The organism is Streptomyces sp. NPDC048291, assembly GCF_043201715.1.
In the GTDB taxonomy this organism is placed as follows: Bacteria; Actinomycetota; Actinomycetes; order Streptomycetales; family Streptomycetaceae; genus Streptomyces.
Map to the genome: position 1 here is coordinate 169,100 of NZ_JBICZC010000015.1, position 165,715 is coordinate 334,814.

The following is a 165,715-nucleotide window of genomic DNA, read 5'->3' on the forward strand; positions in this document are numbered from 1 at the left end:
CGACCCCGAGGATCCGGCCGCGGTGCACGAACACCGCGCAGTTGTAGATCCGGTTGCGGTGCCGCAGCGGGGCGCCGACGACGAGGACCGGCAGCAGCCCGGCCGAACCGGCCCGCACCGCCTCGACGGCCTCCTCGACCTGGTCGAGCACCGCGTCCTGGAGCAGCAGGTCCTCGATCGAGTAGCCGGTCAGGCCGAGCTCCGGGAAGACCGCCACCGCGACGCCCTCCTCGGCGCAGCGGCGGGCCTGCCGCAGCACCGCCTCGGCGTTGGCGCGCGGGTCGGCGATGACGGTGTGGCCCGTGCACGACGCGACGCGCGCGAAGCCGTGCTCATAGATCGACCAGAAGTTCAACGGGGCTTCCTCGGGAGAGACGGACACGGTGCGGATGCCGGACAGAAGGCATCGCCGTGGCACCCTCTCGGTCGACGGCCTGGCGAACCTCCTGCCCCGAGCAGCATAGATCGCCGAGCGATCCGGGCTGGTCAGGGATTCCGCGCGGCCCGCGCACAGGTCCGCCGCGCACGGCGGGTCACCGGCGCCGTCCTGCCCCGGCCGTGCCGAAGCGCGGCCGGGGCAGGACGGCGGAACCGGACCGCTACGCGGCGGTGCCGCCCGAGTAGTCGCTGTTGAACGTGGTCTCGACGGTCGTGGCCACCGACTGCGCCACCCCGGTGCCCGTGAGGATGATGCCCAGCTCACGGTTGTTGGAGAGGGAGTTGCTGCTGATGTTCATGGAGCCGGCCTCCACCTCCTGGGTGGACAGGCCGTAGTCGGCGACCATGGCCTTGGCGTGGATGTAGAAGCCGTCGGGGTCGGAGTAGCCGACGACCGTGCCGCCCGCGGCCTTGATCGCGGAGACCTCGCTGGAGTAGTCGCCCGGCGTCTCCAGGACGACCCGCACCTTCACGCCCGCCTTGGCCCTGGCGACGATGGCGTTGACCACCGTGCTGTCGCTGAACTCCAGTTCCTCGACGTCGAGCGTCTTGGTGGCGGCGTTGACCACGGTGAGCAGGCGGCTGCGCGAGTCGGTGGGGGACCAGAGCAGGTGGTCGCCGTCCGTGGGGGTGATCGAGGTGCCGGCGTAGTCGGCGTTGAAGACCTTCTCGATCGCCGCGACGTCCCTGGTGTCGTCGGTGAAGACGCCGTAGTCCCGGCCGGTCGCGTAGTACTGGGAGGTCAGGTTGCCGGTCAGGACGAGCGACTTGGTGGCGTCGACCGTGATGGTCTTCTGGTGCGTGTAGACGAAGCTGGTCGACGACCACGCCACGCCCACGCCCGCGTTCGTGAGGGAGGTGTAGGCGGAGTTGTTGGCGCTCTTGTGCGCCTGGTCCAGGACGACCCGCACGGTGACGCCCTTGTTCTCCAGGGCGATCAGGTCGTTGACGGCCGTGGTGTCCTCCAGCTCGTACATCGTCATGTCGAGCGAGCTGGTGGCCGAGTTGATGAAGTCGTAGATCGTGGGCTCGCTGCTGCTGAGCGAGAAGGCGAACGCGGTGTAGCTCGCGGCGTTCGCGGGGACCGCGGTGGCGACCACGGCCGCACCGGCCGCCAGGGCGACGCCCGCGCGGCCGAGAAGCTTCGACAGCATGTACGTGACTCCTAGTCGAATAGACGCTCACGTGGGGGGTGGGTGAGCGTGGGCATGACACCACGCGCGTAGACTGCCGAGGAAGGGAAGCCGGGTGAACTCACCGTTACCTGTGCGGCGTGCGGCCGGACATAGCGGACTCGGTGCAGGTGGGGGCCGGTTCATGGGCGTCCCGCAAGAACGCAAAATCTTCGTAGCCGGGCGCACGGGCGCGATGAACCCGTGGCTGCGGTGGGATACCGGCCGGTGTTGGCGGGGGCCGATCGGTGGCTGGTGTCGGCGGCGGACGGTGGCCGGCGTCAGCGGGAGCGGCCGGAAGGTGGGTGGCGTCGGCAGTGGCCGGATGGTGGCTGATGTCTGCGCGCGCCGGGCGGTGACCGACGTCAACGGCGGCCGGACGGTGGCCGATATCGGTCTCCGTCCCGCTTCGCGCCTCCCCGTGGGCCCGGCGTGCGGGGGTCAGGTGGTCCTGAGCCGGGCTCCCAGGCCGCCGTCGAGGAGGTCGAAGGCCTGGTGGGCCGCTCGGGCCGCCTCCGGGTAGCGGGCGTCGGCGGACTCGCCGGCCGCCAGCGCTTCGTGGTTCATCACGGCCAACTGCCGCTGCACCGCGATCACCTGGGCCGCCGCAAGGCGCGCCACCAGCGGATCGGCGCCGGTCTCCCGCAGCGCCTCGGTGAGCGCCTCGGTCCCGCGTGCGGTGTACCGCGTCAGCCGCGCCGCCAGGCTCTCCGTGTCGAAGATCATCCTGAGGAAGGCGACGATCTCGGGAGTGTCGTTGAGCCCCGTGTTCGGGTCGCGCCGCGCCAGTGCGTCCAGCAGCGCCTCCCGCAGCGCGTCGAGCGGCTGCCGTCCCGCCGCGCGGGTGCGCACGATCCGGGCCGCCTCGCTCTCGTGGTCGGCGAACCGGTGCAGGACCAGATCCTCCTTGGTCGGGAAGTACGCGAAGAGCGTCCGCCGGGAGATCTCCGCCGCCTCCGCGATCTCGGTGATCGAGACCTGGTCGAAGCCCCTGTCCAGGAAGAGGCGGATCGCTGTCGCCGAGACCGTCTCCCGGGTGCGTTCCTTCTTGGTCTCCCGCAGGCCCACGCGCTGATTCATGCACTCAGTCTACCTGGTGGTAGACTGAGTGCATTCTTGCACTGAGTGCACTCACTGGAGGCGTCATGCGAACCGAGATCATCGTGGTGGGGGCCGGTCCGACGGGACTGATGCTGGCCCATGAGCTGACCCTGGCCGGCGTACCGGTCGTGGTCCTGGAGAAGCAGCGCACGCGCAACCCCCAGTCCCGGGCGGGTGGCCTGCAGCCGCGCACCGCGGAAGTGCTCGACCTGCGCGGACTGCTGGACCCCCTGCTCGCCGACGCGCCCTCGCGCACCATGTACGGGGGGCACTTCGCGATGCTGCCCGTCGAACTGGACTGCCGTCCCTGGCGCACCCGCCACCCCCGCCCGGTCACGCTCCCGCAGGAGCGGCTCGAGGCGTTCCTCGAACAGCGGCTGCTCGCGCAGGGCGTGCCCGTGCTGCGCGGGCGCGAGGTGTCGGCCGTGGAGCAGGACGCGGACGGCGTCACGGTCGGGGAGATACGCGGCAGCCACCTGGTCGCCTGCGACGGCGCGCACAGCGCGGTCCGCGCCGCGCTGTCGGTCCCGTTCCCGGGCCGGGCCGGCCGGATGTCCGCCGTGGCCGCCGACCTCACCCTCGCCGCCAGGTCCGACACGGTCCCCACCGAGTACGGGCACTTCAGCCAGTACCCGCGGACCGCGGGCGGCTACTTCAGCATCCTGCACCCCCTCGACGGCGACCGGTACCGGCTGATCTTCGGCCGGCTCTCCGGCGACGGCCCCGACCGCGCGGCCCCCGTGACCGCGGACGAGGTCCGCGAGGCACTGCACGCCGTGTACGGGCGGGAGACCGAACTGGGCGAGCTGCGTGCGGCGTCCCGGTTCAGCGACGCCGTCCGGCAGGTCGAGCGGTACCGCGAGGGGAGGGTGTTCTTCGCCGGGGACGCGGCGCACATCCACGCGCCGATCGGCGGCCAGGGCGTGAACCTGGGCGTGCAGGACGCGGTCAACCTGGGCTGGAAACTGGCCGCCGAGGTGCTCGGCCGGGCCCCCGCCGGCCTGCTGGACACCTACCACGACGAGCGGCACCCGGTCGCGGCACGGGTGCTGGAGCACACCCGCGCCCAGGCCGTGCTCATGAACCCGGGCCAGGACGGGGAACTCGCGGCGGTCCGGTCCCTCGCGACGGAACTGCTGCGCCTGCCCGACACCAACCGCTACCTGTCGGGCGTGATGTCCGGCCTCGACACCGAGTACCCCGGGGTCGGCCCCCGGATGATCGACCTGGAACTGGTCACCGGGTCCGGCCCGGCCCGGGTGAGCGATCTGATGCACTCGGGCCGGGGCCTGCTGCTCTCGCTCGACGGCAGGCAGCGCTCCGTGGGCGGCCGGGAGGACCGCGTCGAGCACGTCACGGCGAAGACCGACGAGGACGTGTCCGGCGCCGGGGCGTTCCTGGTCAGGCCCGACGGCTACGTGGCCTGGTCCACGGCCGACGGCAGCCCCCTGGAGACGGCCCTCGCCCGGTGGTTCGGCTGAACTCTCACCCGGCGGTTCGGTTGAACGCTCATCCGGTGGTTCGGTCGAGCCCGCGCCCGCCTGGTCAGCCGTCCGCCAGTCCGAGCTGGCGCAGCATGCCGAGTTCGTCGCTGCTGCCCCAGCGCTCGACTAGTCTGCCGTCCTCGTCGAAGCGGCTGATCTGCATGCCCCGGTAGCTCACCCTCAGGCCGGTCGGGGGCTGCCCCATCAGCGGTCCCAGATGCGTCCCGCTGATGTGGTAGGCGAACGCCAACTCGTCGTCCGTCGCCAGCAGATGCTCCACTTCGACGTGCAGGTCGGGGAAGGCCGCCCGGAGATCGTTGAACATGGCCTTGTACCCGGCGGGTCCAGGGACCTGTCCCGGGGCAGGGTCGTGATCGACGGAATCGGGCGCCACGATGGCGTCCAGCGCGTCGAGGTCCCCGGCGACGACGGCCTCTCCGAAAGCGGTCTGTGCGGCGATGTTCGTCTGCTGCGCCATGAGCACTCCCGGGCGTGCGCGGGGCGCCGGCCCGTGTGTCGGCTGGGAGATCCGCGCCTACGCCGTACACCGACCGTACAACGGCCCCCGGCCCCCGGCAGGCCAGGGTGTGCGCTCATCGGTCAGTAATGGAGAAGCACTACTGTTCCACCCCGACTAGCGTGGCGGCCATCGACGCAGGCACCGCGCAGCGGACGGAGACGGGTGTGAGCATGGCCAGAACCACCGGGACGCAGAGGACCACGCCCCATGTGGCCGACACGCACGGCCTGATCCGTGTGCACGGTGCGCGGGAGAACAACCTCAAGGACGTCAGCATCGAGATCCCGAAGCGCCGGCTGACGGTCTTCACCGGGGTTTCCGGCTCCGGCAAGAGCTCGCTGGTCTTCGACACCATCGCCGCCGAGTCGCAGCGGCTGATCAACGAGACCTACCCCGCCTTCGTGCAGGGCTTCATGCCCAACCTGGCCCGCCCCGAGGTCGACGTCCTCGAAGGACTGACCACCGCGATCATCGTGGACCAGCAGCGGATGGGCGGCGACCCGCGCTCCACCGTCGGCACCGCCACCGACGCCAACGCGCTGCTGCGGATCCTCTTCAGCAGGCTCGGCAAGCCGCACATCGGCTCGCCCAAGGCGTTCTCCTTCAACATCGCCTCGATCAGCGGCGCCGGCGCCGTCACCGTCGAACGCGCGGGTCAGAAGGTGAAGGAGCGCCGCAGCTTCAGCATCACCGGCGGCATGTGCCCGCGCTGCGAGGGCCGGGGCGCCGTCACCGACCTCGACCTCGCCCAGCTCTACGACGAGACCCTCTCCCTCAACGAGGGCGCGATCACCGTCCCCGGCTACAAGGGCGGCGGCTGGAACTCCCGCCTCTACGCCGAGTCCGGCTTCTTCGATGCGGACAAGCCGGTCAGCAAGTTCACCAAGAAGGAGCTGCAGGACTTCCTGTACCGGGAGCCGACCCGGATGAAGATCGCGGGCATCAACATGACCTACGAGGGTCTGATCCCGCGCATCCAGAAGTCGATGCTCTCCAAGGACAAGGAGTCGATGCAGCCGCACATCCGCGAGTTCGTGGAGCGTGCGGTCACCTTCGCGACCTGCCCCGACTGTGACGGCACCCGCCTCAGCGAGGGCGCCCGCTCCTCGAAGATCGACGGGATCAGCATCGCCGACGCCTGCGCGATGCAGATCAGCGACCTGGCGGCCTGGGTGCGCGGCCTCGACGAACCGTCGGTGGCACCGCTCCTCGCCACTCTCCGGCACACCCTGGAGTCGTTCGTGGAGATCGGCCTCGGCTATCTCTCGCTCGACCGGCCGGCCGGCACCCTGTCCGGCGGCGAGGCCCAGCGCACGAAGATGATCCGGCACCTCGGCTCCTCGCTCACCGACGTCACGTACGTCTTCGACGAGCCCACCACCGGCCTGCACCCGCACGACATCCAGCGCATGAACGGCCTGCTGCTGCGGCTGCGCGACAAGGGCAACACCGTGCTCGTCGTGGAGCACAAGCCGGAGGTCATCGCCATCGCCGACCACGTCGTCGACCTCGGCCCCGGCGCCGGTGCGGGCGGCGGCACGATCTGCTTCGAGGGCACCGTCGAGGCCCTGCGGACCGGCGGCACGATCACCGGCCGCCACTTCGACGACCGGGCCGCCCTCAAGGACACGGTCCGCAAGTCCACCGGCACGCTGGAGATCCGCGGCGCGCAGACCCACAACCTCCAGGGCGTCGACGTCGACATCCCGCTCGGCGTCCTCGCCGTCGTCACCGGGGTCGCGGGCTCCGGCAAGAGCTCTTTGGTGCACGGCTCGATCCCGACCGGTGCCGGGGTGATCTCCGTCGACCAGGGCGCCATCCGCGGCTCCCGGCGCAGCAACCCGGCGACGTACACCGGACTGCTCGAACCGATCCGCAAGGCCTTCGCCAAGGAGAACGGCGTCAAACCGGCCCTGTTCAGTTCCAACTCCGAGGGCGCCTGCCCCACCTGCAACGGCGCCGGTGTGATCTACACCGACCTGGCGATGATGGCGGGCGTCGCCACCACCTGCGAGGACTGCGACGGCAAGCGGTTCGAGGCGTCCGTCCTCGACTACCACCTCGGCGGCCGGGACATCAGCGAGGTGCTGGCGATGCCGGTGACCGAGGCCGTGGAGTTCTTCGCCGCGGGCGAGGCGCACACCCCGGCCGCCCACCGCATCCTCCAGCGGCTCACGGACGTCGGCCTCGGCTACCTCACCATCGGCCAGCCGCTCACCACCCTGTCCGGCGGCGAGCGCCAGCGCCTCAAGCTGGCCACGCACATGGCCGACAAGGGCGGCGTCTACGTCCTCGACGAGCCGACCGCGGGCCTGCACCTCGCCGACGTCGAGCAGCTGCTCGGTCTCCTCGACCGGCTGGTCGACTCCGGCAAGTCGGTCATCGTCGTCGAGCACCACCAGGCGGTTATGGCCCACGCCGACTGGATCATCGACCTCGGCCCGGGCGCCGGCCACGACGGCGGCCGGATCGTCTTCGAGGGCACGCCCGCCGACCTGGTGGCGTCCCGCTCCACCCTCACCGCGCAGCACCTCGCGGAGTACGTCGGCGCCTGAACGGGTGACCGCTCCGGGGAGACGGGATCTCCCCGGAGCGGTCACCACCTGAGGTTTGAACATTCAAACGTCAGTGGTTAGGCTGCGTCCCATGACCACGACGCCACGCTGGCTGAACCCCGAGGAACGACGGGCGTGGCTCGCCTACGTCCAGTTCTCCACGCATCTCTCGGACCACCTGAACCGCCAGCTGCGGCGCGACGCGGGGATGACCCACGCCGACTACACGCTGCTCGCCAATCTGTCCTCGGTCAAGGATCACAGCCTGACCATGTCCGAGCTGGCCGAACGCCTGAAGATCACCCGCAGCCGCCTCACCCACGCCGTGACCCGCCTCCAGGAGGCCGGCTACGTCGACCGCCGCGAGGACCCGGTCAACCGCCGCAACCAGCACGCCATCCTCACCCCGGCCGGCATGGGCCTCCTGGAGCGCGCGGCGCCCGGCCACGTCGAGGCGGTCCGCCGAGCCGTCTTCGACGCCCTCACCCCCGAGCAGGTCACCCAGTTCGCCGAGATCGGCGAGGCCGTCAACGCCGCCCTGCAACGGATGGACGCCGACACCGGCGAACAGGAGGCACTGCCCTGGCGGCGCCGCTGATTCGGCGCCCCTGAAGGGGCGCGGGGAACTGCGCGACCAGCCACGACGGCGCCGCAGACCACCGACGGCGGAGAGGCCAGCACGGCGCCCGCCGCGGACGACGAATCCGCAGCGGGCCCGGGGGCGATGGCCGAAGGCCGGTCAGGCCTCGTCGTGGTCTTCCGGCGCCAGCAGGATCGCCGTCTTGGTGCGGTGCGCGACGGCGTCGCTGACCCGCGGGTCGAACAGCGCCTCGACGGAGCTCCGGTGGTGCGGGCTCAGCACGATGAGATCGGCCGCGAACTCCTCCGCGGTGTCGGCGATGGTGGTCGCGACCTGGGTGGTCAGCCCCCTGACGAGGGTCCCCTCGGCCTTGACGCCCGCTTCGCGCAGGGCCGTCAGAGCCTCGTCGAGGACCGCCTGCGCCTCGGCGTCCTCCTCCAGGGGCACGATCGCGGCGACGGAGGCGGCGGAGGCGATGACGTGTACGACGCGGACCTCGGCGTTCGTCAGCTTGGCCAGCTCGCCGGTCAGCCGCACGGCGGAGCGGCGGGCGGGGCTGGGATCGACGGCGACCAGGATGCGCTGGAACACGGACACGGTGTTTCCCCTTCCGGGGGCATGGAAGGTTTACTCGGTGGTCAGGGACGCCGGATCACGGCGTGACGGGTCGGCGCGTCCGGCGCCGAACGAGCTCTTCCAGCCCCACCCTGTGATCATCTCACCGGCCACCGGCGCCTCGGACGGCGGCCCGTGTAACAGCCACTGAACTGCCGAGAGCCGCACGGTATCGGCCGGTACCGGCGGAACGGCCGAACCCGCGACGACCCCGCACGTCCCTCACCGCATGACATCGACGAGGTGCGGCACGACGCGGGTCAGCCGGGTCACGCCCCACAGGATCAGACCGGCCCCGGCCACCTCGGGCAGCAGCCACCACCCGGTGCGGACCGACTCGTCGAACAGGGCGACGCCCAGCAGCAGACTCACCGCCGCGTCGCCGATCGTCAGCGCCGGCTGGGAGGCGACGAGCGGACCGGCCTGCAGCGCGTTCTCCAGGAGCAGCAGCGCCGCGATCCCGGTGAGCGCGAAGCCGTAGGTCTGCCAGGCGGTGAGGAACGCGGGCAGGCCGTCGTCCGCGAGCCGGCCGGTGGCCGACTTCATGAGCGCCGCGGTCAGCGCGTTGCCGATCGCGGCTCCGCCGGCCAGGCCCGCGGCGCGGAACAGCGGCGACGACGAGGACCGTACGAGCAGCACGGTGACGGCGATGGCGCCCAGGGTGAGGGCCAGGACCGGGATCCAGCGCTGCATCGACGCCTGCTGGCGGCCGCCGGACGGGGCCGCCGAGGCGAGCAGCAGGGCCAGGCCTGCCACCACCACGGCGATCGTCCGCCAGCCCTCCGGACTGGGCCTGCGATGCATCAGCGGCACGGCGATCAGCAGCGCGAACGGCAGCTCCAGCATGAACAGCGGCTGGACCAGCGCCATGGGCCCGTTGACCAGTGCGAGCGCCTGGAAGACCGCGGCCCCCGCCACGCCGGCGATACCGATGGCCCAGGCCGGCCGCCGCATGAGCACCAGCAGCAGGCGCAGTCCGCTGCGGCCGGGCGCGGTGGACGCGGCCTTGCGCTGGAAGGCCGTGCCCGCCGCGTTGCTGACGGCACCCAGGACGGCGAAGAGCACGGCGAGCACCATCATGGTTCCAGCATGCCCGCTGCGCCCGGCGAGCTCAGCCCGGAGCGCCCGGCCCCGCCGGCGCGGAGCGGGCGCTACGGCCGGAGCACGATCTTGCCCCGGGCGTGCCCCCGTTCCAGGTCGCGGAACGCCTCCCGGACCTGTTCCAGCGGGTAGACGCGGGCGATCGGCACGTCCAGCTCGCCCCGGGCGGCGAGCCGCGCGAGCTCACCGACCACGACCGCGGACGCGGCCGACCCCTCCCCGTAGGTCCGGGCACCGACCCGGGCCGCGGCCGGCCAGTCGCGGATGTTGTTGATCCGTCCGGGCCGTACGCCCAGGTCCACGGCCATGTCCACATAGCCGTCGCCGAAGGTGTCGATGAAGGCGTCGACGTCCCTGCCCCCGGCGGCCTTCCGGATCCGGTTCGCCGCTCCTTCCCCGTAGGCGACGGGGACGACGCCGTGGGCCGTCAGCCAGGCGTGGTTGGCCTCGCTCGCCAGCCCGACGACGGTGGCACCGCGCCGCCGCGCCAGCTGTACGGCGAGCGCCCCCACGCCACCGGCAGCCCCGGACACCACGACGGTCTCCTCCGGCCCGGGGTCCACCGCGAACACGGTCGCGTACGCGGTGGTGCCGGCCACGTACAGCGATCCGGCCACCTCCCAGGGCAGCCCCTCCGGGCGGGACACCAGGTTGACGTCCTCGGCCACGACGTACTCGGCATGGCTCGCCCGGTTGTGGGTGAAGCCGAGCACCTCGTCGCCGACCGCGAAGCCGCGCACCTCGGGACCGGCCGCCACCACGACGCCGGCCAGGTCGCTGCCCTGCCCGGACGGGAACGTCGCGGGCCAGCGCCCGTGCCGGGCACCCTCGCGGATCATCACCTCACCCGGCTGGATCCCGGCCGCGCGGACCTCGACCAGCACCTGCCCGGGACCCGGCACCGGCCGCTCCACCTCCTCGACCCGCAGCACATCGATCCCGCCGTACGCGTGGAACCGCACCGCCTTCATCGCGTGATCACCGTTCTTCCTCGCTGAGAGAAGCCCTGGCCGACGAGCCGACGGCCGGCCACACACCGGCCGCGGCTCCGCCTTCAACCAACCGGCGGCGCGGCTCTCTTCCCAGGACCGGCATCGAGGCTCGTCAAGACCCGGGCGCGTCAGGAGAGTTGGCCGGCGAGGGGGTCGCCGGCCAGGAACGCGGCCAGTTCGGTCCGGTCCGGCGCCGTGGCCGGGCCGCGACGGGTCACCGCGAAGGCCGCCGCCGCGTTGGCGCCGCGCGCGGCCGTCAGCGGGTCGAACCCCTGGCCCAGCAGGGCGAGGAACGCGCCGACATGCGCGTCGCCCGCGCCGTTGCTGTCCACGGCGGTGACCGGGAAACCCGGTACGTGCACGGGCGGCCGGCCGGGGGCGGCCAGCCAGCAGCCGTCCTTGTCGGCCCGCACCAGCACCCCGGCCCCGGGGGCCAGCCGCCGCGCGAGCTCCGCCGCCGCGGCACGCGGATCCTCGTGCCCGGTCATGATCCGCGCCTCGCGGGCGTTGGCGCTGAGCCAGTCGGTGCGGGCCAGCACGGGGGCGAGGACGCTCTCCGGGATGTCGGCGACCAGCGGGCCCGGATCTAGGCAGAGGGCGCTGCCGGCGGGCAGCGCGGCGGTGAGGCCGGACAGCAGCGGGCCGTTGCCCGGCAGGGCGAGCCCGTAGCCGGAGAGCTGGACGAGGTCACCGGGGCGCAGCCGGGCCCGGACCGCGGCCACGTCGGCCGGTGCCAGCGTGGCCTCGGCTCCGAAGCTGGTCACGAAGGTGCGTTCGCCGCCGGAGTCGACCAGGGCCACCGTGAAGCCGGTGTCGAGGTCCGCACGGGCGGGCAGCAGCGTCCCGATGTCCTCGGCGGCCAGCGCCGCCCGGACCAGATCGCCGTGCGGCCCCGTCCCGTGCAGCCCGGCGTAGACCGCCTCCGTGCCCAGCCGGCGGGCCGCCACCAGCGTGTTGAAACCACCGCCCGCGGTCGTTTCGGTGCGGGTGCCGACGACGTCGCCGCCGCGTTCGGGCAGCGCGGGGATCTCGATCACCACGTCGGCGATCACGTTCCCGGCGAGCACCAGCCGCCGGTTCACCGGCCGGCGCCCTGGAGACGGGCGGCGGCGGGTTCGCCGCTGTCACCCCGGGCGGGCGTGCCACGCCGGCCGCACACCGCGTACACCCCCGCGCCGACGGCCATGGAGACCGCCCAGCCGAGGCCGTTGACGCCCGGCCAGGTGTCGCTGAGCGGCCCCGCGAACCAGACGTCGTCCGCGCTGGTCGACGCCTTGGTGAAGAGCAGGCCGGCGACGATGGCGAGCGCCCAGCCGAGCACCGCGGGCAGCCGGAAGCCGCCCGAGTACCAGTAGGCGCTGGAGCGGGTGGTGTCCAGCAGGGCCTTTGGGTCGTAGGTGCGACCGCGCAGCGAGTCCACCGCGATCACGCCGATCCAGGCCGAGATGGGCACGGCGAGCAGCGTCAGGAAGGTCGAGAACGGCCCGTAGAAATCGTCGGCGACCAGCATGAAGTAGATGCCGCCCGCGAACATCAGCACCACGTCGAGAGCGACGGCGTACGCGCGCGGCACCCGCAGGCCGAGGGTGATCATCGTGAGTCCCGCGGAGTACGTGGAGAGGTGGTTCGACATCAGCAGCCCGCCGAAGGCCGCGACGAGGTACGGGATCGCCATCCAGGACGGCAGCATCGCGTTGATCGCGGCGACCGGGTCGGAGGCGGTGGCCAGCGTCCGGTCGCCCGCGGAGAGCAGCGAGCCGAGGGAGATCAGCAGCACCAGCGGGATGCCCGCACCGAACGCCGAGGCCACCACGAGCCGTCGGCCCGGGATCGCGCGCGGCAGGTAACGGGCGTAGTCCGCACCGGCGTTGGCCCAGCCGATGCCGGTGCCGGAGGCGATGAAGCCCACCCCGGCGACCACCGCGCTGGTCGGCCCCGCCGGGGCGTCGAGCACCCTGGACCAGTCGACGGTCGAGATGAGGAAGCCCATCACCACGAGGTTCAGGACCCCGAAGACGACCGTGGCCCACTTGTTGATCCACATGATGGTGGCGTGGCCAAGGCCGCTGATGAGCAGGGTGCAGGCGATGAACACCAGCAGGCAGACCAGGGTGAGCACGGTGTTCTGCCGGACCCCGAACGCGGTGTCGAGGAGCGCCAGCAGCGCGTAGGCCGCGGTGGTCGTGGAGATGGTCTCCCAGCCGACCCGGCTCAGCCAGGTGATCAGGGTCGGACCCGCGTTGCCCCGCTGCCCGAAGACCGCACGGGACAGGGTGAGCGCCGGCGCGCCGCCCTTCTTGCCCGCGAGACTCAGGGCGCCGACGAGGGCGAAGGAGCCGAAGGAGCCGAGGACGGCCACCAGGACCGCCTGCCAGATGTCCAGGCCGCGGAACGCCACCAGGGTGGCACCGAGCGGCAGCCCGAGGATGCTGATGTTGGCGGCGAACCAGGTCCAGAACATCTGGCCGGCATGGCCGCGCCGTTCGCTGTCTGGGACCGGTTCGATCCCACGGGTCTCGACGGCACCGACGCGATCGTTCGTCTTCGGGACGGCCATGACGGAACCTCCTTGCAGGGTGCGGAAGGGCGGGTGAGGGGGCGGGCGTCGGTGGGCCGACGCGGGAGGCGGGTCGGTTCGGCGGCAGCCGACGGGGGGCGGGGACGGTTCAGCGGTAGGTGAGCAGAGCGGCCGTAAGAGGCTCCAGCTCGAGGGAGTTGACGGAGCGCAGGGTGCGCACGGCCTCGGCGGGCAGCGCGGAGAGCCCGGCGACCGAACCGGCGACGGCGCCGGCGATCGCCCCGATGGTGTCGCTGTCCCCGCCGAGGTTGGCGGCGAGCAGCGCGGTCCGCCACGGGTCGCCGTCCGCGAGGGCGAGCACCGCGAACGCGGCCGGCACCGACTCCTGGCTGGCCACGCTGGTGCCGACGAGCGCGACGACCCGGTCCAGTGCCTCGGCCTCGGTGCGGTCGCGCACCAGCTCCCGCGCCCACTCGATGCGGGCGGCGATGTCCGCCCCGGCGATCCAGTGCCCGCGTCGCGCACCGGCACGGGCGGCGGCCACGGCGGCGGTGACGGCCTCGTCGAGCGAGCCGCCGCCGACCCCCGTGCTGACGGCCGCGGCCACGGCTGCGGCGCCGGCGATGCCGAGGGTCGTGTCGTGGGTGACCTGGCAGGACTCCACGACCCGGTCGACGAACGCGTCGAGCGGGTCGGCGGCGAAGGCGATCCCCACCGGGGTGACGCGCATCGCGGCGCCGTTCGTCGTGCCGGTGCGCCCCGCCTCGCGCGGCGGGACACCGCGGGCCACCGCGTCCAGCGCGGCCTTGGTGGACGGGCCGAGGAGGTCGAAGGACCCCTTGGCCCGCATCTCCTTCTCCCAGTCGAGCAGTTCCCGGGCCAGCCGCAGCGGGTCGATCCGGCCGTGCCCCTCGACGAGGAGGCGGCCGACGATGACGGCCTGGTCGGTGTCGTCGGTGACGGACCCGGCGGGCATGCCCGCGCTGACCGGGTTGTCGGGACCGGCCGCCTCGAAGCCGGTGACGGCGCCGTACACGCGCACGACGTCCTGCCTGGACATCACCTGCGTGGGCATCCCGAGGGCGTCACCGAGCGCGAGTCCGTAGAACGCGCCGAGCGCGCGGTCGAGTCGGTCGGTCACGAGCGGCCTCCGTTGCCCGAGCGGACGTGCAGTTCGAAGCGGGCGGGATCGAGCAGACTGCCGACCTGCTCGACCACCGAGCCGTCGGCGGCCCGGTACACCTGGTCGAGCCGGAGGAACGACTCGCCGGGGGAGCGGTGCAGCACGGCGGCCTCGGCGTCCGTGAGCCCGCGCACCGAGACGACACCCTCACCGGAGTCGCTGACCCGGCCCGCCGCGATCAGCGCCCGGCTGAGCGAACCCCCTTCGAGACCGCGCTCCGGCAGCCCGGCCAGCTCCCCGGTGACCGGCACCCTGCTGCGCTCCAGCGACACGCCCTGCCCGTCGGGCAGCCGCCGGACCCGGTCCAGGGCGATGAACGCGTCGGACACGAGCCCGAGCCGCGCCGCCAGCTCCGGATCGGCGGCCTCCTCGAAGCGGAGGACCTCCGTCGTCAGCTCGGTGCCCTGCGCGGCCAGCGCCCGGGTCCAGCCCAGGTGGTTGTCGAGCGGCGCCCCGTCGAAGGTGACGAACGAGCCGATGCCCGCGTGGGTGGCGATGAGGCCCTCTTCGCCGAGGACCTGCAGGGCCTGCCGAAGGGTGGTGCGGCTGACGCCGAACCGCTCCCTGAGCGCGTGCTCCCCGGGGAGCCTGCTGCCGTCGGCATGGACCCCCGCGCGGATCTCGTCGGCGAGTACACGGGCGATGCGATGATGCTTGTGAACCTGTCCAGGCATGTCTAGACGGTAGGTGAACAAGTCGCGGCGGTCCAGAGGTCCCGGCCCGCTTCCTAAACTTGACTCTGTCAAAACTAGTTGGCTATGTTCGATGTGTGCCGAGGTGGCGAGGGCCCGTCGGCGCACCGCCGTCACGCACCCCACCGCACCAGCCGAGTGGGCCGACCCATCCGGGAAGCGACATGCACTGTTACGACTGCGCCCAGTCGGGGCGTCACGAGAACAACGGGATCGGCGCCTGCACGCGCTGCGGCCTCTTCACCTGCGCCGACCACGCGCGGATCCTGCAGACCACGGTCCAGCGTCCCGTCGGGGTGATCCCCGTGACGAGCACCCTCCCGGCCCGGCGCCTGGTCTGCGGCACCTGCCGTACGGCGGAGGCCGCGTAGGCGCGTGGAACGGACCGGGTCAACTCTGGTTGTATCGTGCCCCCACCGGGCGGAACGGCCGGCAGGCCGTAGGAGAACCACATGACCATGGAGGAGTTCGCGGGCGATCTGCTCAGGCGCAAGGGCCTGCGCAGTACGGCCCAGCGCCGGGCCGTGCTGACCGCTCTGCGGGGCCATCCCCACTCCACGGCGGCCGACCTCGAGACGCGCATCGGCACGGACCGGGCCGAGACCGGCGGACTCTCCCGGCAGGGCCTCTACAACGTGCTGGAAGACCTGACCAAGGCCCAACTCGTCCGCTGCATCGAACCCGCCGGCTCACCCACCCGGTACGAGCTGCGCGTCGGCGACAACCACCACCATCTCGTCTGCCGCCGGTGCGGACGGATCGAGGACGTCGACTGCAGCGTCGGCGCGGCACCGTGCCTCACCCCCGACGACGACAGGGGATTCGCCGTCGACGAGGCCGAGATCACCTGGTGGGGACTGTGCGCGGAGTGCCGCCGGGCCACCACGCCGCGGTGAACCCCGTCGGCGCCACTGACACGTGACACAGGTCACCCCACCTTGTGAGCCGATTCAGGAATGCGCGCTCACCGCATCCCGCTGCAACGTTCTTGGGGTGGACTGGGCAAGGGCGCTCGGTACGGCCGGCCACGGAGGCCGAAGAAACCATTCGGTTCCGTACGGCCACCCCTCCCGAACCCGCCGTCCCCGAAAGGTTCCCCCGCTCACCATGCCTCTGGCTCTGCTTGCCCTTGCCGTCGTCACCTTCGGCATCGGCACCACCGAGTTCGCCACCATGGGCCTCCTGCCCCAGATAGCGGACGGCGTCGGGGTGTCGGTGCCGCACGCCGGCAACCTCGTCTCGGCCTACGCCCTCGGTGTCGTCGTCGGCGCCCCCCTCCTGACCGGCATCGGCGCCCGCGTCCCCCACAAGCGGCTGCTGCTCCTGCTGACCGGGCTCTTCGTCGTCGGCAACACGGCGTCCGCGCTCGCCCCCGACTTCGGCCTGCTGTTCGCCGCCCGCTTCCTCGCCGGACTGCCGCACGGCGCCCTCTTCGGCGTCGGCGCCGTCGTCGCCTCCCGGCTGGTCGCCGCCGACCGCGCGGCCCGCGCCGTCTCCCGGGTCTTCCTCGGCCTCACCATCGCCAACATCATCGGCGTCCCCGCCGGCACCGCCCTCGGCCAGCACCTGGGCTGGCGGTACGCCTACTGCGCGGTCGCCGTCATCGGGCTCGTGGCACTCCTCGCCCTCGCCCTCCTCGTGCCCCACCAGCCGCGCGGCCCGCAGGCCGGCATCCGGCAGGAGCTGCGCGCGATGGGCAACCGGCAGGTCTTCATCGGCCTGGCCACCGCCGTCGTCGGGTTCGGCGGCTTCTTCGCCGTCTACAGCTACCTCGTCCCCATGCTGACCCACCTGACGGGCCTCTCCGACGCCTCGACCACCTGGGTCCTCGCCCTCTACGGCGTCGGCATGACCGCCGGCACCCTGGTCGCGGGACCCCTCACCGACCGCGCCCTGCGCCCCACGCTGTACGCCGGGATCACCCTGCTGGGGGCCGCGCTGGTCACGTTCTACTTCACCGTCCACAGCACGGTGCCGGCCCTCGTCACGGTCACCTTCATCGGCGCGATGGGCGCGCTCGTCACCACGCCGGTACAGATGCTGCTGATGATCAACGCGAAGGACGCCCCGACGATGGCGGCGGCCTCCAACCACTCCGCCTTCAACATGGCCAACGCGGCCGGCGCCTGGCTGGGCGGCCTGGTCATCTCCGCGGGCTGGGGCTGGGCCGCACCCAACCTGGTCGGCGCGACCCTCGCGGCGGCCGGCCTCGGACTGGCCGTCACCGGCGGCCTCCTGGACCGCGGCAACCGCCCCTCGACGGTGGTCGCCGGCCAGGAAGCCACGGAACCGGACCGGCCCACCGCGCCCGCCCAGGGCGTGACCGAGCCGAACCGGGGCTGAGCTTCTCGTTCTGGGCGGCCCGGCGGCGTGGCGGCCCGCACTCACGTGCGTCGCCCACGCCGCCACGGCGCTGCCCCTGCCCGGCAATCGGGCTTGCTGTCCCGCCGCACCCCGTGATCGGATGGCGGCAGCATCGCGTGCCGGTGACGGTCTGCGTCAGGCATGGAGGTGCGGAACCGAAGGGACCGCCATCCGTGGCATCCCGTGACGGCGACCGAGTGGTCGCCCTGAGCCGGCAACTCGCACAAGCGCATGAAGAACTGCGTCGCCGGCTCCGAGAGATCAGGACAGGCCTGGGACACCGCCGGTCGGACGACGACGTACTGCTCACCCATTGCCTGGCCTTCTGCACCGCGTTGACCTCACACCATCAGGGCGAGGACGACGGACTCTTCTCCCAGCTGCTCCGGGAACGCCCGGACCTCGCCCCGACGATCGCGCGTCTCGTCGAGGACCACGGACTGATCACCTCGATCCTGTCCCGGGTGAGCGAACTCGCCGACAGGTCTGCCGGACCGCACGGTTCAGCCCTGGAGGCGATCGGGCGCGAACTCGACGGATTGGCGGCGATCATGGAATCCCACTTCAGGTACGAGGAGCGCACGATCAGCGAGGCGCTCGACGGCCGGACACCTGACAGTGACTGGCCCGACCTGGTGTTCGGGTTCGGGAGGACATGACCCGGCGCCGGACCGGAGAACGGCCCCGAGTCCGGTCAGCCGGCCGCCGCCTCCGAGACCAGCGCGTCGATCGCTCCGCGCAGCGCGGCCAGTTCGGCCGGGGTGGGATCGGCCGGGTCGGGCTGCACCAGCGCGGCGGGGTTCACCACGGGGGTGGTGCCCTCGGGACCGGCGGCACCCGCGGCGCGGGCGAGCAGCGCGCTCGTGTCGGGCAGCGGGACGCCGAGGTCCTCGCCGAGCCTCCGCAGTGCGGCCGGGAGCGGAGGCGTCGGGAAGGGGAAGTCCGCGGGCAGCAGCCCGGCCTGCAGGGTGTGGTCGACGCCGCGGAAGTCCAGGACCCAGTCCTCCCAGCCCGGCAACGGCCACTCGTGAATGCCGGCCACGGTCTGCACCGCCCACAGCGAGACGGTGCGGGCCCGCGGGTCGAAATGGACGCCGCCGTGCGGCATGTCGGTGAGCGCGGGAGTGGCCGGCGACGCGGCGATCAGGTCGATCAGGCGGGCGCCGCCGGCGAGGTGCTCGACGGGATCCCAGTCGCTGCCCCACGCGCGGACGCTTCCGTCGGGCAGTCGCAGGGAGGCGACGGTGCGCGGCTCGGGGTACTCGCTGGCCGCGAACCCGCGAGGCTCGAAGGTCTCGAACCAGCCCGGCGTACGGGTCAGGTCCCTGCCGAGGCCCAGGTGGTGGGTCAGGTCACCCATGCCGTCGTGCGCGAAGCGGACGTCCCAGCCGGGCCATGTCCGCGCCAGTACGGAGCGGGTGGCGAGGTGGTCGGCCCAGTCGTCCGTGGAGGAGAACCAGAGCAGGGTCCGGCGGTCGTGGTCGACGAGCGCCGCGCCCTCGCACCACACGTCGTCGAGCCATTCGTCGATCTCCCGGTTGGCACGGAAGCAGCGTGTCGCCGCGACCGGGCCGGGCAGCAGATCATGGGCCACCCGGTGGGCGGCCCAGTGTGAGTAGTACCGCTGCCAGGCGCCGTTCTCGACCACCACGTACTGCGCTCGTGCTCCCATGATCAGTGAGGCTAGCTCCGCCGGACGACCGGTGCCGAACGAATTTCGGGCGACCAACTCGGCCCTGTCGCCTGGGCGATGCGGGGCGTGGTGCCCTGCTCTCGCGTCCCGTCCCAGGGCACCGCGCCGCCCCGCACCGGACGCCACGCCATCGCACGCCTTCCTGCGACAGCGCGGTCGCTCGGCCCCGGATCAGGCCGGTCGCCCGCGGAGCTCGACGAGCGTCGACGCGGTCAGCGGCAGTGGCTCGTCGGACGGGTCGACCAGGACGACCGTGCAGCTCGCGGCGTGGGCGAGCGCGGTGGTGAGGCTGCCGTCGGCGAACTGGGCGAGCGGCCCGCGCGGTGAGCGGCCGACGGCGACGGCACGGGCGTGGACCTCGGCGGCATGCCGGGCGAGGACCCGGCCGGCGGCGGCGTGGTCGCCCACGCTGTCCAGGATCTGGCCGGTGGCGGCGAACCCCTGCGCGGCGAGCCGGTCGAGATGGGCGACGACCGCGGCCCGGGCCTCGTCGAGGGTCTCGGTGTCCGCCGCCAGCTCCTCCACGACGGCGGTCCGCTGGACGTGCACCACCTCCAGCGGGCTGCCCGTGTCGCGCGCGAGCCGGGCGGCGGCGTCCACGATGGCCGCGGCCCGCTGATGGGCACCGACGGCCACGACGACCGGACCCGGGCCGGCCGCGGCCTGCCGCCCGACGGGCGTGAGCGCGGGCACGGCAGGCTCGCCGTCGGCCAGGCGGGCCTCCGCGTCCCGCAGCAGCCGGTGCCCGCCGGCCAGCACCGGGATCGCGAGCAGGAAGGTGCCGGCGCCCAGGTAGAACGGCACGCTCAGGTCGGTCGCGTCGGCCAGCTTCCCGGCGACGTACGGGGCCAGGCCGCCGCCGATGAACCGCAGGAAGCCGTAGGCGGAGGAGGCCACCGGACGCTCGACCGGCGAGACGACCATCACCGCCTGCGTGGTCAGCGTGTTGTTGACGCCGATGAAGATGCCGCTGACGATGACGGCGACGATCACGACCGTCGGCGTCTCGACCCCCGCGGCGATGACCGCCATCACCGCGCCGAGGCCGACGAGGTTGGCGTACAGCACGGGCGCGGTGCCGAAGCGGGCCTGCAGCCGCGGCGCGAAGAAGACGCTGAACGCGGCCACCAGCAGCCCCCAGCCGGTGAAGACCAGCCCCAGCTGACGGGCGTTGAGCTCCATCGGGTAGGGCGCGTAGCCGAGCATCGTGAAGAAGCCCCAGTTGTACAGCAGGGCCATGATGCCCATGGTCAGCAGCCCGCGGTGGCGCAGGGCCGTGATCGGCGCCAGCGGCGAGGTACGGCGCTCCGGCCTGGGCAGCGCCGGCACGAAGGCCAGCGTCGCGACGAGCGCGATCGCCATCAGGACGGCGACGCCGAAGAACGGACCGCGCCAGCTGATGCCGCCCAACTCGCCGCCCAGCAGCGGGCCGACGGCTATGCCAAGGCCGAGGGCGGTCTCGTAGAGGATGATCGCCCCGGCGAAGCCGCCGCTCGCCGAGGCGACGATGACGGCCAGCGAGGTGGCGATGAACAGGGCGTTGCCCAGCCCCCACCCGGCCCGGAAGCCGACGATGCCGTTGATCGAGCCGGAGGTGCCGGCGAGCGCGGCGAACACGACGATGATCGCGAGGCCGGTGACGAGGGTGCGCTTGGCGCCGATCCGGCTGGACACCCAGCCGACGATCAGCATGGCGACCGCGGTCACGATCAGGTAGCTGCTGAACAGAAGCGAGACCTGGCTGGGCGAGGCGTGCAGGCTCGTCGCCAGCGCGGGCAGGATCGGGTCCACCAGGCCGATGCCCATGAACGAGATCACGCAGGCGAACGCCACGGCCCACACGGCCTTCGGCTGCCTGAAGGGGCTCGCGGCCCCCTGGTGCGGTGCACTCATCAACGGTCCTCTCTCCGGATGCGGACGGACGGGACGGATGGCTGGAGGGAACGGATGGCTGGACGGAACGGGTCCGGAAGGGAGTTGCTCCCCGAGGCGCGCGGATCCGCAGGCGCCTCAGTCCCGTGCCCTGCGCTCCTCGATCACGCGGGCCAGGGCGGGCAGGGCGAGCCGTACGGCCCGTTGTTCGGGCCCGGTCAGTTCCTCGACCAGTTCCCGAAGGGCCTGGGTGCGTTCGGCACGGCGCTGCCGGGAGACGTCGAGACCGGTCGCGGTGATCTCCACGAGGACCCCCCGGCCGTCGGTGCTGTCGGCGTTGCGTGCCACCAGGCCCGCGCGCTCCAGCCGGCCGACGAGCTGGGTCATCCCGGGCTGCGAGACGCCTTCGGCACGGGCCAGTTCGGTCAGCCGCAGCGGGCCCTCCCGGCCCAGTCGGGCCAGGGCCGAGGAGGCGGCGGTGCTCAGGCCGCCGGCGGTGGCGCTGTGCCGTACATGCCGTACCAACTGCTCGACGGCGGCCATCAGTTGCTCCGGTGACCCGGCGGGACCCTCCTCGCCGAGGCCGGCCTCGCCGCCCGGTCGGCCGTCGGCGGCCCGTTCTTCGACCCGGTCATCCATAACCGCATTATGCATCTAGATGTACTGTGAAACAAAGAGTGGGGGAGGAACTTCTCCCGCCAGGCCGGTCCCCGTGGCCGTCACAGGTCCACGCGCAGCCCCAACCCCCGCTCCCGCGCCACGTCGTAGGCCACCCGCACCGCCGCGACGTCCAGGGCCGCGTGCCCGGTGGACTTGAAGACCGTGAGGGCCCCGGTGTCACCGCCCCGCCCCGGATGGTCGCCGGCGAGGACGGAGCCGAGGAGGGTGACGGGCCGTCCCGGGGGCAGCTCCTGGAGTTCGTGGGCGCCCGCCGGCGGCGGCGACGCGGCCGCGCCGGGCCACTCGGCGAACAGGGCCGCGTCCCGGACCGTGCCGGGATCCAGTTCGGGTCCGTGCGAGCCGCCGACCGAGGAGACATGCACGCCGGGGGAGAGCCACTCCCGGCGGACGACGGCAGCCGTGGCGCCGGTGCAGCAGAACACCACGTCGGCCGCGCGCACCGCGTCCTCGAGGCCCGGGGCGACCCGCGCCCCCGGGGACAGCGCGGCCGTCTCGCCCGCCCGCACCGGGTCACGTCCTGCCACGACCACCTCCGCCTCCGGCCGGACGGCGGCGAGCAACGCCAGCTGGGCCCGCGCCTGCGCCCCCGTCCCCACCACCGCCACCCGTCCGAGACCGGGCCGGGCGGCCAGGGCCAGCGCGCTCCGCGTGGCGGACGCCGCCGTCCTGACCTCGGTCAGCGCCTCGGCGTCCACCAGTGCGAGAGGCCGCCCGTCGCGCTCGTCGAACAGGACCACGAGCCCCCGGTGGAAACTCCGTCCGGGGTGCTCCGGATCGGCGGTCACCGTCACCAGCTTCGCGGCCAGGCCCAGTCCGGCGACATACCCCGGCATCGCGCCGAGCAGGCCCGACGGCGTCAGGGCGGCGATCCGCGGCGGAACGGAGACCTCCTCGCGGGCGACGGCGACCAGCGCCCGGCCCACCGCGTCGAGCACGGCGGACGGCTCCAGCGCCGCGGCCGTCTGCCGGCGGTCCAGTACCAGCACGCCGCTCACCGGCCCGCCTCCGCTCCGTCGGCGGTCAGCGCCGCCACCAGTTCATCGGCAGCCGCGGCCAACTCCCGCTCCACGAAGGCCAGTTTCGGTCCGTCGAACTCGGCCGCCGGCCCCACCACCGTCAACGCGCACATCGGCGCGCCGGGAGCGGGCACCACCGCCCGGCTGACGGAGGCCACCAGTTCGTCGTTACGACCGTGCTCCACGGCGACACCGGTCCGCGCCACCTCGGCCAACTCCCGCCCGATGTCCGCGTCGTCTCCGGGCAGCCTCTCCAGCCACCGCCGCCGCGCCTCCGGTTCGAGCGCGGCGACCAGGGCCAGCGGCCCGGCGAACCGTCGTACGGGCAGCAGTTCGCCCCGCAAATGGCTGATCATGGCGAGCCGTTCGGGTCTGACCACGTCGATCACCCGGCCGCCGCCCTCCTCCAGCACCTGGAGGTTGACCATCGTCGAGGTCGTGGCCGACAGCCGCTCCAGCACCGGACGGGCCAGCGCGGTCAGCGAGTTGCCCGCGGCCGACGCGGACATCCGCAGCACGGCGGCGCCCGGCAGATACCGGTCACCTGCCCGCAGCACCCAGCCCCGCCGGACCAGGTCAAGGAGGATCCGGTACGCGGTGGCGCGGTGCAGCCCGACCTCGGCGGCGAGGTCCGTCAGCCGCACGGGGTGCGGCGCGCGCGAGACGGCCTCGACCAGGTCGAGGGCCTTGTCGACGGCCGACCGGGGCGGCCCCGGGGCGGCGGATACGTCGGGCGCGGCGGGTGCGTCGGGCATGACGGCGGCTCTTCCCTCTCGTCCCCGGTGCCGCGACGACCGCGGACCGGCGCTTCCTGTCCGGTACGGGCCCTTGCGGCGGTCCACCGGCTGCAGAGTACAGTTACCTGGATTTTCATCACACGATACAGCTGTTACATACCGCGTAACAAAGCAATCCAGTCTCAGTGGACCGAAGGGTGACCATGACCGACCTGCCCCCGGGCGCCCCGACCCCCTGGGCCGCGCCGCCCGCCGGAACCGTCACGGTCTACCGCGGCGCCACCCTCTTCGACGGCACCGGCGGCCCGCTGCGGCCGAACACCACGATCGTCACCGACGGCGCCCGCCTGCACACCGTCGCCGGCGACGCCGACCCGCTGCCCCCGCACGCCGCCGACGCCCCCCAGGTCGACCTCGACGGACGGTTCGTCGTCCCGGGCCTCGTCGACACCCACCAGCACCTGGCCACCCCGCCCGACCGGCCCGTCGCCGAAGCGGTGCTCCGCCGCCTGGTGTACAGCGGGGTCACCGCCGTCCGTGACATGGCGGACGACCTGCGCCACGTCGGAGACCTGGCCCGGGCCACCCTGGTCGGCGAGATCCCCGGCCCCGACATCCGCTACGCCGCCCTCATGGCCGGGCCCTCCTTCTTCGACGACCCCCGCACCCACGAGGTCTCCCGCGGAACCGTTCCCGGCGCCGTCCCCTGGATGCAGGCCGTCACCCCCGGCACCGACCTGCCGATCGCCGTCGCCCTCGCCCGCGGCACCCACGCCGCCGCCATCAAGGTCTACGCCGACCTGGACGCCGCGACCGTCGCCGCCGTCACCGCCGAGGCACACCGCCAGGGCATCGCCGTCTGGGCACACGCCACCGTCTTCCCGGCCGCGCCCGGCGAGGTCGTCGCCGCGGGGGTCGACAGCGTCTCCCACGTCACGCTGCTCGCCTTCGAGGACCCCACCGAGCCGCTGAGCAGCTACAAGACCAAACCGCCGGTCGACCACGACCGATTCGCCGCGGGCGACGCCCCGAAGCTCGCCGCCCTCTTCGCCGAGATGTGCCGCCGCGGCACGGTCCTGGACGCCACCGCGTCCATGTGGACCAGCGACGAACTCCGGGGCGATACCGCCGAGTCCGTCGAACGGGCCGCCCGCAACGCCGAGTTGGCCGCCGCCGTCACCGCGCAGGCGTACCGCGCCGGAGTCGAGGTCTGTACCGGCACCGACCACGAGACCGACCCCGGCGACCCCTTCCCCGCCCTCTACGGCGAACTCGGCTTCCTCGTCGACCGCTGCGGCGTCCCCGCCGCCGACGTCCTGCGCTCGGCCACCCTCGTCGGCGCCCGCGCCGCCGGCACCGAGGCGGACATGGGCACCGTCGAACCCGGCAAGCTCGCCAACTTCGCCGTCCTGGACGAGAACCCCCTCGACGACATCGGCAACCTGCGCACCATCACGTACACCGTCAGACGCGGACACCGCTTCGACCGCGCCGAGTTCGAGAAGGACGCCCAGTGACCGGCACCGACATCGACACCGCCTTCGGCCGTCCCGTGATCGTCAACGCCCTGGGCCAGCTCGACAACCCCAACACCCCGGCCGCCCGGGCCGCCGCCACCCAGCTCAACCCCGCCAGCGACCAACTCGCGGTCGACGCCCGGGCGATCGCCGACGCCCACGCCTCCGGCCTGACCGCCGTGAACATCACCCTCGGCTACACCATGGGCGACCTGCCGCCGTACGAGCACACCCTCGCCGAGATCGCCGTCTGGGACCGGATCATCGAGGCGCACCCCGCCGACCTGCTCAAGGTCCGCACCACCGCCGACATCCGCCGCGCACACCGGGAGGGACGGATCGGTGTCGTCTACGGCTTCCAGAACGCCGTCGCCGTGGGCGAGGACCCCGCCCTCCTCGACAGCCGGGTCGCGACCTTCGCCGACGCCGGCGTACGCGTCGTACAACTCACCTACAACCAGGCCAACCACCTCGGCGACGGCTCCATGGCTCCCGCCAACCGCGGCCTGACCCCCTTCGGCCGGCAGGCCGTCGAGGTCCTCAACGAGCACCGCCTGATGGTCGACCTCTCCCACAGCGGCGAGCGCACCTGCCTGGACGCGGCCCGCCACTCCCGGCAGCCCGTCTCCGTCAACCACACCGGCTGCCGTGCCCTGGCCGACCTGCCGCGCAACAAGACCGACGAGGAACTCCGCCTGGTCGCGGACCGGGACGGGTTCGTCGGCATCTACTTCATGCCCTTCCTCAACCTCACCGGGCAGGCCACCGCCGCCGACGTCGTGGACCACATCGTGCACGCGGTCGACGTCTGCGGAGAGGACCACGTCGGCATCGGCACCGACGGCACCGTCACCGCCGTCGACGACCTCGACGCCTACCGGGCCACCCTCGCCGAACACGTCGCCGCCCGCTCGGCGGCCGGGGTCGGCGCGGCCGGTGAACGGGCCGACACCTACCCCTTCGTCGTCGACCTGCGCGGCGTCGACCAGTTCCGCGACCTGATCCTCCTCCTGGAGAAGCGCGGCTACCGCTCCGAGCGCATCGAGAAGATCCTCGGCCGCAACTTCCTCGACTACGCCGACCGGGTCTGGACGGTCTGACGGGCGGCGGGAGCGTCAGCTGCTCGCCGACGGGCGGCCGGCCTCGACGGGGGCACCGTCCTGCGCCGCCCCCGGCGCGGACGTGAACCGCCGGGCCGCGCCGGGCTCGCGCAGGGTGCCGAACAGCAGCCGGCTGAGCACCGGCATCAGGACCAGCGGTGCCAGCGCCGTCTGCAGGGAGGTGGCGTCGGCGAGGGTGCCGAGGAGCGGGCCGGCCAGACCGCCGACGCTCACCGTCAGGCCGAGGGTGACCCCGCTCGCCGTGCCGATGCGCGAGGGCAGATAGTCCTGGCCGAGGGTCACCTGGAGCGAGAACGGCACGTACAGGCCGACCGAGGTCAGCGCCACGAACAGGTAGAGCGCCGGACCCGGCACCCACACCACACCCGCGACGGCCACCACCGACAGGACGTACGACCAGCGGCAGACGGTCACCCGGTCCCAGCGGCCCGCCAGGGAGCCGCCCAGCACGGAACCGACCGCGCCGCCGAGGTAGAGCACCGTCAGCGCCACGGAACCGGCCGCGGCCCCGCCACCCGTGCGCTGCCGGGCGTACAGCGAGACGAAGGTGCTCAGGCCGACGAAGGCGATCGACCGGAACACCACGGCCAGCGACAGGCGCACGAAGGACGACACGTCGTCGCTCCCGCCCGGCCCCGACAGCGCGGCGCCGGAAGCCCCGCCCTCGCGCAGTCTGCGCAGCACCGGCAGGCACAGCGCGGCACCGGCCAGCGCCGGTATCACCAGCAACGGCGTCCAGCGCAGCCCGCCGCCCGCCACCACCGCACCCACCATCGGCGGAGCCAGCGCGAACCCGATGTTGCCGCCGGTGGCGAACACCCCCATCGCGCTGTGGCTGCCCCGGCCGGCCAGCCGCGCGACCCGGGCCGACTCGGGGTGGTAGGCGGCCACGCCGATCCCGGACAGCGCCATGAACCCGAGGGTCAGCGCATAGGAGTCGCCCAGCCCGCTGAGCGCCACCCCCGCACCGCCGAGCAGCGTGCTGGCCGGCAGCAGCCAGGGCAGCGGCCGGCGGTCGGTGAGCGCCCCGAACAGCGGCTGCGCCACCGAAGACAGCACGGACGCGGCCAGTACGACCCCGGAGGCGACCGCGTACGAATAGCCGCGCTCGGCCACGAAGAACGGCAGCAGCGCCGCGACGGCGCCCTGGTAGATGTCGACACAGCCATGGCCGACGGAGAGCAGAGTGATCGATGAGTTCCTTCGCACCCCGCCATGCTCCGGGCCCGGCCACCTGTCGTACTTCCGGTAATCTGCCAAGTGATGACGGAAATCCGCCACGAGACCGTTGCCCCGACCGAGACCCGCCGGCTCGCCGCCGGTCACGAGATCGACGCCCACCGGCACGACGACCACCAGATCGTCTACGCGGGGCGCGGCGTGCTGGCCGTGACGACCGACGCGGGCTCCTGGGTCGCCCCGGGCAACCGTGCCATCTGGGTGCCGGCCGGCACCGTCCACGCGCACCGGGCCTACGGCGAACTCGAACTCCACTTCGTCGGACTGCCCGCCACCGAGAACCCCCTCGCGCTCGGTACCCCCACCGTCCTCGCGGTCGGCCCGCTGCTGCGCGAGCTGATCATCGCCTACACGAGCGACGAGGACGACGACAGCCCGGAACGGTCCCGCCTGCACGCCGTCCTCCTCGACCGGCTACGGGCCTCACCGCAGCAGCCGCTGCACCTGCCCGCCCCCACCGCGCCCCTGCTCCGCGAGGTGTGCGCGATCCTGGAGGCCGACCCGGCCGACGGCCGCACCCTCGGGGAACTCGGCCGCACGGTCGGCGCAGGCGACCGCACCCTGTCCCGGCTCTTCCGCGCCGACCTCGGCATGACCTTCCCGCAGTGGCGCACCCAGCTCCGCCTTCAGCACGCCCTGGTCCTGCTCGCCGACCGGATGCCGGTGACGGCCGTGGCCCACGCGTGCGGCTGGTCGTCGGCCAGCGCCTTCATCGACGCCTTCCGCCGCGCCTTCGGCCACACCCCGGGCTCCCACCGCGACGGCGCCTGAACCAGGCGTGCCCCCGGCCTCGGCCGGCCGGGGCGGCGGTACGCCCGCCGCCCCGCCCGGCCCGCGCTCACTGGCCGGGCGCGAGGATGTACGTGTTCAGGGTGCCCACCGAGGTCAGCGGGGTGGGCGAGCCGGTGTCGTAGCGGTCCACGGCCACGTAGTTGGGCTTCTTCCGGGCGGCGGGAGTGCAGAAGTTCTGCGCCCGGTTGAGGAGCTTGCCGTTGTCGGTGGCGGCGGTACCGGCGATGGGGTAGTCCCGGAACTGGTTCATCACGAACAGCGGGTGGAAGGCGGACGAGTCCGTGGTCAGCGGCCTGTCGGTGCCCCACCGGCTGTAGCAGGACCAGTCGGAGGAGCCGAGGCCCGCGCCCATGGACCAGTAGTTCTCCACGGTCCACTCCCGCTGGTACATCACACCGAACGTGTCGCGGGTGGCATACCCGTTGGCGGTGTCGCTCGCCCGGGTCCGGTCGCTGAAGACCAGCAGCTGCTTGCCGCGGGCCGCGAGGTCGGCCATCGTGGGCCAGCCCTTGGCGGCGACGCCGTCCTGGTCGGGCCGGTAGAGCACGTCGTACAGGCCGTTGACCGAGGCGAGGGACGACTTCAGCACGTCGGAGGAGGCGTAGTCCTCCAGGAACACCGTGGCGAACTGGCCGGGGTTGGCCTTGAGGAAGTCCACGATGCGCTGGAGGTCGGTGGCGAGCGGGACCGGGTTGCTCACGCCGTCGCAGCTGTTGTGGCACAGCACGGCCTGCCCGGAGACGGTGTAGTCGTCGAGCATGAAGCCCCGTACGCCGTCGGAGAGTTGACGGCTGATCCCGTAGTTCTGGTTGGGGAACAGGCTGACCGGGAAGGACGCGAAGTTGCCGTCCGAGCCGTTGGCGAAGGCGTTGTGGGCGGTCAGGAACGTCACCTGGTCGAGGGTGCGGGTGTCCGCGGAGGGCATCGCCGTGGTGGCGTAGGAGACCGGGGTGAGGTACCAGCGGGCGAGGTCGCCCGAGGAGCCGACCTGCACGGCGGCGGAGTCCGATGACGATCCGGTGAGGTACTGGGAGGTGCCCGGGACGGTGACGGAGTAGGTGCCGCCGGTGCCGGCGGTGATCGTCCAGGTGGTGCCGTCGGCCCCGCAGGCGGCGGTGACCGCGGCCGTGCCGTTGCGTCCCAGGCAGGTGCCGGACTCGTCGGCGTTCTGGAGCTGGTAGCCACCGCTGACCGCGACGGCGGTCCACTGCTGGTGGTCTTCGTTGCCCTTGGGATTGTGCGCGGCGACGGTGCCGCCGCTGTCGGCGGCGTTGAGGCCGGTGACGTAGTTCTGGAGGTAGACCGAGGAGGCGGGGACCGCGGCCGACGCGGTGCCCGGCAGGAACACGGGCGCCGACAGGGCGAGGACGGCGGAACAGCAGAGGACGCGCAGGGGACGCAGACGCACGGGATATCCCTTCGCCGTGACAGGAGTTGCCGATGGTGACAGAGCCATGAATTACCCGCTGGTAGGTGTGGAGCGCCAGTGCTGTCACCTGAATTCCGCGTCAACCAACGAAACTTGACGCTCCGTCACCATCGCGCCGGTCTCGGCCCGCGCCCGGTCGGTGCGGCGCGGACTGGACTCGGCGCTCCCCGGCACCGATCGTTGGCGGTATGAACGATCACCGCACGGCCCCCGCCACCTCCGCCGCCCCCTCCGAGGCCGAGGAGATCCGCCTCTTCCGGGAGCGACACGGCCTGGCCGGGCTGATCGACGTCCACACCCACTTCATGCCCGAGCGGGTCCTGCACAAGGTCTGGAACTACTTCGACACCAACGGACCGCTGATCGGCGACCTCGAGTGGCCCATCACCTACCGGCAGGAGGAGGCCGAACGCACCGCTCTCCTCCGGGAGTTCGGCGTCCGGTCCTTCACCTCGATGCTCTACCCGCACAAGCCCGGCATGGCGGCCTGGCTGAACGCGTGGGCCGCCGACTTCGCCCGCCGCACCCCCGACTGCCTGCACACGGCGACGCTGTTCCCCGAGCCCGGCGTCGAGGCGTACGTGCGGGCGGCCGTCGAGGCGGGCGCCCGGGTGTTCAAGGCGCACGTGCAGGTGGGCGCGTACGACCCGGCCGACGAGCTCCTCGACGGGGCCTGGGGACTGCTGGCCGACGCCGGGATTCCCGTCGTGATCCACTGCGGCTCCGGTCCCGCCCCCGGCAAGCACACGGGCCCCGGGCCGGTCGCGCGGGTACTGGCCCGGCACCCGAGGCTGCGGCTGATCGTCGCGCACATGGGGATGCCGGAGTACGAGGAGTTCGCCGGCCTCGCCGAGCGGTACGGGGAGGTGCGGCTGGACACCACGATGGCGTTCACGGACTTCACCGAGCGGTTCATGCCGTTCCCGCCCGAGGCCCTGCCCCGGATCGCCGCCCTGGGCGACCGTGTCCTGCTCGGCACCGACTTCCCCTACATCCCCTACCCCTACATGCACCAGCTCCACGCCCTGGAGCGGCTGGAGCTCGGCGAGGAGTGGCTGCGGGCGGTGTGCCACGACAATGCGGCAGGCCTGTTCGACCTGTGACCGTACCCGTCCACCGTGTCCCGGAGTGCCGGGCCGGCAGGGTCAGTCCTGCGCCGCCATGGGCGCGGCGACGACCACGACGCCCGCCTCCTGCCTCTCGAACAGGCTCACCAGCTCGGGCAGCGCGACCGGCCCGTCGCCGTGTTCGACGCTGTGGTCGATCAGCAGCACGGGTTGCTGGAAACCGTCCCGTTCGGCCGGCGCGAAGTCGGTGACGGTTTCCCGGCGCACGAGGACGACACGGCCGTCGTCCAGGGGATCGCGGGGGAGGCGGTCGAGGTGCGCACGCAGCGCGGCCGGATGTGAGGCCAGGTCCTGGGCGAGGACGTCCCGGCGCGCCAGCAGGGACACGGAGAGCCGGTTCCCGGTCCGTTCGTACCGGGCCGAAAGATCCTCCGGCAGCAGGTAGAACACCCCGGCCTCGCCCTCGTGCCCCCGGGTCAGCAGCATGCAGGCCATCCGCTCGGCCGGATCGCCGGACGTCTGGTCGAGGTCGAGGATCACTTCCCGGGTGTCCGGGTCGAGGGAGGGGATCTCACTGATCCACATGCGGGCGGAGCCGTCCATGCCCGGCATTCAAGCACACCGCCGCACCCGGGCCGGCCGGCCCGCTCAGTCCCCGACGAACCGCACCGTCTCGGTGATGTCGGCCCGCCCGGTACGCACCTGCGGCGCGCCCTCCTCCTCGAAGCCCACCGCGACACCGCACAGCAGCACGAGCCGGTCACCGGCGCCCACCAGCCGGTCGACGGTCCGGCGGTACACGGTCCACATCACCTGCGGGCAGCTGTGCAGGCCTTCGGCCCTCAGCAGCAGCATGACCGTCTGGAGGTACATCCCGGCGTCCGCCCACTGCCCGGGTCCCATCGCCCGGTCCAGGTAGCAGAACAGGACGAGGGGCGCGCCGAACGCCTGCGTGTTCAACGCGGCGATCCTCACGGGCCGTTGCGGGTCCTGGCGCTCGATGCCCAGCGCCGCGTACCGCTGCGCGGCCGCGGCGGCGAAGCGTTCCGCATACGGCGCGGCCGGCTCGGCCGGGTACATCGGGTACTCCCGCTCGTCGCCCGGGTCGCCGGCCAGCGCCCGGGCCGTGGCCCGCCGCTTCAGCTCGGCCAGCGGCTCGCCGGACACCGCGTACACCTGCCAGGGCTGGAGGTTCCCGCTCGACGGCGCCCGCGAGGCCGCGGCCAGCACCCGTGCCAGCACTTCCCTGGGCACCGGCCGCCCGCTGAACGCCCGTACGGCCCGGCGGCTTTCCACCGCCTCGTACACATCCACGCCGACACGGCCTTTCGGGAACGTCGCAACGGGCTGGAATCGACCGGAGGCGACTGCAGGGAACTGGAAACCACTGGCAACTAGGGGAGTTCGACGCTGACGACGTTGCGCAGCATCCCGCGCAGGTGATCCGGCATGTCGATGGTGTCCGGGCTGAGCAGCCACTGGACCTGAAGGCCGTCCATGTAGGCGACCAGGTCCGCCGCCAGGTGCGAGGCGTCCGCATGGGGATGCAGCAGCCCGCGCCGTGCCAGGTCGTCGACGGCCGACTGCATCTCGCGGCGGGTGCGTTCGTAGCGCGCGACGAAGTACGGGCGCGCCGGGTGGTCCGCCGCGGTGGCCTCGCTGGACAGCACCGCGAACAGGCTCACGATGAGCGGGTTGGCCTGGTTGTGCGCGACGAGCCTGATCATCGCGGCGAAGTAGGCGAGGCCGTCCTGGCTGAGCGCGCCCGACTCCAGGAAGTGCTCGCCGTCCTGGCGGTCGCGTGTCTCCAGGACCGCCTCCAGGAGCGACTCCTTGGTCGGGAAGTGGTGCAGCAGGCCCGCGCGTGAGACACCGCAGGCGGCGGCGAGCTGCACCATGCTCGCGTTGCGGTACCCGACCTGCCCGAACGCGGTGAACGCGGCCTCGATGATCTGGGCGCGCCGCCGTTCCCCCTTGGGGTAGTTCCGCGGGGCCGCCCCCGGCCGCGCCGTTTCCCTCGCCATGAACGAGATGCTAACGACCCCTAGAAACCATCACCCCTGTCGGTATTCTGTTTACAGGCCGTCCGCCACGAGAGGAGTTCCCCTTGTCGACACCACAGTTGTCGGTTCAGCTCTACTCCGTACGCCAGGCTCTGGACGCCGACGAAGACGCCGCCCTCGGCCGTCTGGCCGCCCTGGGGCTGACCAACGTCGAGGCCTTCGGCTTCACGCACCGCGCGGCCGAACTCGCCGACGCGCTCGCCCGGCACGGCCTGTCCGCACGCACCGGACACGCCGGCTTCCTGTCACCCGACGGCGCGCCGGGCACCGACCTCGACGACACGTTCCGCGCCGCCCGGCGGCTGGGCGTGGACATCCTCTTCGACCCGTTCGTGCCCGCCTCCCGGTGGGCCGACGAGAAGGAGATCGCCCGCACCGCCGCCCTCCTGAACGAGGCCGCAGAGCGCGCCGCCGGGCACGGACTCAGGGTCGGCTACCACAACCACTCCCAGGAGTTCGTGCACACCGTCGCCGGCGTCAACGCCTTCGACCGCTTCGCGGACCTCCTGGACCCGGAAGTCGCCCTGGAGATCGACCTGTTCTGGGCCGCGGCCGGCGGCAACGACGTCGTCGCCCTGCTCGACCGGCTGGGCCCCCGGGTGCGCGCCCTGCACGTGAAGGACGGACCCGTCATCGACGACCCGTTCACCTCGGGCGCCCCCTTCGACCCCGCCGACACCGGCCAGGTCGCGGCCGGCCGGGGACAGATCCCGCTGGCCGCCTCGCTGGCCGCGGCCACCCACGCCGAGTACGCCGTCATCGAGTTCGACCACTACGACGGAGACGTCTTCGAGGGCATCGCGACCGGCATCTCCTACCTGAAGGCGAAGGGCATCGGCTGATGACGGCACGCGACCCGGTCGGCGTCGGCATCATCGGCGCCGGCAACATCAGCGACCAGTACCTGACCAGCCTCACCCGCTACCCCGACCTGCACGTGGCCGTCGTGGGCGACCTCGACACCGCGCGCGCCGAGGCCCAGGCCCGCGCGTACGGCGTCAAGGGGTGGGGAACCGCCGCCGACGTCCTCGCCCACCCGGACACCGAGATCATCGTCAACCTGACCGTGCCCGCCGCGCACGCCGAGGTCAGTTCGGCGATCCTCGCGGCGGGCCGGCACGTCTGGTCCGAGAAGCCCGTCGCCCTGGACCGCGCCGACGCGCGCGCCCTGCTCGACCAGGCCGCCGCGGCGGGCCTGCGGGTCGGAGTCGCCCCCGACACCATCCTCGGCCCCGGCCTCCAGACCGCCCTGCGCGTGATCGCCCGCGGCGCCATCGGCACCCCGCTGTCCGCGCAGACCGTCATGCAGTACGCGGGACCCGACCTGTGGCACCCGAACCCGGAGTTCCTGTTCGCGAGGGGCGCCGGGCCCCTCTTCGACATGGGGCCCTACTACCTCACCGCCCTGGTCTGCCTGTTCGGGTCGGTCTCCCGGGTCGCCGCCCTCGGCTCGACCGCCCGCACGGTCCGGACCGTACGCGGCGGGGACCGCGCGGGCACCGAGTTCTCCGTCGCCGTACCCACCCACGTCTCCGCGCTCACGCAGTTCGAGAGCGGCGGGGTCGGCCAGAGCGTCTTCAGCTTCGACTCCCCGCTCACCCGCACCGGGTACGTCGAGATCACCGGCACCGAGGGCACCCTGGTCCTGCCCGACCCCAACACCTTCGCCGGCGAGGTCAGGATCACGCGGGTGACGCAGCGGGGCCGGGAGCCGGAGTGGGAGGCCGTCCCGCCCGTCGGCGTCGAGGGCGGCCGGGGCCTGGGCGTCCTGGACATGGCACGGGCCGTCCGCGACGGAGCCCCGCACATCGCCAGCGGCGACCTCGGCTACCACGTCCTGGACACCATGATCTCCATCGACGAGGCCGTCACCTCGGGCGAGACCGTCCGCGTCGGCAGCACGGCGCCCGCGGTACCGCTCGTCCCCGAGGACCGGGACCCCTGCGAAGCCACCCTGTGACCGGCCCCGGCGTACCCGGTCCCCGACAGCGGTACGGATGCCTTCAGGGTCGCGGACCCCACTCAACTGCTCGGTCCGCACAGGCAATTGACGTGACGGTCGGGAGGCTGCTTCACTTCGGGCAGTGGCTGAGCCACTGGACCAGTAAGTCGCTGAACCAGTGGGCCGCCAGACCGGTGAGCCGCTGAACCACTGACCGAAGCCTGGGAGATCCTCCGTGGCCGTCGAGAGCATTCCGCGCCGAACCGTGGTCGACCTGCTTGAAGCACGGCTGCGCGAGGACATCCTCAGCGGCACGCACGGCCCCGGAACCCTGCTGCCCCCCGAGCGGGAGCTGGCCGCAGGGTACGGGGTCACCCGTACGACCCTGAAGCACGCGCTGACGCGGCTGGAGCAGGCGGGCCTGCTCAGCACCCGGCACGGCATCGGCACACGCGTCCTGGACTACCTGCGGATCGGCGGCGCCGACCTGCTTCCGATGCTGGCGGCACAGGACCCCGCGTGGCTGCGCGAGGTCTTCGAGGTACGCCGGCACATCGGCACCCTGATCGCCGGCCGCGCGGCCGACCGGCGCACGGACTGCCAGGCCCGTCGGCTGGAACACCTGCTGCGTCAGGTCGCGGAAGGACCGGACGCCGACGCCGTCCAGCTCGCCGACGTGGAAGTACACCGAGAACTGGCGCGGGCCACGGGCAACCGGGTCTATCTGCTCCTCACGAACACGCTGTTCAACGCGTATCTCCCGGTACGGGCCGCGCTGCGGACGCCGTTCGAGGACGCGGCACGGGCGGCGGACCGCCTCGCGCCGGTGGTACGGGCCGTGGCCGGCCGGGACGCCGCGGAGGCGCGGCGCGCGGCGGAGGCATATCTGGCCGACACCGAGAAGATCATGCTCGCTTCGCTGAGCGGTCCTCGCGGACGGCGGCCCGCCGACAGCCCGCGGTAGGGCCGCGCTCCGGCGAGCCGACCCGGCCCCGGTGCGGCCCCGATCATTCGCATGTGAATGCCCGTTCGCCTCTCGCACACATGTCTGTCATGTACCGGACAACTGCGGGATCCGGGCTCGACCCCTATGACGGCCGCCCGTTCACCGTGGGCGCGGCGGCGACCGACAACACGAGGAGCATGGTGAGCAGATCAAGCAGGAGACGCGGCGTCCTCATCGGCATGATGCTGTCCGCGGTCATCGGCGGCTCCGTCCAGCCGGCGATCGCGGCGCCGGTGCGGGACGCCGGGGGCCAGGCCACGACGTTCCGGAAATCTCCGGTGTGGTCCACCGAACAGGAGATCGCGCGGGCACTGTCCACCTCGCTGAGCGACCCGCAATGGCGCGAACAGGTCCGGACGGCCGCCCTCGGCACCGGGGACGTGGACCTTCAGGCGCTGACGGGCGGGATGACCGCCGCCCCGGACGGCAGGAACCTGCACGCCTCCGTCTCGGCCGCGAACCGACGCATCGCGGGCCTGAAGGGCCTGCCGGCGTCCACCGGTTCGCTGCTGCGCGTCCGGCTGGGCGCGCCCTCCATGCGCTCGCACCTGAACGCCAAGGTCACCCCGTGGATCGCCGTCGCCGCGCCCGACGACGACGCCAGGAACATCACGGCGTACGACAGCCGCGGCCACGCCCACACCGTCGGCACCGCCCGCGTCCCCGACCGCCCGCTGTACATCCTGGACATCGACGTCACCAAGGCCCACCGGGCCGGCCTGAAGGTGCTGCAGAAGGCCTTCGCCGACAAGGGCCTGACCTCCCTCCCGTCGAAGCCGGCGGACAACGCCCACGCCGCGAGCGCGGCGGGCTGGTGGGCGACCAAGGTCACGGCCGTCGAGGTGAACGACGACCAGGAACCCTGGTTCAAGGGCGCCGCCGAGATGTTCTCGCTGGTGACCGGCTTCGGCCAGGACGGCACGGCACGCGTCGACTCGGTGGACATGCCCTACCTGGACTACGACGGCACCGTCTACTACCCGAACCAGATCCTGGTCAACTGGTCCAACTACAAGTACAACCTGGCCGACGTCGTCATGATGGAGGACGACGACGGCACCAACTACCGTGCACTGGCGCAGGCGATCACCACGGCACTGCTCACCGTCACCGACCAGGGCACCTACATCCCGCTGGTGAACGCGGTCCTCAGCGCGATCCCCGACAGCTGGTTCACCGACGACCCCGACTACGTGGAGTCCTGGTACACCCTCGCCCAGAACTCCACGGGCCGCCTCAACGGCGCCTCGGGCAACGGCTGGATGACCGTCGAGCCCTACTTCGTCGAGGAGTTCTAGACCCCCCGTACCCGAGCGCGGACCGGCTGCCGCACGCCGACGAAGGCACCGTTCCGCCCCGGGGGCACGGCGCTCAGGAAACGTGCGCGACCGTCATGGTGTCCCAGAGCGAGCACTGGTGTTCCGCGGAGACCTGGTCGTCGTCGATCAGGACGCTCCTGCCTCCCGCCCGCAGGGACAGCGTCAGACCCTTGCCGTTGTAGGCGGGCCAGGCGGACTGCCGGGCGACGTGCGGCCGGCCGGTCTTCGTGAAGGCGCCCCAGTACTGCGTCATCTCGCGGGCCAGCCGGCGCTCGTCGGCGTTGAACAGCGGAGCGATCGGCGTGCCGTTGTCGAAGCTGGGCCAGATGTAGGCGAGTTCCGCGGCGTGGCCGGCGCCCCAGACGTAACCGGTTATCTGCGTCAGGCCGGGCCCGGTCCGGTGGCCGAACTCGTACGAATACGTGGGGGTGTAGCGTTCGAAGGTCCGCACGAGCGAGCGTTGCCCGCACCCGCCGATCCCGCCGATCAGCCCCGAGTCGGTCATGATCGCGCCGACCAGGTACGCCGCCGTGTACGCGTCGGACGCCTCGGGCCAGGGATAGCGGGCGAGGACCTCGTCGGCGCGGTCCCCGGCGACGCCCTGGACGAAGGCGAGGTAGGCCTCCTTGCCCGCCCCTATGTAGCCCTGGGCGAAGGTACGGCCCTCGTCCCGGTTGGCGCCGACGACCAGGGGCACCCTGGCGAACCGCCCGCTGTCCACGGCCTCGCGTACGTTGACCGGGAACGTCGGCGTCCCGTCCGCGAAGGCGGCCGAGAAGGTCCGGCTCGCGTCGAGGAGCGAACCCGCCGAAGCCGACCGCAGACAGCCGAGGACGGCCGCCTGGTCGGTGCCGTCGCAGCCCGCCTGGTGGGCGAACGCCGTTCCCGCGGCCTCGGCCTCAGCCTGCGGCTCGCTGGGGCAGGAACCGCTCTGGATCACGGCGCGGGCGAACAGACCGCGCGAGCCGGGCGACACGAGATGCCCGCAGACGGACCAACCGCCCGCGGACTCCCCGTCGATGGTGACCGCGGCCGGGTTCCCGCCGAAGGCCGCGATGTTGTGCTGTACCCAGCGCAGCGCGGCCTGCTGGTCCATGAAGCCGTAGTTGCCGGACTCACCACCCTCCTCGGTGAGGGCGGGCAGTCCGAGGAAGCCGAAGACGCCTAGCCGGTAGTTGAGCGAGACGCCGACGACCCCCGTCTCCCGTACGAGCTTCGACTCGTCGTTCTGCGCGCCGCTGCCGTTGGTCAGGCCACCGCCGTGGATGAACACGTGCACCGGAAGACGGGCCCCGGCCCGCACTCCCGCCGGCCGCCACACGTTGATGTCGAGACAGTCCTCGGTCTCGCTGCGCGGGCCGTTGCCGCTGGGCAGCACGGGGCAGGGGTTGCCGAAGGCGGTGGCCTCCCGAACCCCGGTCCAGCGCGCCGCCGGCCGCGGCGGCTTCCAGCGCAGGGAACCGGCGGGGGACGCCGCGTAGGGGATGCCGACGAACCGCTCGACACCTCGGGAGACGGCGCCGCGCACGGCGCCCTTGTCGGTGGACACCACGGTCGGCGCACTCGCGGACGCCGCCGCGGACGCTGTGACGGACGCCGCCGCGGACGCCGTCACGGGCAGCAGCCCGACGGCGGCCATGGACAGGATCAGCGCGCCGCCCAGGGCAGCACGGATTCTGCTCGCAGTCATGGGGACCTCTCTGGCGGGACGCCGGCCGCGGCGGTGCGGCCGGCACGCGGGTTGGTGCGGGGGAGGAACCGGGCGGTCAGCGGGTGACGCCGACGCTGCCGTGCAGGGGGAGCGTCCGCGACGACGAGCCGACCCACACGTCCCGTTTCCCGGTGCCGAGCGCCCAGGCGTGGGACGACGTGTCCCAGTACTCCAGTTGCCGGGCGGCGACCCGGATGCGCACGGTCTTCGACCGACCCGCGCGCAGCCACACCTTCTGGTAGCCGCCGAGTGAGCGCACCGCCTGCGGTGCGGTGGTCCCCGGGCTCGCGCCGACGTAGACCTGGGCGACCTCGGCACCGGCCCGGGTGCCGGTGTTCTTCAGGGTGAACGAGACGGTCAGCGCGCCGTGACTCTGCCGTACCGCGAGGTCGCGGTAGGCGAAGGAGGTGTACGACAGCCCGTAGCCGAAGGGGAAGAGCGGGACGGCCTGCGCCTTGTCGTACCAGCGGTAGCCCACGTAGATGCCCTCGGAGTAGTTCTCCTGGTCGTCCACTCCCGGGTACCTGAGCGGGTCGCCGGCCACCGGTGTCGCGGACTCGCTCGCGGGGAACGTCTGGGTGAGCTTGCCCGAGGGGTTCACGTCGCCGAAGAGCAGCCCGGCGGTGGCCTCGGCCCCGTTCTCCCCGGGGTAGTACATGTCGAGCACCGCCTTGACCTTGGACAGCCACGGCATGGTGATCGACGACCCGGTGTTGAGTACGACGACCGTGTTCGGGTTGGCGTCGGCGACGGCGGAGATGAGCCCGTCCTGGTCGGCCGGCAGGGAGAGGTCCTTCCGGTCGTAGCCCTCGGTGCCGTCGTCGTAGGCGAAGACGACGGGGGTCTTCACCTGGCGGGCCAGGGCCACCGCCTGATCCCTTGCGGCCTGCGCGGCCTGCGGGGTGACCCAGCTCAGCCGGACCTTCGTCGGCCCGCCCTGGATCGCGAGGGCACCGGCCTCGAGGCTGTGCGTGCCCGCCGTGAGGTGCACCGTGGCACTGCTGGAGCCAAGGAAACCTGTGATGACGCTGTTCCCGTCGATCTTCAGCACGCCGTACGCGGCGGGAAGGTCGAAGACGAAGGAGTAGTCGCCGTCGGCCGGCACGGTGAGGGTGCCGCTGTAGTAGAAAGAGGCGTCCGGTGTGACCGGGATCGAGCCGTCCGCGTCGACCGGCAGGGCGGGGCTGAGGGCCGAGGCGGGGATGGGGACGCCGGTGTTGTCGCCGCCGGCCGCGTAGCGCACCGTGGCGTGCCGGCCGGCCCGCGCGGTGATGGTGTCCAGCGGCGAGGCCGCGGAGTCCGGTACGACGTTGGAGCTGCCGCCGCCGGTGACCTTCGGTGTCCTCGCGGTCGGGCCGATGAGTCCGATGCTGGTGTCCTTGCCGGTCAGCGGAAGCGCTCCGCCGGCGTTCTTCAGCAGGACCGCGCCGGATTCGGCCACCTTCTGCGCGACTTTCGCGCCGCCTTTCGGATCGCGTGCGGGCCGCCTGGTCGCCGCACCGTCGAGGAGACCGAATTTCACCATCTGCTGGAGAATGCGCGCGACCGAATCATTCAGGGCCGAGACCGGAATGGTGCCGTCGGTAATCGCGGTCTTCAGTTCCTCGCCCAGGAAGACACCGCTCGGCATCTCCTGGTCGAGGCCGTTCACGATGTCGGTCGTCGCGTGGGCCGCGCCCCAGTCCGACATGACCCAGCCCGTGAAGCCCCACTGCTCCTTGAGGATCGAGTCCAGCAGTTCGTCGCTGCCGCAACCGTGGCTGCCGTTCACCGAGTTGTACGAGCACATCACCGCCCCGGCGCCGGCCTCGACGGCGGCTTCGAAGGCGGGCAGCTCGACCTGACGCAGGGTCTGCTCGTCGACGTTGACGTTCACCCCCATGCGGTTGTCCTCCTGGTTGTTCTCCGCGTAGTGCTTGACGGTGGCGATCAGGCCCTGGCTCTGGACGCCCTCGACCTCACCGGCCACCATGCGGGAGCTGAGCAGCGGGTCCTCGCTGAAGGTCTCGAAGTTCCGCCCCGCGTAGGGGACTCGGATGGTGTTCGTCATGGGCGCGAGCAGGACGTCCTGGCCGAGCGCACGGCCGTCGCGTCCGACGGTCCGGCCGAACTCCCGGGCCAGTTGGTCGTCGAAGGACGAGGCCAGGGCGACCGGAGCCGGCATCGCGGTGGCGTGCTCGTTGACCCGGACGCCCGCCGGGCCGTCGGTGAGCCGCAGTTCGGGGATGCCGAGGCGGGGCACCCCCGGGATGTATCCGGCCTGCCCGAGCGCCTGCGGATCGGTACCGCCGTGCACGAAGGACAACTTCTCGTCCAGCGTCATCCGGGCGACGAGGGCGGCGACGCGGGCGGACACCCTGACGGTCACACCCGAGCTGTCCGCGCCCGAGGCGGTGGGAGCCACGAGCGCGCTCCCGGCCAGGAGCGCCGCGCCCACTCCCGCGATCAGTGCCGTACGGCGTAAACGGCCGCCGCGGCGTCGTACCGATCTCCGATCGAGCTCCATGCGGACTCCTCACCACTGAAGTGCTCGACGATTTATGTCTCCGCTGGACAGAATTCGAGTCAAAGCAGATGGCTCTATAAAAGATCGAACGTTCAAGGAGGTTAAATTCGCACATTCGATGCGTCAACCCTCTGGAATTCCGTTCCTGACCGACATAAATTGACGCCCCCATGAGGGAGGTGACACGTGTCGGCACGTGACGAGGTCCTGGCCCATGTCCGACGGCACGGGAGCGCGTCGCGCCCCGAACTGCAGACGGCGCTCGGGATCAGCCGTCCGGTCGTCGCGGCCGTCGTCCGCGACCTCCTCGCGGAGGAGCTGCTGACCGAGCACCGGGGGGAGAACACGGGCGGCCGCGGCCGCCCGGGCCGCCGCCTTCGGCCGCGCTATCCGGCAGGCGCGGTCGTCGGAGCGGACGTCAGCCACCGGCATCTCACCGTCGCCGCGGCCACCCTCGACCTGATCATCCGGGCCGAGCGGCGGGTGGCGATCGACGTGGACACCCGGCCGACCGCGGCCCTGGACATCACGGCCGACATGATCCGGCGCACGGTCGAGGAGGTCCGGCCCATGGTCGACGGGCCCGTGAACGCGTGTGTCGTCGGCATACCGGGGCCGCTGGACATGAGCAAACGGGCGATCGCCTCGCCCACCATCCTGTCCAGCTGGTCCGGCCTCGATCTGGCGGCCGAACTCGGCTCCCGGACGGGACTGACGGTCTCCCTCGACAACGACGCGAATCTCGGCGCCCTCGCCGAACACCGCCACGGTGCGGCCGACAACCGCGGCAACCTCATCTACGTCAAGGCGTCCGACGGCATCGGAGCGGGCCTCATCGTCCACGGGATCCCGGTCAGCGGCAGCTTCGGGGCCGCGGGCGAGATCGGGCACACCCAGGTGATCCCGGACGGCGACTGGTGCCGGTGCGGCAACCGCGGCTGCCTGGAGACCATCGTCTCGGTCCGGCAGGTGCTCCAGCAGGTCCGGCACTTCTACCCGGGCGACACCGAGCTGCGGTCCCGGCTGCCGGAGATCGCGCACCACCCGGTGGCCCGGAAGATCTTCGCCGAGTCCGGCCGCACCCTCGGCCGCGTCCTGGCCAACCTGTGCGCACTGCTCGACCCCGCTGCCGTCATCATCGGCGGCGAGATGAGCCAGGCGGGCGAGGCGTTCGTCGACGGCGTCCGCGACTCGATCGAACGGCTCGCCCAGCCGGGCTTCGACAGCCGCGTCCTGGTCGCCGCGTCCGCCCTCGGCACCCGCGCCGAACTGATCGGAAGCCTCACGCTCGCCCGGGACATCGCCCTGCGGGGCGGCATCCGGCAGACCGGGAGCTGACCGGCGACGGACGGGCCGTCGTACGGGCCCCGAGCGGGTCCTGCGACCATGGGACACCCGCCGCCCGCGGTCCTCGCCCGCGAGGTCAGGGGCTCTGCCCGCAGGCCGGATGGAGGCCCGCCGTACCATCGAAGGGCGATCGGCGGCTTTCGTGGCGCGGTCCCGCACCCGCGCAGTGCCCGTGCCATGCGAACAGCAACGCGGTCACCGACGGGGTCGGCCCGGGCCGGGAGCTGATACCAGGGACGGGCAAGGATGAGCGAGCAGAGCAACCCCACCGCCACGACGGGTATGACGGACACGACGGTCAAGGCGTTCGCACCGGACGGTCCCACACTGCGCCGCCGCCACCGGCGGGCGGTCGGGCAGTTCGCCCTGTGCGTGTGCGTGCTTGTCCCCTGGACCGTCTACCTGGCCGTTTCGCTGCCCGATCGCTTTGAGGCGCGCTACTGGCCGATGGTGTGGGTGGGCTTCGACGTCCTGCTGCTGGTGTCGCTGGTCGGTGCCGGGCTGGCGGTCTGGCTGAGACGGCAGGCGCTGATCCCGTTGTCCTTCGTGGCGGCCACGCTGCTGGTCTGCGACGCCTGGTTCGACGTTTCCCTGAGCTGGGGGCGGGACGACGTGTGGGGGAGCATAGCCTCGGCCGTACTGGTGGAACTGCCGCTCGCCGTCCTGCTCGTCATGCGGGCGCGCCGGGTGCTCAAGGTCTCGGCCCGGCTGGCCTGGGAGGGACTGGGCCTGGCAGGCGAACCTCCACCGCTGTACAAGATGCCGCTGTTCGTCACCCTGGCATCGTCGAACAGCGTCCATTTGGACTTCAAGCCGGCCAAGGACGCCTGACGGTCTCAGGACCGCCCTGGTGGTCGCGCCTCGGCAGGAGTCGGCAGCCGGGGAGGCGTCCGCCCGGCGCGCGCGGGTCGATCGCGGCGGCCTCTATGTGTCCCGGCCTCAATCAACTAACATAGTGAAATTAGGTAGATGAATGCGCTGATCGTTCTCAGGGGTGGCCGTGGACTTCGGACTGACCGACGAGCAGGATCTGTTGCGTGCGACGGCACGGAAGTTCGTCGCCGACGTGTGCCCCGCCGAGAAGGCCAAGGAGTGGGACGAGCAAGGCGTCGTACCGCCCGAGCTGTTCCGGGGCATGGCCGACCTGGGCTGGTTCTCGCTGCCCTTCGCCGAGGAGGAGGGCGGTGACGGCGGCGGGCCGCTGGAGCTCATCCTCATAGCCGAGGAACTCGGGCGGGCCAGTTTCGACGTGGCCATGTGCTACATCGGGGTGCTCATCCCCGGCATCACCGTGTTCCGGTGGGGGGACGAGGAACAGCGCCGCTTCATCCGCGAGCAGGTGATGACCGGCCGCCACCGGCTGGCCGTCGGCCTCAGCGAGCCGGACAGCGGGTCCGACGCGGCGGCGCTGCGCACCAGTGCCGAGGACCACGGCGACCACTTCCTGGTGCGCGGCCAGAAGGCCTGGTGCACCGGGGCCGGGCTGCCCCACACCACCATCGCGGCCTATGTCCGCACCGGGCCCCGCGAACCCAAGCACGGCGGGATCAGCCTGCTCCTCGTCGACCCGACCACGGAGGGCGTCGAGGTGCGCCGGACGCCGACCCTGGCCCGGCACATCCTGGGCACCAACGAGGTGTTCCTCAACGACGTCCGGGTGCCGAAGGGGAACCTCGTCGGCCCTCGTGACGAGGGCTGGAAGGTGATGCTCTCCAACATCGAACTGGAGAAGGTGATCATCAGCGGCGGGTATCTCGGCGCCGCCCAGGCCACCCTGGACGAGATGCTGGAGTACGCCCGCACCCGGCACGCCTTCGGACGCCCGATCGGCAACTTCCAGGTCCTCGCCCACGCCATGGCCGACCTGCAGACCGAGATCGACTCGGCCAGGCTGCTGGCCTACCGCGCGGCCTGGCTGCTCGCCCAGGGCAGGCCCTGCACCCGGGAGGGCTCGATGGCCAAGCTGAAGGGGTCGGAGACCTATGTGGCCGCCGCCCGGCTCGGCATGCAGGTGTGCGCGGGGCACGGCTTCTCCACGGAGAGCGTGATGAGCTTCCGCTACCGGGAGTCGATCGTCGCCACCATCTCCGGCGGCACCAGCCAGATCCAGCGCAACGGCATCGCCCGCAGCATGGGCCTGCGCGGCTACTGAGCCTCATCCTGCTCCGCGAGCCAGCGCTCGTGCCGTGCGAAATGGCCCTGGTCCCGGGTCACCCAGATCCCCGAGGCCCGGGCCAGCACCGCGCGCGTCGGAAGCAGGAGCATCTCGCCCTCGATGTACCAGCGGGACCCCTCCCGCCGCTCTACCCAGGCCCGCACGCGCAGCGGGTGGCCCACCGGCACCGGCTTGACGAAGCTCACGGTCAGCTCGGCCGTGACACTCAACACCCGGTGCAGCAGCGGAAGATGGCCGAGGCAGTCATCCAGCACGGCCGCCGTCCAGCCGCCGTGCGCGACATTGGGGCCACCCTCCTGGTCCGGCGGGCAGCTGAGGTCGAACCAGGCCACCCCGTCCTCGTCGAGCCGCTCCCGCTCGACCCCCAGGCGGCAGGAGCCGGCGCCCCGGCAGGCACCGCACAGGGCGACACCGCCCGGCGTGCGCGGCGGCTCCTGGAACCCCGAGGCCGCCGCCTCCGTGGCACCGGATCCTGTCGACATCGCGCAACTCCCCACATCAGAACGCCGGAACATTTCAGCACGTAGGAACGTCAGACATCGGCCAGCAACGGCCGTAGTGATCCCGCGATCAGCCGGACCTGGCGGGCCACCATCTCCTCCGGCATCCCGGCCAGGGACGCCCACAGGAAAACTCCCTCGGCCGGCAGGCCTTTCACATACGACCTGATGGCCTCGGCGACGGTCTCCGGCGTGCCGTAGAGGAACTGGCCGACGCCGGTCGCGGCGAGCCCCGTCTCCCGCCACCTTTCGGGGTCGATGGGGCGGGGCGCGGGCAGGTCGGTGCCCTCCACCATGTAGCGGCGGTAGCTGTCCCACTGGTACGAGAGGTGTCTGCGCACCGCGGGCCAGTCGGCCTCCGGGTCCTCGGTGACGAACGTGGTGAACGAGCCCTGCATCCGGGCCGCCTCCCCGTCGTACCCGCTCTCGGCCAGCCCCTCGCGGTAGGGCGCGAGGAGCGCCGGGTCGAGCGAGAGCAGCCCCGTGCCGAGACGCCCGGCCCGCCGGGCACCCTGTGGGCCCTGATAGCCGAGCCAGATCGGCAGCGGGTCCTGGAGCGGGGCGGGGGTGACCCGGCCCGAGGCCCACAACTCCCTGATGTCCCGCACTCGTTGATCTGTCGTGGTGTAGCGCTTGCCGAGGTCCGCGCCGTACAGCCGGTACTCCGGGACCCGGTAGCCGGTGCCGAGCCCGAGGTCCAGGCGGCCGTCGCTGAGGATGTCCACGAGGGCGGCCTGTTCGGCGATCTCGGGGGCCGCGTGCAGCGGCGCGGCCATGACGGCGGTGCCCAGGCGCAGCCGACGGGTGCGGGCTGCGGCAGCCGCGGCCATGGTGAGGGGCTGGGGGAGGTAGCCGTCCTCGAAGCCGTGGTGCTCGGAGAACCACACCGAGTCCAGGCCCAGCCGGTCCGCCTCCTCGCACATCTCCAGCGCGAAGCCGTACAGCCGGGACCAGTTCTGTTGCCAGGGCGGGGGGTTGCGCAGGTCGAAGTAGATGCCCACCTTCACCGGGAACCTCCAGGGGTGTCGTGTGCCAGGCGGACCGTCGCGTGGGTCACCGCGATCCCGGCGCCGGGCGGCAGCAGTCGTACCGGACGCAGGTCGAGGGCCGCTATCTCGGGCAGGTCCTCGACCATCGCCGACAGCCGCAGCACCGTCTCCTCCAGGGCGGCCAGATCCACGCCGGGTGTGCCCGCCCTGCCCTCCAGCAGCGGAGCCGCCCGCAGCGAGCGGACCATCTCCCGGGCGTCGCGGTCGCTGAGCGGGGTGACCCGGTGGGCGACGTCCGCCATCAGGTCGGCGTAGCCGCCGGTGAGGCCGAAGGAGATGACCGGGCCGAAGACCGGGTCGGAGCCGACGGACAGGAACGCGTCGGGACCCGGACCCGGGCCCGGGCCGGGGTCGTGGACGGGGATGCCGTAGGCGGCGAGCAGTTCGGCCGCTGTGTCGGTGCCTTCGCTGATTCCGGTGAGCAGTTCGGCGGCCGTGCCGTTGCCCTCGCTCGTTCCGGGGAGCAGGGAGCGTGCCCGGTCGACGTCGATCCCCGGCAGGTCGGGGACGACGCCCGCGGCGGTGGAGCGCCAGGCCTGGTAGGCCGCCGCATGCCCGAGCGAGGCGGCGGCCGCCTCCGGGAAGGTGTACGACGGTACGGCCAGCCCGTCCCGGCGCAGCGGGCCGGTGATGCCCGCGCTGCCCAGGAAGCTGGTCACCACCGGCTTCTCGGGTACCGCCGCGGCGGCGTCGAGGATGGCCGACGCCACCTCGTCGGGCTTGTCCGCGAGCGGCGGCATGAACAGGACGATCGCGGCGTCGATGCCGTCGTCGGCGAGGGCGGCGTCCAGGGCCTTCCGGTAGTGGGCGGCGGTCGCCGTCGGGGTGAGGTCGACGGGGTTGCCGATCTCGGCGCCGGGCGCGAGAACGCGGCCCAGCCGCTGCCGGGTCCGCTCGCCGAGCGGGGGCACGCGCAGGCCGTTCGCCGTGCAGGCGCCGACCGTCAGCGCCGCGGGGCCGCCCGCGTTGGTGATCACCGCGACGCGGTCGCCGGGCGGTGGAGGCTGGTGGGAGAGGAGCAGGGCCACGTCGAACAGTTCCTGCAGGCCGCGGGTGCGGATCACGCCGGACTGGGTGAACAGGGAACTCACCGCCGAGTCCGCCGGGCCGCCCGGGTGGACGGCGATGATCGGCTTGCGGGGCGCGATGCGGCGGGCGATGCGGGCGAAGCGGCGCGGATTCCCGAACGTCTCGACGTGCAGCAGGATCACGGAGGTGGCCGGGTCCTCCTCCCACCACCGGAGCAGGTCGTTGGTGGACACGTCCACGGCGTGGCCGACCGACACGAAGCCGGAGAAGCCGAGCCCGAGCCTGCGTGCATGGTCGAGGACGGCGAGCCCGAGCGGCCCCGACTGGCTGGACATGGCCACCCGGCCGGGCGCCGGCAGGGCGGGGGAGAAGGTCGCGGCGAGCCGTGCGGCCGGCGTCGTGTTGACCACGCCCATGCAGTTCGGGCCCACCAGCCGCATCCCGGACGCCCGCGCGAACCGCGCCAGTTCACGCTCCGCGGCCCGCCCTGCGGGACCGGTCTCGCCGAAACCGCTGGAGACGACGACCACCGCCTTGACCCCGGCCTCGGCGCAGTCCCGTACGACCTCGGGCACGGCCTCGGCCCGGACGGCGACCAGGGCCAGGTCCGGTGCCTCGGGCAGGTCGCGGACGTCCGCGTACGCCGGTGCCCCGGCGACCTGTCCGGCGTGCGGGTTGACCGGGAACACGCCGCCGGTGAAGCCGCCCCGCCGCAGGTTGGCCACGATCTCGTGGCCGATCGTCAGCGGCTCGCGGTTGGCGCCGATCACCGCGACCGACCGCGGTTCGAGCAGGGGCCGCAGGGAGCGCCGTACCGCGGTCTGCTCGCGGCGCTCGGCGCGGGCCAGGGCCTGGGCCTGCGGGTCGACGGCGATCTCGAAGTGGATGATCTGACCGGGCGGCCCGGCCTCGACCCGGAACCCGGAGCCGAGGAACACGTTGATCATCCGGGTGTTGTCCGCGAGGACATCGGCCTCCAGGACCCGGATGCCGCGGGCGCGGGCCGCCGCCGCGATGTGCTCCAGGAGCAGCCGGCCGAAGCCCTCGCTCTGGTGGTCGTCCCGGATGGTGAAGGTGACCTCGGCGTGCTCCGGTTCCCGAGGGTCGCGGACGTAGCGCACCAGCCCCGCGATGTCCTCCCCGGCCAGGGCGACCAGCGCCAGCTCGTCGAGGTAGTCCACGTGCGCGCCGCGCCGGATGACGTCGTCGCGCACCCGGACCACGGGCCCGAGGGAGCGGTAGGCGAGGGTCTGCCGGGACAGCCCGGCGACGAAGGCGACCAGCCGGTCGGCGTCCTCGGGCCGTACCGGCCGGACGAACGTCGACCGGCCCGTCCTCACCAGTCCCGGCCGCTCCAGGTCCTCGGGGTAAGGGGGAGCGGACTCCGGGGTGGTGCCGCTCAGACGGCCGCCTCCTGGGGAGTCTGCTCCGGCAGGCGGAACAGCTCGTTGAAGGTGCCGCGGGTGACCCGGTCGCGGATGTCGTCCGGCACCCCGGCGAACAGCTCGTGCAGCGTGGACTGGGTGTGGCCGTAGGTGCCCTCCAGGTGGGGGTAGTCGTCGCCCCACATCACGTTCCGGTAGCCGGTGGACTCGACGATCTCCACCGAGCTCTTGTCGTGCTGGAAGGAGGCGTACACCTGCTGCCTGATGATCTCGCTGGGCAGCCGGCTGAGCTTCGGACGGACGAACATGCCGTGCTGGCGGTAGGCCTCGTCCATGCGGTCGCCGATGGCCGGCACCCAGCCCGCGCCGCCTTCCGCGATGAGCATCCGCAGGTTCGGGTGCCGGTCCAGGGCGCCGCCCGCGACCATGTGGGAGATCACCCGCATGCCCGGATAGGTGGTCTCCATGTAGTTGACCACCGCGCCGCCCGGACCGCGGAAGACGACGGTCTCGGCGCCGGTGCCGATGTGGAAGCCGAGCACCAGACCGGCCCGCTCCACCGCCGTCCACAGCGGCTCCCAGCGGTCGAGCGCGTACTCCTCGCCGGGCCGGGTCGAGCAGGGCAGGAACACCGCCTGGAAGCCGAGTTCGGCCACCCGCTCGACCTCCTTGACCGCGTCCTCGATGTCGGCGGTCGAGACGCAGGCGGGGGTGATGACGCGCTTGTTCCTGCACAGGACCTCGTCGTAGGCCCAGTCGTTCCAGGCGCGCACGGTCTCCCGGGCGAGCTCGCGGTCGGTGATGGAGACCAGCCAGAACCCCATGGAGGGGAAGGCCAGCTGGCCCCACACGCCCTCCTGGTCGAGGTCCTTCAGCCGGACCTTGAGGTCCCAGGCGCCCGGCGGCCGCATGGCGTCCATGAAGTCGCCGAGCTGGCGGTCGACGCGCTGGTCGTCGATGTAGAGCACCTCGTACTTCTCGCCGCGCTCACTGCGCGGTGCCCGGGCGGCCAGCCGGGGCGGCAGCGCCTCGGTCCACAGGTCGGCGGGTTCCATCACATGGGAGTCCCCTGAGTTGACCCAGAGCTTGGTCATGGCGCTCCTTCGACTGAATGGATGCAATCAGTTAGCTATTTTAGGTGGGTGAGTGTGTGGAGGGAAGACGTGAACGGGGTCGAGATCCAGCTCGATCGCTTAATCAGTCGAATTGGTTGACTGATTGCGCTGATAGCTGGAAGATCTGGGCAGCTGAGCCGCGAGGAGGCGCCATGGCCGGTGATCGGGACACCGCTGACAGGTACTTCGAGCCGCTGGTGGAGACCATGCCGCGCGACCGCCTGGAGGCGCGGCAGGAGGAACAGGTCCTGGAGCTCGTCGAGTACGCCTACGGCCGATCCGCCTTCTACCGCGAACTGTGGGACGGACACGGGGTGCACCCCCGCGACATCCGCTGCCTGGAGGACTTCCGGGACCGGGTGCCGTTCATCACCAAGGACATGGTCCGCGCCCACCGGGCCCGCACCGGCGACCCCTTCGGTGGGTTGCTCTGCGTCCCCGTCGAGGAACTGACCTCCGTCTCCTCCAGCTCGGGCACCACCGGCGACCCGGAGTTCTTCGCCGAGATCTGGCAGGGCGCCCCGCCCCTGGTCACCGCACAGGTGCGGGACCTGTGGGAGCTCGGACTCCGGCCCGGGGACCGGGTGCTCAGCCCGCCCGGCACCTTCCGCAACCTGATGGACGCCGGCTACCAGGCACTGGGCGCCGTGGTCATCGAGGTCGACACCTGGATGGGGAAGATGCAGGAAGTCGTCGACGCCCTGCGCACCTACCGGCCCGCCTACCTCCAGATGATGTATCCGCAGATGGTGGAGTTGGAACGGCTGGCCGAGAGCACGGACCTGCGGGAGGCGTTCTCGTCCCTCAAGGGCGCCTCCTGCGCCGGCCAGCCGCTCAGCCGCAGGATGCGCGCCCGGATCCGCGACGACTGGGGCATCGACGTCTACGAGTACACCAGCGCCGCCGACACCGGCACGGCCTGGGAGTGCCGTGAGCACGACGGCTTCCATCTGTGGGAGGACACCGTCTTCCCCGAGTGCGTCGAGGTCACGGAGGACGGCTGGCACGACGCCGCCGAGGGCGACCTCGGCGAACTCGTCGCCACCGACCTCGACAACCGCGCCGCGCCCCTGATCCGCTACCGCAGCGAGGACCTGGTCCGCCTCGCCCGCGACACCTGCGGCTGCGGGCGCACGCACGCCCGGATGTGGGTGGCCGGCCGGCGCGGCGACGAGACCGTGGTGCGCGGCCGGGCGGTCGTGCTGCGGGACATCTGGCAGGCGGTGGAGGACCAGCCGGAGACGGTCGCCGGAGTGTTCCAGATCGTCCGGCAGGGCCGCGAGGTCGACGAGCTGCGGCTCCGGGTCGGCTACGACCCCCACCTCACCGGCGATCCCGACGCGCTGGCCGGGCGGCTGATCGAGGCCGTCCGGGAGCGGACCGGGGTCAAACCGGTGCTCGACCTGCGCACCGAAGAGGAGTTGCTCCAGACCATGACCAGCGTCGCCAAGTTCCCCCGGGTGGTGAAGAACTGATGGCCCGCGCCGACACCCTCGCCCACGCCCAAGAGCTGGAGCGGCCCGAACTCGCCTACCTCGTCCGCTTCCCCACCCCCGCCGGCGTCCGGGAGACCGGACTCACCTGGGCGGAACTCGCCCGGGACACGGCCTGGGCCACCGAGCGGCTGCGCGGGCACGGACTGGCGCCCGGGCAACGGGCCCTGCTGACCGCTTCGGGCTTCGAGGGCTTCTGGGGGCAGGCGGTGATCGGCGCCCTGTGCACCCTGCGGGTGACCTACGGCATCGCCGAGGCGATGGGCTGGGACCACCGCCGCACCACGGTCTTCCACCGTGAACTCCGCCCCGACGCGGTGATCGGCCTGTCCGCGGAGACGCTGGAAGGACTGTCCGGCACCGCCGACCTCGGCGAGATGTTCCGCCCGACGCGGATCGTGCTGGCCCGCCCAGCCGCCGTACCGGTACTGCGCCGCGCGGGGGTGCCCGCGTGCGTGCTGGCCGCCGTCGGACCGGCCCTCGCCCTGGAGTGCCCCGAGCGCGGCGGCGCGCACGTCAACGCCGCCGAGTGGCGTGTCGGCGAGCGGGACGGGGAACTGCACGTGGCCGCGGGGGAGTTGCGTACCTCGCCGCTGGCCGAGACCCCGCTCGGCATCCGGGGCCGGGTGGCAGGCGGCCGTTGCGCATGCGGCAGCGAGGACCCGAGGGTGCTGCTCGCCGAGGCCGATTCGTCTTCGTCACCGAGGAGTTGAGGATGTCCGAAGCAGTGGTCGACGGCCGGGTGGTGGTCGTCACCGGCGCAGGGAACGGCATCGGCCGGGCGCACGCCCTGGCCTTCGCCGCGCAGGGAGCCAAGGTCGTGGTCAACGACCTCGGCGGCGGACCGGACGGGGCGGGCTCCTCGGCGGGTCCCGCGCAGGCCGTGGTGGACGAGATCCTCGCCGCCGGCGGCGAGGCGGTCGCCAGTACGGACGACATCGCGTCCTGGGCGGGAGCCGGCCGCCTCGTCCGGCAGGCCGTCGACACCTACGGCGGCCTGGACGTGCTGGTCAACAACGCGGGGATCCTCCGCGACCGGATGATCGTGTCGATGACCGAACGGGACTGGGACAGCGTGATCGCCGTCCACCTCAAGGGCAGCTTCGCCACCCTGCACCACGCCGCCGCCCACTGGCGCGAGCGTGCCAAGGCCGGCCGGAGCAACGACGCCCGCGTGATCAACACGACGTCCCCCTCCGGCGTCTTCGGCAACCCCGGCCAGTCCAACTACGGCTCGGCCAAGGCGGGCATCGCCGGCCTGACCGTCATCGCGGCGGCCGAACTCGCCCGCTACGGCGTGACGGTGAACGCCATCGCGCCGACCGCGCTCACCCGGCTGACCGAGGACATCGAGATGATGCGGGAGGCCGCGACGAGCCAGGACCTCACCCCGGAGGCCATCTCCCCGCTGGTGGTGTGGCTCGGCTCCGCCGCCTCCCGTGAGGTGACCGGCCGCGTCTTCGGCGTCGTCGGCAACCGCGTCACGGTCCTGGAGGGCTGGGTCGGCGGGCCCACGGCGAGCGCCGAATCCCGCTGGACCCAGGACGAGTTGACCTCCGTCGTCCCCAACCTGGTGGCCAAGGCGGCCCCCAACGCGGACGCGCTCGGCAACCGGAAGGGCGCCTGACATGCCCGACATGACGGCCCGGCAGGTCCCGGTCGCCGAAAGCCTGTTCACGGCGGGCAACACGCCACGCCTGATCGGATCCGAGTGCTCCTCCTGCGGGCTGGTGAGCTTCCCCGCCACCCCGGACTGCGTGCGCTGCGCCGGCACCGACACGAGGGAACGGCTCCTCGCCGACCGCGGCACCCTGTGGACGTACACCACCCAGAACTTCCGGCCGCCGTCCCCGCCGTACGACGGACCCGAGGACTTCGAGCCGTACACCGTCGGATACGTCGAACTGCCCGGCGAACTGCTCGTCGAGGCCCGGCTCACCGAACCCGACCCGGCGCGGCTCAGGATCGGCCGGGCCATGCGGCTGACCCTCGTGCCGTACACCGTGCGCGAGGACGGCACCGAGGTCGTCACGTTCGCGTTCGCCCCGGACGAGGAGGAGTCGTCATGACCGAGGCCGTCGTCATCGGGGTGGGGCTCCACCCGTTCGGCAGGTTCCCCGGGAAGCCCGCCATGGACATGGGCGCGGACGCGGTCCGGCTCGCGCTCGCCGACGCGGGCGTGACCTGGCCGCAGATCCAGGGCGGCTACATCGGCAGCTACGAAGTGGCCAACCCCGATGCCATCGTGGCCCGCCTCGGCCTGACCGGGGTACCCCTGCGCGGGGTGTTCAACGGCTGCGCCACGGCCGGTACGGCGGTGGCACTGGCCGCGCGGGCCATCGAGACCGGCGAACACGACCTGACCATCGCCATCGGCATGGACAAGCACCCGCGCGGGGCATTCGCCGCCGACCCGTCCGTGGCCGGCATCCCCGCCTGGTACGGGCAGACAGGGCTCTTCCTCACCACCCACTTCTTCGGTATGAAGATCAACCGCTACATGCACGACCACGGCATCGGCGAGCGCACGCTCGCCCGGGTGGCCGCGAAGAACTTCCGCAACGCCGCCGGCAACGACAAGGCCTGGCGCCGCACCCCCCTCTCCGAGGAGGAGATCCTCGCCTCGCCGGTGCTCAACCACCCGCTCCGGCAGTACATGTACTGCGGCCCGGACGAGGGTGCGGCGGCCGTCGTGCTGTGCCGCGCCGACCAGGCCCACAAGTACACCTCGGCGCCGGTACGGATCCGCGCCACCGCCCTGCGCAGCCGCCGGCTCGGCGCCTTCGAGGTGCAGAGCCCGTCCTTCCCGGTCGGGGACATCGTCCAGAGCCCGACGGTGGACGCCTCCCGGGAGGCGTACGAACGCGCGGGCATCGGCCCGGAGGACGTCGACGTCGCCCAGCTCCAGGACACCGACGCCGGGTCGGAGATCATCCACATGGCCGAGAACGGGCTCTGCAAGGACGGCGAGCAGGAACGCCTGATCGCCGAGGGCGCCACCGAGATCGGCGGGCGGCTGCCGGTCAACACCGACGGCGGCCTGCTCGGCAACGGCGAACCCATCGGCGCGTCCGGACTGCGCCAGATCCACGAGATCGTCCGCCAACTGCGCGGCACCGCCGGATCCCGGCAGATCCCCGGCACCCCCCGAGTCGGCTACACCCACCTGTACGGCGCGCCGGGCGTGTCGGCGGTGACGATCCTGTCCACCTGACCGGAGCCCCCCATGGACCAAGAAATGCAGGACTTCGCCGCCGAGGTGCGTGGCTTCCTGGACGCGCACGCGACGAAGGCCCCCGACCGCACCGCCTTCACCTGGGGCGAGGGCGACGACTCGATGGCCTACTTCAGCAGCCTGCCGCCCGAGGAGGAGCGGGAGGAGGTGGACCGGGCCAGGGCCTGGCAGCGCGTCCGCCACGAGCACGGCCTCGGCTGGATCACCGGCCCGCCCGAGTACGGCGGCCGGGGCCTGACCCCCGTCCACGACCTGCTCTACGACACCATCGAGGCCGAGTACACCGTCCCCGACACCGGCGTGCTCAGTGTCATCGGCCTCGGCATGATCGGCCCGACGATCCTGGCCCACGCCCGGCCCCCCATCAAGGAACACTGGCTGCCCGCGATGTACCGGGGCGACGCCATCGCCTGCCAGCTGTTCAGCGAGCCCGGCGCGGGCTCCGACCTGGCGAGCATTGCCACCAGGGCGGTCCGCGAGGGCGACGAGTGGGTGCTCAACGGGCAGAAGGTGTGGACGTCCGTCGCCCAGCACAGCAGCATCGGTCTTGCCCTCACCCGGACCAACCCGGACGCCCCGAAACACAAGGGCATCACCGCTTTCCTGGTCCCGATGGACGCCCCGGGCGTCGAGGTCCGCCCCCTGCGCCAGATGACCGGCGGCGCCGACTTCAACGAGGTCTTCCTCACCGGCGTCCGCGTCCCCGACGACCACCGCCTCGGCGAGGTCGACGGCGGTTGGACCGTCGCCCTGACCACCCTCATGAACGAGCGCGCCACCGTCGGCAGTGAGGGCGCGGGCCCGGTCGCCGCCGCACTCTCCCCGGAGCGGCTCTCGGCGCTCATGCGGGCCACCTGGACCTGGGACGACCGCGCCCTGCGCGGCCGGCTCGCCGAACTCCTCGTGGACGCCATGGCCACCCAGCACCTCAACAACCGGGCCCTGCGCAGGCTCCGCGCCGGGGTGACACCCGGCCCCGAGATGTCCGTGTCCAAGCTGATGTACGGTCAGAACCTCACCCGGGCCGCCCACTTCGTCGCCGACGTGCTCGGACCGCGCGCGATCGCGGACACCGGCCAGTGGGGCACGTACTCCTGGACCGAACTGCTCCTCGCCACCCCGGCCCTCCGCATCCTCGGCGGCACCGAGGAGATCATGAAGAACATCCTCGCCGAACGCGTCCTCGGCCTGCCCAAGGAGGCGCGCGCATGACCGCCGACGACCGGGAACTCAGCGAACTGCGGTCCGCCGTACGGGAGTTCCTCGACGCCAAATCACCAGAGGACGCCGTACGCAAGCTCATGGAGAGCGAGCCGCGCTTCGACCCCGACGTGTGGGCCCAGGCCACCGACCAGCTGCGGCTGCCCGCGCTCGCCGTCCCCGAGGAGTACGGCGGCGACGGCTTCGGACCGGTCGAACTCGGCGTCGTCCTGGAGGAGATGGGCCGCGCCCTGTTCTGCGCGCCGTTCTTCGCCACCGTCGTGCTGGCCGCCCAGGCCCTGCTGGCCTCGGGCGACCAGGAGGCCTGCGCCCGCCACCTGCCCGGTATCGCCGGCGGGACCACGACGGCCACCCTCGCCGTCGCCGAGGACCACGGCTCCTGGGACCCCGTCCTCATCTCCACCCGCGCCGTACCGGACGGGGACGGCGGATGGCGGCTGACCGGCCGCAAGTGCTTCGTCGTCGACGGTACGACGGCGGACCTGCTCCTGGTCGTGGCCCGCACGGTCGCCGGACCCTCCCTCTTCGCCGTGGACCGCGCGGCCGTCGGCGTGATGGCCGCGCCGATGGAGACCCTGGACGCCACCCGGGCGATGGCCCGGCTGACCCTGGACGCCGTGCCCGCGACACTCGTCGGCGTGCAGGGAGCCGGCGGGCGCCTCATGGCCGATGTGCTCGACATTGCCACGGTCGCGCTCGCCGCCGAGCAGGCCGGTGGAGCGCGCCGGTGCCTGGAGACGAGCACGGAGTACGCCCGTACCCGGCAGCAGTTCGGCCGGCCGATCGGCTCCTTCCAGGCGGTCAAGCACAAGTGCGCCGACATGCTCGTCCAGGTGGAACTCGCGGAGGCGGCCGCACGGGAGGCCGCGCTGCTGGCCGCCGAGGGCGCCGCGGACTTCCCGGTGGCCGCGGCCGTCGCCCATGCCTGCTGCTCACGGGCGTACCTGAGCGTGGCCATGGAGAACATCCAGGTGCACGGCGGCATCGGCTTCACCTGGGAGCACCCCGCCCACCTGTACTTCCGGCGGGCCAAGTCCTCGCAACTGCTCTTCGGGGGACCGGCGGTGTACCACGAGCGGCTCCTTGACCGGCTGGGGATCTGAACCGGCAGGCCGTCAGCCCCAGTGCCAGGCCTGGTTGCCGTTGCCGGCGCAGCTCCAGGCCTGGACGCGCTGGCCGTCCTGGCCCGAGGTGTCGGCCTCCGCGTCCAGACAGAAGCCGTCCGGCACACTCACCAGGGCCTGGGCGCCGGGGACCCCGGAGCTGCCCAGGCTCCACCGCTGAACGGCGAGCCCGTCGCAGGCGGTGGCGTGGATGCCGTGGCCGTTCTGGCCGACACCGGCGGCATCCGCCTCCAGGCAGCGGTGTGTGCTCCGGTTGACGGCGACGTACTGCGCGTCCCGGCCCGGCAGCGGGTACAGCGCCCACTTCTGGTGGGGCGCGCCGGTGCACTCCCAGATCTGTACGGTCTGCTGCTTCAGGGTCGCCGTACCGGTGTCGGCGTCCAGGCAGCGCGCGGTCGCGACGCCGTTGACGGTCTCGGTCACCGTCAGCGTGCCGCTGCGCACGGCGCCGCGCGGCCTGCTGTACAGCATCTCCTCGGTCTCCGAGCCGACCCTGCCGTCGGCCGTGAGGCCGGCCGACGTCTGGAAGACCTTCAGGGCGGCGAGGGTACGGGCCTCGAAGTCGCCGTCGACCGGCACCAGGTAGCCGTATCCGCCGAGGAGGTACTGGAGGGCGGCGACGCAGTCCCCGTGCGCTCCTGGGGCTAGAGGTGTCCGGCAGGCGGCGGAGCGGATGTCGAGAGTCCTGGGGTCGTGCGTCCCGGCCGCGGCGGAGTCCGGGGCGGCGGTGGTTGCGGATACGGCGGCGGAGCGGGACGCCGTGGCCCGGGGCGTGGCGGAGACCGTACTCGGTTCGAGGCCGGAGTCGGCGCGCGGACTGGCCGACAACGTCGTCACGGACGGCGATGGCGGCGCGGCGGACGCCGGGGAGTCGCTGCCCCGGTCGAGCAGCGCCATGGTGAGGCCTCCGGTGACCAGCGCGGCCACGGCGGCGGCCAGCACGATGTCACGGCTCCGGCGGCTGCGGGGGAGTCCGGTGCCGGACGGGGCGGTGACGGGTTCCCCCGCAGCCGCCACGGCCGGGGAACCGGACGCGTCGGGCCCGGACGGCCGGGCGAAGGCGGCGGGCCGCCTGGTGGGTGCGCCCGGCAGGCCGGACGGAGCGGGCACGGCAGCTCCCCGCCCGCCGTCGTCCGGGGGCGCCGCCAACTGGTGCCCGATCGCCGTCCGGAACACCGCGTCCGGTGCCGGACGGGACTCGGGGTCCTTGTACAGGCACTGCCGCAGGTACGCGGCGAGTTCCGGATCGAGGTCCGCCACCTTGGCGAGCAGCTCCTCGCGCGGCGGGTCGAAGGCCACCCGGTGCAGCACGTCGACGCCGGTGCCCTCGCCGAACGGCGCCTCACCGGTGAGCGCGTACGTCAGCGTGGACGCCAGCGCGAAGACGTCGGACGCGGCGGTCACCTCGCGGCCCCGCACCTGCTCCGGGGACATGAAGGCGACCGTGCCCACGTGCTGTCCGGTCGTGGTGATGGAGGTGGCGTCGGCGGCGAGGGCGATGCCGAAGTCGATGACCCGGGCGCCGTCCGCGGCGAGGATCACGTTGGACGGCTTGAGGTCGCGGTGCACGATCCCCGCCCGCCAGATGGCTTCGACCGCCCGGCCCAGGTCCGCCATGAGCCGCCAGCCCGCGGCCGCGTCGAGCGGCCCGCGCCCGTCGACGGCCTCCTCCAGGGTGGGCCCCGGTATGTACTCGGTGGCCACCCACAGCAGGTTCTCCTCGTGCCCGCTCCCCATCAGCCGTACGGTGTGCGCTCCCCGGACCCGGCCCAGCGCGCCGACCTCCCGCTCGAAGCGCCTGCGGAACTTCGGGTCCTCCGCGTACTCGGGGCGGATCACCTTGACGGCGGCCGGGCCCGGCCCGCCCTGCGTGTCGCGGCCCAGGTAGACCCGGCCCATCCCGCCGCTGCCGAGGACCGACACGAGGGCGTAGGGCCCCACCCGGACGGGATCGCCCGTGCGGAGCGGGACCGGGGGCGGTGCTTCCAGGCCGAGGGCGGCGTAGGCGCGCGCGTGCGACCGGTCGAGATGTGGAGCAGACATGGGAAGGTTCAGTTCCGGATTTCCGCGTGACGGATGAGGCGTGCGCGACGAATGTCGGTGCCCCGGAGGTTATCGCAAACTCCTTGAAAAACAGGCGAGTTGGTGTTCGATTCAACCTCGTGTCGCGTCGACCTCGTGTCGCGTCAGCCGCGCGTCGCGTCGCCCAGCAGTGCCCGCGCGATGATCACCTGCTGGATCTGGCTGGTGCCCTCGTAGATCCGGAAGAGCCGGGCGTCCCGGTAGAAGCGCTCGACGGCGACCCCGCGCATGTAGCCCGCGCCGCCGTGGATCTGCACCGCGCGGTCGGCGACCCGCCACACCATCTCGCTGGCGAAGTACTTCGTGCAGGACGGGCCGATCTTGGTGTCCGTGCCGGCGTCGAAGCCGCGGGCGGCCTCCAGCACGGTGGCGCGACCGGCGAAGTAGTCGGTCATCGAGTCGGCGATCAGCCCCTGGACGAGCTGGAAGGAGCCGATCGGCTTCCCGGACTGTCTGCGGGTACGGGCGTACTCCACCGACTCGTCGACCAGCCGCCCGGCCATGCCGACACACAGGGCCGAGATGTGCACGCGTCCGTGCGCGATGCAGCCCATCGCCGTGCTGAAGCCCCGGTTCAGTCCGGCCTCGCCGCCGACGAGGGCCTCGGCCGGCACCCGGACGTCGTCGAAGTACACGTCGGCCGTCCAGGCGCCGAACTGGCCCATCTTGTGGTCCCGGGGCGCCACCGTCAGGCCCGGGGTGCCGGCCGGGACCAGGAAGGTGGAGATGCCCCGGGTGCGCGGAGCGTGCGGGTCGGTGCGGGCGAAGACCATGAAGACGTCGGCGAGCGGGGCGTTGGTGATGTACCGCTTGGCGCCGTTGATCACCCACGTGTCACCGTCCAGGTGCGCCCGGGTGGTCAGTGTCGACGGGTCCGATCCGGCGTCCGGCTCGGTGAGGGCGAAGGAGGCCAGCACCTCGCCGGAGGCGATCTTCGGCAGCCACTCGGCCTTCTGCTCCTCGGTGCCGCCGACCATCAGGACGTGTCCGGCGATGCCGTTGTTGGTGCCGAACATCGAGCGCAGCGACGGGGTGGTGTAGCCCAACTCGAACATCAGCTGGGCCTCCTCGTACATCGACAGCCCGAGACCGCCGTACTCCTCCGGCAGGGCGAAGCCGAAGAGCCCCATCTTCTTCGCCGACTCCCTTGTCTCCGCCGGCATCTCGTCCTTCTCGTCGATCTCCGCCTCCAGCGGCACGACGCGATCCCGGACGAACCGCCGGACCTCCGACAGCACCGCGGTGAAGTCCTCCGCGTCCATGTCGCCTCCCTCGCTCACTACTTGTCTGTGTCGTCCGGCATTTCGTGCGGCCTCGCGTCCGGCATTTCGTGCGGCTTCTCGTCGGGCCGGTAGCAGGACGCGAGCAGTGCCGCCGCGCTCACCAGGCCCAGCCCCGCGGCGAGCAACGCGGACCCGGAGCCGCGGCGTTGACGTCCCCTCAGGCCGTCCACCGAGTACCGGCCGTTGCCGAGAGCGGCCAGTGCCACGGCCGCGCCGCCCACCACGCCGACGTACTCCCAGCCACCCTTGAAGACGAAGAAGCCCTTGCCGCGGTGGTCGGTGCGGGCCGCCACGGTCATCAGGCCGACGGCCGCCGCGGCGGGCAGCGGGTTGGCCACGCCCAGCGTGATACCCACCCCCGCGGCCAGCTCCGTGCCCGCCGCCATCCGGGCGTGCACGGCGGCGGGCCGCAGCCCGAGGGCCTCGAACCAGCCCGTCGTCCCCTTCAGCCCGCCCGGCCCGGCGACCTTGTTCCAGCCGTGGGCGACGAGCATCGGGCCGAGGGTCGCGCGCAGGGCCAGGGCGGCGGCGTCCTGGGCCTTCACTGGCCGACTCCGGTGGCCCGGCCGGCGGGCACGGCGCCGTACAACTTCGGTACGGCGTCGATGAGTTCCTCAGGAGTGAGGGCCTCGCCTGAGCGGCTCGGGTACACGCCGGAGACCGTCCAGCCCTCCAGCCGGTTGAGCCGGTTGCCCTCGATGCGCAGCACCTGCCCGGTCAGCCAGGACGCGGCGTCGGAGGCCAGGTAGACGACGACACCGGAGGCGTTGGCCGGGTCGCGCGGGTCGAAGCCCTCGGTGGCCTGGAGGTTGGTGCCGACCTCCAGGCCTTCCGTCATCCGGGTGGCCGCGATGGGCGAGATGGCGTTCGCGGTGACGCCGTACCGGCGCATCTCCAGCGCGGTGAGGATGGTGAGCCCGGCGATGCCCGCCTTCGCGGCGCCGTAGTTGGACTGGCCCTGGTTGCCGAACAGGCCCGTGCCGGACGTGGTGTTGATGACGCGGCCGGTGACCGGTTCGCCCCGCTTGGCGGCCTCCCGCCAGTGCGCGCAGGCGTGCCGGGTGAGCGCGAACGTGCCCTTCAGGTGCACCGCGACGACCGCGTCGAACTCGGCCTCGCTCATCGAGAACAGCATGCGGTCGCGCACGATCCCGGCGTTGTTCACGACGACGTCCAGCCGCCCGAACTCGGCGACGGTGTCCGCCACCATGGCCTCGGTCGCCCCCCAGTCGGCGACCGAGGCATGGTTGGCGACGGCCCGGCCGCCGAGCTTGGTGATCTCGGCGACGACCTCGTCGGCGGGGGAGCCGCCGGTCCGCTCGCCGTGGATGCCGGAGCCGAGGTCGTTGACCACCACGGTGGCCCCGGCCTCGGCGAGCGCCAGACAGTGCGCCCGGCCAAGACCCCGGCCCCCGCCGGTCACGATGGCGACCTTGTCGTCCAGGATGCCCACGCCCTACCTCCCTGTTCGGCCCAGCTCGTCGAGTACTTCGTCGGTGTGCTCGCCCAGCGCCGGTGCGCCGGCGCGCGGCTTGTCGTCCACGCCCCAGAAGGCGACCGGCGTGGCCACGGTCCGCAGCGGCGGCGCGTCCCCCATGCCGGGCTGCTCCACGAACGCCCCCACGGCTTCGGCCTGCGGATCGGCCGCCACCTCGGCGAGGGTCTGCACGGGGGCCCACCACACCTCCCCGGCGTCGAACCGCTCCGCCCACTCCGCCAGCGACCGCTTCGCGAACTCCTCGTCGAAGACGGCGATCAGCTCACGTACATGGCCGCGCCGGGCCCTGCCGGTGGCGAACCGCTCGTCCTGGGCCAGGTCCTCCCGGCCGAGCGCCTTGACCACCCCGGGCCAGTGGCGGTTGCCTTCCAGGCCCACCAGCCAGAACCAGCGGTCGTCGGCGGTCCGGTAGCAGTTGTAGAGCGGGGACTCGTGCTCGGTGCGGGGCCGGGTCCGGCCGCGCTTGCCGAAGAAGTTCTGGAGCGCCAGGTCGTTGCCGTTGGCGTACGCCCCGGAGCGCAGCAGCGACACGTCCACCACGCCGCCCTCGCCGGTGCGCGCCCGGCGCAGCAACGCGGCCAGGACACCGGCCACCAGGTTGGCGGCGGCGGTCCGGTCGCCGAGACCGGGGCGGATGCCCGGCGGAGGCTCGCCGGCCGGGTTGAGCATGGCGGCGATGCCGGGTCTGGCCCAGAAGGCGGAGACGTCGTACCCGGCCCGGTCGCGCTCGGCGCCGGTCCAGCCGTACCCCGTCAGCGTGCCGACGACGAGCCGGGGGTGGCGCGCGCGGATCTCGTCGGGGCCGAGGCCGAGCCGCTCCAGGGCGCCCGGGCGAAGATTGGTGACGAACACGTCGGCGCGGGCGAGCAGTTGCTCAAGGGCGGCCTTGCCGTCCTCGGACCTGAGGTCGAGCACCACGCTGCGCTTGCCCCGGTTGTCCGTCTCGAACGGGGGCGCGCTGTCGATGTCCTGGCCTACATGGCGCAGCGTGTACCGGTTGGGGTCACCGGTCGGTGCCTCCACCTTGATCACGTCCGCGCCCCAGTCCGCCAGCATGGTGGCGGCGGCCGGAGCGGCCACCCACATGCCGAGCTCGACGACGGAAAAGCCCTCCAGTGGCCGCACGGCCCACCTCCCTGGTCGGTCAGACACCGCGGAACTCCCCGGGACGCCGGTCGCGGAAGGCCCGTAGCCCCTCGGCGCGGTCCTCGGTGGCGAACAGCACCGAGACGGTCTCCTGCTCGAAGGCGACGGCGGCCGTCAGGTCCATGCCGAGGCCGTGGTCGATCAGGCGCTTCCCCGCGGCGAGCGCGAGGGGTGCTCCGGCGGCGAGCCGGGCCGCCAGCGCCTCGGCGGCCTTGAGCGCCCCGCCCGGCTCGGCCAGCTCGTTGAGCAGGCCGAGTGCGTGGGCCCGTTCGGCGTCGATGGGTTCGCCGGTGAGGATCATCTGTTTGGCGATCGCCGACGGCAGCAGTCGCGGCAGCCGCTGGGTGCCGCCCGCGCCCGGCAGCACGCCGAGCTTCATCTCCGGCAGCCCGAGACGCGCCCCGCGCTCCGCCACCCGCAGGTCGCAGGCGAGCGCGAGTTCCAGACCGCCGCCGAACGCGAAGCCGTGGATCGCCGCCACCGACGGCTTGGGGAACTCCTCCAGCAGCGCGTACGTCTCCGTCAGCCGCCCCACGAAGGCCCGGAACTGCCAGGGGGTGGTGAACGACTCGATCTCGCCCAGGTCGGCACCGGCCGAGAAGGCTCGGCCCGCGCCGGTCAGCACCAGGGCGCGTACGCCGTCGTCCTCGCGCACCCGGGCCAGTGCGTCCCGCAGCAGCCCGACGGTCTCGGTGCAGACGGCGTTGAGCCGCTCCGGCCGGTCCAGGGTGAACACGGCCACCCGGTCGCGTACTTCGACGCGCAGCACGTCGCTCACCTCACACCATCGTCAGGCCGCCGCTGACCGAGAGCGTCTGCCCGGTCATGTAGGCGGCGTCGTCGGACGCGAGGAAGGCCACCACACCGGCGATCTCGTCAGGGCGGGCGACCCGGCGCAGCGGGATCGCCCGCACGGTGGCGTCGTACATCCTCTGGCTGTACTCGGCGACCTGGCCGAGCAGCGCGGTGTCGGTGGGGCCGGGGCAGACGCAGTTGACGGTGATGCCGTGCCGGGCGACCTCGCGGGCGAGGGCCTTGCCGAAGGCGATCACGCCGCCCTTCGTGGCGGAGTACACCACCTCGCCGGAGGAGCCGACCCGGCCGGCGTCCGAGGCGATGTGGACGATCCGGCCGCCGCCGCGCTCGATCATCGGGTCGAGGACGGCTCGGGTCACCGTGATCGTGCCGCGCAGGTTGACGGCGATGATCCGGTCCCAGGTCTCCTCGTCGCCGTCGACGAAGCGCCCGACGACGTCGACGGCCGCGTTGTTGACCAGCACGTCCACCGGCCCGAGCGCGGTGGTCACCCGCTCGACGGCCGTCCGCACGGCCGCGCCGTCGGAGATGTCCGCGCCGACTCCCGTGGTGCGGACGCCGTGCCGTTCGGCGAGGGTGGCGGCGACCTCGGCGGCGGCCTCCGCGTCCACGTCGCAGACGGCGACTGCGGCTCCGTGCGCGGCCAGCGCGTCGGCGACCGCCTCGCCGATGCCGCGGCCCGCCCCGGTCACGAGCGCCACCTTCTCCCGTACGCTCACGCGCCCTCCCTGGCCTGGATCCGAATCAGCGCTATCGTATAACTACTTCAGCTGAATAAGCGAGATGCCTGAATGGGGAGCCGAGGATGCGCCGAGAGATCTTCACCGAGGAGCACGACCAGTTCCGGGACGCGGCCCGCTCCTACTACCTGCGGGAATGCGTCCCGTACAGCGAGCAGTGGGAGCGGGACGGGCAGGTGAGCCGGGCCGCCTGGACCGCCGCGGGCAAGGCCGGACTGATCGGCTGGGAGTTCCCGGAGGAGTACGGCGGCCAGGGGATCCGGGACTTCCGCTACAACGCCATCATGGCCGAGGAGATGGCGGCCACCGGCTCGGTCGGCATCGGCCTGGGGCTGCAGAACGACGTCATCCCGCCCTACCTGATGCGGCTGACCACCCCCGAGCAGAAGGCCCGTTGGCTCCCCGGCGTGACCAGCGGCGAGACGATCTGCGCGCTCGCGCTCTCGGAACCGGCCGCCGGATCCGACCTGAAGGGCATCCGCACCACCGCCCGCCGGGACGGCGACGAGTGGGTGATCGACGGCTCCAAGACCTTCATCACCAACGGCATCCTGGCCGACCTGGTCGTCGTCGCCTGCAAGACCGATCCGGCCGCCGGCCACAAGGGCATCAGTCTGATCGTCGTCGAGCGCGGCGCGGAGGGCTTCGAGCGGGGCCGCAAGCTGGACAAGGTCGGCATGAAGGCCCAGGACACCGCCGAGCTCTTCTTCCACGAGGTCCGGGTCCCGGCCGGGAATCTCATCGGGGAGGAGGGGCGCGGTTTCTACCACATGATGGGCAACCTTCCCACCGAGCGGCTCGCCATCGCCGTCTCCGCGCTGGCCTCGGCCGAGCGTGCCTTCGAGGTCACGCTGGAGTACGCCAAGGACCGCACCGCCTTCGGCCGGCCGATCGGGCAGTTCCAGGCCAACCGGTTCGCGCTCGCGGACATCAGGGCCCGGCTCTCCGCCGCCCGGGTCTACGTCGACGGCTGCACGATGGCGCTGGTGCGCGGCGAGCTGACCGCCGACGAGGCCGCCGCGGCCAAGTACTGGACCACGGAGACCTGCTGGGAGGTCATCGACCGCTGCATGCAGCTGTTCGGCGGCTACGGCTACGTCAACGAGTACGAGATCGCCCGCATCTGGCGGGACAGCCGGGTCCAGCGGGTGTTCGGCGGCACCTCGGAGATCATGCAGGAGATCGTGGGCCGCTCGCTTGGCCTGTGATGGGAGTCCTCGTTATTGACTGTCTTCGCTGAATAGGTTAGCTATTTAGTCGCGTGGAGGTCGATTGTCGAGGCGCGCGAGGAGGCACCCGTGGTCACGGTCGACGTACAACTGCACCAGGACAGGGCCGAGCGGGACCTGCCGCAGCCGCGGCTGGTCATCGGCGGCAAGGACGTGACCGACGCCGGCGGAGGTGTCCACGAGCACCGCAACCCGGCGACCGGCCTGGTCCAGGCGCACATCCCGCTCGCGGGCGCGGCCGAGGTGGACCGGGCGGTCGCCGCCGCCCGCCAGGCCTTCGAGGTGTGGGGCACCATGCGCCCCGCGGAACGCCGCCTCCTCCTCACCCGCTTCGCCGGTCTGATCCGCGACCGGATCCCCGACTTCGCCGCGATCTGCCCGCTGGAGAACGGCGTCTGCGTCGGCGGCTGGGCGGAGAACGTCGGACCGCACGTCGCCGAGTGGACCGAGTACTACGCCGGCTGGGCCGACAAGATCGAGGGCATCGTCGGCGCGGCCTACAGCCCGCACGAGAACGTCGAGTACACCCTCGCCGAGCCCTACGGCGTCATCGGCCACATCATCACCTGGAACTCGCCCGCGCTGTCGCTGGCGATGAAGGTGCCCCCGTCGCTAGCCGCCGGGAACACCGTGGTGATCAAACCCGCCGAGTCCACACCCTTCTCCGCGCTGCTCTTCGCCGACCTGGCCCGCGAGGCGGGCATCCCCGACGGGGTGATCAACGTCGTCACCGGGCTCGGCGACGCGGGCGCGGCCCTGGTCCGGCACCCCGGCGTCGACAAGATCTCCTTCACCGGCGGCCCCGCCACCGCCCGCCGCATCATGGCGGACGCGGCCCTGAGCCTCAAACCGGTGGTGTTCGAGCTGGGCGGCAAGTCCGCCAACCTGCTCTTCGCCGACACCGACCTGGACACCGTCGTGCCCTACTGCGCGGCCTTCGCCATGAGCAACACCGGCCAGGGCTGCGCACTGCCCACCCGGCTGCTGGTCGAGCGGCCCGTCTACGACGAGGTCGTCGCCCGCGTCACCGGGGTGGTCGCCCACCTGCCCGTCGGCGACCCGCTCGACCCGACGACGTACATCGGCCCGCTCATCGACGCGAACGCCCGCGACCGCGTACAGCAGGTGATCGACAGGGCGGCCGAAGCAGGTGCGGGGAGGCTCGTGTACGGCGGCGAACCCATCGACTCCGACGGCTACTTCGTCACCCCGACCGTCTTCGCCGACGTCGACAACCGCAGCGACCTCGCCCAGCGGGAGGTCTTCGGCCCGGTCCTGGCCATCACCCCCTTCGACACCGAGGACGAGGCCGTCGCCCTCGCCAACGACACCGAGTACGGCCTGTCCGCCTACCTCCAGTCCCGCGACATCGCGCGGGTCAACCGGCTGGTGCCGCGCCTGAAGGCCGGCACGGTCTACGTCAACCCCGGCCCCAACCCGATCACTTCACCCGCCACACCGTTCGGCGGGGTCGGGATCAGCGGGTTCGGACGCGAGGGCGGCAAGGCCGGACTCGACGAGTTCATCCACGTCAAGGGCGTCGGGACAGCCCGCGTCTGACGAGACCTCACAGGAGCGATTTCAGATGGATTCCGCCCGCCGCCTGACGTTCGGCGACCTCATCCGCGAGCACCGACGGTCCTACCCGGACCAGGTCGCCCTGGTCGACGGCGAAGTCCGGCTCACCTGGCCGCAACTGGATGAGCGCACCAACCGCCTCGCCCACGCCCTGACGGAGGCCGGCGTCGGACCCGGCGACCGGATCCTGTGGCTGGGGCAGAACTCCTTCCGCATCTGGGAGCTGCTCGGCGCCGCCGCCAAGACCGGCGCCATGGTCTGCCCCGGCTACTGGCGCTGGGCCGCCCCGGAAATGGCCTTCGCCATCGAGGACTTCGACCCCCGGGTCATCGTCTGGCAGGACGCGGAGATCGGCGACACGGTCGCCAAGGCACGGGCCGAACTCGGCGACGGTCAGCGGGCGTTGTGGCTGCGGCACGACGCCGAAGGACCCGGCGCCTACGAGTCGTTCCTCGCCTCCGGCGCGCCCGAGGACCCGGCCGCCGACATCGACCCCGACTCCGCGCTCCTGGTCATCTACACCGCGGCGATCAGCGGACGCCAGTCCGGCTCCATGCTCTCGCACCGCAACCTGCTGGCCATGGGCGTGAGCGCCGCCTGGATGGGCGACATCGGCCGGGAGGCCGCCTTCCTCGGCGCAGGACCGATGTTCCACATCGGCAACTACCAGTTCTGGGGCATCCCGGCCTTCGTGCACGGCGGCAAGAACGTCATCGTGCGCCGCGTCGTCGCCGAGGAACTGCTCCCGCTGCTGGCGGCGGAGCGGTGCACCCACGCCTACCTGATGCCCCCGACCATCGCCCGGCTGGTCGAGCTGAACCGCGAGGCCGGCCACGACCTGTCCCAGCTGCGGGCGAGCGTCGCCGCCCCGCTGTGGCAGGGCACCGTGCCCACCGACACCAGCCGCTTCACCCGCAACGGCGGCGGCGAGGGCCGCGGCTACGGGCAGACCGAGGTGACCGGCTTCGCCGTGACCGGCGCGTACGGCGACAGCGGCCTCGGCAACGCGGGCCGCCCCGGCCCCTTCACGGCCGTCCGCATCCTCGACTCGGCCGGCCAGGAGTGCGAGGTCGGCGAGATCTGCGTCCGCGGCGACCTCGTCCACCTCGGCTACTGGAACCGCCCCGAGACCAACGAACAGCGGTTCCGCTTCGGTTGGTGGCACACCACCGACCTGGGCCGCCGCGAGGCCGACGGCACGATCAGCTTCCTCGGCACCACGACCCGGATGCTCAAGTCCGCCGCCGAGAACATCTTCCCGGCCGAGGTGGAGAACTGCGTCGAGGCGCACCCGGCGGTCAGGGAGGCGGCCGTCATCGGCGTCCCCAACGAACGCTGGGCCCAAGACGTCAAGGCCGTCGTCGTCCTCCACCCGGAGGCGGACCCGGTCACCGCCGAGGACCTGATCGAGCACTGCCGGGCACGGATCGCCTCGTACAAGAAGCCCAAGACGGTGGAGTTCGTCGACGCGCTGCCGCGCACCAAGGACTACGCCAAGGACTACGACGCCCTCGACCGGCGCTTCGGCGGAGGCGGCTACCCCGGCGGCGAGCAGCTCGGCGCGGGACGGTGACCGCGACCGACCGGTGGCCCGTCGTCGTCGGCGTCCACGCCACCGAACAGGCGCTGTCCCTGCCGCACCGCGACGCCATGGACCTCGCCCTCGAAGCCGTCACCGGAGCCATCGCGGACGCCGGGCTCACCCCGGCCGACGTCGACGGCGCCCAGGTCGACTGGCCCGGCCCCGGCGGCGTACCCGGCGAGGGCAGCTCCTGGGCCCGCCTCCTCGGCCGCGACCTGCGCTGGACCAGCGACTCCATGCTCGACAACGCCGGCTCGCGCGGCCTCCTGAAAGCCGCGGCGGCCGTCCGCGCCGGATACGCCGACACCGTCGTGGTCGGCGGCTGCAAACTCGTCTCGCGCGGCACCGGCCCCGTCGGCGCCGGGGTACCGCTGGAGTTCGCGGACGTCTGGGGCAGCTATGTCGTCGCCCAGTTCGCGCTGGTGGCCGCCCGGCACATGCACGAGTACGGCACCACCTCCCGCCAGCTCGCCGAGGTCGCCGCGACCATCCGCAACAACGGCACCACCAACCCGGAGGCGATGATGTACGGGCGCGGCCCCTACACCGCCGACGACGTGCTCGCCTCCCGCATGGTCGCCACGCCCTTCCACCTCCTGGACTGCTGCATCGTGGGCGAGGGCGGCGCCGCCCTCGTGGTCACCACCGCCGAACGCGCCCGGGACCTCCCGCAGCCACCCGTCGCCGTCCTCGGCGGCGGAATGGAGTACCACCAGGCCGCCTACGCCAACCCCGCGCTGCACCGCGAGGCCGGACAGCTCGGCCGGGACGCCGCCGCCCGCGCCTACGGGATGGCCGGCACAGGGCCGCACGACGTCGACGTCTTCTCCCTCTACGACCCCAACTCCTTCGAAATCATCCGCCAGTTGGAGATCCTCGGCCTCTGCGCCGAGGGCGAGGGCGGCCCGCTGGCCGCCTCCGGTGCGATCGCCCTCGGCGGCAAGCACCCGGTCAACCCGGACGGCGGGTGCCTCGCCTACGCGTGGAACGGAACCCAGCAGATGACCCTCAAAGTCGTCGAGGCCGTCCGGCAGTTGCGCGGCACTGCCGTGCACCAGATCGACGGCGCAGAGGTCGCCGTCGTCGGCAACGCCGGTTCGGGGGCCCAGCACTACGAGATGAGCGTCCTGGGGAGGCTGCGATGACCGGCCGCCCGGTGCCCGTGCCCACCGCCCTGTCCGAGCCCTTCTGGGCCGCCGCCCGGCGCGGCGAACTGGTGATCCCGCACTGCCCGTCCTGCGGCCTGCGCTTCTTCACCCCCGAACCGGCCTGCCCCGGCTGCCTGTCCCGGGACTGGCGGTACGCGCCGAGCGCCGGCCGGGGCACGGTCTACTCCGTGACCGTGGTGCACCGCGCACCCGGCCCCGGCTTCGACACCCCCTTCGCGCTCGCCGTGATCGACCTGGACGAGGGCGGCACCCTGCTGTCCCACGTCGACGCCGACGCCCCGGACACCGTCGCCATCGGCATGCGCGTACGCGTGGACCTCCGGCCGCTCACGGACGACATCACCCTGCCGTACTTCGTGCCGGAGCACACTCACTGAGGTGGAGGTGGGCAGAGTGGCGCACACACCGGTACGGGTGCCCAAGATGGCCGAACTGGTGGCCGCCCGGCTGCGCCGGATGATCGTCCGCGGTGAGCTGACCGAAGGCGAGTCGCTGCCGTCCGAGACCGCCCTCATGGAGCAGTTCGCCGTCTCCCGGCCGACGCTGCGCGAGGCCTTCCGGGTGCTGGAGTCGGAGTCCCTGATCAACGTACGCCGGGGCGCCCGGGGCGGGGCACGGGTCCAGATCCCGGAGGGCACGGTGGCGGCCCGGTACGCCGGGGTGGTCCTCGAATACCGGGGCACGACCCTCAAGGACGTCTACGACGCCCGTACGGTGATCGAGGCACCGTGTGCCGGCCTGCTCGCCGAGCGGCGCACGGACGAGGACCTGGCACGGCTGCGGGCGGCCGTCGCCGAGGCCGAGGGGCTCATGGACGATCCCTCGGCCTTCATCCGCGCCCACACGGAGTTCCACGCCCTGGTCGTCGAACTCGCCGGCAACCAGACGCTCGGCGTCCTCAACGGCATGGTCCGGCACATCATCGACCAGGCCAACTGGTCCCACGTCGACCTCGACGCCGGCAGTCCGGAGAACATCCGCGCCAACCGCCGCGGCTTCCGTGCCCATGTCGCACTCGTCGACCTGGTGGCCGCCCACCGGTCCGAGGCCGCGGAGGAACTGTGGCGGGTCCACCTCCAGGAGGCCGAGGACTACCTGCTGCAGAGCAGGTCCATGACGACGGTCCTGGACCTGCTCGGCTGACCCGTTCCGGCGGATGACGCGCGCCGCCGTCAACGCGCGCCCCCGTCAAGGGATGCGCAGCTCCCGCACGATCGGCTCCCACACCTCGGCGTCGATCTCGTAAGCGGTGTAGAAGGACACCCGGTCGACCAGGGCCCCGTACCGCCTGCGGATCTCACCCGCCACCCGGTCCGGCTCCGTCACCACCGCGAAGGTGTTCAGGACCTCGTCGTCGACGAGGGCGGTCATCGCCTCCCACTTGTCCTCGCGCCGGGACGTCGACAACGCGTGCAGCTCGTCGCCGAGTCCGCCCCAGCCGTGCAGTTCGAGGACCCCGCGGTAGGCGGGGGTGCTGCCGTAGAAGGCGATCTGCTGCCGGGTGCCCGCCACCGCGCGGGCCATCTCCTCCTCCGACCGGCCGGTGGCGGTCAGCAGCAGGTGGGAGACGGTGAAGTCGGCGCGGGTACGGCCCGACTTCGCGAGCCCCGCCGCCACGGTCGGGAGCGTGACCTCGCGCAGATAGCGCTCGGTGGTGAACCCGTGCGCGAGCAGCCCGTCCGCCACCTCGCCCGCCACCCGGGTCATCGCCTCGCCGACGGCTGCCACGAACACCTTCGGCGCACCACCGACGGCGGGCGGGGGAGAGAAGAACGGGGACATCAGCGTGTGCGTGTAGAAGTCACCCCGGAAGTCGAGCCGTTCGCCCTCGTTCCAGGCCGCCCAGACGGCGCGCAACGCGCTCACGTACTCCCGCATCCGGGCCGCGGGCCGGCTCCACGGCATGCCGAAGCGCCGCTCGATGTGCGGTTTGATCTGGCTGCCCAGACCGAGGACGAAACGGCCGCCGGAGTAGCTCTGCACGTCGTGCGCTGTGTAGGCGAGTTGCATGGGGGAGCGGGCGAAGGCCACCGCGATGGCCGTGCCGACCTCCAGACGGTCGGTGTGCTCGGCGGCCAGCAGCAGCGGCAGGAACGGGTCGTGCTTGGACTCGGACGCCCACAGCCCGTCGTAGCCGCTCTTCTCGTGATGCCGGGCCTCCTCGACCACCTCTGCGGTGCTCCACACGTTGAGCTTGCCGTCGACCTTCATACCGCTCCTTCGACCGCGTCCATGCCGATGCGCTGTGCCAGCAGTTCGCGGTGGTACGCGGGGTCGCCGAACAGCAGCTGTGATGTCTTCGCCCGCTTGAGATACAGGTGGGCGGGGTGTTCCCAGGTGAAGCCGATGCCGCCGTGCACCTGGATGTTCTGGCCCGTCGCCTGCAGACAGGCGTCCGAGCAGAAGGCCTTCGCGAGGCTCGCCACGGCCGGGAGCCGCGGGTCGTCCTGCTCGGCCGCGAGCAGCGCGAAGTGCGCGGCGGCACGCGCCGACTCCACCTCCATGAGCACGTCGGCCAGCAGGTGCTTCACGGCCTGGAACGAGCCGATCGGCCGCCCGAACTGGTGCCGCACCTTGGCGTACTCCACCGCCATGTCGAGCGCGCGGGAGGCCACCCCGACCTGCTCGGCGGCCAGTGCCACCGCGGCCCGGTCGAGCACCTCCGCCACCAGGTCCCAGCCGTCGCCGTGGGTGCGCAGCCGCTCGGCCGGTACCTCGTGGTAGTCCAGGCGTGCCTGACGGCGGGTCGGGTCCGTCGTGGGCAGGGCTTCCCGGGTGAGCCCGGGCGTGTCGCCGTCTACCACGAACACCCCGATGTCGTCGTCGGCGGTTCGAGCGACGGTGAGCACGATGTCGGCCGCGGCGCCGTCGAGCACGAACGTCTTGTGCCCGGTCAGCCGCCAACTCCCGTCGCTCTTACGGGCGGTGAGCGCGTTTCCGGCCGCGTCCCAGCGGGCGGAGTCCTCGGTGAGGGCCAGCGTCGCGACCAGTTCGCCCGAGGCCAGGCCCGGCAGCAGCCGCTTGCGGGCGTCCTCGTCGGCCGAGCGCAGCAGCGTGGTGGTGGCCAGCACCGTTGAGGACAGGTACGGCGCGCACAGCAGGGCGCGGCCCATCTCCTCCAGCACGGCGCCCACTTCGACGGGACCGCAGCCGGCGCCGCCGTACTCCTCGGGAACGGCCAGCCCCTGCAGCCCGAGTTCGCCGCCCATCCGGCGCCACAGGTCCCGGTCGAAGCCTTCGGGCGTCTCCATCAGGCGTCGTACCTCGGACTCTGGCGAGGTGTCCGCGAGGAACGCCCGTACGGTGCGGCGCAGTTCCTCCTGCTCCGCGCTGAACGCGAAGTCCATGGCCGTGCCCTCCTCTCCGGTTCAGCGACGGCCGCGCGCGGCGGTGATCCGCTCGACGGCGGCGATGTGGTCCGGCGCGTGCATGGAGTCCCGCTCCGCGAGCAGGGCAGGCTCCATCACGGTGCCCAGCGCCTGCTCCAGATGCCGGTTCACCGCCCGCTTGGTCTCCCGCAGCGCCTGCGCGGGCAGCGCGGCCAGCCGCCCGGCCAGGTCCATGGCCTCGTCCCGGAGCTTGTCCTTCGGCACGGCACGGTTGGCGATGCCGAGGCGGACCGCGTCCTCGGCGCTCACCCGCTCGCCGAGGAACAGCAACTCCTTCGCCCGGACCGCGCCGACCAGCGATGGCAGCACGAACGCACCGCCGTCGCCCGCCACCAGCCCCACCTGGACGTGCGGGTCGGCGAGATAGGCGTCGTCGGCGACCAGCACCAGGTCGCTCAGCAGGGCCAGGCTGCAACCGAGGCCCACAGCCGGTCCGTTGACCGCCGCGATCACCGGCAGTGGGCAGCGGATCATGCCGGTGATGATCCGGCGGGCCTCCTCGACCTGCCGCTCGCGGAAGGCGGTGTCGCGCTGGACCCGGGTCATGATCCCGAAGTCGCCCCCGGCGCTGAACGCCCGCCCGCGCCCGGTGAGCACGACGGCCCGCGCCTCCGGGTCGGCCGCCAGGTCGTCCCACAGACCGGCGAGCCCGGTGTGCAGCTCCTCGCTCATGGCGTTCAGCTGCTCGGGCCGGTTCAGCTCCACCAGCCGGACCGGCCCGACGGCCGTCACCAGCAGATCGGTCAGCTCCGTCATCTCCACCGCCGCAGATCACTAACGAGTAAGTAGAGCTGAATGCTATAACTAATTAAGCTTAATGAGAACCGGTCGACGGTGACGGAGGACGCGCATGGCGCAGCAGCGGTACGAGACCGTACGGGCCGAGGTGGCGGACCGGATCCTCACCGTCACCCTCGACCGGCCCGAGAAGCTCAATGCCTTCAATCCGCGGATGATGCAGGACCTGCTCGACGTCCTCGACGCGGCCGACGCCGACGACGACGTCCGTGTGGTCGTCGTGACCGGCGCCGGCCGGGGGTTCTGCGCGGGCGCCGACGTCAGTACCGGAGGCTCCTCCTTCGACCACCGCAAGGCAGGCGCCTGGCACCGGGACAGCGGCGGCCGGGTGGCGCTGCGGATCTTCGCCAGCACCAAGCCGGTGATCGCGGCGGTCAACGGACCGGCGGCGGGGGTCGGGGCCAGCATGACGCTGCCCATGGACATCCGGCTGGCCTCGACCACCGCGAAGTTCGGCTTCGTCTTCGCCCGGCGTGGCATCGTGCCGGAATCCGCCGCGAGCTGGTTCCTGCCGCGTGCGGTCGGCATGCAGCGGGCCATGGAGTGGGTGGCCACCGGGCGGCTCTTCGGCCCCGACGAGGCGCTGGCCGCCGGGCTGGTCCGCTCCGTGCACCCGCCCGGGGAACTGCTGCCCGCGGCATACGCGCTGGCGCGGGAGATCGCCGAGAACACCGCGCCGGTCTCGGTCGCGCTGTCCCGGCAGATGATGTGGCGGATGCTCGGCGAGCCGCATCCGATGACCGCCCACCGGCTCGACTCGCGGATCATGAGCCAGATCGGCGGCGGCCCCGACCCGAGCGAGGGCGTGGAGTCGTTCCTCGCCAAGCGCCCGCCGGACTTCCCGGGCCGGGTGAGCGCGGACCTGCCGCCCGTCTATCCGTGGTGGCGGGACGACGAGTTCCGCCCGCTCGGAGAGTAGGACGGCAGCCGGGTCGCGCGTACGCGGAACGTGCGTGAGCGCGCAGGAGGGCCACGCGGTCACGGTGCCCGGTCCCGGGCAGGCCGCCGCCCCCCTCACGGCAAGACGAAATCCGGCCGAAACATTGTCGTGCCCCGCGCGAGGTGTTAGCGTCCGGACGGCGAGCATTCAGCTGAATGCGTTAAACCATTCATCGCTTGGACGGTCACGATGAGCGGTGGTCTGCTGCACGAGTCCTTGCGCGGTGTCGACTGGGGCGTCGCCACCGCAGACATCCTCGCGGCCCCGCCCCCGCCCGAGCCGGAACGGGTCGGGCACTTCGGTCGGTGGACCGACGACATCCACCAGCTGGTCGGCTCTGCCCCGGGCACCCACCGACTGGTCGCCGGCTGGCCGCTGCTCCAGCCCGACGGCCCCGGCACCTGGGACCGGGACGCCCTGGACCGCTGCGACCGGGCCCTCGACAGCCTGCTCGCGCGCGGCCTGCGGCCCCGTCTCACCCTGCTGCACCTGACACTGCCGCCCTGGCTGGAGGAGGCCGGCGGCTGGCTCGCCAGGGACACCGCCCAGCACTTCGCCGCCTACGCCGCCGAGATGGGGCGCCGCTTCGGCGACCGGGTGGACGGCTGGATCACCTCCACCGACCTGGCGAGTCCCACGCTCGCCGACCACGTGGCCGGGCTGTACCCGCCGAACCGCGCCATCGGCCGGGCGGGCCTGCGCTCCGTCCACCACCTTCTGCTCGGCAACGGACTGGCCACGCAGGCGCTCCGCGCGGCCGGCGCGCACGGCCGGATCGGTACGACGGTCACCCTCGCCGGCGGCTACGCGGCCACCGACGACCCCTTCGACCGGATCGCCCTGGCCCGGCTGGAGAACTGGGCCAACCGCCTCTTCCTCGACCCGCTGCTCCTCGCCGAGCACATGGTGACCGAGGACGACATCGCCCCCGTCGAGGCCACCGGCTGCGTCCACCCCGGCGACCTGGAGACCATCGCCACCACCCAGGACATCCTGGGCCTGTCCTGGCACACGCCCTTCCGCGTCACCGCTCCGGAGAACCTGCCCCGCGCCCTGCCCGCCGGAAAGTGCCTGGGCCCCCTCAACGAGGTGAACAGCCTGCTGATGGGCCTCGGTTTCGCGGTCATCCCCTTCGACGACGTCGAGACGACCGCATACGGCTGGCCCATCCTCCCCGAGGGGCTCGCCGACGCCGTCGCCGGACTCCACGACCTCTACGGCGACCTGCTGCCCCCGCTGGCGGTGGTCGACAACGGCATGGGCGACCTCGACCTGGTCGACGAGACCGGCCACGCCGACGACGCCCGTCGCCGCGCCCTGCTCCGCGCCCGGCTGACCTGGCTCGCCGGAGTCGTCGCCCAGGGCGTGGACGTGTGCGGCTACGAGTACTGGTCGGTGCTGGACAACGTGGAGGCCAAGTTCCGCTACACCCGGCTGTACGCGATGGCGGTCCCGGACCACGAACGGCCGCCGTGCCCCGAGATGCCGTCCGACTGGGTGCACGGCGAAGCCTTCGGAGGCGGCGGCGCGCACCAGGTCCCGGAAACCGGCCGGACACCCGGACTGACCCTGGTGCCGGCCCCCTCCCGGCCTCAGCCGCTCTGAGCCCCGTAGGCCTCGTAGTCCTTGCCCCGGATCAGCCGCACCGGCGTGTAGACGAGCACGTCCTCGTCGCGCTGGTTGCGGACGGTGACGCGGCTGGTCACCACGCCCCGGCCGGGCTTCACGGACGGTCGGCACGCGGTGGTCTCCACGACGGCGTACAGCGTGTCGCCGACGTACACCGGGCCCAGCACGTCCAGCTCCATGTGCAGGAACGCCAGCCCCGTGCCGTGCAGCACGTTCGTCTGCAGCACCAGTCCCTCGGCGAGGCAGTACGTGAGGGCCCCGGGGACGAGCCGCCCGGTGTATCCTCCCGCCGCGGCGTGCGAGGCGTCCCAGAACAGCGGCTCGGTGAAGCCGCCCCAGGTGACGAAGTTGACCAGGTCGGTCTCGGTGACGGTACGCCGGGCGGTCCGGAAGACCTGCCCCACGGGCATCTCCTCGTACGTCAGCCCCTTGACCAGCGGGCCGACTTCAGCGCGTTGCGGTGTCATACCGGGATTCCTCTCCAGACGCGATACGTGATCCGCGATACGTGATCCGCGGCGGCGGGCGGGGTCACAGATCGAGCGGGTGCTTGGCGGCCACGCCCTCGAAGTCCGGGGCGCGCTTCTCGCGGTGGGCGGCCAGACCCTCGACCACCTCGTGCCCGCCGAACCCGAAGAACTCCAGGCCCAGGGACGCCTCGAAGATCGGCTGAGCCGTGCGGTACCAGTGGTTGAGGGAGCGCTTGGTCCAGCTGATGGCACCGGCCGGACCCGCGGCGAGGGCGGTCGCCACCCGCAGGCCCTCGGCGTGCACGTCCTCGTCGGCCACGCACTTCGAGACCAGCCCGATCCGCTCGGCCTCCTCGCCGGTGAGCGTCTCGCAGGTCAGCAGGTAGTACTTGGCCTTGGCCATCCCGCACAGCAGGGGCCAGCAGATCGCGGCGTGGTCCCCGGCCGCGACCCCGAGGCGGGTGTGCCCGTCGACGATCTTCGCGGTGCGGGCGGCGATGGAGACGTCCGCCAGCATGCCGACGACCAGACCCGCGCCGACGGCCGGACCGTGGATCGCGGAAACCACCGGCTTGGAGCAGTTGACCACCCCGTACACCATGTCCCGGGCCTCGCGCATCACCCGGGCCCGCACCGTGTAGTCCTCGGTCATCGCCTCGATGGAGTCGAAGGTCCCGCCGGCCGAGAAGGCCCGGCCCGCCCCCTGGACCAGCACCGCGCGGGTCTGCTCGTCGCGGTCGATCACCCGCCAGACGTCGGCCAGTTCACCGTGCATCCGCGGGTCCACGGCGTTGACGGGCGGAGCGTCGAGCACGACGCGCAGCACGCCGGGCGCGGGCCGCTCGAAGGTCAGAGCCGTGAACGGCGCGTAGGGATCGGTCACGTCACCCTCCTGGTGTAATCAGTGCGGATACTATAATTATCTAACTGTATCGAGAGGTGCGGGACAAGCATGGATCTCACCTTCAGTGATGAACAGAACGAACTGCGCACGGTCGTGCGCTCGTTCCTGGCCAGGCACTCCGACGAGGCGGCCGTGCGGCGGCTGGCCGCCGACCCGCGCGGCCACGACCGGGCCGTCTGGCGACGGCTGGCCGGCGAAATCGGCGTGCAGGGCCTCGCCGTCCCCGAGGAGTACCGCGGCTCCGGCTTCGGCTACGTCGAACTCGGCGTCGTCTTCGAGGAAGCGGGCCGCGCGCTGCTCTGCGCACCCCTGTACGCCACCGTCGCCCTCGCCGCCGAGGCACTCCTGCGCTGCCCCGACGAACGGGCCCGGCGCGACCTGCTGCCCGGCATCGCCGGCGGCGACACCGTGGCCACCCTGGCGCTCACCGAGGACACCGGCCGCTGGGACGCTCCCGGCATCCGCCTCACCGCCCGCGAGACCGCCACCGGCTGGCGGCTGACCGGGACAAAGACCTACGTCCCCGACGGCCACGTCGCCGACCTGCTGCTGGTCGCCGCCCGCACCCCCGGCGGCATCAGCCTCTTCGCCGTCGACGCGGGCGCGCCCGGCCTGACCCGCACCCCCCTTGCCACCCTCGACGAGACCCGCAAACAGGCCCGCCTGGAGTTCGCCGGCACCCCCGCCCGGCTGCTCGGCGCCGAGGGCACCGCGTGGCCGGTCCTGGAGCGCACCCTCGCCACCGCCTCCGTACTGCTGGCCGCCGAACAGGTCGGGGGAGCCGCCGCCGCGCTGGACTCGGCCGTGTCCTACGCGAGGATCCGCGAGCAGTACGGGCGGCCCATCGGAACCTTCCAGGGGATCAAGCACAAGTGCGCCGACATGCTCGTGGAGATCGAAGCGGCCCGCTCGGCCTGCTACGCCGGACTGTGGGCGCTGGACGCCGCGGACGAGACCGGGACCGCCGTCTCGGCGGCCCTTGCCCAGACCTTCTGCTCGGAGGCGTTCACCCGCGTCGCCGGCGACGCGATCCAGATCCACGGCGGCATCGGCTTCACCTGGGAACACCCCGCCCACCTCTACTTCAAGCGGGCGAAGAGCTCCGAGACGCTGCTCGGCCCGCCCTCCTACCACCGGGAACTGCTCGCCACCCGCCTCGGCATCTGAGCACCGGCCCCTGACCACAGGCATTCGATCACTGGCCCCCGATCACTGGCCCCCGATCACAGGCATCCGATCACCGGCCGCCGATCACCGGCACCTGATGGTCGGCACCTGATCACTGGCATCCGACCACCGGCAAAGGAGCTGGCATGGAGATGGACTTCGGGCCCGCCGTACGCGACTTCCGCGACGAACTGCGGGACTGGCTGGCGGACCACCTCGTGGGGGAGTTCGCCGCACACCGGGGCGTGGGCGGCCCCGTGGACGGCGCGGCCTGGGAGGTCCGGCTCGCCTGGGACCGCGAGCTCTCCGCCGGCAACTGGCTGGGCGTCGGCTGGCCGCGGGAATTCGGCGGCCGGGGGCTCGGCCTCCTTGAGGAGATCGTCTTCGAGTACGAGTACGCGCGCGCCGACGCCCCCTACCGGGCCACCGGAAACGCCCTCGACCTGCTCGGCCCGATGCTCCTCCAGGCCGGCACCGAGGACCAGAAGAAGCGCTTCCTGCCACCGATCCTGGCCGTGGAGGAACTGTGGGGCCAGGGCTTCAGCGAACCCGGCGCGGGTTCCGACCTGGCGTCCGTGCGCACCCGGGCCGAGCGCGACGGCGAGGAATGGGTGGTCGACGGGCAGAAAGTGTGGACGTCCTTCGGCGTGCACGCCGACTGGCTCTATGTCCTCACCCGCACCGACCCGGACTCCCGTCGCCACAAGGGCCTGACCATGCTGCTCGTCCCGGCCGACCAGCCGGGCGTGGAGATCCGCCCCATCCGCAACCTGGCCGGCCAGGAGGAGTTCGCCGAGGTGTTTCTGTCCGGCGCGCGCACCGGCGCGGACATGGTCGTCGGCGAGGTCGGCCGGGGCTGGCGCACCGCCATGGCCACGCTCGGCATCGAGCGCGGCGCCACCCTGCTGCCCCAGCAGCTCACCTTCGAACGGGAGGCCGAGGCGCTGATCGACCTGGCCCGGGAGCGGGGCGCACTGGACGACCCCATGCTGCGCCGCCGCATCGTGGACGCCTGGATCTCGGTCCGCATCATGCGCACCACCAACCTGCGCACCGTCGCCGAACTCGTCGCGGGCCGCACCCCGGGCGCCCAGGCCACCACCGCCAAGCTCTACGCCTCCACCCGTCACCAGGAACTCGGCCACCTGGCCATGGAGTTGGCCGGTCCTGCCGGCCAGATCGTCGGCGCGGACTACGGCCTGGACCCGCGCCAGCGCTCCTTCCTGCTCTCCCTCGCGGAGACGATCTACGGCGGATCGAGCGAGATCCAGCGCAACATCATCGGCGAACAGGTGCTCGGCCTGCCGAAGGAACCACGCCCATGACCACCCCGGACGCCCCCCTCGCCGCCCTCGACCGCATCGACCGCATCGAGTCCCACCTCGCGATCCAGCAACTCCCCGTCCGCTACGCCCTCGCCGTCGACGGACGCGACCTCGACGCCTGGGTCGGCTGCTTCCGCCCCGACGTCGACATGGGCCGCCACGGCCGGGGACGGGACGCCCTGCGGACGTACATCGAGCCGCTGGTCCGCGGCTTCCACCGCTCGATCCACCAGATCTGCGGCCACCGTGTCGAGTTCACCGGCCGGGACACCGCCACCGGCTCCGTGTACTGCCGGGCCGAGCACGAGGTGGGAGAGCGGTGGATCGTCATGGCCATCCGCTACCTCGACGACTACGCGCGCGTGGACGGCGAGTGGTACTTCTCCCGCCGCCGAGAACAGCACTGGTACGCGGCGGACGTGACCGAGCGCCCGCAGGCGGTCGGCTTCGAGGGCTGGCAGGCCGCCGGACGTCCCGCCCTGCCGGCGGCCTTCCCCTCCTGGGCGGCCTTCTGGAAGGAGACGTGATGGCACGGCTGACAGGCAGGACCGCCCTGGTCACCGGCGGCGGGCAGGGGGTCGGCCGGGGCATCGCGCTCGCGCTGGCCGCGGAGGGCGCGGCGGTGGTGATCAGCGGCCGCACCGAGAGCACCCTGAAGGACACCGCCCAGGAGATCGCCGAACGCGGCGGGCGGGTCCGCACGGTGGTCGGGGACGTCGGCGAGCGCGACGACGTCGAGCACATGGTCGCCGAGACGGTACGGGAGTTCGGCGGCCTGCACGTGCTGGTCAACAATGCGCAGAGCTCCGTACAACGCCCCCTGGCCGAGACCTCGTACGACGACCTGCAACTGACCTACCGCAGCGGCCCGTTGGCCACCTTCCACGCCATGCAGGCCGCACTGCCCCACCTGAAGGCCGGCCGGGGCAGCGTGGTGAACCTCGGCTCCTCGGCCGCGGTACAGGGCGAGGCGACCTTCGCCGCCTACGCGATGGCCAAGGAGGCGATCCGGGGCCTGACCCGGGTGGCCGCACGGGAATGGGGCCCCTACGGAATCCGGGTGAACGTCGTCTGCCCGGCCGCCCTGAGCCCGGCGGCGGAGGACTTCCTCGCCACACACCCGGACAAGGCCGAACGCGTCCTGGCCGGCATCCCGCTGGGCCGCATGGGCGACCCGGAACAGGACATCGGCCGCGCTGTGGCCGCACTGGTCAGCGACGACATGGCGTACCTGACCGGGGCCACCCTGATGCTGGAGGGCGGCCGCACGCTCCTCGGGTGAGGGCGGCTGTCCTCGTGGGATTCCCGGGAGTTGGGGCAATTACGTCGAAGTGGTGTACGTCAGGGGGACGTAGTGCCTCATAGTGAGTGAACCGTATTCGTCGCATCAGGGGGACAGGCGATGGATTTCCTTGTGTTGCTCGTTGTCATCGGACTGGTGTGGCTGGTGGTGACCGTCGTACGCAAGATGATGTCGTCGGCACCAGGGCACCATGGGCAGACCGCGGGGCACTACTACCCGGACATCGACGAAGAGGAGTTCGAGCCCGCCGTCGCGCCGCGCGGGACCGCGCACCGTGACATCCCTCCGCTGTTCCCCGACTTCTACCACGGGGTGCTGTTCGCGGTGGGGAAGGAGCCGACGCCGCAGAACCTGCTCGCACTGGTCGAGTACGTGAGCCAGATGCTGACCTTGAACGCCGTCATGTGGTTCCAGCAGACCGGTGACGCGGCGGCGCAGGAACGCTTCATGAACCGCTTCCGCGGGGGCGGCGGTGACGACCAGAAGCTGGAGCTGGTCACCGACGACATGATCGACTTCCTGTGGGCGTGGCGCCCGTCGACGCATCAGGCGCTGCGCGACTGGATGCCCGAACTGGAGCAGAAGCTGACCGGACCGGACAGCAAGTTGTGGCAGTTCGGGGACGAACTTCCGTTCGGGATCTGGGAGATGAAGGACTGAACGCCGTGTCCGATCCATCCGGGCACGACGGGGTGCTCGATCCGGTCATGGCGCTCGCCCGGGTGCGCGAGCGGCTGGCGCGGTTCCGTGCGGGGGAGACGGCAGCCGTCCTCACCGAGGAGGCGACGGCGGAGGCCGCACGGGCCGTTTCCGAGCGGCCCACCCCCGAAGGCGTCGTCGCGGTCGCCTGGCTCTACGAGTACCGGGCCCTCGCCGTCGAGGAAGCCGACGGCGAGGACGCACAGTTGGCCCTCACCCTGTTCGGCAAGGTCGCCCGCGTGCTGCCCCGAGAGGTGCCCGCGCACGTCGCGCACGTACTCGCCATGCTGGACGCCCCCGCGCACGACGCCATCCACCGAGTGTCGCGGACAGTGGCCGACGCCGAGCAACTGATCGAGAGCGGCGCGGCGTCCGTCAGCCCCGTCCCGCTCGACCAGGCGGTGGAACTGCTCAACCGGGCGCTCGACGAATGGCCCCGGAACGGGACGCGACGACACGACGCCCTCGGGCTGCTCGGCAGAGCGCTCCGGCGCAGGTACGCCTTCGATCCCGGGGAACCGTGGCGCCTGGACAAGGCGGTCGCCGTCCTCACGGAGGCCGTGGCGACCGCCCCTGCCGAGGATCTGTTCGGCCACGCACATGCCCACAACCTCTGCACCGCCCACCTCGACCGTTACGACGCGACGGGCGATCTCCGGGACCTGGAGGCAGCGGAGGAGGCGAACGCGGAGGCACTGCGCAGGGTCGTGGCCGGCGATCCGCAGCGCACCAGGCTGCTGACCCAGCGCGCGGACATCCTCCGTACCCGTACCACGGCCGGTGTGGACAACCGCCTGCCGGAGGCGGCGACCGCATGCCGGGAGGCGATCCGTGCGCTGCTGCCGTGGAGTGCCGCGGCGCCCTATGTCCACTCGGCCGCGGCGAACGTCCTCGCCGACCACTACGTGTACGGGCACGACCTCGACGTGCTCGACGAGGCGATCGACAGCGCGCGCGTCGCGGTCACCGGAATCCCTGAGCAGGACGGCCGCGAGGCGGTTCTCGCGACCTACGGCAGACTGCTCATGCTGCGTGCCCGGCACACCGGGACCACCACCGACCTCGACGCCGCGCAGGACGCCCTCGCCGCGGCCGTCGGGACGTTGCCGGCGGGCCACTCCGGTCGCACCGCCCACCAGAGCGACCTCGCGGACACGCTCTACGAGCGCCACCTCGCCACCGGCGACGAGTCCGTCCTGCAACAGGCCCTCGAACACGCCCGCCAGGCCATCGACGGCGCGTCCGTGACCGGCACGGTCGTCCCCGATCTGCTGAACAGCCTGGGACGCATCCTGATCGCACGCTACGAGCTGACCGGCGACCCCACCGACCTGACCGAGGCCGTCGAACGGCTCCGGCAGGCGGAGGAAATGTCACCGCCGGGCAGCAGAATGCGCGGTGTCACCCTGCTCCACCTCGGCAACGGGCTGATGCTCCAGGCCGCCCTCGTCATCGGAACCGACCACCGGAACAGGGCGTACGCCGAGACCATGGCCGTACTGGAGGCGGCAGTCGACGCCCTGCCGCCCGGGCCGGACCAGCAACTCGCGCTCAACAACCTCGCCTTGGTCGTCCGCGGCCACGACGGCGGCGACCGCCCGCAGGCCCTGCGCAGGGCGCACCGCATCTTCCGGGAGATCCTCGCCTCGGCGCCGGCAAACAGCCAGACCAGCGAACTCGCGTCGTTCAACCTGGCGTTGACCCTGCTGCAGGAGCACGAGCAGCCTGGCGGGAACGGGCCGGGCTCGGACGACCGCCTCGCGGAGGCGGAGGAGCTGCTACGGGCCGCGTACGGCCGGGAGTCTCCCGGCCGGCACACCTATGCGACCGTCGCCTGTGCGTTGGCACGTTGCCTCGCCCTGCGGGCCGCCGCCGACGGCAGGCCGGGCCCGCACGCGGAAGCCGTCGCCCTGCTGCGCTCGGTCGTCGAGGCCGCCGACGGCCACACGCCCAGCAGCCGCGCCTCCGCCGCCGCGCAGTTGGGACGCCTGCACGCCACCACCGGTGACTGGGCCGCCGCCGAGCGCGCCTATGCGCGGGGGATCGAGCTGCTGGCCGGAGCCGCAGCGCCGCAGAGCGGCCGGGACGCGCAGGAACGCCACATCGGTGCCTTCTTCGGTCTTGCCGCGGACGCCGCCGCGAGCGCCCTGGGCGCGGGCGACCCCGTACGCGCGCTCGAACTGCTGGAGAAGGGCCGCGGACTCCTGCTTCCCGCCCCGCCCGACGACCCGTCGCCCGCCTCGTGGACCGGGGCCGCGGACGGCCGCACCGTGGTCGTCGTGAACACCGGCAGACTCCGGTGCGACGCGCTGCTCGTGCGGGACGGGGCGGTCACGGTCGTCCCGCTGCCTGGACTCGACCACGCCACTCTCGTCCGCCAGACCGGTACCTTCCTCTGGGGTGTCCAGCGCGCCCAGGATCCCGCGTGCCCGCCCGAGGATCTGTACAAGGCCCAGCATGTCGCGGTTCCGGGCGTGCTGCGCTGGCTGTGGAACACCACCGTACGTCCGGTGCTCGACGCCCTCGGTCTGACCGGGCCGCCGGCCGCGGGCGCCCCCTGGCCGAGGATCTGGTGGTGCCCGACCGGCCTGATGTCCTTCCTGCCGCTGCACGCGGCGGGCGAGCACCGCTCGATGTACGACGGGTCGACGGGCGCGGGCGCCGTCGACCGCGTGGTGTCCTCGTACGCCCCCACCCTGCGCGCTCTGGCCACGGCCGCCCGGCGGGCCGACGCCGTACGAGGGGGCGCCGGGGGCCTTCTCGTGGTGGCACCGGAAACCCCTGGCACCGCCGCCCTGCCCCAGGTACCGGGAGAGGTCGCCGGGATCAAGGGGCACCGCCCCGGCTGCACCGTGCTGTTCGGCGCCCAGGCCACGAAGGAACGGATCCTCCAGGAGATCCCGCGGCACGCATGGTTCCACTTCGCCGGACACGGCACCCAGAACATCGAGATCGCCGACAGCGCGAGTCTGGTGCCCCACGACTACGCGTCCGGCGGCCGCCGCCTAGGACTGTCCGATCTGGGGGATCTGTCCCTGGACAGGGCGCAGCTCGCCTTCCTGTCGGCCTGCCAGACCGCGGTGGGCCACCTCGCGCTGGCGGACGAGCACACGCATCTGGCCGGGCTGCTGCAGGCCGTGGGTTTCCCGCACGTCGTCGGCACCCGATGGACCGTACGCGACGGCGTCTCCGCGGCCGTGGCGACGGAGTTCCACCGGCTGGCGGCCCTGCACGGCAGTGCCTTCGACCCCGCGCTCGGTCTGCACCTCGCGGTCCGGGAGGCACGCCGAGCCCATCCCCAGCCGTACGCGTGGGCGCCGTTCGTGCACTTCGGGCCGTAGGCCCGTGTCCGGCTCAGGTGCCCGGGTCGAACACCAGCGTGGGGTCGTCGGAGCCGCGGTACACGTGGGCCGTCAGCCGTAGCCCCGCGAGCGGTTCGTCCGCCGCGGTCGCGGGGAGCGGGTGACGCAGAGCGCGGTACAGCTGCTGACGGTGCAGGTCGAACGCGACCTGCAACAGGACCGCGTAGTCCTGGCAGGCGCGCGGGAGCCACCATCCCCAGGCGCCGACGACGAAGAGCACGGCGGACAGCGCCCACGGAGTCCAGTACACCGCGGGCAGCACGAGCACCGCCCACAGTCCGGCCGCGACCGTGGCGTCGAGCCGGTTCCGGGCGGCGGCGAGATCCCGTTGGAGGGTCTCGGGGAGCAGGGTCCACAGATGCGGCCACAGGATCACCGCGTCCAGGCCGTACTTGTGCTGCGGCTCGGCCTCCGCGGAGCGCAGGATGTTCCCGACGCGCGTCGGCATGGCCAGCTCCGGGTCGCGCGGGCTCCAGCGCAGCCGGGCCTCCAGCCTGGCGTGGTCGGCGCGTTCCCGGGCGCTGAGCGGAGGCCGGCCGACGGCCGACGGACCTCCCTCAAGACGCGTCTGGAGCGGCCTCCACGCGGCGGCATCGGCGGCACGGCGTGTGGTGTGCCGCTGTCGCAGCCACCCGCTCACCCCGGACAGGAACCCGGGCCAGTACCCCTCCATGAGACGCAGGGCGGGAAGCGTCAGCTGCCGCATCAGCGCACCGGATCCGGCGAGCGCGATCAGCGCCACCAGCAGCAGCGCGATCTGTTCGCCGGCATGCATCGTGCCCACGGTGTCGAGCCGGTCCGCCAGGGCCTGCCTGGGGTGTGGCTGTCCACCGGCCCAGGCGAGCAGTATGAGCAGCCAGTACACCGCCGCGGCCAGTCCTGTGGCCAGCCAGCGTTCGACGAGTTTGCCGGCGGCCGCGCTCCAGAAGGTCGGCACCCCGCCTCACGGTGTCTCACGGCTGAGCACGCGGGTGCACACGGAACAGCGCGGTACCGGTTCGCCCATGAACCCGCGTGTCCAGGCATCGCTGCTCGTGCACCCGGGGTTCTTGCACACGTACCGCGGGGCCGGCACGGCGGCGGCGAACCCCGAACCCGCGAGCCCTTGGTACCCGCTGCTGCCCGGAGACGTGTCCCGTTCCTGGTCCCGGCCGGGACGTGACTGGATCCAGGAGCGCACCCGGACGTCGGCGTACAGGACGCGGCGCAGTTCCTCGGCTCCGCCGGGGCGGGGCGAGCCGGCGAGCGCGCGGTGGATGTCCGCCGCGATCCGGGGAGCGTCCGCGCCGACGAGCGCCGGCAGCATCCCGAGTACGTCCCTGGCGAGTGCCGCCCACGAGCGGTCGTGGTCCATGCTCCGCCTCCCCCGGTCGGAACCGTCTACGTACCGACGCAAGTGTGGCAGTTGTCGTCGAGCCGCGTGGGGCGATCGCCGGTTCCCCGGGCCCGCGGGAACGGCGGGGCACACCCGCTGTGACCTCAGACGACTCCCCGGGCCCGCAGAACGTTCAGCTGACTTTCCGTCACCTCCGCCAGCTCGCCCAGGACTTCGGCGGTGTGCTCGCCCAACTCCGGCGGCGGGGTGTAGTCGCCCACCGGGGTCGCCGAGAGCCGGATCGGGTTGGCGAGGAGGGGGAGTCCCGCGGCCTCGGTCAACATGCCGCGGTGTCGGATCTGGGGGTCGGCGAAGACCTCGGGGAGTTCGTTGTAGGGGCCCGCGGGCACGTCGTGGGCGTCGAGTACGGCCAGCCACTCGTCGCGGGGCCGGGTGCGCAGGATGTCCTGGAGCACCGGGAGGATCTCCTTGCGGTACGCGATCCGGGCGGAGGTCGTGGCGAACCGGGGGTCCTGGAGGAGGTCGGTGCGGTCGGCCGCCGCACAGAAGGCGGCGAACTGCTTGTCGTTGCCGGCGACGAGGAACAGCGGCCGGTCCTGGCACATGAACGCCTGGGACGGGATGCCGCCGTAGCCGCCGTTGCCGCGCCGCTCCGGGACCTCCCCGGAGACCAGGTAGTTCATCGCGAAGTGCGACAGCGAGGCCAGCCCGCAGTCCAGCAGGGAGAGGTCGATGAACTGGCCCTCCCCGGTGAGGTCCCGGTGCCGCAGGGCGGCCAGGACCGCCGTGGCGGCGTAGAGCCCGGTGAGGATGTCGACCATGCTGATGCCGACCTTCATCGGCTCGTCGGGGTGCCCGGAGACGCTCATCAGGCCGGACATGGCCTGGAAGATGCCGTCGTACCCGGGCCGCTCGGCGTAGGGCCCGCTCTGGCCGAAGCCGGTGACGGACAGGTAGACCAGCCGCGGGTTGATCTCGCGCAGGCTCTCGTGGCCGAGGCCGTACTTGGCGAGGGTCCCGGCGCGGAAGTTCTCCACGAGGACGTCGGAGCGGGCCGCGAGCGTGCGGAGGATCGCCTGTCCTTCGGCGGTGGCGTGATTGACGGTGACCGACCGCTTGTTGCGGTTGCAGGAGAGGTAGAAGGCCGCGGTGTCCGTCCCGGGGGCGAACGGCGGCCCGTACGTGCGTGAGTCGTCGCCCGTGCCGGGCCGCTCGACCTTGATGACCTCGGCGCCCAGGTCGGCGAGCAACTGGGTGGCGAGGGGAGCGGCGAGGATGCGGGACAGGTCGAGCACGCGGACTCCGGCCAGGGCGGTCGACGGCATCGCGGGGCCTCCTCGACACAGATGAATGAGTTAGATAAATAATACATACAGGGGTCTGAATCCAGTGCTGTCATGATTGCTTAACTAGCCAAATCATGTAACTATATCGACCGATCGTCGGGTCGAGACCGGAGGCGAGCGCATGACCGTCGCGGCGAGGGCCCTCACCGACCAGGAACAGCGGGAACGCCGGGAGTGGTTCCGCGTCCGCTGGGAGCGCGGGGTCGCCTTCAACCGGCGCTGCCGGATGCGCATCGTGCGCTGGGACCCGGACGGCGTCGAGATGCTGCTGCCCTACGCGGAGGAACTCTCCGCCCACGAGGGCGTCTTCCACGGCGGGGTGATCTCCGCGCTGATCGACACCGCCGGCGCGGGCGCCGTCATCGCCGGGCACGACTTCACCAAGGGGAGCCGGCTCAGCACCGTGTCGATGTCCGTGCAGTACCTCGCGCCCGCCCGGGGCCGGGAGGCCGTCGCCCACGCCCGCTGCGTCCGGCGCGGCGGCCGGGTGCACTTCGCCGACGTCGACGTGATCACCGACGGCCGTGTCTGCGCCCGCGGTCAGGTGGTGGTGACCATCTCCGGGGAGCGGCCGGGCGTCGGCGACCCCATCGAACCGCTCACGGAGGAGTGACACGATGCCCGACGAGTTCGCCGAGAACGATCTGGTGCTGTACGAGGTCGACGAGGACGGCGTCGCCACCCTCACCCTCAACCGGCCCGAGCGCAGGAACGCGTGGAGCATCCCCATGGAGAACCGCTTCTTCGCGCTCCTGGACGAGGCCGCACGCAACCCCGTCGTCCGCGTCGTGATCATCACGGGGGCGGGTCGGGCCTTCTGCCCCGGGATGGACATGCGGCGTCTGGAGCAGAACTCCCAGCCCGGCCAGTCCCTGGGCCTGCACGCCCGCGTGCCCATGTACGTGAAGCGGGACATGCCCAAGCCCCTGATCGCCGCGATCAACGGCGCCTGCGCCGGCATCGGCCTGGTGCAGGCCCTGATCTGCGACGTCCGCTTCGCCGCCCGGGGCGCCCGCTTCACCACCGCCTTCACCCGCCGCGGCCTGGCCGGCGAGTACAACCTGCCGTACGTCCTGCCGCGCGTGGTCGGCGTGGAGAACGCGCTCGACCTGCTGCTGTCCGGCCGCGTCTTCGACGCCGACGAGGCGAAGGCCCTCGGCCTGGTCAGCCGCGTCGTCGAACCCGACGGCCTGCTCGACGCCGCCCGCGCCTACGCCCGCGAGATCGCCCGCAACTGCTCCCCGCGCGCGATGGCCGTCGTACGCCACCAGGTGTACGGCGACCTCGACCGCACCTTCACCGACGCCCTCGCCCGCTCCTACTCCGCCATGGAGTTCTTCGTGGGCTCGCCCGACTTCCGTGAGGGCGTGGCGAGCTTCACCGAGAAGCGGGAGCCCGAGTTCGAGGGGCTGCCGCCGGACTTCGATCCCGAGGACGCCACCCGCGACGCGTTCCTGCCGTACTGACCGAGGAGAGAACGAAGATGTCAGGTCAGCCGTTCCCCGTCGAGGCCGGGCACATCATGACGTTCGCCCGCGCCATCGGCGACGAGAACCCGGCCTACCAGGGCGAGGGTGCCCTCGCGCCGCCCACCTTCACCATGGCGAGCGCCCACTACGACCCCGGCTACCACCTGCGGCCCAAGCCGGACCAGGAGTGGTTCGGGTCCGGTGGCGGCCCCGGGACGATGCCCGAGGGCGGCGGCGGGCTGCACGCCGAACAGCACTTCGAGTACCACCGCCCGGTGCGCGCCGGCGAGACCCTCTACGCCCACACGGTCCTGGGCCGGGAGTGGGAGAAGCAGGGCCGCACGGGCCGGTTGCTGTTCAGCGAGCGCATCACCGAGTACCGGGACGCCGCCGGCGAACCCGTCGTCAGCGCCGTCACCGTGGCCGTCGTGCCCGAGGGCCCCGCCACCCGGAAGGACGCCCGATGACCGGCCTGAGCGCCACCGACGTCAAGGTCGGCGAGACCCGCGAGAGCGTCCTCGTCGCCGACCTCAAGCGCACCCGGATCGTGCAGTACGCCGGCGCCTCCGGCGACTTCAACCCGTTGCACACCGACGAGCGGTTCGCCGTCGAGACGGCGGGCTACCCGGGCGTCTTCGCCCACGGAATGCTGGCGATGGGCATGACCGGCCGGGTCCTCACCGACTGGGTCGGCGCCGAGGCCCTGCTGCGCTACGGCGTCCGGTTCAAGGCCCAGGTCTGGCCCGGCGACACCCTGACCGCCACGGCCACCGTCGAGTCGGTCGAGGAGACCGGGGCCGGCCCGGTCGCCCACTTCACCCTGCGCACCGTCAACCAGAACGGCGTCGAGGTGGTCACCGGCACCGCGGCGGCCCGCCTGGAGCCCTGAGCCGGTGACCGGCACCCAGGACACCTGGACCGGGCTGGTGAACCGTGCCTACGACCATGCCCGTCCCGCCGTCCGCTTCGGCGACCTCACCTGGACCGGCCGCGAACTCCTCGACCGGGCCGGCGGCGCCGCCGACTGGCTGGACACGCTCGGCCTGGCCCCCGGCACCCCGGTACCCGCGCTCGTCGCCACCTCCGCCGACGCCCTCGCACTGGTGATCGGCGGCGCGGGCTCCGGGCACCCCCTTGCTCCGCTCGGCGTCCGCATGACCGCACCGGAGATCGCGGCGGTGCTCGACGCACTGGACTCCCAAGTCCTCATCGCCCAATGCGAGTTCGCCGAACTCGCTCAGCAGGTGGTCAGTCTCTCCGGCTCCCGGCTGCACGTGGTCGGTGAACTGCCCACGCACGGACGGGACCTGACCGCCGCACCGCAGCAACTCGCCACTGTCCTGCACACCTCCGGCACGACGGGCCGGCCCAAACCCGTCCCCATGACCCAGGCCCGCCTGGCCGCCCGGGCACGGGTCAACGGCCGGCTGTGCGCGCTCGACCCCGACAGCTTCTACGGCGGCAGCGTGCCCTTCCACCACATCGCAGGCCTCGGCAACATCGCCGTCGCCCTCGCCGCCGGCGCCCTGATCACCGGCCTGCCCCGCTTCACCGTCGAGGGCTGGACCCTGCTCCGTGACCTCGGCATCACCCACACCAGCATGGTCCCGGCGATGCTGGAGACCCTGCACGCGGCCGGACAGGCCCGCCACCGTACCCTGCGGACCCTGCAGTACGGCGGCGCGCCGGTCCGCCCCGACACGCTGCGGCGGACGTACGAGGCCATGCCCGGCGTCCGCATGCTCAACATGTTCGGGCAGACCGAGGGTTCGCCGATCACCGTCCTCACGCCGGAGGACCATCGCGAGGCCGTCGCCGGACGCGCCGAACTCCTGCGTTCCGTCGGACGGGCCGCCCCCGGCACGGAGCTGCGGGTGCACGGCGCGGGTCCCGACGGCATCGGCGAGATCCACGCGCGCGCCGACCATTTCTTCCACGTCGACCCGGAGGGCTGGCTGCACAGCGGCGACCTGGGCCGGGTGGCGGCCGACGGGTACGTCTACCTGTCCGGCCGGGGCAGCGACATGATCATCCGCGGCGGTGAGAACGTCCACCCGCTGGAGGTCGAGACGGTCCTGGCCGCCCATCCCGGCGTCGCGGACGCGGCCGTCACGGGCGCGCCGGACGAGCGCCTCGGTCAGACCGTCGTCGCCTTCGTCGTGCCGTCCGACCCCGAAGCCCCGCCGGACCCGGCGGAGTTGAGGGCCCACACCCGCGCCCGGCTGTCCGGTTACAAGGTCCCCGTGCGCTGGTGGTTCCTGTCCGAGCTGCCCCGCAACCCGAACGGCAAGGTGCTGCGCCACCGGCTGCGGGAGCCGTACGAAGAAGGAGAATCACGTGCCTGACGCCGTCGACCCGCAGCGACTCCACGTCCTGCTGAGCCGGATCCGCAGGGAGGTCCAGGACGGCCCCCTGCCCTCCGCCCAGGTCGCCGTCGCCCATGACGGCCGGCTGGTCGCCTTCGAGACCTGCGGCGACGCGGACCCCGGCACCCGCTACATTCTCCAGTCCGTCGGACGGTCGATCGTCGCGGGCGCCGTCTGGAAGCTGATCGGCGACGGACTGCTGGACACCGGCGAACAGGTGGCCGCGATCATCCCGGAGTTCGCGCCGAACGGGAAGGAGTCGGTGACCGTCGAGCAGGTGCTCACCCACACCGCGGGCTTCCCCTTCGCACCGCTCGGCCACCCGAAGATGCTGGACCGCGAGCAGCGGCTCGCCGCTTTCGGGCGCTGGCGGCTGGACTACCCGCCGGGCAGCCGCTTCCAGTTCCACCTCACTTCGGCGGCCTGGCTGATCGCCGAGATCACCGAACGGCGCACCGGCCTGGCCTTCGCCGACTACCTGCGCGAACGGATCACAGAGCCGCTCGGCCTGTCCTCGATCGAGCTCGGGGTGCCGGTGGACCGGCAGCCGGGCAGCGTCGCCCCGATGATCGCCACCGACCGCACGGCCGACGACCAGGAACCCGACCCCTGGGGGCCCTGGTACCTGTCCGACCCGCAGGTCCTGGCGGCCGGCGAGCCCAGCCACGCCCTGGTCGCCACCGCCGCCGACGTCGCCCTGTTCTTCCAGGCGCTCACCCACTCGGGCCTGTGGAAGCCGGAGGCGGTGGCGGAAGGTACCCGGATCCGGCTGACGGAGCATCCGTACGGCGAGCAGATCTACGGGGGCGGCGGCGAACGCCGTACCAGCATGGGGCTGTTCGTGACCGTGGCCGGACCCGACGCGGGCAGCAACCTGCCCTCCACCGGCTCCCCGGCGCTGTTCGGCAGCGCCGGAGCCGCGTACCAACTGGGCTTCATTGACCCGGAGTCCGGCCTGTCCTTCGCTTGCCTGAGCAACGGCTACCCGCTGGCCGGCTACGACCACTCCCCGCGCGGTACCGCCCTGGTCGCCGACATCGCGAACCTGGCGGCGGGCCTGGTCCGATGACCGGGCCCGCCGCCAGGCGGGTTCTCGCGTGGGCGTCGCTCAGCGGGTGATGAGCTGCTGGGCGTTGTGGAACATGATGTCGTCCTGCGCGGACTCGTCGAGCTCGGCGATGAGCTTGCGGAAGTCGGCCGGCTCGGCGAGGCCCTCCGCGTGCGGGAAGTCTGAGCCCATCACGATGGACTCGTGGTGGCCGAGCCGCCTGACGACCTTCACGATGTCGTCCTCCGGGTAGGGCACCACGCGCACGTGCTTGCGGAAGACCTGACTGGGCCGCTCGTCCAACTGGCCGCCGATCCACGGTCCGTTGCGGCCCATGCCCCGGCTCTTGTCCATGTGCCGGACGAAGTGCGGCACCCACTCGGAGCCGAACTCGGAGACCAGGACGTTGATGTCGGGGAACCGGCCGAAGAGGTTGTCGAAGATCAGCGCGGACAGCGTCTCCTCGATCGGGCGCTGGCCGTACGTGTTCTGCCACTGCCAGGCCGACATCCGGAAGTGGATGGGGTTCGGGTCGTAGCCCCAGGCGGGCGCCACCTGCGAGTTGTAGTAGAACTCGCTGATGTGGTAGCAGACGCTCGCCTTGGCGTCGTTGACCAGCTTCCAGAACGGATCGAAGTACGGGTCGCCGGGGGAGCGGCCGTACACCGGACCGGTGGGCAGCAGGATGAAGCGGGCGCCCTGCTCCAGCACGTACTCCAGCTCCTTGACCGCGTGGTCGAGGTCGCGCAGGGAGAGCAGGGCGGGGGCGTAGATGCGGCCCTGGTGGTCGAAGCCCCACACCTCGTTCATGTACCGGTTGAACGAGTGGTAGTTGGCGTAGAGCGGCTCGACGCCCTTCACGTACTCCTCGGCGACCAGCGCCCAGCCGCCCGGGTACATGATCGACTGGTCCAGGCCCTGCACGTCCATGACCCGCAGCCGGGCCTCGCGGTTCTGGTACGACTCGTGCATCGGCTCGAACTGGTAGGTCTCCTCGGGGTTGCCCGAGGACATGGCCTTGAGCATCTCCTTGAGTGAGCCGGGCCGGTACACCTGCCCGAACTCCGGTTCCAGGCAGACGACGATCCGGTCCCCGGCGAGGATCACCTCGCGCCCGTCCGGCAGCGTCACCGGCGCGACGGCCGCACCGAGGAACTCCTTGGGGAGGTAGCGGGTGAAGGAGTCCCGCTCCTCGTACATGTGCTGGTCGCAGTCGAAGATGCGCTTGCGCTGTTCGGCCATGCCCGTCGCCTCCGGACCCCAGAGCTAATCGGTACGCCTCCTATAATTATCTAACTGTTTCGACTAGGCAAGGGGGTGCCGTGGCGTGACTCCGCGGGGAGTGTCAGTCGATGAGTTCCAGCACGGTCTTGGGGCCCGCCCCGTTCACCACGTCGTCCGCGGCGGTGATGTGACGCTGCCAGAGCTTCTCGGCCTCGTCCGCCTTGCCGGCCTCGATCAGGCCGACCAGGCGCACATGGGCCCGGTGGCCCTTGAGGGCCTGGGCCTTCTGGGCCTCGGGGTCGGCGGCGCCCGCCGTGTACGAGGCGTTCGCCCGGTCGATGATGTTGCGCAGCATGCCGCACAGCAGGATCAGGGTCTGGTTGCCGGTGAGATCCACCAGCAGGGCGTGGAAGGCGTCCTGGGCGTGGACCAGGTCCAGCGGACTCTCCAGGACGTTCTTCTCGGCGGCGACCGCGTCCCGCAGGCGCTTGATGTCCTCCGCCGTGTGCTTGCCGGCGAGCTGGCGGACGCACTGCGGCTCGATGAGGGCGGCCGCGCGGTAGAGGTCGCCCAGGGTGGCCCCGCGGTACTCCAGGATCAGGCCGGCGAACCGGGCGGCGACGTCCGCGTCCGGGGCGCTCACCCGGGCGCCGCCGTGGGCGCCGCGGCGCACGGTGATCAGCGACTCCGACTCCAGGACCCGGAACGCCTCGCGCAGGGTCGGCCGCGAGATACCGAACTGCTCCATCAGGCCCGACTCCGGAGGCAGTGCGTCGCCCGGCTTCAGCTCGCCCCGCACGATCTGCCGGCGCAGGTGGCCGGCGACCAGCTCGGCGGTCTTCGGGACCCGTACCTGGCGTCCGATACGGCCGGGGGCGCGGACGGGCGTGCTCGGCGTCTCTGCTGCGGCTGCCTCGGCCACGGTGGACTCTCCTCGTGTGTAGCCAGGTAAATAGCAAAATGAATCTGCTTAGTGCATCGAGGGTACCAGGTCAAGGGTGGATCGACCGGTGGTCCGCGGGAGTGGTCTGGCCTCCTCCGGCCTCTGTGCGATATAGATGATTCATCTATCTATTAGACTGCTCGCTCGACGGATTCACGGGAGTGACCCCATGACCGAGAAACCGACCCCGGTTGTCCTCACCGAGCTCACCGACGACGGGGTCCTGCTGCTCACCCTGAACCGGCCCGAGCGGCACAACGCCTGGACCCTGGAGATGGAACTGCTCTACAACGAGCTGTTCGACCGCGCCGAGGCGGACCCCGCGGTACGGGCCGTGGTGCTCACGGGCGCCGGCCGCAGCTTCTGCCCGGGCATGGACATGAGCGTGCTGGAGGGCGCGTCCTCCGGAGCCCGCCCCTGGCCCACGGACCGGCTGCCGCCGCGCACCCGGCCCATGACCTTCCCCAAGCCCCTGGTGGCGGCGATCAACGGCGCCTGCGCGGGCATCGGCTTCAACCAGGCGGTCATGTGCGACGTACGGTTCGCCGTGCCCGGGGCGAAGCTCGCCGCCGCGTTCAGCGCCCGCGGCCTGGTGGCCGAGGACGGGGTGTCCTGGCTCCTGCCCCGGCTCGTCGGCTACGGCAACGCCGCCGACCTGCTGCTGTCCTCACGCCGGATCACCGGCACGGAGGCCCTCGCCATGGGCCTGGTCAACCGCCTGGCCGCGCCGGAGGACCTGCTCCCGTCGGCGCTCGCCTACGCGACCGAACTGGCCCGCACCGCCAGCCCGTACGCGATGTCCCTCATCAAGCGCCAGCTCGCCGACGACCAGGCCCGCACCTTCACCGAGAGCCGGGACAGCGCCGCCGCACTGCTGGCCACCGCCAAGCGCGCCCCCGACTACCGGGAAGGCGTGCGCAGCTTCATCGAGCGCCGCAGGCCCGAGTTCGCACCCCTGGGAGAAGCCGTCCCGGAGGTCGCGTCGTGACCCGCGCGGCCATCCCCCTGCACCGCCGTACGATCACCTTCTCCGCCTACGAGGAGGACCGCGGCGAGATCTCGGTCGAGGCGGAACTGCGCGACGAGCGACCGTGGGAGGAGCCGCCGGGCGAAGTCGTCCACCGGATGGTGCTGTCGGTGCGCGTGCGCCTCGCCGACATGGTGATCACGGCCGCCGAGGCGGGCATGCGGGACTTCCCGCACACCGAGTGTCCGCTGATCGCTCCCGCCTTCGACGGCCTGGTCGGGCTGAGCGTCGCGGCTGGCTACAACCGGGCCGTCCAGGAACGCTTCCGAGGCGTCTCCGGCTGCACACACCTGCACGAACTGGCCCGCGCCCTCGGCCCGGCCGTCGTCCAGTCGGCCATCTCCGCCCGCAACCGCCACGCCCCCGACCCGTCCGCCAACGACCCGCGCTCCAGCGCCTGGGTCATGAACAGCTGCCACATCTGGGCCCCGGACGGCGTAGGCCCACGCAAACTCGAAGCAGGCTGGCGCCCAGGCACCGGCCCACGCCCGGTGCCCGAACTCGGCACCTTCGAGTAGCGCTCAGTGCAGCGCCCCGAAAGGGGCGCGGGGCGGTATCAATATGCGGCTACCGCCGCGTGGGCGCGACCAGCCACGACGCAGCAGCAGACGACCGACGGCCTACGGCCCCACACTCCGCGGACTAACCCGCACTCGCCCTCGGCTCCCGCGGCAACCCCAGCACCTTCTCCGCCAGAATATTCCGCTGGATCTGCGAGGTGCCCGCGTAGATCGTCCCGGAACGGGCGATCAGATACGTCGTCGACCAGGACGCCGAGGAGTTGGCGGCGCCCGGATCGTCGGCGCGATACGTCCGCAGCGGTGGCCGCCCCGCCGGCACCTGCCCGTGCAGGCCCATGATGTCCATCGCGAGGTCGGTGACCTCGGTGTGGTACTCGCTCCAGTACAGCTTGGCGATCGACGTCTCGGGCCCCGGCTCGGCGCCCTTGAGCCACCCGGTGAGGATCCGGTACCCGAGGTAGCGCATGATCTCGACCTTCGACCAGCACCAGGCGATGCGCTGCCGGATCACCGGATCCCGGTCCTTCCCGTACTGGCGGGCCAGCTCGACAAGGCGCTCCACCTCCGCCCGGAACAGCACGGGGTTGGTAGCGGCTTCCTCCCCTCGCTCCACGCCCAGCAGGCTCTGCGCGACCGCCCACCCGTTGTCGATCCCGCCGACGACGAGATCGGCACGCGTGCGGGCGCCGTTGAAGAAGACCTCGTTGAAGTGCAGCTGTCCGCTCATCATGCGGAACGGGCGCACTTCCACACCGGGCTGGTCCAGCGGCACGAGCAGGAAGGAGATGCCCCGGTGCTTCGGTGCGTCCCGGTTCGTGCGGGCCAGGACGAAGATCCAGTCACTGTGGTGGGCGCCCGAGGTCCACACCTTCTGGCCGTCGATCACCCACTCGTCGCCCTCTCGTACGGCACGTGTGGTGAGGGAGGCCAGGTCCGAGCCCGCGTCCGGCTCCGAGTAGCCCTGGCACCAGGTGTCCGCGCCGCTGAGGATGCGCGGCAGGAAGTGGCTCTTCTGTTCCTCCGTGCCCCAGCGCAGCAGTGTGTTCGCCAGCATCTTCACGCCGAAGGTGTCCTGGGGCAGCCCGAACGGCACGCCCGCCAGCGCCAGTTCCTCCATCAGCACGACTTGGTGGAGCTTGGACAGACCACGGCCGCCGTACTCCTCGGGCCAGGTCGGCGAGAGGTAGCCGCGCCCGGCCAGCCGCCGGCGCCAGTCGCGGGCAAAGGCCCGGGCCGGTTCCTCGTCCAGGGCGCCGATGCCCTTCCAGTCCGGTGGCAGCTCCTCGGCGAGGAAGCTCCTGACCTCGGTGCGGAACGCCTCGGTCTGCGGCGGATAGCTGATGTCCACCTGTCTGCCTCCCTGTCCGGCCGGCCCGTCGCACGGTTGATAGTTTCAGCATAATAGGTTATCTATTTAAGAGGAATAGCGACGAGTCAGGGGCGGGCCGCATGGGATTGCTGGAGGGCCGGAACGCCGTGGTCACCGGCGGTGCACAAGGCATCGGCTACGAGATCGCCGCAGTGCTCGGCGCCGCCGGCGCCCGTGTCGTCATCGGCGACATCGACGGGGCCGCCGCGGCACAGGCCGCCGAACGCCTCGGCAAGGACGGCGTGACGGCCACCTCGATCCGCTGCGACGTCACCGACGAGGACGAGGTGGCCGCGCTGGTCGCCCACTGCGCCGACGCCTTCGGGCCGGTCGGCGTGATGGTCAACAACGCCGGCTTCACGAGGGACGCGACCCTGCGCAAGATGCCCGTCGCCGACTTCCGGGCCGTCCTCGACGTGCACCTCACCGGCGCCTGGAACGGCACCCGGTACGCGGCGGAGGCGATGCGCGCCCACGGACAGGGCGGCAGCATCGTCAACATCTCCTCCATCGCCGGCAAGGTCGGCAACTTCGGGCAGACCAACTACAGCGCCGCCAAGGCCGGACTCGTCGGCCTGACCAAGGCCGCCGCCAAGGAACTGGCGAAGGCGGGGATCCGCGTGAACGCCGTACAGCCCGGCCTGATCCGCACCGCCATGACCGAGGCGATGCCCAGGGCGGCCTGGGACGCGAAGCTCGCCGAGATCCCGCTGGGCCGCGCGGGCGAACCCGCCGAGGTCGCCCAGACCGTCCTCTTCCTCGCCTCCGGCATGGCGAGCTACGTCACCGGAGCCGTGATCGAGGTCACCGGCGGCCGGTACATGTGATTCCCCGCCGACGAGCTGACAGCCGCCGTCGAGTTGACGAGCTGCCCAGCCGACGACGAGCTGACGAAAGGCATGACGGATGCGTGACGCGGTCATCTGCGAGCCGATACGTACCCCGGTCGGGGGCTACGGGGGAGTGTTCCGGGACGTCACCGCGACCGAGCTGGCCGCCACCGTCGTCCGGGCCGTCCTGGACCGCAGCGGCATCCCGGCCGCGGCCGTGGACGACGTGATCCTCGGCCAGTGCTACCCCAACGGCGAGGCCCCGGCCATCGGCCGGGTCGCCGCCTTGGACGCCGGACTGCCCGTCGAGGTGCCCGGACTCCAGCTCGACCGCCGCTGCGGGTCCGGCCTCCAGGCGGTCATCACGGCCGCGATGCAGGTGCAGACCGGCGCCAGCGACCTGGTGCTGGCCGGGGGCGTGGAGTCCATGAGCCAGGCCGAGTTCTACACCACCGACGCCCGCTGGGGCGTGCGCGGCGCCGGAACCATGCTGCACGACCGGCTCGCCCGCGGCCGGGTCACCTCCGGCGGCGTCAACCACCCCGTCCCCGGCGGCATGCTGGAGACCGCCGAGAACCTGCGGCGCGCGTACGGCATCCCGCGCGAGGAGCAGGACCAACTGGCCCTCCACTCGCACCAGAAGGCGGTCGCCGCCCAGCAACAGGGCCGTTTCGCCGACGAGATCGTGCCCGTCACCGTACGCACCCGGAAGGGCGAGACGGTCGTCGACACCGACGAACACCCGCGCCCGGACTCCTCGTTGGAGAAACTCGCCCGCCTCCGCCCGGTACTGGGCCGCCAGGACCCCGAGGCCACCGTCACCGCCGGCAACGCGAGCGGCCAGAACGACGGTGCCGCGATCTGCGTCGTCACCCACCCCGCACGCGCCGTCGAACTCGGCCTGCGCCCGCTGGGCCGCCTCGTCTCCTGGGCCGTCGTCGGCGTGCCGCCCGAGACGATGGGCATCGGCCCGGTGCCGGCCACCGCCAAGGCCCTCGAACGGGCGGGACTGAAGCTCGCCGACATCGACCTGATCGAGCTCAACGAGGCCTTCGCCGCCCAGGTGCTGGCCTGTACCCGCGCATGGGCGCTGACCGAGGCCGACTTCGAGCGGTTCAACGTCAACGGCTCCGGCATCTCGCTCGGCCACCCCGTGGGCGCCACCGGCGGCCGCATCCTCGCCACCCTGCTGCGCGAGCTCGACCGCCGCCAGGCCCGCTACGGCCTGGAGACCATGTGCCTCGGCGGCGGCCAGGGCCTCGCCGCGGTCTTCGAACACTCAGCCAAGGGAGGACGCTGACATGGCCGGACTGATCGCCTACGGCGCCCATGTGCCGTACCACCGCCTCGCCCGGGCCGACGTCGCCGCCGCCCTCGGCACGCCCGCGGCGAAGGGCACCCGCGCCGTGGCCGGTTACGACGAGGACACCACGTCGATGGCCGTGGAGGCCGCCCGCACGGCCCTGGCCCGCGGCGACCTGCGCCCGCGCATCGGCCAGCTGTTCCTGGCCACCGCGACACCCGCCTACCTCGACAAGACCAACGCGACCGCCGTGCACGCGGCCCTCGGCCTGGACCCGCACGTCCTCGCCGCCGACATGGCCGGCTCCGTACGCTCCGGCCTCGGCGCGCTGGTCACCGCCGCCCGCTCCCCGGTCCCCACCCTGGCGGTCCTCTCCGACCTGCGCACCGGCCTGCCCGGCGGCGCCGAGGAGGTGGCCGGCGGCGACGGCGCGGCGGCGTTCGTCTTCGGCGGCCACCGCAACGGCACCCCCGTCCTCGCCGAACTGCTCGCCCACGACACCGTCAGCGACGAGATCCTCGACCGCTGGCGGCTGCCCGGCGCCCCCGCCTCCCGGGTCTGGGAGGAGCGCTTCGCCGAGGAGATCTACGTCTCCCTCGCGGACCAGGCGCTGACCGCCGCCCTCGACCACGCGGGCCTGGACCGCACCGCGATCGACCACCTCGTCGTCTCCGGCCTGCACGCGCGCGCCTGCGCGACCGTACGGCGGACGGCAGGCGTGCGGCCCGAGACGGTCACCGCGGACCTCACCGGCGCCATCGGCAACGCGGGCACCGCCCAGCCCGGACTGCTCCTCGCCGACGTCCTCGACCGCGCCCGCCCGGGCGAGCTGATCGCGCTCCTCGTCCTCGGCGACGGCGTCGGAGTCCTGCTCCTGCGCACCACCGACGCCCTCCCGGCACACCGCAGCACCCGTCCGGTCGCCGCGCAGATCGCCGCGGGCAGCCCCCCGATGCCGTACGCCACCTACCTCTCCTGGCGCGGCCTCCTCGACCGCGAACCACCCCGCCGGCCGGACCCCGAGCCGCCGTACGCCCCGCCCGCGCACCGCCGTACCGGTTGGAAGTACGGCTTCGTCGCGGCCCGGTGCGAGAAGTGCGGCACCCGGCAGCTGCCGCCGGACCGGGTGTGCGCCTCCTGCCACGCCGTCGACGCCATGACCGACGAACCCATGGACGCCGTACGGGGCACGGTGGCGACCTTCACCGTGGACCGGCTGGCGTACACGCCGAGCCCGCCGATGCTGGTCGTGGTCGTCGACTACGACGGCGGCGGCCGGTTCCGCTGCCAGCTCACCGACGCCACCGAGGCGGACGCGGTCATCGGCGCCCGGGTGGAGATGACCTTCCGGCGCACGGTCACCGCGTCCGGCATCCACAACTACTTCTGGAAGGCCCGCCCGGTACGCCTGGGCGAGGACGAGAACGAGGACGAGGGGACGGGCTGATGGGCTCGCACGGAATCCGCGACCGGGTCGCGATCGTCGGCATGGGCTGCACGCCGTTCGGCGAGCACTGGGGCAAGTCCGCCGACGACCTGCTGGTCGACTCGGTCGGCGCGGCCGTCTCCTCGGCCGGCGTCACCCTCGACGACATCGACGCGTTCTGGTTCGGCACCCAGGCCTCCGGCGTGTCCGGGCTGACCCTGAGCCGGGCCCTGCGGCTGCCCAACAAGCCGGTGACCCGCGTCGAGAACATGTGCGCGACCGGCTCCGAGGCCCTGCGCAACGCCTGCTACGCGGTCGCCTCCGGCGCCTACGACGTGGCGATGGCGGTCGGCGTGGAGAAGCTCAAGGACTCCGGCATGTCCGGTCTCTCCGGCACCGCGATCCCCGGCGCGGGCGACGACAGCCGCGGCGAGATCACGGCCCCCGCCAACTTTTCCCTCCTCGCCCCCGCGTACGCCGCCAAGTACGGCCTGTCGGAAGACGAGTTGAAGGACGTCATCACCCGCATCGCCTGGAAGAACCACGTCAACGGCGCCCGCAACCCCCGTGCCCAGTTCCGCAAGGAGGTGCCGCTGGAACGCATCCGGTCGGCGCCGATCGTGGCCGGCCTGCTCGGCGTCTTCGACTGCTCGGGCGTCTCGGACGGTTCGGCCGCCGCGATCGTGGTCCGGGCCGAGGACGCCCACCGGTACACCGACAAGCCGGTCTTCGTGAAGGCCCTGTCCTTCGTGGCCGGCCCGGCGGACGGCCTGCTCGACCCGGAGTACGACTTCACCACCTTCCCCGAGGTCGTCGCCTCCGCCCAGGAGGCCTACCGGCAGGCGGGCGTCACCGACCCGCGTACCGAACTCGCCCTCGCCGAGGTCCACGACTGCTTCACGCCCACCGAACTGGTGCTGATGGAGGACCTCGGCTTCGCCGAGCGCGGCCAGGCCTGGAAGGACGTCACCAGCGGCGCGTTCGACCTGGACGGCTCGCTGCCGGTCAACCCGGACGGCGGCCTGAAGGCCTTCGGCCACCCCATCGGCGCCTCGGGCCTGCGCATGATGTTCGAGGCCTGGCTCCAACTGCGCGGCGAGGCAGCGCCGGAGCGCACCGTACGGACGCTGTCCGAGGGTCGCTCGCTCGCCCTCACCCACAACCTCGGCGGGGGACCCGGCGAATGCGTGTCCTTCGTGTCCGTCGTCGGCAGCCAACTTTCCGGCAGTCAACTCTCCGACAGTCAACTCTGCGACTGAGATAGGCGGTTCGTGTCATGGGACGGCTCGACGAGAAGATCGCGATCGTCACCGGGGCCGCCTCCGGCATCGGCGCGGCCACCGCCCGCCGCGTCGCCGCCGAGGGCGCCCGCACGGTCGTGGCGGATCTGGACCCGGACGGAGCGAAGGCGGTCACGGAGGAGATCCTGGCCGCCGGCGGCTCCGCGACGGCGGTCGCCGTCGATCTCGGTGACATCGACAGCGTACGGGCCATGGTGGCGGCGGCCGTCGAGACGTACGGCGGCCTCGACGTCCTGCACAACAACGCGGCGGCCACCCGGCTGGCGGCCCGTCAGGACCTCGCCGTCACCGAGGCCGACCCGGCCGTCTGGGACGACACCATGCGGATCAACCTGCGCGGGACGATGGTCGCGATCCAGGCCGCCGTGCCCCACCTGATCGCGCGCGGCGGCGGCTCGATCATCAACACCTCCTCCGGCGCCGGACTCGCGGGCGACCTGCGCAATCCGGCGTACGGGGCGTCCAAGGCCGCGCTGATCAACCTCACCCAGTACGTCGCGACCCAGTACGGCAAGCAGGGCGTCCGCTGCAACGCCGTCGCGCCCGGCTTCATCGTCACCCCGGCGAGCTCCGGCTCGGCCCACGCGGGCATCCGCGACGCGATGCTGCGCCACCACCTCACCCCGCGCCTGGGGCGGCCGGAGGACGTCGCCGCGGCGGTCGTCTTCCTCGCCTCCGACGAGTCCTCGTTCGTCACCGGCCACACCCTGCGCGTCGACGGCGGCCTCCTGTCCCACCAGCCCTACGTCGCCGATCTGCGCGACGCGTGAGCCGTCCTCAGGACAGTGCCTCCGGCTCCAGGTCGCCCAGGTAGGCCGCCCGCACCGCCGGGTCCCGGCGCACCTCCTGAGGGGTGCCGGCGCAGATCCGGCGGCCGAAGTCGAGCACGACGATCTCGTCGCAGACACTCATCACCATGTCGACGTCGTGCTCGACGAGCAGCACCCCCATGCCCCACTCGTCGGCGAGCCGCCGCACCAGCCGCGCCAGCTCCCGGGTCTCGTCGTCCGACAGGGCGGCGGCCGGCTCGTCGAGGAGCAGCACGGACGGTGAGGCCGCCACCGAGCGGGCGATGGCCAGCAGCCTCCGCTCCCCGTACGACAGGTCGCCCACCGGCCGGTCCAGGCTGTCCTGAAGCCCGAACTCCCTTACCGCGACCAGCACATGGGCGGGCAGTGGCCGACTGCCGGGACGCACCAGGTCGGTGAGGCCGGCCCAGGGCCCGGGCCGGTCGCAGGCGGCGTAGAGGTTGTCCAGGACGGTCATGTCCTCGAACAGCTCCAGCGACTGGAAGGACCGGCTCAGCCCGGCCCCGGCCCGCCGGTGCACCGGCATCCTGGTCACGTTCCGGTCGCCGAGGCACACGCTCCCGGACGCGGCCCGGGTGAACCCGGTGACGGCGTCGATGGCCGAGGTCTTGCCCGCGCCGTTTGGCCCGATCAGACCGACGACCCGGCCGGGCTCGACGTCGAAGGAGAGTCCGTCGACGGCGACGACTCCGCCGTAGCGCACGGTCAGCTCCCGTACCCGGAGGGGGAGCGGCGCGGCTCGGGTGACGTGGAGTTCCCCTTCGTCGGCGCTCGGCCCGGGCACGACGGCCGGGCGCTTCCGCCGCAGCCGGCGCTCAACTCCCGTGGCCTGTCTGCCGACTTCCCGCCCGATCCCGTCCTGGTTCCCGACCAGCGTCAGCACCAGCACGATCCCGCCGATCAGCGGCATCCAGTCGCTCAGCCCCGGCAGCAGCAGGTCCCCGAAGCGGGCGCCGACCGTGCCCGCGGCGAAGGTGGCGCCGAAGAGTGGGCCGACGAGGTAGCCGACCCCGCCGATGACGGCCAGTCCGAGCGCGGTGATGGAGTCGAAGCTCGCGAAGTCGGCGAAGACCACGGACGTCGACCGGAAGCCGATGAGCACGCCCGCGAGCGCGGCGATAGCCGCCGACAGGCCGAAGGCGTAGAGCTTGACCGCGCGGACGTCGATGCCGAGGGCCGCGGCGGCCCGTTCGTTTGCCCGTACGGCGACGAGTCGGCGGCCCGTCCTGCCGCGCCGGACGTTGGCGACCGCCAGCGCGGTGACGACGAAGGCCACCAGGACCACGGCGGCGTAGCGCTGCGGATGGTCGACGCCGGAGACGGCGATGCCGAAGAGGGTCTGCTTGCCGACCGCTATGCCGTCGCTGCCCGGTGTCGTGGACAGGTCGGTGTTCTGGAAGACCATCGCCTCCAGCGTGGTGCCGAGCCCGAGGGTGATGATGGCGAGGTTCACCCCGCGGGTGCGGACCGCCGGGAGCGCGAACAGCAGACCGATCGGAACGGTCCCCAACACGCCTGCGAGCAGGGCGAGTTCGAAGGGCCAGCCCCAGTCGGCCGCCGTGTGCCCGGCGATGAAGGCGCCGGTCCCGGCGAGGGCGTAGGCGGCGAGCGAGACCTGCCCCGCGTAACCGGTCACCACGACGATCGACAGGATGATCAGGCAGAGCACCAGCGTGTTGGTGATCGCGTCGGCCCAGAGCGGCGAGGAGACCGCCACCAGGACCAGCCCCACCACGACGGCGGCGGCCAGCGGCACCGGGCGCACCCGGCCCGTGCCCAGCGCGGGCAACCGGTCCAGGAAGGTGCCCCGCAGCGGCAGCGCCCGGCCGCGGACCACCAGTACGAGGGCGATGCACAGGAAGGGCACGGAGGAGGCGAGCCCGGTGACGCCGGAGCCGAAGCGGGTCAGCTCCGACTGCACGACCCCGATGCCCAGGCCGCCCGCCAGTGTGACGGGGAACGAGGCGAACCGGCCGACCAGGGCGGCGGCCAGAGCGCTCAGCAGCAGGGTGGTCAGCCCGGTCACCGACAGGCCGATGACCGGCACGATCAGAATGCCCGTCAGCCCCGCGAACGCCGAGCCCAGCGCCCAGTTGGTGGCGGCGACCAGACCGGGGGACCAGCCGAGCGCGGCGGCGGCGGCCTCGTGCTCGGCGACCGCGGTGGTGCCGAGGCCGAACAGCGTGTGCCGGTAGACGAGATGGAGGACCACGGTCGCGGCGACCGCGATGCCCAGCAGCCAGATCCGGTCCTCGGACACCGTAGCCCCGGCGAGCGTCAGCAGCCGGGTGGGCAGCCTGCCCGGCACCAGCTGGAGGCTGTCGCCGTACCGTTTGACGGCGACGGCGGTGAGCACGATGAACACCGCCAGCGTGCCCACCAGCCGGGCCAGCGTGGAGGCCCGGCGCAGGGGCCGGATCACCAGCAGGTGGGTCAGCAGCCCGAGGACCGCGGAGCCGGCGACCCCGCAGGCGGCGGCCGGCCAGTACGGCATGCCGTGCCGGGTGGCCAGTTCCCACTGCAGGTAGGCCCCGGCCATACCGATCGCCCCGTGGGCGAGGTTCAGCACGCCGGAACCCCGGTAGACCAGCACGATGCCGTGCGCGGTGAGCGCGTACAGGGCACCGAGGCCCAGTCCCAGCAGTGCGAAACGCAGGATGTCGTCCATCTGTGGCACCTCCAGACAGACAGAGTAATTATTTAAATAATTGTGTCCAGAGTACTTCACTAAACAATCCGCCGCCTCCATGCTGTTCGGCATCTCGGCCCAGCACCCTCGCGGAGGAACCATGAACCAGCCACGCCGACACAGAACCGCCGCTGCGGGCGCACTCGCCGTCACCGGAGCCCTGCTCGCCGCCGGCTGCGGGGGAGGGGCGGCGTCCGACAGCTCCGCCGAGACCTCCTCGCTCAAGGGCACGCCGGTCAAGGTGATGGTCTGGAACCCGGAGGACACCCAGGGCAGCGCCCAGCCCGGCGTCCGGCTCACCGCCCAGGCCTACGAGAAGTGGATCAACGCCAACGGCGGCATCAAGGGAGCTCCGCTGAAGGTCATCACCTGCAACGAGAAGAACGACCCCGACGAGGCGGAGAAGTGCGCCCAGCAGGCGGTCGCCGACAAGGTCGTGGCCGTCGTGGGCTCCTACAGCCTGGCCGGGGACCGCTACATGCCGATCCTCCAGAAGGCCGGCATCCCCTACCTCGGCGGGACCGGCGTCTCGGCCGCCGAGTTCTCCAATCCCCTGTCGTACCCGGTCAACGGCGGCACCCCCGCGGTGTTCGCCGCGCACGGCCGGCAACTGGTGCAGTCGGGGTGCAAGAAGATCTCCGGCGTGCGCTACGACCTGGCGGCGGCGGCCATCGTCTCGCAGTTCCTCACCCTCGGCGCGACCTCCGCCGGCGGGGCCGCGCCCAAGGACCTCAAGGTGCCGGTCACGGCCACCGACCTCGCCCCGCAGGTCGCCGCCGCCACGCAGGGCAGCGACTGCGTGAGCGTCATCCTGGGCACCCACTCCGACCTGTTCGTCAAGGCGTACGTGCAGTCAGGGGCGAAGACGAAACTCGGCAGCGTCGTCGGCAACCTCACCCCCGACCTGGCCGCGAGCACCGGCGGCAGCAGCAGCCCGCTGGAGGGTGCCGTGATCACCGGCTACTACCCGCCGGTCTCCGACAAGGCATGGAAGGGCTTCACCGAGGCCGCCTCCGGAGACAAGGACATCGACACCTCCAACGGCGCCAACGAGACGACCTGGGTGGCGTTCACCGTCTTCACCGAGGCCGTCAAGAAGCTGCCGGCCATCTCCGCGAAGGCCCTCGTCAAGGAGCTGAACACCGCGCAGGGCATCAGCACCGGCGGCCTCACCCCGCCACTGAACTGGAAGGCGTCGACGGCACTGCCGATCAAGGGACTCAACCGCATCCACAACACCACCGCCACCGAACTCACCATCCGCGACGGCAAGATCGAGTGGGCGAAGTCAGGATCCACCTTCGTCGACGTCCGCAAGATCCTGACGGCCGCGTCGGCCGGCTGACGGGAGAACGCCCGTGCACGACAACGGACATCCCCTGATCGAGACCCGTGCCGTGTCCGCCGGATACGGCACCCGGCCCGTGCTGCGCGACCTCGACCTGGAGGTCCGCCCCGGCGAGGTCGTCGCCCTGCTCGGACCCAACGGCGCGGGCAAGACCACCACCCTGCGCGTCCTCTCGGGCGAACTGACCCCCATGAGCGGCGAACTGCGCTGGCTCGGCGCCCCCGGCCGGGCACCACTGCACCGCCGCGCCCGCGAAGGCCTGGCCTACGTCGGCGAACGCGCCGTCTTCAGCAGGCTCGACACCACGGACAACCTGCGCGTCGGCCGGGTACGGACCGACCAGGCCCTGTCCCTGTTCCCGGAACTCGAGAAGCGGCTCAGGATCGGCGCGGGCATGCTCTCCGGCGGAGAACAGCAGATGCTGGCCCTCGCCCGAGCCCTGGGCCGCGCGCCCAGGCTGCTGCTCGCCGACGAACTCTCCCTCGGCCTTGCCCCCCTCGTCGTCGACCGCCTCCTGCGCGTGGTCCGCGAGGCGGCCGACCAGGGTCTCGGCGCGCTCCTGGTCGAACAGCACGTGCGCAAGGTGCTCGGCATCGCCGACCGCGTCTACGTCCTGCGCCGGGGCCGCGTCGAGATGGCCGGCACCCCGGCCGAACTGCGCGCCGACCTCGACGCGCTCGAATCCTCCTATCTCACCAAGAACCCCGCGTCATGACCGAATGAGGAGGTTGCCGTGCCCAGCGCACGCGAACAGATCCGGGCCCTGGTCCGGTCCGGCGACACATTCCGTCAACCTGCCCAGGAGATCGGGCAGCTGCAACTGGAAGCCGCGCGGGAGGCCTTCACCGCCCACCGCGAACGGATCCCGCTGCTGCGCACCCGGGCGGAAGAGACCGGCGTCCACGAGATCACCGCTCTCGCCGACCTCGTACCGCTGCTCTTCTCCCACACGAGCTACAAGTCGTACCCCGTCTCCCTCATCGAGAACGGCCGATGGGACCGGCTCCTGCGCTGGTACTCCACCGTCTCCGTGGTCGAACCCGGCGACGTCGACGTCGAGGGCGTCACGGACATCGACGAGTGGACCGACCGCATCACCGCGGCCGGCCACCGCCCCTACATCACCAGCGGCACCTCGGGAAAGGTCTCCTTCCTCAACTGCGACACCGACGACCTCGACTTCCTGCACACCGTCCTGGAGAACCTCACCTGCTGGCCCGACCCCCTGCCCCCGAAGCCCACCCGCCGCGGCTACCTGCTGGCCCCGGCGAGCGGCCCGATGCGCTCCATCGACGGCTTCCGCTGGCACGCGGACGTCTTCGCACGCCCGGGAGAGACCCGGCTGCTCACCGAGGCACCGCTGAAGGTGTCCGAGCTGATGGGCAGCGCCCTGCTGCGCCGGCGGATGGCCGAAGGCACCGCCACCCCGCGGGAGATCAGCTCCTTCGAGACGGCATCGGCCTCCCGCGAGCAGGAGTTGGACGCCGCGCTGACCGCGATCGTCGACGACATCCACGCGCACCGCGACGAACCGCTGCTGATCGCCGGCATGAACAACCAGCAGTTCACCCTGATCCAGGCCCTGCGCGCGCGGGGCGTCGCCGACGGCAGCCTGCACCCCGACACCTTGGTGCTCAGCGGCGGCGGCAACAAGGGCCGCGCCCTGCCCGACGACTACCAGAAGCAGTTCGCCGCCTTCTACGACGGCGTACGCCGGGTCCGCAGCTACGGCATGACCGAACTCCAGGGCTCCTGCCTCGCCTGCGAGAACGGCCGCTATCACGTGCCCCCGTGGGTGATCCCGCTCGTCCTCGACCAGACCGGCGAGACGCTCCTGAACACCGAACACGGCGTGACGGAAGGGAGGTTCGCCTTTTTCGACGTCTCCCTCTCCGGCCGCTGGGGCGGACTCATCAGCGGCGACAAGGTCTCCGTGGACTTCTCGCCCTGCGACTGCGGCAGGCCGGGACCCGCCGTGCTGCCCGACATCCAGCGCTACGGCGAACTCGGCGGCGGCGACGACAAGATCACCTGCGCCGCGACACTCGACTCCTACGTACGGGGGATGATCCACGGATGAGCGGCACGGCACGCGACGGCGCCGTGGCCGTCGTCCATGTGATCCGCGGCGAGGTCGACCAGAGCCCGCACACCCCGCACGGCCGGGGCGCCTTCACCGCACCCGCCCTCGACCTCGACCGCCTGGTGTGGCCCCGCACGGAACCCGGCCCCGCCTTCCACGTCCCCGCCGCCGAGATCGTCGACCTGCTGGTGGAGACCGGCGAGGCGCTCAGGTCGGACCGGCAGGGCCTGCTCGCCGAGGCACTCGACCGCATGGTCCACGTCAGCACCCTTCCCAAAGAGGTGCTCGAGCGGGCCTACGCCGCCCTGTGGCGCAGCTTCCGCGAGCCCGCCCTCCGGGCCCAGATCGACCACGAACTCGGCGGCACGGAGGTCCTGGACGGCTGGCGCGAGGTGCGGCTGCCCGAGGGCCGGATCGCGGCGACCCGCGCGTTCCCGCCGCGCCTGGTGCACATCATCGCCGGCAACGCTCCCGGCGTCGCCGCCCAGACCGTCGTGCGCGGGGCCCTCACCAAGGGCGTCAACCTCCTCAAACTGCCCTCCAACGACCTGTTCACCGCGACCGCGGTCCTGCGCACCATGGCCGCCGTGGCCCCCGGCCACCCCGTGGTGCGCTCGTTCTCCGCCGTGTACTGGCGCGGCGGCGACGAGTCGGTGGAGAGCGTGCTGTTCCGCCCGCAGTTCTTCGACAAACTGGTCGCCTGGGGCGGCGAGGCCACCATCAGAGGCGCCCTGAAGTACGTGGGACCCGGGTTGGAGCTCGTCTCCTTCGACCCCAAGACCTCCATCTCCCTGATCGGCAGGGAGGCCTTCGCCTCCGCCGACACCCTGGCGCGGGCCGCCGACGCGGGCGCCTGCGACGCCACCTTCTTCAACCAGCAGGCGTGCGTGGCCAGCCGCTTCCAGTTCGTCGAGGGCACCGAGGAGGAGGCCGACCGCTACGCCGCGCTGCTCTGCGAACGCCTCGGCGTGGCGCGTGAGTTCAGCTCCGCCGACGGCCCCCGGGTCCCGGCGGGGCTCCGCGAGGAGATCGACGTCCTGCGGTCCCTGACGCCCGACTACCGCGTGTGGGGCGGATACGACGGCCACGGCCTGGTCATCCGCTCCCCGGAACCAGTGGACTTCCACCCCGACGGCAAGATCGTCAACGTCGTCCCCGTCGCCGCACTGTCCGACGCCGTCGCACACGCCGGGGTCGCCACCCAGACGGTCGGCGTGTACCCCGCCGGCCGCAAGGCCGACCTGCGCGACGCCCTCGCCTGCGCCGGCGTACAGCGTGTGGTCTCCCTCGGCGGAGCGGGCGGCATGCCGCCCGGCCTCTCCCACGACGGCTTCCACCCACTGCGCCGGCTGATGCGCTGGGTCAACGACGAGTGACCCCGAGGGTCCGTCCCGGCCGAAGTCGGACCCCCACTCCGCGCCGCCGGCGATGGCGTGGTCCGGCGGTCGCGGCTCATCCCGCGTTGATCACCACCGCCTTCACCTGGGTCCAGTCCTCCAGGTAGTCCGGACCCATGGAACGGCCGAAGCCGCTGTGCTTGTAGCCCCCGAAGGGGGTGCCGATCGATCCGTTCGGGCCGCCGTCCCCGACCGTGTTGACGGCGACCTGGCCGGCCTGGACCCGGCGGGCGAGCCGCACCGCCCGTCCGACGTCCCGGGTCCAGACGGTGGCGGTCAGGCCGTAACGGGTGCCGTTGGCGATGGCGACGGCCTCCTCCTCGTCCTCGTAACCGAGGACGGACAGGACCGGGCCGAAGATCTCCTCCTGGGCGATGCGCATCCCGGGGGCGACCCGGTCGAACAGGGTGGGCTCGACGAAGTAGCCGTCGTCGTACGGCGCCCCGGACAACTTGCCGCCTCCGACGACCACTTCGGCGCCCTCCTCACGGCCGATGGTGAGGTAGTCGAGAACTCGACGCTCCTGTCGGGCGTTGATGAGAGGGCCCATGTCCACCGCCTGGTCCCACAGCCCGACCCGTACGGCGCGGAACGCGTCCGCGAGTGCGGCGACGAGTCGGTCGTGCAGGGCGGAGTGGACCAGGACACGGGAACCGGCGGCGCAGACCTGGCCGCTGTTCATGATGATGCTGCGCACGATCGCGGGTACGGCCTTGGCGAGGTCGGCGTCGGGGAGCACGATCTGCGGGGACTTGCCGCCGAGTTCGAGCTGGAGCGGGATGAGGTTGCGGGCGCAGGCCTCCATGACGGCGGTGCCGGTGGCGGGGGAGCCGGTGAAGCTCATCTTGCGGATGCCGGGGTGGGCGGGCAGGGCGGCCCCCGCCTCCGTGCCGTATCCGGTGACGACGTTGAGGACACCCGGAGGGAGGCCGGCCTCCTGGGCGAGGCGGGCCAGGTAGAGGGCGGTCAGCGGGGCGTCCTCGGCGGGCTTGAGGACGACGGTGTTGCCGGCCGCGATCGGGGCGGCCGTGTTGAACACGGTCATCGGGCCGGGCGCGTTCCACGGGATGATCGCGCCGACCACGCCGTACGGCTCGCGCAGGGTCAGGCCCAGCACGTCCGGGGACCGGGTCGGCAGGGTGTCCCCGAAGATCTTGTCGGCCTTGCCCGCCAGATAGGTGAGGCGGGCCGCGATGGGGGAGGGGCCGACCGGGTGGCCGACCTCCATCGCCTCGAGGCGGTTGATGTCGTCGTCGTGCTCGCGCACCAACTTGGCCCAGCGGTAGAGGAGTTCGCCGCGGGTGGCGGGGCTGGTGTCGCGCCAGGCGGGAAACGCCTGCTCGGCGGCGCGTACGGCGTCGTCGACCTCCTCGGTGCCGCCGCGGGGGACGCGGGCGAGCAGGGCCCCGGTGGCGGGGTTGGCGACGTCGATGGCCTTCCCGGAACGGGCGGGGACCCATTCGCCGTCGATCAGGTGCGTGCCGTCGGGCAGCAGGGCGGCGATGTCCAGCGGGGCGGGGGCGGTGGTGGTCATCGTGATCCTTGTGATCCTTGGAGAAGAGGGCGACGGGCGGGGTGCCGGGTCAGGCGGCCGGGGCCTTGAGGTCCTCGTAGCGGTGGCAGGCCACGGCGACCCCGTCGTGGTCGGTGAGTTCGGGCCTGCTCGTCCGGCAGACGTCCTGGGCGAACGGGCAGCGCGGGGCGAAGTCGCAGCCCTGCTCGGCACGGACCGGAGGCGCGGCGGCGACCGTGCGCCGTCGCTCCTCCTGGCGGCGGCGCTGGACCACGGGGTCCGGGACCGGGGCCGCGGCGAGCAGCGCCCTGGTGTAGGGGTGGACCGGACGGTCGGCGACCCGGGCGGCCGGGCCGCGTTCGACGACCCGGCCGGCGTACAGCACGACGATGGTGTCGCTGAAGTAGCGCACCACGGACAGGTCGTGCGAGATGAACAGATAGCTCAGGCCGCGGCTCCGCTTGAGCCGGGCCAGCAGGTTGAGCACCTGCGCCTGCACGGAGAGGTCCAGGGCGCTGACCGCCTCGTCGCACACCACGAACTCCGGCTCCATCACCAGCGCCCGGGCGATGGCGATCCGCTGGCGCTGGCCGCCGGAGAAGGCGGCCGGGTAGCGGTGGGCGGCCCCCGGCGGCAGGCCGACGTCGGCCAGTGCCGCCCGTACCCGCTCGCGGACGGCGTCCTCGGGCAGGCCGAGGTTGTACCGCGGCGCCTCGGCGAGGGTGTCGCCCACGGTGTGCGCCGGGTTCATGGAGCCGTACGGGTCCTGGAAGACCACCTGCATACGGCGGGCCAGCAGCCGGCGGTCGGCACGTGTGCCGTGCGTGATGTCGGCGCCGTCGAACGCCACGCGGCCACCCGTCGCCGGGACCAGCCCCAGGACGGCCGAGCCGATGGTCGACTTCCCCGAGCCGGACTCGCCGACCAGGCCGACGGTCTCACCGCGCCGCACCGTCAGATCGACCCCGCGCACCGCGTGGACCGCGCCCGCGCGACGGCCCGGACGATGGTAGGAGACCCTCAGGTCGCACACGTCGAGCAGGGCCGTGCCCGTGCCCGTGTCCGGCAGCGGGGCGGTGCCCCGGGCGTGTTCAGTCATGGACCGCTTCTCCGATCAGCTCGACGGGCCGGATGCACCGCGCCGAGCGCTGCAGGGCCGCCGACCTGGAAATGACGACGGGCTTCTCGCGGCAGGCGTCGGTCACCCGCGGGCACCGGTTCTGGAAGTGGCAGCCCACCGGCCACTCGGGCGGCGGCGGCACCGAGCCCTCGACGGCGGGCAGCGGCTCGCCCGGCACCGCGTGGTGCGGGTCGGAGCCGAGCAGGCCGGCCGTGTAGGGGTGGGCCGGCGCGGTCACCAGCGCGGTGACCTCCGCCTCCTCGACGACCTCGCCGGCGTACATGACCACGGCCCGGTCGCACAGGTCGGCGAGCACACCCCAGTCGTGGGTGATGAGGACGACGGCCGTGCCGGACCTCCGCAGCTCCCGCAGGAGGTCGAGGATCTCCGCCTGCACGGTCACGTCGAGCGCGGTGGTCGGCTCGTCGGCGATGACGAGGGCCGGGTCTCCGGCCAACGCGGCGGCGATGCCGACGCGTTGGGCCATGCCTCCGGACAACTGGTGCGGGTAGCTCGCGGCGACCCGGGCCGGATCGGGCAGCCGTACCATCCGGAGCAGCTCCAGGGCGCGCTGCCCGGCCTCTTTGCGGGTGCAGCCGGTGTGGACGCGGACCGCCTCCGCGACCTGGGCGCCTGCCGTGAACGAGGGGTCCAGGCCGGCGATCGGATCCTGGGAGATCCAACCGATCCGGCGGCCCCGGACCCGACGCAGCGAGGCGGCGTCGGCCTGCGCGAGGTCGTTCCCCTCGAACCGGATGACGCCCGAGGTGATCTCTCCGCCCGCGGGGAGCATCCCGAGCACCGAGGTGGCGGTCACGGTCTTGCCGCAGCCGGTCTCGCCCACGATGCCCAGCACTTCGCCGGCCCGCAGGTCGAAGGAGACGTCCCTGACGACCTCGGTCGGGGTCCCGTCGACGGGTAGGGCGACGGTCAGTCCGCGCACCGACAGCAGGACGTCCTCGGCCGGCTCGGCCACCGTGGTGACGGAGGTCCTCGGTGCGGTCAGGAGGGACCGCCGGGCCGAACGGCGACGGGACGGCGGCTTGTCGGCCGGGGGCGCGTACCGCTCGGCGAGGGTGTCGCGCAGCCCGTCGCTCAGCAGGCCGAGCGCCAGGATGAAGCTGATGATCATGAAGCCGGAGGGGATCAGGAGCCACGGGTCGGTGCCGATGTTCTTGGAGGCCTCGGCGATCGAGCTGCCCCAGCTGGCTTCGTCGGTGCCCAGTCCGAGGAAGCCGAGCCCGGTCTCCAGCAGGACGGCGTAGGCACCGTAGACGGAGGCCTGGACGAGGATCACGCCGGTGACGCGGGGCAGCACGTGCCGGCGGATGACGACCCGGTCCCGGATGCCGCTCGCGACGGCGGCCCGGACGTACAGCTCCTCCTTCACGCCGAGGGTGGCCGAGCGGACGACCCGGGCCAGCAGCGGTGCGCCGAGCAGACCGTTGGCGGCCATGGCGGCGCTCTCGTCGTTCGTGAACACCGAGAGGACCACGAGGAGCACGATGATGACCGGTACGGCGGAGATCAGGTCGGCGCTCTTCAGGACGAGCCGGTCGAACCAGCCGCCCCGGTAGCCCGCGACCATGCCCGCCGGGACACCGAGCGTCAGGTAGACGACCAGCGTGATGAGCACGCCGAGGAGGGTGACCTGCCCGCCGTGCATCAGCCGGCTGAGCACGTCCCGGCCCAGCTCGCCGGTGCCCAGCCAGTGCGCGCCGCTCGGGGGTTCAAGGGCCGCGGTCAGATCCTGCTCGTCGGGGCCGTACGGGGCGATCCAGCCGGCCGAGAGGGTGACGAGAAGGACCAGCAGGAGGTAGGCGGCGGCGACCGCAGCGGCGGGCTTTCGGACGAACCGGGCGACGAAGCCGTGCGGGTGGGCCGCCGGCCGGTGACCCGCACGAGCGCTCTCCGCGAAGTACACGTCCGTGCCCTTCGCGTCCGTGCTCTTCGCGTCCGTGCTCTTCACGTCCGCGGTGTTCATGTCGGTGCTCTTCATGTCCGCACCTTCGGGTCGAGCATCGTGTACACCACTTCGATCAGCAGGTTGACCAGCACCACGGTGACGGTGAAGACGAGGGCCACGCCCTGGACCATGGGGATGTCCTGGGTGGTCGCGGCCGTCACCGCCAGCCCGCCGAGGCCCGGCAGCACGAAGAGGGTCTCGGCGAGCACGGTGCCGCCGAACAGCGTCACCACGACGACACCGAGGACGGTGACGACCGGGGCGGCCGCGTTGCGCAGCACGTGCCGGAAGACCACCGACCGCTCCGGGATGCCACGCGCCCGCAGCACACGGACGTACTCGCGGTTCAGCTGGTTCAGCACGCCGTCCCGGGTCTGCTTCGCCACGGGTGCCGTGGCCGGCACGCCCAGAGTGAGCACCGGGAGCACCAGCGACTCGAACCACCGGGTCGGCGAATCGGTGAAGGGGACGTACCCCGTGGCCGGGAAGACGGGCAGCTGCACCGCGAACGCGGTCATCAGCACCAGGCCGAACCAGAAGTTCGGCACGGCGAGCCCGACCAGCGAGACGCCGTCCACGGCACGCCCCAGCCGGCCGGCCTTGAGCGCGCTCAGGACACCGAGCGCCACGCCCGCGACGGCGGCCACCAGGAGCGCGCCGCCGATGAGCGACAGCGTGACGGCCAGCCGGGAGCTGAGCTGGTCGCTCACGGGCACGCCCGAGGTGATCGAGTCGCCCAGGTCGCCGCGGAGGGCGTGGCTCAGCCAGTCCCAGTAGCGGACCGGCAGCGGATGGTCGAGCCCGAGCTGGGCGTCGACTGCCTTCACCTGGGCGGGGCTCGCGTTCGCGCCCAGGATGGTACGGCCGGGGTCGCCCGGGACCAGGGTGGTCAGGACGAACGTCAGCACGGTCACGCCGAACACCACGGGGACGGCGCCGACGAGCCAGCGGAAGAGGATCCTGTGCACGGCGCCTCCTACCTGGTCGCGTAGAAGGCGAGCGGGCTGGCGAACGGCGCGCCCGCGCTGACCTCGACGCCGCCGGTGCCCGGACGGACGTAGTAGTTGACCGGGGTGAAGGCGACCGGGGCGAACCAGGCGTTCTTCACCAGGTACTCCTGCATCTGCCGGTCAAGGCCGGCGCGGGCGGCGGGCTCGGCGGCGGCCGCCCTGTCGAAGAGGGAAGTGAGTTCGGGCGCGGTGGAGCCGAAGCCGTTGAAGACCTTCGAGCCGGGCATGAACAGGTCCAGGCCCTCCAGGTACATCGGCTCCTCGGTGAACCCGCCGGAGACCGCCGGGTACTTGTGGTTGGTCTGGTTCTCCACGAAGGAGGTGATGCTGGTGACCGCGGTGACCTTCACCTTGATGCCGACCTTCGAGAGTTGGCCGGCGACGGCCTCGGCCATCGTGTCGAACCCGACGAACGTGGCCGCCAGGACCGGGAGTTCGAAGCCGTCCGGGTAACCGGCCTCCTTGAGCAGCTGCTTCGCCTTCGAGGGGTCGTACGCGTAGTGGTCCGCGAGGTCCGCCGAGTAGCCGTCGCCGCCCTTGACGACGGTCTGCACGGTCGGCGTCCCGCTGGAGCCGAGCAGCGCCTTGGTGACGGCGTCACGGTCGATGGCGTAGTTGATCGCCTGGCGCACCCTGACGTCACCGAGCGGCTTGGACACCTCGCCGCCGCGGTCGATCAGGCTGAGGCCCTGGAGGATCACCGGCAGGCCCACGGTGCTCATACCGGCGGACTTCGCGGAGGCGGCGGAGGTGTAGTCGCCCTTGTAGACGTCGATCTGGCCGGTCTTCATGGCGTTGACCGCGGTCTGGCCGTTCTGCACGATCCGGATCACGATCTTCTTGTAGTGCTGCTTGGACTTGTCGTAGTAGTCCGGGCTTGCGGTGTAGGTGTAGTGGTCGCCCGCGACGCTGTCGGAGGGCGAGTAGACGTAGGGACCGGCGCCCTGGCTGGCCTTGGCCGGCGTCAGGTCCGCCGGGTCGGCCAGGCCCTTGGGGCTGATGATCTGGCCGATGCCGTAGGACTGGGTCAGCAGGGTCGGCAGGATCGGGTTCGCCTCGGCCAGCCTGATGGTCAGTCCGAGGTCGCCCGAGGTCTCGATCGTCGCGTCCGTGAGGTAGTGGGCCTGGTTGCCCTGCGCCTTCCTCGCGTACTCAAGCGACGCCTTCACCGCGTCGGCGGTCACGGGTGTGCCGTCGGCGAACGTGACCCCGGAGCGGAGCGTGATGGACAGCTCCTTGTTGCCGGTGCCGACGTATTTCCAGGACTTGGCGAGCGCCGGCTCCACCTTGCCCTCGGGGGAGAGGTAGAAGAGCGATTCGTACGACAGCATCGTGAAGTCGACGAACCCGAGGTCGAGACTGCCCGGGTTGAGCGTGGGCGGTGCCTGCTGCTCGGCGACGGTCAGGGTGTCGCCGGCCACCTTCGTGCCGCTGGTGGAGCCACCACCGGCGGCGGTGCCGCCGGTGCCTCCGCCGCACGCGGCGAGCGTGAGGGTGAGGGCGGTGCAGAGGGCGGCGAGGCTGCCTCCCGCGCGGACGGACCGGTGGCCTCTCGGCGCGGTGGGTCGGGGTGCGGCATCGTGGGACGTCATTGTCTCTCCTTGCTGGGGCCGGGCGGGCATGGCCGCGGGCTCGGGGCGGGGCGCGGACAGTGGCCGGCCCGCTCCGGTGGTCGGCTCCGTGCGCCTCTGCGGAGGCGCAACGGCCATGAAGGTCAGGGGCGTCGGTGGCCTGGAGGCGTGTTCCGGACCCGGACCGCGGGAGCCGCGGATGCCGGTGGCGTCCTGTGGGGGCGTCCGCCTGCGCCTGTGCTGCGGGAGTGGGCGAGTCGGCCGACGGGCCGAAGGGGGAGTGGTCGCGTCGCGTGGGACCGCCGCGCGGCCACGGCCGGGGGCCGTGTGGGGCGGGCGGTGACTGATGAGCGGCGTCGAACCGGAGGTGCTCCCGCTGCTCGCGAGGGTGGTGCTCAGGGGTACTGCCGCACCGGGGGCTGGCCGGTGGACCGGGACGGGGGCGCCCCGGTGCTGTAACCCTGCTGAAACGGTGCGGCGGTGTCTACGGGTCGTACAAGACCAAATGGGTCAGGGAACTGAAAGATAAGCATGCGGGCCGCGTGGTGTACAGCGCCGGTGCCGTGCCGTGCGCGGCCCGCCGGGCCGGAGCCGAAGCCGCCTCAGCCCAGGAGGCCCTGCAGCGAGTCGGCGGTCGCCCGGACGAGATCGGTCCAGCCCAGGAGCGTCTCGCGGGACTCCAGGTAGGTGATGGCCGAGACGCTGACGCCGCCGATGACGGCCCCCTTGGCGTCCCGGACCGGCGCGCCGACGCAGTGCACGCCGATCTCGTTCTCCTCCTGGTCGAGGGCGAAACCCTGCTCGCGTACCCGCGCGAGCTCGGTGCGCAGGGCGCCGAACTCGGTTATGGTGTGCTCGGTCCGGGCCGGCAGCCCCACCCGCTCCAGCAGCGCGGCGAGTTCGTCGTCACCCAGGCCGGACAGGATGCACTTGCCGATCGAGGTGGCATGCAGCGGCAGTTGCATGCCCACACGGGACGCCGTCTGCACCGGCTTGGGGCTGGCGACCTTGATCAGGCAGGTCGCGGCGTCCCCGGTGCGCACCCCGAGGTGCACGGTGGTCCCGACCCGTCTGCCGAGAACCTCCAGTTCGGCGCGCATCACCTGGTCCTCCTCGCAGCCCTGGGTGACCCGGGCGGCAAGAGCCCGCAGCCGGGGGCCGGGGCCGTAGCCGCCGGTGCCGTCCGAGGCGAGGAAGGACGTCGCCACCAGGTTGTTGAGGATGCGGTGCGCGCTGGCCTTGGGCACTCCGGCGGCCGCCGCGACGTCGCCGAGCCGGTGCGGGTAGCCGGGTGCCACGGCGGCTTCCAGCAGGTTGAGCGCCTTGTCGGTGGCGTTCCCCGCGAGCGAGCTGCGGCCCCCGCGACCGCTCGCCTGTGGGTCCTGCGAAGTTTCGATCCCGGCCATTGACAGGCTCCCGTCGCACGGTTTCACTGATGAGCGTTCCACTAGAGGATACGTCATTCCACGTAGCGGAACATCGCCCCGGAGTGGCGAGGCCGGAGGGCTGCCGGCGCTCGCCCCGGAGGATCCCGGGCTTCTCTGCGAGACCCACTGAGAGGACAGCACACCGTGGCTGAGAAGGTCCACCAGGTACGCACCACCCCGGAACAGATGGCAGAGATCGAACAGCAGTGGATCGACGAGGTCCGCGAGGACCAGGAGCTCACCGCCTTCGGCCTCTACCCCCAGCCCTCGCGCGGCGGCGCGGACGCCCAGGGCAGCTACCAGCTCTACCTTCCCCCGCAGTACGAGACGGACCCGGAACGGCGCTTCCCCGTCGTCTACTGGCTGCACGGCGGGTTCGGCAACGCCCGTCAGGGTTCGGCGATGGTTGCGCGGATCGACAAGGCGATCCGGAACGAGGCCATGCCGCCGACGATCGTCGTGGTCCCGCAGATCCTGCCGATCGGCTGGTACGTCGACTCCAAGGACGGCGCCCGCCCGCTCGCCCAGATCACCGCCTTCGACCTGGTCCGGCACATGGACTCCGCCTACCGCACGATCCCCGAGGCCGCCGCCCGCACCGTCGAGGGCTTCTCCATGGGCGGCTTCGGCGCCCTGCACCTCGGCCTGAAGTACCCGAAGGTCTTCGGCAAGGTGTCCGCGGTCGCCCCCGCGATCCTGCGCGACCTCAAGGACGAGCCCGAGGACCGGGTCAACAACACCTACTTCGGCGACCAGGAGTACTACGACCTCTGCCACCCCTGGAGCCTGGTCCTCGCCAACGCCCCCGAACTCCGCCGCACCAGCCAGGTCCGGCTGCTCTCCGGCCGGCTCGACACCCGCCTCGCACCGACCATCCGTGACCTGGACCTCCGCTTCACCGAACTCGACGTCCCGCACGACTTCTTCGAGTTCCCCGACGCCGACCACGAGTACGCCGACATCATGGACGGCTACGGCGACAAGTACTACGCCTGGTGGCGCACCGCCTGACGGCACGTCACGGCACCGCACCGCGTACGGGCGTGGGCGGCCGGTCCGGTTCCCGGGGCCCGACCACGCCCGGCGGAGCCGCGGCCGCCGCCCGGCACCCGCGCCCGCGTCCCGCCCGACGGCGCGCGGAACGACGTACCGCCGCTCCCGGGCGACAACCGCGACGCGACCGGAGGAGACCGTGACCGAGCCGGTCGCCGAGGAGTACGCACGCGAGGCGGGCGGCAGTCCCCGGGCCTCGCGGCTGAACTCCTGACGTGGTCCCGGCGACGGCCGACGCCGCCGCGAGCGCGTGGCACACCGTCGCCCGCGCCGGCTTCGCGCGCGCCGGGCGCTCGGGTGCGTTCCACAGCCCCGAGGCCCGTCGCTCGACTCCCCGCACGCGCCGGACCGGTCGCGGACCGAGGGGACCGGCACTCCTCGGCGCGTTCGGCCCCGTACCCGGCCCCGCCGACTTCGCGGCGGCCGAACCCGGCGGCCCGGATCCGCTCGCCCGGCCCACGACCCGCACCCACCGGCCGGACGTCCTCGAGACCGGTCACGGCCGCGCCCCGATCTCCCGCCGACTCCGCCCGGTGCGGACCACCACCTGGTGACCTCCACCCCTTCGTTTCTCGTGTCGAAAGGCAGCAAGACCGTGCGTCTGACCCCGCTGACCAGCCTCACCCCCGAGCAGACCGAGCTCCTCGAAACCATCGTCGGACCCGGAGGCGAAGAACCCCCGCCGCCCTTCCTCGTCTGGGCACGCAACATGGAACTCGCCCACTGGGTGGAGAACCTGGGCCGCTACTGCCGTAACGAGTCGCGTTTCCCGCAGCGGCTGCGCGAGCTGAGCGTGCTGATCGCGGGCCGCCACTTCGACAGCCAGTCCGCCTGGAACGCCCACATCCGGCAGGCGGTCGCGGAGGGCATCCCGGCCGAATGTCTGGAACGACTGGCGCGCGGCGAGGACCCGCAATTCAAGGCCGAGGACGAACGCGTCTTCCACGCCTTCGCGCACGAGATGCTCTACGACCACTTCGTCAGCGACGAGACCTACGCGCAGGCGCTCGCGCTCTTCGGGGAGGAGGGGGTGCTGGACCTGATCGGCTGCATCGGCAGCTTCTCCATGTCCGCGATGATGCTCAACATCTTCCAGGTCCCGCTGCGCCCGCATCTGCCCCGCCCGTTCGCCGACGTGGACGGCTTCCGCAAGGTCACCGGGGGCGAGGCCTGATGCGTTCGCCGCTGCAGCTGCTGGACGGACTGCTCGACGGACCGCTCGACGAGAAGGGCACGGAGAGCGTGGCGCACCGCCTGGTCCTCGGCGGCCCCTTCGGCGCCGAGCCGGCCGACGTCTCCGCCGCGCGTCTCGCCCACTTCGCCGACGCCGGCGGGCTGCTGGTCGAGACCTCCCACAGCTACGCCAAGGGGCAGGCCGAGGAGGCGATCGGCCCCTGGCTGCGCAGAAACCCCGGCACGCTCGGCGTGGCGACCAAGGTCGGCCACGACGTCACCGGCGCGGACATCCCCCTCACCCGGCACACCGTCCACGGCCATGTACGGGCCGCGCTGCGCAGTCTCGGCCTGGAGACCATCGACGTCCTCCTCTACCACTGCGACGACCTCGACCGGCCCGTCGCCGAACTTGCCGACACCCTGGTGAGCCTCGTCGAGGCCGGATACGTCCGCCGCGTCGGCGCCTCCAACTGGCAGGCGCAGCGCCTGTCCGCGCTGGCGACCGAACTCGCCGGGCGCGGCCACACACCGGTGGCCAGCTACCAGTTCGGCCTCGCCGAACCCGACCCGGCCCTGCTCGGCGGCAGCCTGCACGCGGACACCGCCGTCCTCGACGTCGTCCGCGCACACCGGCTGCCGCTGTTCGCCTGGTCCGCGCAGGCCCGTGGCTACTTCGCGCGCACCGAGCCGCGCGAGGTCAACGGCAGGCCGGACCCGTTCGACACCGAGGACAACCGTGCCCGACGGCGGCGCTGCCGGGAGCTCGCCGGGCACCTGGGCACCCGGCCCGAGACGGTGGCCCTGGCCTGGTCCCTTCGGCAGGCGCAGGTATGGCCGTCCATCGGCCCGAGGACCACGGACCAGGTCGACCGCTCGCTGGCGGCCCGCCGGGTTTGCCTGACCGACGACCAGGTCCGCTGGCTGCGGCACGGCAGGTGACGCCCACCGCCCGCCGGACGGACTCTCCGCGCGTCGGCCGCCGTATCTCCCCGAGAGCGGCGGTCTGCGTGGTGTCCGTCGCCGCCAACTTCATGGCGATCATGGACACCACGACCGTCAACGTGGCCCTTCCGGCCCTCGGCCGCGACTTCGCCGTGGACAGTTCGGGTCTGAGCTCGGTGAACGTGGGCTACCTCGCTGCCATGGCGGTCTGCATCCCGGTCTCCGGCTGGCTCACGCACCGCTACGGCACCCGGCGCACCGGACTGGCCGCACTGCTGCTGTTCACCGTCGCCTCGGGCCTGTGCGCCACGGCCGGCTCCCTCGGGGCGCTCACCGGCTACCGCGTCCTGCAGGGCGTCGGCGGCGGCCTGCTCGGCCCTGTCGGCATGACGATGATGCTGCGCGCCTTCCCCGTCGCGGAGCGGCTGCGCGTCCAGCGGTACGTCATGCTGCCGACCGCCGTCGCCCCGGCCATGGGCCCGGTGCTGGGCGGCTGGCTGGTGGACACCGCCTCCTGGCACTGGGTCTTCCTCGTCAACGTCCCCGTCGGCATGCTCGCCCTGCTGTTCGGCCTGTGGGCCCTGCCCGACTTCCCCGGCCCGGGCGCGCCCCGCTTCGACCTGCTGGGCTTCGTGCTCACCGGCGGCGGCCTCGCCGCGCTCCTGTACGCCCTGACCAGGGCCCCGGACCGGGGCTGGGGCAGCGGGTACGTCCTCGTCCCGCTGGCGGGCGGTGCCGTGCTGCTGGCGCTGACGGTGCCGTGGCAACTGCGCGCCCAACACCCCGTGATCGACCTGCGGATCCTCGGCGACCAGCTCTTCCGCACCACCCAGCTGTCCCTGCTCCCGATGGGCGCCGCCTTCCTGGGCGTCCTCTACCTCTACCCGCAGTTCCTGCAGACCGGCCTCGGCTACGACGCCCTCCACTCCGGCCTCGCCACCTTCCCCGAGGCCCTCGGCATGCTGACGGCCGCCCAGCTGGCCCCTCTGCTGCACGACCGGGTCGGCCCGAGCCGTCTCATGGCGGCCGGCGGCACCGCGGCCACGGGCGTCATCGTCTTCCTGGCGACCGAGGCGGGCACCCTGCCCTCCGCCGTGCTCTACCCGTCCATGTACCTGCTCGGCTGCTCGGTGGGGCTCCTGTTCGCCAACGGCCAGAACGCGGCCTTCGTCACCGTGCCGGCCGCCCGGACCGCCGACGCCACGACGCTCCTCACCATGCAGCGGCAGATCGCCGGAGCCTGCGGGGTGGCCCTGGCGGCCACCCTGGCCGACGGCGGCTTCCGCACCGGACTCCTCGCCATGGCGGCTGTCAGCGGGTGCGCGGCGCTGCTCGCCCTGCGGGTCAGCGACCGCCGGGTCAGGGACGGCTATCGCGCCGACGCCGCCGGGGACGCACCGGAGGAGTCGGCGCAGCCGGGCCACGCGCCGGAGCGGTGACGGCCGCCCGCATGCGCGGCGTCCTTTTATGTGTGCCTTACCCGATTCGTTCCGCCGGGTCAAGTCACGATCCCTCGGAACGTGACCGTGCGAGGTCCGTCGGGCCTACTTGAAGTGCGGGCCTCACCGGAAAAGAAATCCGGAACACACATGAGGCAGAACGGTGGGACTCGAATTCGCACCGGAATTTCAGGGGCAGACAGAAAGCCCCGTGTATCGACAGGAGAGAATCCATGAACCGTATTTTCCGTACCAGCGGCAAGAACAGTTCCGGGCGTCGGCGCTTCGGTCTGGCGGCGCTCGCGGCCTCGGCCGCGGTGGTCGTCGGGGGAGTGGTCCTGCCGGCGTCGGCCGCGATGGCCGCACCGATGCCCGCCGCGCCTGTCGTGAGCTTCGTCCAGGGTGGCGGCGCCGGCGGCGACGGAGGCGCGGGAGGCGGCGGCCTCATCGGTGGCGGCGGGGGCTCCGGCGGCTCCGGCGGCGGCAGCGTACTCGGCGTCGGCGGCGACGGGGGCAGGGGCGGCAACGGCGGCGACGGGATCCTGTCCGGCGGCGGTGGGGGCGGCGGGGGTGGGGGCGGCGACGGTGTCGTAGGCGGCAACGGCGGCTCCGGCGGCAACGGCGGGACCGGCCTGTTCGGCGGCAGCGCCGGCTCCGGAGGCTCCGGCGGCGACGGGATCCTCAAGGGCGGCAACGGAGGCAAGGGCGGCAACGGAGGCTTCGGGATCTTCCAGGGCGGCTCCGGCGGCAAGGGCGGCGCGGGCGGGCTCGGCGTTCTCTTCGGCGGCCTGGGCGGTGCCGGTGGCGCCGGCGGCGGCAGCATCTTCTGACCGTGTCGCCCGGTGGGGGCGGAGACCGTACGGCCTCCGCCCCCACCGTCACCGGCCCCCAGATCTGATCAAGGAATACGGAGAACCCTCATGTCCACAACTCGCTGGCAGCGTCCGTTCGTCCTGGCGGTGGCCTCGCTGGCCCTCGCCGCCGGCACCGCGTGCGCCGCCCAGGCGGCGCCGGGTGTCACCCCGGGCGCCGGCCGCACGGCATCGGCCGCCTCGTCCCACTGCGGCCAGGGCGGGGAAGGCGGCAAGGGCGGTGCGCCCGGCCGGCCGGGAGAGCCCGGCAAGCCCGGCCGCCCCGGCTGCCTCACCTTCGGCGACCTGCCCGACAAGCCGAAGTCGGACCTCACGGGCCTGGACAGGGCACGGATCGTCCTGACCGTGGAGACCGGGAAGGCGAAGAAGGCCGACGTCATCAAGAAGTACAAGATCTCCGAGAAGGAGTTCGACACCTGGGACAGGCAGCTCCGGGACGGGGACTGGGCCGCGCTGCTGGGCCTGGATTCGCTCTTCGGCTCCTGAGCGGATTCCCCGGCGCCCCGGCCCGGCGCGGGCCGGGGCGTCCCAGTCGATTCCGCGGCGGAATCCGCCGTACGGAAAACAATTTCCCTGGAAGTTCCCCTGGAAATTCTCCTGGAAGTGAGGAATGCCATGCGTATGCGTTCTTGGAAGGCCCGTCTCGGACTCACGGCCTCGGCCGTCCTCGCCGCCGGTGTCGCGGTCGGCGCGCTGGCACCGGCCGCGACGGCGGCACCGGCACCGCAGAGCCGTACGGCTGTCACGGCCGCGCGGCAGCTTCCCGCCGACAGCGCAGGGCCGGGCGCCGGCCACATCCGGTTCGGCACGGTCAGCGCCGGCAACGGCAGCGTGCGGATCGGCGACCGGGTCTGCGCGGGCAACTGCAACGGCACCGTCAACGGGAGCAACGGCAGCCCGGGCGGGGGGATCTGTGCCGGACTGTGCAACGGCAGCGCCAACGGCGCCACCGGCACGGCGGGCGCCCCCGGACGCCAGGGCGGCACCGGTGGCACGGGCGGGATCTGCGCGGGGATCTGTGGCGGCAGCGCCAACGGCGGCACGGGCGGCACGGGCGGCACGGGCGGAGCCGCGGCGGGCACCGGCGACGGCGGCCGGGGCGGCACGGGCGGCACCGGCGGGATCTGCCTGGGACTCGGCTGCGCGACCGGCGGCCGGGGCGGCACGGGTGGCGACGGAGGCATCGGTTGACCACCGCGGACGAGGTGATGGCCGGCCTGTTCACCGCGGAGCTGCCGACCACCGTGCGGTCCACGGCCGGCTCTTCAACTGACCCGCGGTTCAGCGGAGTCGGCCTCGCCAACTGACCCGCCGTTCAACAACCGGCCATGGTTCGGCGAAGCCGGGTAGAGATTGCGTCATAGTCCAAGCCCGAACTTGAATTGGTCTGGACAACCCTGTCACTCTCCTCGCGTGTGGATCCGACTCCTCCGTCTGAGAGCTCGTCTGCTCCGAATCCTGGTCCCCGCGGCGATCGGCGTCTCGGCCGTCGTCGGAGCCGGCGTCATCGCCACCGGTCGGCCCGCCGCGGCCATGGGCGCACCCGCCGCCGACCGCTACGTGGGCATCGCCTCGGTCCCGCGGGCCGTAGCACCCGCCATCGGACCGGACGCCGCTACCGGCACCTATACCGAGAACTGCGGCCGCAACCTCGACGCCCACCGCAACGCCGACAACCTCGTGGCCTCGCCGGGTGTCACGGGCTCCGCCCACCACATCCACGACTACGTGGGCAACGTGTCGACCAACGCCATGTCCAGCAACGCCGAACTCGCCGCGGCCCGCACCACCTGCCTCGACGGCGACCGTTCCACGTACTACTGGCCCGTGCTGCGCCGGCTCGACCGCATGGGCACCGACATGCACGCGGTGGGCGGCGGCCTGGACGACAACACGGGCCGGATCCTGACGCCGTCCTCGGTCGTGATCGAGTACCGCGGCAACCCGGTGAGCAAGGTCGTCGCCATGCCCCGGTTCCTGCGCCTGGTCACCGGCGACCCGGTCGCGCTCTACACGGGCGGCGCCAACGTCCGTGCACAGTGGGGCTGTTCGGGCTACCAGGACCGCTTCACCACCAGGTACGCGGTGTGTCCCGAGGGCAGCGGACCGACCCGCACCCTGGACTTCCCCAGCTGCTGGGACGGCCTGTCCACCGACAGCCCCGACCACCGTACCCACGCCGTGTTCCCGACGGCCGACGGAGTCTGCCCGCACGCCACCTTCGCCATCCCGCAGTTGCGCGTCACGCTCACCTATGCGGTGCCGGCCGGAGTCCGCTACGCCGTCGACTCCTTCCCGGAGGAGAAACGCGACCCGAGCACCGACCACGGCATGTTCATCGACGTCATGACCGACCGTCAGATGGCCACGCTGGTCAACTGCCTCAACCAGGGCAGGCACTGCCGGGCGGCATGACCTGCGCCGACGACGTCCGTCGAGAAAGTCCGCACCAGATCGAACCGGCCCCGGTCGCCATCCGTTTATGACGCGTCAGCCCAGGAGAGGACGGGAGAAAATGGATGGCGGCGCTGTGGTCCCGCGCGCGGGGCAAGCAGAGAACGAGCGACGAAGTGCTCATCCGGTCCTTGTACGAGGAGCACGGCAGAGCCCTTCTCGCCTACGCCCAGCGGCTCACGAGCGACCACGCCGCCGCTGAGGACGTGGTCCAGGAGACCCTGATCCGCGCCTGGAAGAACCAGGAGTCGCTGCTCAACGGCAAGGGCTCGGTGCGCGGCTGGCTGCTGACGGTGGCCCGGAACATCATCACCGACCGGTACCGCGCCAAGGCCGTGCGGCCGACCGAGGTCGCCGAGTCGGTGGCCACCACCCCGGTGGAGAAGGACCACGCGGACGGCGTGGTGGACTCGATGCTCGTGATGGAGGCCCTCGACCGGCTCTCCCCGGACCACCGGGACGTGCTCAACGAGATCTACTTCCAGGGCCGCAGCGTCGCCGAGGCCGCCGAGTCTCTCGGAATACCTCCCGGCACCGTCAAGTCCCGATCACACTATGCCCTGAGACAACTGAGGGACCTGTACAAGGAACAGCCCACGACGGCCAAGCTCGTCGCGCTGAAGGAGGTGGCGGCATGAGCACCAAGGAACACGAGAGCGCGTTGCTCGGCGCCTACGTCCTCGGCACGCTCGATGAGCAGGAGGTGCGCGCCGTCGACGAGCACGTCGGATCGTGCGACCGATGCCGCGAAGAACTGGACGGATTGCGGGAGATGGAGTCGGCACTCGGCGAAGTGCCGCCCGAGGCGTTCCTCGACGGTCCGCCGGAGGGCGGCGATCTGCTGCTCCAGCGCACGCTGCGGCAGGCACGCGGCGAACGTGACGGCGAGGTCCGCAGGCGTGGCACCGTCCTGGCCGCGGTGGCCGCGGTCGCGGCGGCGGCCGTCCTCGGCGGCGGGGTGCTGATCGGCAAGAGCATGGGCGGCACCACCGGCGAGGTCGCGGACCCCCCGCGGTCCTCGGTCTCGGCACCCGCCACCCTCCCCCCGGCCGGCACCAGGGTCGCCTCGGGCACCAGCACCGTGACCGGCAGCCGGATGACGCTCCGGGTGACCCCGGCCGCCTCCTGGGTCAGGGTGAACGCCTCGGTGGCCGGCATCCCGGTGGGCGAGCACTGCCGCCTCGTCGTGGTGAGCAAGGACGGCCGCCGGGAGATCGCGGGCAGCTGGGTCGTCGCCGACAAGGACAAGGGCGCCAACCTCGACGGCTCGGCGGACATCCCGATCGACGACGTCGCGAAGATCCTGGTCGAGAACGAACAGGGCAAGGAGTACGTGTCCCTGAAGGTCTGACCCCGCACCCCTCCGGCATCAGCTGACCACCGGGCGGTACGGCCACGCGCCCACCTCGCGCGGCCGTACCGCCCGCGTCTCTCCTTCCGGGGGGGAACTGGGACCGGATCAACGGACGTGCGCCGTCGCCGTCAGTCCCCTGCGCTCCCGCACCGCGAACCCCAGCGCCGCTACTGGTCCACTTTTCAGCCGTCGCCGACAACCAACTACGCGGCCCGCAGTCTCGCCCCTGCGGTCGTGCCCCACGACAACGCGGCCCCGGAAGAGATCCGCCAGGCGCGCGCCAGGACAGCGCGTGCAGCCGGCCGCGCCTGCTATGCGACCAAGCTCACCGGCTCGTACATCCACGTTGTGGCCCATGGAGCAGGGGATCCCATTGCTGCGTGGTCTTCGATGGCCTCACTGAAGCCGCTGCTGGGAGCCGGACAACGTGCTGGAGATGTGCAATCAGATCCTGGGGCGGCTGGAGGCAATGGCAGTCAGGGCCGCAGCCGAGGCACCGTCTGTGGCAGGAGTGGAGCTGCTGCATCCCCTGGTTTCGATAATCTCAGCGCGGCCAGGGCGAAGCCGCGTGCTGGGATGTGGGGTACGGGTTGCTGTCTGGGGCTGTTTCGAAGCGGGACGCTGTTTTCCGGGAACTGCTGCGCCGAGACGATCTCGGCGAGACCATGGGCGCCAGTCAGGCGGCGCGGGGGTGGGGACGCATGGGCGGCGATTCGGCGTGGCTGCGCAAGCTGTGGCAGGGGGGCCTGCTGGTCCTGGTGTCGGTCGGAATTCCCACCGCCGCCGTCGGCCGGTCCGCGCAGTTGAGGGAACATCCCCTGCTCGCCTGCTGTCTGCTGCTGCTCTACGAGGCGGTCATCGCCGGTGCCGCCTTCGTCGGTGCGGTGGCGCGCGACCTGCGGGAGCGGTGGGTCAAGCGTGCCGCCGACTACCTCGACCTGTGGACCCGCCGCAGGCTGTCCCCGTACACCCGGCGACTCCTCAAGTACGTTCGGGCCAGCACCCGTTACATGGACGTGAAGGGCCTGTCGACCGCGGGGGAGTACACACTTGAGATGCAGGACGTCCTGGTTTCGCTCTCGCTGGTGCCGACACCGGTGCACGTGCTGACGCCTGACCCGGTGCGTCAGCACGCGGCGGATGGCGCTGGGGGCGAGCAGTCGGTCTGGTACTGGTTGCGTCGAGCCCGGCGGGAGGGGACGGTGCTGTCCGTCATCGGGCCGCCAGGTTCCGGCAAGACTACTTTGCTGCGGCACGTGGCGTTCCGTCTCGCCACGGGCGGCAGGCCGGCGCGGTCAACAGGCTTGCCGGGCGTGATCCCGTTGCTGGTGAACCTCCGAGAGCATCAGCGGTGGTTCGCGGAGGGGGCGGGGACGCTGCCCGAGCTGTTGCGGCGCTGCCTGGCCCAACTTGAACAGGCGGAGCCGCCGTCATGGGTGGAGTCCAACCTGCGCGCCGGGAATGTTCTGCTCCTGTTGGACGGACTGGACGAGCTGCCGGACGACGCCATGCGTGCCTCCGTCGCCGACTGGATCGAGGAGCAGTCCGCGGCATGGTCGGGGAACCAGTTCGTGCTTACCAGCCGGCCGTTCGGCTACCGCAGCCGACCGCTCGCGGGAGCGACTGTGGTGGAGGTCCAGCCTCTGTCGACCCGTCAGATCACGCTGTTCGCCGAGCAGTGGTACCGGGCCATCGCGATCCGCTCCCACGGGGCCGACAACGACTCCTCGCGGCTGGCCGCCCGGGTCGGCGCCGCGGAGTTGCTGTCGCGGCTGGAGGAGAACCCGGGTCTGTACGAACTGACTGCGAATCCGCTGCTGCTGACCATGGTGGCCAACGTCCACCATTACCGGGGCGCGCTGCCAGGTAGCCGCACCGAACTCTACGCGGAGATTTGCGAGGTCTTCCTTGGCAAGCGCCACGAAGCGCGGGGCGTGACCGTCGACATGCCGGGCCGGCGCAAGCGGGCGGTGCTGCGCGCCCTCGCCCACACCATGATGTGCCGTGGGTTGGCCGAGCTGCCCGAGGCGGGCGCGGTCCAGGTGATCGGGCCCGGTCTCGCGCGGGTGGCGGACGCGGTGGAGCCTGCGGACTTCCTGCGGAGCGTCGAAGGCTCGTCAGGCCTTCTGGTGGAGAAGGAGCACGGCATCTACGCCTTCGCCCATCTGACGCTGCAGGAGTACCTGGCAGCCGAGCACATCCGTGAGGAGCAGCTCCAGGGGCAGCTGCTCGAACGGCTCGACCAGCCCTGGTGGCGCGAGACGGTCCACCTGTACTGCGCCATGTCGGACGCCACCGCGATCGTTGATGCCTGTCTGGACCGGGCGGACGATCCGGCCATGCTCGCGCTGGCCGCGCAGTGCATCGCGGAGTCCCAGCAGGTTGCCGAGGAGAGCAGGGACGCGGTGGCGCGGCTGATGAGCCCTGCCGACGCGCGGGGGAACCCGGCCGGCCGGCGCGTCGCGGCGCAGGCTCGACTGCGGCTGCGGGCCGCTCAGGACATCGCGATCGGCCGGAACAGCTTCGTCGGCCTGCCCGTCACCTGGCTTGAGTACCAGTACTTCCTGGACACCCGCCCCGAGGACGGCGAGTGCCTGGTTCCCGACCACTGGGACGATCGGGTATACCCGCCTGGCCAGGACGACGAGCCGGCCGTTGGCTTGCGGTTCGAGGACGTGGCGCGGTTCTGCGAGTGGTTGACCGTGCAGGCAGGTTCGGGCTCGTGGTACCGGCCTCCACGCAGCAGCGAGATCGACGCGGTGCTGGAGCGCGACGTGCCTGGGTTCTCCCGGCACGCCTTCTGGACCGGCACCCGGTCGTCCCGGCAGGAGGACGGTCGCTTCTGGCCCCTGTACCGGCAGTCATCGGCCCGGGCTCCCCGGGCCGCCTATCCGCCGGTCAGCCTCCCGGCCGACAAGCTGACGGCGGTCCAGGCCGCGTCGGTGCGTGAGTTCGCCGCGGCCGGATCTGGTCCGGCTCTGCTCGACCTGGCGCAGAGGACCGGCGCCTCGGAACTGTGTGACATCGGTGCGCTCGTTCCGGACGTCGCGCTAGCAGCCGAACTCGCACGCGAGCGCTGGAACGTGGACGCGAGTGACACGACGGCTCAGCGGCTGCGCGGGGAACTGTCGCACCTGCTCGACGACCTCGCGGGCCGCGTCGACGCCTGCTTCGACCGTCGCGGCTGGGCGGAGCGGCGTACACCGCAGGCGGTCGCCCGGCGTGAGGGGTGCCGGATCGACGTTCTGCGCGCGGCACAGCTGTGCACCGAGCTGTACACCGCCGTCACCGGCAAGGAACGGCTGCCGCCAAAGCACCGTATGCCGCGCCCCACCCGCAAGACACCGTTGCCGAGTAGATCGCCCGCCGTGGTCGTGAGTGTGCTGGCGCACGCCTTGGCGGAGATCCACCACGAGATGCTCGCCGTCGAGGTGCGGCTTCGTGGCGAGGCACTGCCTACCGAGGCATTCGTCTACCGTCGGGGTGTGGGGAGCGATGGGCGGGACCGGGATTCCGCGCCGGTCGCGGCGCCGAGCGGCGGCGGGCGGGTCTGGCCGGTGCTGAAGCCCTGGGCCGACCGGTGCGCGGCCGGTCTGTTGCTGGCGCTGCTTGCCCTTCCGCTGCTGGTGATCGCCTGTGTGGTGAGAGCCGACAGCGCGGGACCGGCCTTCTTCCGGCAGACACGCGTAGGCCTCAACGGACACCCATTCGCGATCTTCAAGTTCCGCACCATGGTCGTTGATGCGGAACGGATGTTGGCTGAACTCGCAGCCACAAACAGTAACGACAGCGGCCTGCTCTTCAAGATCCGACAGGATCCGCGGGTCACCCGGGTCGGTGCCTTCCTACGACGCTCCAGCCTGGACGAGATACCGACGCTGTTCAACGTTCTTCGGGGCGAGATGTCCATGGTCGGCCCCCGGCCGGCACTGCCCGAAGAGGTGGAGGGCTATAACTCGGACATGCTCCGGCGGCTGGTGGTGAAGCCCGGGGTGACGGGGCTCTGGCAGATCTCCGGTCGGTCAGACCTGCCCTTCGCCGAAGCCATGCGCCTGGACCTGGAATACGTCGACCATCATTCCGCCAGGCTCGACCTGGTCATCCTCGCCCGCTCACTGCGCGCGGTGGTGTCCGGACAGGGCGCCTACTGAACCGGAAGGCACGGCCGGGTGCGCCGGGAGGGGGGATAGCCCCGAATGAGGTGTCCCCCGGAGTGTGGACACAGGGGTTCATGCTGCGAGCGTGAGTTTACGTCCTCGCTGGTGCTGCTGTTCGAACTCGGCTGGCGAGAGATAGTTGAGGGCGCTGTGGCGCCGTCGGGCGTGGTAGTAGGTCAGCCACTGGAAGATCTCCAGCCTTGCCTGACGCACCGTCGAAAACGGTCTCTGGTGCATCGTCTCTCTCTTGAGTCCCTGCCAGAACGACTCGGCGAGGGCGTTGTCGTAGCTCGAACCGACCCGGCCCATGCTCCTGTGGATCCCGAAACCGTCACAGACCTGCGCGAACGCGGCCGACGTGTATTGCGAGCCCCTGTCCGCGTGGAAGATCACTCCGGTGGCGTTGCCGCCGCGGGTCGCGACCGCCATCGTCAGGGCGTCGATGACCAGTTCGGCGCGCATGTGGGAGGCCATCGAGTAGCCGAGTACCCGGCGCGAACAGATGTCGATGACGCAGGCGAGATACAGCCACGCCCCGCCGACCTGCACGTATGTGATGTCGCCGCACCACTTCTCGTCCAGGCGGGCGGCGGTGAACTGGCACTGGACCAGATCCGGGGCGGGCGGCGCGAGCCGGTCCGGGACGGTGGTGCGCCTGCGGCGCCGCAGGTGCCGGCCCTCGATGCCGTTGAGGCGCATCAGCCGCTCGATGCGCTTGCGGTTGACGGTGTGCCCGAAGCCCCGCAGCTCGGCATGGACGCGGCGGACCCCGTAGGTTCCCTTGCGCGCGGTGTGAATCTCGCGGATCTCCGCGACAAGCTCATCCTCGGCGGCCTGCCGCTCTTCGCGGGCCTTCACGCCGGCGAGCCACAGGTAGTAGCCGGAGCGCGAGACCTGAAGGACTCGGCATATCCGCTGAACACCGAAAGTCTTGGCGTGGGTGGAGACGAAGTCCCAGCGGCGGGTCTTCACTTCATCTCCTTCGCGAAATACGCCGCCGCCCGGCGCAGGATCTCCCGCTCGAGCTCCCACTCCTTCTCCGCCTTGCGCAGCCGACCGTTCTCAGCTCTCAGCCGGGCCAGTTCCTCGTCCCGGCCCTCCGCGTTCTGCTCGCCGTGGCCACGACCGCGACCGGCGTGCTCGTCGGCCTGGCGCACCCAGCTCCGCAGCGTCTCGCCAGTCACCCCGACGTCCGCCGCGACCGCCGCATACGTGCGCTTCCCACCCGCCGAGCGGTACAGCGCGACGGCATCGTTCCTGAACTCCTCCGGATACGGAGACTTCCGTCCCACCAGGACACCCTTCCTCAGATCTGCAAGATCCATTGTCAGTGTGTCCACACCGCCGGGGTCACCTCAGTGAGCGAGGACCCCAGTGCGGAATACTTTTGGTACATGACGATCCTGGTCCGCCTCCGCGAGGATCGTTCGCCTGCACGAGTGTAATACCGGAAGATTCACCGACTGGGCCTGTCGGTGGAGGTGGAGGTGGAGGTGGAGGTGGAGGTGGAGTCGGTGGCGATGGCCGGCCGGGAACTGTGCGTGCGGTACGCGGGCTGGCCGGAGGATTTCGTGGCGCTGAATAGGAAGGTCGACGCGGTCGTTCGGCTGGCGGCGAGCCCGCCGGAGGCATGACGCGGACGCGGACTCGTCCAACGGTCTCGGCTCCGGCTCCTCTCCGTGAACGTTGCTCGCCTGACCTGTAAAAGTCCGTAAGTCCCTCAACTGACACTGGTAGCCGGTGCGGCCCGGTCGGGGAGCACGCTGACGATCTCGCGAATCTCGTGCCGGCCCTGCTGACCGCTGGCCGAGGGGCGCGCGGCCTTCCATGCGACGACCCCTGGTTCGATCAGCGCCCGCTGCTTCGTCGGTCAGGTCAGCCTCGTAGGGCCCACCATCGCCGCCCGCAACGCGGCCTTGTTCGGCATGGCCGGTGAACTACCGTCGATCATCATCAGCGACCTATTCGGCGTCCACAGGAACACCGTGACCCAATGGGCGGCGCTGACCCAGAACAGCTGGGCCGGCTGTCTCGCGGCCCTCAGAGCTACCGAGTGACGTCCCATCAGGTAATCCCTCGGCAGCCAGCCGGTCCAGCCCCGAGGTGGAGTTGCTGGTCAGCAGGTGGTGCACCGTGGCCGGACGGGCTGCCGGTGACGCCCGCTGGCATGCGCTCGTACAGGAGGCGCGGGCGAGGCGAGGCCCATCAGGTCATCGTCGCGGGGCCGTACGCCCCCGGCGGCAGGCCGAAAGTCCATCCGATCGCGTCGCGGGGTACGGTCTGGTCGGGTGGCACGCGCAGGACATAGCGCTTGAAGGAACCGTCCGGCTCGGGGGTCGAGTTGACCAGGTCGACCAGGACGATGTCCTCCTCGTACACGCCGGCGATGATGCGCCACAGGGTGCCGTACTCGTCGGTGGCGATCTTCTTGGCGGAGGCGCTGTCCAGCAGCCACTCGTACCCCATCCGTTCGGCCATGGCCCGGCGGACCTCGCTGTTGGATTCGGCGAGCCAGTCGGCCGCGCTCAGCCTGGCCTCGATCAGCTTCTTGGATACCGGGATGCCGCGCCATGAATACAGTTCCGAGCCGTCGCGCCAGGCCACCGCCGGTCCGTCCGCACAGTGCGGGCGCGGTGCGCGAGGTCACGGCAGGTCCACCTTCAGCCGTGCCGGCCGTTCGACCGCCACGCACAGGCGCTCACTCGGCCACCAACTGCCGCAGGACCGGGCGGTGATGGCCAGCAGATCCATGATCCGCTCGACCGAACCGGGATAGCGTACGAGTTCCAGTCGGCGGTAGGCGTCGAACCAGCCGAGTTGAGTGGCCCACTGGCCATGCACTCGGGGGAAGTCATCGACGTTCGAGGGGTCGCTCAGCTCCTCGTAGCGCAACAGGAGATCGTCGTTGTCCGCGATGCGGTCGTGGCCCGCCCAGCAGTGGGCGCGGACTGCCCAGATCAGCCGGTTCGGGCGTGGCAGCCGCTGTTCGACGGTTTCCCGCGCCCAGTCCGGGGCCTTGAACCGGCCCACCAGTTGGACGTGCCACTCCTCCCATGTGGCCAAGCGCATCGACCTTCTCAACAGCCACACTCCGGGATGCCGTCGCGCGTGAGTGTCGTGCCACCACGCCGCCGGCAACGCGCGCAGCGCGCCCCCATGCCAGGTGCCCGGCATGCTGTGCAGCCGTTGCGCGAAGGACGTGTCGAGCACGTCGGGCAAGGCCGCGTCGTCCGACTGGAGGTAGCCGTGGAGGAGTTTCGCCACCGAGTCCATGACCGAACGGCCGAAGACGACCTTCCACGCCTTGGGCGACAGGAACTCACGGAGCCACTCGCGGCGGGGCACGCCACTCGGGACCGATCGGCAGCGGACGAGGAGCCAGGCCACCAGCAGAGCGCTCGTCGGCGAGTCCACCTACAGGAACGTCGGAGGCGGCAGACCCGGATCCGGTACAGCTCGGCGACAGCGTCCTCGGTGGCCTCGCGGTCGGCCGGTTCCGTGGACAGCGCCCAGGACAGCCACTCGTCCAGGACGTCCTCCGCCTGGCGCGTCTGGCCCGGCGTCAGCGCGCGGGTTCGGCCGAACATCTGTCAGTCCTCGACGAAGACCGCACGTACGTCCGGGGCGTACTCCCGCTGCCGGATCACCTGGTACACACCGTCCGGCAGCGTGATCGCGGCGTGCTCCTCGTGGACGAGACGCCCGGGCGCCCCGACGATCCGCAGGAACCGCGTCTGGTCATCGTCCCCGGGTGGGGCCAGCGGCTCCGCGTGCGGTTCGGCGATCGCGTGCCGGTGCCCTGTGACCTCCCCGTGGGCCAGCACGACCACCCCGTCCTCACGGGGGACGGGAAGCACCTGAAGAGGTAACTCGTCCACCGTGACAACGAGCACGTCACCCTGGCGATAGTGCGTACGACGCATCTCGTCCCCATACCGGGCGGTCCGGAGACCGCAGACCACATCCACGATATCCGTGTACTGCAAGCCGTGTCCCGCGTGCAGACCGTCGCCGCGGACATTGCCGGCTGACGTGAAGGCACGTCCATGTCCGTTGACTCGCCCCCGAACCGAACATCAAGCGTGCACCCCATGCGCCGTACGCCGGATCGCCGCCCTGTCCGGCATGAGACCGCACCGTGTCCCTACTGATCGTATTCGGCGCGATGAGGCCGATCGTGACGATCGTCGTGTCGCGTGGATCGGCTGCGCCATCCCCACGTCGTGTTCATGGATACCCGGCCGTTCGTCCGGTCGGTGAGGGTTGCCTGGGGCGCGGTAATCGGCGGCCACGCGCTCGTGCCCGGCCGCAGGCTCGTCATACCTGAAAGCACCTCACTCCGTGCGTCGTACGAGGGGAGTCCCATGTCATCCTTGAAAGCGCCCTCTGTGAAGGCGCTGTCCGCCGAACTGGCCGTGCTGCGGCCCCGCATGGACGCCGTCAGCCTGTCCATCCACGCGCGTCCCGAGCTGAAGTTCGCCGAGTTCCACGCCCGGCAGGTGCTGACCCGATGGCTCGCCGAGGCGGGCTTCACGGTGACCGCCCCCGTGGGCGGCCTCGACACCGCCTTCGCGGCCCTGCACGAGGGCAGCCGCTCAGGACCCCGCGTCGCCGTGCTCGCGGAGTACGACGCGCTGCCCGGTGTCGGCCACGGCTGCGGTCACAACCTCATCGCGGCCGGAGGGGTGGCGGCAGCCCTGGCCGTCGTACGGGCGCTGCCCGCGCATCCGGGCACAGTCGCGGTGATCGGCACCCCGGCTGAGGAGATGGGGGGCGCGGGCAAGGTGCGTCTGGCCGATGCAGGGGTCTTCGACGGGGTGGACGCGGCGGTGATGTTTCATCCGGGAGACCGCTGGCTGACCGGTCGCCCCGGGCTCGCGGCGGCGCACCTGCGGGTCGGGTTCACCGGGGTCGGCGCGCACGCCTCGGTGTCGCCGTGGCAGGGGCGCAGCGCGCTGGCCGCCGCCCAGCTGTTCCTCAACGCCCTCGATGCGCTGCGGCAGTTCGTCCCGCCGAGCGCCCGGCTGCACGGCATCGTCGTCGACGGCGGTCAAGCGCCCAACGTGGTCCCCGCGAAGGCTGCGGTCGACCTGTACGTACGGGACCGTACGGCCGCGTCGGCCGCGGCGCTGGTGGAGCGGGTACGGGCCGCCGCGGCGGGGGCTGCGCTCGCCACGCAGACGCAGGCGGAGGTCTCCGAGACCGGGCCGCTGTATGCGGAGCGACGCAACAACGCCGTTCTCGCGGAGCGGTTCGGGGCGACGGTGCGCGCGCTGGGCACGGACATAGGGCCCTACGACCCCGACGGCCCCGCCGGGTCCTCCGACATCGGTAACCTCTCGCAGCTGATGCCGGTCATCCACCCCTACGTTCAGATCGCCGACGCCGGTACGCCCGCACACTCCGAGGCCATGCGGGAAGCCGCAGCGACGCCGCTGGCCCACGACCGCACACAGGTCGCGGCGACCGGGCTCGCCGAGGTGGTCGCCGCACTGCTCACGGAGCCGGAGGTGCTGGCGGCTGCGCGGGCCGAGTTCGAGGGGGCGGCGGGGTGAAAGCGCCGTACACTCCCGCTCATGTCGGTCGTGATCGTCCTGGAAGGTACCGCCTCCGACCGGTTCACGGTCACCGTGTACCCGCCCGCCGAGCTGGCCGCGAGCCTGCATGTGCTGACCGGACATGGCCACCACACCGAGCACGCAGCCTGGGCCGAGCGGATCATCACCGCCGGGCCGGCCGCCTTCCGGGCCGGCCTCGCACGGTTCGCCCCGCTGTGGACGGCGCTGCGCTGGCGGGGGTTCTACCCCGGGCTTCAGACGCCCCCGGCGGAACTCACGGTGGACCGGTTCGCCGAACTCACCGCGTACACCTGCGCCAGCGGCTACCGCGCCTTCGACTTCGGCCGGGTGCTCCACGACCCGGCACAGGCGCGTGCGCTGCGCCAGACCGCGTCCAGCCTGCCGGATCCGCACTCCGCCCTCGCCGAGGACCTGCTACGCGACCCGGAGTCCCTGCGCGCCGACGTGCTCGACTTCCTCGACCTGTGCCGCCGCGTCTACTTCGACGAGCTGTGGGCGCGCACCGAGCCCGTCCTGTCCCGCACTGCCCACCGGGTGCGCCAACGACTCGCGGACGAGGGGCCCATGGCAGCGCTGCTCTCCCTCAGCCCGTCCAGCGCCCGTCTGGACAGCCCCGCGCGGGTCGTCTTCGACAAGGTGCACCACGCGGTGATCAGCCCCGCCCGTACGCCCCTGCTGCTGATCCCCACCCGGTACGGCGCCCCGCACCTGCTGGTGAAGGACGAGCCGGGACTGCCCCCCGTCGTGCACTTTCCCGTCGACGTCCCAGGGATCGGCGTCACCCTGGCGCGCAGCCGTATGCTGGCGCTCACCGATCCGCGCCGGGTACGCCTGTGCCGCCTCATCGCACGCCAGGCGATGACCACCGCCGACCTGGCGGACCGGCTGTCGATGACCCGCCCGCAGGTCGCGCGGCATCTGCGCACCCTGCGCGACCTGGGCCTGGTCCAGGTGGAGCGCCACGGTCGTTATGTGCACTACGGGCTCGACCTCGCCACCGTCAAACGCATCGGACAGGACGTGGCGACGGCCCTGCAGTACTGAGCAAGACCATGGGGGACGGTCCGCGTGACAGACCGATATCCGATCGTCCGCCACCGCGAGCTGCGCCCTCGGTGGCGGTGGAGCGCGTGGCGCGAGCGGCGCCATCCGCTGATCGCCGGGCGCGGTCAGGCTCTCATACACCTCGTCGAGGGGGCGTACACGACCGAGACGGCCGATCCCACACGGTGCAGCGTGACCCTGGTCGATGTCCGCCCCACGCATGTGTCCGTCCACTGGGAGCTGACGGCGTCCGGCAAGGACTGGGACTTCCCCGTCACGGTGACCTTCCGCTGCACGGTCATCGACCCGGCCGCGGTCGCCCGCAGCCGGCACACGGGTGCTCGCCTGTGGGACGTGCAGCACGTTCTCGCCCAGGACCCCAGGCCATCGAGGCTGACGCGGGTACATCCCGTGGGCGACGAGGACGGCCTGAGCCTGGCCCTGACCGCGATGCTCCAAGCGCGACCGGCCCACCAGGACATCCCAGGGGTGCGGGTCAACCTCGTGGAGGTGAGCGTGGGACCGGCCCGAGACTGGATCGACGACGAGGCGTAAAGCATCGAGGTGAGCGCCGGACGCGTACGAAACTGCCGTCTGGCGGCACGATTCCGGGAAACGATCTCCAGTGAGCCGGGAAGCGAGCTTCCAACGGCCATGGCCCGTGGACGAGAACGGCATCCCCACGTCCTGCTTCATCCCCAGCATCAGCGCCGTCGCCGCCGGCGAAATCGACAACCAGACCGCGCTCTACAAGCCCATCACACCCGACACCAGCGAACTCGACGCCTTCCTCTGCGCCAGCCGCAACGAAGCACACACCACCATGACCGAAGAACTCGGCGCATGGATCGTGAACGAGATCATCGCCAACAGCTGACCCTTCTTACGGGGCCGACTGAGCCATGACCGGCCGTGCCCGAGCCAGCGTTCGATCGTGAGGGGGCGCTGTCGAGGTGATCATCATCGAAGGCGATTTCCACTCCAGAGCGAAACTGAGCATCGAAGTTGTCCATCCGGGCCACCTATCGCGCTCAGTCACAGCCATCGCCCTGTGCCCGAATTGCCACGGGCTCAAAACCCGTGGACGGGACAGACATCAACTGGCGGAGATCCTTCTGCGGGAGTCCGGCCGGCTTCACGCGGCAGCCCTTTTAGGAAAGGACGGACCTGCGGGGAGGCCCTGACGGATGTGTAGACCGGGAGGCGCCTAGAAGTGACTCGAACGTGGGCTGGCGTCCCTTGGACACGGTCCGGCGGAAAGCCCTGGGCAGATCCGAGGCCAAGCCGATACGGGCTCTGCGTCTGGCGAGGACTATGTCCTTAGCGCACTCTCTGCCGGACCGTGACAGGAAGTGGAGAACTAGCGATCGGGAGAATGCTGGCATCTATGGTGGTCATGCAGGCACCGACCCTGACGAGCCGACATGTCGTCAGGATCTCCGTGAGATCCGTGAACCACGACCCGGACTCCTGCCTTCACCGTCCGACTGTGGCAGTTGTGCTCGCCAGCCGACCCCTTCTGTTGCACCTGAGCTTTGCTGTCGGCGTGGACCTCGGTTCTGACCGTTTTCGGTCGAACTGGGCGATGACCGACGCTGGTTCGACCGCCGTCATGAAGGTGTCGAATCGGTGGATGAGCTTGCCTTGTGGATCCTGGCTGTTTCAGGCGTCCTGACGGTCCTAGTGATTACAGCCCGCGGCATTCTCGAGCAATTGCCCGACCTCTTTTCTGCCTGGCATAAGGCACGCAGAGCTCTGCGGGACCGGTCGGAAGATTGAAGGCCTTCGGTGGAGCCACGCCAATCTTAGAAATTGCAACTTGCGAATGCAGTTGCTACAGGATTCGTACCCAGTGAATTGTTCCCAGTAACCGTCGGCCACCGTCCGTGAGTACGAGGTGGGTCGCGCGGTCTGCGGTATCCCCAGTACGACCGGGCCGCGAGCACGACACCACCTGCGCCCGGCACACGCCCTGATCGACGCCCTCAACCGCACAGCCACCGAACTGCGCTCCGGCCCATGACGGCGCGCATCGGGTGAACATCGCCCGTCGTCACCAGCTGTTGGGCGACGATGACGGGATGATCCTCAGCGTCGCCGTCGCAGTGCCGTTACTGCTTGCGGAGGAACGAGTAGACCGGTGCCCGCGAATTGGCCAGACTGCCCGTGCGGAAGTAAGGGCGCAGGCCGCCGCTCGTCGAGAAGCCCGCCTGGAGGGCCAGTCCGTGCAGCTCGGTCGCGGAGAGGTGGTGCGGCGGCGGCTGCACGGTCGGGAAGCCGAGGAGCAGGGCGCCACCCGGGCGGAGCAGGAAGTGGATCTGCTTCAGGATGCTGTGGGCCTCCTGCTGGGTGAGGCGTGGCTGGCGGGCGCCGGTGTAGAAGGCCAGGTCCACCCGGCCGTGGGCCTCGCCGATTTCCCGGTCGCGGTCGGCGAAGCGTCGCAGGCTGGCGTCGATGTTGCCCTCCGCCGGGATGACGAAGCCCCGGTCGATGATCTCGTCGTACAAGGAGTCGCGTCCTGAGGCCTGGCTTGCGACATGCCGAAGATAGTCGTGGAGGAACTGCTCGGCGAAGGGGCGACTTGTGACGCACATGTAGCTGTACGTGGGGGCGGGGCGCGCCTGAGGTGACCCCGGCGGTGTGGACACACTGACAATGGATCTTGCAGATCTGAGGAAGGGTGTCCTGGTGGGACGGAAGTCTCCGTATCCGGAGGAGTTCAGGAACGATGCCGTCGCGCTGTACCGCTCGGCGGGTGGGAAGCGCACGTATGCGGCGGTCGCGGCGGACGTCGGGGTGACTGGCGAGACGCTGCGGAGCTGGGTGCGCCAGGCCGACGAGCACGCCGGTCGCGGTCGTGGCCACGGCGAGCAGAACGCGGAGGGCCGGGACGAGGAACTGGCCCGGCTGAGAGCTGAGAACGGTCGGCTGCGCAAGGCGGAGAAGGAGTGTGAGGTGTTCCCACACGCCTTTGCCCTCACCGACGGCCACCTCCATCCCGGAGACGCCACCGGCATCGGCGTCGACCTCAACCTGGACCTTGCTGCCGCCTATCCCTACCGAGCCGCATACCTCCCCGTGAACCGCCTCCAGGATGGAACCCTGCACGACTGGTGATATACGTACTGCCGCACCGAGAGTCAACGACCAACACGGTGGGGCGGGCCCGTACAAACGAACCGTGCCACTCCCGATCCCTGGGTATGGTGGGGTTGGGGATGCTGGTCGGGAGCTCCTCGAGCACGGGATTGACGACGAGCCGGTGGATGACGCGGCGATCGCCCGCGGCGCGGGTATCGAGGCGATCTGCATCGAGCGGCTCGGGGACATCATCGAAGGACTGAAGCGGGCGTTCGCCCGCCCCGGACTGTTCCTGGTCGGTCTGGTGGCCGACCCCAACGCGTTTTGATCCCGCCGCACATCTTTGCCGCCAAGGTCAAGGGATTCGCCTTCGCCGCGGGGCCGGACCGTGCTCGACGGGGGCGTCGGCAGGATGCTCGACCTGGCCCGCGCCAACCTGCGAAACCTCCCTGCCCCTGAGATCGTCTCCGTTCCTGTCGACTCACGAACTCCGCATCGGGACATCGAATTGTCGGTGACATTCCGGCCGCGGACGGTGAGCATCCGTTCGTTTTCACACCTAGTCCACTTCTGCACCGCGTTCTGATAGGCCGGCCCCTGGCCTCGGCATGGAGTGAGGTCTGCCGTTCGTCGCGTCGACCTGGACGGTTGCCCGGGTATTGCCCGGCCTGGGCAACCGTCCATCCTTCCGCCATCTGATGCGGGCTTGCTCCGAGGAGGGGGAGCAATGCTCAGGACTTGTGGATCGGTCGTCGGGACGGAACGCGAAGGGCGTACCTTCCCGAGTGATCTACAAGTCACCGAGTAGAGGCCCGCGTTCGCAGCGCGGGTCGGGAAGGCACGCCCGTGCTCAGCGTAGTGAATGCCGACGGTTCCACCGAGTCCGGCTCCCTGATCGACGAGATCGTCCGCGAGGGCGCCCGGCGGATGCTCGCCGCCGCGCTGGAGGCGGAAGTAAACCAGTACATAGCCGAGTTGGCCGCCGAGACGGACGAGGCCGGGCGCCGCCTGGTGGTCCGTAACGGCAGCCATCGGCCCCGGACCGTGGCCACCGCCGCAGGCCCCGTCGAGGTCACGGCCCCGCGCGTGAATGACAAGCGGGTCGACGCGGCCACCGGCGAGCGGATGCGGTTCTCCTCCAAGATCCTTCCGCCGTGGTGCCGCAAGTCGCCCAAGGTCAGCGAGGTGCTGCCGCTGCTCTACCTGCACGGCCTGTCCTCGGGGGACTTCGTGCCCGCGCTGGAGCAGTTCCTCGGCAGCTCAGCCGGGCTGTCACCGGCCACCGTGACCCGGCTGACGAAGCAATGGCAGGACGACCACGCCGCCTTCCAGCAGCGCGACCTTGCCGAGTCCGACTACGTGTACGTGTGGGCCGACGGCGTGCACCCCAAGGTCCGGCTCGGGCAGGCGCACTCCTGCGTCCTGGTGCTGATGGGCGTGCGCCTGGACGGCACCAAGGAACTGATCGCGCTGGCCGAGGGCCTGCGCGAGAGCACCGAGTCGTGGGCCGACCTGCTGCGCGACTGCCGCCGCCGGGGCATGCGCGATCCCGAGCTGGTCGTCGGCGACGGCGCGATGGGACTGTGGAAGGCGCTCGCCGAGGTGTTCCCCGCCGCCCGCCACCAGCGGTGCTGGGTCCACAAGGCCCGTAATGTCACGAACGCTCTTCCGAAGTCCGCACAGCCGGGCGCGACGAAGGCGATGCAGGAGATCTACAACGCCGAGGACCGCACGCACGCCGAGAAGGCGATCGAGGCGTTCGCAAAGATCTACGGCGCCAAGTTCCCCAAGGCCGTCGCGAAGATCACCGACGACCGGGAGGAACTGCTGGCGTTCTACGACTTCCCCGCCGAGCACTGGATCCACCTGCGCACCACGAACCCCATCGAGTCGACCTTCTCCACCGTCAAGCTCCGCACCAAGGTCACCCGCGGCGCCGGCAGCCCTGCCGCAGCCCTCGCGATGGTGTTCAAACTCGTCGAATCCGCTCAGATCCGCTGGCGCGCGGTCACCGGAGCCCACCTCGTCGCCCTGGTCCGCGCAGGCGCCACGTTCGAAAACGGCGTACTCGTAGAGCGGGAACAGCCCACGGCAGCCTGACAGCCCCTGCTACTTGTCACGTCGCGCAAGGGAGAGAAGGACCGGTCATGCCCGAACCCACGGCTCCGCCCACCGAGTTCATCCGCACCTACGAGAAGGCGACCAACAGTCACGACATCACCCAGCTCATCCCCCTGATCGCTCCCGAGGCCGTCTACTGGTTCTCCGACGGATCGCACCGCGGCCGCGAAGCCGTCCTCTCCGCCATCGCCGAGACCTTCGCCACCATCCGCGACGAGATCTACCAGATCGACGATCTGGAGTGGATCGCCCACAGCGATCACCACGCGGTATGCCGTTACCGGTTCACCTGGACCGGAACCATCGACGGCCAGCCGCGATCAGGAAACGGCCGCGGCACCAACGTGCTCGTCAACAACGCCGGAACCTGGCAGATGCTTCACGAACACCTCAGCGCATAACCAGGCGGCAGCACCGATCCACAGGAATTGACAATTGCTCGAGGAGGGGAAGAGACGCCGGTGGTCGGGTTCTGCTGTGACGACTACTTTGGGATTCACCTGATAGGACGTGTGTCGTCCCTAAGCCTTAGGTGATGCGACTCGCCTCGCACCCGTCCGAGGACCTCCCATGAAACCGACCCAGCCGCCTCCGCCGTCCCCCACCGGCGACGCGCGTTGCTCCCCGATGCGGGGTCGACTGGAGGAACACGCTGCGCTTGACACCCGGTTCGACGCGCTGGTGCAGGGCCGCGGCGGGGTCATCTGCGTGGAGGGACCGCCTGGCAGTGGGAAGACCCGATTCCTCTCAGAGGCCTGTTCGGTGGCCGTGCACCGGGCGTTCAAGGTGTTCCGGGGCGGTGCGAACCCTGACAGTCAGTTCGTGCCGCTGGCCCCGCTCCTGGAGGGCACACAGGCCGACGGAAGGCCGCTCTTCGACACCGTGAGACTGCGTGCCCTTGCCACAGCACGCGAGCAGCGTTTCTGGCTCCTGCAGGAACTACAGGATCAGCTCGAACGGGCTGCTCTCGACTGCCCTCGAGTCGTGATTCTTGACGATGTCCAGTGGTGTGACGACCTGACTCTCCTCGCCCTGCGCACGCTCTCGTCGCGGCTGTCCGCCCATGCCATTTTGTGGTTGGTGGCGGTACGGGACGGCAGCGGCAGTCCGGAGGTGCTCACGACACTGGATCGGCTGGCGCGGGACGGCGCGCTCCGGATCAGTCTCGGTCCCCTCTCCGACGCTGGCGTCAGCGAGATCGCCGAGGACGTTCTCGGGGCTCCTCCGGACGCGGCGACACTGGATGTCGTCCGGCGCGCGGAGGGTGTTCCTCTGCTCCTGGTGGAGCTGCTGTGCGGCATGAGCGCCGAAGGCAGAGTGGTCGTCAAGGACGGCGTGGCCTGCCTGGTCGGCCGCCGTCTGCCGGCCCGTTTCCAGGCCTCCATCCGGCAGCGTCTCTACAGCCTGTCCGAGCCCACCAGGCAGGTCGTCCGTGCGGCTTCTGCCATCGGACACACCGTTTCCGTCGATCTTCTTGCCGAACTCCTCGACCGGCCTGTCGGCGCACTGGTCGCTCCGCTACAGGAGGCCCTCGACTCCGACCTCTTCACTGAACGGGAGGGACGGCTGGTCTTCCGCCACGACCTTATCCGTGAAGCCGTGGCGGATAGCCTTCCGGAGTCGGTACGAAAGGCTCTGCGGCGCCATGCGGCAGAGATCGTTCTGGCCTGTGGAGCGTCATTGAGCGAGGCGGCCTCCCTGGTGATGGACAGTGCGGAACCCGGTGACCGGGCCGCCGTACAGCTGTTGCGGGCCGCCGCGGCGGAACTTTCGGAGACTGCTCCGTCGGCCGCGGCAGAACTGAGTCGTCAGGCACTGAACCTCACCGCCGACGAGGCACCGGAGCGGGCGACGATCATGGCCGAGACTATGGTGCTCCTCTGGCGGGCCGGGCGCGCCGCACAGGCGCGCGCACTCGGCGCGACGGCCGTGCCCGGCACCCTGCCGCGCGAGGCCGCGGCGCGGGTGCGTCTCAGCCTCGCGCGCGTGTCGAGTCAGTACGACTTCACGGAGGGCGCGCGCCATGCCAGTATCGGGGCGGCCTTGCCGGGGATTCCGGAGGGCCTACGTGCTCACCTCCTGGCCCTGCACTGCCTCAATCTGGGGCTGGTGGGGGATTTCGGGGCCAGGGCACATGCGGCGGTTGACAAGGCGCTGCGGTCCGCACGGCATGCGGGGGACAGGTCCGCGCTGGCCACCGCCATGACGGCACACTCCGTCGTGCTCTACTACCAGTGCGACTGGGCGCGGGCGCTCCAGCGAGCGGACGACGCCGAGGACATTGCTTCCGAAGCCGGATTCTCGCGTTCCCTCTGGGTGCCTGAGGCGCTGTGGAAGGCGTTCATGCTCAATGCGGCGGGCCGTACGGCGGAGGCGCTCGCCGCCTCGGAGGCGGGTATCCAGGACACTCAGCGGCAAGGCCAGGCAGCCGCCATGCGCCTGTGGGTCATGAACCGTTCTCGTGTCCTCTTGGATGCTGGCCGGCTGTCTGACGCCAGGGCTGAGGCGGAAGCCGGCATGGCCATGGCTGACGAACTGGGTATGGGCAACTTCGCCGATGCGACTCTCCTGTACGCCCTGCTCAGGGTCGCCCTGCACACCGGCGACCGCGATGCGGCGAAGGCCTACGCGGCACAGGTCGGACGGATGGTCGGTGATCCGGCGTTGCTCGTCCGTAACTCCGGGTCCTGGCTGCTGGCGCTCATGGCCGATACGGAGGGCCGCCCCGAGCAGGCCATGGCGCTGCTCGATGAGTCGTTCGCCACGTTCGAACAGGTGGGCCCCTCGCTGGCGAGTCCTGACGACCCGGCCGATCTGCCTGTCTTCGTGCGTATGGCGCTGCGTGCGGGTGCCCATGACCGTGCGGCTGCCGCGGTCGCCCTCGCCGAGCACAGGGCCGCCTGCAACCCGGGGTTCCCGATCGCCGCCGCGGCGGCGGCCCACGCCCGGGGCCTCCTCGGAAACGACCTCGCTCATCTCCTGCATGCCGTGGACCTCTACGAGGGAATCGGACGGCTCCTGCCGCACGCCTCGGCCCTGGAGGACGCTGGGCGAAGAATGGCCGTCGCCCACCCCACGGACGCCGTGCCCGTTTTTGGCGCGGCGCTCGACCGCTATGTCGAGGCTGGAGCCGAGCGCGACGCCGCCCGAGTCCGCCGCAGGCTACGGGCGCTGGGCGCGCCTCGCCGGCGTGTGACGTCCGCTTCGACAGTTGCCGCGTGGCCGGAACTGACGGCGTCGGAGGTTGCCGTGGTGCGACTGGTGGCGCAGGGCATGACCAACCGGCAGGTTGCCGCACACCTCGTGAACTCGCCGCACACTGTCAGTTCCCACCTGCGGCACGCCTTCCTCAAACTCGGCCTGACCTCACGGACGGAGTTGGCTCGGTTGGCGCGAGAGCGCGAGCACGCTGAGTAAACGCTTGGTATCCCACATCTGTCTATGTGGCTGACGCTATGGTGTGTGATGTGCCGATTTGCTCCATTGTGTGATTGTTACCCAAGTAAGGCCCCATCAGCTCGCGACGGTAGAACGCATCGCGCTGAATCAGGTCATGCTCCCACAGGTGGAGGGGTGAAATGAGAAAGTCAATTCACTCGGTCGTGTACGAAACGATGGCGCAAGTGAAAGTCAGGGGAGAGCCAACGGTTTCCCTTCTGGCGGAACTGCGCTACAGAACCGCCGATCCCTATGCTGTCTGCCTTTCGCTCGGGGTGCCCCTTGCGACTCCGATCGACTGGTTCTTCGCCCGCAGCCTGCTCACGGAGGGGCTGCATCTGTCGGTCGGTACGGGGGACGTGCTAGTGATCCCTAGGCGCCGTGGACACCCGGCCTGCGTGCGCATCGTGCTCCGGGCGCGGGCCCAGGAGGCAGCCGTCGACATTGAAATGTCCGCGGTGAGCGCGTTCCTTCTGCGGACCCTCACACTCGTGCCAGAGGGGAAGGAAGGTGCCCATGTCGACCTGGACCGCACTGTGGCCGACCTTCTAGAAGAAGCCGAATGACTTGAGGTAAATTCCGGCTTTTCCTGTGCCAAAAGAAGTCCACTGTCTTTTGGAGGCGCAATGCCGCTCGTGACTGCACCCGCACGCTCGTACGATCTCGGCTACCTGAGGATTTATATTTTTGACTCGGGCGGCCGGTCACTACCGGCTCCGCCATGGGCGTCGGACCTCACGTCTGGTGATGCCCTGTACGCGGCGATACATGGGCACGGCTCGGTCGCCACGGTCCAGGACCAGCAGGAGACCTGTGTGCACATGGGCGACCTCGTCTTTTGCGACCCGCAGCGGTCGGAATTCACCCGCTGCAGTCACCCCTGTGCCACGACGGTCCTCCGCATACCCCGGCGCAGCCTGGGCATCACCGAGTCCGACCTGCGCCGTATCCATGGGGCGCGTCTGCACTGTGCGCAGGAAGTACGTGCGCGAGTGGCCTGCTTTCTCACCGCGCTCGTCTCGGAGGCGGAGTGCCGTCGGACAAGGATCGGCGACCGGCTCGCCCGCAGCGCTGTGGACCTGCTCGCCGTACTGGTCACGGAATGGGCACTGGAGCGACGGGCGGAGAACATGCAGGCATAGACTGCGCCACGACCGCGGCCGTGATGGGCGCGTACGGAGGAGGTTAAAAACCGAGCGCCTCGAACAATTGGAGGTGCACCGGAACGGAGGAGATCCACTCTTCACCGCTTAACCACCACGTTGACGCGAAGCAAGTGATCGTCGACGACGCACGCAAAGTGGTACGTCGGCAACCGCACTGCCTTGTCGGACGACTCGAGAATCACCACGTCGTTGCGATTGTCGTCGTCCTCAAAACGGCCACGGATCAGATCACCGAACGACCTGCGCGCACCCGCTGCAGCGGGGGAGCGGAAGCGGACGTTGTAGGGACTGCCCTCGTTGAGCCTGGCCCGTACGTAAGCAGGGTCGGCATCGCGCCAGATGGCCCAGTCGCCGTACCGATGGACCGTGGAACGCGCGGTGGCCTCTGCCGGCTGCCGCCGTCTGCACCGCCGCTACGAGCGCAAGGCCACACACTTCCTTGCCTTCGCCGGCATCGCCGCCGCGCTCATCTGTCACCGGTGTCTGGCTGCGTGAACCGGTTCACGCAACTCTGATCTCGAGCCGGTCCGGGCCGGTGCACAGCCGGCCACCAGGACGTGCGGTGGCGATCAGCTCCCGCAGCAACCACCTGCTCTCCCGCGACTCGCTCGTGGTGAAGGCACTGTCCCGCAGGACGTTCTCTGCCACGGAGACCCACTGCTCCGTTCGCCTGGTGGCGGGAACGCCGACGGCCCGGTACGCGGCCTGGATTAGGGCGAACCGCTCCGGCAGGGAGGGCGCCAGATCGGCCGGCACCGTGGCCGCCGTCATCCCCGCTTTGCCGAATCGGCGACGGCCTGCGACAGGGGCCTCTGTTCACAGATCGCCTCCAGGTTCTCCTTGACCTCAAAACACACGCGCTGCGGATACTTGGCCAGCCGCCGTAGGTATGGCCCGGTAGGCCAGCGCGTCTGCTCGGGCAGCAGCCGGGCCATCGACAGCAGATCGAGCCAGCGCCCACTCACCGTGGCCTGGAAGAAGTACACCCTGCTCGGGGGGAGGAGGTCATCCTCGCGACCTCGTCCGCATCCTGTGCACTGGGTTCTCCAGCCGGGCCAGTTTCCGTAGTCGATCCGCACGCTCGGGCAGACCGAAGAAGAGTTGTTCCATGGCGGCCTTGACATTGACGAACTGGCGGCGGGTCTCGTCGGCCGCGCTGCCAGAGACGTACAGGACACCGGAGGCGTAGCTGTAGAAGGTGCTTCAGGTGCGGGCCGCTTCCGTCTCGGCGAGCCCCGTCTCCTGGTGGTGTGCTCGGCCACCAGGTGCCCGATCTGCGGGGTGGGGAACCCGCCGCGGTCGGCCTCCTCGGCACGCAACTGCCCGACCGCTACGCGGGGTGGCTGAACCCCTCATAGGTCGGCCGGTGTGTGCGGCGTCTGCGAGCCAGGCGGCCGGTGAGCGAAGTACAGGACAAGGCTCGGACACTCAGCGCGGCGGCCTCGACTGCGCCTACGCGTGCACGGCCTCCTGGAAGCGAGTGAAAGCGCCGATGTGGAGGCTGGTACGAACGGGGCCGCGGGCTGCGTCCGACGACCTGGACATCGCGGAGCAGGCCGCGCAGCCCTGTGGCCGTCACAGAGAAAGCCCTCCTGCCGGAGAGGGTGATTAGCGCGCACTATTGGTGTGTCTTATATCAAGTAAGCGAGTGGAAAGCTGCTAGAATTGCGTGAGTTGAGGACATAGGGAGGGTGAGTGAGTACATCGGAACGGGCACATCTGAGCGCGACGGCGGCACGGAACAATCTGTACGCCTTGGCTGCCAGCGGGCAGACCGTGCGGATCCAGAAGCGCGACAAGGGCGCCGTCGTGAGCGTGGTGCTGGCACCGCTGGACCGGTTTCCCGCCGCCCGGAACTCCGAGGACTTCCCCTCGTTCACCCTCAGTGCAGCCCAGAAGGACTTCGGTGAGCTCGTCAGCCGGGCAGCTCTCGGGGAGCCGCAGGTGCTCCTGCGCGGCGCCACGCCGGTTGCGGTCCTGTTGCCCGATGGCCCGATTCCCAGCCCGTCATCCGATCCGACGGCGGTCGCCGATGCGGTGACCGCAGGAGACGCAGTGAGTCCTTCGACCCGTGACAGCATGCCCCGTCGGCTTGCCACGCTTGGCGATGCGATCGGCACGGCCCTGAACTCCGCGCCTGCGAGCGGTCCGGTTTTCGGTCTGTCCGCACTGGACAGCGTGGCTGGCCGGCTTCAGCCCGGCAAGCTGACCCTGGTGGCGGCCGATCCCAGCGTCGGGGGAAGTCTGCTGGGACTTGCTGTCACACGGAACACGGCTCTGGTCGACCGGAATCGGGTGCTCTACGCGGCGTCGGGACCGAGCGCCGACGACATCTTCCGCAGGATCCTGTCCGCCGAGACCGGTGGGGAGTACCCGCGTCTGAAGCAGGGCAGGTTGACGCCGCACGAGCAGGACGTCGCCCGGCAACTGCGGCAGGCGCCGCTGATGATCGACGAGGGTAGCAACCTGACCGCCGAGGCGATCGCGGAGACCGCTCCGTACGTCGACGGCCTGTCCCTCGTGGTCGTGGACCGTCTCCAGGCCGCCCACAGCCCCCGGTTGCCGCTGTCCGGAGACCGTCTGCCGAATGCCTCCCAGGTCCTGGCAACACTGGCCCGCACGCTCCACGTCCCGGTCCTGGCCGTCGTGGACACCAGCGATCCCACGCTGCTGGGCCTGCTGGACGCCGACGTCCTTTTGACACTCACCCCTACCGACATCCCTTCCCGGGTCCAGGTCACCGTCGCCGAGCGGGACTTCGGGACCCTCGGTGTCGTCTACCTCCAACCCGATCTTCTCCATGCCCGGTTCGCTGACATCCCCGGCGATCAGGGACCTGGTGCCGTGGCCGTGGAACTTGCGGACGCCGCGCTTGCCTACACCTCCGGCGCCGAGCGGGGGCTGCCCGCCTCCCTCACGCACACCCTGGACGCGCTGCGCACTGCCGTGCTGGCCGACGACCGTGAAACGCTGGCCGAGCTCACAACGGCCCTGGCCGACGAAGCCGGGCCGTTTTCCCTGCCAGACACCGCCCCAGGCCGCCGCCTGGCCGCAGCCCTTCGCGCCCTCTGCCAATGGGCCGGTGAGGCGACCAACGCCGCGGTCTACACGAAGGACGCAGAACCCCGGTCTGAATCCAGCGCCCAGAACGCGGAGATCACCGAAGTCCGCGTCGGCCGGCAGGCCGCACCCGGCCCGGCCGACGAATCCGGCGAACCTGACGACGAGGAAGACGAGCGGGACGTCCTGCAGCCCGGGGACGAGGAGGACGAGCCCAAGAACGCAGTCTTCCCCGCTCTGCGGATCCTCAAGGACGCGGTCGCCCGCTCGAAGATGCACCCGATTCCCGTCATCCGCACCGAGGACCGCGCCAACGACCCATGGCCCCTGTTCAGGGAGCACATGGACGGTGAGCCCCGCTGGGTCCACCCGGATGTCACCGTCACCCGCGTCCCGTACATCAGGGAGAACGGTAAGCGGGTCCGCCGCGACCGCATCGACGTACCCGACTCCTTCGGCGACGGCGTGCTGTGCCTGATCGACCGCAACGGCTCCTACCCCTCCGCGTGTTCCGCCGTCCCTCTGGCCCCGAACAAGCTGCTGCATACGGGCCCGCTGGACGGGTTCGACAAGAGCCAGGCCGGTATCTACCTCATCGACATCCCCACGTGGACACGCACGGACATGCCACACCCGCTGGGACGGCTCATCGACAACCCCGACGAACAAGGCCGCGTGTGGGTCACCACCCCGCACATCAAGCAACTGGAGAAGCTCGCACGCGACGGCCACCTCGAAGCCGTCCCGCGCATCCACGACTCCTGGACCGGCAAGGCCAACGAGAGCCTGTTCAAGCCCTTCTACCAGGCGACCCAGAAGGCACGCACCGAACTCGTGGACGCCGGCGGCGCCCCGTACAAGGCCTACAAGACGAGGCTGTCGATCGCACTGCGCCTGCTGTGGCCCAAGCGCCCCGAGCAGAAGTCCCCGTTCTGGCGCCCGGACTGGCGCATGAGCATGGTCGCCGAGGCCTCCGTCCGACACTGGGCGGTCGCCTTCAAGGCCGTCCTCGAAGGCCACACACTCGTCGCGCTGCGCAACGTCGACCAGGCCATCTTCTGGACCCCGCCCGACACACCGCCGCCCACCTACCGGATCGGCACCGGCTTCGGTGAAGTCAAGCGCAAGTTCATCCACTCCGGCGAACTCATCCTCGAAGGCGACGACTGATGGCCGGACCCACCGGACACGGCAACTCCCTGGGCTCCGCCCTGGGCGACCTCCTGCGCTCCCAGGTCACCCCCCGCCACCGGCTGTCCACCTACAACGCCAAGCACTGGCACGCCCAGCTCTCCCAGCTGACCGGCACCCGCCGCGGCTACCAGGCCCTGGAGGACGCCGGCCTCGGCGTGACGACCCAGACCCTGATCAACTGGCTTTCGGATCCCGAATACAACATCCGCCGCAGCTACCGCGACATCATCCACACCGCCTACGAGAACGCCGCGATCGTCCCCGCCGACCCGCTCCCCGACCACATCAAGCGGGGCCAGTACGAGATCAGCGGCACCGTCAGGACCGGCGCCGACCAACGCGACCGCGGCACCCGCGCCGCCGCGCCGCTGCGGATCGACGGCCGCTATGGCCGCTGGGACGACATTGAACGGCTGTGGCTGGCCGGCCAACTCACCGACGACGAATTCGAAGACCACTTCATCGACGACGTCATCGTCGAAGACATCGGCGAAGGCACGGACGGATGGGAATTCCCCGGCGCCTCGTACGCCGTCGAACTCCGTTAACAGCCTGCGGAACTGCCCGCACACCCACGCCAGCAAGGGAATCCGCATGTGGGCAACCTCAGCCACCGCACCCCCGTTACCACCGATCATCTTGCGTCAAGATGTGGTTACGCAGGCGCAGCACTCCGTCCTCGGCTTCCTCGAAGCCGCCGGCGTCACACCGGCAGAGGCTCAGCGCCTGATCGCGGTCATCCGGCCTGGCACATTCGAAGCCGCCCACGCGTAGGCCGCGTGTGTACCAGCGGTCGGAGTGCTCGCGGATCCGGCTCTTGGGCCTCCGGTTTCGTTGATTCTCTGGTGTTCGGGTGTTTGCGCTCTCGGATCCTGATTCCAGATACGCTGCCCTTACCCGAAATCAGGAAGTGGCCGGGATACGACAACGGGCGGGCACGTGTAACCGGCGCCCGCAACGACTTTGCCGGGGCGCCCGGGAAGAATGCGAGGGGAGAAGATGCCCGTCCGCGAGGAGGATCTCACGCGGACGCTGTCCGGGCGCCGCTGTCGCCCCTGCGTGCGCTCCCTCGCCGAGGAAGGCGTGGACGCAGGAGCGACGCCAGGGCCATGCGGCGGCGCCCGGACGTCGGACAGGCGCCGCCGCATGGCAGCGACGCCGTGACTGGCGGACGGCCCTGGCGTTGCCCAGCGCTCGGCCGTTCACACTGGCCATCTGCGTGCCGTGCTCAAGCAACTGCGGACTCTCGTCCCCGGCGAGCAGCGCTCCTGGGCCCCCGATCTTCGCCGGCCTGCTCCACACACACGGCCGTGACTACCTGCCAGCCCCCTGGCCCGCAGGGGTATACCCGCTGCGTGCCGGATACTGCTTTGCTGAGGCACACGAGTCGACCGACCGTGAGGGCTGGACCTACTGCGAGGGCTACGCGCTCGCCGACGCCCCGATCATCGGCGCCTTCGAGCACGCTTGGTGCCTGACTCCCGACAACCCCAAGGCCGCCCCTGCAGTGCCCGACGGTTGGGGGCTGGCCTACCGGGTCCGCTCACCTTGTCATTCATCCATACCCAGGGCCGGGGCGACGCGACGGTCCTCACACTTTTCCCCGTGACCTACTTGCTGGGCCGAACACCGCCGTTCTTAGGGACGGACTGCCCGCAGACGCCCTCACTGGCACGCTGTCCGTCCCTGGCGGGCAGCGGCCGACTATCCACCGGAAGGACTGACCATGCTGGCCACCGCCGAACGCATCCGCCCGGACGGGGCTCTGGGGCCCGTGGAAACCGTCTGGCATGTCCCGGTCGACCCGCAGTCGTGCGACGGCGACTGCGACGCCCACCAGACACTCTGCGACGACGGCCCTGGCATCGGGATCCCCGGCGGCATCCGGGACGTCCCAAGGGACCTGAGCGGCCGGTCCGGCGAGCGTTGGTGCCCGCCGTGTCTGGCCGTGATCGAGAGCGGGGGCGTCGCGCCGGCTGCTGCCGCAGCGGAAGGGGCTGACCCGATGAGTGCGGATGCGCTGTACGAGCCGCGCCGGCGTGGTGCTCCTGCCGCGCGACGCGGACTGGCGCGCGGACACCTTGCCAGGTGACGAACTTTGACTGCTCATTCCGTTCGGGGCTGTGTGACAGCGAAGAGCGCGATGAGCCGCCGCTGACGGAATTGGCGGCTCAACTGCCAGCCGGTCAGCACGAGGACGAGGCCCCGGCTGCGACGGCCGAACGCGTCCAGCGGCAGGGAGGTCAGCGGCAGCAGTCGTAACAGCAGGAGCGCGGCGGTGCCCGCCACCAGGATCGGCACCAGGACCAGCACCGGGTCCGCGGACGCGCTCCGGTGCCCAGGCCGGCGAGCAGTGAGTGGTGCCGCCGCAGCTCCAGATACCCCAGGGATGCGACGGCCAGCAGCGCCGGGTCGGCACCCAGCCGCTGCGCGGCAGCGGCCCGTGCGCTGCGGGTCGGCCGCCACCGCGTCGACGGCAGCACGGGCAGCAGCACCGCCGCGGCGTGCACCAGCAGGGTCAGACCCACCGCCGCCCCGGCTACCGGGGTGTAGCAGCCCGGGCAGGAAGGGCGCGGCGACAGCGGCCGGGACGCCGGTGAGCGCCCACTCGGCAGCCGCACCGCGCAGCAACCGCAAGGTGCCAGCCCCTCTGGCCCGTTGCAGGGCCAGCTCCTTGTGCCGATCCACCGTTAACTGACGAGCGGCTAGCACCGAGGTGGCCAGGGCGAGGGCCGCCAGCATCGCACCCGGCAGGTATAGCGACGACCTGGCTGCCACCGACGGCACCGTCAGGTCGTCGATCGCGCCCGACAGACCGGAGACCACGGTCAGGTCGTCCAGCGACGGCTGCCGCCCGCCGAACACAGACACACAGCTCTGGCTGCCGGAGAAGGCGCGCAGCCGGTCGTGGAGCCCGGCGAGGGCGCCTGCGCCGATGCGGGAGAAGTCGGGCTGAACACTCCAGCGGGCCGTCAGCTGTCCGTTCAGGACGGCGCTGCCGTTGAGCGCCGACGCTGACACCACCAGCAGGAGCTGGTCGGCGGTTTCCTCCTGGGGCAGGTTGCCGGCCATCGCGGGCCAGAACCCGACGGCACAGGTTGTCCGGAAGACGCCGGTGATTCGCAGGGTCATGGCGCGCCCGAAGCCGTCCTGCACGTGAAGGCCGGCACCGGGTCCGACGCCCGGACGCTTGGCCAGCGCCCCGGGCACCGCCGCATCGACCGGGGCGGTGGAACCGGTGGCGACCCGGACATGAGCAGCGAGGTGAACGCGTCGGCCGGGGCGTCGGCAGTGCCGGCGGGCCACCGCCCGGTGACCAACCGCCCGAACCTGCCCGCGCCTTGCACCGCGACGGGGCGCAGCACCTTGATCGCGATGCTGGAACGAGACCCCTCCAGGACGGCGGTCTCAGCAGCCCACAAGACGGCCCGAAGGACTGCCGGGGACGGGGACGCGGTCCTCATCTCTCTGGTTCCAGACTAGGCTGGCGCCAACGCCTACGTGCCCACGGGCCGCGGGGCGGTCGTCGAACTACCTGACCGTGGATGAGACGATCATCAAGGCCTTGCCCTGAATATCGAGTTCGCCACAGACAAATGGGACGCGATCATCGACGAAGGCATGCGGCTCACCCAGCAGAAGATTGAAAGCGCCCCATTGCTCTCGGCGTTCCTGCCTGGCTGGAAGGCCGAGCAGCCTGCCGAGAAGAGCGTCCGCCTGGCGGCAGAAACCAGCTGACCCGCTGCTCAGCGCAACTTTGCCAACGAGCAAGGCATGAAGCGCGGCGCAGGCGATGAGGCTTCGAAGAACACGGGCACTCCATCGCCGCGCCGCCGTGATGGCGCCCGCACAGCTCCCTCTCTTGCTGCAGCGCAGGCCCTCAGATCGTGGAATCACCGGGCCCCACGGGGAAGAAGCCTGGGCGGCCGTCGGCGGCGGTGAAGTGGTAGGTGGTGGCCTCGGAGAGGACGCCGAGGGGCGGATCGCCATTCTCGATGATCACAGCCTGGCCGGGGAAGGCGAGCATGTCCTCGTAGAAGCTGTCTACGACGGTGGATTCGATGCGCACGTCGGGTAGGTCAGGGTCCTGTGGGAAGTTTTTCTTCACTGGCTGGCGGTATGTGACCACGGGGGAGTCCAGGACGACGAAGCCGAGGTGGGGAAGGTCTCGTTCGATGCAGAAGCGGGCCAGGGAGGTAGTGAAGGCCGAGTGCAGTACGGATCGCACGCCCTTGCCACGACCGGCGCGCGGACGGCCCCCGGCCCGGATCTCGGCGTTGTACTGGTCGTAACCGGAGTTGTCGACTGCTGGTACGTCCCAGCTGCTCAGGGTCTGTTGGAGGACCGAGTCGAAGTCGTTGACGACCCGTGCCGCGATGTACGCCGCAGGCCGGGTAGCCGGCACCGCTCCCTCCCCGTAGAGACGAGAGCGTTTGTCTTCAAGTTCCGCGATCCGCGCATGGAGTTCCAGGCTCCGCTCGACTGCGGATCGGGCCTCCAGTAGCTCCTGAAGGCCCTCTCTGAGCGGTGCAAGTTGACTCTCGGCTTCGGCGATGCGTTCGTCCACCGCCTCTAGGCCGTTCTTGACGGCCTGCCAGGTCCGGGCGCCTTCGTCCTGTTCGCTCGCGAGGTCGGCGATAGTCGGCAGGAGGTCGTTGAGTAGAGCCGTGGTCTTCGCGGCCTCCGCCTGCACCGCAATGTGGAGCTGAGTGGCCTCCTGCTGGCTGTGGCCGGGGTGTTGGTGCTCGGGATCCGCCCCGCAAAAGACGCAGGTTCCGACGCGGAAGTAGCCGAGGATGCTGCCAGCCTCGTTGACCATAACCAGACGCTCCAGATCGGAGCGGTACTGGTCCTCCAGCAGGCGAAAGCGTCCCAGCAGATCGCTGACCTCGGCCAGCCGCTCGTCCAGCACCGCAAGTCGGCGGGCGTGGGTCATACGGTCGCGTACCGCTTCGCGGTGCCCTTCGTCGGCCGCGCGTAGGGCATTGCTCTGTGCGTCGATCGCGGTGTTGATCCGTGCCAGGCGGTCCCTGAGGTCGCGTTCAGACTCGTTCGACTCAAGCTTCGCGGACCAGTCGATCACGAGTTGGTCCAGAAGACTGATCTGTCCCCTGTTCACACGCCGCTGTCCCGCGTTGGGCCCGGTATCGATGGACGGGTCTCCCTCCCCGGTCAGGAGGAGCCGCATGACTGATGTCTCTGCGGCGCGGGTGGTGGCGGTGCCGGTGCGCAGGACCGGGGAGCGCATGGCGATCATGCGGTCCTCCGTGACCACGGACAGGTGCACCAGATCGGTCAGAGCCAGGGATCGGGTGCCACCGGCTTCGTTCTTGCGGATGAGGACCTCGTCTAGGCCCATGGCGCGCATCAGGTGGACCGAGAGGCTGTTCTTGCTGCGGGCGTTGTGCACCGAGTTCACGAAGGCATCCGCCGGACGGTGAACCAGGTCGCGGAGGTCCTCGTGGTGCACGTGCGTGGAGTTGGTGCCGGGGCGCCGGACGAGGGTTAGCGGGCTGCCGTCGGGCAGCAGCAGTCCGAGGAGGATCTGGGTATATCCCTCGGCGTGCGAGGGCATGGTCAGCTGGGCGCCGCCGAGCATGTACTCGACAGACCTGACGATGAAGGTCTTTCCCGTGTCGGAGGCGCCGTAGATCGCGGTGAGTTCGGGACCGAAGACGATCTGCGCTGACGGCTTGCCCGAGCCAGCGTAAGTGAGGTGGACCAGCTGGAGACTACCCACGAGGGCCCTCGAACGGGCGGGTGGTCACGGGGGCGGGGGGAGTCGTCAGCAAGGACCGGGTAGTGGCACGAACGTCGGTGTCCGGAGCCCATTGGTGGACGGCCCACTCGGCGCGCTCGCGGAGCCGCAGGACATACGGGGCTTCGAGGACGTCCACGAAGGCAGGGCCGCGCTCAGTGGCCCGGTAGACCAGGCCGGTCCCGTCAGCGTCGAGTTCGGCTAGGCCGGCGCGGATGAGCACCAGAAGCGCCTGTTCGAGGACTGCGCGCTTCAGGCCGAGCTCTCCCGAGTGGGCGGGCAGGTCCGGGTGCAGGCTGGGCGGTCCGTCGAACTCTCCGCTGTGGAGCACGGCATGGTCCAAGAGCGTGAGCTGGGCCAGGTCAAGAGCATCGGGATGGCTCTCCGAGAGCAGCACCAGCGCCCGCACGCCGATCTCCAGCGGGCTGTTCAGAGGTTTCATGCCCCTTCTCCCTCGCACCACGTGAGCTCGTCCTCGTTCGCCAGGTGATGGCATACCCCGGTACGGTCCAGAGTCCTCACGTGCTGAGCGAAAACCGTCTGCGTCAGCCCGGCACTGATCGCCCGCCCGGTGACGGCATCTAGGCGCTTCCACCCTGAGGGGTGGTCATCCCTCGCCACGTCGACCACAGCGTCGTAGATGTCCTTGACGATGGCTTCGAAATGACCGGCAGGGTAGGCCTCCTCCCCGAAGCGGCGCAGAGACTCGGCGCTGAAGAACGCTTCACGCTGGTGGCGCAGGTGCGGGCCAGCCGTGGGATGCTGCGCGACCTGGGCCATGGTGCTGGCATCACTGGGCCAGCGCTCGGCGTAGACCTGAACGAGTTGCTGCACGTAGCGGGCCTCGCGCGGTTCCGGCTCCTCGGGTGGTTCCATGACGGCCGGGCGGGGCGGCGACTGCGGCGGGAATCGCTTCACCCAGAATTTAGTGGTCTTGTGCTGTTCGAGCATCTTCTTCATGTTGACGGTCTGAAAGATCTCGAACGATGTTTCCGCCGCCAGCTCCTCGGCCTCGCGTCTCAACCGCGGGCCCAGGTCTGTGATCACCTTGTCCGTGGTCACGCGCAGTGCCTCCACGAACTCCTTGCGGGTACGGAGGGGGCGTTGCAGGGCCTGCTGCAGGCTGGGGCCGATGGACGGGGCGACGAAGGTGTATTGCTCCGGCACGATGAACTGATCGGTGACCACGCCCGCGAACATTTTGCGAATCTCACCCGCGGCGGTGCTCCATGCCAGCGTTCCCTTGTAACGCTTGCACTGGTAGTTGTGCCAGGGGCCTTCCAGGCCCTGGCGGGTGAGGAATGCGGCTACGTCGATGCCGTGGTCGCCAGCGCCTCCCTGGCGCTCCACCCGTACATACTGGCTGTCCAGCGCGGGCACCCACTCCTCGACGAACTTCTCGAACTCGTCCGGAGGGTAGGTGAAGACGACCTGCTCAGGCGACGGCATGGCCGGAAACTGCATGGCCATTGGATAGTTGAGAATGAGCGACGGGGTCACGTCCGCGGGGGTGGTGTATCGACGGCCACTCGGTGATCTCGTTTTGAGGCTATGCGGTGAGTTCGGTCGGGAGGATGGTCTCGTCGGTTTCTGACTCGATCGAGTGGAGGCGGGCCTTGGCCAGCAGGTCGAGGCCCATGTAGCGGCGGGCTTCGGTCCACTCGTCGTTCTGCTCGGCCAGGACCGCGCCGACCAGGCGGATCAGGGCGGTGCGGTCGGGGAAGATACCGACCACGTCGGTGCGACGGCGAATCTCCTTGTTCAGTCGTTCCTGCGGGTTGTTCGACCAGATCTGCCGCCAGATCTCCCGCGGGAACGCGGTGAATGCCAGCACATCGCCCTGGGCGGCATCCAAGTGGGCTGCGGCCTTGGGGAACTTGGCCTCCAGGGCATCGAGGACGTGCCGCATCTGGGCCTGGACTGCGTCGGTGTCGGGCTGTTCGAAGACGGTCCGCAGCAGCGTGGCCACCCACGGCTGGGCCGACTTGGGCACCTGGCTCAGCAACGCGCGGGCGTAGTGAGTGCGGCATCGCTGCCAGCTCGCGCCGGGCAGGGTGGCGCCGATCGCGTTGACCAGGCCCATGTGCGCGTCGGAGATGACCAATTGGACCCCGGACAGGCCACGGGCGATCAGGGAGCGCAGGAAGGCCAGCCAGCCGGCGCCGTCCTCGGCGGTCGCGACGTCGATGCCGAGGATCTCGCGGTGCCCGTCGGCGTTGACACCGACCGCGATCAGCGCGTGGACGTTGATGATGCGGCCGCCTTCGCGGACCTTCTGGGTCAGTGCATCGACCCAGACGAAAGCGTAGGGGCCGGCGTCCAGGGGCCGGTTGCGGAACGCGGCGACCTGCTCGTCCAGGTGCTTGGCCATCGCGCTGACCTGGGACTTCGACAGCTGAGTGACGCCCAGGGACTCGGCGAGCTTCTCGACCCTGCGTGTGCTGACGCCGAGCAGGTAGGCGGTGGCGACCACCGAGATCAGGGCCTGTTCGGCCCGCCGACGTCGCTCCAGCAGCCAGTGCGGGAAGTAACTCCCGGACCTGAGCTTGGGAATGGCGAGTTCGACGGTGCCCGCCCTCGTGTCCCACTCGCGCGGGCGGTATCCGTTGCGGTGGTTGACTCGTTCGTCGCTGACCTGGCCGTATTCTGCGTTGCAGAGGGCGTCGGCGTCGGCGGACATGAGCGCGTCGGCGAACGTCTTGACCATGGCGCGCAGCAGATCGGGACTCGCCGCGGCGAGGTTGTCCTCGGCGAGGGCGTGCAGGGGCAGACTGTCAGGTGCGGTCATCGTGCTGATCTCCTTCGGGCTTCGACACCTCGAAGATCAGCCGGTGGCCGTTCTCGTATCCGGGCCCTCACCCCGACGCCAGGGCAAACGCCCGGATCAGGTGGAAGCCCGTACACCACTTCTCAGGACGCAACCAGCGACGGGGCGCCTTCCCGGCTTGTTGCCCCCCGCGGGCCCTGACTCGGATCCAACATCTCCCCCTGATTGCCTCCGCCATTTTCCGCGATGGACCCACTAGAGGTATCACTGGCAGGTCGTTCACGAAAAGACCACAACCGAGCGAATACGAGCCAGGGCCTGGATGCCCAACAGTCAGACGCCTGTGTGCCGGGTGTGGGCAGGTGCCTCGTCGGCAGACCGGAGCAACAACTCCCGCACCGTGGTACCGGCGCCACAGAGCACGCGGCAGCGGCAAACACTCGACCTGGGCAGGTGTCGCGGCTTTTACGCGGCGATCCCCGCCACCCCAGCAGCCAGGACGCGCTGCTCCTGGCCGCGCATGTGGTTACCCACTTCGTCAGGACCTGGCGGGACGCCGCCGCAGCCCGGCCCACGGCCGAACAGCTTGTCGCACTGGTGGCGTTGAGGCAGGCGCTGGTCAACGCCAGCGACGTCGATGCCGCCCGGACCTGACCCGCCGTACGCCGGCGCCGGGCAGCCGCTTACGCTCCTACGGCGCCGTTGCCCGGGCGGGGCCCTGCAGGTCCGCCCGGGTCCGCCGGTTGCCTGCCCCCGTGTGCGAGCTGACGGCGGCGGAGAGGCGCTGTTGCGGCTGTGTGTGGGCCGTTGGGGTCCGCGGATCGGCTGCTGCTCGAGAGCCTGGACAGCTGGCCTTGCCGAGGACTCCGCGGAGCGCCTGGTGTGACCGGCATGCCCGACGCTCTCGGTTGTCATACGGTGGCCGCCACTTCCACGAGCGCGGCGACGGGTCAACTCCGCGCCCGTGACCACACTCTGCAGGTACCTCCGAGTCTGCCTATACAGGAGATTTTGTCGGGCAGAATGGCGATATGTCTCACAATGTGGCCGTCGGCGGAGACGGAGCAGTGCGGGTGGCTCCTCGTGGAGGCTGGGACCGGGTCGTCGAGGGACATCACCCCCTGATCGACAAGCTGGAAGTGCACTGCGTCGTTGGGGTGATGAAGGGGCGCCTGCACATCGCGGTTAGCGCCGGCAGTGACGCCGGCCTGTACAGGATCTTCGCTGACGGCCTGTGCGTCACGGTGGCCCGCGCAGCGCTCCAGAAGGCCGGCGCACTGGCGCAGGACCGCACCATTGCGGTGTCCCCCGGTGAAGCATGGCCGCGCGACTACGTCGTTGTCATGGAAGACCACGCGGTCACCGCCGACGGGGAGGCCCGCGGCGAGTTGCTCGTGGGCTTCTCACCGGACATGGATCCCTGCCTGCTGGAGGCCTTCGCACCCCAGATCGCCGACGCCATGCGCCCCCACATGATCATGGCCCCCGTTTCGGGCCGGAGCATCTCCGCGCTGGAGGGCGTCGCCGCGTCCGAACTGCCCGCCCCCCGCCCCGAGTCCGCCCAGGCCGCCCGCCCGGCCTGCGACGACGGCCTGGTCGTAGGCGGCCCCGTCTTGCAACGCTTCTGGTTCGGCACCGACGGCCAAGAGACCACGCCTGCCACGGATTTCGACTTCGGGCAATTCCGCAACCGCGTGATGAACGACAGCGGCGCCGCGCAGATCCTCGCCGAGGAACACGGCCTGAACTGGGACGAGCTGACCGCCGAACAGCAAGAGCAGATGTATGTCCCGGGCCCGGCACCCGCCCATCCGGGCCTCGACGTGGCCGCCCTGATGCTGCGCACCCGTACCGAGGATTGGACCTGGGACGGCGTCTACGCACGCGTCTCCCCGCACCGGCTCACCGATGATCTGACCGACGTCCATCCGACCGATGTCAGCGCACTGCGCCGGGGCCTGGTCGCCCCCAGTGCCTTCGCCCCCGACCGCCGGCTCAGCCCGAACAGCCGGCTGTCGCATGCGATCGCCGCGGTGACCACCACCGCCGCCTACCTGGCCGTGGACCACACCCACTTCATCCCCGAGTACCTCGCCCTCGACGTCGCCACCACGGCCTCCCTCAGCCAGAGCAGCCGGGCCGCCCTGCGGCTGCCGGGACCGTGGGCGATGCTCCTGCACGAGCCGGTACCTCTGACCGCCGTCCAGGCCGACGACGAGGAACTCGATGCCCTGCTCGACGGGCAGGTCCGGGGATCCGGCCACGCTGTCCTGGGTGCCGTCCTGGCCGCGCACCCGGACCACACACTCGACACCAGCCTTGGCCTTGTCCTGATGGCGTCCGTCCACCCCGAGCGCGGTAGCCAATGGTGCCTGCAGCCCGCTCTGTACGGGGACCACGGAGCAGGCCGCCTGCTGTACTCCTACGCCGGGCAACTGGCCTTCGCCAAGTGGCGCAAACCCCTCGCACCGCTTGTCCAGGAGCGTGGCAAACCCGGCTCGGTGAAGGCCCTCAAACGCCTGGCCAAACACCCGGACGCCCGAGCCGGAGGACTGCATCGCATGAACGTTCTCCACTACACCCCGCCCCCAGCCGAGCCCCGCCCACCGGCCGACCCGGCCAGCGGCTCCGGGGCGGAACTGGAGTACGGCACGTGGCGCCGCGCCAGCTGGACGGAGAACACGCGCATCGGAATCCGCGACGCGAACGGCGACGGGTGTGGCTCTTCCCGAGGGATGATTGCTGCTCAGGCCGTGAGGTCGTAGTTGTGCTGGTCAGGGGCGGGGTAGAGCCGTTCGTGTTCGCGGGC

General features: G+C 71.4%; 148 protein-coding genes and 5 pseudogenes (1 of these 153 only partly in view). 88 read left to right on the top strand and 65 right to left on the bottom strand.

Annotation, left to right across the window (positions count from 1 at the left end; genetic code table 11):
* The 3 genes from ACGF5O_RS37125 to ACGF5O_RS37135 form a co-directional block, all read right to left on the bottom strand.
* Positions 1 to 355, bottom strand: the 5' end (the start) of a protein-coding gene (locus tag ACGF5O_RS37125; RefSeq protein WP_393814466.1) for an NAD(+) synthase. Its footprint begins 1,676 nt before the window's first position; the window shows 355 of its 2,031 coding nt (coding positions 1–355); its start codon is at positions 353 to 355; the stop codon falls past the left edge of the window.
* A 244-nt stretch (positions 356 to 599) separates the two neighbouring features.
* Positions 600 to 1,592 carry a phospholipase D-like domain-containing protein gene (locus ACGF5O_RS37130; RefSeq protein WP_393814318.1) on the bottom strand — a complete coding sequence of 331 codons (993 nt, stop codon included), beginning with the start codon at positions 1,590 to 1,592 and terminating at the stop codon, positions 600 to 602.
* Positions 1,593 to 2,051: 459 nt separating this feature from the next.
* On the bottom strand, positions 2,052 to 2,690 hold the full coding sequence (locus tag ACGF5O_RS37135; protein ID WP_393814319.1) for a TetR family transcriptional regulator: 639 nt from the start codon (positions 2,688 to 2,690) through the stop codon (positions 2,052 to 2,054).
* A 65-nt stretch (positions 2,691 to 2,755) separates the two neighbouring features.
* On the opposite strand from ACGF5O_RS37135, the gene ACGF5O_RS37140 reads away from it, so the two are divergent.
* The gene (locus tag ACGF5O_RS37140) at positions 2,756 to 4,192 is read left to right on the top strand and encodes an FAD-dependent monooxygenase (protein WP_393814320.1); all 1,437 of its coding nucleotides are present in this window, start codon (positions 2,756 to 2,758) and stop codon (positions 4,190 to 4,192) included.
* 64 nt (positions 4,193 to 4,256) lie between these two features.
* Here ACGF5O_RS37140 and ACGF5O_RS37145 read toward each other — a convergent pair whose 3' ends face one another.
* The gene (locus ACGF5O_RS37145; protein ID WP_393814321.1) at positions 4,257 to 4,673 is read right to left on the bottom strand and encodes an ester cyclase; all 417 of its coding nucleotides are present in this window, start codon (positions 4,671 to 4,673) and stop codon (positions 4,257 to 4,259) included.
* Between the two features lie 212 nt (positions 4,674 to 4,885).
* Here ACGF5O_RS37145 and ACGF5O_RS37150 point away from each other — a divergent pair, with 212 nt between their 5' ends.
* Together ACGF5O_RS37150 and ACGF5O_RS37155 are read left to right on the top strand one after the other, a co-directional pair.
* Entirely contained in the window at positions 4,886 to 7,270 is a 2,385-nt protein-coding gene (locus tag ACGF5O_RS37150; protein WP_393814467.1) for an ATP-binding cassette domain-containing protein, read from the top strand.
* Positions 7,271 to 7,361: 91 nt separating this feature from the next.
* Positions 7,362 to 7,868, top strand: a complete 507-nt coding sequence (locus ACGF5O_RS37155) for a MarR family winged helix-turn-helix transcriptional regulator (RefSeq protein ID WP_393814322.1) — start codon at positions 7,362 to 7,364, stop codon at positions 7,866 to 7,868.
* Between the two features lie 141 nt (positions 7,869 to 8,009).
* On the opposite strand, the gene ACGF5O_RS37160 is transcribed toward ACGF5O_RS37155, so the two are convergent.
* The 7 genes from ACGF5O_RS37160 to ACGF5O_RS37190 form a co-directional block, all read right to left on the bottom strand.
* Complete coding sequence (locus tag ACGF5O_RS37160; protein ID WP_393814323.1) at positions 8,010 to 8,447, bottom strand: universal stress protein; 438 nt, start codon at positions 8,445 to 8,447, stop codon at positions 8,010 to 8,012.
* Positions 8,448 to 8,687: 240 nt separating this feature from the next.
* Entirely contained in the window at positions 8,688 to 9,545 is an 858-nt protein-coding gene (locus tag ACGF5O_RS37165; RefSeq protein ID WP_393814324.1) for a DMT family transporter, read from the bottom strand.
* 71 nt (positions 9,546 to 9,616) lie between these two features.
* Positions 9,617 to 10,537, bottom strand: coding sequence for an NADP-dependent oxidoreductase (locus ACGF5O_RS37170; protein WP_393814325.1), 921 nt, complete (start codon positions 10,535 to 10,537; stop codon positions 9,617 to 9,619).
* 149 nt (positions 10,538 to 10,686) lie between these two features.
* Positions 10,687 to 11,640: a PfkB family carbohydrate kinase gene (locus ACGF5O_RS37175; protein ID WP_393814326.1), complete on the bottom strand. Its 954-nt coding sequence runs from the start codon at positions 11,638 to 11,640 to the stop codon at positions 10,687 to 10,689.
* Positions 11,637 to 13,115: a purine-cytosine permease family protein gene (locus ACGF5O_RS37180; RefSeq protein ID WP_393814327.1), complete on the bottom strand. Its 1,479-nt coding sequence runs from the start codon at positions 13,113 to 13,115 to the stop codon at positions 11,637 to 11,639. Before ACGF5O_RS37180 ends, ACGF5O_RS37175 begins: the two co-directional genes overlap by 4 nt.
* Before the next feature lie 109 nt (positions 13,116 to 13,224).
* Positions 13,225 to 14,217 (bottom strand): ADP-ribosylglycohydrolase family protein, encoded by a 993-nt coding sequence (locus ACGF5O_RS37185; RefSeq protein WP_393814328.1) that lies wholly within the window; start codon positions 14,215 to 14,217, stop codon positions 13,225 to 13,227.
* Positions 14,214 to 14,933: a GntR family transcriptional regulator gene (locus ACGF5O_RS37190; protein ID WP_393814329.1), complete on the bottom strand. Its 720-nt coding sequence runs from the start codon at positions 14,931 to 14,933 to the stop codon at positions 14,214 to 14,216. Before ACGF5O_RS37190 ends, ACGF5O_RS37185 begins: the two co-directional genes overlap by 4 nt.
* A 182-nt stretch (positions 14,934 to 15,115) precedes the next feature.
* On the opposite strand from ACGF5O_RS37190, the gene ACGF5O_RS37195 reads away from it, so the two are divergent.
* The 4 genes from ACGF5O_RS37195 (at position 15,116) to ACGF5O_RS37210 (ending at position 17,974) form a co-directional block, all read left to right on the top strand.
* A complete protein-coding gene (locus tag ACGF5O_RS37195; protein WP_393814330.1) occupies positions 15,116 to 15,322 on the top strand; it encodes a DUF2180 family protein in 207 nt (68 codons plus the stop codon).
* A gap of 81 nt (positions 15,323 to 15,403) precedes the next feature.
* Positions 15,404 to 15,847, top strand: coding sequence for a Fur family transcriptional regulator (locus ACGF5O_RS37200; protein WP_393814331.1), 444 nt, complete (start codon positions 15,404 to 15,406; stop codon positions 15,845 to 15,847).
* 211 nt (positions 15,848 to 16,058) lie between these two features.
* Positions 16,059 to 17,294: an MFS transporter gene (locus ACGF5O_RS37205; protein ID WP_393814332.1), complete on the top strand. Its 1,236-nt coding sequence runs from the start codon at positions 16,059 to 16,061 to the stop codon at positions 17,292 to 17,294.
* A gap of 218 nt (positions 17,295 to 17,512) precedes the next feature.
* Entirely contained in the window at positions 17,513 to 17,974 is a 462-nt protein-coding gene (locus tag ACGF5O_RS37210) for a hemerythrin domain-containing protein (RefSeq protein WP_393814468.1), read from the top strand.
* Positions 17,975 to 18,009: 35 nt separating this feature from the next.
* Here ACGF5O_RS37210 and ACGF5O_RS37215 read toward each other — a convergent pair whose 3' ends face one another.
* The 5 genes from ACGF5O_RS37215 to ACGF5O_RS37235 form a co-directional block, all read right to left on the bottom strand.
* Complete coding sequence (locus ACGF5O_RS37215) at positions 18,010 to 18,987, bottom strand: hypothetical protein (RefSeq protein ID WP_393814333.1); 978 nt, start codon at positions 18,985 to 18,987, stop codon at positions 18,010 to 18,012.
* 192 nt (positions 18,988 to 19,179) lie between these two features.
* A complete protein-coding gene (locus ACGF5O_RS37220; protein ID WP_393814334.1) occupies positions 19,180 to 20,901 on the bottom strand; it encodes an MFS transporter in 1,722 nt (573 codons plus the stop codon).
* 117 nt (positions 20,902 to 21,018) lie between these two features.
* Complete coding sequence (locus ACGF5O_RS37225; protein WP_393814469.1) at positions 21,019 to 21,423, bottom strand: MarR family winged helix-turn-helix transcriptional regulator; 405 nt, start codon at positions 21,421 to 21,423, stop codon at positions 21,019 to 21,021.
* A gap of 176 nt (positions 21,424 to 21,599) precedes the next feature.
* Positions 21,600 to 22,556 (bottom strand): ornithine cyclodeaminase family protein, encoded by a 957-nt coding sequence (locus ACGF5O_RS37230; RefSeq protein WP_393814335.1) that lies wholly within the window; start codon positions 22,554 to 22,556, stop codon positions 21,600 to 21,602.
* The gene (locus tag ACGF5O_RS37235) at positions 22,553 to 23,332 is read right to left on the bottom strand and encodes an IclR family transcriptional regulator (protein ID WP_393814336.1); all 780 of its coding nucleotides are present in this window, start codon (positions 23,330 to 23,332) and stop codon (positions 22,553 to 22,555) included. The genes ACGF5O_RS37230 and ACGF5O_RS37235 overlap by 4 nt, the downstream gene beginning before the upstream one ends.
* Positions 23,333 to 23,517: 185 nt before the next feature.
* Here ACGF5O_RS37235 and ACGF5O_RS37240 point away from each other — a divergent pair, with 185 nt between their 5' ends.
* The gene (locus tag ACGF5O_RS37240) at positions 23,518 to 24,831 is read left to right on the top strand and encodes an amidohydrolase family protein (protein ID WP_393814337.1); all 1,314 of its coding nucleotides are present in this window, start codon (positions 23,518 to 23,520) and stop codon (positions 24,829 to 24,831) included.
* Positions 24,828 to 25,931 carry a dipeptidase gene (locus ACGF5O_RS37245; protein ID WP_393814338.1) on the top strand — a complete coding sequence of 368 codons (1,104 nt, stop codon included), beginning with the start codon at positions 24,828 to 24,830 and terminating at the stop codon, positions 25,929 to 25,931. The genes ACGF5O_RS37240 and ACGF5O_RS37245 overlap by 4 nt, the downstream gene beginning before the upstream one ends.
* Before the next feature lie 15 nt (positions 25,932 to 25,946).
* On the opposite strand, the gene ACGF5O_RS37250 is transcribed toward ACGF5O_RS37245, so the two are convergent.
* Entirely contained in the window at positions 25,947 to 27,161 is a 1,215-nt protein-coding gene (locus ACGF5O_RS37250; protein WP_393814339.1) for an MFS transporter, read from the bottom strand.
* 54 nt (positions 27,162 to 27,215) lie between these two features.
* Here ACGF5O_RS37250 and ACGF5O_RS37255 point away from each other — a divergent pair, with 54 nt between their 5' ends.
* Entirely contained in the window at positions 27,216 to 27,962 is a 747-nt protein-coding gene (locus ACGF5O_RS37255; RefSeq protein WP_393814340.1) for an AraC family transcriptional regulator, read from the top strand.
* A gap of 67 nt (positions 27,963 to 28,029) precedes the next feature.
* On the opposite strand, the gene ACGF5O_RS37260 is transcribed toward ACGF5O_RS37255, so the two are convergent.
* Positions 28,030 to 29,439, bottom strand: coding sequence for an RICIN domain-containing protein (locus tag ACGF5O_RS37260; protein ID WP_393814341.1), 1,410 nt, complete (start codon positions 29,437 to 29,439; stop codon positions 28,030 to 28,032).
* A 161-nt stretch (positions 29,440 to 29,600) separates the two neighbouring features.
* On the opposite strand from ACGF5O_RS37260, the gene ACGF5O_RS37265 reads away from it, so the two are divergent.
* On the top strand, positions 29,601 to 30,515 hold the full coding sequence (locus ACGF5O_RS37265) for an amidohydrolase family protein (RefSeq protein WP_393814342.1): 915 nt from the start codon (positions 29,601 to 29,603) through the stop codon (positions 30,513 to 30,515).
* Positions 30,516 to 30,557: 42 nt separating this feature from the next.
* On the opposite strand, the gene ACGF5O_RS37270 is transcribed toward ACGF5O_RS37265, so the two are convergent.
* From ACGF5O_RS37270 to ACGF5O_RS37280, 3 genes are all read right to left on the bottom strand, one after another.
* Positions 30,558 to 31,082: a hypothetical protein gene (locus tag ACGF5O_RS37270; protein ID WP_393814343.1), complete on the bottom strand. Its 525-nt coding sequence runs from the start codon at positions 31,080 to 31,082 to the stop codon at positions 30,558 to 30,560.
* 45 nt (positions 31,083 to 31,127) lie between these two features.
* A complete protein-coding gene (locus tag ACGF5O_RS37275; protein WP_393814344.1) occupies positions 31,128 to 31,793 on the bottom strand; it encodes a nitroreductase in 666 nt (221 codons plus the stop codon).
* Between the two features lie 80 nt (positions 31,794 to 31,873).
* Positions 31,874 to 32,503 carry a TetR/AcrR family transcriptional regulator gene (locus ACGF5O_RS37280; RefSeq protein WP_393814345.1) on the bottom strand — a complete coding sequence of 210 codons (630 nt, stop codon included), beginning with the start codon at positions 32,501 to 32,503 and terminating at the stop codon, positions 31,874 to 31,876.
* An 83-nt stretch (positions 32,504 to 32,586) separates the two neighbouring features.
* Between ACGF5O_RS37280 and ACGF5O_RS37285 the strand changes: the two genes are divergently transcribed.
* From ACGF5O_RS37285 to ACGF5O_RS37300, 4 genes are all read left to right on the top strand, one after another.
* Positions 32,587 to 33,384 carry a sugar phosphate isomerase/epimerase family protein gene (locus ACGF5O_RS37285; RefSeq protein ID WP_393814346.1) on the top strand — a complete coding sequence of 266 codons (798 nt, stop codon included), beginning with the start codon at positions 32,587 to 32,589 and terminating at the stop codon, positions 33,382 to 33,384.
* The gene (locus ACGF5O_RS37290; RefSeq protein WP_393814347.1) at positions 33,384 to 34,502 is read left to right on the top strand and encodes a Gfo/Idh/MocA family protein; all 1,119 of its coding nucleotides are present in this window, start codon (positions 33,384 to 33,386) and stop codon (positions 34,500 to 34,502) included. The genes ACGF5O_RS37285 and ACGF5O_RS37290 overlap by 1 nt, the downstream gene beginning before the upstream one ends.
* 217 nt (positions 34,503 to 34,719) lie before the next feature.
* The gene (locus ACGF5O_RS37295; RefSeq protein ID WP_393814348.1) at positions 34,720 to 35,448 is read left to right on the top strand and encodes a FadR/GntR family transcriptional regulator; all 729 of its coding nucleotides are present in this window, start codon (positions 34,720 to 34,722) and stop codon (positions 35,446 to 35,448) included.
* A gap of 89 nt (positions 35,449 to 35,537) precedes the next feature.
* Positions 35,538 to 36,788, top strand: coding sequence for a DUF3103 family protein (locus ACGF5O_RS37300; protein ID WP_393814349.1), 1,251 nt, complete (start codon positions 35,538 to 35,540; stop codon positions 36,786 to 36,788).
* A 73-nt stretch (positions 36,789 to 36,861) separates the two neighbouring features.
* Here the strand turns inward: ACGF5O_RS37300 and ACGF5O_RS37305 are convergent, their stop codons facing one another.
* Both ACGF5O_RS37305 and ACGF5O_RS37310 read right to left on the bottom strand, forming a co-directional pair.
* The gene (locus ACGF5O_RS37305) at positions 36,862 to 38,499 is read right to left on the bottom strand and encodes a carboxylesterase/lipase family protein (RefSeq protein ID WP_393814350.1); all 1,638 of its coding nucleotides are present in this window, start codon (positions 38,497 to 38,499) and stop codon (positions 36,862 to 36,864) included.
* A 76-nt stretch (positions 38,500 to 38,575) separates the two neighbouring features.
* Complete coding sequence (locus tag ACGF5O_RS37310) at positions 38,576 to 41,026, bottom strand: glycoside hydrolase family 3 C-terminal domain-containing protein (protein ID WP_393814351.1); 2,451 nt, start codon at positions 41,024 to 41,026, stop codon at positions 38,576 to 38,578.
* Positions 41,027 to 41,212: 186 nt separating this feature from the next.
* Between ACGF5O_RS37310 and ACGF5O_RS37315 the strand changes: the two genes are divergently transcribed.
* The 3 genes from ACGF5O_RS37315 (at position 41,213) to ACGF5O_RS37325 (ending at position 44,525) form a co-directional block, all read left to right on the top strand.
* Entirely contained in the window at positions 41,213 to 42,364 is a 1,152-nt protein-coding gene (locus ACGF5O_RS37315) for an ROK family protein (RefSeq protein ID WP_393814352.1), read from the top strand.
* A gap of 255 nt (positions 42,365 to 42,619) precedes the next feature.
* The gene (locus tag ACGF5O_RS37320; RefSeq protein ID WP_393814353.1) at positions 42,620 to 43,204 is read left to right on the top strand and encodes a hypothetical protein; all 585 of its coding nucleotides are present in this window, start codon (positions 42,620 to 42,622) and stop codon (positions 43,202 to 43,204) included.
* Between the two features lie 169 nt (positions 43,205 to 43,373).
* The gene (locus ACGF5O_RS37325) at positions 43,374 to 44,525 is read left to right on the top strand and encodes an acyl-CoA dehydrogenase family protein (protein WP_393814354.1); all 1,152 of its coding nucleotides are present in this window, start codon (positions 43,374 to 43,376) and stop codon (positions 44,523 to 44,525) included.
* On the opposite strand, the gene ACGF5O_RS37330 is transcribed toward ACGF5O_RS37325, so the two are convergent.
* The 4 genes from ACGF5O_RS37330 to ACGF5O_RS37345 are packed head-to-tail and all read right to left on the bottom strand — an operon-like array spanning position 44,519 to position 49,606.
* On the bottom strand, positions 44,519 to 45,031 hold the full coding sequence (locus tag ACGF5O_RS37330; protein WP_393814355.1) for a PaaI family thioesterase: 513 nt from the start codon (positions 45,029 to 45,031) through the stop codon (positions 44,519 to 44,521). The two genes, ACGF5O_RS37325 and ACGF5O_RS37330, sit on opposite strands and share 7 nt — an antisense overlap.
* 50 nt (positions 45,032 to 45,081) lie before the next feature.
* Positions 45,082 to 46,056: an LLM class flavin-dependent oxidoreductase gene (locus ACGF5O_RS37335; RefSeq protein ID WP_393814356.1), complete on the bottom strand. Its 975-nt coding sequence runs from the start codon at positions 46,054 to 46,056 to the stop codon at positions 45,082 to 45,084.
* Entirely contained in the window at positions 46,053 to 48,467 is a 2,415-nt protein-coding gene (locus tag ACGF5O_RS37340; protein ID WP_393814357.1) for a GNAT family N-acetyltransferase, read from the bottom strand. The genes ACGF5O_RS37335 and ACGF5O_RS37340 overlap by 4 nt, the downstream gene beginning before the upstream one ends.
* Positions 48,468 to 48,526: 59 nt before the next feature.
* Complete coding sequence (locus tag ACGF5O_RS37345; protein WP_393814358.1) at positions 48,527 to 49,606, bottom strand: amidohydrolase family protein; 1,080 nt, start codon at positions 49,604 to 49,606, stop codon at positions 48,527 to 48,529.
* A gap of 173 nt (positions 49,607 to 49,779) precedes the next feature.
* Here ACGF5O_RS37345 and ACGF5O_RS37350 point away from each other — a divergent pair, with 173 nt between their 5' ends.
* The 7 genes from ACGF5O_RS37350 to ACGF5O_RS37380 are packed head-to-tail and all read left to right on the top strand — an operon-like array spanning position 49,780 to position 56,679.
* The gene (locus ACGF5O_RS37350) at positions 49,780 to 51,102 is read left to right on the top strand and encodes a phenylacetate--CoA ligase family protein (RefSeq protein ID WP_393664178.1); all 1,323 of its coding nucleotides are present in this window, start codon (positions 49,780 to 49,782) and stop codon (positions 51,100 to 51,102) included.
* A complete protein-coding gene (locus ACGF5O_RS37355) occupies positions 51,102 to 51,833 on the top strand; it encodes a hypothetical protein (protein WP_393814359.1) in 732 nt (243 codons plus the stop codon). Before ACGF5O_RS37350 ends, ACGF5O_RS37355 begins: the two co-directional genes overlap by 1 nt.
* Positions 51,834 to 51,835: 2 nt before the next feature.
* A complete protein-coding gene (locus tag ACGF5O_RS37360; RefSeq protein WP_393814360.1) occupies positions 51,836 to 52,747 on the top strand; it encodes an SDR family oxidoreductase in 912 nt (303 codons plus the stop codon).
* Position 52,748: 1 nt separating this feature from the next.
* Positions 52,749 to 53,189 (top strand): Zn-ribbon domain-containing OB-fold protein, encoded by a 441-nt coding sequence (locus ACGF5O_RS37365; RefSeq protein WP_393814361.1) that lies wholly within the window; start codon positions 52,749 to 52,751, stop codon positions 53,187 to 53,189.
* Complete coding sequence (locus ACGF5O_RS37370; protein ID WP_393814362.1) at positions 53,186 to 54,334, top strand: thiolase family protein; 1,149 nt, start codon at positions 53,186 to 53,188, stop codon at positions 54,332 to 54,334. The genes ACGF5O_RS37365 and ACGF5O_RS37370 overlap by 4 nt, the downstream gene beginning before the upstream one ends.
* A 12-nt stretch (positions 54,335 to 54,346) precedes the next feature.
* Complete coding sequence (locus ACGF5O_RS37375; protein WP_393814363.1) at positions 54,347 to 55,567, top strand: acyl-CoA dehydrogenase family protein; 1,221 nt, start codon at positions 54,347 to 54,349, stop codon at positions 55,565 to 55,567.
* A complete protein-coding gene (locus tag ACGF5O_RS37380) occupies positions 55,564 to 56,679 on the top strand; it encodes an acyl-CoA dehydrogenase family protein (protein WP_393814364.1) in 1,116 nt (371 codons plus the stop codon). The genes ACGF5O_RS37375 and ACGF5O_RS37380 overlap by 4 nt, the downstream gene beginning before the upstream one ends.
* Before the next feature lie 12 nt (positions 56,680 to 56,691).
* Here ACGF5O_RS37380 and ACGF5O_RS37385 read toward each other — a convergent pair whose 3' ends face one another.
* The 7 genes from ACGF5O_RS37385 to ACGF5O_RS37415 form a co-directional block, all read right to left on the bottom strand.
* Entirely contained in the window at positions 56,692 to 58,743 is a 2,052-nt protein-coding gene (locus ACGF5O_RS37385) for a protein kinase (RefSeq protein ID WP_393814365.1), read from the bottom strand.
* Between the two features lie 143 nt (positions 58,744 to 58,886).
* Positions 58,887 to 60,044, bottom strand: a complete 1,158-nt coding sequence (locus ACGF5O_RS37390; RefSeq protein ID WP_393814366.1) for an acyl-CoA dehydrogenase family protein — start codon at positions 60,042 to 60,044, stop codon at positions 58,887 to 58,889.
* A gap of 17 nt (positions 60,045 to 60,061) precedes the next feature.
* Positions 60,062 to 60,610 carry a DoxX family protein gene (locus tag ACGF5O_RS37395; RefSeq protein ID WP_393814367.1) on the bottom strand — a complete coding sequence of 183 codons (549 nt, stop codon included), beginning with the start codon at positions 60,608 to 60,610 and terminating at the stop codon, positions 60,062 to 60,064.
* Positions 60,607 to 61,518: an SDR family NAD(P)-dependent oxidoreductase gene (locus tag ACGF5O_RS37400; RefSeq protein ID WP_393814368.1), complete on the bottom strand. Its 912-nt coding sequence runs from the start codon at positions 61,516 to 61,518 to the stop codon at positions 60,607 to 60,609. The genes ACGF5O_RS37395 and ACGF5O_RS37400 overlap by 4 nt, the downstream gene beginning before the upstream one ends.
* A gap of 3 nt (positions 61,519 to 61,521) precedes the next feature.
* Complete coding sequence (locus tag ACGF5O_RS37405) at positions 61,522 to 62,688, bottom strand: CaiB/BaiF CoA transferase family protein (protein WP_393814369.1); 1,167 nt, start codon at positions 62,686 to 62,688, stop codon at positions 61,522 to 61,524.
* 19 nt (positions 62,689 to 62,707) lie between these two features.
* Positions 62,708 to 63,487 carry an enoyl-CoA hydratase/isomerase family protein gene (locus ACGF5O_RS37410; RefSeq protein WP_393814370.1) on the bottom strand — a complete coding sequence of 260 codons (780 nt, stop codon included), beginning with the start codon at positions 63,485 to 63,487 and terminating at the stop codon, positions 62,708 to 62,710.
* 1 nt (position 63,488) lies between these two features.
* Positions 63,489 to 64,244 carry a glucose 1-dehydrogenase gene (locus tag ACGF5O_RS37415; RefSeq protein ID WP_393814371.1) on the bottom strand — a complete coding sequence of 252 codons (756 nt, stop codon included), beginning with the start codon at positions 64,242 to 64,244 and terminating at the stop codon, positions 63,489 to 63,491.
* An 86-nt stretch (positions 64,245 to 64,330) separates the two neighbouring features.
* On the opposite strand from ACGF5O_RS37415, the gene ACGF5O_RS37420 reads away from it, so the two are divergent.
* From ACGF5O_RS37420 to ACGF5O_RS37445, 6 genes are all read left to right on the top strand, one after another.
* Positions 64,331 to 65,473: an acyl-CoA dehydrogenase family protein gene (locus ACGF5O_RS37420; RefSeq protein WP_393814372.1), complete on the top strand. Its 1,143-nt coding sequence runs from the start codon at positions 64,331 to 64,333 to the stop codon at positions 65,471 to 65,473.
* A 90-nt stretch (positions 65,474 to 65,563) separates the two neighbouring features.
* The gene (locus ACGF5O_RS37425; RefSeq protein ID WP_393814373.1) at positions 65,564 to 67,054 is read left to right on the top strand and encodes an aldehyde dehydrogenase family protein; all 1,491 of its coding nucleotides are present in this window, start codon (positions 65,564 to 65,566) and stop codon (positions 67,052 to 67,054) included.
* Positions 67,055 to 67,079: 25 nt separating this feature from the next.
* Positions 67,080 to 68,645 (top strand): AMP-binding protein, encoded by a 1,566-nt coding sequence (locus ACGF5O_RS37430; protein WP_393814374.1) that lies wholly within the window; start codon positions 67,080 to 67,082, stop codon positions 68,643 to 68,645.
* Positions 68,642 to 69,799, top strand: coding sequence for a thiolase family protein (locus ACGF5O_RS37435; RefSeq protein ID WP_393814375.1), 1,158 nt, complete (start codon positions 68,642 to 68,644; stop codon positions 69,797 to 69,799). Before ACGF5O_RS37430 ends, ACGF5O_RS37435 begins: the two co-directional genes overlap by 4 nt.
* Positions 69,796 to 70,200 carry a Zn-ribbon domain-containing OB-fold protein gene (locus ACGF5O_RS37440; protein WP_393814376.1) on the top strand — a complete coding sequence of 135 codons (405 nt, stop codon included), beginning with the start codon at positions 69,796 to 69,798 and terminating at the stop codon, positions 70,198 to 70,200. Before ACGF5O_RS37435 ends, ACGF5O_RS37440 begins: the two co-directional genes overlap by 4 nt.
* Position 70,201: 1 nt before the next feature.
* Positions 70,202 to 70,966 carry a FadR/GntR family transcriptional regulator gene (locus tag ACGF5O_RS37445; RefSeq protein WP_393814377.1) on the top strand — a complete coding sequence of 255 codons (765 nt, stop codon included), beginning with the start codon at positions 70,202 to 70,204 and terminating at the stop codon, positions 70,964 to 70,966.
* Between the two features lie 45 nt (positions 70,967 to 71,011).
* On the opposite strand, the gene ACGF5O_RS37450 is transcribed toward ACGF5O_RS37445, so the two are convergent.
* The 3 genes from ACGF5O_RS37450 to ACGF5O_RS37460 are packed head-to-tail and all read right to left on the bottom strand — an operon-like array spanning position 71,012 to position 73,968.
* Positions 71,012 to 72,034, bottom strand: coding sequence for an LLM class F420-dependent oxidoreductase (locus ACGF5O_RS37450; protein ID WP_393814378.1), 1,023 nt, complete (start codon positions 72,032 to 72,034; stop codon positions 71,012 to 71,014).
* Positions 72,031 to 73,170, bottom strand: a complete 1,140-nt coding sequence (locus ACGF5O_RS37455; protein ID WP_393814379.1) for an acyl-CoA dehydrogenase family protein — start codon at positions 73,168 to 73,170, stop codon at positions 72,031 to 72,033. Before ACGF5O_RS37455 ends, ACGF5O_RS37450 begins: the two co-directional genes overlap by 4 nt.
* A 21-nt stretch (positions 73,171 to 73,191) precedes the next feature.
* A complete protein-coding gene (locus ACGF5O_RS37460; protein WP_393814380.1) occupies positions 73,192 to 73,968 on the bottom strand; it encodes an enoyl-CoA hydratase/isomerase family protein in 777 nt (258 codons plus the stop codon).
* Positions 73,969 to 74,062: 94 nt separating this feature from the next.
* Here ACGF5O_RS37460 and ACGF5O_RS37465 point away from each other — a divergent pair, with 94 nt between their 5' ends.
* Positions 74,063 to 74,929: an enoyl-CoA hydratase-related protein gene (locus tag ACGF5O_RS37465; protein ID WP_393814381.1), complete on the top strand. Its 867-nt coding sequence runs from the start codon at positions 74,063 to 74,065 to the stop codon at positions 74,927 to 74,929.
* A 210-nt stretch (positions 74,930 to 75,139) separates the two neighbouring features.
* On the top strand, positions 75,140 to 76,555 hold the full coding sequence (locus tag ACGF5O_RS37470; protein ID WP_393814382.1) for a family 1 glycosylhydrolase: 1,416 nt from the start codon (positions 75,140 to 75,142) through the stop codon (positions 76,553 to 76,555).
* Here the strand turns inward: ACGF5O_RS37470 and ACGF5O_RS37475 are convergent.
* Complete coding sequence (locus ACGF5O_RS37475; RefSeq protein WP_393814383.1) at positions 76,543 to 77,046, bottom strand: MaoC family dehydratase; 504 nt, start codon at positions 77,044 to 77,046, stop codon at positions 76,543 to 76,545. The two genes, ACGF5O_RS37470 and ACGF5O_RS37475, sit on opposite strands and share 13 nt — an antisense overlap.
* Positions 77,047 to 77,110: 64 nt before the next feature.
* Positions 77,111 to 77,932, bottom strand: coding sequence for an enoyl-CoA hydratase/isomerase family protein (locus tag ACGF5O_RS37480; protein WP_393814384.1), 822 nt, complete (start codon positions 77,930 to 77,932; stop codon positions 77,111 to 77,113).
* Between the two features lie 69 nt (positions 77,933 to 78,001).
* Here ACGF5O_RS37480 and ACGF5O_RS37485 point away from each other — a divergent pair, with 69 nt between their 5' ends.
* The 6 genes from ACGF5O_RS37485 (at position 78,002) to ACGF5O_RS37510 (ending at position 85,788) form a co-directional block, all read left to right on the top strand.
* Positions 78,002 to 79,120: an acyl-CoA dehydrogenase family protein gene (locus ACGF5O_RS37485; protein WP_393814385.1), complete on the top strand. Its 1,119-nt coding sequence runs from the start codon at positions 78,002 to 78,004 to the stop codon at positions 79,118 to 79,120.
* 146 nt (positions 79,121 to 79,266) lie between these two features.
* Positions 79,267 to 80,445: an acyl-CoA dehydrogenase family protein gene (locus ACGF5O_RS37490; RefSeq protein ID WP_393814386.1), complete on the top strand. Its 1,179-nt coding sequence runs from the start codon at positions 79,267 to 79,269 to the stop codon at positions 80,443 to 80,445.
* Positions 80,442 to 80,972 carry a nuclear transport factor 2 family protein gene (locus tag ACGF5O_RS37495; RefSeq protein WP_393814387.1) on the top strand — a complete coding sequence of 177 codons (531 nt, stop codon included), beginning with the start codon at positions 80,442 to 80,444 and terminating at the stop codon, positions 80,970 to 80,972. The genes ACGF5O_RS37490 and ACGF5O_RS37495 overlap by 4 nt, the downstream gene beginning before the upstream one ends.
* Complete coding sequence (locus ACGF5O_RS37500; protein ID WP_393814388.1) at positions 80,972 to 81,727, top strand: SDR family NAD(P)-dependent oxidoreductase; 756 nt, start codon at positions 80,972 to 80,974, stop codon at positions 81,725 to 81,727. The genes ACGF5O_RS37495 and ACGF5O_RS37500 overlap by 1 nt, the downstream gene beginning before the upstream one ends.
* 120 nt (positions 81,728 to 81,847) lie before the next feature.
* On the top strand, positions 81,848 to 82,408 hold the full coding sequence (locus ACGF5O_RS37505; protein ID WP_393814389.1) for a hypothetical protein: 561 nt from the start codon (positions 81,848 to 81,850) through the stop codon (positions 82,406 to 82,408).
* A gap of 5 nt (positions 82,409 to 82,413) precedes the next feature.
* Positions 82,414 to 85,788, top strand: a complete 3,375-nt coding sequence (locus tag ACGF5O_RS37510) for a CHAT domain-containing protein (RefSeq protein WP_393814390.1) — start codon at positions 82,414 to 82,416, stop codon at positions 85,786 to 85,788.
* A gap of 13 nt (positions 85,789 to 85,801) precedes the next feature.
* Here the strand turns inward: ACGF5O_RS37510 and ACGF5O_RS37515 are convergent, their stop codons facing one another.
* The 3 genes from ACGF5O_RS37515 to ACGF5O_RS37525 all read right to left on the bottom strand — a co-directional run bounded on the left by ACGF5O_RS37515 (position 85,802) and on the right by ACGF5O_RS37525 (position 88,470).
* Positions 85,802 to 86,746 carry a hypothetical protein gene (locus ACGF5O_RS37515; protein ID WP_393814391.1) on the bottom strand — a complete coding sequence of 315 codons (945 nt, stop codon included), beginning with the start codon at positions 86,744 to 86,746 and terminating at the stop codon, positions 85,802 to 85,804.
* Positions 86,747 to 86,752: 6 nt separating this feature from the next.
* Positions 86,753 to 87,163, bottom strand: a complete 411-nt coding sequence (locus ACGF5O_RS37520; RefSeq protein ID WP_393814392.1) for a hypothetical protein — start codon at positions 87,161 to 87,163, stop codon at positions 86,753 to 86,755.
* 125 nt (positions 87,164 to 87,288) lie between these two features.
* On the bottom strand, positions 87,289 to 88,470 hold the full coding sequence (locus ACGF5O_RS37525) for a CaiB/BaiF CoA transferase family protein (protein ID WP_393814393.1): 1,182 nt from the start codon (positions 88,468 to 88,470) through the stop codon (positions 87,289 to 87,291).
* Between the two features lie 142 nt (positions 88,471 to 88,612).
* Between ACGF5O_RS37525 and ACGF5O_RS37530 the strand changes: the two genes are divergently transcribed.
* From ACGF5O_RS37530 to ACGF5O_RS37555, 6 genes are read left to right on the top strand one after another with little or no spacing between them, the layout of a single operon-like run.
* On the top strand, positions 88,613 to 89,104 hold the full coding sequence (locus ACGF5O_RS37530) for a PaaI family thioesterase (RefSeq protein ID WP_393814394.1): 492 nt from the start codon (positions 88,613 to 88,615) through the stop codon (positions 89,102 to 89,104).
* Positions 89,105 to 89,108: 4 nt separating this feature from the next.
* Entirely contained in the window at positions 89,109 to 89,957 is an 849-nt protein-coding gene (locus ACGF5O_RS37535; RefSeq protein WP_393814395.1) for an enoyl-CoA hydratase-related protein, read from the top strand.
* 17 nt (positions 89,958 to 89,974) lie between these two features.
* Entirely contained in the window at positions 89,975 to 90,427 is a 453-nt protein-coding gene (locus ACGF5O_RS37540) for a MaoC family dehydratase N-terminal domain-containing protein (protein ID WP_393814396.1), read from the top strand.
* Entirely contained in the window at positions 90,424 to 90,849 is a 426-nt protein-coding gene (locus ACGF5O_RS37545) for a MaoC/PaaZ C-terminal domain-containing protein (protein WP_393814397.1), read from the top strand. Before ACGF5O_RS37540 ends, ACGF5O_RS37545 begins: the two co-directional genes overlap by 4 nt.
* Positions 90,850 to 90,853: 4 nt before the next feature.
* Entirely contained in the window at positions 90,854 to 92,305 is a 1,452-nt protein-coding gene (locus ACGF5O_RS37550; RefSeq protein ID WP_393814398.1) for a class I adenylate-forming enzyme family protein, read from the top strand.
* Positions 92,298 to 93,395 carry a serine hydrolase domain-containing protein gene (locus ACGF5O_RS37555; protein WP_393814399.1) on the top strand — a complete coding sequence of 366 codons (1,098 nt, stop codon included), beginning with the start codon at positions 92,298 to 92,300 and terminating at the stop codon, positions 93,393 to 93,395. The genes ACGF5O_RS37550 and ACGF5O_RS37555 overlap by 8 nt, the downstream gene beginning before the upstream one ends.
* A gap of 39 nt (positions 93,396 to 93,434) precedes the next feature.
* On the opposite strand, the gene ACGF5O_RS37560 is transcribed toward ACGF5O_RS37555, so the two are convergent.
* A complete protein-coding gene (locus ACGF5O_RS37560) occupies positions 93,435 to 94,616 on the bottom strand; it encodes an amidohydrolase family protein (protein ID WP_393814400.1) in 1,182 nt (393 codons plus the stop codon).
* 103 nt (positions 94,617 to 94,719) lie between these two features.
* Complete coding sequence (locus ACGF5O_RS37565) at positions 94,720 to 95,520, bottom strand: FadR/GntR family transcriptional regulator (protein ID WP_393814401.1); 801 nt, start codon at positions 95,518 to 95,520, stop codon at positions 94,720 to 94,722.
* A 190-nt stretch (positions 95,521 to 95,710) separates the two neighbouring features.
* Here ACGF5O_RS37565 and ACGF5O_RS37570 point away from each other — a divergent pair, with 190 nt between their 5' ends.
* Together ACGF5O_RS37570 and ACGF5O_RS37575 are read left to right on the top strand one after the other, a co-directional pair.
* On the top strand, positions 95,711 to 96,529 hold the full coding sequence (locus ACGF5O_RS37570) for an enoyl-CoA hydratase-related protein (protein ID WP_393814402.1): 819 nt from the start codon (positions 95,711 to 95,713) through the stop codon (positions 96,527 to 96,529).
* Positions 96,526 to 97,086, top strand: a complete 561-nt coding sequence (locus tag ACGF5O_RS37575) for a DUF2889 domain-containing protein (RefSeq protein ID WP_393814403.1) — start codon at positions 96,526 to 96,528, stop codon at positions 97,084 to 97,086. The genes ACGF5O_RS37570 and ACGF5O_RS37575 overlap by 4 nt, the downstream gene beginning before the upstream one ends.
* Before the next feature lie 124 nt (positions 97,087 to 97,210).
* Here ACGF5O_RS37575 and ACGF5O_RS37580 read toward each other — a convergent pair whose 3' ends face one another.
* Entirely contained in the window at positions 97,211 to 98,437 is a 1,227-nt protein-coding gene (locus ACGF5O_RS37580; RefSeq protein WP_393814404.1) for an acyl-CoA dehydrogenase family protein, read from the bottom strand.
* Between the two features lie 101 nt (positions 98,438 to 98,538).
* Between ACGF5O_RS37580 and fabG the strand changes: the two genes are divergently transcribed.
* The 5 genes from fabG to ACGF5O_RS37605 all read left to right on the top strand — a co-directional run bounded on the left by fabG (position 98,539) and on the right by ACGF5O_RS37605 (position 104,088).
* Positions 98,539 to 99,285: a 3-oxoacyl-ACP reductase FabG gene (gene fabG / locus ACGF5O_RS37585; RefSeq protein WP_393814405.1), complete on the top strand. Its 747-nt coding sequence runs from the start codon at positions 98,539 to 98,541 to the stop codon at positions 99,283 to 99,285.
* A gap of 79 nt (positions 99,286 to 99,364) precedes the next feature.
* Positions 99,365 to 100,588: an acetyl-CoA C-acetyltransferase gene (locus tag ACGF5O_RS37590; protein ID WP_393814406.1), complete on the top strand. Its 1,224-nt coding sequence runs from the start codon at positions 99,365 to 99,367 to the stop codon at positions 100,586 to 100,588.
* A 1-nt stretch (position 100,589) separates the two neighbouring features.
* Complete coding sequence (locus ACGF5O_RS37595; RefSeq protein WP_393814407.1) at positions 100,590 to 102,038, top strand: OB-fold domain-containing protein; 1,449 nt, start codon at positions 100,590 to 100,592, stop codon at positions 102,036 to 102,038.
* On the top strand, positions 102,038 to 103,276 hold the full coding sequence (locus ACGF5O_RS37600; protein WP_393814408.1) for an acetyl-CoA acetyltransferase: 1,239 nt from the start codon (positions 102,038 to 102,040) through the stop codon (positions 103,274 to 103,276). Before ACGF5O_RS37595 ends, ACGF5O_RS37600 begins: the two co-directional genes overlap by 1 nt.
* Before the next feature lie 17 nt (positions 103,277 to 103,293).
* Positions 103,294 to 104,088, top strand: coding sequence for an SDR family NAD(P)-dependent oxidoreductase (locus tag ACGF5O_RS37605; RefSeq protein ID WP_393814409.1), 795 nt, complete (start codon positions 103,294 to 103,296; stop codon positions 104,086 to 104,088).
* A gap of 7 nt (positions 104,089 to 104,095) precedes the next feature.
* Here the strand turns inward: ACGF5O_RS37605 and ACGF5O_RS37610 are convergent, their stop codons facing one another.
* Positions 104,096 to 106,795 carry an ATP-binding cassette domain-containing protein gene (locus tag ACGF5O_RS37610; RefSeq protein WP_393814410.1) on the bottom strand — a complete coding sequence of 900 codons (2,700 nt, stop codon included), beginning with the start codon at positions 106,793 to 106,795 and terminating at the stop codon, positions 104,096 to 104,098.
* Positions 106,796 to 106,916: 121 nt separating this feature from the next.
* Between ACGF5O_RS37610 and ACGF5O_RS37615 the strand changes: the two genes are divergently transcribed.
* Genes ACGF5O_RS37615 through ACGF5O_RS37630 form a run of 4 tightly spaced genes read left to right on the top strand, consistent with a single transcriptional unit; the run spans position 106,917 to position 111,623 of the window.
* Complete coding sequence (locus ACGF5O_RS37615) at positions 106,917 to 108,161, top strand: ABC transporter substrate-binding protein (RefSeq protein ID WP_393814411.1); 1,245 nt, start codon at positions 106,917 to 106,919, stop codon at positions 108,159 to 108,161.
* A 13-nt stretch (positions 108,162 to 108,174) separates the two neighbouring features.
* Entirely contained in the window at positions 108,175 to 108,879 is a 705-nt protein-coding gene (locus ACGF5O_RS37620; protein WP_393814412.1) for an ABC transporter ATP-binding protein, read from the top strand.
* Between the two features lie 18 nt (positions 108,880 to 108,897).
* Positions 108,898 to 110,244, top strand: a complete 1,347-nt coding sequence (locus tag ACGF5O_RS37625; RefSeq protein ID WP_393814413.1) for a hypothetical protein — start codon at positions 108,898 to 108,900, stop codon at positions 110,242 to 110,244.
* Positions 110,241 to 111,623 (top strand): acyl-CoA reductase, encoded by a 1,383-nt coding sequence (locus ACGF5O_RS37630; protein WP_393814414.1) that lies wholly within the window; start codon positions 110,241 to 110,243, stop codon positions 111,621 to 111,623. The genes ACGF5O_RS37625 and ACGF5O_RS37630 overlap by 4 nt, the downstream gene beginning before the upstream one ends.
* 76 nt (positions 111,624 to 111,699) lie before the next feature.
* Here ACGF5O_RS37630 and ACGF5O_RS37635 read toward each other — a convergent pair whose 3' ends face one another.
* From ACGF5O_RS37635 to ACGF5O_RS37660, 6 genes are all read right to left on the bottom strand, one after another.
* On the bottom strand, positions 111,700 to 113,178 hold the full coding sequence (locus tag ACGF5O_RS37635) for an aldehyde dehydrogenase family protein (RefSeq protein WP_393814415.1): 1,479 nt from the start codon (positions 113,176 to 113,178) through the stop codon (positions 111,700 to 111,702).
* Positions 113,179 to 113,227: 49 nt separating this feature from the next.
* On the bottom strand, positions 113,228 to 114,256 hold the full coding sequence (locus ACGF5O_RS37640) for an oligopeptide/dipeptide ABC transporter ATP-binding protein (RefSeq protein WP_393814416.1): 1,029 nt from the start codon (positions 114,254 to 114,256) through the stop codon (positions 113,228 to 113,230).
* The gene (locus ACGF5O_RS37645; protein ID WP_393814417.1) at positions 114,249 to 116,276 is read right to left on the bottom strand and encodes a dipeptide/oligopeptide/nickel ABC transporter permease/ATP-binding protein; all 2,028 of its coding nucleotides are present in this window, start codon (positions 116,274 to 116,276) and stop codon (positions 114,249 to 114,251) included. Before ACGF5O_RS37645 ends, ACGF5O_RS37640 begins: the two co-directional genes overlap by 8 nt.
* Entirely contained in the window at positions 116,273 to 117,211 is a 939-nt protein-coding gene (locus ACGF5O_RS37650; RefSeq protein WP_393814418.1) for an ABC transporter permease, read from the bottom strand. Before ACGF5O_RS37650 ends, ACGF5O_RS37645 begins: the two co-directional genes overlap by 4 nt.
* Before the next feature lie 8 nt (positions 117,212 to 117,219).
* Complete coding sequence (locus tag ACGF5O_RS37655) at positions 117,220 to 118,845, bottom strand: ABC transporter substrate-binding protein (protein ID WP_393814419.1); 1,626 nt, start codon at positions 118,843 to 118,845, stop codon at positions 117,220 to 117,222.
* Between the two features lie 581 nt (positions 118,846 to 119,426).
* Positions 119,427 to 120,230, bottom strand: a complete 804-nt coding sequence (locus tag ACGF5O_RS37660; RefSeq protein WP_393814420.1) for an IclR family transcriptional regulator — start codon at positions 120,228 to 120,230, stop codon at positions 119,427 to 119,429.
* 165 nt (positions 120,231 to 120,395) lie between these two features.
* Between ACGF5O_RS37660 and ACGF5O_RS37665 the strand changes: the two genes are divergently transcribed.
* The 12 genes from ACGF5O_RS37665 (at position 120,396) to ACGF5O_RS37720 (ending at position 133,692) form a co-directional block, all read left to right on the top strand.
* A complete protein-coding gene (locus tag ACGF5O_RS37665; RefSeq protein WP_393814421.1) occupies positions 120,396 to 121,262 on the top strand; it encodes an alpha/beta hydrolase in 867 nt (288 codons plus the stop codon).
* Between the two features lie 257 nt (positions 121,263 to 121,519).
* Entirely contained in the window at positions 121,520 to 121,858 is a 339-nt protein-coding gene (locus tag ACGF5O_RS37670) for a hypothetical protein (protein WP_393814422.1), read from the top strand.
* Positions 121,855 to 122,478, top strand: a complete 624-nt coding sequence (locus ACGF5O_RS37675) for a carboxymuconolactone decarboxylase family protein (RefSeq protein ID WP_393814423.1) — start codon at positions 121,855 to 121,857, stop codon at positions 122,476 to 122,478. Before ACGF5O_RS37670 ends, ACGF5O_RS37675 begins: the two co-directional genes overlap by 4 nt.
* On the top strand, positions 122,478 to 123,419 hold the full coding sequence (locus ACGF5O_RS37680) for an aldo/keto reductase (protein WP_393814424.1): 942 nt from the start codon (positions 122,478 to 122,480) through the stop codon (positions 123,417 to 123,419). The genes ACGF5O_RS37675 and ACGF5O_RS37680 overlap by 1 nt, the downstream gene beginning before the upstream one ends.
* On the top strand, positions 123,416 to 124,861 hold the full coding sequence (locus ACGF5O_RS37685) for a DHA2 family efflux MFS transporter permease subunit (protein ID WP_393814425.1): 1,446 nt from the start codon (positions 123,416 to 123,418) through the stop codon (positions 124,859 to 124,861). Before ACGF5O_RS37680 ends, ACGF5O_RS37685 begins: the two co-directional genes overlap by 4 nt.
* A gap of 233 nt (positions 124,862 to 125,094) precedes the next feature.
* Positions 125,095 to 125,691 carry a hypothetical protein gene (locus ACGF5O_RS37690; protein ID WP_393814426.1) on the top strand — a complete coding sequence of 199 codons (597 nt, stop codon included), beginning with the start codon at positions 125,095 to 125,097 and terminating at the stop codon, positions 125,689 to 125,691.
* 90 nt (positions 125,692 to 125,781) lie between these two features.
* Positions 125,782 to 126,219, top strand: coding sequence for a DUF1153 domain-containing protein (locus ACGF5O_RS37695; protein WP_393814427.1), 438 nt, complete (start codon positions 125,782 to 125,784; stop codon positions 126,217 to 126,219).
* A gap of 129 nt (positions 126,220 to 126,348) precedes the next feature.
* Positions 126,349 to 126,924 carry a hypothetical protein gene (locus ACGF5O_RS37700; protein ID WP_393814428.1) on the top strand — a complete coding sequence of 192 codons (576 nt, stop codon included), beginning with the start codon at positions 126,349 to 126,351 and terminating at the stop codon, positions 126,922 to 126,924.
* 222 nt (positions 126,925 to 127,146) lie between these two features.
* Positions 127,147 to 128,148, top strand: coding sequence for a DUF1996 domain-containing protein (locus ACGF5O_RS37705; RefSeq protein WP_393814429.1), 1,002 nt, complete (start codon positions 127,147 to 127,149; stop codon positions 128,146 to 128,148).
* A gap of 104 nt (positions 128,149 to 128,252) precedes the next feature.
* Positions 128,253 to 128,825, top strand: a complete 573-nt coding sequence (locus ACGF5O_RS37710) for a sigma-70 family RNA polymerase sigma factor (RefSeq protein WP_393814430.1) — start codon at positions 128,253 to 128,255, stop codon at positions 128,823 to 128,825.
* On the top strand, positions 128,822 to 129,538 hold the full coding sequence (locus ACGF5O_RS37715; RefSeq protein WP_393814431.1) for a zf-HC2 domain-containing protein: 717 nt from the start codon (positions 128,822 to 128,824) through the stop codon (positions 129,536 to 129,538). Before ACGF5O_RS37710 ends, ACGF5O_RS37715 begins: the two co-directional genes overlap by 4 nt.
* A 704-nt stretch (positions 129,539 to 130,242) precedes the next feature.
* Positions 130,243 to 133,692, top strand: coding sequence for a sugar transferase (locus ACGF5O_RS37720; protein ID WP_393814432.1), 3,450 nt, complete (start codon positions 130,243 to 130,245; stop codon positions 133,690 to 133,692).
* Between the two features lie 78 nt (positions 133,693 to 133,770).
* Here the strand turns inward: ACGF5O_RS37720 and ACGF5O_RS37725 are convergent.
* Positions 133,771 to 134,990 (bottom strand): IS3 family transposase gene (locus tag ACGF5O_RS37725; RefSeq protein WP_393814470.1). Its coding sequence is split into 2 segments (ribosomal slippage): positions 133,771 to 134,735 and positions 134,735 to 134,990, totalling 1,221 coding nucleotides; the frame shifts between segments, so codons are not numbered across the junction.
* Between the two features lie 195 nt (positions 134,991 to 135,185).
* Here ACGF5O_RS37725 and ACGF5O_RS37730 point away from each other — a divergent pair.
* Positions 135,186 to 135,332, top strand: a complete 147-nt coding sequence (locus ACGF5O_RS37730) for a hypothetical protein (RefSeq protein WP_393814433.1) — start codon at positions 135,186 to 135,188, stop codon at positions 135,330 to 135,332.
* A 571-nt stretch (positions 135,333 to 135,903) separates the two neighbouring features.
* Here ACGF5O_RS37730 and ACGF5O_RS37735 read toward each other — a convergent pair.
* The 3 genes and pseudogenes from ACGF5O_RS37735 to ACGF5O_RS37745 all read right to left on the bottom strand — a co-directional run.
* Positions 135,904 to 136,317: pseudogene (locus ACGF5O_RS37735) on the bottom strand (DUF6745 domain-containing protein); the annotation flags it as partial.
* A 24-nt stretch (positions 136,318 to 136,341) separates the two neighbouring features.
* Complete coding sequence (locus ACGF5O_RS37740) at positions 136,342 to 137,112, bottom strand: hypothetical protein (RefSeq protein WP_393814434.1); 771 nt, start codon at positions 137,110 to 137,112, stop codon at positions 136,342 to 136,344.
* 176 nt (positions 137,113 to 137,288) lie between these two features.
* Complete coding sequence (locus ACGF5O_RS37745) at positions 137,289 to 137,621, bottom strand: hypothetical protein (RefSeq protein WP_393814435.1); 333 nt, start codon at positions 137,619 to 137,621, stop codon at positions 137,289 to 137,291.
* Positions 137,622 to 138,071: 450 nt separating this feature from the next.
* Between ACGF5O_RS37745 and ACGF5O_RS37750 the strand changes: the two genes are divergently transcribed.
* The 5 genes and pseudogenes from ACGF5O_RS37750 to ACGF5O_RS37770 form a co-directional block, all read left to right on the top strand.
* Positions 138,072 to 139,253 (top strand): amidohydrolase, encoded by a 1,182-nt coding sequence (locus tag ACGF5O_RS37750; protein ID WP_393814436.1) that lies wholly within the window; start codon positions 138,072 to 138,074, stop codon positions 139,251 to 139,253.
* Between the two features lie 21 nt (positions 139,254 to 139,274).
* Entirely contained in the window at positions 139,275 to 140,321 is a 1,047-nt protein-coding gene (locus tag ACGF5O_RS37755) for a DUF5937 family protein (RefSeq protein WP_393814437.1), read from the top strand.
* 24 nt (positions 140,322 to 140,345) lie between these two features.
* Entirely contained in the window at positions 140,346 to 140,876 is a 531-nt protein-coding gene (locus ACGF5O_RS37760) for a hypothetical protein (RefSeq protein WP_393814438.1), read from the top strand.
* A 106-nt stretch (positions 140,877 to 140,982) separates the two neighbouring features.
* Positions 140,983 to 141,198, top strand: a complete 216-nt coding sequence (locus ACGF5O_RS37765; protein ID WP_393814439.1) for a hypothetical protein — start codon at positions 140,983 to 140,985, stop codon at positions 141,196 to 141,198.
* Between the two features lie 1,039 nt (positions 141,199 to 142,237).
* Positions 142,238 to 142,329 (top strand): annotated as a pseudogene (locus tag ACGF5O_RS37770) (IS5/IS1182 family transposase); the annotation flags it as partial.
* A gap of 103 nt (positions 142,330 to 142,432) precedes the next feature.
* Here the strand turns inward: ACGF5O_RS37770 and ACGF5O_RS37775 are convergent.
* On the bottom strand, positions 142,433 to 142,915 hold the full coding sequence (locus ACGF5O_RS37775; RefSeq protein ID WP_393814440.1) for a hypothetical protein: 483 nt from the start codon (positions 142,913 to 142,915) through the stop codon (positions 142,433 to 142,435).
* A 94-nt stretch (positions 142,916 to 143,009) separates the two neighbouring features.
* On the opposite strand from ACGF5O_RS37775, the pseudogene ACGF5O_RS37780 reads away from it, so the two are divergent.
* From ACGF5O_RS37780 to ACGF5O_RS37815, 8 genes and pseudogenes are all read left to right on the top strand, one after another.
* Positions 143,010 to 143,267, top strand: a pseudogene (locus ACGF5O_RS37780) (transposase); the annotation flags it as partial.
* Positions 143,268 to 143,276: 9 nt separating this feature from the next.
* Positions 143,277 to 143,438, top strand: a pseudogene (locus ACGF5O_RS37785) (bifunctional D-altronate/D-mannonate dehydratase); the annotation flags it as partial.
* A 64-nt stretch (positions 143,439 to 143,502) separates the two neighbouring features.
* The gene (locus tag ACGF5O_RS37790) at positions 143,503 to 143,730 is read left to right on the top strand and encodes a hypothetical protein (RefSeq protein WP_393814441.1); all 228 of its coding nucleotides are present in this window, start codon (positions 143,503 to 143,505) and stop codon (positions 143,728 to 143,730) included.
* A gap of 518 nt (positions 143,731 to 144,248) precedes the next feature.
* Positions 144,249 to 145,502: an IS256 family transposase gene (locus ACGF5O_RS37795; RefSeq protein ID WP_393814442.1), complete on the top strand. Its 1,254-nt coding sequence runs from the start codon at positions 144,249 to 144,251 to the stop codon at positions 145,500 to 145,502.
* 47 nt (positions 145,503 to 145,549) lie between these two features.
* Complete coding sequence (locus ACGF5O_RS37800; protein WP_393814443.1) at positions 145,550 to 145,924, top strand: YybH family protein; 375 nt, start codon at positions 145,550 to 145,552, stop codon at positions 145,922 to 145,924.
* A 169-nt stretch (positions 145,925 to 146,093) separates the two neighbouring features.
* Positions 146,094 to 148,940 carry an ATP-binding protein gene (locus tag ACGF5O_RS37805; RefSeq protein ID WP_393814444.1) on the top strand — a complete coding sequence of 949 codons (2,847 nt, stop codon included), beginning with the start codon at positions 146,094 to 146,096 and terminating at the stop codon, positions 148,938 to 148,940.
* A 161-nt stretch (positions 148,941 to 149,101) separates the two neighbouring features.
* Entirely contained in the window at positions 149,102 to 149,527 is a 426-nt protein-coding gene (locus tag ACGF5O_RS37810; RefSeq protein ID WP_393814445.1) for an SsgA family sporulation/cell division regulator, read from the top strand.
* A gap of 69 nt (positions 149,528 to 149,596) precedes the next feature.
* Complete coding sequence (locus ACGF5O_RS37815; protein ID WP_393814446.1) at positions 149,597 to 150,103, top strand: hypothetical protein; 507 nt, start codon at positions 149,597 to 149,599, stop codon at positions 150,101 to 150,103.
* Positions 150,104 to 150,204: 101 nt separating this feature from the next.
* Here ACGF5O_RS37815 and ACGF5O_RS37820 read toward each other — a convergent pair whose 3' ends face one another.
* Positions 150,205 to 150,468 (bottom strand): glutamate--tRNA ligase family protein, encoded by a 264-nt coding sequence (locus tag ACGF5O_RS37820; protein WP_393814471.1) that lies wholly within the window; start codon positions 150,466 to 150,468, stop codon positions 150,205 to 150,207.
* A gap of 13 nt (positions 150,469 to 150,481) precedes the next feature.
* On the opposite strand from ACGF5O_RS37820, the pseudogene ACGF5O_RS37825 reads away from it, so the two are divergent.
* Positions 150,482 to 150,622: pseudogene (locus ACGF5O_RS37825) on the top strand (IS5/IS1182 family transposase); the annotation flags it as partial.
* A gap of 6 nt (positions 150,623 to 150,628) precedes the next feature.
* On the opposite strand, the gene ACGF5O_RS37830 reads toward ACGF5O_RS37825, so the two are convergent.
* Together ACGF5O_RS37830 and ACGF5O_RS37835 are read right to left on the bottom strand one after the other, a co-directional pair.
* A complete protein-coding gene (locus tag ACGF5O_RS37830; protein WP_393814447.1) occupies positions 150,629 to 150,898 on the bottom strand; it encodes a hypothetical protein in 270 nt (89 codons plus the stop codon).
* Positions 150,895 to 151,113 (bottom strand): hypothetical protein, encoded by a 219-nt coding sequence (locus ACGF5O_RS37835; protein WP_393814448.1) that lies wholly within the window; start codon positions 151,111 to 151,113, stop codon positions 150,895 to 150,897. Before ACGF5O_RS37835 ends, ACGF5O_RS37830 begins: the two co-directional genes overlap by 4 nt.
* Positions 151,114 to 151,903: 790 nt before the next feature.
* On the opposite strand from ACGF5O_RS37835, the gene ACGF5O_RS37840 reads away from it, so the two are divergent.
* From ACGF5O_RS37840 to ACGF5O_RS37850, 3 genes are all read left to right on the top strand, one after another.
* On the top strand, positions 151,904 to 154,357 hold the full coding sequence (locus ACGF5O_RS37840) for a DnaB-like helicase C-terminal domain-containing protein (protein WP_393814472.1): 2,454 nt from the start codon (positions 151,904 to 151,906) through the stop codon (positions 154,355 to 154,357).
* Entirely contained in the window at positions 154,357 to 154,929 is a 573-nt protein-coding gene (locus tag ACGF5O_RS37845) for a hypothetical protein (RefSeq protein ID WP_393814449.1), read from the top strand. Before ACGF5O_RS37840 ends, ACGF5O_RS37845 begins: the two co-directional genes overlap by 1 nt.
* A 1,178-nt stretch (positions 154,930 to 156,107) precedes the next feature.
* On the top strand, positions 156,108 to 156,473 hold the full coding sequence (locus tag ACGF5O_RS37850) for a hypothetical protein (protein WP_393814450.1): 366 nt from the start codon (positions 156,108 to 156,110) through the stop codon (positions 156,471 to 156,473).
* A 14-nt stretch (positions 156,474 to 156,487) separates the two neighbouring features.
* Here the strand turns inward: ACGF5O_RS37850 and ACGF5O_RS37855 are convergent, their stop codons facing one another.
* From ACGF5O_RS37855 to ACGF5O_RS37875, 5 genes are all read right to left on the bottom strand, one after another.
* Positions 156,488 to 157,537, bottom strand: coding sequence for a hypothetical protein (locus ACGF5O_RS37855; RefSeq protein ID WP_393814451.1), 1,050 nt, complete (start codon positions 157,535 to 157,537; stop codon positions 156,488 to 156,490).
* A 724-nt stretch (positions 157,538 to 158,261) separates the two neighbouring features.
* Positions 158,262 to 160,121: a hypothetical protein gene (locus tag ACGF5O_RS37860; protein WP_393814452.1), complete on the bottom strand. Its 1,860-nt coding sequence runs from the start codon at positions 160,119 to 160,121 to the stop codon at positions 158,262 to 158,264.
* The gene (locus tag ACGF5O_RS37865) at positions 160,114 to 160,581 is read right to left on the bottom strand and encodes an ABC-three component system middle component 2 (RefSeq protein ID WP_393814453.1); all 468 of its coding nucleotides are present in this window, start codon (positions 160,579 to 160,581) and stop codon (positions 160,114 to 160,116) included. Before ACGF5O_RS37865 ends, ACGF5O_RS37860 begins: the two co-directional genes overlap by 8 nt.
* Positions 160,578 to 161,639, bottom strand: a complete 1,062-nt coding sequence (locus tag ACGF5O_RS37870) for an ABC-three component system protein (RefSeq protein ID WP_393814454.1) — start codon at positions 161,637 to 161,639, stop codon at positions 160,578 to 160,580. Before ACGF5O_RS37870 ends, ACGF5O_RS37865 begins: the two co-directional genes overlap by 4 nt.
* A 49-nt stretch (positions 161,640 to 161,688) precedes the next feature.
* Positions 161,689 to 162,927 (bottom strand): IS256 family transposase, encoded by a 1,239-nt coding sequence (locus ACGF5O_RS37875; RefSeq protein ID WP_393814455.1) that lies wholly within the window; start codon positions 162,925 to 162,927, stop codon positions 161,689 to 161,691.
* Positions 162,928 to 163,359: 432 nt separating this feature from the next.
* Here ACGF5O_RS37875 and ACGF5O_RS37880 point away from each other — a divergent pair, with 432 nt between their 5' ends.
* Positions 163,360 to 163,560: a hypothetical protein gene (locus ACGF5O_RS37880; RefSeq protein ID WP_393814456.1), complete on the top strand. Its 201-nt coding sequence runs from the start codon at positions 163,360 to 163,362 to the stop codon at positions 163,558 to 163,560.
* Between the two features lie 419 nt (positions 163,561 to 163,979).
* Positions 163,980 to 165,671, top strand: a complete 1,692-nt coding sequence (locus ACGF5O_RS37885) for a hypothetical protein (RefSeq protein ID WP_393814457.1) — start codon at positions 163,980 to 163,982, stop codon at positions 165,669 to 165,671.
* Positions 165,672 to 165,715 lie beyond the last annotated feature (44 nt).

What these genes read in the sequence shown, in the direction of transcription:
- ACGF5O_RS37130 (WP_393814318.1), bottom strand. Translation starts at nt 1,592, where the DNA reads ATGCTGTCGAAGCTTCTCGGCCGCGCGGGCGTCGCCCTGGCGGCCGGT.
- ACGF5O_RS37135 (WP_393814319.1), bottom strand. Translation starts at nt 2,690, where the DNA reads ATGAATCAGCGCGTGGGCCTGCGGGAGACCAAGAAGGAACGCACCCGG.
- ACGF5O_RS37140 (WP_393814320.1), top strand. Translation starts at nt 2,756, where the DNA reads ATGCGAACCGAGATCATCGTGGTGGGGGCCGGTCCGACGGGACTGATG.
- ACGF5O_RS37145 (WP_393814321.1), bottom strand. Translation starts at nt 4,673, where the DNA reads ATGGCGCAGCAGACGAACATCGCCGCACAGACCGCTTTCGGAGAGGCC.
- ACGF5O_RS37150 (WP_393814467.1), top strand. Translation starts at nt 4,886, where the DNA reads ATGGCCAGAACCACCGGGACGCAGAGGACCACGCCCCATGTGGCCGAC.
- ACGF5O_RS37155 (WP_393814322.1), top strand. Translation starts at nt 7,362, where the DNA reads ATGACCACGACGCCACGCTGGCTGAACCCCGAGGAACGACGGGCGTGG.
- ACGF5O_RS37165 (WP_393814324.1), bottom strand. Translation starts at nt 9,545, where the DNA reads ATGATGGTGCTCGCCGTGCTCTTCGCCGTCCTGGGTGCCGTCAGCAAC.
- ACGF5O_RS37170 (WP_393814325.1), bottom strand. Translation starts at nt 10,537, where the DNA reads ATGAAGGCGGTGCGGTTCCACGCGTACGGCGGGATCGATGTGCTGCGG.
- ACGF5O_RS37180 (WP_393814327.1), bottom strand. Translation starts at nt 13,115, where the DNA reads ATGGCCGTCCCGAAGACGAACGATCGCGTCGGTGCCGTCGAGACCCGT.
- ACGF5O_RS37190 (WP_393814329.1), bottom strand. Translation starts at nt 14,933, where the DNA reads ATGCCTGGACAGGTTCACAAGCATCATCGCATCGCCCGTGTACTCGCC.
- ACGF5O_RS37195 (WP_393814330.1), top strand. Translation starts at nt 15,116, where the DNA reads ATGCACTGTTACGACTGCGCCCAGTCGGGGCGTCACGAGAACAACGGG.
- ACGF5O_RS37200 (WP_393814331.1), top strand. Translation starts at nt 15,404, where the DNA reads ATGACCATGGAGGAGTTCGCGGGCGATCTGCTCAGGCGCAAGGGCCTG.
- ACGF5O_RS37205 (WP_393814332.1), top strand. Translation starts at nt 16,059, where the DNA reads ATGCCTCTGGCTCTGCTTGCCCTTGCCGTCGTCACCTTCGGCATCGGC.
- ACGF5O_RS37215 (WP_393814333.1), bottom strand. Translation starts at nt 18,987, where the DNA reads ATGGGAGCACGAGCGCAGTACGTGGTGGTCGAGAACGGCGCCTGGCAG.
- ACGF5O_RS37220 (WP_393814334.1), bottom strand. Translation starts at nt 20,901, where the DNA reads ATGAGTGCACCGCACCAGGGGGCCGCGAGCCCCTTCAGGCAGCCGAAG.
- ACGF5O_RS37225 (WP_393814469.1), bottom strand. Translation starts at nt 21,423, where the DNA reads ATGGCCGCCGTCGAGCAGTTGGTACGGCATGTACGGCACAGCGCCACC.
- ACGF5O_RS37235 (WP_393814336.1), bottom strand. Translation starts at nt 23,332, where the DNA reads ATGCCCGACGCACCCGCCGCGCCCGACGTATCCGCCGCCCCGGGGCCG.
- ACGF5O_RS37240 (WP_393814337.1), top strand. Translation starts at nt 23,518, where the DNA reads ATGACCGACCTGCCCCCGGGCGCCCCGACCCCCTGGGCCGCGCCGCCC.
- ACGF5O_RS37255 (WP_393814340.1), top strand. Translation starts at nt 27,216, where the DNA reads ATGACGGAAATCCGCCACGAGACCGTTGCCCCGACCGAGACCCGCCGG.
- ACGF5O_RS37260 (WP_393814341.1), bottom strand. Translation starts at nt 29,439, where the DNA reads ATGGCTCTGTCACCATCGGCAACTCCTGTCACGGCGAAGGGATATCCC.
- ACGF5O_RS37265 (WP_393814342.1), top strand. Translation starts at nt 29,601, where the DNA reads ATGAACGATCACCGCACGGCCCCCGCCACCTCCGCCGCCCCCTCCGAG.
- ACGF5O_RS37270 (WP_393814343.1), bottom strand. Translation starts at nt 31,082, where the DNA reads ATGGACGGCTCCGCCCGCATGTGGATCAGTGAGATCCCCTCCCTCGAC.
- ACGF5O_RS37280 (WP_393814345.1), bottom strand. Translation starts at nt 32,503, where the DNA reads ATGGCGAGGGAAACGGCGCGGCCGGGGGCGGCCCCGCGGAACTACCCC.
- ACGF5O_RS37290 (WP_393814347.1), top strand. Translation starts at nt 33,384, where the DNA reads ATGACGGCACGCGACCCGGTCGGCGTCGGCATCATCGGCGCCGGCAAC.
- ACGF5O_RS37300 (WP_393814349.1), top strand. Translation starts at nt 35,538, where the DNA reads ATGTACCGGACAACTGCGGGATCCGGGCTCGACCCCTATGACGGCCGC.
- ACGF5O_RS37305 (WP_393814350.1), bottom strand. Translation starts at nt 38,499, where the DNA reads ATGACTGCGAGCAGAATCCGTGCTGCCCTGGGCGGCGCGCTGATCCTG.
- ACGF5O_RS37310 (WP_393814351.1), bottom strand. Translation starts at nt 41,026, where the DNA reads ATGGAGCTCGATCGGAGATCGGTACGACGCCGCGGCGGCCGTTTACGC.
- ACGF5O_RS37320 (WP_393814353.1), top strand. Translation starts at nt 42,620, where the DNA reads ATGAGCGAGCAGAGCAACCCCACCGCCACGACGGGTATGACGGACACG.
- ACGF5O_RS37330 (WP_393814355.1), bottom strand. Translation starts at nt 45,031, where the DNA reads ATGTCGACAGGATCCGGTGCCACGGAGGCGGCGGCCTCGGGGTTCCAG.
- ACGF5O_RS37345 (WP_393814358.1), bottom strand. Translation starts at nt 49,606, where the DNA reads ATGACCAAGCTCTGGGTCAACTCAGGGGACTCCCATGTGATGGAACCC.
- ACGF5O_RS37350 (WP_393664178.1), top strand. Translation starts at nt 49,780, where the DNA reads ATGGCCGGTGATCGGGACACCGCTGACAGGTACTTCGAGCCGCTGGTG.
- ACGF5O_RS37355 (WP_393814359.1), top strand. Translation starts at nt 51,102, where the DNA reads ATGGCCCGCGCCGACACCCTCGCCCACGCCCAAGAGCTGGAGCGGCCC.
- ACGF5O_RS37360 (WP_393814360.1), top strand. Translation starts at nt 51,836, where the DNA reads ATGTCCGAAGCAGTGGTCGACGGCCGGGTGGTGGTCGTCACCGGCGCA.
- ACGF5O_RS37365 (WP_393814361.1), top strand. Translation starts at nt 52,749, where the DNA reads ATGCCCGACATGACGGCCCGGCAGGTCCCGGTCGCCGAAAGCCTGTTC.
- ACGF5O_RS37370 (WP_393814362.1), top strand. Translation starts at nt 53,186, where the DNA reads ATGACCGAGGCCGTCGTCATCGGGGTGGGGCTCCACCCGTTCGGCAGG.
- ACGF5O_RS37375 (WP_393814363.1), top strand. Translation starts at nt 54,347, where the DNA reads ATGGACCAAGAAATGCAGGACTTCGCCGCCGAGGTGCGTGGCTTCCTG.
- ACGF5O_RS37380 (WP_393814364.1), top strand. Translation starts at nt 55,564, where the DNA reads ATGACCGCCGACGACCGGGAACTCAGCGAACTGCGGTCCGCCGTACGG.
- ACGF5O_RS37385 (WP_393814365.1), bottom strand. Translation starts at nt 58,743, where the DNA reads ATGTCTGCTCCACATCTCGACCGGTCGCACGCGCGCGCCTACGCCGCC.
- ACGF5O_RS37390 (WP_393814366.1), bottom strand. Translation starts at nt 60,044, where the DNA reads ATGGACGCGGAGGACTTCACCGCGGTGCTGTCGGAGGTCCGGCGGTTC.
- ACGF5O_RS37420 (WP_393814372.1), top strand. Translation starts at nt 64,331, where the DNA reads ATGCGCCGAGAGATCTTCACCGAGGAGCACGACCAGTTCCGGGACGCG.
- ACGF5O_RS37430 (WP_393814374.1), top strand. Translation starts at nt 67,080, where the DNA reads ATGGATTCCGCCCGCCGCCTGACGTTCGGCGACCTCATCCGCGAGCAC.
- ACGF5O_RS37440 (WP_393814376.1), top strand. Translation starts at nt 69,796, where the DNA reads ATGACCGGCCGCCCGGTGCCCGTGCCCACCGCCCTGTCCGAGCCCTTC.
- ACGF5O_RS37450 (WP_393814378.1), bottom strand. Translation starts at nt 72,034, where the DNA reads ATGAAGGTCGACGGCAAGCTCAACGTGTGGAGCACCGCAGAGGTGGTC.
- ACGF5O_RS37455 (WP_393814379.1), bottom strand. Translation starts at nt 73,170, where the DNA reads ATGGACTTCGCGTTCAGCGCGGAGCAGGAGGAACTGCGCCGCACCGTA.
- ACGF5O_RS37460 (WP_393814380.1), bottom strand. Translation starts at nt 73,968, where the DNA reads ATGACGGAGCTGACCGATCTGCTGGTGACGGCCGTCGGGCCGGTCCGG.
- ACGF5O_RS37465 (WP_393814381.1), top strand. Translation starts at nt 74,063, where the DNA reads ATGGCGCAGCAGCGGTACGAGACCGTACGGGCCGAGGTGGCGGACCGG.
- ACGF5O_RS37470 (WP_393814382.1), top strand. Translation starts at nt 75,140, where the DNA reads ATGAGCGGTGGTCTGCTGCACGAGTCCTTGCGCGGTGTCGACTGGGGC.
- ACGF5O_RS37475 (WP_393814383.1), bottom strand. Translation starts at nt 77,046, where the DNA reads ATGACACCGCAACGCGCTGAAGTCGGCCCGCTGGTCAAGGGGCTGACG.
- ACGF5O_RS37485 (WP_393814385.1), top strand. Translation starts at nt 78,002, where the DNA reads ATGGATCTCACCTTCAGTGATGAACAGAACGAACTGCGCACGGTCGTG.
- ACGF5O_RS37490 (WP_393814386.1), top strand. Translation starts at nt 79,267, where the DNA reads ATGGAGATGGACTTCGGGCCCGCCGTACGCGACTTCCGCGACGAACTG.
- ACGF5O_RS37495 (WP_393814387.1), top strand. Translation starts at nt 80,442, where the DNA reads ATGACCACCCCGGACGCCCCCCTCGCCGCCCTCGACCGCATCGACCGC.
- ACGF5O_RS37500 (WP_393814388.1), top strand. Translation starts at nt 80,972, where the DNA reads ATGGCACGGCTGACAGGCAGGACCGCCCTGGTCACCGGCGGCGGGCAG.
- ACGF5O_RS37505 (WP_393814389.1), top strand. Translation starts at nt 81,848, where the DNA reads ATGGATTTCCTTGTGTTGCTCGTTGTCATCGGACTGGTGTGGCTGGTG.
- ACGF5O_RS37520 (WP_393814392.1), bottom strand. Translation starts at nt 87,163, where the DNA reads ATGGACCACGACCGCTCGTGGGCGGCACTCGCCAGGGACGTACTCGGG.
- ACGF5O_RS37525 (WP_393814393.1), bottom strand. Translation starts at nt 88,470, where the DNA reads ATGCCGTCGACCGCCCTGGCCGGAGTCCGCGTGCTCGACCTGTCCCGC.
- ACGF5O_RS37530 (WP_393814394.1), top strand. Translation starts at nt 88,613, where the DNA reads ATGACCGTCGCGGCGAGGGCCCTCACCGACCAGGAACAGCGGGAACGC.
- ACGF5O_RS37535 (WP_393814395.1), top strand. Translation starts at nt 89,109, where the DNA reads ATGCCCGACGAGTTCGCCGAGAACGATCTGGTGCTGTACGAGGTCGAC.
- ACGF5O_RS37540 (WP_393814396.1), top strand. Translation starts at nt 89,975, where the DNA reads ATGTCAGGTCAGCCGTTCCCCGTCGAGGCCGGGCACATCATGACGTTC.
- ACGF5O_RS37545 (WP_393814397.1), top strand. Translation starts at nt 90,424, where the DNA reads ATGACCGGCCTGAGCGCCACCGACGTCAAGGTCGGCGAGACCCGCGAG.
- ACGF5O_RS37560 (WP_393814400.1), bottom strand. Translation starts at nt 94,616, where the DNA reads ATGGCCGAACAGCGCAAGCGCATCTTCGACTGCGACCAGCACATGTAC.
- ACGF5O_RS37570 (WP_393814402.1), top strand. Translation starts at nt 95,711, where the DNA reads ATGACCGAGAAACCGACCCCGGTTGTCCTCACCGAGCTCACCGACGAC.
- fabG (WP_393814405.1), top strand. Translation starts at nt 98,539, where the DNA reads ATGGGATTGCTGGAGGGCCGGAACGCCGTGGTCACCGGCGGTGCACAA.
- ACGF5O_RS37590 (WP_393814406.1), top strand. Translation starts at nt 99,365, where the DNA reads ATGCGTGACGCGGTCATCTGCGAGCCGATACGTACCCCGGTCGGGGGC.
- ACGF5O_RS37595 (WP_393814407.1), top strand. Translation starts at nt 100,590, where the DNA reads ATGGCCGGACTGATCGCCTACGGCGCCCATGTGCCGTACCACCGCCTC.
- ACGF5O_RS37600 (WP_393814408.1), top strand. Translation starts at nt 102,038, where the DNA reads ATGGGCTCGCACGGAATCCGCGACCGGGTCGCGATCGTCGGCATGGGC.
- ACGF5O_RS37605 (WP_393814409.1), top strand. Translation starts at nt 103,294, where the DNA reads ATGGGACGGCTCGACGAGAAGATCGCGATCGTCACCGGGGCCGCCTCC.
- ACGF5O_RS37610 (WP_393814410.1), bottom strand. Translation starts at nt 106,795, where the DNA reads ATGGACGACATCCTGCGTTTCGCACTGCTGGGACTGGGCCTCGGTGCC.
- ACGF5O_RS37615 (WP_393814411.1), top strand. Translation starts at nt 106,917, where the DNA reads ATGAACCAGCCACGCCGACACAGAACCGCCGCTGCGGGCGCACTCGCC.
- ACGF5O_RS37630 (WP_393814414.1), top strand. Translation starts at nt 110,241, where the DNA reads ATGAGCGGCACGGCACGCGACGGCGCCGTGGCCGTCGTCCATGTGATC.
- ACGF5O_RS37635 (WP_393814415.1), bottom strand. Translation starts at nt 113,178, where the DNA reads ATGACCACCACCGCCCCCGCCCCGCTGGACATCGCCGCCCTGCTGCCC.
- ACGF5O_RS37640 (WP_393814416.1), bottom strand. Translation starts at nt 114,256, where the DNA reads ATGACTGAACACGCCCGGGGCACCGCCCCGCTGCCGGACACGGGCACG.
- ACGF5O_RS37645 (WP_393814417.1), bottom strand. Translation starts at nt 116,276, where the DNA reads ATGAAGAGCACCGACATGAACACCGCGGACGTGAAGAGCACGGACGCG.
- ACGF5O_RS37655 (WP_393814419.1), bottom strand. Translation starts at nt 118,845, where the DNA reads ATGACGTCCCACGATGCCGCACCCCGACCCACCGCGCCGAGAGGCCAC.
- ACGF5O_RS37660 (WP_393814420.1), bottom strand. Translation starts at nt 120,230, where the DNA reads ATGGCCGGGATCGAAACTTCGCAGGACCCACAGGCGAGCGGTCGCGGG.
- ACGF5O_RS37680 (WP_393814424.1), top strand. Translation starts at nt 122,478, where the DNA reads ATGCGTTCGCCGCTGCAGCTGCTGGACGGACTGCTCGACGGACCGCTC.
- ACGF5O_RS37690 (WP_393814426.1), top strand. Translation starts at nt 125,095, where the DNA reads ATGAACCGTATTTTCCGTACCAGCGGCAAGAACAGTTCCGGGCGTCGG.
- ACGF5O_RS37695 (WP_393814427.1), top strand. Translation starts at nt 125,782, where the DNA reads ATGTCCACAACTCGCTGGCAGCGTCCGTTCGTCCTGGCGGTGGCCTCG.
- ACGF5O_RS37700 (WP_393814428.1), top strand. Translation starts at nt 126,349, where the DNA reads ATGCGTATGCGTTCTTGGAAGGCCCGTCTCGGACTCACGGCCTCGGCC.
- ACGF5O_RS37710 (WP_393814430.1), top strand. Translation starts at nt 128,253, where the DNA reads ATGGCGGCGCTGTGGTCCCGCGCGCGGGGCAAGCAGAGAACGAGCGAC.
- ACGF5O_RS37715 (WP_393814431.1), top strand. Translation starts at nt 128,822, where the DNA reads ATGAGCACCAAGGAACACGAGAGCGCGTTGCTCGGCGCCTACGTCCTC.
- ACGF5O_RS37720 (WP_393814432.1), top strand. Translation starts at nt 130,243, where the DNA reads ATGGGCGGCGATTCGGCGTGGCTGCGCAAGCTGTGGCAGGGGGGCCTG.
- ACGF5O_RS37745 (WP_393814435.1), bottom strand. Translation starts at nt 137,621, where the DNA reads ATGCGTCGTACGCACTATCGCCAGGGTGACGTGCTCGTTGTCACGGTG.
- ACGF5O_RS37755 (WP_393814437.1), top strand. Translation starts at nt 139,275, where the DNA reads ATGTCGGTCGTGATCGTCCTGGAAGGTACCGCCTCCGACCGGTTCACG.
- ACGF5O_RS37775 (WP_393814440.1), bottom strand. Translation starts at nt 142,915, where the DNA reads ATGTGCGTCACAAGTCGCCCCTTCGCCGAGCAGTTCCTCCACGACTAT.
- ACGF5O_RS37800 (WP_393814443.1), top strand. Translation starts at nt 145,550, where the DNA reads ATGCCCGAACCCACGGCTCCGCCCACCGAGTTCATCCGCACCTACGAG.
- ACGF5O_RS37805 (WP_393814444.1), top strand. Translation starts at nt 146,094, where the DNA reads ATGAAACCGACCCAGCCGCCTCCGCCGTCCCCCACCGGCGACGCGCGT.
- ACGF5O_RS37810 (WP_393814445.1), top strand. Translation starts at nt 149,102, where the DNA reads ATGAGAAAGTCAATTCACTCGGTCGTGTACGAAACGATGGCGCAAGTG.
- ACGF5O_RS37830 (WP_393814447.1), bottom strand. Translation starts at nt 150,898, where the DNA reads ATGACGGCGGCCACGGTGCCGGCCGATCTGGCGCCCTCCCTGCCGGAG.
- ACGF5O_RS37845 (WP_393814449.1), top strand. Translation starts at nt 154,357, where the DNA reads ATGGCCGGACCCACCGGACACGGCAACTCCCTGGGCTCCGCCCTGGGC.
- ACGF5O_RS37850 (WP_393814450.1), top strand. Translation starts at nt 156,108, where the DNA reads ATGCTGGCCACCGCCGAACGCATCCGCCCGGACGGGGCTCTGGGGCCC.
- ACGF5O_RS37865 (WP_393814453.1), bottom strand. Translation starts at nt 160,581, where the DNA reads ATGAAACCTCTGAACAGCCCGCTGGAGATCGGCGTGCGGGCGCTGGTG.
- ACGF5O_RS37875 (WP_393814455.1), bottom strand. Translation starts at nt 162,927, where the DNA reads ATGACCGCACCTGACAGTCTGCCCCTGCACGCCCTCGCCGAGGACAAC.